At 69.3% G+C, this 180,724-nt stretch carries 165 protein-coding genes, 1 tRNA gene and 3 pseudogenes (1 of these 169 running past the window's edge); 86 read left to right on the top strand and 83 right to left on the bottom strand.

The annotated features are described in order from the left end of the window. Positions 1 to 119: 119 nt before the first annotated feature. Positions 120 to 716 (bottom strand): hypothetical protein, encoded by a 597-nt coding sequence (locus ACYVO7_RS15555; protein ID WP_460450712.1) that lies wholly within the window; start codon positions 714 to 716, stop codon positions 120 to 122. Between the two features lie 121 nt (positions 717 to 837). Continuing rightward, positions 838 to 1,932, bottom strand: a complete 1,095-nt coding sequence (locus tag ACYVO7_RS15550) for a DmpA family aminopeptidase (protein WP_460450711.1) — start codon at positions 1,930 to 1,932, stop codon at positions 838 to 840. 83 nt (positions 1,933 to 2,015) lie between these two features. Here ACYVO7_RS15550 and ACYVO7_RS15545 point away from each other — a divergent pair, with 83 nt between their 5' ends. Next, complete coding sequence (locus ACYVO7_RS15545; protein ID WP_460450710.1) at positions 2,016 to 3,785, top strand: sensor histidine kinase; 1,770 nt, start codon at positions 2,016 to 2,018, stop codon at positions 3,783 to 3,785. 15 nt (positions 3,786 to 3,800) lie between these two features. On the opposite strand, the gene ACYVO7_RS15540 is transcribed toward ACYVO7_RS15545, so the two are convergent. Continuing rightward, positions 3,801 to 5,270, bottom strand: a complete 1,470-nt coding sequence (locus ACYVO7_RS15540; protein WP_460450709.1) for a M48 family metalloprotease — start codon at positions 5,268 to 5,270, stop codon at positions 3,801 to 3,803. 10 nt (positions 5,271 to 5,280) lie between these two features. Then, on the bottom strand, positions 5,281 to 5,853 hold the full coding sequence (locus tag ACYVO7_RS15535; protein WP_460450708.1) for a LemA family protein: 573 nt from the start codon (positions 5,851 to 5,853) through the stop codon (positions 5,281 to 5,283). 143 nt (positions 5,854 to 5,996) lie between these two features. On the opposite strand from ACYVO7_RS15535, the gene ACYVO7_RS15530 reads away from it, so the two are divergent. Together ACYVO7_RS15530 and ACYVO7_RS15525 are read left to right on the top strand one after the other, a co-directional pair. Continuing rightward, complete coding sequence (locus ACYVO7_RS15530) at positions 5,997 to 6,665, top strand: PspA/IM30 family protein (protein ID WP_460450707.1); 669 nt, start codon at positions 5,997 to 5,999, stop codon at positions 6,663 to 6,665. Next, positions 6,665 to 6,937, top strand: a complete 273-nt coding sequence (locus tag ACYVO7_RS15525; protein WP_460450706.1) for a hypothetical protein — start codon at positions 6,665 to 6,667, stop codon at positions 6,935 to 6,937. Before ACYVO7_RS15530 ends, ACYVO7_RS15525 begins: the two co-directional genes overlap by 1 nt. A gap of 103 nt (positions 6,938 to 7,040) precedes the next feature. Here the strand turns inward: ACYVO7_RS15525 and ACYVO7_RS15520 are convergent, their stop codons facing one another. Then, on the bottom strand, positions 7,041 to 7,508 hold the full coding sequence (locus ACYVO7_RS15520; protein ID WP_460450705.1) for a Ros/MucR family transcriptional regulator: 468 nt from the start codon (positions 7,506 to 7,508) through the stop codon (positions 7,041 to 7,043). A 546-nt stretch (positions 7,509 to 8,054) separates the two neighbouring features. Here ACYVO7_RS15520 and ACYVO7_RS15515 point away from each other — a divergent pair. Further along, positions 8,055 to 10,349: an MHYT domain-containing protein gene (locus ACYVO7_RS15515; RefSeq protein ID WP_460450723.1), complete on the top strand. Its 2,295-nt coding sequence runs from the start codon at positions 8,055 to 8,057 to the stop codon at positions 10,347 to 10,349. 454 nt (positions 10,350 to 10,803) lie between these two features. Here the strand turns inward: ACYVO7_RS15515 and ACYVO7_RS15510 are convergent, their stop codons facing one another. After that, entirely contained in the window at positions 10,804 to 12,204 is a 1,401-nt protein-coding gene (locus ACYVO7_RS15510) for a DUF2254 domain-containing protein (protein WP_460450704.1), read from the bottom strand. Between the two features lie 564 nt (positions 12,205 to 12,768). Between ACYVO7_RS15510 and ACYVO7_RS15505 the strand changes: the two genes are divergently transcribed. Genes ACYVO7_RS15505 through ACYVO7_RS15495 form a run of 3 tightly spaced genes read left to right on the top strand, consistent with a single transcriptional unit; the run spans position 12,769 to position 13,657 of the window. After that, positions 12,769 to 13,134 (top strand): hypothetical protein, encoded by a 366-nt coding sequence (locus tag ACYVO7_RS15505; RefSeq protein WP_460450703.1) that lies wholly within the window; start codon positions 12,769 to 12,771, stop codon positions 13,132 to 13,134. Then, the gene (locus tag ACYVO7_RS15500) at positions 13,131 to 13,394 is read left to right on the top strand and encodes a DUF5985 family protein (protein ID WP_460450702.1); all 264 of its coding nucleotides are present in this window, start codon (positions 13,131 to 13,133) and stop codon (positions 13,392 to 13,394) included. The genes ACYVO7_RS15505 and ACYVO7_RS15500 overlap by 4 nt, the downstream gene beginning before the upstream one ends. Next, complete coding sequence (locus tag ACYVO7_RS15495; protein WP_460450701.1) at positions 13,391 to 13,657, top strand: DUF5985 family protein; 267 nt, start codon at positions 13,391 to 13,393, stop codon at positions 13,655 to 13,657. The genes ACYVO7_RS15500 and ACYVO7_RS15495 overlap by 4 nt, the downstream gene beginning before the upstream one ends. A gap of 715 nt (positions 13,658 to 14,372) precedes the next feature. Here ACYVO7_RS15495 and ACYVO7_RS15490 read toward each other — a convergent pair. The 7 genes from ACYVO7_RS15490 to ACYVO7_RS15460 form a co-directional block, all read right to left on the bottom strand. Next, positions 14,373 to 15,149, bottom strand: a complete 777-nt coding sequence (locus tag ACYVO7_RS15490) for an alpha/beta fold hydrolase (RefSeq protein WP_460450700.1) — start codon at positions 15,147 to 15,149, stop codon at positions 14,373 to 14,375. 12 nt (positions 15,150 to 15,161) lie between these two features. Continuing rightward, on the bottom strand, positions 15,162 to 15,374 hold the full coding sequence (locus tag ACYVO7_RS15485; protein ID WP_460450699.1) for a tautomerase family protein: 213 nt from the start codon (positions 15,372 to 15,374) through the stop codon (positions 15,162 to 15,164). A 20-nt stretch (positions 15,375 to 15,394) separates the two neighbouring features. After that, positions 15,395 to 16,372, bottom strand: a complete 978-nt coding sequence (locus ACYVO7_RS15480) for a LysR family transcriptional regulator (protein WP_460450698.1) — start codon at positions 16,370 to 16,372, stop codon at positions 15,395 to 15,397. A 59-nt stretch (positions 16,373 to 16,431) separates the two neighbouring features. Beyond that, entirely contained in the window at positions 16,432 to 16,788 is a 357-nt protein-coding gene (locus tag ACYVO7_RS15475) for a cupin domain-containing protein (RefSeq protein WP_460450697.1), read from the bottom strand. A gap of 65 nt (positions 16,789 to 16,853) precedes the next feature. Further along, entirely contained in the window at positions 16,854 to 17,897 is a 1,044-nt protein-coding gene (gene proX, locus ACYVO7_RS15470; RefSeq protein ID WP_460450696.1) for a glycine betaine/L-proline ABC transporter substrate-binding protein ProX, read from the bottom strand. Between the two features lie 52 nt (positions 17,898 to 17,949). Beyond that, entirely contained in the window at positions 17,950 to 18,849 is a 900-nt protein-coding gene (locus ACYVO7_RS15465) for an ABC transporter permease (RefSeq protein ID WP_460450695.1), read from the bottom strand. Between the two features lie 18 nt (positions 18,850 to 18,867). Further along, a complete protein-coding gene (locus ACYVO7_RS15460; RefSeq protein WP_460450694.1) occupies positions 18,868 to 20,283 on the bottom strand; it encodes a quaternary amine ABC transporter ATP-binding protein in 1,416 nt (471 codons plus the stop codon). A 263-nt stretch (positions 20,284 to 20,546) separates the two neighbouring features. Here ACYVO7_RS15460 and ACYVO7_RS15455 point away from each other — a divergent pair, with 263 nt between their 5' ends. The 4 genes from ACYVO7_RS15455 (at position 20,547) to ACYVO7_RS15440 (ending at position 24,140) form a co-directional block, all read left to right on the top strand. After that, a complete protein-coding gene (locus tag ACYVO7_RS15455) occupies positions 20,547 to 21,689 on the top strand; it encodes an FAD-dependent oxidoreductase (RefSeq protein ID WP_460450693.1) in 1,143 nt (380 codons plus the stop codon). An 11-nt stretch (positions 21,690 to 21,700) separates the two neighbouring features. After that, the gene (locus tag ACYVO7_RS15450) at positions 21,701 to 22,471 is read left to right on the top strand and encodes an alpha/beta fold hydrolase (RefSeq protein WP_460450692.1); all 771 of its coding nucleotides are present in this window, start codon (positions 21,701 to 21,703) and stop codon (positions 22,469 to 22,471) included. Between the two features lie 236 nt (positions 22,472 to 22,707). Continuing rightward, positions 22,708 to 22,929, top strand: coding sequence for a DUF3732 domain-containing protein (locus tag ACYVO7_RS15445; RefSeq protein WP_460450691.1), 222 nt, complete (start codon positions 22,708 to 22,710; stop codon positions 22,927 to 22,929). A 524-nt stretch (positions 22,930 to 23,453) separates the two neighbouring features. After that, entirely contained in the window at positions 23,454 to 24,140 is a 687-nt protein-coding gene (locus ACYVO7_RS15440) for a response regulator (RefSeq protein ID WP_460450690.1), read from the top strand. Positions 24,141 to 24,192: 52 nt separating this feature from the next. Here the strand turns inward: ACYVO7_RS15440 and ACYVO7_RS15435 are convergent, their stop codons facing one another. Next, positions 24,193 to 25,203, bottom strand: a complete 1,011-nt coding sequence (locus ACYVO7_RS15435) for a SphA family protein (RefSeq protein WP_460450689.1) — start codon at positions 25,201 to 25,203, stop codon at positions 24,193 to 24,195. A gap of 204 nt (positions 25,204 to 25,407) precedes the next feature. On the opposite strand from ACYVO7_RS15435, the gene ACYVO7_RS15430 reads away from it, so the two are divergent. The 11 genes from ACYVO7_RS15430 (at position 25,408) to ACYVO7_RS15380 (ending at position 39,241) form a co-directional block, all read left to right on the top strand. Next, entirely contained in the window at positions 25,408 to 27,795 is a 2,388-nt protein-coding gene (locus ACYVO7_RS15430; protein WP_460450688.1) for a PAS domain-containing sensor histidine kinase, read from the top strand. Between the two features lie 273 nt (positions 27,796 to 28,068). Next, positions 28,069 to 28,806, top strand: coding sequence for an aquaporin Z (gene aqpZ / locus ACYVO7_RS15425; RefSeq protein ID WP_460450687.1), 738 nt, complete (start codon positions 28,069 to 28,071; stop codon positions 28,804 to 28,806). Positions 28,807 to 28,839: 33 nt separating this feature from the next. Further along, complete coding sequence (locus ACYVO7_RS15420) at positions 28,840 to 29,079, top strand: DUF3302 domain-containing protein (protein ID WP_460450686.1); 240 nt, start codon at positions 28,840 to 28,842, stop codon at positions 29,077 to 29,079. Further along, the gene (locus ACYVO7_RS15415; protein WP_460450685.1) at positions 29,076 to 30,011 is read left to right on the top strand and encodes an HlyD family secretion protein; all 936 of its coding nucleotides are present in this window, start codon (positions 29,076 to 29,078) and stop codon (positions 30,009 to 30,011) included. The genes ACYVO7_RS15420 and ACYVO7_RS15415 overlap by 4 nt, the downstream gene beginning before the upstream one ends. 30 nt (positions 30,012 to 30,041) lie before the next feature. Further along, positions 30,042 to 31,451: a DUF1254 domain-containing protein gene (locus ACYVO7_RS15410; protein ID WP_460450684.1), complete on the top strand. Its 1,410-nt coding sequence runs from the start codon at positions 30,042 to 30,044 to the stop codon at positions 31,449 to 31,451. A gap of 332 nt (positions 31,452 to 31,783) precedes the next feature. After that, complete coding sequence (locus ACYVO7_RS15405; RefSeq protein ID WP_460450683.1) at positions 31,784 to 33,763, top strand: AMP-dependent synthetase/ligase; 1,980 nt, start codon at positions 31,784 to 31,786, stop codon at positions 33,761 to 33,763. Continuing rightward, complete coding sequence (locus ACYVO7_RS15400; protein WP_460450682.1) at positions 33,760 to 34,563, top strand: ABC transporter ATP-binding protein; 804 nt, start codon at positions 33,760 to 33,762, stop codon at positions 34,561 to 34,563. Before ACYVO7_RS15405 ends, ACYVO7_RS15400 begins: the two co-directional genes overlap by 4 nt. Before the next feature lie 187 nt (positions 34,564 to 34,750). Continuing rightward, on the top strand, positions 34,751 to 35,707 hold the full coding sequence (locus tag ACYVO7_RS15395; RefSeq protein ID WP_406854876.1) for a branched-chain amino acid ABC transporter permease: 957 nt from the start codon (positions 34,751 to 34,753) through the stop codon (positions 35,705 to 35,707). A 9-nt stretch (positions 35,708 to 35,716) separates the two neighbouring features. Continuing rightward, positions 35,717 to 36,793 carry a branched-chain amino acid ABC transporter permease gene (locus ACYVO7_RS15390; RefSeq protein ID WP_460450681.1) on the top strand — a complete coding sequence of 359 codons (1,077 nt, stop codon included), beginning with the start codon at positions 35,717 to 35,719 and terminating at the stop codon, positions 36,791 to 36,793. 81 nt (positions 36,794 to 36,874) lie between these two features. Next, on the top strand, positions 36,875 to 38,227 hold the full coding sequence (locus tag ACYVO7_RS15385) for an ABC transporter substrate-binding protein (RefSeq protein WP_460450680.1): 1,353 nt from the start codon (positions 36,875 to 36,877) through the stop codon (positions 38,225 to 38,227). A 165-nt stretch (positions 38,228 to 38,392) separates the two neighbouring features. Next, entirely contained in the window at positions 38,393 to 39,241 is an 849-nt protein-coding gene (locus ACYVO7_RS15380; protein WP_460450679.1) for an ABC transporter ATP-binding protein, read from the top strand. A gap of 3 nt (positions 39,242 to 39,244) precedes the next feature. On the opposite strand, the gene ACYVO7_RS15375 is transcribed toward ACYVO7_RS15380, so the two are convergent. After that, positions 39,245 to 39,817, bottom strand: a complete 573-nt coding sequence (locus ACYVO7_RS15375) for a Uma2 family endonuclease (protein ID WP_460450678.1) — start codon at positions 39,815 to 39,817, stop codon at positions 39,245 to 39,247. 57 nt (positions 39,818 to 39,874) lie between these two features. Between ACYVO7_RS15375 and ACYVO7_RS15370 the strand changes: the two genes are divergently transcribed. Together ACYVO7_RS15370 and ACYVO7_RS15365 are read left to right on the top strand one after the other, a co-directional pair. Beyond that, positions 39,875 to 41,107 carry a phenylacetate--CoA ligase family protein gene (locus ACYVO7_RS15370; RefSeq protein ID WP_460450722.1) on the top strand — a complete coding sequence of 411 codons (1,233 nt, stop codon included), beginning with the start codon at positions 39,875 to 39,877 and terminating at the stop codon, positions 41,105 to 41,107. A gap of 554 nt (positions 41,108 to 41,661) precedes the next feature. Continuing rightward, the gene (locus ACYVO7_RS15365; protein ID WP_460450721.1) at positions 41,662 to 43,050 is read left to right on the top strand and encodes a homospermidine synthase; all 1,389 of its coding nucleotides are present in this window, start codon (positions 41,662 to 41,664) and stop codon (positions 43,048 to 43,050) included. On the opposite strand, the gene ACYVO7_RS15360 is transcribed toward ACYVO7_RS15365, so the two are convergent. From ACYVO7_RS15360 to ACYVO7_RS15315, 10 genes are all read right to left on the bottom strand, one after another. Next, positions 43,051 to 43,560 (bottom strand): DUF2937 family protein, encoded by a 510-nt coding sequence (locus ACYVO7_RS15360; protein ID WP_460450677.1) that lies wholly within the window; start codon positions 43,558 to 43,560, stop codon positions 43,051 to 43,053. It lies immediately after the preceding gene. A 33-nt stretch (positions 43,561 to 43,593) separates the two neighbouring features. Beyond that, positions 43,594 to 43,950 carry a hypothetical protein gene (locus ACYVO7_RS15355; RefSeq protein WP_460450676.1) on the bottom strand — a complete coding sequence of 119 codons (357 nt, stop codon included), beginning with the start codon at positions 43,948 to 43,950 and terminating at the stop codon, positions 43,594 to 43,596. A 65-nt stretch (positions 43,951 to 44,015) separates the two neighbouring features. Beyond that, entirely contained in the window at positions 44,016 to 44,297 is a 282-nt protein-coding gene (locus ACYVO7_RS15350) for a hypothetical protein (protein WP_460450675.1), read from the bottom strand. A gap of 5 nt (positions 44,298 to 44,302) precedes the next feature. Next, positions 44,303 to 45,319 (bottom strand): WD40 repeat domain-containing protein, encoded by a 1,017-nt coding sequence (locus ACYVO7_RS15345; protein WP_460450674.1) that lies wholly within the window; start codon positions 45,317 to 45,319, stop codon positions 44,303 to 44,305. A 151-nt stretch (positions 45,320 to 45,470) separates the two neighbouring features. Further along, positions 45,471 to 46,508, bottom strand: a complete 1,038-nt coding sequence (locus tag ACYVO7_RS15340) for a CobW family GTP-binding protein (RefSeq protein WP_460450673.1) — start codon at positions 46,506 to 46,508, stop codon at positions 45,471 to 45,473. Between the two features lie 62 nt (positions 46,509 to 46,570). Then, positions 46,571 to 47,485: a metal ABC transporter substrate-binding protein gene (locus tag ACYVO7_RS15335; RefSeq protein WP_460450672.1), complete on the bottom strand. Its 915-nt coding sequence runs from the start codon at positions 47,483 to 47,485 to the stop codon at positions 46,571 to 46,573. A gap of 23 nt (positions 47,486 to 47,508) precedes the next feature. After that, entirely contained in the window at positions 47,509 to 48,378 is an 870-nt protein-coding gene (locus ACYVO7_RS15330) for a metal ABC transporter permease (RefSeq protein ID WP_460450671.1), read from the bottom strand. Positions 48,379 to 48,442: 64 nt separating this feature from the next. After that, positions 48,443 to 49,177 (bottom strand): zinc ABC transporter ATP-binding protein AztA, encoded by a 735-nt coding sequence (aztA, locus tag ACYVO7_RS15325; protein ID WP_460450670.1) that lies wholly within the window; start codon positions 49,175 to 49,177, stop codon positions 48,443 to 48,445. A 13-nt stretch (positions 49,178 to 49,190) separates the two neighbouring features. Then, positions 49,191 to 49,385: a hypothetical protein gene (locus tag ACYVO7_RS15320; RefSeq protein WP_460450669.1), complete on the bottom strand. Its 195-nt coding sequence runs from the start codon at positions 49,383 to 49,385 to the stop codon at positions 49,191 to 49,193. 86 nt (positions 49,386 to 49,471) lie between these two features. Next, on the bottom strand, positions 49,472 to 51,052 hold the full coding sequence (locus ACYVO7_RS15315; protein WP_460450668.1) for an OpgD/OpgG family glucan biosynthesis protein: 1,581 nt from the start codon (positions 51,050 to 51,052) through the stop codon (positions 49,472 to 49,474). A 282-nt stretch (positions 51,053 to 51,334) separates the two neighbouring features. Here ACYVO7_RS15315 and ACYVO7_RS15310 point away from each other — a divergent pair, with 282 nt between their 5' ends. The 3 genes from ACYVO7_RS15310 to ACYVO7_RS15300 all read left to right on the top strand — a co-directional run bounded on the left by ACYVO7_RS15310 (position 51,335) and on the right by ACYVO7_RS15300 (position 54,884). Beyond that, entirely contained in the window at positions 51,335 to 52,285 is a 951-nt protein-coding gene (locus ACYVO7_RS15310; protein ID WP_460450667.1) for a TAXI family TRAP transporter solute-binding subunit, read from the top strand. Positions 52,286 to 52,366: 81 nt separating this feature from the next. Then, the gene (locus ACYVO7_RS15305) at positions 52,367 to 54,475 is read left to right on the top strand and encodes a TRAP transporter permease (RefSeq protein ID WP_460450666.1); all 2,109 of its coding nucleotides are present in this window, start codon (positions 52,367 to 52,369) and stop codon (positions 54,473 to 54,475) included. Beyond that, entirely contained in the window at positions 54,447 to 54,884 is a 438-nt protein-coding gene (locus ACYVO7_RS15300) for a DUF1850 domain-containing protein (protein ID WP_460450665.1), read from the top strand. The genes ACYVO7_RS15305 and ACYVO7_RS15300 overlap by 29 nt, the downstream gene beginning before the upstream one ends. Here the strand turns inward: ACYVO7_RS15300 and ACYVO7_RS15295 are convergent. Continuing rightward, a complete protein-coding gene (locus tag ACYVO7_RS15295; protein ID WP_460450664.1) occupies positions 54,859 to 55,095 on the bottom strand; it encodes a hypothetical protein in 237 nt (78 codons plus the stop codon). The genes ACYVO7_RS15300 and ACYVO7_RS15295 overlap by 26 nt on opposite strands. Positions 55,096 to 55,215: 120 nt before the next feature. Between ACYVO7_RS15295 and ACYVO7_RS15290 the strand changes: the two genes are divergently transcribed. The 3 genes from ACYVO7_RS15290 (at position 55,216) to ACYVO7_RS15280 (ending at position 58,268) form a co-directional block, all read left to right on the top strand. Continuing rightward, complete coding sequence (locus ACYVO7_RS15290; RefSeq protein ID WP_460450663.1) at positions 55,216 to 56,814, top strand: gamma-glutamyltransferase family protein; 1,599 nt, start codon at positions 55,216 to 55,218, stop codon at positions 56,812 to 56,814. A 25-nt stretch (positions 56,815 to 56,839) separates the two neighbouring features. Beyond that, the gene (locus tag ACYVO7_RS15285) at positions 56,840 to 58,042 is read left to right on the top strand and encodes an amidase (RefSeq protein WP_460450662.1); all 1,203 of its coding nucleotides are present in this window, start codon (positions 56,840 to 56,842) and stop codon (positions 58,040 to 58,042) included. A gap of 97 nt (positions 58,043 to 58,139) precedes the next feature. Next, a complete protein-coding gene (locus tag ACYVO7_RS15280) occupies positions 58,140 to 58,268 on the top strand; it encodes a hypothetical protein (RefSeq protein WP_460450661.1) in 129 nt (42 codons plus the stop codon). A gap of 4 nt (positions 58,269 to 58,272) precedes the next feature. Here the strand turns inward: ACYVO7_RS15280 and ACYVO7_RS15275 are convergent, their stop codons facing one another. Next, positions 58,273 to 59,043 (bottom strand): SDR family NAD(P)-dependent oxidoreductase, encoded by a 771-nt coding sequence (locus tag ACYVO7_RS15275; protein WP_460450660.1) that lies wholly within the window; start codon positions 59,041 to 59,043, stop codon positions 58,273 to 58,275. An 80-nt stretch (positions 59,044 to 59,123) separates the two neighbouring features. Between ACYVO7_RS15275 and nthA the strand changes: the two genes are divergently transcribed. Genes nthA through ACYVO7_RS15260 form a run of 3 tightly spaced genes read left to right on the top strand, consistent with a single transcriptional unit; the run spans position 59,124 to position 60,855 of the window. Continuing rightward, positions 59,124 to 59,804, top strand: coding sequence for a nitrile hydratase subunit alpha (nthA, locus tag ACYVO7_RS15270; RefSeq protein ID WP_460450659.1), 681 nt, complete (start codon positions 59,124 to 59,126; stop codon positions 59,802 to 59,804). Further along, positions 59,801 to 60,466, top strand: a complete 666-nt coding sequence (gene nthB / locus ACYVO7_RS15265; protein WP_460450658.1) for a nitrile hydratase subunit beta — start codon at positions 59,801 to 59,803, stop codon at positions 60,464 to 60,466. Before nthA ends, nthB begins: the two co-directional genes overlap by 4 nt. Then, positions 60,463 to 60,855, top strand: coding sequence for a nitrile hydratase accessory protein (locus ACYVO7_RS15260; RefSeq protein ID WP_460450657.1), 393 nt, complete (start codon positions 60,463 to 60,465; stop codon positions 60,853 to 60,855). Before nthB ends, ACYVO7_RS15260 begins: the two co-directional genes overlap by 4 nt. On the opposite strand, the gene ACYVO7_RS15255 is transcribed toward ACYVO7_RS15260, so the two are convergent. The 3 genes from ACYVO7_RS15255 to ACYVO7_RS15245 all read right to left on the bottom strand — a co-directional run bounded on the left by ACYVO7_RS15255 (position 60,852) and on the right by ACYVO7_RS15245 (position 64,153). Continuing rightward, a complete protein-coding gene (locus ACYVO7_RS15255; RefSeq protein ID WP_460450656.1) occupies positions 60,852 to 61,892 on the bottom strand; it encodes a nickel/cobalt transporter in 1,041 nt (346 codons plus the stop codon). The two genes, ACYVO7_RS15260 and ACYVO7_RS15255, sit on opposite strands and share 4 nt — an antisense overlap. 13 nt (positions 61,893 to 61,905) lie before the next feature. After that, positions 61,906 to 62,544, bottom strand: coding sequence for a DUF1007 family protein (locus tag ACYVO7_RS15250; protein WP_460450655.1), 639 nt, complete (start codon positions 62,542 to 62,544; stop codon positions 61,906 to 61,908). Between the two features lie 76 nt (positions 62,545 to 62,620). Beyond that, positions 62,621 to 64,153, bottom strand: a complete 1,533-nt coding sequence (locus tag ACYVO7_RS15245) for a bifunctional metallophosphatase/5'-nucleotidase (protein ID WP_460450654.1) — start codon at positions 64,151 to 64,153, stop codon at positions 62,621 to 62,623. Between the two features lie 163 nt (positions 64,154 to 64,316). Here ACYVO7_RS15245 and hemH point away from each other — a divergent pair, with 163 nt between their 5' ends. Further along, positions 64,317 to 65,381 (top strand): ferrochelatase, encoded by a 1,065-nt coding sequence (hemH, locus tag ACYVO7_RS15240; RefSeq protein WP_460450653.1) that lies wholly within the window; start codon positions 64,317 to 64,319, stop codon positions 65,379 to 65,381. 75 nt (positions 65,382 to 65,456) lie between these two features. Here hemH and ACYVO7_RS15235 read toward each other — a convergent pair whose 3' ends face one another. The 4 genes from ACYVO7_RS15235 to cpdR all read right to left on the bottom strand — a co-directional run bounded on the left by ACYVO7_RS15235 (position 65,457) and on the right by cpdR (position 68,420). Continuing rightward, the gene (locus tag ACYVO7_RS15235; RefSeq protein WP_460450652.1) at positions 65,457 to 66,557 is read right to left on the bottom strand and encodes a ligand-gated ion channel; all 1,101 of its coding nucleotides are present in this window, start codon (positions 66,555 to 66,557) and stop codon (positions 65,457 to 65,459) included. Continuing rightward, complete coding sequence (locus tag ACYVO7_RS15230; RefSeq protein WP_460450651.1) at positions 66,554 to 67,654, bottom strand: cache domain-containing protein; 1,101 nt, start codon at positions 67,652 to 67,654, stop codon at positions 66,554 to 66,556. Before ACYVO7_RS15230 ends, ACYVO7_RS15235 begins: the two co-directional genes overlap by 4 nt. A 215-nt stretch (positions 67,655 to 67,869) precedes the next feature. Next, a tRNA-Val gene (locus ACYVO7_RS15225) sits at positions 67,870 to 67,944 on the bottom strand. 92 nt (positions 67,945 to 68,036) lie between these two features. Beyond that, positions 68,037 to 68,420 carry a cell cycle two-component system response regulator CpdR gene (gene cpdR / locus ACYVO7_RS15220; RefSeq protein ID WP_460450650.1) on the bottom strand — a complete coding sequence of 128 codons (384 nt, stop codon included), beginning with the start codon at positions 68,418 to 68,420 and terminating at the stop codon, positions 68,037 to 68,039. Between the two features lie 136 nt (positions 68,421 to 68,556). Between cpdR and ACYVO7_RS15215 the strand changes: the two genes are divergently transcribed. After that, on the top strand, positions 68,557 to 69,447 hold the full coding sequence (locus tag ACYVO7_RS15215) for an N-formylglutamate amidohydrolase (protein WP_460450649.1): 891 nt from the start codon (positions 68,557 to 68,559) through the stop codon (positions 69,445 to 69,447). Positions 69,448 to 69,835: 388 nt separating this feature from the next. Next, entirely contained in the window at positions 69,836 to 70,618 is a 783-nt protein-coding gene (hisN, locus tag ACYVO7_RS15210) for a histidinol-phosphatase (protein WP_460450648.1), read from the top strand. 16 nt (positions 70,619 to 70,634) lie between these two features. Here the strand turns inward: hisN and ACYVO7_RS15205 are convergent, their stop codons facing one another. Together ACYVO7_RS15205 and ACYVO7_RS15200 are read right to left on the bottom strand one after the other, a co-directional pair. Further along, the gene (locus ACYVO7_RS15205) at positions 70,635 to 71,633 is read right to left on the bottom strand and encodes an alpha/beta fold hydrolase (RefSeq protein ID WP_460450647.1); all 999 of its coding nucleotides are present in this window, start codon (positions 71,631 to 71,633) and stop codon (positions 70,635 to 70,637) included. Between the two features lie 81 nt (positions 71,634 to 71,714). Then, positions 71,715 to 72,062 carry a hypothetical protein gene (locus tag ACYVO7_RS15200; protein WP_460450646.1) on the bottom strand — a complete coding sequence of 116 codons (348 nt, stop codon included), beginning with the start codon at positions 72,060 to 72,062 and terminating at the stop codon, positions 71,715 to 71,717. A gap of 282 nt (positions 72,063 to 72,344) precedes the next feature. On the opposite strand from ACYVO7_RS15200, the gene ACYVO7_RS15195 reads away from it, so the two are divergent. Beyond that, entirely contained in the window at positions 72,345 to 72,824 is a 480-nt protein-coding gene (locus ACYVO7_RS15195; protein ID WP_406854836.1) for an Hsp20 family protein, read from the top strand. Between the two features lie 84 nt (positions 72,825 to 72,908). Here the strand turns inward: ACYVO7_RS15195 and ACYVO7_RS15190 are convergent, their stop codons facing one another. Together ACYVO7_RS15190 and ACYVO7_RS15185 are read right to left on the bottom strand one after the other, a co-directional pair. Next, positions 72,909 to 73,802, bottom strand: a complete 894-nt coding sequence (locus ACYVO7_RS15190) for a hypothetical protein (protein ID WP_460450645.1) — start codon at positions 73,800 to 73,802, stop codon at positions 72,909 to 72,911. A gap of 180 nt (positions 73,803 to 73,982) precedes the next feature. After that, positions 73,983 to 75,041, bottom strand: a complete 1,059-nt coding sequence (locus ACYVO7_RS15185; protein WP_460450644.1) for a threonine aldolase family protein — start codon at positions 75,039 to 75,041, stop codon at positions 73,983 to 73,985. Positions 75,042 to 75,712: 671 nt separating this feature from the next. On the opposite strand from ACYVO7_RS15185, the gene gltB reads away from it, so the two are divergent. The 5 genes from gltB (at position 75,713) to ACYVO7_RS15160 (ending at position 84,172) form a co-directional block, all read left to right on the top strand. Further along, positions 75,713 to 80,389, top strand: a complete 4,677-nt coding sequence (gene gltB, locus ACYVO7_RS15180) for a glutamate synthase large subunit (protein WP_460450720.1) — start codon at positions 75,713 to 75,715, stop codon at positions 80,387 to 80,389. A gap of 1 nt (position 80,390) precedes the next feature. Beyond that, positions 80,391 to 80,990, top strand: a complete 600-nt coding sequence (locus tag ACYVO7_RS15175) for a glutathione S-transferase family protein (protein WP_460450643.1) — start codon at positions 80,391 to 80,393, stop codon at positions 80,988 to 80,990. A gap of 10 nt (positions 80,991 to 81,000) precedes the next feature. Further along, positions 81,001 to 82,425 (top strand): glutamate synthase subunit beta, encoded by a 1,425-nt coding sequence (locus ACYVO7_RS15170; RefSeq protein WP_460450642.1) that lies wholly within the window; start codon positions 81,001 to 81,003, stop codon positions 82,423 to 82,425. A gap of 302 nt (positions 82,426 to 82,727) precedes the next feature. Further along, entirely contained in the window at positions 82,728 to 83,708 is a 981-nt protein-coding gene (locus ACYVO7_RS15165; RefSeq protein ID WP_460450719.1) for an SPFH domain-containing protein, read from the top strand. Positions 83,709 to 83,734: 26 nt separating this feature from the next. Next, the gene (locus tag ACYVO7_RS15160; RefSeq protein ID WP_460450641.1) at positions 83,735 to 84,172 is read left to right on the top strand and encodes an NfeD family protein; all 438 of its coding nucleotides are present in this window, start codon (positions 83,735 to 83,737) and stop codon (positions 84,170 to 84,172) included. A 9-nt stretch (positions 84,173 to 84,181) separates the two neighbouring features. Here ACYVO7_RS15160 and ACYVO7_RS15155 read toward each other — a convergent pair whose 3' ends face one another. Next, on the bottom strand, positions 84,182 to 85,186 hold the full coding sequence (locus ACYVO7_RS15155) for a KpsF/GutQ family sugar-phosphate isomerase (protein ID WP_460450640.1): 1,005 nt from the start codon (positions 85,184 to 85,186) through the stop codon (positions 84,182 to 84,184). A gap of 184 nt (positions 85,187 to 85,370) precedes the next feature. Between ACYVO7_RS15155 and ACYVO7_RS15150 the strand changes: the two genes are divergently transcribed. Then, on the top strand, positions 85,371 to 86,888 hold the full coding sequence (locus ACYVO7_RS15150; RefSeq protein WP_460450639.1) for an outer membrane beta-barrel protein: 1,518 nt from the start codon (positions 85,371 to 85,373) through the stop codon (positions 86,886 to 86,888). Positions 86,889 to 86,898: 10 nt separating this feature from the next. On the opposite strand, the gene ACYVO7_RS15145 is transcribed toward ACYVO7_RS15150, so the two are convergent. Then, the gene (locus ACYVO7_RS15145) at positions 86,899 to 87,771 is read right to left on the bottom strand and encodes a UTP--glucose-1-phosphate uridylyltransferase (RefSeq protein WP_460450638.1); all 873 of its coding nucleotides are present in this window, start codon (positions 87,769 to 87,771) and stop codon (positions 86,899 to 86,901) included. 164 nt (positions 87,772 to 87,935) lie between these two features. On the opposite strand from ACYVO7_RS15145, the gene galE reads away from it, so the two are divergent. The 4 genes from galE to ACYVO7_RS15125 all read left to right on the top strand — a co-directional run bounded on the left by galE (position 87,936) and on the right by ACYVO7_RS15125 (position 93,172). Then, entirely contained in the window at positions 87,936 to 88,934 is a 999-nt protein-coding gene (galE, locus tag ACYVO7_RS15140; RefSeq protein ID WP_460450637.1) for a UDP-glucose 4-epimerase GalE, read from the top strand. Positions 88,935 to 89,028: 94 nt separating this feature from the next. Then, a complete protein-coding gene (locus ACYVO7_RS15135; RefSeq protein ID WP_460450636.1) occupies positions 89,029 to 90,321 on the top strand; it encodes a lytic murein transglycosylase in 1,293 nt (430 codons plus the stop codon). 62 nt (positions 90,322 to 90,383) lie between these two features. Further along, positions 90,384 to 91,616, top strand: a complete 1,233-nt coding sequence (locus tag ACYVO7_RS15130; protein WP_460450718.1) for an SGNH/GDSL hydrolase family protein — start codon at positions 90,384 to 90,386, stop codon at positions 91,614 to 91,616. Positions 91,617 to 91,879: 263 nt separating this feature from the next. After that, the gene (locus ACYVO7_RS15125; RefSeq protein ID WP_460450635.1) at positions 91,880 to 93,172 is read left to right on the top strand and encodes a DUF1521 domain-containing protein; all 1,293 of its coding nucleotides are present in this window, start codon (positions 91,880 to 91,882) and stop codon (positions 93,170 to 93,172) included. 214 nt (positions 93,173 to 93,386) lie between these two features. On the opposite strand, the gene ACYVO7_RS15120 is transcribed toward ACYVO7_RS15125, so the two are convergent. After that, on the bottom strand, positions 93,387 to 93,707 hold the full coding sequence (locus tag ACYVO7_RS15120; protein WP_460450634.1) for a hypothetical protein: 321 nt from the start codon (positions 93,705 to 93,707) through the stop codon (positions 93,387 to 93,389). A gap of 186 nt (positions 93,708 to 93,893) precedes the next feature. On the opposite strand from ACYVO7_RS15120, the gene ACYVO7_RS15115 reads away from it, so the two are divergent. From ACYVO7_RS15115 to ACYVO7_RS15100, 4 genes and pseudogenes are all read left to right on the top strand, one after another. After that, the gene (locus ACYVO7_RS15115) at positions 93,894 to 94,292 is read left to right on the top strand and encodes a hypothetical protein (protein WP_460450633.1); all 399 of its coding nucleotides are present in this window, start codon (positions 93,894 to 93,896) and stop codon (positions 94,290 to 94,292) included. Positions 94,293 to 94,294: 2 nt separating this feature from the next. Then, entirely contained in the window at positions 94,295 to 94,759 is a 465-nt protein-coding gene (locus ACYVO7_RS15110) for a hypothetical protein (protein ID WP_460450632.1), read from the top strand. Then, positions 94,756 to 95,664, top strand: a pseudogene (locus ACYVO7_RS15105) (FHIPEP family type III secretion protein); the annotation flags it as partial. The gene ACYVO7_RS15110 and the pseudogene ACYVO7_RS15105, both read left to right, overlap by 4 nt. 134 nt (positions 95,665 to 95,798) lie before the next feature. Next, positions 95,799 to 98,840 carry a beta strand repeat-containing protein gene (locus ACYVO7_RS15100; protein WP_460450631.1) on the top strand — a complete coding sequence of 1,014 codons (3,042 nt, stop codon included), beginning with the start codon at positions 95,799 to 95,801 and terminating at the stop codon, positions 98,838 to 98,840. Positions 98,841 to 98,877: 37 nt separating this feature from the next. On the opposite strand, the gene ACYVO7_RS15095 is transcribed toward ACYVO7_RS15100, so the two are convergent. From ACYVO7_RS15095 to ACYVO7_RS15060, 8 genes are all read right to left on the bottom strand, one after another. Continuing rightward, positions 98,878 to 99,087, bottom strand: a complete 210-nt coding sequence (locus tag ACYVO7_RS15095; RefSeq protein ID WP_460450630.1) for a hypothetical protein — start codon at positions 99,085 to 99,087, stop codon at positions 98,878 to 98,880. Between the two features lie 90 nt (positions 99,088 to 99,177). Beyond that, positions 99,178 to 100,221, bottom strand: a complete 1,044-nt coding sequence (locus ACYVO7_RS15090) for a sulfate/molybdate ABC transporter ATP-binding protein (RefSeq protein ID WP_460450717.1) — start codon at positions 100,219 to 100,221, stop codon at positions 99,178 to 99,180. Between the two features lie 20 nt (positions 100,222 to 100,241). Beyond that, the gene (cysW, locus tag ACYVO7_RS15085) at positions 100,242 to 101,120 is read right to left on the bottom strand and encodes a sulfate ABC transporter permease subunit CysW (RefSeq protein ID WP_460450629.1); all 879 of its coding nucleotides are present in this window, start codon (positions 101,118 to 101,120) and stop codon (positions 100,242 to 100,244) included. After that, a complete protein-coding gene (gene cysT, locus ACYVO7_RS15080; RefSeq protein WP_460450628.1) occupies positions 101,113 to 101,967 on the bottom strand; it encodes a sulfate ABC transporter permease subunit CysT in 855 nt (284 codons plus the stop codon). Before cysT ends, cysW begins: the two co-directional genes overlap by 8 nt. After that, a complete protein-coding gene (locus tag ACYVO7_RS15075) occupies positions 101,964 to 103,001 on the bottom strand; it encodes a sulfate ABC transporter substrate-binding protein (protein ID WP_460450627.1) in 1,038 nt (345 codons plus the stop codon). The genes cysT and ACYVO7_RS15075 overlap by 4 nt, the downstream gene beginning before the upstream one ends. Before the next feature lie 26 nt (positions 103,002 to 103,027). Then, positions 103,028 to 104,650, bottom strand: a complete 1,623-nt coding sequence (cysN, locus tag ACYVO7_RS15070) for a sulfate adenylyltransferase subunit CysN (RefSeq protein WP_460450626.1) — start codon at positions 104,648 to 104,650, stop codon at positions 103,028 to 103,030. Further along, entirely contained in the window at positions 104,650 to 105,552 is a 903-nt protein-coding gene (gene cysD / locus ACYVO7_RS15065; RefSeq protein WP_460450625.1) for a sulfate adenylyltransferase subunit CysD, read from the bottom strand. The genes cysN and cysD overlap by 1 nt, the downstream gene beginning before the upstream one ends. Then, complete coding sequence (locus tag ACYVO7_RS15060; RefSeq protein WP_460450624.1) at positions 105,549 to 106,295, bottom strand: phosphoadenylyl-sulfate reductase; 747 nt, start codon at positions 106,293 to 106,295, stop codon at positions 105,549 to 105,551. Before ACYVO7_RS15060 ends, cysD begins: the two co-directional genes overlap by 4 nt. A 162-nt stretch (positions 106,296 to 106,457) precedes the next feature. On the opposite strand from ACYVO7_RS15060, the gene ACYVO7_RS15055 reads away from it, so the two are divergent. After that, positions 106,458 to 106,925, top strand: a complete 468-nt coding sequence (locus ACYVO7_RS15055; RefSeq protein ID WP_460450623.1) for an Lrp/AsnC family transcriptional regulator — start codon at positions 106,458 to 106,460, stop codon at positions 106,923 to 106,925. Positions 106,926 to 106,938: 13 nt separating this feature from the next. On the opposite strand, the gene ACYVO7_RS15050 is transcribed toward ACYVO7_RS15055, so the two are convergent. Beyond that, positions 106,939 to 108,273: an 8-oxoguanine deaminase gene (locus ACYVO7_RS15050; protein ID WP_460450622.1), complete on the bottom strand. Its 1,335-nt coding sequence runs from the start codon at positions 108,271 to 108,273 to the stop codon at positions 106,939 to 106,941. Positions 108,274 to 108,333: 60 nt separating this feature from the next. Then, positions 108,334 to 108,657, bottom strand: a pseudogene (locus tag ACYVO7_RS15045) (TetR/AcrR family transcriptional regulator); the annotation flags it as partial. Positions 108,658 to 109,130: 473 nt separating this feature from the next. Between ACYVO7_RS15045 and ACYVO7_RS15040 the strand changes: the two are divergent. The 7 genes from ACYVO7_RS15040 to ACYVO7_RS15010 all read left to right on the top strand — a co-directional run bounded on the left by ACYVO7_RS15040 (position 109,131) and on the right by ACYVO7_RS15010 (position 115,730). Next, on the top strand, positions 109,131 to 109,955 hold the full coding sequence (locus ACYVO7_RS15040) for an SDR family oxidoreductase (RefSeq protein ID WP_460450621.1): 825 nt from the start codon (positions 109,131 to 109,133) through the stop codon (positions 109,953 to 109,955). Continuing rightward, the gene (locus ACYVO7_RS15035; RefSeq protein ID WP_460450620.1) at positions 109,952 to 110,443 is read left to right on the top strand and encodes a MaoC family dehydratase; all 492 of its coding nucleotides are present in this window, start codon (positions 109,952 to 109,954) and stop codon (positions 110,441 to 110,443) included. The genes ACYVO7_RS15040 and ACYVO7_RS15035 overlap by 4 nt, the downstream gene beginning before the upstream one ends. 11 nt (positions 110,444 to 110,454) lie before the next feature. Continuing rightward, on the top strand, positions 110,455 to 111,384 hold the full coding sequence (locus ACYVO7_RS15030) for an SDR family NAD(P)-dependent oxidoreductase (protein WP_460450619.1): 930 nt from the start codon (positions 110,455 to 110,457) through the stop codon (positions 111,382 to 111,384). Between the two features lie 12 nt (positions 111,385 to 111,396). After that, positions 111,397 to 112,599 (top strand): acetyl-CoA C-acyltransferase, encoded by a 1,203-nt coding sequence (locus ACYVO7_RS15025; protein WP_460450618.1) that lies wholly within the window; start codon positions 111,397 to 111,399, stop codon positions 112,597 to 112,599. 77 nt (positions 112,600 to 112,676) lie between these two features. Further along, complete coding sequence (locus ACYVO7_RS15020; RefSeq protein ID WP_460450716.1) at positions 112,677 to 113,906, top strand: acyl-CoA dehydrogenase family protein; 1,230 nt, start codon at positions 112,677 to 112,679, stop codon at positions 113,904 to 113,906. Continuing rightward, on the top strand, positions 113,893 to 114,954 hold the full coding sequence (locus tag ACYVO7_RS15015) for a phosphotransferase family protein (RefSeq protein ID WP_460450617.1): 1,062 nt from the start codon (positions 113,893 to 113,895) through the stop codon (positions 114,952 to 114,954). Before ACYVO7_RS15020 ends, ACYVO7_RS15015 begins: the two co-directional genes overlap by 14 nt. Then, a complete protein-coding gene (locus ACYVO7_RS15010) occupies positions 114,951 to 115,730 on the top strand; it encodes an SDR family NAD(P)-dependent oxidoreductase (protein ID WP_460450616.1) in 780 nt (259 codons plus the stop codon). Before ACYVO7_RS15015 ends, ACYVO7_RS15010 begins: the two co-directional genes overlap by 4 nt. Before the next feature lie 2 nt (positions 115,731 to 115,732). Here ACYVO7_RS15010 and ACYVO7_RS15005 read toward each other — a convergent pair whose 3' ends face one another. The 7 genes from ACYVO7_RS15005 to ACYVO7_RS14975 all read right to left on the bottom strand — a co-directional run bounded on the left by ACYVO7_RS15005 (position 115,733) and on the right by ACYVO7_RS14975 (position 123,695). Further along, positions 115,733 to 116,674: a mechanosensitive ion channel family protein gene (locus ACYVO7_RS15005; RefSeq protein ID WP_460450615.1), complete on the bottom strand. Its 942-nt coding sequence runs from the start codon at positions 116,672 to 116,674 to the stop codon at positions 115,733 to 115,735. 66 nt (positions 116,675 to 116,740) lie between these two features. After that, positions 116,741 to 118,849: a 3-hydroxyacyl-CoA dehydrogenase NAD-binding domain-containing protein gene (locus ACYVO7_RS15000; RefSeq protein ID WP_460450614.1), complete on the bottom strand. Its 2,109-nt coding sequence runs from the start codon at positions 118,847 to 118,849 to the stop codon at positions 116,741 to 116,743. A gap of 76 nt (positions 118,850 to 118,925) precedes the next feature. Further along, entirely contained in the window at positions 118,926 to 119,999 is a 1,074-nt protein-coding gene (locus tag ACYVO7_RS14995; protein ID WP_460450613.1) for a branched-chain amino acid ABC transporter permease, read from the bottom strand. A gap of 4 nt (positions 120,000 to 120,003) precedes the next feature. Beyond that, positions 120,004 to 120,996, bottom strand: coding sequence for a branched-chain amino acid ABC transporter permease (locus ACYVO7_RS14990; protein ID WP_460450612.1), 993 nt, complete (start codon positions 120,994 to 120,996; stop codon positions 120,004 to 120,006). Continuing rightward, complete coding sequence (locus ACYVO7_RS14985; RefSeq protein ID WP_460450611.1) at positions 120,993 to 121,718, bottom strand: ABC transporter ATP-binding protein; 726 nt, start codon at positions 121,716 to 121,718, stop codon at positions 120,993 to 120,995. The genes ACYVO7_RS14990 and ACYVO7_RS14985 overlap by 4 nt, the downstream gene beginning before the upstream one ends. Beyond that, positions 121,711 to 122,502, bottom strand: a complete 792-nt coding sequence (locus ACYVO7_RS14980; protein WP_460450610.1) for an ABC transporter ATP-binding protein — start codon at positions 122,500 to 122,502, stop codon at positions 121,711 to 121,713. Before ACYVO7_RS14980 ends, ACYVO7_RS14985 begins: the two co-directional genes overlap by 8 nt. Continuing rightward, complete coding sequence (locus ACYVO7_RS14975) at positions 122,499 to 123,695, bottom strand: substrate-binding domain-containing protein (RefSeq protein ID WP_460450609.1); 1,197 nt, start codon at positions 123,693 to 123,695, stop codon at positions 122,499 to 122,501. Before ACYVO7_RS14975 ends, ACYVO7_RS14980 begins: the two co-directional genes overlap by 4 nt. Before the next feature lie 293 nt (positions 123,696 to 123,988). Between ACYVO7_RS14975 and ykgO the strand changes: the two genes are divergently transcribed. The 3 genes from ykgO (at position 123,989) to ACYVO7_RS14960 (ending at position 126,007) form a co-directional block, all read left to right on the top strand. Further along, on the top strand, positions 123,989 to 124,114 hold the full coding sequence (ykgO, locus tag ACYVO7_RS14970; RefSeq protein ID WP_106334813.1) for a type B 50S ribosomal protein L36: 126 nt from the start codon (positions 123,989 to 123,991) through the stop codon (positions 124,112 to 124,114). A gap of 106 nt (positions 124,115 to 124,220) precedes the next feature. Then, positions 124,221 to 124,925: a tetratricopeptide repeat protein gene (locus tag ACYVO7_RS14965; protein ID WP_460450608.1), complete on the top strand. Its 705-nt coding sequence runs from the start codon at positions 124,221 to 124,223 to the stop codon at positions 124,923 to 124,925. 104 nt (positions 124,926 to 125,029) lie between these two features. Further along, positions 125,030 to 126,007 (top strand): alpha/beta fold hydrolase, encoded by a 978-nt coding sequence (locus ACYVO7_RS14960; RefSeq protein ID WP_460450607.1) that lies wholly within the window; start codon positions 125,030 to 125,032, stop codon positions 126,005 to 126,007. 12 nt (positions 126,008 to 126,019) lie between these two features. Here ACYVO7_RS14960 and ACYVO7_RS14955 read toward each other — a convergent pair whose 3' ends face one another. From ACYVO7_RS14955 to ACYVO7_RS14945, 3 genes are all read right to left on the bottom strand, one after another. Next, the gene (locus ACYVO7_RS14955; RefSeq protein WP_460450715.1) at positions 126,020 to 126,466 is read right to left on the bottom strand and encodes a DUF1036 domain-containing protein; all 447 of its coding nucleotides are present in this window, start codon (positions 126,464 to 126,466) and stop codon (positions 126,020 to 126,022) included. A gap of 82 nt (positions 126,467 to 126,548) precedes the next feature. Further along, entirely contained in the window at positions 126,549 to 127,841 is a 1,293-nt protein-coding gene (locus ACYVO7_RS14950; RefSeq protein WP_460450606.1) for a glycerate kinase type-2 family protein, read from the bottom strand. Beyond that, entirely contained in the window at positions 127,838 to 128,824 is a 987-nt protein-coding gene (locus ACYVO7_RS14945) for a DMT family transporter (RefSeq protein ID WP_460450605.1), read from the bottom strand. Before ACYVO7_RS14945 ends, ACYVO7_RS14950 begins: the two co-directional genes overlap by 4 nt. A gap of 84 nt (positions 128,825 to 128,908) precedes the next feature. Here ACYVO7_RS14945 and ACYVO7_RS14940 point away from each other — a divergent pair, with 84 nt between their 5' ends. Both ACYVO7_RS14940 and ACYVO7_RS14935 read left to right on the top strand, forming a co-directional pair. Next, entirely contained in the window at positions 128,909 to 129,751 is an 843-nt protein-coding gene (locus ACYVO7_RS14940) for an N-formylglutamate amidohydrolase (RefSeq protein ID WP_460450604.1), read from the top strand. 218 nt (positions 129,752 to 129,969) lie between these two features. After that, positions 129,970 to 130,209 carry a DUF2312 domain-containing protein gene (locus ACYVO7_RS14935; protein WP_406854766.1) on the top strand — a complete coding sequence of 80 codons (240 nt, stop codon included), beginning with the start codon at positions 129,970 to 129,972 and terminating at the stop codon, positions 130,207 to 130,209. A gap of 15 nt (positions 130,210 to 130,224) precedes the next feature. Here the strand turns inward: ACYVO7_RS14935 and ACYVO7_RS14930 are convergent, their stop codons facing one another. The 3 genes from ACYVO7_RS14930 to ACYVO7_RS14920 form a co-directional block, all read right to left on the bottom strand. Further along, on the bottom strand, positions 130,225 to 132,021 hold the full coding sequence (locus ACYVO7_RS14930; RefSeq protein ID WP_460450603.1) for a DUF882 domain-containing protein: 1,797 nt from the start codon (positions 132,019 to 132,021) through the stop codon (positions 130,225 to 130,227). 382 nt (positions 132,022 to 132,403) lie between these two features. Continuing rightward, positions 132,404 to 134,320 carry a L,D-transpeptidase family protein gene (locus ACYVO7_RS14925; RefSeq protein ID WP_460450602.1) on the bottom strand — a complete coding sequence of 639 codons (1,917 nt, stop codon included), beginning with the start codon at positions 134,318 to 134,320 and terminating at the stop codon, positions 132,404 to 132,406. Positions 134,321 to 134,473: 153 nt separating this feature from the next. Then, positions 134,474 to 135,994, bottom strand: a complete 1,521-nt coding sequence (locus ACYVO7_RS14920; RefSeq protein WP_460450601.1) for a sigma-54-dependent transcriptional regulator — start codon at positions 135,992 to 135,994, stop codon at positions 134,474 to 134,476. A gap of 163 nt (positions 135,995 to 136,157) precedes the next feature. Here ACYVO7_RS14920 and ACYVO7_RS14915 point away from each other — a divergent pair, with 163 nt between their 5' ends. Together ACYVO7_RS14915 and ACYVO7_RS14910 are read left to right on the top strand one after the other, a co-directional pair. Continuing rightward, positions 136,158 to 137,993, top strand: coding sequence for a M3 family oligoendopeptidase (locus ACYVO7_RS14915; protein WP_460450600.1), 1,836 nt, complete (start codon positions 136,158 to 136,160; stop codon positions 137,991 to 137,993). A 97-nt stretch (positions 137,994 to 138,090) separates the two neighbouring features. Continuing rightward, positions 138,091 to 139,452 carry an ABC1 kinase family protein gene (locus tag ACYVO7_RS14910; RefSeq protein WP_460450599.1) on the top strand — a complete coding sequence of 454 codons (1,362 nt, stop codon included), beginning with the start codon at positions 138,091 to 138,093 and terminating at the stop codon, positions 139,450 to 139,452. A 24-nt stretch (positions 139,453 to 139,476) separates the two neighbouring features. Here ACYVO7_RS14910 and ACYVO7_RS14905 read toward each other — a convergent pair whose 3' ends face one another. Continuing rightward, complete coding sequence (locus ACYVO7_RS14905; protein WP_460450598.1) at positions 139,477 to 144,354, bottom strand: NAD-glutamate dehydrogenase; 4,878 nt, start codon at positions 144,352 to 144,354, stop codon at positions 139,477 to 139,479. A gap of 83 nt (positions 144,355 to 144,437) precedes the next feature. Here ACYVO7_RS14905 and ACYVO7_RS14900 point away from each other — a divergent pair, with 83 nt between their 5' ends. Beyond that, positions 144,438 to 145,049 carry a peroxidase-related enzyme gene (locus ACYVO7_RS14900; protein ID WP_460450597.1) on the top strand — a complete coding sequence of 204 codons (612 nt, stop codon included), beginning with the start codon at positions 144,438 to 144,440 and terminating at the stop codon, positions 145,047 to 145,049. A 41-nt stretch (positions 145,050 to 145,090) separates the two neighbouring features. On the opposite strand, the gene htpG is transcribed toward ACYVO7_RS14900, so the two are convergent. After that, on the bottom strand, positions 145,091 to 147,100 hold the full coding sequence (htpG, locus tag ACYVO7_RS14895) for a molecular chaperone HtpG (protein ID WP_460450596.1): 2,010 nt from the start codon (positions 147,098 to 147,100) through the stop codon (positions 145,091 to 145,093). A gap of 489 nt (positions 147,101 to 147,589) precedes the next feature. On the opposite strand from htpG, the gene ACYVO7_RS14890 reads away from it, so the two are divergent. Further along, a complete protein-coding gene (locus ACYVO7_RS14890) occupies positions 147,590 to 147,976 on the top strand; it encodes a DUF2794 domain-containing protein (protein WP_460450595.1) in 387 nt (128 codons plus the stop codon). 34 nt (positions 147,977 to 148,010) lie between these two features. On the opposite strand, the gene ACYVO7_RS14885 is transcribed toward ACYVO7_RS14890, so the two are convergent. The 4 genes from ACYVO7_RS14885 to ACYVO7_RS14870 form a co-directional block, all read right to left on the bottom strand. After that, complete coding sequence (locus tag ACYVO7_RS14885; RefSeq protein WP_460450594.1) at positions 148,011 to 148,559, bottom strand: GNAT family N-acetyltransferase; 549 nt, start codon at positions 148,557 to 148,559, stop codon at positions 148,011 to 148,013. A gap of 141 nt (positions 148,560 to 148,700) precedes the next feature. Beyond that, on the bottom strand, positions 148,701 to 149,486 hold the full coding sequence (locus ACYVO7_RS14880) for a Bax inhibitor-1/YccA family protein (RefSeq protein ID WP_460450593.1): 786 nt from the start codon (positions 149,484 to 149,486) through the stop codon (positions 148,701 to 148,703). Between the two features lie 204 nt (positions 149,487 to 149,690). Next, a complete protein-coding gene (locus tag ACYVO7_RS14875) occupies positions 149,691 to 152,297 on the bottom strand; it encodes an ABC transporter permease (protein WP_460450592.1) in 2,607 nt (868 codons plus the stop codon). 2 nt (positions 152,298 to 152,299) lie between these two features. Next, positions 152,300 to 153,001: an ABC transporter ATP-binding protein gene (locus ACYVO7_RS14870; protein WP_460450591.1), complete on the bottom strand. Its 702-nt coding sequence runs from the start codon at positions 152,999 to 153,001 to the stop codon at positions 152,300 to 152,302. A gap of 126 nt (positions 153,002 to 153,127) precedes the next feature. Between ACYVO7_RS14870 and ACYVO7_RS14865 the strand changes: the two genes are divergently transcribed. The 4 genes and pseudogenes from ACYVO7_RS14865 to ACYVO7_RS14850 all read left to right on the top strand — a co-directional run. Beyond that, complete coding sequence (locus tag ACYVO7_RS14865; protein ID WP_460450714.1) at positions 153,128 to 153,805, top strand: arylesterase; 678 nt, start codon at positions 153,128 to 153,130, stop codon at positions 153,803 to 153,805. A 123-nt stretch (positions 153,806 to 153,928) separates the two neighbouring features. Further along, positions 153,929 to 154,978 (top strand): aldo/keto reductase, encoded by a 1,050-nt coding sequence (locus ACYVO7_RS14860; protein ID WP_460450590.1) that lies wholly within the window; start codon positions 153,929 to 153,931, stop codon positions 154,976 to 154,978. 194 nt (positions 154,979 to 155,172) lie between these two features. After that, entirely contained in the window at positions 155,173 to 155,706 is a 534-nt protein-coding gene (thpR, locus tag ACYVO7_RS14855) for an RNA 2',3'-cyclic phosphodiesterase (protein ID WP_406854753.1), read from the top strand. Between the two features lie 51 nt (positions 155,707 to 155,757). Next, a pseudogene (locus tag ACYVO7_RS14850) lies at positions 155,758 to 156,060 on the top strand (4a-hydroxytetrahydrobiopterin dehydratase); the annotation flags it as partial. A gap of 6 nt (positions 156,061 to 156,066) precedes the next feature. On the opposite strand, the gene ACYVO7_RS14845 reads toward ACYVO7_RS14850, so the two are convergent. Then, a complete protein-coding gene (locus ACYVO7_RS14845) occupies positions 156,067 to 156,852 on the bottom strand; it encodes an SDR family NAD(P)-dependent oxidoreductase (protein ID WP_460450589.1) in 786 nt (261 codons plus the stop codon). A gap of 176 nt (positions 156,853 to 157,028) precedes the next feature. Here ACYVO7_RS14845 and ACYVO7_RS14840 point away from each other — a divergent pair, with 176 nt between their 5' ends. Further along, positions 157,029 to 157,424: a YkvA family protein gene (locus ACYVO7_RS14840; protein ID WP_460450588.1), complete on the top strand. Its 396-nt coding sequence runs from the start codon at positions 157,029 to 157,031 to the stop codon at positions 157,422 to 157,424. Between the two features lie 9 nt (positions 157,425 to 157,433). On the opposite strand, the gene ACYVO7_RS14835 is transcribed toward ACYVO7_RS14840, so the two are convergent. Further along, the gene (locus tag ACYVO7_RS14835) at positions 157,434 to 158,408 is read right to left on the bottom strand and encodes an NADPH:quinone oxidoreductase family protein (protein ID WP_460450587.1); all 975 of its coding nucleotides are present in this window, start codon (positions 158,406 to 158,408) and stop codon (positions 157,434 to 157,436) included. A gap of 48 nt (positions 158,409 to 158,456) precedes the next feature. After that, a complete protein-coding gene (locus ACYVO7_RS14830) occupies positions 158,457 to 159,023 on the bottom strand; it encodes a sigma-70 family RNA polymerase sigma factor (protein ID WP_460450586.1) in 567 nt (188 codons plus the stop codon). A gap of 201 nt (positions 159,024 to 159,224) precedes the next feature. On the opposite strand from ACYVO7_RS14830, the gene ACYVO7_RS14825 reads away from it, so the two are divergent. The 3 genes from ACYVO7_RS14825 to ACYVO7_RS14815 all read left to right on the top strand — a co-directional run bounded on the left by ACYVO7_RS14825 (position 159,225) and on the right by ACYVO7_RS14815 (position 161,878). Continuing rightward, positions 159,225 to 159,980 carry an invasion associated locus B family protein gene (locus ACYVO7_RS14825; RefSeq protein ID WP_460450585.1) on the top strand — a complete coding sequence of 252 codons (756 nt, stop codon included), beginning with the start codon at positions 159,225 to 159,227 and terminating at the stop codon, positions 159,978 to 159,980. A gap of 138 nt (positions 159,981 to 160,118) precedes the next feature. Beyond that, positions 160,119 to 161,390, top strand: a complete 1,272-nt coding sequence (rlmN, locus tag ACYVO7_RS14820) for a dual-specificity RNA methyltransferase RlmN (RefSeq protein ID WP_460450584.1) — start codon at positions 160,119 to 160,121, stop codon at positions 161,388 to 161,390. A gap of 5 nt (positions 161,391 to 161,395) precedes the next feature. Beyond that, positions 161,396 to 161,878: a hypothetical protein gene (locus tag ACYVO7_RS14815; protein ID WP_460450583.1), complete on the top strand. Its 483-nt coding sequence runs from the start codon at positions 161,396 to 161,398 to the stop codon at positions 161,876 to 161,878. Between the two features lie 9 nt (positions 161,879 to 161,887). Here ACYVO7_RS14815 and ACYVO7_RS14810 read toward each other — a convergent pair whose 3' ends face one another. Next, positions 161,888 to 163,792, bottom strand: a complete 1,905-nt coding sequence (locus ACYVO7_RS14810; protein WP_460450582.1) for a propionyl-CoA synthetase — start codon at positions 163,790 to 163,792, stop codon at positions 161,888 to 161,890. Positions 163,793 to 164,108: 316 nt separating this feature from the next. Here ACYVO7_RS14810 and ACYVO7_RS14805 point away from each other — a divergent pair, with 316 nt between their 5' ends. Further along, entirely contained in the window at positions 164,109 to 164,876 is a 768-nt protein-coding gene (locus ACYVO7_RS14805; protein WP_460450581.1) for a sulfite exporter TauE/SafE family protein, read from the top strand. Between the two features lie 117 nt (positions 164,877 to 164,993). Next, the gene (locus tag ACYVO7_RS14800) at positions 164,994 to 166,622 is read left to right on the top strand and encodes an acyl-CoA synthetase (RefSeq protein WP_460450580.1); all 1,629 of its coding nucleotides are present in this window, start codon (positions 164,994 to 164,996) and stop codon (positions 166,620 to 166,622) included. 102 nt (positions 166,623 to 166,724) lie between these two features. On the opposite strand, the gene ACYVO7_RS14795 is transcribed toward ACYVO7_RS14800, so the two are convergent. Beyond that, on the bottom strand, positions 166,725 to 166,910 hold the full coding sequence (locus tag ACYVO7_RS14795; RefSeq protein ID WP_406854742.1) for a YdcH family protein: 186 nt from the start codon (positions 166,908 to 166,910) through the stop codon (positions 166,725 to 166,727). A 266-nt stretch (positions 166,911 to 167,176) separates the two neighbouring features. Between ACYVO7_RS14795 and ACYVO7_RS14790 the strand changes: the two genes are divergently transcribed. Beyond that, positions 167,177 to 167,383 carry a YdcH family protein gene (locus tag ACYVO7_RS14790; protein ID WP_406854741.1) on the top strand — a complete coding sequence of 69 codons (207 nt, stop codon included), beginning with the start codon at positions 167,177 to 167,179 and terminating at the stop codon, positions 167,381 to 167,383. 14 nt (positions 167,384 to 167,397) lie between these two features. On the opposite strand, the gene ACYVO7_RS14785 is transcribed toward ACYVO7_RS14790, so the two are convergent. Next, positions 167,398 to 167,994, bottom strand: a complete 597-nt coding sequence (locus ACYVO7_RS14785; RefSeq protein ID WP_460450579.1) for a GGDEF domain-containing protein — start codon at positions 167,992 to 167,994, stop codon at positions 167,398 to 167,400. Between the two features lie 108 nt (positions 167,995 to 168,102). Here ACYVO7_RS14785 and purE point away from each other — a divergent pair, with 108 nt between their 5' ends. The 5 genes from purE (at position 168,103) to ACYVO7_RS14760 (ending at position 171,764) form a co-directional block, all read left to right on the top strand. Next, complete coding sequence (gene purE / locus ACYVO7_RS14780; protein ID WP_460450578.1) at positions 168,103 to 168,597, top strand: 5-(carboxyamino)imidazole ribonucleotide mutase; 495 nt, start codon at positions 168,103 to 168,105, stop codon at positions 168,595 to 168,597. Between the two features lie 4 nt (positions 168,598 to 168,601). Beyond that, positions 168,602 to 169,675, top strand: coding sequence for a 5-(carboxyamino)imidazole ribonucleotide synthase (locus ACYVO7_RS14775; RefSeq protein ID WP_460450577.1), 1,074 nt, complete (start codon positions 168,602 to 168,604; stop codon positions 169,673 to 169,675). A gap of 150 nt (positions 169,676 to 169,825) precedes the next feature. After that, on the top strand, positions 169,826 to 170,071 hold the full coding sequence (rpsU, locus tag ACYVO7_RS14770) for a 30S ribosomal protein S21 (protein ID WP_188519455.1): 246 nt from the start codon (positions 169,826 to 169,828) through the stop codon (positions 170,069 to 170,071). A 289-nt stretch (positions 170,072 to 170,360) separates the two neighbouring features. After that, positions 170,361 to 171,239 carry a tetratricopeptide repeat protein gene (locus ACYVO7_RS14765; protein ID WP_460450576.1) on the top strand — a complete coding sequence of 293 codons (879 nt, stop codon included), beginning with the start codon at positions 170,361 to 170,363 and terminating at the stop codon, positions 171,237 to 171,239. Between the two features lie 147 nt (positions 171,240 to 171,386). Beyond that, a complete protein-coding gene (locus ACYVO7_RS14760; RefSeq protein ID WP_460450575.1) occupies positions 171,387 to 171,764 on the top strand; it encodes a VOC family protein in 378 nt (125 codons plus the stop codon). A gap of 63 nt (positions 171,765 to 171,827) precedes the next feature. Here ACYVO7_RS14760 and ACYVO7_RS14755 read toward each other — a convergent pair whose 3' ends face one another. The 6 genes from ACYVO7_RS14755 to ccmA form a co-directional block, all read right to left on the bottom strand. Next, positions 171,828 to 173,231, bottom strand: a complete 1,404-nt coding sequence (locus ACYVO7_RS14755; protein WP_460450574.1) for an NAD(P)(+) transhydrogenase (Re/Si-specific) subunit beta — start codon at positions 173,229 to 173,231, stop codon at positions 171,828 to 171,830. 5 nt (positions 173,232 to 173,236) lie between these two features. Further along, the gene (locus ACYVO7_RS14750) at positions 173,237 to 173,686 is read right to left on the bottom strand and encodes a proton-translocating transhydrogenase family protein (RefSeq protein ID WP_460450573.1); all 450 of its coding nucleotides are present in this window, start codon (positions 173,684 to 173,686) and stop codon (positions 173,237 to 173,239) included. 13 nt (positions 173,687 to 173,699) lie between these two features. Continuing rightward, positions 173,700 to 174,923 (bottom strand): Re/Si-specific NAD(P)(+) transhydrogenase subunit alpha, encoded by a 1,224-nt coding sequence (locus ACYVO7_RS14745; protein ID WP_460450572.1) that lies wholly within the window; start codon positions 174,921 to 174,923, stop codon positions 173,700 to 173,702. A 105-nt stretch (positions 174,924 to 175,028) separates the two neighbouring features. After that, a complete protein-coding gene (locus ACYVO7_RS14740) occupies positions 175,029 to 175,178 on the bottom strand; it encodes an aa3-type cytochrome c oxidase subunit IV (protein ID WP_460450571.1) in 150 nt (49 codons plus the stop codon). Positions 175,179 to 175,316: 138 nt separating this feature from the next. Then, positions 175,317 to 175,988, bottom strand: coding sequence for a heme exporter protein CcmB (gene ccmB / locus ACYVO7_RS14735; protein ID WP_460450570.1), 672 nt, complete (start codon positions 175,986 to 175,988; stop codon positions 175,317 to 175,319). After that, a complete protein-coding gene (gene ccmA / locus ACYVO7_RS14730) occupies positions 175,985 to 176,605 on the bottom strand; it encodes a heme ABC exporter ATP-binding protein CcmA (RefSeq protein ID WP_460450569.1) in 621 nt (206 codons plus the stop codon). The genes ccmB and ccmA overlap by 4 nt, the downstream gene beginning before the upstream one ends. Positions 176,606 to 176,796: 191 nt before the next feature. On the opposite strand from ccmA, the gene acnA reads away from it, so the two are divergent. Both acnA and ACYVO7_RS14720 read left to right on the top strand, forming a co-directional pair. Beyond that, the gene (gene acnA / locus ACYVO7_RS14725) at positions 176,797 to 179,493 is read left to right on the top strand and encodes an aconitate hydratase AcnA (protein WP_460450568.1); all 2,697 of its coding nucleotides are present in this window, start codon (positions 176,797 to 176,799) and stop codon (positions 179,491 to 179,493) included. 148 nt (positions 179,494 to 179,641) lie between these two features. Continuing rightward, on the top strand, positions 179,642 to 180,385 hold the full coding sequence (locus tag ACYVO7_RS14720; RefSeq protein WP_460450567.1) for a DUF1223 domain-containing protein: 744 nt from the start codon (positions 179,642 to 179,644) through the stop codon (positions 180,383 to 180,385). A 15-nt stretch (positions 180,386 to 180,400) separates the two neighbouring features. Here ACYVO7_RS14720 and ACYVO7_RS14715 read toward each other — a convergent pair whose 3' ends face one another. Continuing rightward, positions 180,401 to 180,724 carry the 3' portion of a TPM domain-containing protein gene (locus tag ACYVO7_RS14715; RefSeq protein WP_460450566.1) on the bottom strand. 294 nt of this gene lie beyond the right edge of the window, so only the last 324 of its 618 coding nucleotides appear in the window; its start codon lies off the right edge, out of view; it ends in the stop codon at positions 180,401 to 180,403.

The following is a 180,724-nucleotide window of genomic DNA, read 5'->3' as shown; positions in this document are numbered from 1 at the left end:
AGCAGGAAGCGCGCCCGGTGCGTGGCGTTCAGGGCGGCGTCGCTCCCGGGTTGGCCGCCGCCGCGAGAGCGCACCTCGCCCTGACGCTCCTTCGCCTTGGCGTGTTTGTTCCGCTTATCTCATAGGCCGTGCTTACGCCCAGCCAAGGTGGCTAACCGTAGCCGCTGTCCTTGACGCCGCCAAAGCCGCGGGTTGACCTCGTAATCCTTCCGCTTCGTGCCGCCATGGGGCAGCACTCCGCGCGGGGGCTGCTCCAGCTTCAACAGTGTCTCTGCCGGGGCTTTGACAGCGTTCAGCAGCCGCACGAGCAGATCAGGCCCCATTTGGGCGGCAGCCGATTGTCGGGCCGAGAGCGTCTGCTGTTCCAGACCGCGCACGAGCGCGACGGTGTCCAGTCGCCCGGGGTGGCCGGCCTGGCGCAGGACGTCTTCAACGCCCTGAGGATGTGGACCGGAAATGGACCCGCCAAGCCGTTCGAAGCCGCTCGCGCTCAACATCGCGCCCAAGTTCGGAATGACGTCGGCCGGTGCTGTCCCGGTGAGAAAGGGGCTGCGCTTGACGATGGCGATGAACCGATCGCATTGGGCCGTGAACCGCTTCAGTTCTTCGCGCCTGAGCCTTGGATCCGGTTGCCGCTCCTTCCAGTCCAGGAACCGCTTCCATTCAGCCTTGATCGCGGAGATCTCCTCCGGAGTGGGATGGACGGCCTTAGGCATTCGAACACACCTCGGCGGCAGAGATCGTCCGCCTGAGCCAATGTTCTTCCGGACGTCCATGCCAATCATGCCAATGGCGCCGATCGCGGATTGGGCAAGGAGTGAGGCGGGCCAAATGCCCTCAAACTCCGTGGAGCCGGTCGAGGTAGCGCAGGACCAGCTCCGCCATGACCGGCCCATCAATGGCCTGGGCAGTTCGGCCGTCGCGGCCAGACATGGTGTCCGCCGCCACGAGCGCGTTCAAAATGGCCTCCTCGGTGGCTTCGGCTGCCGCGGCGAATAGCGGGTCCAGGTTGTCGTCTGGGATGTAATCGAGGACCGCCACCCCTCGTTGACCCGACTGGAGCGGATCGCCAGCCGTCGAAATCGCCAGGAAAATGTCGCCCGATCCATTGCCGCCATAGGTCCCGGTCCGAGCCATGCCAAGCACCATTCGGCGGGCGACCCGCTGAAGCTGGAGCGGATGCAGCGGTGCGTCCGTGGCGAGGATCCCAATGATCGAGCCCTGGTCCCGAGTGAAGATTGCGCCATCCCTCATCAGCCTGCCCACGGGAACACCAAGCACCGTAAGGTTGGGCCGAAGGCCGAAATTGGCCTGGACCAAAACGCCCAACCGAAGGGATCGCGCTTGTGGCGCAAGCGGCTCCAGTTCGCGGGAGGCGGTGCCCGTCCCGCCTTTGAACTCGTAAGCGATCATGCCCGTGCCGCCGCCCACATTGCCCTCCGGCACCGGCCCGCTGCTGGCGCCTTCCAGCGCCGCCAACACGTGTGGCTCGCTGATGGCGCGCCGGTCCATCGCATTCAGCCAGTTGTCACAGGTCTCCGCGACGATCGGCAGAACCCAGCCGAAGTCGCCGGGCCGAGCCGAGATCTTCCTAATCCAGCCCACGGCGGCATGATGCGCCATTCCGACTGAGTGCGTGTTGGTCAGCAAAATCGGCCCGCGTAGCCACCCTGCCTCCGCGACCCAATGCAGCCCTGTCATCTCGCCATTGCCGTTGAAGGAATGCGCGCCGGCCCACACCGCCCCGGCTGCGCTCGCACCGCCTCGCGGCAGGATAGCAGTGACTCCGGTGCGGACAGCCTTCGCCCCATCACCTTCCACGAGCGTGGTGAAGCCGACCTCCAACCCGGGCACGTCAGTGATGGCGTTCCACGGTCCCGTTCGGCCTGGGAAGGGCAAGCCAAGGTCCCGTGCACGGGCTTTGCGGCTCATGATCAGATCTCCTTGCGACCGCAGCTCCAACGAATGGGGCGCAGACCACCTTCCAAATCTCCGGCCGACCTTAGATGGTAGCGTTGGACAGCATTCGCGCTTTCACGTTGACTCTCGCGACCCGACTGATGGAGCCGCTTTGCGCAAGAAACACAATCCCGACCGTGACGCCCATCGACAAGCTTGCGGTCAGCAGTGTGAGTGAAGGCGTGCGTTCGATCCGTTGGCATCTCGTCATGTTGGCTCTATGCGTGCTTGCTCCCCAGATCTTACTGGGCGGCTATCTCGCTTATCGAAACGCCGACGAGATTCGGACGTCGATCGAGGGCTCAACGAACGAACTGGCGCGGCGACTCTCGGACACGGTGGATCGGGAGATCGTGGGCCTGATCGGCGTGTTGCAAGGGCTGGCGACTTCCAGTTCCTTGCAGCGGAAAGACTTTCAAGCCTTCTACCCCGAAGTCGCCAAGGCCTTTATCGGAACGAGAGCAACCGGGGTCGCAGTCAGGAACATCTCAGGCGACCTCCTCGTCAACACCAACTCGCCTCTTGGCGCGTCGCTTCCTCCCAGCAATCCTGTCCTCAGGCAATTTGACCGCGAGGTGATCGAAAGCCGCAGGGCCGTCGTTTCAGACATCCACATGGGCGCGGTCAGCCGCCGCTTCCTCGTCCTTGTCGGCGTCCCTGTCGGAATGCCGGACGGGGATTCCTACAGCATGGCGACAGGGGTCGACCCAAAAGACATTCTTGCGATAGTTGGGGGGATTGGACTTCCGGAAGGTTGGCTCGCGGTGGTGCTCGATCGGAGCCGCCATGTCGTCGCGCGCTCGCGCGAGCCGGACAAATATATTGGAGCGCCTGCAAGTCCTGAGTTCTTGGCCAGCGCGGTCGGGGATGCGGGGCGCGTGCTCAGCACCACGCTTGAAGGCGAGCCGGTGTTCACGGCGTACGCCGTGTCCAAGGTGAGCAGGTGGATGGTGCTCGTCAGCGCGCCGCGATCGCTCCTGGATAAGCCGGTGCGGGTCCTGTGGTGGTCTTTGGCTGGGCTCGTCGGAATGGCGGCCCTGACCTCCGCGATCGCGGCCGTGTATTTCTCACGTCTGATTGGCCGTGGGCTACAAGAGCTTGCGCGCGAAGCGCAGGCAGTTGGACGAGGAGCGGCGCCAGGCGCTCCGCGCAGCGCCGTAGCAGAGGTGCTGCAAGTGCACGAGGAACTGGCTGCCGCCGCGCGGAAGCTGGCTTGGCGAGAAGCACATCAGATTGAATTGATGGCCGAACTCGATCACCGGGTGAAAAACACGCTGACCGTTCTGCAATCCTTGATCGAGCGAACCATGCGAACGGCGTCGTCGCGCGATCAGGGCGCAAAGCTGCTCCAGGGGCGCGTGATGGCCCTGGCGCGTTCGCACGAGGCGCTCAGCGATGCGCGCTGGGAACGCGTTCGCCTTTCTGCGCTGGTCGACTCCATGGCAAGCTCCGACCAGCTCGAACTCCATGCCGCAGGGCCGGAGGTCTGGCTCGCCCCCCGCGCCGTCGTTTCTATCGCCCAAACGCTTCATGAACTCGGGGCATTGAGTCGTCCTCCAACTTCGATGGCGACCTCGGGGCAAGTGGACCTTGGCTGGCGATTGGAGGCGGATGATCTTGTCATGGCCTGGGTCGTGCAGGGCGGGCTCCTTTCCGCCCCCGACAGGTCGAGCTTCGGATATGAGATAATCCGCCTATGTGTGGAACGTCAGCTTGGCGGACGCGCGACTTGGGTGCAAAAGTCGGATGGCTTTGAGTTCCAGGCGCGCATTCCGCTCAAATCGGATGTGCTTGGGCCTAATGCGTTTGTCGAAGCCGCAGAGTAGCTGGCGGGTACAAACTCAGTCGAAAGCTCCCGGCTGAGCCGGTCGCTTGTTGTTCTTTTGTGCAAAGGTAGGGCTCTCTTCTGCCATTAAGTCCATCATGGGTCCGAATGCGCCGGCGTCTGCGCGATGCGCTTTGATGAATTCCCGCATGGCGTCGACGCCGCAGTTGTTTCGGAAGGCCTCATCCTGAATGCTTGCGCCACGGAGGCTACGCTCGAACACCCAGAGATTGCAGCCGACACCCTTGCCCGCCACAGCCATGACGGAGGCGAACGGGCTGGGATCGAGCTTGTCCAGCAGCGCAGCCGGGCGGTCCAGCAACTTCGCGTTCCACCAAAGGAAAGCAACGACGGCCAGCATCGCCCCGATGGTCAGTTCGCGCGGAAGTCCCAGCCAAGTCGGCTGCTCGTCGGCCATCACCGCCGGCGCGGCTCCGCGGCCGAGCGCGGACGACCATGCATCACCGAGGCGGAGCCGCTCCTTCGCGCGCTCGCGCTGGAGCGGGTTTCGGGTGTCTCGCCCGACCGGGGCGTTCAGCGCCATTGACCCGGTCACCGCCACAATAGCGTTGATGCGCTGCTCGATGGTCGGGTGGGTCGCGCGGCGCCCCTCGGCTTCGCCGTCGATCATCATGGCGTCCTGGCCGGCCGGCATGCCCGAGATGCGGCTGTGGCCGGCGATCTTGCCGAGGGCCGTAACCAGCGCCGCGGGATTATGGGTGGCTTCCACCGCAGCCGCGTCGGCAATGTATTCGCGCGCCGATGAGATTTGGAGGCGCACCAACTGCCCAGCGCCGATCGCCGCCTGAGCTATCCCCCACATCAGCAATACGAAAGTCAGGACAGGAGGGGCCATCACCGTCGCGAAGGGCAGGATCAGCACCTGCGCCACCCTCTGTGATGGTTTGAGCCGCGGCCGAACGAGGCCGCCAATCATGGCGAGGCAGACATTCGCAGCCGCCATGAGACGGATGTCTCCGTTCGCCACGTGGGCGAGTTCGTGGGCCACGACGGCGGCCAGTTCGTCGTCGTCTAGGGCGTCCAAAAGGCCGCGCGTCACCACCACGACGGCGTCCCTGCGGCGGATTCCGCACGCGAAGGCGTTGAGCGCGTGCGTTGGAACTACGCCCACATAGGGCGCCGGCAGCCCCATACCGATGGACAGGTTCTCGACGATTCGGCACAGGCGGGGTTCGTCAGCGTCGTCCACGAAGGTGAATGCCATCATTTTACGGACGCAGGCGGTGTGCCAGAGCATCCGCAGGGCGAACACCGCCACGCCCGCCACCGTCACAAGGGGGACGTAGCGCGCCAGGTAGCCGATCCAGCCGTGCACGGGTGCATGCGAGATGTCGAAAGCGGCCAGGGGTACGTACAGCGCCATCGCGGCGGCGACGTGGATGGAGAGGAGAAAGCCGACGAACATCATCAACGACCGGCGGTCGTTGGCTTCGATCCAGCCAAACAGGCCGTTAATCCGCAGCATGGCGCCAGCCTCAGAGCTTGAAGGCGATCGGTTCGTCGATCAGCACTCGCTCAACGCCGAGATCGAAGGGAAGACGCTTCGACATTCCGCAGCGCCGCGCGATGAGGCTGCCGGGAAATTGGCGGAGTGTGGCGCCGTATTCCCCGACGGCGATGTTATAAAAACGGCGCGACGCCGTGATCCGGTTCTCAGCCGCGATTAACTCGTCACGCAAGGCCGTGAAATGTTCCGAGGCGCGAAGCTCGGGATAGCGCTCGGCTATCCCAAGTAGAGTGTTGATGTTCTGTGTCAGATTTTTTTCGGCCTTGAGGCGCGCGTCCGGCGCAGCGGCCGCCAGCGCCTCGGCGCGGGCCTTGGTGACGCCAAGCAGGATGTCGCTCTCGTGGGCGGCGAAACCCCGAACTGTCTCAACGAGCCCCGGGATGAGGTTTTGCCGATGCTTGAGATGGACGTCGATATCTGCAAATGCCGTTCCGCAGCGCTCGTCGAGCGCTACGAGGCGGTTCCGGACCGCGATGGCGACGTAAACGGGAAAGAGCGCGACCACGGCGGCCGCGAGTAGAACGCCAGCAATCATCAGCATACGAGGCCTCCTAGCGGTATCCAACTTCATGCTGACGCGGTTGGATTTAGACTTTATTGATCCACAGCAATCGTTTTCTTCAGGTTTAACACAGCTTTAACACGGGGACGCTTCCATCGTGTCCAGTGACTTGGGAGGACTTGATGGCTGAATCGATCTTTGCGAGGGTCTCGCGCTTGCTCTCGGCGGCGGTTGAAGACTCGGTGGACCGACTTGAGAAGGCCGGCGGCGAGGCCGTGATGCGCGAGGCGATCCGCGAAGCGGACCGCGCCGTGGATCAGGTCAAGGCGGAACTCGAGGCGACGATGACTCGCCGGCTACAGGCGGCGCGGCAGCATCAACTCACGGTGAAGCGGATCGAGGAACTGACCAGCAAGGCGCAGTTCGCAATCCATGAAGGTCGCGAGGACCTGGCAGAGGCAGCCATCGCCCGGCAGATCGACTTCGAGGCTCAGGCCGGGGCGCTACTGCGGACGCAGGAGCAGGCTCGAGAAGAGGAAACGCGGCTTGAGGATGGACTGGGGGCGCTGCAGGCGCGAAAGGCGCAGATGGAGGAGGCCCTCGCCAACTTCGAAGTCTCGAAGCGCGAAGCATCCGTGAACGTAGATGGAACACATGCTCCGCTCTCCCCTGAAAAGAAGGTCCACATGGCCGAGCAGGCCTTTGAACGGGCCATGAAAGGCGCCGGCGGCGTTCCGCTCGGGACCACGGACGTGGCAGCCATCAAGAAGGTAGCCGAAATTGACGGCTTGCAGCGGAGCGCAGCTATTGCTGAACGGCTCTCCGCTCTCAAAGCCCAGAAGGTCGCCTGATGATCCAGAAACCGGCCGGCGATTGGGGGCGGGAGCACAGGGCCGTCGCTGCGCTTCGCTCGGCAGCGACGACCGGCTCCGCAGTTGTTACTAAGGGCGTCCTTTACACGCGGGCGCTCATCCTCTGGTTCTTCGCGCTGCTGTGGGGCTTTGCGGCGCTGATGGGTGGCCTGTTTATGGGCAACATCCCCATGTTCGTCATATTGGGCGGCGCAGCAGCCGCCCTTGCATGGTTTGGCCGCCGCCTGGTGCAAAAGGCGACGGCGGCGTAACGAGTACGCGCGCGCCGAGCGAGGCTGGCCTCTGAAAGTCACAGGTTTCGAGGAGGAGCCCTCGCGCATCATGGGCGTGAGGGCTATTCATGCGCAGCCCAACTCACGCCGCCTTCGGGGGGCGGCCCCTCTTCTTCGCCTTCGGGGCGGGCGCCTCGACAGGCGCGACGACGGCGCGCTTGCGGCCGAGACCCATGCCCTTTGCAAGAGTAGAGCGAGCGGCGGCGTAGTTCGGCGCCACCATGGGATAGTTGCTTGGCAGGCCCCACTTCGCGCGGTATTCGGCAGGCGTCATGCCGTACTTGGTGGCGAGATGGCGCTTCAGCGACTTGAAGCTCTTGCCGTCTTCAAGGCAGATGATCGCGTCCGGCGTCACCGATTTTTTGATCGATGTGGCGGGCTTTTGCTCGACCTGGGGCTCTTCCACTTTGCCGCTGGCCACGGAATTCAGTGCCCCATGCACGCTGGCGATGAGGGCGGGGAGCGCCCCAGTGGACACTGAGTTGTTAGACAGGTACGCGGCGACGATGTCCGCCACGAGATCAAGGGTGTTTTCGGGGGATGTTGTCAATGCAAGCTCCTATGGTTTGGCAGGAGCTAAAGGTAAGTAGATTATAACTCAATCGATTTTGGGCGTGAAGGTAAAGGTCAATTAGCTCGCCTCCTTGGGAGGAGCGCCGCCGTCCCGAACCCGGTCGACCTGACGTCGAACCGCTGGCGTGCGCCTGCAGAGGGGCTATTTGCGCTACCGGGCCGGGTGGCCCAGCCTCGATGGGGACCGCAGTGCGCCCACGTCAGGCCTGCCAAGCCAGCATTACCAGTTACGGCGTCTGCGCACTTATGGACGCTATCGGGTCCGAGCCTCCCAACGATGCCTCAGAGGCTTTAACCTCTCTAATGCCGCGCCGGCCGCCGTACAGCGAGGCTACTGATGGATGCAGAGCGCGCTCGGGAGCATGCGATCGAGCCTTGCATACGCAGTATGCCGTTGCGTAAGGGTTGAGTTGGCGAGCGATCCCGCCACGATGGAGACGGTTCGACTCATCGGAGCAAAGTGCGCTCCTGGCATCCGATTCACTTGTGACCGAAACCTCAGGGAAAAGTCGGCTCCATGCCTATGCACCATTCTGGGGTTCACGACAGCAGTCTCGTTCTTCTCTCCATCGCCATCGCGATCTTTGCATCCTACACGGCGCTGGACCTAGCCGCCCGGATGCGGTCGGCCTCAGGCGCGTCGCGTTGGGGCTGGCTACTCGCTGCCGCCGTCACCATGGGCGGCGGCATCTGGTCTATGCACTTCGTCGCCATGTTGGCGTTCAGCGTGTCGGGCTTGGAAGTCGCGTACAGCCTCCCGCTGACGCTTCTGTCGCTGCTTTTGCCCATCGGGGTCACCGCCGCCAGCTTCGCTGTCGTGAGCAGGCGCGATAGCGCGCCAGTGAGCGTCGCCCTTGGCGGCATCGTGATGGGGTTGGGCATCGCCTGGATGCACTACACCGGCATGGCCGCGATGAGAATGCCCGCCGCCCTCAGCCATGACCGGCTGTGGCTTACGTCATCGATCCTCATTGCCGTGGCCGCTTCCACGGCCGCTCTGTGGCTGGCATTTCGACAGGCAAGCTTCTCGATGCGTCTGGCCGGGTCCGTGGTGATGGGCCTCGCCGTCGCCGGAATGCACTATGCGGCCATGCAGGGAACCGTCTTCGCCTCCCATCCGGGGTTGGATGGTGGCGATGCGGCGGCAAGCGTCGGACAGACGGTGCTTGCGCTTTGGGTGACGACAACCACGTTCATGATCCTTCTCTTGGCCATGATCGCCGCCATGCTCGACCGACGTTACGCCCTGCGACTGGAACTTGAGGCGGCGGCGCTGCGCCAAAGCGAGGAGCGGTTTCGACTCTTGGTCCAGAGCGTCACCGATTACGCGATATTTATGCTCGACCCTGCGGGGCGAGTCGCCAATTGGAACGCGGGCGCTGAACGGCTTCATCAATATAGCGAGGAGGAGATCGTCGGGCAGCCGTTCTCAACGTTCTACACGAATGAGGATCAAGAGTCGGGAAAGCCATCCGTTGCGCTGCAAACAGCCCGTACGTCGGGGAAGTTCGAGGGGGAAGGCTGGCGGGTTCGCAAGACTGGCTCTCGGTTTTGGGCAGGCGTCGTGATCGATAAGGTTTGCGACGAAACAGGCGATCTGCTGGGTTTCGTCAAAGTCACACGAGACATCTCTGCCTGGAAGTCGGCCCAAGAAGAACTTGAACAGACCCGAGCGGCTCTATTCCAGGCCCAAAAGATGGAGGCCATCGGCCAGCTTACAGGCGGCGTGGCGCACGACTTCAACAACCTGTTGATGGCCATCCTCGGCAGTCTCGAACTCATCCGGAAGCGCCCGCCGGAAGACCCGCGAACTCTGCGTTTGCTCGACAACGCCATCCAGGGCGCGCAACGCGGCGCCGCGCTCACCCAACGCATGCTGGCGTTCGCTCGACGCCAGCACCTGCATCCCGAGCCCGTCAAGGTGCCGGACCTCGTCAACGGCATGTCGGACCTCTTGAACCGATCCATCACCTCGGCTCATCAGATTGAAACCCGTTTCCCCCTGGGGCTGCCGCCCGCAATGGTTGACCCGCATCAGCTCGAACTGGCCCTGCTGAACCTCGTCGTCAACGCGCGGGACGCGATGCCCCAGGGCGGGACCATACTGATTGCAGGACACGCGCGGCCAGCGCCCGAGGGTGGGCCAGCTATGGTTTGTTTGTCCGTGTCCGACGAAGGCGTCGGGATGGACCCGGAGACGCTCTCGCGAGCGACGGAGCCCTTCTATACGACAAAGGGCGTCGGCAAGGGGACGGGTCTTGGCCTTTCCATGGTGCAGGGCCTTGCGGAGCAGTCCCAGGGCCAATTTGTAATCACTAGCGCCCTTGGCGAAGGGACAACAGCCGAGATCAGGCTCCCCATCGCGGTGGGTCAGCTTCAGCCGGAGAAGGAGATGCCAGAACAGGGCGATCAAACGCCAACGCGAGGTCTGAAGATCCTGCTCGTCGATGACGACCCGCTGGTTCTGGAAAACGCCGCCGCCATGCTGGAAGACCTCGGCCATCAGGTCATTGAGGCATCGAGCGGTCGAGAAGCTTTGGCCATTCTGGACCACGTCGGTGCGCTGGACGCGGTGATTTCCGATCAGGTCATGCCGGGGCTCACGGGGTTGGAAGTCGCCCAGGCCGTCGCTGCGCTGCGCCCCGGTCTGCCGTTCATCATCGCGAGTGGCTATGCCGAGATCCCGACTCGTGAAGGCGAACCACATCTCCAAAAGCCGTTTACGCAGGCGGATCTCCAGCGGGCTCTGGCGTTGAGTCTGGATCGCGTCCGAAATCAGCGCCCAGCACTCGGAGACGAGCATCGGCCCAAGCGGTAAGTTTGCCCGCCGCCGAGGGCATGACCGCGTCCCCGAAAGTCCGTTCCAGGGCATTTATGGCGCGCCACCCGGTGACGCCTGACAGGTGCAGGCCGCCTAAGACGCCTTATAAGGGCAGGTCCGGGAAACGCTCGCGTGCGTCTTGGAGAACGTTGATGATCCCGGCATGGGAGCAGGCGCTGAACACGTAAAGACCCTTGCCATCCACGTTCACGGCGACAAACCGCTCGTCCATGATGAGGGGGTCATGCTCCCGGCCTGAACCGTCCTGCGTTCGTCGGTATTGGGTGGGGAAGCCCACTTCGAACGGAGTGACGCGGGGGATCTCGCCGCACTGGGCACACCAGGACGGCGCCTGAACGGAACTCAGAGCAGTGCGGGCGTGAGCTGGTCATGTGTGCCGGCGGACGAGCAAGCCCGTCAAAGCGGCCGCGCAGACGACAGCGTTCAGGCCTCACATCGACTCAGCGCTGGAAGCTGGCCGCGCGAGCGCTTCGGCCGCCCGGTCCAGGCGGCGCCGGACGTCCGAAAGGTCTGCCGGCACAAGTTGAGCGGCGTGCGCGGTTTCGCCGATCTTGCCAAGCTGTTGCCCCAAGCCCTCCCGCCAGCAACGCGCCGGCGCGGTGCGGGCGAGTTCTCCTATAATGTCCGCCATCCGGATCAGGATCGCCGGGTTGGTTTGACCGGCCTGGCGCAGGGAGTCGAAGGTGGCCCCGATCAAGCCCTCGGGGTCGGACCGGCTAAGAAGCACACGCGCACGACCCTCGCTGTCGCGCAACTTAGCGGCGGGCTCGCCTCTTCCGATGGCGGCCTCCAGCGCCTCGCCCAGCCGGTCGAGCGTCGCGATGGCCGTGAAAGGGTCGTTGATCCCAGGAGACAGGGCGCGAAGGCCGATTTCGACGAGCTGGCGGATCCCAAACTCGATGTCCTGGGCTGGGCTGCGATCTGGGCCGATGACGAAGGCTCGCCGCACCTTCTCCTGCGCGTCCTCGTCCAGGCTGCCGCCGCGAACGAGCACATGCGCGCCGTGGCGCATCACGAAATGGCCGGCTCGAACCCGCACTTCGAGCACGATGTCAGCGTCGGCGGCTTGGGACAGCAGGGCTTCGTGGTCGACGACCTGGATCACGCCGCTGCGGCCGATCGCGATCTCCTGCTCACCGTCCGGAAGACGGTCATCGACGGCTCTCCGCCCGTCATCCTCGCCACGCTCCGGCAGAATGGTCAGTACGGATTCCAGCAGGTTACGGCCGACCGTGTCGACGATGCGGTCGGCCACCAGCGATCGCGCGACCTTGTGAACGTAGAAGAGCAGCGCGAACAAACAGGACACCGTGAGAAGGGTGCCGCCTGTCACCGCTAAGTGGGGAACGCCGCTTGCTCCCAGTACGTCGCTGATGCTGCGCAGGACCACAAGGATGTAGAGGAGGGTGCCCAGGAACAGGCCGATCACGGCTTGGATTTGTCGGTCCGCCATGAAGGTCGGGATCAGGCGCGGACCGAGTTGGTTCGCCGCCAGGGACAGGATGACGAAAGTCACGGAGACGACCAGCGACATCATCGTCATCAGCCCCGAAAGGAGGCTCGACAGGAGATCGCGCGCCGTTCCCGCATCGCCGCTGAACAGCCACCTGGGGATGGCTCCGCTCGGAAGCGCCCACCGCGACGCCGCCTCGCCGTAGACAAGGACGGCATAGGCCAGCATGAGGCCAACAACGCTGATGGCCAGGGGCAAGGGCCAGAGCTGCCCGCGCAGCAGCACCAGCACATTGCGAAGGCGGGCGCCGGACGACGCGTTCTGCTGGCGACCTTCCCCCACCCAGCGCTTTCCCGAACCGATATCCGCCTCCCCCACCCGCCAGCTTCCCTGCCCATCGCGGCAACGGCCACGCACAAGGTTTGTTCCGCGGATGGACGAATCCGGCGTTCGGCTCGCATAGGCGAGCCCGCTTTGCTCGCCTTGATCACCGTCCTGCGCGTACGCACGCCGCAGGGCTGTCGGATCGCGGCGTTGTTCACGGCCACGACAAGACGCCGCCCTGACTGGTTGCGCGAGTGGTCGGTGTTGCGTCCTCGTCCGGCAGGGAGACAGCGCAAAAAAATTTCGTCGCGCAGCCTGCCCCCGTCGAAATCATCAAAGGCCAGCACACTAAGATGGATCGAATTCTCGAATCCTGCGTTTGCTGTGAAGGCCAAGCCAAGAGGACCTCCGATTGCAGTCGCCAAAGAATTTTGTGGGGGCCATCGACCCAGGTGAACTCGCGTTCCGAGCAGATCGTGTCCAGGTATGCGGCGATGATGCGGGGTGGCGGCCTCGCAAGATGGAGACGGGCCACCTGGAGCAGTCATCCGGTGCTTCGCTCCTGGCGTCCGCTGTTTCGGACGGGGTCAGGCAGGTCCCTCAGCCTGAGCACTCCCGTTGAGTGAAGACCAGGTCCTCGCCTTCGCCCGGACGATCAGTTCAGTCTGGACAATCGAGGTCCTGCTGTGCCTCGCGCGAACTCCTGAACGCAAATGGGGCGAGGAGGAGCTCGTCCGGGAGTTGCGCGCGAGTGCGTCCGTCGTCAACAAGGGGCTACGCACGCTAAGCGCCGCCGGCCTAGTCCGCGAGGAAGATACGCGGTTCCACTACTTTCCGGCCTCCGATGCTCTTCGCGAGCTAGTCGCAGCGCTCGCTCAACTCTACAAAGTACGGCCGCTGGCGGTAACGGCTGCGATTTTCGAAGCCGACAATCCCGTTCAGCGTTTCGCCAATGCATTCAAGATCGGAAAGGGCCCGGGATGATCCCCAAGGCGATCTATCTTCTGTGTCTGGCGGCGAGCCTCCTTTGCGCCTCGCTTCTGCTGCGCAGCTATCTGCGGGAAAAGACCCCGTTGCTGTTTTGGAGCGCGGCCTGTTTCCTCCTGCTGAGCTTGAACAACTTTCTCGTCGTCTCTGATCTGATCATCTTCCCGGGGGTCGATCTGCTGCCCTGGCGCCGGCTCTCGTCGCTGGCGGCCATCGGCGCGCTCCTGTTTGGGTTCATCTGGCGGAGCGAGGCATGAACATCGCGCAGCTCTCATTCCTCTCCGGCGCAGTCACCATGGGCTACCTGGCCGCCGCGCTCTTCTTCGCCAAGTTCTGGCGGAAGACGCGCGACAGCCTCTTCGTCATGTTCTCGATTGCGTTTGCGCTTCTTGCGCTCGAGCAGGTCATTCTGGCCGGGGTCGGATCAGAGCGGGAAGAATTCACTTATGTATATCTGATCCGCTTTGTGGCCTTCAGCATCATTGCGCTGGCCATCATCAACAAGAATAGGGGCCGCTGAGCCTTGCCTCGATGAGCGCTGAGATCTGACTTGCGAGTTCCAAGCGCACCTGCTCGCCCCATCGAGTTTCGCGGGAAAGAAAGCGCTCCATCGTTCACTTGACCACGTAACCGAACATTTTAGGCAGGAACAGCACGGGTTCCGGGACCAGCAGCATGATCGCCAGGGCCCGCGTTCACTATAGCACGGGCATCGCGCACCAGGCCCTCATTGCGGCCGGGCACGAACGCGTCATCGAGCGACTTTCAGAGGGAGCATCGATCGCACCGCAGACGCTCTCTCTGCGCACATTGTCGAAAGCCTAGCCCGCGACGGAGCCCGTTGACGGTGTCCGTGATGGGCAGTCGCCACGGGCGTTCCCGTTCGTTTTACTCAGATCGAAGGCATTCGCCATCACGAGTTCCAAGGTGATTCATGGCCTGGAACGGTCATTTCTCAGCGTCCGCTTGGCGCCAACAACGGACACTAGCCACCTACCCGGGTGCGGACATCCACAGCTGGACTTGCGTCCAAGCTGCCAGGCGCTGAGGCCGTTCCGACCCGAGACCTTGCACCAACCAGAAAGCCATTGACCCTGCTCATGCCGCCGCTGCGGTGCGTCGCGAACGGCCGTAGCGCGACGCACTGAACGCTAGTAGACCCGCTCGCCCAGCTGGGTACTAATCTGGATTGATCAAGTCGATGAAGAGCGCCGGAGTGAAGTTCGAACGCGAGCCTAACTGTAGTCCTTCAGAAACTCCGCGATCGGAGGCGCGACACGCTCCGTAGCCTCGATCAGAATCGCGTGCTTCAGCCCTTCTAGAATGACGAGCTTGGAATTCGCCAACGCTTCGGCGATTAGCTTGTTGAGGCGCGGGTTGCAGCCGCCGTCGAGCTCTCCGGTCAGGACGAGCGAGGGAGCGGTCACCTCGTGCAGCCACGGCGCCATTTCGGTCTCGGCGTAGATGTGGAAGACGTTCAGGAAAACCTCAGGGTCAGTGGCGACGACCTGGGCCTTGCGGGCCTCGATGCGGTCCGCGTGCTCGGCCTGGAACTGGTCGGTGAACCACCGGTCAGCCAGGGTTCCGAGCACCTGCGGAATGCCTTTCTCCTCCATGGCGGTCACGACCGCCCTGACTTTGGCGCTGTCGTCCGGCGTGCGGAACGCCGCCGTGGAGAGGAGCCCGAGCGCCGTGACCCTCTCCGGATAGGCGCGCGCGTAAGCAGGACCGATCATGCCGCCCAGGGAGTGGCCGATGAAGCAGGCCTTCTCGATCCCCAGCTTCGCCCGTAATGCCTCCAGGTCCGCAACGAGTTCGTCCAGACCAAAGGGCCCGTCGCCCTTAGGCGTGTCCCCATGTCCGCGCAGGTCATACGCAATGCAGGTGAAGTCGTTCTTGAGATGCTGCGTCAGGGCCGCCCAGCTGGTCTTGCGGGCGCCGATGCCATGGATCATGAAGAGCGGAGGGCCGCTCCCTTCCACGACGTAGGAGCTATCGACGGCTTTGCTCACGGTCTGGTCCCCTCAGGATGTTTGTTTCGGCGCGGAGGCGGCCTTGTCGGAGAGCAGCTGCCCGTTTGCGGCCCAGTCCTCCGCGGCTACATTCTGGAACACCACTTGCACGCTCTGCGGCGTGCCTCCGCAGGTCGACACGAACGTGTCCGTCACGGCCCTGGCGAAAGCCTGTTTCTGTTCTTTTGTCCGCCCTTCGAGCAACTCGACGCGAATGATCGGCATGGTAGGTCTCCGGTTGTGGATCAGGTGTCGGTCTTGCCGGGTCGGGTGTCCTTGCTGCCCCGGTAGGTGCGCTTCTCGAGCGGGATTTCGTCCACGATCTCGCGGAGGACGGAGACGAAGGCCAGCTCCGACTTGCTCGGGCGAACCCTTGGATTGGTCAGCAGGTAGACGTCGATCGGCATGACGTCTTCGTAGGGCGGCAGGCGCCACAAGAGTCCCTCGCGGACGTCGCGAGCGGCGATCTGCACTGGGATCGCGCCGATTCCGATGCCCGCGATGATCATGCGCCGGACCTCTTCGAGGTTGTTGGCGATTCCCTTGATCGGGTCGGCGAAGCGGACCGACTTGCGCATGTCGGTGATGGACTGGAGCGTGTCGGAATCGACCGCCGAACGATAGGTGACGCTCGCCTGGTTTTCGAGGTCGCTGATCCGCAGATCGCGGCGCCCAAACAAGGGATGCGGCGGGCCGCAATAGAAGCCGCAATGCTCCTTGAAGATGTGGAAGTATTCCAGCTCAGACAGCTTGCTGAATACGGGGCCAATGCCGAAATAGAGCAGCCGGTCGGCCATCGCCTCCATGATGTCGCGACTATTCATCACTTCCACCGTCAGGGTCGCGCGACTGTAGCGGCGTCCGAACTCGTAGAAGGCCTTGTCGATGATCGGGCTTGTCATGTGGCTCGCGATCACGATCCGCACATTGCCGATCAGCAAGTCGGTGGAGTCGGTCAGCAGGCCGGCAATCCGGTCCACGGAGCCGCAGATCTCGCGGGCTTCCCGGTAGAGCAGCTTGCCGGCTTCGGTCAGTCGGAACAGCCGGGGTCCCCGCTCGATCAGGATATGGCCGACCTGATCCTCGAGGTTCTTGAGCGCCGCGCTCACGGCGGGCTGGCCGCGCCTGAGCACTTCGGCCGCGCGCGAGATGTTCTGGCAATCGGCCAGCACGACGAACGTGTGCAGCAGGTTCCAGTTGATGCGGCTCGAGAGGTGCATCATGTCCGGCCGTCGCGAACCATCATCGCTGCGGGGCGGGTAGTTCGGCGGGTTGTCCGGCATCAAACGAGCACGTAAATCTTGCGGACGGTTTCGCTGATGGACCAGACGCCCTGGCTGTTCGCCGGGAAGTAGACGACGTCGCCCGCTGTCATGTCGATTTCGGCTCCGTTGTCCGGCGCGAAGCTGCAGCGGCCGCTCAGGATCAAGCAGAACTCGGCGGCCGTCTGCTGGCGCGGCCAGCGGCCCGGCGTGGACTCCCATACGCCGATGCGGGCCCCCGCGGCGGGGTCCTCGACAAGCGATTGCGAGCCGATCTGGGATACGCGATCGCCGATAGGATGGGGCGCTCCGCCCCTTGCGATCAGCGGGAGCGTCTTGCTCGTCTCTATGGTGGTCAATTTCGTGACGGTCGACATGGCGGCCCCGATCGGATGTAAGACCGCCGCGGCTCGCCGAGCCGGGGCGGCGCTGTCGCATCGTATTACTTAGACACCGCGAGGGCGGCCTTGATCCAGCCGTCGAACATAGCCTCGTTCGCCTTGATCCAGGCGCGGGCGTGACGGTCGATGTCCGCCTCGCGGTTCTCGCCGTTGAGCATCTTCTGGTTCTGCTCGGCGCGGTCCTCGAGCTTCATCTTCACCTGCTTGAAGAACTCGAGCGCAGCCGGGTTCTCGGCCGCCCACTTCTTGTTGACCGCGATGTAGTAGACCGTCGGGAGCCAGCCGACCGCACACGGGTTGTCGGCGCAGCCGTCTACATTCGCTAGCGGCTTGTAGGTCTTCATCTGCTCTTCCGGCAGAGCGGGGTTCTTGAGCTGTAGCCAGACGAGGTCCTTGCCGGGCAGGACCTTCATGGTCGTCGGGTTGGGGTACCAGGTGTAGAGGAAGATGGGCTTCCCGGCCGCGAAACGCGCGACGGCGTCGGCCGCCAGCGTCGTGTACTCGCCGGAAACCAGGCTTACGGTGTTCTCGAGTCCGAGCGTCTTGAGATGCTTCTGCGCCACCGCGTAGGAACCGGCCCAGCCGACCGAAGGCCCGACCATGTCGGCCTTGCCGTCGCCGTTCTGGTCGAACAGGGCGGCGATCTTCGGATTCGCGAGATCCTCGAGATACCGGATGTTGTGGGCTTCGGCGGTTTTCTTGTCGACCATGTAGCCTTGGATCGTACCCGGATCCATGATCGGCCCGACCGGCATCACGTCAGCGGCGGTCTTGGCGTAAAGGTCGGCGTGGTTCGGCAGGATCGTGTCCGCCGTGTAGGTGAGGTCGCCGCGGGCGATGGACGTGAAGATGGCGGCGGGAGCCAGCGTCTTGGGATCCTCGACCTTGTAGCCCAGGCGCTCCATGCCGATGTCGATGATCCTCTGGCCGAACCAGAAGGAATCCCAGTTCGGACGCGCCGGGCTCACCGTCTTGCCCGCGCCGGGCAGCTTGGCCTGCGCCACTGCCCGCCCGTGCGCGCCGAGCGCGGCGGACAGACCGAGGCCGATCGCCAGGGCGCCTCGTAAGATTGCACGTCTCGTCATCGCCGTGTTCCCCACTCTGATTTGTCGGAAGCGTAAAACTCGCAAAGAGCGCTCAGGCGCCGCTGCGGATCGATCTCATCTGCTTGACGTTGGCGGCCGACTTGCTCGACGGGCTCGAGAGAGCCACGGCGCCCTGGGTGATCCGGTCGAGGCTGATCGCGATGAGGACGATGGCGAGTCCGCCGATTCCGGCGAGCCCGACATCCAGGGCGCCAATCCCCCGCAGAACCGTCAGGCCCAGCCCTTCGGCGCCGATCATTGCTATGATGACGCTCATCACCAGCGCCATCAGGAGCGTCTGGTTCAGGCCGGCCATAATCGACGGCAGCGCCAGCGGCAGCCGGACATGCACCAGCGCCTGCCACTCTGTGGCCCCGAAGGCTTCACCCGCCTCGATGGCCTCGACCGGCACATGCCTCAGGCCCAGATTGGTGAGACGGATGATGGGCGGCATGGAGAAGATGATCGTCGCGATGACCCCAGGCACGGTGCCGATGCCGAACAGCATCACGACCGGAACGAGGTAGACAAAGGACGGGGTCGTCTGCATGACGTCCAGAACCGGCTGCATCACCGACCAGAACCGGTCGCTTCGGCCCGCCGCGATGCCGAGCGGAATGCCGATGACGACGCAAAACGCCACGGCGGTGAGCAGGATCGACATGGACGTCATCGCTTCCCGCCACAGGCCCATGGACGCGATCAGCAGAAAGGATGCGCCGCAGAATAGGCCGTGCCTCAGGCCCGCCATCCTCCACCCCAGCCCAAACAGAACCAGGGTGACCAGCCAGAACGGGACATAGAGCAGGCCGTCCTGGATCGCGTTCAGTAGCTGCGAGATTGGCCAGCGGAGCGCCTGGAAGGCTGGACGCCACTCGTAGACAAGCCAATCGATGAAGGCCTGTATCCACTTGTCGACGGGGATCTGCAATTGTTCGAGGGGGATGCTCATGGGGGATGTACTCTCGGCTCACCCGGCCTCGGAGGCCGGCGCAGAATGGCCGGAAGAGGCTTTTCGACCCTGCTGCGCGATGTCGTTCAGTTGGCGAAGGACATCGCTCGCATCCGCCGCGCCCAGCACCTTGCCGGCTTGATCCACGAGGGCGATCGGGGCCTGTCCGCCGAGCAGGGCATAGAGCTCGGAGAGCGGCGTGGAGGCGGCCGTGACGGTGACCTTGGCGAGCCGGCTCTGCCCGATGCTGGCGGCCGAGCGGGCGGTGGCTCCGGCTTCGAGGTCGACGAGGCGCACATAGCCCAAGGGCGCGCCATCCGGACCGGCGATCACGGCGTGCGGCTGCTTCTCTACGACGAGGCGCCGGCGGACTTCATCCGTCGAGAGGCTGCCGGCCAGGACGGGCACCCGGTCCGTAACGACGTCGCCGGCGCAGAGCAGCCGCGACCAGTCGAGTTCGCGGGCGAAGGTCGCCACGTAGCTGTCCGCAGGACGCAGGACGATGTCTTGGGCGGTCCCCACCTGCACGAAGGCGCCGTCGCGCATCACGGCGAGTTGGTCGCTCAGGCGGACGGCCTCGTGGAAATCGTGGGTGATAAAGACGATCGTCTTTCGGATTTCGCGCTGTAGGCGCAGCAACTCACCCTGCAGATCCGAGCGGATGAGTGGGTCCAGCGCGCTGAAGGGCTCGTCCATCAGCAGGATGTCGGGATCGCTGGCCAGCGCCCTGGCCAGTCCGACGCGTTGCTTCATGCCGCCGCTGAGGTTGTCCGGATAGCGCTGCGCCCAGTCGGTGAGGCCGACCTGCTCGAGCGCCTGGTTGGCCTTCTTGCGCCGTGCGGCGGCGGTCTCGCCACGCAGCATCAGTCCAAATTCTACGTTCTCGACGACGGACTTGTGGGGCAGCAGAGCGAAATTCTGGAAAACCATCGCGATCTTGCTACGCCGGATCGAACGCAGCTGCGGAGGCGACCGGGCCAGCATGTCTTCGCCATCCACCAGGATGGAGCCGGCTGAGGGCTCGATCAACCGGTTGAGGCACCGCACGAGCGTCGACTTGCCGGAGCCCGATAGCCCCATGATGGTGAAGATCTTGCCCTGCTCGACCGAAAAGGAGACGTTCGAGACCGCGACCACCTGCTGGGTTTCGGCAAGAATCTCTTTGGGGTTCTTGCCGAGCGCAAGCAGTCGCAGCGCCTCATCCGGATAGCCGCCGTAGATTTTGGTGACGCCCTGGACCTGCAACTTGGCGGCGCTTGGCCGTTGTGCGCTCGCAACTGAGTGCAATGGGGGGTGTCCTTCGGAAATCCCGCCCAACGCCCGCCGCTCGGTCGGTTGGGCCAATGCGGCTGCATTCATGAGGGCCTCGGTCAAGCTGATGCCGACACTCATGACAGGGTGCTTGTTCCTACAACGCAAATCGATATTTTTCATGCTTGTATCGATTTTGTTGATGGCTGTCTGGCTATTCGCGCGTGGCACGACAGGTTCGCCCAGAGTGCGGCGACTATCGATTAAATCGATAATGGAATTGAAATTAGCAATTTTTCTGGACTGCGACCGCGCCCTACCTTCGACATTGCTGCCGAACCGGTGCGCTCGCGTAGGCGCAAAGGCCAGGTCGGCCCTGGCAGGCCTGGGGACATACCCCAAGGCTCCTGCAGAACTAAGCTGAACGATCCGGAGAGCGTCAACTGATGAGCAAGAAACCGGTAGCGGAGATTGCTGGAGCAGGTCTGGCCGGCCTCGCCGCCGCCGCAGCGCTGGCCCAACGGGGCTGGAGCGTGCGCGTCCACGAGAAAAGCAGCAGTCTGCGAGAGATCGGCGCGGGACTGTACTGCTGGGAAAACGCCCTGGATGCGCTGCGGGAGCTCGGCGTCTACGAGCAAGTCGCCGCGGTGGGGGTGACTTCGAGGACGCCCCGCGCGCTGCTCGACCACCGCAGCCGCGAGATCAACCTGCGGCGCAGCGACGACCGCTCGCCAGAGCTCATCGTCATTCTGCGCACGGAACTGCACCGCATCCTGGCCGAATGCGCCGTCAGGAACGGCGCGGAGATCGTCACGAACTCACCCGTCCTCGGCGCGAGCGCCGATGGCCGCCTCGAACACAAGGACGGGTATGGCCCCCAGGCTGACCTCGTGGTCGGCGCCGACGGCGTCTTCTCCAAGGTGCGCGACTCGCTCAAGCTCGCCACCGAGATCATCGACCTGAAGGACGGATGCGGCCGCCACCTGATCCCGCGCCTGCCGGGCGATAGCCTCAACCAGCGCCGCATTGAAATGTGGAACGGCGGACGCCGTATCGGCATGGCGCCGGTGAGCGAGAATCAGCACTACGTTTTCCTGTGCTGCCCCGAGAGCGATGTCGCCGGACGGAACCAGCAGCCCTTCAACCTGGAAGCCTGGGTGGAGACCCACCCTCAGTTCCGGGAGTATCTTGAGCGCCTGCCGCGTCATCCTGCCGAGCATTGGCGGCCATTCTTCAACGTCACCTGCTCGTCATGGTCGAAGGGGCGAGTCTGCATCGTCGGCGACGCCGCCCACGGCATGGCGCCCAATCTCGGCCAGGGTGCCTGCGTGGCGATCGTCAACGCGGTCGTGCTTGCCCGCGCGGTCGCCGAGACCGCCGATGTTCCGGCGGCCCTGCGGCGCTGGGAGGCGAGCGAGCGGCCCTATATCGATAAGACCCAGCGCATGTCCTACCTCTATGGCGCGGTCGGCACCAAGTGGCCCGAAAAGCTCCTCGGACTGCGCAGCAAGATCCTGCCGCTGCTGTCGCGCACCGATCTCTTTCAGCACAGCCTGCGGGTCGCCATCGATCACAGGCCCGGGATCTGAGGGAGCCAGGAATGCACCTCGTAGTCGGCCACGGCCAGCCGGTCGTGTTCGTGCACGGCAACGGCTCGAACCACGAAACGTGGGACGACGTCATCGCCGCCATGGCCGGCCGGGCGACCTGCGTCGCCTATGACCTGCGCGGCCACAGCCCGACGGCGCCGCCCTTGCGCGAGCCCACGATGGCCGGGTTCGTCCAGGACCTGGAGGAGTTGCGCGCCAGCCTGGGCCTCGGGGCGTTTCATCTCGTCGGCCAGTCGCTCGGCGCCTTCATCGCAGCCGCTTACGCGATCGAGCACCCCGAGCGCGTGAGCAGGCTCGCCTTGCTGGCCGCTCCCGCCGGGCGGACCGACGCGGATCGCGCGTCGCTCGCCGCGCTGCTGGCGCGCGTCAAGCGCGAAGGCGTTATGCCGGTGATGCCCGACCTGGTGCGGAACTGGTACACGGCCAGCTTCAGGCAAGCTCACCCCGAGGCTGTGTCCCGTCGCCTCGCCCAGATCGCGACCATCGACGAACGGGTGTTCATCGAGGCTTACGAGCTCTACGCCAACATCGAGATCCAGCCCTGGCTGGCGGAGATTCGTTGTCCGACGCTGGTGCTCACCGGCCAATTCGCCCAGGGCTGCGACGAGGCCGTGGCCCGGGCCATGGCTGGGCGCATCCGGAAGGCGAGGCTAGTGACCCTGGACGGCCTGATGAATGGGCTCCTGACCGAAGCCCCGGAGCGCGTGGCGGACGAACTCGCATCCTTCTTTGGCCTCGGCGAGGTCACCCCAGCCGCCTGAGTCCTTGCCGAGCATGACCTGGCAGGGGGGAGCCGAACAGCGCTCTGGTGACCAAGTCGTGCCAGCTCAAGTCATCACCTTGATCGCGGGGCTGCTGAACCAGGGTGACGCTGGCTGAGCCGGGGAGACACGCCGTGGTCCAGGCTCAGGGCGAACGTCATTGTTCTCGATCGCCGCTCAACGTCTAAGGCTGTCGCAGCCGAGCTCCTGCCAGAGCGACTCGCGGAAGCGAAACGTTGATCGTCGACCAGTCAAGCCAAGCTCATTATCCGGCCGAGCGCGACCGGGATGGCGGTCTCGACCCGCTCGACGACAAGGACCGTCATGCTGTGCATGCCCTGTTCGAGCCGATGCACCGTGCCTGTCAGGAGCTCGAAGGTCCACAATCGATCGTACTCGACTGTGCCCATCCGCAACCGCTTCCTCGTGCGCCCGCAGGAGACCGGCGCCGCGGATGACGGACGCGCTTCTCCTGCGTGAATTCCTGCAGCGCAGCAGCTTAAGCAGGCAAAAAGCGGACGTTCTCAGGGTCTGCAATGGGGCGAGAGCTGACAGCAGTTCCTAGATGGCGCAGGTCAGACTCAACCTCTGTGGTTTCGCGTCCCCGCAACCAACCCTCCCAAAACTCCCCGGACGCTCCCCAGCGCCGGGGAGTTCTGCGTTCAAGGACAGGAAGCGCGATACGCCGCCAGGGTCTCCGCCTCGCGCCGGCATGGCTGCGGCAGGCGCAGGTGGAACAAGATCTTCAACCGCCCGCCGGGCGGTCGAAGTCCATGGTCGCGAACCGCGACCTGCATCCGATGCACGGCGTCGTCCAGTGAAGACGTTCTCTTGCGCCGCTTCGATCGAACCATCCTGCACGCTGTCCGAGACGTCAGGGTTTTCGGCAAGAGAGGCTGGGAATAACCATCATACCGGCGAGCCTTGCCTGTGGCATAATCGGGGCGTTGCGCCCGGAACGCCGGCCGGGAGGGAGTCCCAGATGACCAAGCCTCCGGAACAGCAAGCTTGCTCGCGCTCTCAATCCGGTGTGACCCGCATCCTGATCGCCGACGACCACGACATCGTGCGACGCGGCGTCAGGGCCGTCCTGGAAGGACGCAGCGGATGGGAAGTCGTCGGCGAGGCCAACAACGGCTCAGCGGCGCTGGAGCTCGTGGAGAAGCTCGAGCCCGATGTCACCATCGTGGATTACTCGATGCCGTCCATGAACGGCGCCCAGCTCACCCGACGGATCAAGGCGGCATGCCCGCGCACGGAGGTGCTCGTGTTCACCATGCACGACAGCGATCTCCTCGTGCGCGAAGCGCTTGACGCCGGCGCCCGAGGGTTTCTGCTGAAGTCCGACGCCGACCGGCAGCTCGTGCAGGCGGTCGAGTCGCTGGCGCGGCGGCAGCCCTACTTCACCGGTCGGATCACCGAAACCTTCATGAAGCTCTATCTCGCGCAGCCGACCGACGTGAGCCATGTCAGCGTGCTCACCCCGCGCGAGCGGGAGGTGGTCCAGCTGATCGCCGAGGGCCACTCCAGCAAGGACGCCAGCGAGATCCTGAGCGTGAGCCTCAAGACGGTCGAGGCCCATCGGGCGGCCGCCATGCACAAGCTGAACCTGACCACCACCGCGGCTCTGGTCCGCTATGCGGTGCGAAACAGGCTGGTCGAGCCCTGAGCGGCTGCTCACTGCGCTCCAACTCCTCCCGACCCACACGGCGCCGCCGGCGTTAGTAGCGGGCGCGGAGGGGCTTCGTCGTCGGCGCGACGTCCCCAGGTTTGCTCACGCCAAGCGGAAACGCGACCGTCACGAGGGTGATGACGCCTTGAGGGCGGTTCTCCACCTGGACCTCGCGCAGGACGGACAGAGACGTGGACACGGGCGTCTGGCCGACGACGAAATCGTATCCCGCCGTCGCGCCGACCGCGAGCGCGCGTCCCTTGTAGGGTCCGACCCTGTCCCCTCGCCCGCCGTCGCCGGTGACCTGATGGTAGTAGCCGGCAATCACGCCCAGCGAAAACTCCTTGGTGAGGTTCTTGGCGATCGCGAGATCGAGATGGACGGCGTTTCCGCTGCGGTAGTCGGTGGCGTCGTTCACGCCGTTGAACTCGACCCCGAGCGTGCCCGAGATGTCGAGGCCCCAGGCGGGCGCCAGATAGGTGGCCGAGGCGGAGACGTCGCCGATCCACCGATTGAACGCCAGGTTGGAGAGCTCGCCCTCCTGGTAGGCTCCGGCCGGAACGTTCATGCTGGCGGCGAGATTCCAGTGCAGATCGCCCGAACGCCAGCCGATGAGGGTCGTGACCAGGGGGTCGCCGACATTCAAGGTCGCGTCCCTTGCGCTGAACGCGAAGGTTCGACCCCATCGAGGCGGCTCGATCAGCGCGCCCGCGCTCACGCGGGGAACCCCAAAGGGGACGGAGAGGCCGAAGGCCAGGTTCCCGCCAAGGATCTCTAAAGGCGTCACCCACGTGCCCGTGACGAAGTCGGCGCGAGCCTCCGCCTTCACGGCGGCCAGAACGGCCCCGCCGATCTGGGTCCTGCGCGACGCTGAGATCTCGCCGGAATAGGCGTAGAACGCGTTGCTGAAATAGAAGCCCGGCGGCGGCGTGACGCCGGCGCCGACGCCGTGAAAGCCGGGCGCATACAGGCTCGCCCCGCCCTCCGTGGCGCTGGCCACGCCAGGGCTTAACGCCGCCGTCAGCGCAAAGGCCCCCATCGCCGCCGCTTTCATCCGCATCGCTCTGCCCCGCAACACTGTCGAACCGCCATGGAACAGAAGCGGCCAAGGGCAGGCAATCAGGGAAAACCCCTTGGCGCAGCGCGAAGAAAAGCTGATCCCAGCGGCTCGATGTGGCGGTCGCTTCCTCGCGGTCGAACCTTCTGGCATGATCGCGTGAAGGTGGCCGCACGCTCGGTCGCTTCAGCCAGGAGATCCCCCGCCATGGCTGATACCCTCGCGAGGGCGCCGGCAGCGCTTCCGTCGATGAACGTGGCGCTGCGCTGGCGCGTCCTTCTGACGATCCTGGGCGTGAGCTGCGCCCTCTTCGCGGTCGCATTTTGCTACCTACTCGATCGGGCCTTCGCGGAAAAAGGCGGCTTGGAAAGCCAAGCCGCGCAGGCCGCTTTGGCGCATTCTTTCGCGACCGACCAGGAGATCGCCAAGACAGCTACGCTGCTCAAAGGGCTGTCCAGCTCGCCAGCCTTGAAGTCCGGCGATCTCAGGCGGTTTTACGAGCAGCTGGTCAGCACCCCGCATGCGGAAGGGTCGTGGTTCATCGTGTGGGACCTCGGCGGCCAGGTTCTGAACACGTTGCTCCCGTTTGGGGAGAAACTTCCGCTGTTTTCGGAGATCGGCGTTCCGGAAGCGCGACTTCGGGAATTGCGCAACGCCGAGGTGAATGTTTCGAACTACGTCATCGGCCCGGTGAGCAGGACGCCTGCGATCAATGTCCACCTTCGCCTGACGGATGCGACCGGAGAGATGACGGGCTTCATGACGGCCCCGCTGCCGCAAGCGCAGCTGAACGCCGTTCTACGCCTCAACCAGGATCGCGGTTGGAAGGTGACCGCCGTCGACCGGCAGCTGAAGCCCTTTGCGACCAACTGGTCCGGCGATTCCGCTCCCGCCTCTCTCCCCGGATATCTGCTGAAAGCGCTGCAGGGCCACCGGGGTGAGGCGGCGCTTCTGGCCCGGACCGACGATGGCGGCCTGCTCGCGATGCGCCGGTCGAGCGCCACGGGCTTTGCGACCCTGGTCGAAGTGCCAAAGGGCGAAGTTTGGGGGCCGCTCAGCCATGCCTACCGGGCGGCTGCCGCGATCGCTGTCCTCTGCGTCGCAGTCGGGTTGGCCGCCGGATTGGCCGTTGCGCGCGAAGTCGCGCCGGTGGAGAAGCGGGCGCGTGCGAACGAGCGCCTCCTTCGCCTTGCGCAAGCCCGCTATGAGAGCCTCTGGGCGGATACGCCCGAGAGTCTCTTCGTCGTGACCGTCACCGAAGACGAGGATTTCGTGTTCGAGGGCCTGAACCCGGCCCATGAGAGGGCGACAGGCATCAGGACGGACCGCATCGCGGGGCGGCGTCCCTCCGACTGCCTGCCGGGCGACGTGGCCGAAGCGGTCGTCTCGCGGTACCGGTCGTGTCTGCGTTCGGGGCATCCCTCGATCTATGAGGAGGTCCTTGATCTTCCGGCCGGGCGGAGGCGTTGGCAGACCAGCCTCTCGCCGGTCCGCGACCCTCACACCGGGCGGATCATCGCCCTCGTGGGCACGGCGCGCGATGTCACGCAGGAACGCGACAGCCAGGCCAGGGCGGAGAAGGGCGAATTGCTGCTGCAAAGCACGCTCGACGCCCTTTCGGCCCACATCGCCATTCTCGATGAGGCGGGCTTCGTCGTCGCCGTGAATCGGGCATGGCGGCGTTTCGGCGAAGAACGAGGCATGAAGGATGCGGCGTTCGGCGTCGGCAGCAACTATGTCTCGTCGTGCCTGGCCTCGCGGAGCCTGGACCGCTCCGCCCGGCGGAACATCAACGGCGTGCGTGACGTCCTCAGCGGCGTCCTTCAAAGCTTCAGGTCAAGCTACCGGTGCGCCGAGCGCTATTTCCAGATGACCGTGGCGCGCTTCCGCGCAGGCGATGAAACTCATGTCGTGGTGGCGCACGAGGACATCACGGATCTGCGGAACGCGCAGACTGAACTCCAGACGACTTTCGACCGCCTGCTGTCGCTTCAGGAAGAGGAACAGGCGAAAATCGCTTCAGATCTTCACGATTCCACCGCGCAACATCTGGTCGCGGCCAGCCTCGGACTCACTTCGCTGCGCAACAGCTTCACCGAGAAGCACCATGGGATCGTGATCGATGACATTCAATCCGCCCTGCAAAGCGCGCAGAAGGAGATACGGACCTTTTCCTACCTGCTCTATCCCCCGGAGCTGCGGCGGTTCGGCCTCGCCGCGACCCTGCGCCAGTTCGTGTGCGGGTTCTCGCAAAGAGGCGGCGTCAGGGCGCGGGCGCTGATCGATGACCGCGTCGACGAACTGCCTGTCGACGTGCAGCGCACCGTTCTGCGGATCGTGCAGGAAGCTCTCACGAATGTTCATCGGCACGCGCAGGCGAGCCGCGTCGCGGTGTCCGTCGGGGCCGGAAGCCGCGGCCTTCGCATCGGCGTCCGCGACAATGGCGTGGGCATGCCCGCAGACCCAGCCACACGGAACCGCGGCCTGGGACTTGCCGGCATGGAAGCGCGCATCCGCCATATCGGCGGAGCGCTGACGATCGAGACCAGCGCAACTGGAACGACCATAAGGGCGAACGCCCTTCAGGCCGCCTGACGAGCACTGCAGCAGGCAGGCCTCCTGCGCTCCGAAGCTGCGTCCGGCGGCTGAATGCCCGTTCGGGCTATGAGCGGCCGCTCAGCCAAGAAGCCGACGGCCTTACCCGCTCACGTGGCGACCGCTTCCCGCAACGAGTGAAAGGTCTCCGAAATCCCGCTGGTCCTCAGGAAAGACCCCCGCGCGATCGAGGGTTTTCCCCGATGGCGAAGGTGGCGCGGACAAGCGGAAATTGGGGCCTGGATCGATCATCTCTGACAGGGGGAGGGTCGCATGGACTATCGCAAACTCGCCGCCGAATGCATCGGCACGTTCTGGCTCACCTTCGCGGGCTGCGGCAGCGCGGTGATCGCCGCCGCCTTCCCGCAGGTTGGGATCGGGCTTCTGGGCGTCTCGCTGGCTTTCGGCCTCAGCGTGGTGACGATGGCCTACGCCATCGGCCACGTCTCGGGATGCCACCTCAACCCCGCCGTGACGGTCGGGCTCGCAGCCGGCGGCCGGTTCCCGACCAGCGGAATCGCGTCCTACGTCGCCGCCCAGGTGATCGGTGCGGTGGTCGCCAGCGGCTTGCTCTACGTCATCGCCAGCGGGACATCCGGATTCAGCCTGGCCGGCGGCTTCGCCGCGAACGGCTATGGAGAACACTCTCCCGGAAAATACAGCCTGATCGCCGGTCTCGTGACCGAGGTCGTGCTGACCATGATGTTCCTTTTCATCATCATGGGGTCGACGCACGGCAAAGCGCCCGTGGGTTTCGCCCCCCTCGCCATCGGGCTCGGGCTCACCCTGATCCACCTCGTCGGCATCCCGGTCACCAACCTGTCGGTCAACCCCGCCCGCTCGACCGGTCCTGCCCTGTTCGTGGGCGGCTGGGCGCTGGCTCAGCTGTGGCTTTTCTGGGTCGCCCCCCTGATCGGCGGAGCGCTGGGCGGAATCCTCTACCGGTGGATCAGCGAAGAGCCGTCAGCCCTGGTCACGGGCGTCGCGCCACCCCGGGCGCCGGCGGAATAGCCCAAGGGGCGCGGTGACCACCGGAGAGCCGCGATGGCCTTCATCGACATCTTCTCCTGGATCGTCCTGCTCGTCGTCCTCGCGCTCTTGGTCGCGATCATTGTGGCGCTCGGCGCCATGCCCGGGCGGATCGCCAGACAGCGCGGCCACCCCTGGGCCGATGCGGTCGCGGTTGGAGGCTGGGCCACGCTTGTGTTCGGGCTCGTGTTCTGGCCGCTCGTGCTGGTCTGGGCCTATGTCGACGCGCCGGCGAGAAGGGATTCCGAGCCATGATGGTCTTCCTGCTCGGCAGCTATATCGGCGTGCTGGCCCTGTTCGTCTGGCTGAAGCTCATCCCGCTCAATCGTTTCTGGAAGCTGTCGCCTCTGATCGTCCTGCTCGCTCTCAACCTCGGCCTCTTCATCCCGATGGGCTGGGGCGCTCCGTCCGGCCCCGCGGCGGTGATCCGCAACTCCGTGCAGATCGTCCCCTCGGTCGCAGGCGAGGTCGTCGACGTGCCCGTGGTCGCGAATGCTCCGCTCAAGGCGGGCGACGTCCTTTTTCGGATCGATCCGACGACCTACAGAGCCCAGGTCGACGCCATCGAGGCGCAGCTGCGGCTCGCCGAGCAGCGCCTCGGCGAGATGTCGCAGCTTCAGCGCTCCGGGACGGGCCGCGCATTCGACATCGAGCAGAGAAACGCCGAAGTGGACCAGTTGCGCGCCCAGCTCGAGGGCGCGAAGTGGAGCCTCGACCGCACGACCGTGAGAGCGCCGGCCGACGGCTACGTCACCAACCTGGCGCTCCGAAAGGGCGCGCGGGTCTCCGGGCAGGCGCCCGTGATGGCGTTCATCGACACCGCGGACACGATCCTCGGGGCCGAGATCGCCCAGATCTACGCGCGCTACGTCGAAGCCGGCCAGCCAGCCGAGGTCACATTCAAGGTGCGTCCGGGCGAAGTGTTCCCCGGGAAGGTCGAGGCGGTCCTGCAGGCTGTCGCGACCGGGCAGACGCAGGTCGGCGGCCTCGCCGTCGCGCCCGGCGACGTCCATGCGGCGCCGTTCGTCGTCCGCATCCAGCTCGATGACGAGAGCGTCGCCCGGGGGCTGCCCGCCGGCAGCACGGGAACCGCGGCGATCTTCACCGAGCACGTCAAGGCCGCGCACGCGATCCGCAAGGTCATCCTGCGGCAGGGCGCGATCTTGAACTACGTCAATCCGTTCTGAGCCGCCGAGGCGCGGGGTAAGGATCACGCCATGTTTCGGACAATCGTTGCAGGCCTTGCGCTCTTCGGAGCGGCGGCGTCGGCCTCTGCGCAGAGCTTTTCCGCCGACCAGCTTCGGGAGCGCCAGGTCCATCGTCGCGCGGTCGAGGCCGTGATCTGGGGCATGCCGGCGGTCAACTACCAGCTCATGTTCCAGGCCATGCTCAAGGCCGGCGGCAAGGAAAACCAGGTCGTCTACTGGTCGCGGTTCCTGGACTGGAAAAACCAGACGCTCACGCCCAATCCCAGCACGATCTACCTGATGCCCTTCATCAACACCAAGGAAGCCGGACCCATGGTGCTCGAGATTCCGGCCGCGGAGGGCGGCTCGGTCACGGGCACCATTACGGACGCCTGGCAGAACGCGCTGGAGGACGTCGGCCCGGCTGGGGTCGACGCCGGCAAGGGCGGCAAGTACCTCATTGTTCCGCCCGGCTACGACGCGCCCCTTCCGGACGGCTACATCGTATTGCGGTCGCAAACCTACATGGCCGGCCCGCTGCTTCGCTCCAATGTTCGGGGCGGGAGCGATGCCGACATCGCGAATGCGGTCGCCTACGGCAAGCGGATCAAGCTGTATCCATTGGCGAGCGCCGCGAGCCCGCCGGCGACAATATTCGTCGACGCGACCGAAACGGTCTACGACAGCACCATTCCGTATGACCTCCAATATTTCGAGACGCTCGACCGGTTCCTGCAACGGGAGCCATGGCTGGAGCGAGACAAGGCGATGATCGACCCGTTGAAGTCGGTCGGCATCGAGCGAGGCAAGCCGTTCAACCCCAGCACGGGCGATCGGGCGGTGCTCGAACAGGCTGCTCGCGAAGCCAAGGCGCTGCTGGATCTTCGGTATGAGGGTCTTTTCAAGCCTTACTACGACCGCGCGCAGTGGGCCCTTCCTGTGGCTCCCGACGTCATCGAAGGCCTGGCCAACGCCTTCTCGAAGCCGGGCGTGTACCCGGTGGACGATCGTGGCGCTTTCTACTCCTTCGCGTTCTCCAGCGTGAAGCGCCTGGGCTCGGGCCAGTTCTACCTCGTCACGATCCACGACAAGGCCGGCAAGCCGTTCAGCGGCGCCGAAACATACCGGTTGAACGTGCCGGCCAATGCGCCGGTCGAGCTCTATTGGTCGATCACGGCCTATGACCGGGAAACGCACGCGCTGATCAGGAACATGCCGCACGCGAGCAAAGGCTCGAACGCCCCGGACATGCGCAAGAACGCCGACGGGTCGACCGACGTCTTCTTTGGCCCGAAGGCGCCGGCCGGACGCGAGTCCAACTGGGTGCCGACTGATCCCAACCGGCCCTTCGAAGTCATGATGCGCTTCTACGGGCCGCAGAAGCCGCTCTTCGACAAGAGCTGGGCCTTGCCGGACGCCGAGAAAATCACTGTCCAGTGAGGCGCCGTTCCGGCGCATGACGGGCGCGTGGTGGAGGCCGCAGGCCGGTCCGCTCTCCAGGCATGGGGCGCGCGGCGATCGCTTTTCCAATCAGCCGGCCTGTGTTTTTCACATCCGGTACTGCGTATTTTCGCACGATTGTGGACTTCGCCTCGAACCCGGATCCGAATTGCTGCACCAAAGTCGAGCTTGTTTCCGCATCGGGTCGGGATAACCTCAACTCGGGCGCTGCACGGCGTGCGCGCGCGCCCCGATCACAAGACGGCCCGCAGGAGGCCGCTCGCCAGAGGGATGGCCGGCGCGCCGCGCGCGGGCCAGGGAGGATGACCAGGATGGCCGCCGCGTCCATGCGCGACGACACGTTTCCCAAGCTGCTCGCCCGCAACGCGCAGACGCGCGGCGCACGCCCGGCGGTTCGCCACAAGGACCTCGGCATCTGGCAAAGCTGGACCTGGGCGCAGGTCAACGACATTTGCCGCGCCTATGCGGTCGCCCTGAAGGGCCTGGGGCTGGAGAAGGGCGACGCCATCGCCATCGTGGGCTCGAACCGCCCCCGGCTCTACTGGTCCATGATGGCCGCCCAGATGCTGGGCGCCGTTCCGGTGCCGGTCTACGCCGACAGCGTCGCCGACGAGATGGCCTATGTGCTGGCCCATGCCGACGTGAAGCTCGCCGCCGTGGAGGACCAGGAGCAGGTCGACAAGCTGCTCTCGATCTCCGACCGGCTGCCCCGCCTGCAACGCATCGTCTATGACGAGGATCGCGGCCTGCGGGACTACGACCACTCCCGCCTGCACGCCATCGCGCGCCTGCTGGAGGAGGGGGGCGAGACGCTGCGGACCGACGCGGGCGCCGCGGCCGCCCTGGACGCCTCCATCGCGGCGGGCGCGGGCGGCGACCTCGCCGTCATCCTCTACACCTCCGGCACCACCGGACGGCCCAAGGGCGTGATGCTCAGCTACGCCAACGTGCTGGTCTCGGCGCGCAACGGCTGCGACTTCGACGGGCTGGACGAGACCGAGGAGACCATCGCCTACCTGCCGCTGGCCTGGGTGGGCGACCACATCTTCAGCTATGCGCAGTCGCTGGTGGCGGGGTTCTGCGTCAACTGCCCGGAAAGCCCGGACACGGTCGTGGAGGATCGGCGCGAGATCGGCACCACCTACGCCTTCGCGCCGCCGCGGGTGTACGAGAACCTGCTGACGCTCACGATGGTGCGCATGGAGGACGCGGCCGCGTTCAAGCGGCGGCTGTTCCACTACTTCCTGGGCGTGGCCAAGCGGGTGGGCGAGCCCATCCTCAACGGCGAGAGCGTCGGCCTGAAGGACCGCCTGCTCTACGGCCTGGGCGAAGTCCTGGTCTATGGGCCGCTGAAGAACCGCTTCGGCTTCTCGCGCATCAAGGTGGCCTACACGGCCGGCGAGGCCATCGGGCCCGAGATCTTCCGCTTCTTCCGCTCGCTCGGCATCAACCTGAAGCAGCTCTACGGCCAGACGGAGGCCTCCGTCTATGTGACGCTGCAGCCCGACGCCGAGATCCGCGCCGACACGGTGGGGCGGCCCGCCCCCGACGTGGAGGTGCGCATCGCCGAGAACGGCGAGGTGATGTTCCGCTCGCCCGGCGTGTTCCAGGCCTACTACAAGGACGCGGAGGCCACCGCGAAGACCAAGACCCCCGACGGCTGGGTGCATTCGGGCGACGCCGGCTTCTTCGACGCCACCGGCCACCTCAAGATCATCGACCGCGCCAAGGACGTCGGCAAGATGCGCGACGGCTCGCTGTTCCCGCCCAAATATGTCGAGAACAAGCTGAAGTTCTATTCCAACATCAAGGAGGTCGTGGCCTTCGGCGACGGCCAGGACTACGTGTCCTGCTTCATCAACATCGACCTGACCGCCGTCGGCAACTGGGCCGAGCGCAACGGCGTCGTCTACGCCTCCTATCAGGAGCTGGCCGGCCACCCGCAGGTCTACGACATGATCGCCCGGCACGTCGACGAGGTGAACCGCTCGCTGGCCGCCGAACCCATGATGGGCGGGGCGCAGGTGCGCCGGTTCCTGATCCTGCACAAGGAGCTGGACGCCGACGACGGCGAGCTCACCCGCACCCAGAAGGTCCGCCGCGGCTTCATCGCCGAGCGCTACGCCCCGCTGGTGACGGCGCTCTATGACGGGTCGCACGAGGCCGACATCCGCACCGAGGTCACCTTCGAGGACGGCCGCAAGGGCGTCATCGCGGCGCGCGTGAAGATCCGCGACTGCGCCGCCTACCCGGCCGCGCCGTCCGCGCCCGCACTGGAGGACGCCGCATGAGAGCGCCGGGGGGCGGGAAGGGGGGCGCGGCCGGGGACGTCCTCCTGGCGGTGGAGAACGTGTCGCTGTCCTTCGGCGGCGTGAAGGCCATCACGGACGTGTCCTTCGACATCCGCAAGGGCGAGATCCGGGCCATCATCGGCCCGAACGGCGCCGGCAAGACGTCGATGCTCAACGTCATCAACGGCTTCTACCACCCGCAGCAGGGCCGCATCACCTATCGGGGCGAGACGCGCCAGAAGATGCGCCCCTATGTGGCGGCGGCCCAGGGCATCTCGCGCACCTTCCAGAACGTGGCCCTGTTCAAGGGCATGTCGACGCTCGACAACATCATGGCCGGCCGCACGCTGAAGATGAAGGGCTCCTTCTTCTGGCAGCTCTTCCGGCACGGGCCGGCGCTGCGCGAGGAGATCGAGCACCGCAAGGCGGTCGAGGAGATCATCGACTTCCTGGAGATCCAGGCCATCCGCAAGGTCCCGGTGGGCAAGCTGCCCTATGGGCTGCAGAAGCGCGTCGAGCTCGGCCGCGCGCTGGCGATGGAGCCGGACCTCCTCCTCCTGGACGAGCCGATGGCGGGCATGAACCTGGAGGAGAAGGAGGACATGTCCCGCTTCATCATCGACGTGAACAACCAGTTCGGCGCCACGATCGCGCTGATCGAACACGACATCGGCGTCGTGATGGATCTGTCGGACCGGGTGGTGGTGCTCGAATATGGCCGCAAGATCGCGGACGGAACGCCCGACGAGGTGAAGCGCGACCAGACCGTCATCGACGCCTATCTGGGCGTCCCGCATTGATGGCCATGTCCGACGCGTCCACGACCCCTCACCCCAGCCCTCTCCCCGTTCCGGGGCGAGGGGGCGCGTTGCGGCGCTTGGCGGGCGGCGCGTCCTTCGCCCCGGAACGGGGAGAAGGTGGCCGAGCGAAGCGAGATCGGATGAGGGGCTGCGCCGTCGTCGGCGCCCCCGGCAAGGAGCGCGCCCGATGAACATTCTCTACGCGCTCTTCGTCGATCCTTTCGTGCAGATGGGCGCCGCGCCGGACCTCCTGGCGCAGACGCTGTGGGAGGGGCTGGTTTCGGGCGTGCTCTACGCCCTCATCGCGCTCGGCTTCGTGCTGATCTTCAAGGCGTCGGGCGTGTTCAACTTCGCCCAGGGCATCATGGTGGTGTTCTCGGCGCTGACGCTGGTGGGCCTGCACGAGATGGGCGTGCCGGCCTTCGTGGCGCTGGGACTGGCGATCGGGGTGATGTTCCTGCTGGCCTACACGGTCGAGAGGGTGGTGCTGCGGCCCCTGGTGAACCAGCCCGACATCATCCTGTTCATGGCCACCTTCGGCATCACCTATGTGCTGATCGGGCTGGGCGAGCTGATCTTCGGCGGCAATCCGAAGCAGATGATCACCGAGCAGCTCTACCTGCCCAAGGGCGCGATCGACCTGAAGATCCTGGGCGGCTTCGTCAGCCTGCAGAAGATCGACATCGCGGCCGCCGTCATCGCCGCCGTGATGATCGCCGTGCTGGCCTTCTTCTTCCAGAAAACCCGCATCGGCCGGGCGCTCCGGGCCGTGGCGGACAGCCACAAGGCGGCGCTCTCGGTGGGCATCTCGCTCAACCAGATCTGGGTCATCGTCTGGTTCACGGCCGGCATCGTGGCGCTGGTCACCGGCATCATGTGGGGCGCGCGCTCGGACGTGTCCTTCGCCCTGCAGGTCATCGCCCTCAAGGCGCTGCCGGTGCTGATCCTGGGCGGCTTCACCTCCGTGCCGGGCGCGATCGTGGGCGGGCTCATCATCGGCATCGGCGAGAAGCTCGGCGAGTTCTACTGGGGGCCGCTGGTCGGCGGCGGCGTGGAGAGCTGGCTCGCCTATTTCATCGCCCTCGCTTTCCTGCTGTTCAGGCCGCAGGGCCTGTTCGGCGAACGCATCATCGAACGCATCTGAGGTCCGGCCGTGTTCTACCGGGAAGCAGGCCAGTACAAGACGAGCTACGCGGCCGACATGGCCGTGTTCCCGATCCGGCAGGACCGGATCGGCCTGGCCGTCATGCTGTTTGCGGCCTTTGTGCTGGTCCCGGTCTTCGGCGACCAGTTCTTCCTGTCCAGCGTCATGATCCCGACGCTCGTCTTCTCGCTGGCGGCGATCGGGCTCAACATCCTGACGGGCTATACAGGCCTGATCTCGCTCGGGACCGCCGCCTTCATGGGGGTGGGCGCCTATTCCTGCTACAAGCTCACGACGGCCTTTCCGGGCGTGAACGTCATCGTCTGGATCCTGGCCTCGGGCTTCGTGTCGGCCGGGGTCGGCGCGCTGTTCGGGCTGCCCAGCCTGCGCATCAAGGGCTTCTACCTGGTGGTCGCGACGCTCGCCGCGCAGTTCTTCCTGCAGTGGTGCTTCGTGCGCATCCCTTGGCTGGTGAACTACAACACCTCCGGCGCCATCGAGGTGCCCGAGCGCAAGCTCTTCGGCCTCGTCATCACGGGCGCCAACGCCACCCCGCAGGTGCGCTACCTGGTGCTGCTGAGCATCGTGGCGGCGCTCACCTGGTTCGCCTCCAACCTCGTGCATGGACGCGTCGGGCGGGCCTGGATGGCGGTGCGCGACATGGACATCGCCGCCGAGCTGATGGGCATCCGCCTGCTCACCACAAAGCTGCTCGCCTTCGCGGTGTCGTCCTTCTACTGCGGCGTCGCCGGCGCCCTCATGGTGTTCCTCTGGTACGGCAGCGCCGAGCCGGAGGTGTTCACCATCAACCAGTCCTTCCTGATCCTGTTCATGGTGATCATCGGCGGGCTGGGCAGCCTGATCGGCTGCTTCATGGGCGCGGCGCTCATCTACATGCTGCCCATCGTGCTGCGGCTGCTGCCGGCCGCGCTAGGCGTCCCGATCGCCTCCGCGACGGTGGAGCACCTCCAGTTCATCATCGTCGGCGTGCTCATCATCGTCTTCCTGATCGCGGAGCCGCACGGGCTCGCGCGGCTCTGGCAAACCGGCAAGCAAAAGCTCAGGATCTGGCCGTTCCCCTACTAGGGCGAAGGCGAACAGAGAGGCGGGCGCAGAACCCGCCTGACGAAACCGCCGGGCGAAGGCCTGGCACGAAGGGAGAAGCAGATGACCGAGACACACAGGCGCCTTGCGCGCCGGGCGCTCGCCGGAGCCGCGATGCTGGGAGCCGCCGCCTTCGGGATGGCGTCGACGACCTTCGAGGCGGCCGCCCAGGACGCGATCTACGTGCCGCTCTTCACCTATCGCACCGGCCCCTTCGCGGGCTCCGGCATCCCGATCGCGGACGGCATGCACGACTATCTCAGCATGCTGAACGAGCGGGACGGCGGCATCGGCGGAGTCAAGATCGTCGTCGACGAGTGCGAGACGGGCTACGACACCAAGAAGGGCCTCGAATGCTACGAGGCCGTGAAGGGCAAGAAGCCCGTCGTGGTCAATCCCTGGTCGACCGGCATCACCTTGCCGCTCATCCCCAAGGCCTCGGTCGACAAGATCCCGATCCTGTCGATGGCCTACGGCCTCTCGGCCTCGGCGCGCGGCGACATCTTCCCCTGGGTGTTCAACCCGCCGGACACCTATTGGGACGGGCTCGGCATCATCCTGCGCTATGTCGGCGCGCAGGAGGGCGGCGGCGTCGAGAAGCTCAAGGGCAAGAAGATCGGCTACATCTACTTCGACGGCGGCTTCGGCAAGGAGCCCATCCCGCTGTTCGAGCAGCTCGCCAAGGACTTCGGCTTCGACCTGAAGCTCTATCCGGTGGCCCCCGGCGACATGCAGAACCAGTCCTCCCAATGGCTGGCGGTGCGGCGCGACCGGCCCGACTACATGGTGATGTATGGCTGGGGCGCGATGAACCCGACGGCCATCAAGGAGGCCGCCAAGATCAACTACCCGATGGAGAAGTTCGTCTCGATCTGGTGGCCGGGCGAGGACGACATCCGCGGCACGGAGGGCGCCAAGGGCTTCAAGATGATAAACTGGCACGGGATCGGAACGGACTTCCCGGCGCTCAAGGACATCCAGAAGCACGTGGTCGACAAGGGCCTCAGCAAGGCGCCGAAGGACAAGGTGGGCGAGCTCCTCTACAACCGCGGCGTCTACAATTCGATGCTGATCGCCGAGGGCATCGCGCAGGCCCAGAAGCTGGCCGGCAAAAAGGCGGTGGACGGGGCCGACGTGCGCCGGGGCCTGGAGAACATCAATCTCGACGACGCGCGCCTGAAGGAGCTCGGGCTCGCGGGCTTCACCGGTCCGCTGAAGCTGACCTGCGACAACCATAACGGCCATCGCCCCGCCTTCATCCAGCAATGGGACGGCGCGAAATGGGTGAAGATCTCCGACCCGATCGAGCCCATGGCCGACAAGGTGAAGCCCGCCCTCGACGCCGCCGCCCAGGACTACGCCGAGAAGAACAGCGGCTGGCCCAAGCGCACCGAGCCCTGCGACAAGGCTTCGTGAGCCGCAGGACCTGGCGCTTGCTCCCTCCCCTTCGGGGGAGGGGGACCGCCGAAGGCGGTGGGTGGGGACGTCGGCGCAAGCTGGAGGCCCCACCCGTCTCGCGCGTTCCGCGCGATCCACCCTCCCCTGCAGGGGAGGGACGAACGCAGGCCCGAGGATGATCGAATGACGACCGCCGCTCTCTCCCCGTTGAACGACGCGACCGCGCCCGCGGAGACGATCCTGGCCGTCAACAACATCGAGGTCGTCTACGACCACGTGATCCTGGTGCTGAAGGGCGTCTCCCTCACCGTGCCCAAGGGCGGCGTCGTCGCCATCCTGGGCGCCAACGGGGCGGGCAAGACCACGACGCTGAAGGCCATCTCCAACCTGCTGCACGCCGAGCGCGGCGAGGTCACCAAGGGAACCGTGGAGTTCGAGGGAAAGCGCGTCGACAAGCTCACGCCCAACGACCTCGTGCGCCGCGGCTGCATCCAGGTGATGGAGGGGCGGCACTGCTTCGGCCACCTCACCATCGAGGAGAACCTGCTCACCGGCGCCTTCACGCGCCGCGACGGGAACGCGGCCATCAAGCGCGACATGGAGCTGATCTACGACTACTTCCCGCGCCTGCGGCAGCGGAAGGGCTCCATGGCGGGCTACACCTCGGGCGGCGAGCAGCAGATGTGCGCCATCGGACGCGCCATGATGTCCCGGCCCAAGATGGTCCTGCTCGACGAGCCCTCCATGGGCCTCGCCCCGCAGGTCGTGGAGGAGATCTTCGAGATCGTCCGCACATTGAACCAGAAGGAGGGCGTCTCCTTCCTGCTGGCCGAGCAGAACACCAACATCGCCCTGCGCTACGCCACCTACGGCTACATCCTGGAGACCGGCCGCGTCGTCATGGACGGCGCCGCCGACGCGCTGCGTGAGAACGAAGACGTCAAGGAGTTCTACCTCGGCGTCGCCGGCGCCGACCGCAAGAGCTTCCGCGACGTGAAGAGCTACAAGCGCCGCAAGCGCTGGCTGGCGTGAGCCTCAGCGGTCGTGCACGCCCTCGAACACGTCCGCGAGCGCCAGGCGCGCGTCGATGCAGGCGAGCTCGATGACAGCGTCGAGACCTTCGTACTCGCGAGAGTCGAAGCTGGCGCCCTCGCCACGGGAATGAACCGTGATGCGCGGCGTTTCGGTGTCGACGAGCAGCACGGCCCGCACGGACGGCAGGCGCTTGTACTCTTCGAGCTTTTTGACCCGGTCGTAGTTCATGGTCGAGGGCGACAGCACCTCGATCAGAACGCGCGGCTCGACGCTGGTCATGGCGCGCGGGTCGGCCTGCCCGCACTGAACCGTGATGTCCGGCCGACGGACGGAGCGGATGCCGGTGACCAGCGCGATGTCGTCGGTGGACGGCCGGCAAGGACCGCGGCGCAATTGGTTGCCCAGGCTGACGATGATGTTCACCGTGACCCGGTCATGGCGCTGGGTGGCCCCGGTCATGCTCTTCAGCGGCAGCACTGGGACGCCATCGTCGAGCTCCCAATTCTCAGACTGGCGCGTTTGCCAGTCGAGAAACTCGTCGACGCTCATCAGCTTCCGGGCCGGCTCCACCATGGCTTCTTCCCGCGAGCAGTTCGCTCTTCAAGATAGTTGATGTCCGAGGCCTTGACCATGTCCGACCATTACGACGCCCTCGAGACCCGCTCCCCGGCCGAGCGCGAGGCCGACCAGTTCGGCCGCCTGCCGCAGGTCGTCGCCAAGGCGCTGACGGCGCCCGGCTGGGCGGCGCATCTGGGCGCGATCGACCCCGCGGCCGTCGCCAGCCGCGACGCGCTCGCGAAGCTGCCCGTGCTGCGCAAGTCCGAGTTGCCGGGCCGGCAGAAGGCGGACCCGCCCTTCGCGGGTTTCCTGGCCGAGCCGCTGGGCGCCTTCGGGCGCATCTTCGCGTCGCCCGGGCCGATCTTCGAGCCTGAGGGCCAGGGTCCCGATCCGTGGCGGGCCGCCCGTGCGCTCCATGCGGCCGGCTTCCGGGCCGGCGACGTCGTGCTGAACACCTTCAGCTACCACCTCGTGCCGGGCGGCTTCATCCTGGATTCCGGCGCCCGCGCGCTGGGCTGCCCGGTGATCCCTGCGGGGCCCGGCGCGACCGAGCAGCAGCTCGACGTCATCGAGCACCTGCGGCCCGTCGCCTATACGGGCACGCCTGACTTCCTGAAGATCCTGCTCGACAAGGCCACGGAGGCCGGCCGCGACGCATCCTCCATCCGCAAGGCGCTGGTCTCCGGCGCGGCCTTTCCGCCGTCGCTGCGCGACCACCTCAAGGGCCGCGGCGTCGAGGCCTACCAGGCCTACGCCACCGCCGACGTGGGCGTGATCGCCTACGAGACGCCGGCCCGCGAGGGGCTGGTGGCCAGCGAGGAGTTCATCCTGGAGATCGTGCGGCCGGGCACGGGCGATCCCGTGCCGGAGGGCGAGGTGGGCGAGCTGCTCGTGACCTCGCTCGACCCGCATCACCCGGTCATCCGCCTCGCTTTGGGCGACCTCTCGGCCGTGCTGGCCGGCCCCTCGCCCTGCGGGCGCACGAACATGCGGATCAAGGGCTGGATGGGGCGCGCCGACCAGACCGCCAAGGTCAAGGGCCTGTTCCTGCGCCCCGAACAGATCGCCGAGATCGCCCGCCGGCACCCTGAGGCCGGACGCCTGCGCGCCGTCGTCACCCGCGCCAACGAGCAGGACGTGCTGACGCTGCGGGCCGAGAGCGCGTCGCCTTCCGAGGCGCTCGGCGCGGCCCTGGGCGAAAGCCTCCAGGCGTTCACCAAGCTGCGCGGCAGGGTGGAGTTCGCCGCGCCGGGCAGCCTGCCGAACGACGGGAAGGTCATCGCCGACGAGCGTCCGGTGGGGTGACGGCCTCCGCCGCCCGAAAAAAGGCGCTTGACAAAGATCTGAAAATATTCCTATATAGGTCTCGCTCCTGCCACGGAGGGACGTCTGCAGCGTGACGGACGTGGCCAGGGGGCGGCGGCTCTTCCGGACGGCCTCACGAGCCGGCTGGACGGGCGGTTCGGATCGCGTGGTCTTCACAGCGCTATGCGCGAAGGGGTGCGAACCCCCGAGACGCCGCGACCCGATCCTCACCGCCGCGCGCGGAACGGCGACGGCCTGGCGGCCCCGCCGGCACGACCCCCCACTTCCCCCCATTCGCCGGGGGGCGAACCAGCGTCGCCGTTCCGCGCCGCCCTCCACCCATTTCCTCCGGGCCGAAAGGCCGCGGAGGCGATGGCGCATGAGGCGGACCGCCCCGGTCCCGGCGACGATTTTCGCCTGCGCGGTTGACGCCGGGCGTCCGCCTTGGTTTGAACTCCCCCCAACGGCGCGTCCGCTCTCCGCCGACCCCGATCAGGAGGCTCCCCATCGTGACCACCCACCCCGTGCACGGCCGCATCTCCGGCCCCATCGTGATGATCGGCTTCGGGTCGATCGGCCGCGGCACGCTGCCGCTCATCGAGCGGCATTTCGACTATGACCGCTCGAAGCTGACCGTCATCGACCCGGTCGACTCCGATCGCGCCCTGCTCGAGAAGCACGGGGTCAAGTTCGTCCACCAGGCGGTCACGAAGGACAACTACAAGCATCTGCTCGGCCCGCTGCTGCAGGACGGTTCGGGCCAGGGCTTCTGCGTCAACCTCTCGGTGGACACGTCCTCGCTCGACATCATGGAATATTGCCGGGAGATCGGCGCCCTCTACATCGACACCGTGGTGGAGCCCTGGGCGGGGTTCTATTTCGACAAGAGCAAGGGTCCGGAGAGCCGCTCCAACTACGCCCTGCGCGAGACGCTGCTGGAGGCGCGCCGCCGGAATCCGGGCGGGACGACGGCCGTCTCCACCTGCGGGGCCAATCCCGGCATGGTGTCCTGGTTCGTCAAGCAGGCGCTTCTGAACCTCAAGTCCGACATCGGCGCGCCGGGCGAGGAGCCGACCACCCGCGAGGGCTGGGCGAAGCTGGCGCAGAGCCTGGGCGTGAAGGGCATCCACATCGCCGAGCGCGACACCCAGCGGGCCCGCGACCCCAAGCCCCGCAAGGTGTTCGTGAACACGTGGTCGGTGGAGGGCTTCGTGTCCGAGGGCCTTCAGCCGGCCGAACTGGGCTGGGGCACCCATGAGGCCTGGATGCCCAGCAACGGCCGCACCCATGCGACCGGCTGCGGCGCCGCCATCTACCTGCTGCAGGCCGGCGCCAACACCCGCGTCCGCTCCTGGACGCCGACGGCCCAGGCCCAGTACGGCTTCCTGGTCACCCACAACGAGTCGATCTCGATCGCCGACTATCTGACGGTGCGCGACGCCGGCGGCAAGGCCGTCTACCGGCCGACCTGCCACTACGCCTATCACCCCTGCGACGACGCCGTGCTGTCGCTGCACGAGATGTTCGGCCAGGAGGGCGAGCGCCAGCCCGACTGGAAGATCCTCGACGAGAACGAGATCGTGGACGGGATCGACGAGCTCGGCGTGCTGCTCTACGGCCACGCCAGGAACGCCTACTGGTACGGCTCGCAGCTCTCGATCGAGGAGACGCGCGAGATCGCCCCCTACCAGAATGCGACGGGTCTGCAGGTCTCGTCCGCGGTCCTGGCCGGGATGGTCTGGGCGCTGGAGAACCCGGAGGCCGGAATCGTCGAGGCTGACGACATGGATTTCCGGCGCTGCCTGGAGGTCCAGACGCCCTATCTGGGGCCGGTCGTGGGCGTCTACACCGACTGGACTCCCCTGAAGAGCCGCCCGGGGCTGTTCCCGGAGGACATCGACGCCTCCGATCCCTGGCAGTTCCGCAACGTCCTGGTGCGCTGATCAGGCCCGCCTGAGCGTCGCCTTGCCTCGCCGGCGCCTGAACGGCGCCGCGGCGAGGCGGACCAGGGCGTAGAAGGCCGCAAAGCCCAGGCCCGCCGCGACCGCGCCCTCGGCGGTCACCGGGACGGCCGGCTCGAAGATCTCCACGGCTCCCCTGAGGAGGGCCGGGTCGTGATCGCGCGCCAGCAGGGCCAGGCGGCCCACAGGGCCCGCGGCCGCCATCCGGTCGCGCTGCGTCTCGAGGCGCTGGAGCCTCGCCTGGGTGCGGTTCACCTCCGCGCCCCGGCCTTGCACCAGCGGGTCAGGGCTGCCCTGGAGGCGGGCGATCGCGTCGGACCGGCCAAGCTGCGCCGCTCCGGCGTCCAGATCGAAGCGGTCCATGGCGGCGCGCAGCTCGCCGACGGCGCCGCCGAGCCGTTGGCGGTATTGCTGGGCGAATTCCGGAAGCTGGGAGGCGATGACGGCGCCCATGAGGCCGGTCGCGAAGGCCAGCGTGCGCGACAACATCATGGTCCCTCTGCATCGAGGGAGGCAACGCCTGCGCTATCGGGGCGTTCCCGCCGTCGACCGCCGGTCCTGCGGGGCGGCCGCGATGCGCTTCACCCGCGTCACGGTCGCTTCGACGTCGCCGTCGGACAGGCAGGGCAAGGTGATCACGCGCCTGTCGCGCAGCACCAGCCGCACCGTCAACTTCTCGCGCCGGTGGGCGACGCCTTCGAACAGAAGCACCGCCAGAGCGGCCCCAAACAGATAGAGGCTCATGTCCCCGCTGCTGAACAGCGTGGCGAGCAGCATGGCGCAGACCACCAGCAGCGTCGCTCTTCCGGTCTGGTGTCCACTGCGGACAGCCACGATCGCATTCGGAGAAATCTTGTGGCGACCGATCCTGACCACGTTCATCGCAGGCCCTCCTTGGCCTGCTTGATACAGCTCAACTTTGAAAAAACCTTTACGCGGATCGCATCCTAACCGAGGCATGCTCGCGTGACCTGCGGCCGGGTGACGGTGACCAGGCCGCCCCTGATCTTGATCGCCCGCGTCTTCTCGCCGGACGCCATCACCAGCACGACCGTCTCGAGGCCCGGACAGGCCGGGTCGGCGCAGGCGATCTCGTTGACGGTGACCTGGTCGTCCGGGCCGAGCGCCAGGGCGTCGACGACCCAGGCCTTGACGCGGGCGACGTCCTCGGGATCCGGCCGCGGACCGCGCAGGCGCTGCAGCAGTCCGGTGAGGCGGCCTGCAGCCATCCGGGTCAGGCCGGCAGCGTGAGGACGCCGGCGGCGCCGCCGTCGGTCCCGAACAGGAGGCGCTTGCCCTGGCGATCCCAGGCGAAGGCCGTGATGGGGCCGTTCTGCGGGTCCGCCTTGCGGACCAGCAGCTCGGCCGCGTCGTTCAGGCGCACCAGCAGGATGAAGCCGTCCTCGTAGCCGACCGCCAGCACCAGCGCCCGCGGGTGGAAGGCCACGCGCGAGATCTTGGCGGGGCGAATGCCGCATTCGCGCGGCGGCTTGCCCATCGGGCCTTCCTTGGACGCGAAGGGCCACACGATGGCGGCGTCCGCCCCGGAGGTGGCCAGCCATGCGCCGTCATGCGACCAGGACATCGAGCGGGTCTTGGAGGGGTAGCCGGTCATGCGCATGTCGGCCTTCTCCGGCAGGCGCCAGCCATGCAGGGCGTTCTCCTGCATGGAGGTGACCACGAAGCGGCCGTCCGCCGACCAGGTCACGTCGAGATGGGACCCCTTCCAGTCCAGCCGGTCCGGCTCCGCCTCGGTATTGGGAAACCAGAGGCTGACGCCGTTGTAGTGGCTCACGGCGATCCGGTATCCCTTCGGGGCGAAGCAGAGGCCCTGCGGGGTCGAGGGCGCCTGGAGCGTCCTCAGGCGGCCCTTGTCGTCCCGCGCCGTCACGGTCTTGCCGGCGGACCACGCGACTGCGCCGGAGGAGCTCACCGCCAGCGTGTCGATCCAGCGGCCCTTCTCGTGGGCGAGCGTCTCCGCCTGGCCGTCCAGCGTCGTCCTGACGACCCGCCCGTCGTCGCCGCCCGTCAGGATCGAGTCGCCGTCGCTCGCCGCGGTCAGGATCCCTGCGCCCGGATGCGCGTCGACGCGCTGCGCCGCGCCCTCGCCTTGGACGAGCAGGATCGTCCCGTCGGCCAGCGCCAGCGCGGGGGTCTGCTTCAGAAAGGCCGCCGCGACCACGTGCTCGCCGGCCGAATGCTCGACGACGAACTGGGTGAGGCTGGTGATGGCAGGAGGTGCTGAGGACATGCGGCTGTCTTAGCGCCGGGATCGCCGGAGGAGAAGATGAAAGGAGCCGCGCGCGGCGCAGGCGCCAACTGCAAGGCCCCTCGTCCTGAGGAGCGCCCGAAGGGCGCGTCTCGAAGGATGAGGGGCTTGGTGGGGCGAAGCTGCCCCCGGGTCAGGCCGCGCAGGCGAGCGCGCCGGCGCGCAGCATCTCCTGGTCGAGGTCGCGGCCGATGAAGACGAGGCGGGACTGGCGCTCCTCGCCGGGCTTCCAGTCGCGCTGGAGGTCGCCGTCCAGGATCATGTGGACGCCCTGGAAGACGAAGCGCTTCGGCTCGTTCTTGAACGCCAGGATGCCCTTGGAGCGCAGGATCTTGGGGCCCTCGCGCTGGGTCAGGTCGTTGATCCAGGGCATGAACTTCTCGGGATCGACCTCGCCCAGCTTGATCGAGACCGACTGCATGTGCTCGTCGTGATAGTGCTTCAGGCCGCCATGATCGTGGTCGCAGCCGGGGCCGCAGTCGTGATCGTGGTGATGGTCATGGTCGTGATGGGCGTGGCCGTCGCCCTCCTCCAGGAAGGCGGGCTCGATCTCCAGGATGCGGTCGAGATCGAAGGCGTTGCGGCCCAGCACGGCGTCGAGCGGCACCGCGGCGCGCTGCGTCCTGTGCAGGGTCGCATAGGGGTTGATGGCGCGGATGCGCGCCTCGACCTCGGCCAGCTCGTCGCTCGTGACGAGGTCCGTCTTGTTAAGAATGATCACGTCCGCGAAGGCGATCTGGTTCTTGGCCTCCGGCGCGTCCTTCAGACGCTCGGTCAGCCACTTGGCGTCCGCCACCGTCACCACGGCGTCGAGGCGCGCCTTGTCGGACACGTCCTGGTCGACGAAAAAGGTCTGGGCCACAGGGGCCGGGTCGGCGAGGCCCGTCGTCTCCACGATGATGGCGTCGAACTTGCCGCGCCGCTTCATCAGCCCCTCGATGATGCGGATCAGGTCGCCGCGCACGGTGCAGCAGATGCAGCCGTTGTTCATCTCGAACACTTCCTCGTCGGCCCCGACCACGAGGTCGTTGTCGATGCCGATCTCGCCGAACTCGTTGACGATGACGGCGTATTTCTTGCCGTGCTGCTCGGTCAGGATGCGGTTCAGGAGGGTGGTCTTTCCGGCCCCGAGATAGCCGGTGAGCACGGTGACGGGGATCTTGTCGGACATGGGATGGGTCTCGCCTATGGAGCGGGGACGCGGCCGCGGCCTGGGGCGCAGGCCGCCGGACTTCAGCTCGACAGAGCCGCGCTCAGCTCCCTTATATTGTTTCTGATCATCTCGATGTAAGTCCCCGCGGGTCCGCCCTGCTCGGAAAGCGCATCCGAGTAGAGCCTGCCGCCGACCCTGGCGCCGGTCTCGCGGGTGATGCGCTGCATCAGCCTCGGATCGGAGACGTTCTCCAGGAACACGGCCGGGACCTTCTCGGCCCGGATCTGGCGGATGATGCGCGCCACGTCCCGGGCGGAGGCTTCCGCTTCGGTGGATACGCCCTGGGGGGCGATGAACGACACCCCGTAGGCGCGGCCGAAATAGCCGAAGGCGTCATGGGTGGTGACGATCCGCCGGCGGTCGGGCGGGATCCGGGCGATGGCGGCGCGGACCTCCGCGTCGAGCGCGTCCAGCTGCGCCAGATAGGCGCCGGCGCGCTCGTCATAGACCGCCTTGCCGGCCGGGTCGGCGGCCGAGAGGCCGTCCCGGATGGCCGCGACATAGGCCTTGGCGTTGGAGACGTCCTGCCAGGCGTGCGGATCGGCGTGAGAAGCTTCGCCGCCCTCGCGCGTTTCCAGCGGCTTCACCCCGGCGCTCGCGGTCACGACCGGCGCCCTGGAGCCGGACGCCCGGATGAGGCGGTCGATCCAGCCCTCGAGGCCAAGCCCGTTGACCACCACGAGCCTGGCGCCGGCCAGCGTCCTGGCGTCGGCCGGGCTGGGCTGGAACACGTGGGCGTCGCCGTTCGGTCCGACCAGCGAGACCGCCTGGACCCGGTCGCCCCCGACCTGCCGGACGAAATCGCCCAGGATGGAGAAGCTTGCCACCACGGCGATGCGCTCGGCCGGCGCCGTCTGGGCCGTGGCCGGGAACGGCCCGGACAGGGCCAGGGCGGCCGCGATGACGAGAGCAAAAAAGGATCGTCTGTCGGGCATGGGGCGGCTCCGCATCGGACCGGTCAGGCTTCGAGATGGCGGCGGGGGACCAGCCGCAGCAGCCAGCCGCGCTGCGTGCCGAAGAGCAGCGAGGCCACGTAGAAGCCGCCCGCCGTCAGGATCATGGTCGGGCCGCTCGGCAGGCCGACATGGTAGGAGACCAGCAGCCCGATGACGCTCGACGCGATCCCCAGCGCGGTCGCCAGCGCGATCAGGCCGGTGACGTCGCGGGTCCAGAAGCGGGCCGAGATCGCGGGCAGCATCATGATCCCCACGGCCAGCAGGGTCCCGAGCGCGTGGAAGCCGGCCACAAGGTTCAGCACCACCAGGGCCAGGAAGGCGAGGTGGGTGGGGCCGCCCATGCGGCTCACCGATCTGAGGAACCCGGGATCGACGCACTCCAGCACCAGCGGGCGGTAGAGCAGCGCCAGGGCCGCCAGGGTGACGGACGAGATCGAGGCGAGCAGCAGCAGGGTGGCGTCGTCCAGCGCCAGCACGCTGCCGAACAGCACGTGCAGAAGGTCGATGCTCGACCCCCGGACCGACACCAGGGTGACGCCGAGCGCCAGCGAGAGCAGGTAGAGGGCGGCCAGTGAGGCGTCCTCGGTCAGCGCCGTCGTGCGCGCCACCGCGCCGGCCAGGAGCGCGACGGCGAGGCCGGCGCCGAGCCCGCCCACCGTCATCCAGCCGAGCGACAGACCCGTGAGCAGATAGGCCACGGCGGCGCCGGGCAGGATGGCGTGCGCCATCGCGTCTCCGACCAGGCTCATGCGCCGCAGCATCAGGAAGACGCCCAGCGGCCCCGCGCCGAGCGACAGCGCCAGGGCCCCGACGAGGCCGCGCCGCATGAACTCGAACTCGACGAAGGGGGCCACGATGGCGTCGTACAGCAAGGGCTTCTCCTCCCTCGGGCTCGCCGCCTCGAGGCGTCGGATGGGGTCGGGCCTTGGGATCGCCTCAGGCGGCGCGGTTGCAGGCCGCCGCGAACGGGTCGGGGGCCTCCACCATCCGGCGCGCCTTCAGGAGGTTCTCGGGGGTCATCACCTCGTCGGTGCGGCCCCATGCGACGGCTTCCCGGGCGACCAGCAGGGTCTGCGGGAACACCGACCGGACCACATCGAAATCGTGCAGGACGGCGATGACCGTGCGCTCCTCGGCGTGCCAGCGGCGCACGAGGTCGAGGAGGTCGGCGCTGGTCTTGGCGTCGATGGCGGTGAGAGGCTCGTCCAGCAGGATCACGCCGGCGTCCTGCAGCAGCAGGCGGGCGAAAAGCGCCCGCTGCATCTGGCCGCCCGAGAGCGACCCGATGGACCGGTCCTCGAAGCCCGTCAGGCCGACCGCCGCGATGGCGGTCTCGATGGCGGCGCGGTCGCGCCGCCCGACGCCGCCCAGCACGCCGCTGCGCCGCCAGAGCCCCATGGCGACGAGGTCGTACACATGGATCGGAAAGGCGCGGTCGATGTCGGCGGCCTGCGGGAGATAGGCCACCCGGACCCCGGGCCGATCGAACGCGATGGAGCCGCCGAGGGGCTTCAGCGCGCCGGCGATTCCCTTCAGCAGGGTCGACTTGCCGGCCCCGTTCGGGCCCACCACGGCGAGCAGGCTGCCGGCCGGCGCCTCGCCTCGCAGGTGATGCACGACCCGATGACGCTCGTAGCCCAGCGTGACGTTTTGGAAGCGGATGGCGCTCATGCGGCGGGTCCCTTCAGGCCAGGGCCCAGGCGACCATCGCCCACAGCGCGATCAGGATCGCGCCGACTCCGGCCAGGCGCTGCGCCGCGGAGAGCCGCAGCAGCGAGAAGGGCGGGGACGCGGGATGGCGGTGGGCGTGCTGCACGAACAGGAAATCCAGCAGGACGCAGCGCAGGGCTGCGGCGACCCGGATGTTACAACATAACATTCCCGGCGCAAGCCGAATGTTATGTTGTAACTTCAGTGTCCGAACTCTTTCCCCAAGCGCAAGGGGGACGGGCCCTCCGCCTCGCCTCAGAACGGGTGGTACTGGTAGAGCCAGGTCTCGCTCAGCACCTCGTCGCCGTGCTTGAGATAGAGGCGCATTTCCACCGGGTCCTTGCCGTCGACCGTGAAGTCGAACTGGGCGCGCCAGTGGCCGGGGATCTCGTTCGGCACCGCCTCGGTGTAGATGTAGGAGAACGTCCCGCGGGAGGCCCACAGGACGGGCTCGGGCTTCACGCCGAAGGGCATCTTGGACAGCACGTCGCCCTTGAACTCGACCATGAATTTGCGCACGCCCTTGGGCCGCGGCTGGCCGGGCTGGCCGCCATTGCCCATCCGGGTCGCCATGCAGCGCGCCAGGGGAGACGGGTAGGGCTCGTCGGCCAGCCAGTGCAGCCGGTAGCGCAGGTCGTAGCTCTTGCCCGCGGCCGTGGGGTCGCGCGGCACCCACATGGCCACGATGTTGTCGTGGATCTCGTCGTCGGTCGGAATCTCGGTGAGCTGGATGGCACCGTCGCCCCAGTCGCCCAAGGGCTCCACCCAGGCGCTGGGGCGCAGCTGGTAGCGCACGCCGTCCTGATAGTTCTCGAAATTGCGGTCGCGCTGGCACAGCCCGAAGCCGCGGGGCGACTGGTCCACGAAGCTCGAGACCATGATGTGGGACGGGTTGTTGAGCGGCCGCCAGATGTGCTCGCCCTTGCCGTTCCACATCGCGAGGCCGTCGGAGTCGTGGATCTCCGGGCGCCAGTCCGCGGCGGTCGGCTTCACGGTCTCGGAGAACCAGTACATCGACGTGAGCGGGGCCACGCCCATGCGCTCGACCGGCTTGCGCAGGTTGATGTTGGCGTCGATGTCCATGACCACGCCCTTGCCTCGCGTCAACGCGAAGCGGTAGGCGCCGGTCAGGCTCGGGCTGTCCATCAGGGCGTTGACGATCAGCGGGTCCTTCTCGGTCAGGGCCGGCTCGAACCAGAAGGAGACGAAGTCGGGAAACTCCTCCGGGCTCGCCGTGCCTGGGCCGAGCGCCAGCCCGCGGGCCGAGAGGCCGACCTGGCCGAGCTCGCCGACGGCGCGGAAATAGGACGCGCCGAGGAAGGTCGCCCAGGGCTCGGCCTTCTTCCAGGCCGGGGAATTGCGGCTCTCGTGCACCCAGAAGCCGGCGAAGGCGGAGGGCTCGGGCGGCAGCTTGCGGGCGACGTGGTCCGGGCCGCCCATGAACAGGTTGGGGTTGTACTGGATCTCGCGCGACGCGCCCTTCTCGATGAGGTGCATCCGCACGGTCTTCTGGAAGTACAGCCCGACATGCTGGAAGCTGATCGGGAAGACGCTGCCGCCTTCGCCCCAGAGCGCGTTCTCCAGCTTGTAGCGAAGCTTGCCGTGGGCGTCGTAGTCGATCTGGCGGACGATCTCGGGGTTCGGCCGCGGCGGGCTCTCATAGGGCTTGCCGGCGAGCTCCTTGGCGTGGCGCTTCAGCCCCTCGAAGCTGAAGGGCTCGGCGGGGCCGAAGGTCAGACCATCGGCCTTCTGGGCCTGGGCCGGCCCGACGCCCAGGGCGGCGGCGGCTTGGACGGCGGCGGACAACTGGAGGAAGGTGCGGCGATCGAGGCTCATGACGGGGCCATATTGGGCGAGAGGATCGAAACCGCAACGGTCCAGCGCGGCCTTCACCAGCGAAATCGGCGGCGCGAGGGCGCGGACCCGCGCGGGAAAGCCCAGGCGGGACCGCAGCGAAGGGCGCGAGCGCTCCAAAACGGGCGGCTTCGGATGGCGTCCTTGCAAAAGCTTGTCTTTTGGCGACGCTTTGGGGCACTGTGCGGCCATCTTGGGCCGCAAGGCCGGCTTTGCAAAACCATTCGCGGGCGAACCGCGATCTCGAACCCCAGGGAGAGAAACGTGATCAGAAGCATCGCTCGCGTGGCGTGCGCCGCCGCCTTCGGCCTGGCCGCCCATGCGCCGGCCTCCGCCGCAGACTTCATAAACGTCCTGACCGGCGGCACCTCCGGCGTCTACTACCCGATGGGAGTGGCGCTGGCGAAGGTCTATGGCGAGGCCCTCCCGGGCTCGCGTCCCTCGGTCCAGGCCACCAAGGCGTCTGTCGAAAACCTCAATCTGCTCCAGCAGGGCAAGGGCGAGATCGCCTTCACGCTCGGCGACAGCCTCGCCTTCGCGTGGGAGGGCAACGAGGAGGCCGGCTTCAAGGCCAAGCTCACCAAGCTGCGCGGCGTCTCGGCCATCTACCCCAACTACATCCAGGTCGTGGCGTCGAAGGAGAGCGGCATCAAGACGCTCGCGGACCTGAAGGGCAAGCGCCTCTCGGTGGGCGCGCCGAAGTCCGGCACGGAGCTGAACGCCCGCGCCATCCTGAACGGCGCCGGAATCACCTACAAGGACCTGGGCAAGGTGGAGTACCTGCCCTTCGCCGAATCCGTCGACCTGATGAAGAACCGCCAGCTCGACGCGACGCTGCAGTCGGCCGGCCTCGGCGTCGCTGCCATCCGCGACCTCGCCTCGTCGGTCGACATCATCGTGGTCGAGATCCCGGCCGCGATCGTCGACAAGGTCGGCGCGCCCTACGTCAAGGCGACCATCCCGGCCAACACCTATACGGGCCAGGACAAGGACGTGCAGGCCGCCGCCGTCATCAACTACCTGGTGACGCGCTCCGACCTGAAGGACGACGAGGTCTACGCCATGACGAAGGCGATGTACGACCGCCTGCCCGAGCTGGCCTCGGCCCACAGCGCCGGCAAGGAGATCTCCCTCCAGAACGCCCTGCAGGGCATGCCCATTCCGCTGCATCCGGGCGCCGAGCGCTTCTTCAAGGAGAAGGGCGTGGCCAAGTAGGCCATCGCCCGCACCGCCCCTAATGACGAAGCCTGCCGCGGCGCGCCGCCGCGGCCCATGCCTGCCCGGGACGCCAGCCTGATGACCGACGCATCTTTGCGCGCCGACCCCATGCCCTCAACCTCCCTCACCGAGATGGAGATCGAGCACGGGCTGCCGCCCGGCTGGGGCGCGGGGTGGCCCGCCAAGGCGCTGTTCGCCATCGCGCTGGCCTTCTCGGTGTTCCAGATCGCCACCTCCATCTACGCCATCCTGCCGACGCAGGTGCTGCGGACCGTCCATGTCGGGTTCCTGGTGCTGGTCGCCTGCGCGCTCGTCGCCAACCACAAGGCGCCTCCGGGCCTGTGGCGGACGCTGGCCTGGCTGGTCGGGATCGTCGGCTTCGGGGTGGGGCTCTATCACTGGATCTTCTATCTCGACCTCGTGAACCGGGCGGGCGAGCTCACCCATCTCGACATGGCCGTCGGCCTGACCGGGCTGGTGATCCTGTTCGGCGCGGCCTGGTTCCTGATGGGCGCGGCGCTGCCGCTCATCTGCCTGGCCTTCGTGGCCTATGCGCTGTTCGGAGACTATCTGCCGGCCCCGCTCGACCACCGCGGCTTCAGCCTCGAGCAGGTGGTCGAACAGTTCGCGTTCGGCACGGAAGGGATCTACTCGACCCCGACCGGCGTGTCGGCGACCTATATCTATCTCTTCATCCTGTTCGGCGCGTTCCTGGAGCGCGCCGGCATGATCCAGTTCTTCAACGACGTGTCGCTGGGGCTCGTCGGCTCGACCCGGGGCGGCGCGGCCAAGGTGGCGGTCGTATCCTCCGCCTTCATGGGCACCATCTCGGGCTCGGGCGTGGCCAATGTGGTCACGGTCGGCCAGTTCACCATCCCGCTGATGAAGCGCTTCGGCTACAAGGCCTCCTTCGCGGGGGGCGTCGAGGCCACCGCCTCGATGGGCGGGCAGATCATGCCGCCCGTGATGGGCGCGGTGGCGTTCATCATGGCCGAGAACATCGGCGTGCCCTACGCCGAGATCGTCAAGGCGGCCATCATCCCGGCCGTCCTGTATTTCGCCTCGGCGTTCTGGATGGTGCATCTGGAAGCCGGCAAGGAAGGGTTGCACGGCGTGCCGCGGTCGGAGCTGCCGAGCCCGCTCGCCGCCCTCAGGCGCCAGTGGCACCTCGTGCTGCCGCTCGGCGTCCTGATCTACCTGCTGATGCACGGCTTCACGCCGCTGTTCGCCGGATCCGTCGGGCTGGCGCTGACGGTCGTGATGATCCTGGGCGGCGCGATCGCGCTCGGCCTGTCCGCCCAGGCCTTCAGGGTGGCGTTCTGGATCGTGGTCGGCCTCACGGCGGCCTCGTTCCTGTGGCTCGGCATCGGCATCGTGCTGACCCTGGTCGCGGTCCTGATCGCCGCCAACCTGTTCAGCCGGGGAGGGCGCGAGACGCTCGTCATGTGCCGCGACGCGCTGGCGGACGGCGCGCGCCAGGCCCTGCCGGTCGGCCTCGCCTGCGCCATCGTGGGCACCGTCATCGGCACGATGACGCTCACCGGCGCGGCCACCATCCTGGGCGGCTACATCGTGGGCTTCGGCGAGAACTCGGTGTTCCTGTGCCTGCTCCTGGTGATGGTGACGTCGATCGTGCTCGGGACGGGGCTGCCCACCATCCCGACCTACATCATCACGGCGTCGCTGGCCGCGCCGGCGCTGCTCAAGCTCGGCGTGCCGCTGATCGTCAGCCACATGTTCGTGTTCTACTACGGCATCATCGCCGACCTGACGCCGCCGGTGGCGCTGGCGGCGCTGGCCGCGGCGCCCATCGCCAAGGCGTCGCCCGACGCCATCGGCTGGCAGGCCACCCGCATCGCCCTGGCGGGCTTCCTCATCCCGTTCATGTCCGTCTACGAGCCGTCGCTGATGCTCCAGTCCGGGGGCGCGATCGCCGCCCAGTACGGCTACTGGGTGGAGGTCGCCCTGGTGTTCGCCAAGGCGCTCGTGGTGATCGGCATGTCCGGCGTGGCGGCCATCGGCTACCTGGCGGTCAGGACCACGCTCGCAGAGCGGGCGCTCGCGGGCGTCGCCGCCGCGCTGATCATCGGCGACTTCCCGTGGAGCGACACGTCCGGCCTCGTCCTCGCGGCGGCCGTGACGGCGCTCAACGTCCTGCGTGCGAGACGCGCGCCGGCGCGGGCCTGAGGTGCCGGGCCTGTGCGTCTACGCCGCCGGCGCGCTCGTGGCGAAGCTCGCCGGCGCGGCGGCGTTCACGCTGGCCTGGACGCACTCCATCGAGAAGATCCCGTGGGAGGAGGACTGGCGCGTCACGGCGGCCGGACTCGTGCTGGAGCAGGCCCGGGTGAAGGGCAGCGGCGCCGGGATGGAGCCGCCGCCCGAGGCCAGGCTGGAAGGCGGGGTCTGGCGCTGGACCCCGCGCCTGCCGGCGTTGCCGGAGCTCGTGCTCAGGCGCTCCGGCTTCACGGCCGACTGGCGCCTGTGCGCCGACGGCCGATGCCGCCGCATGGACGAGATGGTTCCGGCCGGGGCGGACCCGGTGACGCTGCGCGCCTGCCCGGCGGAGCCGGTCAGTTCCGGATCGGCTCGACCTTGACGGCGCGCTGCATGAAGCGGAACAGCGCATACAGGCCCATCGCGCCGAAGATCGCCATGAAGGCGTATTCATACGCCGTCCCGAGCTGGAAGATGCCGGCCAGAGCCCAGCCCGCCGCCAGCGCAAGCCCCACGAGTTCGGTCCCGACCAGGATGCCGACGCTCACGATCGTGAGCAGGTTCTTGCGGTTCAAGCTGCCGGTCGCGGCCACGCGTCTCTCCCTCGTCGTTCTGACGCCCATGGACTATATCGGCGCAGGGCCGCGTGCAAGGATGCGCGTCGTCGGCGCCGCGCGCCGGCGCTTCCCCTCCCGCAGAGCCTAGAACCGATCATGTCCGACACGCCTGTCTTCTCGAAAGCCGCGGCCGCGGCCCCTCACCGCCTCGCGGCGCAGGCGGGTCGGGAGACGCTGGCCGAAGGCGGGGACGCCATCGAGGCCATGATCGCCATGGCGGCCGTGATCGCGGTGGTCTACCCGCACATGAACGCCGTCGGCGGCGACGGCTTCTGGCTCATCCGCGAGTCGTCCGGCCGCATGCGGGCCATCGAGGCCTGCGGCCCGGCGGGCAGCCTCGCCACCATCAAGCGCTATCGCGACAAGGAGTGCGACGCGATCCCGTCGCGCGGGCCGGACGCCGCCGTCACGGTGGCGGGGGCGGTCGGCGGCTGGGCCCTGGCGAACGAGCTCTCCAAGGCGATCGGCGGGCGGCTGCCGCTGAAGACGCTGCTGGAGGCCGCGATCGGCCACGCCCGCGACGGCTGCGCGGTGACGGCGTCGGAGGCCCGCGGCGTCCCGAACCTGTTCGCCGAGCTGAAGCAGGCGCCGGGCTTCGCCGCGCTCTTCCTCGACCAGGAGGGCGACCTGCCGAAGGCGGGCGCGATCCGGAGGATGCCGGCGCTCGCCGCGACGCTGGACCAGCTCGGCAACGCCGGGCTGGACGATTTCTACCGCGGCGACGTCGGCCGCGAGATCGCGGCGGACCTGGAGCGGATCGGCGCGCCGGTGACGCGGGCCGACCTGGAGCGTTACCGGGCCAGGATGGTCGAGCCGCTCACGGTCGCGATCCCGGGCGCGCAGCTCTACAATTTCCCGCCGCCCACCCAGGGGCTGGCCTCGCTGATCATCCTGGCGCTGTTCTCGCGGCTGGGCGTCTCCCGCGGCGAGGGCTTCGAGCATCTGCACGGGATGGTGGAGGCGACCAAGCGCGCCTTCCGGGTGCGCGACGCGGTCGTGACCGACCCGGCCCGCCTCGTCTACGATCCCGCCGACTATCTGTCGGCGGCGTTCCTGGACGGCGAGGCGCAGGCGATCTCGATGACCCAGGCCGCCCAGTTCCCGCTCGCCTGGGGCGAGGGCGACACGGTCTGGATGGGCGCGATCGACGCCAAGGGCATGGCGGTGTCCTACATCCAGTCGACCTACTGGGAGTACGGCTCGGGCTGCGTGCTGCCGACCACCGGCATGCTGTGGCAGAACCGCGGGATCTCCTTCTCGCTCGACCCCAGGGCCGTGAACCCGCTGGAGCCGGGCCGCAAGCCCTTCCACACGCTCAACCCGGCCCTCGCCGTGCTGGAGGACGGCCGGGTGATGTCCTACGGGTCGATGGGCGGCGACGGGCAGCCGCAGTTCCAGGCGGCGATATTCTCCCGCTACGCGCAATTCGGCATGGATCCGGCCGCCGCCGTCGACGCGCCGCGCTGGCTGCTCGGCAAGACCTGGGGCTCCGCCTCCACGTCGCTGAAGCTGGAGAACCGGTTCGATCCCTCCCTCATCCGCGCCCTGGAGAAGGCCGGGCACGAGGTGGAGGTGCTGGCCGACGGCTATTCCGACACGCTCGGCCACGCCGGCATGCTGGTCCGCGACCCGCGCAACGGCGCCGTCAGCGCCGTCCACGATCCCCGGTCGGACGGCGGCTCGGCCGGCGTCTGATCACGCACACGTTCCGGAGGTTCCGATGCCCACGCAGGATGATCCCGTCCACGCCTTCATGCCCTTTCCGGAGCATCCGGTCGCCAACGCGCCTTCGGGGCCGCTGGCCGGCCTCACGCTGGCCGTGAAGGACATCTTCGACGTCGCCGGCTACCGCACCGGCTGCGGCCAGCCGACCAAGCTCGCGCTCTCCGACGTGAAGCCGCAAAACGCGCCGATCGTGCAGCGCTTCCTCGACGCCGGGGCGCGCTTCGTCGGCAAGACCCACACGGTCGAGCTCGCCTATTCGCTGAACGGCAAGAACAACCATTTCGGCACGCCCATCAATCCGGCTGCGCCGGACCGGGTGCCGGGCGGGTCGTCCTCGGGCTCCGCCGCCGCCACGGCGGCGCGCCTGTGCGACATCGGGCTCGGCTCCGACACCGGCGGCTCGGTGCGCGGGCCGGCGAGCTATTGCGGCCTCTACGGAATCCGGCCGACGCACGGGCGCCTGCCGCTCGACCTCACCATGCCGCTGGCGGCGAGCTTCGACACGCCCGGCTGGTTCACCCGCGACGAGCGCACCTTCGAGCGCGTCGGCGAGGCCATCCTGGGCGAAGACCCGCACCCGCTCGCCGGACCCGCGCGTCTCCTCAAGGCCGAGGACTGCTTCGGCCTGGCCGAGGACGCGCCCGTGCGCCAGCTCGAGACGCTGCTGGGCCGGATCGACCGGATGCTGCGCCCCATCAAGGGGACGACCGTCGCCGCGCCGGACTTCGACGCGCTCTACTGGGCCTTTCGCTGGCTGCAGGGCGTCGAATCCTGGCGGTCGCACGGAGAGTTCATCACCGCCTTCAGGCCTGCGCTCGGGCCGGGCATCGGCGAGCGCTTCGAGTATGGGCGCACGGTGAGCGAGAAGGACGCCGCGGAAGGGCGCTCCGTCCGGGAGAGCTTCCGGCGCCATCTCGGCCTGCTGCTGGGGCGGGACGGCGTCCTGATGCTGCCCACCGTCCCGGGACCCGCGCCGCTGCTGGCCTCCGACGAGGCGGCGCTGGAGACCTCGCGGGCGCAGTCGCTGCGGCTCCTGTGCCTTTCGGGACTGTCGGGATTCCCGCAGGTCTCGATCCCGGCCGGCGAGCACGAGGGCGGGCCGTTCGGCCTGTCGCTGATCGGCCCGGCGGGCTCGGACCTGTCGCTGGTGCGCCTCGCCGGCGAAGTCGCCCGCGCGATGGCGGTCCGTATCGCCTGAGCGACAATTCGAGGGGTCGGATTCAGGGTCGATTCAGGAGATGCGCGCATTCTCCGGTGAACGGGGCCAGGACGGCCCCCTGTCGCCGGAGGCGAGCATGAGAACCCTGACCCTGGCCCGGCTGAGCCAAGCGCCGGCCTATCGCCTCGTGGACGTGCTGATCATGGCCGGCCTCGCCGCGATGCTGGTGATGCGCCTGTCGCAGGTCGCCGCGGCCTACGCCTGAGCCTCTACAGGGGCGCGAGCTGGCCGCCGTCGGCGACCAGCGCCGCGCCCGTCATGAAGCTTCCGGCCCGCGACGCGAGCAGCAGCAGCGGGCCGTCGAGGTCGGAATCCTCTCCGAAACGCCGCATCGGGATCGCCGGCAGCATCGCCTGCCCGGCCGGGGAGGCCAGCCAGTCGCGGTTGATGTCGGTGGCGATATAGCCGGGACAGAGCGCGTTCACCCGGATCCGCTTGGGCGCGAGCTCCAGCGCCAACGCCTTGGTGAGCTGCAGCAGCGCCGCTTTGGAGGTGGCGTAGGCGCCGACGCCCTTCTGCACCCCGAACCCCAGGATGGACGCGATGTTGACGATCGCGCCCGGCCGTCCGGCGGCCGCCAGCCGGGCCGCGAGCTCCTGAGAAGCGAACAGCGCGGCGTCGAGGTTCAGCGCCATCACGCGTCCCCAGCTCTCCGGCGTCTCGTCCGTGAGGCGAGCGGCCGGGGCGATCCCGGCGTTGTTCACCAGGAGGGTGACGGTCCCGAAGGCCTGCTCGGCGGCGTCGAAGGCCCTGGCGAGGGCGGCCCGGTCGGTGACGTCCGCCTCCACGGCGACAGCCTCGCCGCCGCGCGCCCGGATGGCCTCGACCTGCGCGTCCAGCGCGTCGCGCCGGCGCGCCACGAGCGCCACCTTGGCGCCGTTGGCGGCCAGCACCGCGGCGAAGCGGGCGCCCAGCCCGCCCGAGGCTCCCGTCACCAGCGCGACGTCTCCGGCAAGGTCGAACAGCTGCGAGGCGATCATGGCGGCTCCGTTTCCTGACGGCGCGATGATGACAGGAGCACGCGCGAGGCGGTAGCCTGATCGCCCGGAAAGCAGGCGCCATGACCCAGCATCACGACCACCCTCATCCGCACGACCACGGCCACGACCACGGCCACGACCACGATCACGCGCACGCCACGTCGGAGCTGTCGGAGACGGCGCTGCGGGTGCGGGCGCTGGAGTCGATCCTGGTCGAGAAGGGTCTGATCGACCCCGCCGCGATCGACGTGCTGATCGAGACCTATGAGACGCGGATCGGACCCCGCAACGGCGCCCGCGTGGTCGCCAAGGCGTGGAGCGATCCGGCCTATCTGCAGCGGCTCAGGGCCGACGCCACAGCGGCCATCGCGGAGCTCGGCTTCGGCGGGCGCCAGGGCGAGCACATGGTGGTCGTCGAGAACACGCCGCAGGAGCACAACCTCGTCGTCTGCACCCTGTGCTCCTGCTATCCGTGGCCCGTGCTCGGGCTGCCGCCCGTCTGGTACAAGTCCGCGCCCTATCGCTCGCGCGCGGTGATCGATCCGCGCGGCGTGCTGGCCGAGTTCGGCGTCGTCCTGCCGGCCTCCACCCGGATCAGGGTCTGGGATTCGACGGCGGAGGTCCGCTACCTCGTCCTGCCGATGCGGCCGGAGGGGACGCAGGGCTGGAGCGAGGAGCGCCTCGCCGGGCTGGTGACGCGCAATTCCATGATCGGGACCGGCCTCGCGCTGGCCCCATCGGCGGCGGGAGACGCGGCATGAACGGCGCCCAGGACCTCGGCGGCATGATGGGATTCGGCCCGGTCTCGCCCGAGCCGGACGAGCCGGCGTTCCATGCCGAATGGGAGAAGCGCGCTCTGGCGGTGACGCTGGCCTGCGGCGGCCTCGGCGAGTGGAACATCGACATGAGCCGCCACGCCCGCGAGACGCTGCCGCCGCCCGAATACCTGACCTCGAGCTATTACGAGATCTGGACCAAGGGGCTCCTGAAGCTGCTCGCCGCCCGCGGCCTCGTCGGGGCGGACGAGATCGAGGCCGGCCATGCGCTTCGCCCGGCCCGACCGACCGCGCGGCCGGCCGTGACGGCGCAGAACGTCCCCGCCATGCTGGCGCGGGGCGGCCCCTGCGAGCGCCCGGCGGAGCGGCCGGCGCGGTTCGGCGTCGGGGACGCGGTGGTCACCCGCGTGATGCACCCGACCGGCCACACGCGGCTGCCGCGCTACGCCCGCGGCAAGGCGGGCGTGGTCGAGCGCGTCCACGGCGCGCATGTGTTCCCCGACAGCAACGCGCATGGGGAGGGCGAAAACCCGCAATGGTGCTACTCGGTGCGCTTTTCCGGGGCGGAGCTGTGGGGCGACGGGGCCGATCCGACGCTGAGCGTCAGCATCGACTGTTGGGAGCCCTATCTGGAGCCCGCGCCGTGAGCGGGAGCGAGCCGCACGCCGCCGCGCAGGCGGCCGTTCCGTCGCTGCCCTGCGACGCGGCCGGGCCGGTGTTCCGCGAACCCTGGGAGGCGCAGGCCTTCGCGATGGCGGTGGCGCTGAACCAGGCCGGCCTGTTCACCTGGCCGGAATGGGCCGAGCGCCTCAGCGCCGAGATCCGCCGCGCGCAGGCCGGAGGCGACCCGGATACGGGCGAGACCTACTACCGGCATTGGCTCGCGGCGCTGGAGGGGCTCGTCGTCGAGCGCGGAGCCGCCGCCGCGGAGGCGCTCGCGGCGAGGCGCGAGGCCTGGGACAGGGCCGCGCGGGCGACGCCGCATGGCGCTCCGATCCTGCTGGACAACGACCCGATGCGGGCCGCCCGGGGCTAGCCGGCGCCGCCTCCGGCGAGGCCGAGGACGAGCGCGAGCCCGAGCGCGAACACGAACGCGCTGGCCAGCACCTCCAGACCGCCGGCGATCCACTCTCCGGCCTGGCCGCGTCCGGCGGCCGCCCGCAGGGCCGCGCCCTTGGCGAAGACGGCCAGCGCTGCGAGCGCCGAGGTGGTGAGCGCGGTCCCTAGGCCCATCGCGACCACGGCCCCGACGCCCGCGGCGTACAGGCCCTGCGCCATGGCGAAGACCAGCACGATGATCGCGCCCGAGCACGGCCGCAGCCCCGCCGCCAGCACCGCGCCGGCGGCCTCCCTCCAGCCGCCCGAGGCCCGCTCCGGGCCGGGCAGGTGGGCGTGGCCGCAATCCGGCCCGCAGGCCTCGCCCGGCGCATGGGAGTGGACGGCGCCGTCGGGCGCGATCCGGGCCGCCAGGCGCTGGGACTTGCGCCAGGTCAGCGCCGCTCCGACCAGCGCCACGGCGGCGAAGCTGGCGATCTCGACCGCGCTCGTCACCCCGGTCATGCGCATGGCGGTGACGCGCAGGATCCCGGACAGCGCCGAGACGAGCGCGATCGCCACCAGGGCCTGCAGCGCTGCGGCCGCGAACGCCATGGCGAGGCCGCGCCTCAGCGCCCGTTCGTTGGCGAGAATCCAGGCCGAGATCACCGCCTTGCCGTGGCCCGGGCCGGCGGCGTGGAAGACCCCATAGGCGAAGCTCAGGCCGGCCAGCGTCCAGGCGGCGCCGCCCTGCTGCTTCATCTCGCGGATCGCGGCCGTGAGTTGCTGGTAGAAGCGGCCCTGGGTCGCCAGGATCCAGCCGACCAGGCCGGTCGCCGAGCCGCCGCCCTCGCGCACGCCGACCCCGAAGGGGCTGCGCGGAGGAGGGGCCGCCGCGAGGCCGCCCATGGCCCAGGACAGCGCCGCGCCCGCCAGGCCGACGAGCGCCAGCGCCGCCAGCGCGATGGCCGCGCCCAGGAGGACGCGCCTGCGCCGGGCGGACAGGCCGGCCCGCCCCTGCGCGACGACGCTGCTCACGGCCGGCTCCCCGTCACGGGCATGCGATGATCACCTTGGAGGCGAATTGCAGGCCCATATTGGCGTTGGCGAAATAGTCCTCCGTCAGGGCCGGCTGCTTGGCCTGGTCCGGCTTCTTCGGGCGCGAGAGCTGGATGGCGCAGCCTTTCGGGGCGGCGGCGAGCTTCACGGCGTCGTCGCCCTCGGCATAGGAGAAGTCGACGAAGAAGGTGGGGTCGTACACGTCCAGGATCAGCGTCCGCTTGGCGAAGGCGGGCTCCTTCAGGGGCAGGGTGAAGTGGAGGACGAGCTTGCCGTCGCCATGCTCCAGCCCATAGTCCGTCGGCGGCGCGAAGTCCTGCCGCTTGCCGTCGGCCTTCACCACGGTGAAGAACCCGAATTCGGAGAGGGATTCGGTGTTGACCTTGGCGAGGTCGGCCAGCTCCTCGCGCGAGTAGACGCCGTCATTGTTGGCGTCCAGTCCCTGCACGGCGTAGCTGGAATAGGCCTCGTCGAAGCTCCAGCGGTGCTTGATGGCCCCGATGCGGCCGTCCGGCGTCCACACCACCTCGCAATTCACCACCACCCAGACATGCGGATGCGCCAGGGCCGGCCGGGCCAGCGCCGACAGGGCCAGCAAGGCGGCGAGCAGCAGCCTCAGTCGTTTCGGCATGGTCCCGGCGCCCCCTGCGGTGTCCTGCCTGATGGCTTGCCGCCGAACCGCGGCGAAAGCGGGGCGCGGGCGCGCCTCACTTCAGGACGACGACGCGGCCCTCGACCCGGCTCTCGATGGTTCCGAGGCGCCGGGCGTAGACCATGACGTCGTTCGCCATCAGGCTGTCGCCGGTGTCGATCGTCGCCGCGACCTTGCCGGCCAGCGCCGTGTAGCCGTCGCCGCCGCGCAGCATGAAGTCGTTGGTGGCCACCCTGTAGATCTTCGCCTCGTCGAGCGGGACGCCGTTCACCTGGACGGAGAGCACGCGCTTGCCGACCGGCTGGCGCGCGTCGGCCTCGACCTTCAGGCCGGACACCTGCGGGAAGCGCCCGCCGCGGTTCTCGACCTGGCTGAGGCCGTTCTCCAGGGCGGCCCTGACGGCCGCGCCGGTGATCTCCGTCACCGCCGTCTTGTTGCCGAAGGGCAGCTCGCTGAGGACGTCGCGGCGCGTCAGCTTGGCGCCGGCGGCATATTGCCGGTTGGCCCGGATGCCGCCTCCGTTGGTGATGGCGACGTCCGCCTTCATGGCCGACCGCAGCGCGTCCGCGATGAGGTTGCCGATCGCGGCCTCGCCGCCGCGGACCGTCGCGTTACGGCTGTCGAGATCGACCGCCAGGGTGGCGATCTCGACGTCGAGCTCCCGGGAGAGCTCGGCCTCGTAGCGCTTCACGATGGCGAGCACCTCGGGGTCGGGCGTCACCGTGGCGGTGTCGACGATGCGGAACTGCGGATGCCAGGCCAGCGTGCGCCTGGAGCCGTCGACCTTGAGGTCGAGCGCCACGTCGATGACGATGACGTATTCGGCGTCCTCGCCGGACTCCGCCATGGCGGTCCTGCCGTCATAGGCGACGCGCAGGTCGTGGTCGTGGCCGGTCAGCAGGAGGTCGACGGCGCGGGCGTCGAACAGGCGCAGATCCGTGGCGCGGTCGGTGTGGGTGAGCGCCACGACGAAGTCGGCGCCCTTCTCGCGCAGCGCCTTGGCCTCGGCCCGGATCGACTCGAACGAGGGACTGAACGTCAGGTCGCCGGGGCTGGAGATCGCCGGCGTGGTCTCCAGCGCCGAGCCGAGGATGCCGATGCGCACGCCGCCGAAGTCCCGGATGACGCTGGGGGAGATCCCCGGCGCGGGGCCGCCGTCCGCGGCCCGGACATTGGCCGCGTAGACCGGGAACTTCGCTTCGGCCATGCGCTTCAGGAACACGTCCTTGCCGAAGTCGAACTCGTGGTTGCCCGGCGTGAAGGCGTCGAGCTTCATGGCGTTGAGGAACTCGATCATGTGCGCGCCCTGGTCGAAGCCCGACATCAGGCTGGGCGACAACGTGTCGCCCGCATGGACGAACAGCGTGTTGGGGTTCTTCTCGCGCTCGGCCTTGACCACGGCGGCGAGGCGGGCCATCCCACCGCGACCCTTCTCCTCGCTCATGACGTAGACGTCGTTGGTGAGCACGAAGGTGACCTTGACCGGACCTGCGGCGGTCTGGGCGAGGGCTGCGCCTTGGGCCAGGATCGCCAGCGCGCCGGCGCCGCCCGCGAGGCGGAAGGTGTCTCTGCGGGTGATCGGGCGCATTCTGGTCTCCATGGCGGGGGTCGTCCGGCATACTGGAAACGAGGATCGGCGTCTTGGCAAGCAGGCGGCCGCCACGGCTCCACAAACCTGCCCCGGGGGGCGGGCAGGGCTTTACGCGGGGCCGGCACGGCCTAGTTTACGCATTGAATGCGATGAGGAATCGATGACCGTCATGCCCCGTCCCGACGCGGACTTCCGCGCCGTCGGCCCGCTCCCCGAGGCGCACCCGCCCGTGCGCACCGGCAAGATCGGCGTGCTCCTGCTCAATCTCGGCACGCCGGACGCCACCGACTACTGGTCGATGCGCCGCTACCTGAAGGAGTTTCTCTCCGACCGGCGCGTCATCGAGACGCCGCGCTGGCTGTGGTGGCCGATCCTGAACCTGATCATCCTCAGCGTCCGTCCTGGCCCCAAGGGCAAGGACTACGACGTCATCTGGAACAAGGACGCCAATGAGGGGCCGCTGAAGACCATCACGCGCTCCCAGGCGGAAAAGCTCGCCGCGTCGCTGACCGCCAAGGACCCGCGGATCGTGGTCGACTGGGCGATGCGCTACGGCAATCCCTCGACGCCGTCGCGGATCCGGGCGCTGCAGGAGCAGGGCTGCGACCGCATCCTGCTGGCGCCGCTCTATCCGCAGTCCTGCGCGGCCACGACCGCGACGGCCTGCGACAAGGCCTTCGAGCAGCTGATGACGATGCGCTGGCAGCCGGCCGTTCGGGTGGCCGCGCCGTGGCACGACGACCCGGTTTATATCGACGCGCTGGCCAAGACCGTGCGGGCCAAGATGGCGACCATCGATTTCGAGCCGGACATGATCATCTCGTCCTTCCACGGCGTGCCGATGGAGTACCTGCTCAAGGGCGACCCCTATCACTGCCAGTGCCAGAAGACCGGCCGCCTGCTGCGCGAGGCGCTCGGGCTATCGAAGGACCGCTTCATGGTGTGCTTCCAGTCGCGGTTCGGGCCGGCCGAATGGCTGAAGCCTTACCTCATCGACACCATGGGCGAGCTGCCCAAGCGCGGCGTCAAGAAGGTGCTGGTGATCGCCCCCGGCTTCTCGGCCGACTGCCTGGAGACGCTCGAGGAGATCGAGGGCGAGAACAAGGAGCACTTCATGCATCACGGCGGCGAGCAGTTCGCCTATGTGCCGTGCCTGAACGACTCCGACGAGGGCATGGACGTCATCCGCGCCGTGGTCGAGCGGGAGCTGCAGGGCTGGATCTGAGCGGGGCGGCGGCTGGAGCATGCTGATCGCATGCTTTGGCGCGAAAAGCCGGTCTCCACCTTTTCGCAGCACGCTCTAATAGAGCCGCGCCGCGTCGTCGCCCGACACCAGCACGAGCAGGATGCACAGGCCGAAGAACAGCAGCGGCACCGTCACCCTGGCGTTGCGCTTGATCTCGGGCAGGAGCCCCGGATAGCGGCGGGCGAGGCGCGAGCCTGTCTGGCTCAGCATGAGGTCGATCAGCAGCACGAGCGGCAGGTAGAAATAGCCGAGCGAGATCATCGACGCGACCGGCGAATTGAGCGAGATCGAGCCCGGGAAGCTGGACTCGAAGGTGAAGGACAGGGCCGCCAGCGCCAGCAGCGACGAGAAGATCATCGGCGCCCGGTCCTTCTGCGAGATCACGCTGTCCGGCGCCCACAGGATGAAGAGCGACAGCGACATCAGGGCGAAGAACGGCACGAAGAGCCGCAGGATGTAGCGCGGCCAGTTGCGGTCGATGGTCGCCACGGCGACCAGCCGCGCATAGGGCTGGGCGTTCCAGCCGAAGAAGGTCTCGTTGCGGAAGGCGATCGAGCCCGCCAGCCAGTTCGTCACCGAGAGATTGCGCTCGATGGTGGAGAAGCCCCGGTCGAGCTCGGTGGTCACGAGGACGACGTCGCTGGCCGGATGACGCGCCGAGGAGAAGCGCAGGGCGATGGACTGCTGGTCGAAGGGGAAGGCCCCCATGCCGAGGTCCACGCGGAGATCGGCGTCGACGCGGCGGATCAGCGTGACCCGGCCGTCATGAAAGATCGACAGCGCCGTGGTCTGGGCGCGGGGGCGGCCGATCTGGTTCTCGATGGCGACGCCGGGATTCCAGATGTGGGCCAGCCGCGCCTCCGCCTCGTCGCCCACCCAGTCGACGCGCTCGGCGCCGGCCTCCACCCGGTCGAAGCGCTGGGTGGGATCGACCCAGCGCTGGGTGAACTCGACGAGCGCGCTCGCCTCGCTCTGCACCTCCTGGATGCGGGTGACGTTCAGGACCCGCACGCTGATGCGCACCTCCAGGGGCCGCTCCACGCCGGCGGGGAGAGGCGGCGGAGCGGCCGGGGGGCCCGGCGCCTGGGCGACGGCCGCCAGGCCGGACGCCAGGAGCAGCGACGCCGCCAGGGCGAGGACGGCCAGCCTCGTCACCGCTTCGCCGCAGGCGGCGTCCCGGCCGCGTCGGCCAGCGCGCCGAAGGCCCTGGCCGCCCGGGCGACCTCGCGCGCGCCGCCGATCGGGGGCGGATCGGCCGGCCGCTCGCCCCTGGCGAGACGCTCGGCGTGCAGGGCCATGGCTTCGATCGGGCGCAGCAGGAAGGCCCGCACCGAAACCGTCACGACCGAGAAGGCCAGGACGAGCCCGACCGCTCCGATGAAGCCGAGGATCAGCGCCTCGCGGTTGAAGGCCCGGGCCGCCACGTTGACGTTGCGCGCCGCCACCACGCCGCCGATCATCCGGCCGGAGAAATCAAGCAGCGGCTCGTTGACGACGGCGTAGCGGTCGGCGCCGATGACGGACTCGAACTGGATGCGCTCGCGCGCCAGCCTGAACTCCGGATTCGCGACGAGCGCGCCGAAGAGCCGGTCGTCCGTCGAGCCCTGGACGACGACGTCGCCCGCGGCGCCCCGGCCGGTCTGCGTCATCGCGGCCGACAGCACCACCGCGGCCTCCGCGTCGGTCGCGGCCTTAATGGCCTGGAGCAGGGGACGCATGTCGAGGCCGACCTCGGCGGAGCCGACGAGTTTGCCCTCCAGCAGGATGGGGGCGACGCCGCGCAGCGCCAGCACGCCAGTGGGCCCGATCTCGACGCCCCGCTGGCTGCGGCCGGACCGGTTGGCGGCGACCACCATCGGGCGACCCGAGGCGGCGTCGCCGAAGCGCTCGACGTCCTGCAGGCGCACCAGGATCCGCATGTCCGCGTCCTGGAACTGCATCAGCTCGACCCCGGCTTCGCCGCGCAGATAGGCGAAGGTCTCGCCGAAGCGCGCGGCGAGGCCGGGCCGGTCCCGCTGGGCCAGCGCGCGGCGCACCTCCGGCTGGCGCGCCAGCGATTCGGCCTGGGCCAGGGCGAAGGCGCTCGACCGGTCGAGGGCGTCGCGCATGAGCAGCCCGACGGCGGCGAGCTCGGCCTGCTGCCGCGCCCGGGCGTTCTCCAGCCCGCCGCGCAGCGCGGTCGCCACCACGGCGCAGATCGCCAGGCACAGGACCCCCGCCGTGACGAGGGAAAGACGCGTTGCGAAGCTCATTGCGAGTGCGGCCCGAGTCGCCCTGGGAAGCGGGCGCCGGCCGCCCCCTGGGGCAGCCGATTCACCGTCAGGCTACGTCAGGCGAAGCGTCGGCGGCAAGGATATTTGACAATTATCATTCGAAAAGCTCGACTTCCGCGGTCCGGCTTGGCCGGCCTGGAAACGCAAAAGCCCCGGACGCCGCTTTGTCCAAGCGATGTCCAGGGCTTTCGAAATGGTGGGCGCGACAGGGATCGAACCTGTGACCCCTACGATGTCAACGTAGTGCTCTCCCGCTGAGCTACGCGCCCGGCGACGACCGGAGGTCGATCGCGAGTGGCGGGGGTATAGCGGCTCGGTTCGGAGATGGCAAGCGACGAAAAGCGCGCCCGCCGGGCGGCGATCAGGCGGCCTGGAGCAGCTTCTGGACCTCGTTCACGAGGTCGCGCAGGTGGAAGGGCTTGGACAGCACCTTGGCGTCCTTCGGGGCCTGCGAATCGGGGTTCAGGGCCACGGCGGCGAAGCCGGTGATGAACATCACCTTGATGTCGGGGTCGAGCTCCGTCGCCCGGCGGGCCAGCTCGATGCCGTCCATCTCCGGCATGACGATGTCGGTGAGCAGGAGTTCGAACGGTTCCTCGCGCAAACGGTTATAGGCTGACAGGCCGTTGTCGAAGGAGGCCACGTCGTATCCGGCGTTCTCCAGAGCCTTGACCAGGAACCGACGCATGTCGTTGTCGTCTTCGGCCAGGAGGATGCGGGTGGTGAGGGCTGTGTCAGCGGACATGGGTGGCTCCGGTCGTCAATGTCATCAAGCGCGAAGAGGGTAAATAACCCGTGAAAGCCGATCACCGTCCCAATCGTGGACAGGCCGTCCGGTTGCAGGCAGACTTCATACCAGCGATCGCTGTCCCGGACATCCGATGACGAATGCATTGGCCGACCTGTTCGATACGCCTTTCGAGATCGTCGAGCCAGCCAGTCTGGCCACGCCTCTCATCTTCAACTCCCCGCATTCCGGCCGCGTCTATCCCGCCTCCTTCATCGCGTCCTCGCGGCTGGACCCGCTGACGCTGAGGCGCTCCGAGGATACCTTCGTGGACGAGCTCTTCGCCGGGGTGGTCCCGCGCGGCGCGCCGATGATGAAGGCGCAGTTCCCCAGGGCCTATCTGGACGTCAACCGCGAGCCCTACGAGCTCGATCCGCGCATGTTCGAGGGCAGGCTGCCGGCCTACGCCAATACGCGCTCGATGCGGGTGGCGGGCGGGCTGGGCACCATCGCCAGGATCGTGGGGGATTCGCAGGAGATCTATGCACGGCGCCTTCCGGTCGAAGAGGCGCTGATGCGCATCGAAGGGTTGTACAAGCCCTATCACGACGCCCTGGACCGGCTCCTCCAACGCAGCATGCGCCGGTTCGGGGCGGCCCTGCTGGTCGACTGCCATTCGATGCCGTCCGGCGTCTCGGCCAAGGACGACTACAGCAAGGCCGACGTCGTCATCGGCGACCGCTACGGGTCCAGCGCGGCCGGGCTCTTCGCCGACGTGATCGAGGAGACGCTGCATTCCAGGGGCTATGTGGTGGCGCGCAACAAGCCTTATGCGGGCGGCTACATCACCGAGCATTACGGCGACCCCGCCACCGGGCGCCACGCCATCCAGATCGAAATCAGCCGAGCGCTCTACATGGACGAGCGCCGCTTCGTGCGCACGCACGCCTTCGGCCGGGTGGCGGCCGACATGATGGCGGTGGCGGACGCGCTCATGCGCGAGATGGCGGAGTATCTGGGGGCCGGGCGCCTGGCGGCCGAATGAGCCCGCCGGAAAAACGGCCCTGAAAAGAAAGAGGCCGCCAACGCGATGCTGGCGGCCCAAGTCTAGGGAGGAAACGCCCAAGGAGGGCTACGTCGAACGCGCGAGGCGCGTCCCAACGCCCACCGAATATGTCATTGCACCGCACAAAACACAAGGGGCGTCTCGCATCATTCTCGGAAGCGCAAGGGAGGCGGAATCGGGGAAAACAAAGGAGTTTCTCTGACTCGGCGTCATGCGTGCAGTGCAGCACAGAACAGACGGACCCAAAATGGTTCTGGCATGAACCTTGGCTGCGCGCGTCCTGCGGCGCGTCGGCCGGCGCGCGTTGCCAAGCGCCGGGATGTTCTCTATCACCGCCTGAACGGCGCTCCCACGGCAGGATGGATCGATGACGGCGGTCGACTTCGCAGGCTTCGTGGACGACCTGGCCACCATCTCGGGCACCGCGATCCTGCCCTTCTTCCGCACCACGCTGGCGGCGGCCGACAAGTCGCGCGGCGGCGTCTTCGACCCGGTCACCGAGGCCGACCGCGCCGGCGAGGCCGCGATGCGCCAGATGATCAAGCGCACCTTCCCGTCGCACGGCATCATCGGCGAGGAATATGGCGACGAGCGCACCGAATCGGAGTTCGTCTGGGTGCTGGACCCGATCGACGGGACGAAGTCGTTCATCGCCGGCCTGCCCACCTGGGGCACCCTGATCGGGCTGACGCGCCATGGCCAGCCCTGCTACGGCATGATGCACCAGCCCTTCACGCGCGAGCGGTTCTTCGGCGACGGCGGCAGCGCGCATTGGCGAGGCCCTGCCGGCGAGCGGACGCTGCGGACCCGCCGCTGCGATGCTCTGGGGGACGCGATCCTGTCCACCACGTCGCCGCGGCTTTTCGAGGCGGCGGATCTCGGCTGCTTCGAACGGGTGGAGGCCGAGGCGCGGCTCACCCGCTTCGGCTATGACTGCTACGCCTATTGCATGCTGGCGGCGGGGCTGATCGACATCGTCATCGAGACCGGGCTGAAGCCCTACGACATCGTCGCGCTAGCCCCCATCGTGCAGGGCGCGGGGGGCGTGGTCACCACCTGGTCGGGCGGCTCGCCCGCCGAAGGCGGCTCGATCGTGGCGTCGGGCGATCCGCGCCTCCACGAGAAGACACTGGCGCTCCTGAACCGCTGAGCCGCGCGAGGGCCGCTCAGGCCGGCGCGGGCGCGTCGGCGTCCTGGCGCGCCATCGCCTCCCGGGCGGCCGTCAGGGCGGCGCCGGGGACGAAGGCGTCGAACGCCGCCCAGAATTGCGAGCGCACCGGGTCGCGCTCCACCAGGAGCTCATGCATGGCGCCGGGCAGCACGATGGCCCGCCCGGCCTTCAGGCGCGCCGCGAAGCGCTCCGCGGCGGCCGTGATCGTCACGGCGTCGGCCGAACCGGCCACGATGAGCAGGGGCGTCGGCAGCTGCAGGGGGAAGTTGGGGTCCTTGAACGGCTCCATGGCGCGGAACGCCGCGTGCACCCAGCCGATGGTGGGATCGCCCAGCGCCAGGCCGGGCGCCTCCTCGACGATCGCGGCGGTGCGACCATAGCGCGCCGGATCCGAGGTCAGCGGGTTCGTGGCGAAGGGCTTCGTGGCCACGGCCGTCTGGCCCCCGCCGGGAATGTAGGCGCCGCCGAGGCCGAGCACGTCGAGCGCCGCCGCGAGCCAGTGCATGCGGCGCGGGCGGCGCAGGCCCGAGATCTCGATCATCGGGGCGGACAGCACGGCCCGCTCCACCAGGTCCGGCTTGCGCTGGAGCGCGCGGATCAGGATCGCGCCCCCCATGGAGTGCGCGAGCGCGAAGAAGGGCTCAGGACAGGGCCGCCCGGCGGTGGCGTCCATGACGGCCGCGAGGTCCGCCACATAGTCGTCGAAGTCGTCCACATGGCCCTTGCGGGGGTCGGCCAGCAGCCGGTCGGAGCCGCCCTGGCCGCGCCAGTCGAAGGCGACCACATGGAAGCCGCGGCGGCGCAGCTCGCCGATCACCTCGAAATATTTCTCGATGAACTCGGCCCGGCCCTGAAGGACATAGACGGTGCCGCGGACCTTCTTGGCGGTCGGCCGCCAGCGGGCGACGCGCAGCTTCACGCCGCCGGCGCTCGTCACGCTGGCGACGACCGCGTTGGACGGCGTCGGGTTGGCGGGGATCGAAACGAGGTCCACGGGCGCTCCTGCGGGGTCTGTCCCGCGTTATACCCGATAATCGTAAGGGAGCGATGAGCGCAGCGCTGCGCCCCGGCGCGTTCACATCCGGGCGTCGGCGGACTTGCGGACGCGGGGCGCCAGGACGGATCCCTCCAGCGGCGCCAGCCCCGTGATCTCGCCCGTGAAGGCGTCGACGACCGTGCGCATGCGCTGGCCGCGCGGGCCGGAGGCGTCGGCCAGCCACAGGCCGCCGCGCCGGCGCAGGTTGCGGACGTCCGAGTAGCCCTGGCGGGCCAGCACGGACTCGATCGCCTGCGGCTCCATTCCGCCCTGCGCGACGTTATCGCCCGCGACGGCGCGGGACGGCGCGAGGCCGGCCACGCCGAGGCCGGCGCCTGCCGCCAGGATGGTCGCCGCCAGCAGGACGGCTCGACGATACGCACGCATGGGATCAGCCTCTGGAAGACGGCGTCGGTCTTCAACGATGGCGGTGTCTTGCCACGGCGAGCCTGAACGTCTCCGGAAGCGTCCGTTCACGCGCGGTTCATGTGCGGGAGCGGGACCGGAAGCGCCGCCGTGTCCGGCGCTCCCGCCAGCCTGCCGGGGGGTCTTGAACGGCTCGGAGAGCCTCACTACCTCAGGGCCAGCGCAGGCCATGACGGCTGCGCGGACCGGCCGGTTCGGCCTCTGAAGGCGAACCGCCGCATGTCGCTTCTAGGAGGATATGCCATGCGCCAGTACGATCTTTCCCCCCTCTACCGCTCCACGGTCGGCTTCGACCGGCTGTTCTCGATGCTGGACCAGATGGCCAGCCCGGACGCCGCGACCGCCTACCCGCCCTACAACATCGAGCGCACGGGCGAGAACGCCTACCGCATCTCGATCGCGGTCGCCGGCTTCACCGACAAGGACATCGCCATCGAGGTGAAGGAGAACGCCCTTTCGGTGCGCGGCGAGAAGCAGGGCCAGTCCGGCGAACGCGCCGGCGAGGTGCTGTACCAGGGCATCGCGGCCCGCAGCTTCGAGCGCCGCTTCCAGCTCGCCGACTACGTCCAGGTGACGGGCGCGAGCCTTGAGAACGGGCTCCTGCACGTCGACCTCGTCCGCGAGATCCCCGAGGCCAAGAAGCCGCGCCTCATCCCGATCTCCGCGTCCGGCCAAAAGACCGTCATCGACGGTTCGGTGCAGTCCGAGAAGGCCGCCGCGTAACGCGACGTCGAGGTCGAAAACCTCTGAATCAGAAGGGCGGCCCTGCGCGGGCCGCCCTTTTTCGTGCGCGCGGCGTCGCGCTCCTCAGTCGAGCGCGGCGGGCGGGACGGCCGGGGAGGCTGCCGCCGGGCCGCGGCTGCTGGAGTCGTCCAGCGGGGCGGCCGGAACGGCGCCGGTGTCCGACGACGCGGTCGGCTTGCCGGTCTTGGGATCCACCAGCGGCTCGGGGATGCGCTGGGGGGCCGGGCTGGCCTGCCGCACGGGCGGCTCCTGCGGGGCCGCGGCGGCCGGAGGCTCGGCGGGGGCCGGGGCCGCGGTGACCGGCGGCGGGGCCGGCGAGGGGATCGGGGCCGGGGCCACGGGCTGCGGCGCGGGCTCCGGCGCGACCGGCCGGGCCGCGGTGGTGTCGGACTTCGGCGGCGCCGACTGCTCGGCCGGCTTCGGCAAGGACGGGACGGCCTTGGGCTTGTGGGCCGGGGCGGGCGCGGTCGAGGCGTCCGGCGTGCGGGCCTCGCGGCTCCTGGGCGGCCTCGGCGCGGACCGCTCCAGCGGGTCGGGCCCGATGCGGGCGGCCGGCGGGCGCGATCCATAGCGCTCCTCCTCGTCGCGGAGCGGCGGCAGGGCGGCGGAGCCCTCCGGCGCGCCGCGATAGCCCGGCACGCCGCGCGGCGGAATCGGCGCGGGCGCGTCATAGGCGCGGCTCCCGACCGCGAAGCTCTCCAGCAGGCGCCCGTCATAGCCGTCGAGGGTGACGTGCACGCGGTAGCCGCGGCGGTCGATGGCGTCGGCCTCGTAGACGTCGCCCACCGAGCGGATGCGCATCACGCGCTGGTAGCCGTAGCGCGAGTAGAGGATGTCGGCGACTTCGCCCGGCCCCATCATGAAGCCGGAGAACTGCGCCGGCGCGGCCAGCGGCGCGGCGGAGAGGCGGTCGGCCCCGATCGGGGCCGCGAGGGCGGGGAGCGACGCTCCCGCCATGAAAAGAGCCGCGAGCGCGAGGGCGCCGCGGCGGACGAAACGTCGGGCGACCGCAGTCTGACGACCGGCGGCAGCGAAGTGCGGGTGCATGGAGGCAGGCTCCCAGGATGACAAGCCCGGAAGCGTTAATGATCGATTAAGGCGGACCTGCGACGCCGCCAAGGCGCCGCAGCGCCGGCCTCAGGCGCCGCGGGCCGCCCGCAGGATGGCGTCCACGTCCTCGTCACGGGACGCGAAGGACGTCACGAAGCGGGCGAAGCTCTCCTGCGGGCCGATGGCGAACCCCTCCGGCAGGCTGCCGCTGGACCAGGGCGCGTAGCGCACGCCGGCCGCCTTCAGGGCTGCGTCCACGGAGGGAGGCAGCACGGCGAAGACCTCGTTGGCCTGGGTCGGCCAGACGAGGCGCACGCCCTCGACCTCGGCGAGGCCGCGCGACAACGCCGTGGCGGCCGCGTTGGCGTGGCGGGCGTTGTCCATCCAGTGGCCGTTCTCCAGATAGCCGACCATCTGCGCGCCGAGCAGGCGGCCCTTGGAGAGCGTGTGGCCGCTGCGCTTGCGGCGGTACTGGAAATCGGCCGCCCGGTCCTTGTCGAAGATCACCACCGCCTCGCAGGCGAGGCCGCCATTCTTGGTGGCGCCGAACGACACCACGTCGACGCCGGCCTTCCAGGTCATCTCGGCCGCCGTGCAGCCGAGCGCCGCCAGAGCGTTGGCGAAGCGCGCGCCGTCGAGGTGCGTCGCCATGCCGTGGCGGCGCGCAGTCGCCGCGATGGCGGCGATCTCGTCGAGCGCATAGAGCGTGCCGGCCTCGGTCACCTGCGACACGGAGACGGCGGCGGGCTGGACCGCCTTGGCGACCCCCTTGGGAAAACGCTCCAGCGCGGCCTCGAGGCCCGCGGGCGTGAACTTGCCGGCCACCCCCGGGATCCCGACGATCTTGGCGCCGCCGGTGAACATCTCGGGCGCGCCGCACTCGTCGTCGAGCACATGCGCCTCGGCGTGGCTGAAGATGGCGCTCCAGGGCTGGCTGATCGCCGAGAGCGCCAGCGCGTTCGCGGCGGTTCCGGTCGCGACGAGGAAGACGGCGCAGTCGCGCTCGAACACGCCCGCGAGCAGCTCCTCGGCCCGCTTCGTATAGGCGTCGACCCCATAGGCGCTTTCCGCGCCGCCATTGGCGGCGATGACGGCGTCGAGCACCGGCCTGCTGGCGCCGGCCACATTGTCGCTTGCGAAATTCATCATCGGTCTCGGGTGACGGGAGGGACGGCCGCACGATGCATGCATCGGGGACGGGAGCAAGCCCGCGGCGCGCAGGTCCCGTCTGCGGGCCCACGGCGCGCTCGGCGCCCGGCGCGGGTCACACCCTTGCGCCCGGTTCGCCGCGACGTTCCGTTCCTTGCGCGCCAGCGAAGAGGCGGGCAACAATCTTGCGAAAACGACGAAAAATGGCCCTTGTGCGGCTTATGGTTATCTGGCATTGTCCCGCCTCGATAGGACAGTCTTGCTGTCCCAATTTCCGGGGTTGCGGCCCCGCGCGAGATGACGGCGGACAGCCAGGTGCGGACGAACGGCACGATCACGAAGACGACGACGCGCGGCGCGGCCGCGACGCGCGATCGTAAACGTGCCGCCCGCAAAAACGCGGGCTAAGCGGGCGCCCGCCGGTCCTACGCGGATCGGAGACGCCCGCCGGGAGCGGGCGCAAGACGGGGCGCGGCCGGACCTCCCACACTGAGAATGAGCCCCGAGCCGGATGGCGCGCGTCGTGCATGGCGGGTTCATGCTCCGTCGCCGCCATCCGCACGGATGCTGACTCCGGCTGTCTCGGGACGGCCGCCGCAACGGACGAGGGCGACATGAGCGAGCGGACAGGACAAGGCCCGATCGGCGCCGGCAGCGAGGCGAGCGCCATGCCGGCGGCGCTTCACCCGGCCGCCTCGACGACGCATGTCATGCGCGACCCCTCCTATCCGGACGCCCAGGGCCTCTACGATCCGGCGCGCGAGCATGACGCCTGCGGCGTCGGCTTCGTGGCCGACATGAAGAACCGCAAGTCGCACGCCATCGTGCAGATGGGCCTGCAGATCCTGCTCAATCTCGACCATCGCGGCGCCGTCGGGGCCGACCCCAAGGCCGGCGACGGCTGCGGCATGCTGGTGCAGACCCCGCACGGCTTCTTCGCCGAGGAGGCGGCCCGTCTGGGGCTGACCCTTCCGGCGCCGGGGGACTATGCGGTGGGCATGCTGTTCCTGCCGCGCGACCCCGAGGGGCGCAGCCTGTGCGAGCAGATCGTCGAGAAGGTGATCGCCGACGAGGGCCAGCACTTCCTGGGCTGGCGCGACGTGCCGGTCGACAGCTCCGGCCTCGGCGAGAGCGTGAAGCCGACGGAGCCCTGCATCCGCCAGGTCTTCATCGGCCGCGGCGCGAGTACGGCCGGCGACGACGCCTTCGAGCGGCGCCTGTTCATCCTGCGCAAGGTGATCTCGAACACCATCTACGACATGAAGGACGAGAGGACCCGGGGCTTCTACCCGGTGTCGCTGTCCTCGCGCACCATCACCTACAAGGGCATGCTGCTGGCCGGGCAGCTCGGCGAGTATTTCAAGGACCTCACCGACCCGCGCTTCGCGTCGGCCCTGGCGCTGGTCCACCAGCGCTTCTCCACAAACACCTTCCCGACCTGGTCTCTGGCGCATCCCTACCGGATGGTCGCCCACAACGGCGAGATCAACACGCTGCGCGGCAACGTCAACTGGATGGCGGCCCGGCAGGCCTCGGTGGATTCCGACCTCTTCGACGCCGAGATCTCCAAGCTCTGGCCCATCTCGTATGAGGGCCAGTCCGACACCGCCTGCTTCGACAACGCGCTCGAGTTCCTGGTGCGCGGCGGCTACTCGCTGGCCCATGCGGTGATGATGCTGATCCCGGAGGCCTGGGCCGGCAACCCGCTGATGGACGAGGACCGGCGCGCCTTCTACGAGTACCACGCCGCCCTGATGGAGCCGTGGGACGGTCCCGCCGCCGTGACCTTCACGGACGGACGCCAGATCGGCGCGACGCTGGACCGCAACGGCCTGCGCCCGGCCCGCTATCTCGTCACCGACGACGGCCTCGTCGTGCTGGCCTCCGAGTTCGGCGTGCTGCCGATCCCGGAAGAGAAGATCGTCACCAAGTGGCGGCTCCAGCCCGGCAAGATGCTGCTCATCGACCTGGAGCAGGGCCGCATCGTCTCCGACGACGAGATCAAGACCTCGCTGTCGACCGCCAACCCGTACCGGGAATGGCTGCAGCGCGGCCAGATCATCCTGGAGGACTTGAAGCCCGTCGAACCGCGCCAGTCGCGCACCGACGTCACCCTGCTCGATCGCCAGCAGGCCTTCGGCTACACCCAGGAAGACCTGAAGCTGCTGATGTCGCCCATGGCGGTCACCGGCCAGGAGGCCGTCGGCTCGATGGGCACCGACACGCCGATCTCGGCGCTGTCGTCCAAGTCGAAGCCGCTCTTCACCTATTTCAAGCAGAACTTCGCCCAGGTCACGAACCCGCCGATCGACCCGATCCGCGAGGAGCTCGTCATGAGCCTCGTGTCCTTCATCGGGCCGCGGCCGAACATCTTCGACCTCGAGGGCTCCTCGCGCCGCAAGCGGCTTGAGGTCCGCCAGCCGATCCTCACCAATGGCGACCTGGAGAAGATCCGCTGCATCGGCCATTTCGAGGACCGGTTCGACACCAAGACGCTCGACTTCACCTACCCGGTGGAGCAGGGCGCGGCCGGCCTGCCGGGCGCCCTCGACCGGCTCTGCGAGCGCGCCGAGGCGGCCGTGCATGGCGGCTACAACATCATCATCCTGTCGGACCGCCAGGTCGGGCCGGACCGCATCCCGATCCCGTCGCTCCTGGCGACGGCGGCGGTGCACCATCACCTGATCCGCAAGGGCCTGCGCACCTCGGTCGGCCTCGTGGTGGAGACCGGCGAGCCGCGCGAGGTGCACCACTTCTGCTGCCTGGCGGGCTACGGCGCCGAGGCGATCAACCCCTATCTGGCCTTCGAGACGCTCGCCGGAATGCGCAGCGAGATTCCCGAGGAGGTCGACGAGGACGAGATCGTCAAACGCTACATCAAGTCCGTCGACAAGGGCATCCTGAAGGTCATGTCCAAGATGGGCATCTCGACCTACCAGTCCTATTGCGGCGCCCAGATCTTCGACGCGGTCGGGCTGCGCAGCGAACTCGTCCAGAAGTACTTCTTCGGCACGGCGACCACCATCGAGGGCGTCGGCCTGGAGGAGATCGCGGAAGAGACGGTCCGGCGCCACCGCGACGCCTTCGGCGACGCCCCGGTCTATCGCAGCTCGCTGGATGTCGGCGGCGAATACGCCTACCGCATCCGCGGCGAGGACCATGTTTGGACGCCTGATTCCGTCGCCACTTTGCAGCACGCGGTGCGCCTCAACGCGCAGGACCGCTACCGCGAGTTCGCCCGCGAGATCAACGACCAGCAGAACCGCCTGACCACGATTCGCGGCCTGTTCAGGATCCGGACCGCGGCCGAGCGCGGCGCGAGCCCCGTCCCCCTCGAGGAGGTGCAGAGCGCGGTCGAGATCGTGAAGCGCTTCTCCACCGGCGCGATGTCGTTCGGCTCCATCTCCAAGGAGGCGCACGAGACGCTGGCGATCGCCCTGAACCGGATCGGCGGCAAGTCGAACACCGGCGAGGGCGGCGAGGAGAGCGAGCGCTACGTCCCGCTGCCGGACGGCCGCTCCAAGCGCTCGGCCATCAAGCAGGTCGCGTCCGGCCGCTTCGGCGTCACGGCGGAGTATCTGGTCAACGCCGACGTCATGCAGATCAAGGTGGCGCAGGGCGCCAAGCCCGGCGAGGGCGGGCAGCTGCCCGGCCACAAGGTCGACGCGGTGATCGCCAAGGTGCGCCACTCGACCCCGGGCGTGGGCCTCATCTCGCCGCCGCCGCACCACGACATCTACTCGATCGAGGACCTCGCGCAGCTGATCTTCGACCTGAAGAACGTCAACCCGACGGCGGACGTCTCGGTGAAGCTCGTCTCCGAGGTTGGCGTCGGCACGGTCGCGGCCGGCGTCGCCAAGGCGCGGGCGGACCACATCACCATCTCGGGCTTCGAGGGCGGCACGGGCGCGAGCCCGCTGACCTCGCTGAAGCATGCGGGCTCGCCCTGGGAGATGGGCCTCGCCGAGACCCAGCAGACGCTGGTGCTGAACCGGCTGCGCGGCCGCGTGGCCCTGCAGGTCGACGGCGGGCTGCGCACCGGCCGCGACGTCGTGATCGGCGCGCTGCTGGGAGCCGACGAGTTCGGCTTCTCGACCGCGCCGCTGATCGCGGCCGGCTGCATCATGATGCGCAAGTGCCACCTGAACACCTGCCCGGTGGGCGTGGCGACGCAGGACCCGGTGTTGCGCAAGCGCTTCAAGGGCACGCCCGAGCACGTCATCAACTACTTCTTCTTCGTCGCCGAGGAAGTGCGCGAGCTGATGGCCGAGATGGGCTTCCGCACCATGGACGAGATGGTCGGCCGGTCCGACCTGCTCGACCGGCGCGAGGCGATCGACCACTGGAAGGCCAAGGGGCTCGACTTCTCCCGCATCTTCCACAAGCCCGAGGTCGGAGCCGACGTCGCCATCCGGCATGTCGAGCGCCAGAAGCACCCGATCGACGCCGTGCTGGACCGCACGCTCATCCCGCAGGCCATGGCGGCCATCGAGGGCGGCGCGCCGGTCGAGATCCGGGCCGAGATCCACAACACGGACCGCACCACGGGGGCCATGCTGTCGGGCGAGATCGCCAAGCGGCACGGCTACGCCGGGCTGCCGGACGACACGATCCGGATCCGGCTCGACGGCACGGCCGGGCAGAGCTTCGGCTCCTTCCTGGCGGCCGGCGTGACGCTGGAGCTCGTCGGGCAGGCCAACGACTATGTCGGCAAGGGCCTGTCGGGCGGCAAGCTGATCATCCGCCCGGCGGACGGCTCCCGCACGGTCGCCGAGCAGTCCATCATCGTGGGCAACACGGTGCTGTACGGCGCGATCTCCGGCGAGTGCTACTTCCGGGGCGTGGCGGGCGAGCGTTTCGCCGTCCGCAACTCCGGGGCGGTGGCGGTCGTGGAAGGCACGGGCGACCATGGCTGCGAGTACATGACCGGCGGCGTGGTGGTGGTCATCGGGCAGACCGGGCGCAACTTCGCGGCCGGCATGTCGGGCGGCATCGCCTATGTGCTCGACGAGGACGGCGCGTTCCAGAAGCGCTGCAACCTGTCGATGGTCGACCTGGAGCCCGTCGAGGAGGAGGAGGACCTGATGGAGCGCCTCCACCACCATGGCGGCGACCTGGAGACCAAGGGCCGCATCGACGTCATGGCCAACATGTCCGGCCATGACGAGGAGCGCCTGCTGCAGCTGATCAGCGACCACCTGCGCTACACGGGGTCGACCCGCGCCAAGGACATCCTGGACAACTGGGCCGACTACCGGACCCGCTTCGTGAAGGTCATGCCGGTCGAGTACCGGCGCGCGCTTCGCGAGATGGAGAAGTTCAGGACGCTGCAGGCGGCGGAGTGAGATGCGCATCTATGGCGACATGCAGTCGGGCAACTGCCTGAAGGTGAAGGTCGTGGCGGACCGCCTCGGCCTCGACTATGAGTGGCTGCCCGTCGACATCATGCGCGGCGAGAGCCGCACGCCAGAGTTCCTGGCGCTGAGCCCGATGGGGCAGGTCCCGGTGGTGGTTTTCGACGATGGCCGGGCGCTGGCCCAGTCGAACGCCATCATCCGTTATCTGGCGCGCGGATCGGACCTGTTGCCGGACGATCCTTTCGAGCAGGCGCAGGTCGACGAGTGGCTGTTCTGGGAGCAGAACAGCCACGAGCTCTTCGTCGCCGGCTGCCGCTTCCAAATGGTCTATCTCGGCAAGAGCGCCGCCGATCGTGAGTCCTGGCGCGTCGCCCGCGCCGAGCAGGCGCTGGACTTCATGGATACGATCCTGGCCGGCCGTGACTGGTTTGCGGCAGGCCGTCTCACCGTCGCGGACGTCGCCCTGCTGGCCTATACGCGCCTGGCCGGCGAGGGCGGCCTCGATCTTTCACCGCGGACCAGCCTCAGGGCCTGGATCCGGCGCTGCGAGCAGGCCCTTGGCCTGCCGTCGGTCGAAACAGCACATTAGGCAGGGGCAGATGGGCAAGGTCACAGGGTTTCTGGAATTCGACCGGCAGGAGCAGAAGTATCAGCTCGCCGGCGACCGCATCCGCCATTTCCGCGAGTTCACGCTGCCGCTGGACGAGAAGGACGTCGGCCGCCAGGCCGCGCGCTGCATGGATTGCGGCGTGCCCTACTGCCATTCCGGCACGGGCTGCCCGGTCAACAACCAGATCCCGGACTGGAACGACCTGATCTACCAGCAGAACTGGGAGGAGGCCTCCCGCAACCTGCATTCGACCAACAATTTCCCGGAGTTCACCGGCCGCATCTGCCCCGCGCCCTGCGAGGAGGCGTGCACGCTGAACCTCGAGGACATGCCGGTCACCATCAAGACCATCGAGCAGTCCATCGCCGACAAGGCCTGGGCCGAGGGCTGGGTCCGCCCCGAGCCGCCCGCCTTCAGGACGGGCAAGCGCGTCGCCATCGTGGGCTCGGGCCCGGCTGGCATGGCCGCCGCCCAGCAGCTCGCCCGGGTGGGCCATGACGTGCACCTGTTCGAGCGCGAGCCGCGGGCGGGCGGTCTGCTGCGCTACGGCATCCCCGACTTCAAGATGGAGAAGCGCCACATCGACCGGCGCGTCGCCCAGATGGAGCAGGAGGGCGTCACCTTCCACTACGGCGTGAATGTCGGGGTCACGAAGCCCTTCGAGGAGCTCACCGCGGAGTTCGACGCCGTGCTGCTGGCGGGCGGCGCGGAGGATCCGCGCGATCCCAAGCTGCCCGGGCAGGACCTCGCGGGCGTCCACTTCGCGATGCCCTATCTGGTCCAGCAGAACCGCCGCGTCGGCCAGGAGGAGCCCACCCCCGAGGCGCCCATCCTGGCGGGCGGCAAGCATGTCGTGGTGATCGGCGGCGGCGACACGGCTTCCGACTGCGTCGGCACGTCGTTCCGCCAGGGCGCGCTCTCGGTGACGCAGCTCGACATCCGTCCCAAGCCGCCCGTCAAGGAGGATAAGCTGACGGTGTGGCCCTACTGGCCGACCAAGATGCGCACCTCGTCCAGCCAGGCCGAGGGCGCCGAGCGCGAGTTCCAGGCCGCGACGCTCGGCATCGAGGGCAAGAACGGCAAGGTGACGGGCGTGAAGTGCGCGCGCGTGGACGAAAAGCGCGTCCCCATCCCGGGCAGCGAGTTCATCCTGCGCGCCGACCTCGTCTTCCTGGCCATCGGCTTCGCCGGATCGCAGACGGCGGGCATGATCGAGGCGTCCGGGGTGGCGCTGGACCGGCGCAACAACGTCGTCGCCAACGAGCAGGACTACCGGACCTCGCAGGCCAAGGTGTTCGCCGCCGGCGACATGCGCCGCGGCCAGTCGCTGGTGGTCTGGGCGATCCGCGAGGGCCGGCAGGCGGCGCACGCCATCGACCTCGCGCTCATGGGAGAAACCATCCTGCCGCGATAGGCTCCCTCCTCGTCATCGCGCGGGAAAGACGCGCGTAACGTCCCACCGTCATCCCCGGCGACCTGCGCAGCAGGTCGGGAAGGGAATCCAGCCGCGCGGCGCCGAAAGAACCTCGCTCCCCTTCCCGGCGCTTCGCGCCGCCGGGAATGACGGGAAGAATGGAGCCATCGCGGACTCCGGCGGAGCGCGACTGAGTTGACGACGGGGAAAGTCAGCCCGTCCCAGACCCTCATTCGCTTGCCGCGCTCAAGCCTCCATACGATGCTGGCGGCCTGGGGCCGAATCAGGAGGCGGGCATGGTGATCTCGGGGTTCACGATCTTCACGATCGTGCTTGTGGTCTTCGTCATCGTCACCCTCCTGGCCGGGGTGAAGACCGTCCCGCAGGGCTACAAATACACCGTCGAGCGCTTCGGAAAGTACTCGCGCACGCTCAGCCCCGGCCTCGGGCTCATCGTCCCCTATGTGGAGAGCATCGGCCACAAGCTGAACATCATGGAGCAGGTGCTCGACGTCCCCAGCCAGGAGGTCATCACCCGCGACAACGCCACCGTCACGGTGGACGGCGTCGCCTTCTACACGGTGCTGGACGCCGCCCTGGCGTCCTATGAGGTCTCCAACCTGCAGCAGGCGATCCTGACCCTGACGATGACGAACATCCGCACCGTCATGGGCTCGATGGATCTCGACCAGCTGCTCTCCCACCGCGACGAGATCAACGAGCGGCTGCTGCGCGTCGTCGACGCCGCCACCTCGCCCTGGGGCATCAAGATCAACCGGGTCGAGATCAAGGACATCGTGCCGCCGCGCGACCTCGTCGACGCCATGGCGCGGCAGATGAAGGCGGAGCGCGAGAAGCGCGCCGTCGTGCTGGAGGCCGAGGGCCAGCGCCAGGCCGAGGTGCTGCGCGCCGAGGGCCATAAGACGGCGCAGATCCTGGAGGCCGAGGGCCGCCGGGAGGCCGCCTTCCGCGACGCGGAGGCGCGCGAGCGTTCGGCCGAGGCGGAGGCGAAGGCCACCCAGATGGTGAGCGACGCCATCTCCAAGGGCGACGTCAACGCGATCAACTATTTCGTGGCCCAGCAATATGTGAAGGCCCTGCAGGCCGTGGCTTCCGCCCCGAACCAGAAGGTGATCATGATGCCCTTGGAGGCGTCCTCGGTCATCGGCTCGATCGCCGGCATCGCCGAGATCTCGCGCTCGGCCTTCGCCCCCACGGACGCCGCTGCGGCCGCCCCGCGGCGGACCGCGGTCCCGACGACGCGCGAGTCCCATCCCACCTGAGCCGGGCGCCTGAGAGCGGGGGAGCGATGCTCGACATCTTCTTTGGACCATGGGGCTGGATCATCGCCGGGCTGGTGCTGGTCGGCGTCGAGGTCCTGGCGCCGGGCGCCTTCATGATCTGGCTTGGCCTGGCGGCCCTGCTGACGGGCCTCGTCTCCTTCGTGATCGCAATGTCGGGGGAGGCGGCCGCCCTGACCTTCGCGGCGCTGGCGATAGGCTGCGTGGCGGTCGGCCGCAACCTCACCCGGGACCGGGGGCCGAAGCGGCCCGAGCAGGTGATCAACGATCGGGGATCGGCCCTGGTGGGACGCCTGTTCGTGCTCGACGAGCCGCTCCAGGAAGGCCGCGGGCGCGTCCGCGTCGACGACACGGTCTGGCGCATCGAGGGTCCGGACCTGCCGGCCGGGACGGAGGTCCAGGTGATCGGCGTCGACGGCACGCTGCTGAAGGTGAAGCGGAGCTGAGCGCCGCCCCTAGGCGGCCCCGATCCGCAACAGGTCGAGGACGTGCACGAGGCCGACCGCCACCCCGTCCTCCGCCACGATGAGCGCGCCGATCTTACGGGTCTCGACGATCTCCAGCGCCTCCGCGACCAGGAGGCTGGGCGCCACGGTGGTCGGGTTGGGCGTCATGACCTCGTCGACGGAGAGCGTCATCAGCGCCGGCTGCATGTGGCGGCGCAGGTCGCCGTCGGTCACGATTCCGGCGATGCGGCCGTCGGGCTCGGTCACCACGACGCAGCCGAAGCCCTTCTGGCTGATGGCCATGATGGCGTCCGACATGCGGGCGCCGCGCGGCACCAGGGGCAGGCGGTCGCCGGTGTGCATGACGGCGCGGACCTGCTTGAGCTGGGCGCCGAGCTTGCCGCCCGGGTGGAAGACGCGGAAATCCTGCGAGCTGAAGCTGCGGCCTTCCAGCAGCGCCACCGCGAGCGCATCGCCCAGGGCGAGCTGCATCGTGGTGGAGGTGGTCGGCGCCAGCCCGTTGGGGCAGGCCTCGCGCGCCTTCGGCAGCGTGAGGCACACATCCGCCTCGCGGCCGAGCGCGCTGTCGGGGTTGGCGGTGACGCCGATGAGCCCGACGCGGAAGCGCCGCGCATAGGCGACGAGATCGGAAAGTTCCGAGGTTTCGCCCGACCAGGACAGCGCCAGGATGACGTCGCCGGCCTGGATGGCGCCGAGGTCCCCGTGGCTCGCCTCGGCCGGATGGACGAAATAGGCGGGCGTTCCGGTCGACGACAGGGTGGCGGCGATCTTGCGGCCGACATGGCCGGACTTGCCCATGCCGGTGACGATGACGCGCCCGGTGGCGCCGGCGATGAGGTCCACGGCGGCGCAGAAGCTCGCGCCGAGGCCGTCGCCCAGGGCCGCCGCCACGGCGTCGAGGCCCGCTCGCTCGGCCTCGATGGTGCGCAGGGCGGATGCGATCGCCGGGGCGGACGCGCCCTCGACACGAGGGGCTGGCGAGAGCTTGGACATCCGCGCCGCATAGCACGAGTCGGCCGGGAGAGAAACGACGACCGGCGATCGGTTACCTGCCGTTAACCGTCAATCTTCTATTCCTGTTAACCGTATCGGGCTCCAGGCGCCCGGACCCTTCCGTTGGCCGGAGCCTTCCTTGGCCCTTCGCAGCCGCCCCGCTCGCTATGCCAGACTGCTCGGGTTGGCGACCGCCCTCGCTTGCGCGGACGCCGTCGCGCTCGCGTCCGCCATGGCGCAGGCGCTTCCCCTGGATCCGGCGGCGGCGCCGGTCCCGCCACCCGCCGGCATGGACCCGGACCCCTATGCGCCCGCGCTCCGCGGCTCGGGGCCGACCTCGATGCGCCAGGCCTACAAGGGCGCCTACGCTCCCGTCGGCCAGCCGGTGCGCCCGCCCAAGAAGGCCAAGCCCCGGTCCCTGCGCCAGACCGCGCCAGCGCCGGTCGCGGCGCCGCTGTTCGGACCGGCCGCCGGAAACGCCCCGGAACTGGCCGGCACGCTGCCGACGCCGGGCCTGCCCGCGATCGAGCAGGCGCGCCGGGCGCGCCGCAAGGCCCTGCAGGACGACCCCTATGCGCCGCTCGGGATCGACACGGGCGGGCTGATCTGGCGCCCGTCGATCGACGTCTCCGGCGGCTACGACACCAATCCCAACCGGGTCGGCGGAAGGCCGCGCGGCTCCACGGCGTTCCGACAGGAGGGCGCGCTCAGCGTCGAGAGCGACTGGGAGAGGCACGCCTTCACGGCCAATCTGCGCGGCGCCTATCAGGAATACCCGTCGGTCCGGTCGGCCAACAGGCCCGACGGCGCGGGCGTCGCGGACCTGCGGATCGACGTCCTGCGCGACACGCAGGTCGACCTGGGCGCGGCCTATCTGCTCACGACGGAGCGCCCGGGGAGCCTGGAGCAGCCGGTGGTGGGATCGAAGCGCTCCACCATCCTGACGGCCGGGACCAGCGCCATGCTGACCCAGCGCTTCGGCGCGGTGGCGGTGTCCCTGCGAGGGGCCGTGGACCGCACCACCTATGGCGACCTGACGCAGGCGAACGGGCTCGAGGTCAGCCAGGGCGACCGCGACCTCAACGCCTATGGGCTGCGCCTGCGGACCGGGTATCAGGCGACGCCCGGGCTGCAGCCCTTCGTGGAGGCCACGGTCGACAAGCGCGTCTACGACACGACGCTGGATGCGTCCGGCTACGACCGGACGTCGTCGGGCGTGCAGGGCCGCGTCGGATCGACGTTCGAGATCACCCGGACGCTCACGGGCGAGGCGTCGGCCGGCTATGGCGTGCGCCAATATGAGGACCCGCGCCTGGCGGACCTGCGCGGCCCGGTGGCCGACGTCGCCCTGATCTGGTCGGCGACGCCACTCACCACCGTCACGCTGCGCGGAACGGCGTCGCTGGCCGAGACCACGGTCGTGGGAGCGACGGGCGCGCAGGTCCGCACGGTCGCCGCCGAGGTGTCCCACGCGCTGCTGCGCAACCTCATCCTGGTCGGCGCGGCGTCCTTCACCAGCACGGACTACCAGGGCGTCCCCCTGCGGGAGACGAGCTACGCCACGGGGCTGAAGCTGGAATACAGGCTGACCCGCTCCGTGGCGCTCAACGCCAGTTTCACGCATGAGCGCCTGAACGGCGCGACGGCAGGCTCCGACTACACCGCCAACACCTTCCTGGTCGGGATGAAGCTCCAGCCCTGAGGCCGGCGGCTCAGCGGTCGAGCAGCTTGTGCAGCTCGACCGTGAACGCGGCCGCGATGTCCTCGCGGCTGAGCGCATACGCCACGTTGGCCATCAGGAAGCCGATCTTCGAGCCGGTGTCGTAGATCTCGCCCGCGAAGGTGTGGGCGTAGAAGGGCTCCGACTTGGCGAGCGTGATCATGGCGTCGGTGAGCTGGATCTCGCCGCCGGCGCCGCGCTCCTGCGTCTCCAGAATGTCGAACACGGCCGGGCTGAGGATGTAGCGGCCCGAGATCGCCAGGTTGGACGGCGCCGTCCCCTTCGGCGGCTTCTCCACCATGGAGGTGATGCGCTGGAAGCCGCCCTCGTCCTGGACGCCGACGATGCCGTATTGGTGGGTCTCGCTGTCGGGGACTTCATAGGCGGCGATCATGTTGCCGCCATGGGCCTCGTAGCCGAGGATCATGTCCGCCAGGCAGGCGGTCTGGCCCAGATGCAGCATGTCGGGCAGCAGCAGCGCGAAGGGCTCGTCGCCGATGATGTCGCGCGCGCACCACACCGCGTGGCCGAGCCCGAGGGGCGCCTGCTGGCGCGTGAAGCTGGTCTGGCCGGCGCCCGGAAGGTCGCGCTTGAGGGCCTCCAGCTCCTTGGTCTTCCCGCGCTCGGCCAGCGTCCGGTCCAGCTCGAATGCGATGTCGAAATGGTCCTCGATGACGCCCTTCCCGCGCCCCGTGACGAACACGAAGTGCTCGATGCCGGCGGCCTTCGCCTCGTCCACGACGTGCTGGATGACCGGCCTGTCGACCACCGTCATCATCTCCTTCGGCACCGCCTTGGTGGCGGGGAGGAACCGCGTCCCGAGACCGGCGACGGGGAACACGGCTTTGCGGATCTTTTTCGTCATGGATCGCGTCTGCTTGCAGGAGGGACGGAGACGGCGGACTTCACGCCGGGCTTCGATTTCGCGTGGCGTGGGGGCAAACCGATATCACGGCCTCCCGTTCCATGCGAGTTCAGGAAACGTTATCGAGTGGATGGCCATGTTGGCCACAAGCAGGAGTATGCATTATGGCGGTTCTGGTGACGGGCGGCGCCGGCTATATCGGCTCGCACATGGTGTTGGCCCTGGCCGACCGTGGCGAGAAGGTCGTCGTCCTCGACAATCTGAGCACGGGCTTCGCGTCGGCGGTGCCGACGACCGTTCCGCTGGTGGTGGGCGACATGGGCGACCAGCCCCTGGTCGCGTCCGTGATGCGTGAGCATGGCGTCGACACCGTCGTGCATTTCGCAGCCAAGATCGTCGTGCCGGAATCGGTGGAGGACCCGCTCGGCTACTACCTGAACAACACCGTCAAGCCGCGGGCGCTGATCGAGACCGCGGTGGAGTGCGGGGTCAAGCACTTCATCTTCTCGTCGACGGCGGCCGTCTATGGCGACGTCAGCGGCGAGCCGGTCTCCGAGGACGACCCGACGTCGCCGGTGTCGCCCTATGGCCGGTCCAAGCTGATGACGGAATGGATCCTGCGCGATGCGGCGGCCGCGCATCCGCTGAAGTTCGTGGTGCTGCGCTACTTCAACGTCGCGGGCGCGGATCCGAAGGGCCGCACCGGCCAGTCTACGCCGCGCGCCACGCACCTGATCAAGGTCGCGTGCCAGACCGCGCTGGGCCAGCGGCCCTATCTGGAGGTGTTCGGGACCGATTTCCCCACCCGCGACGGCTCCTGCCTGCGCGACTACATCCATGTGACGGACCTCGCCAACGCCCATCTGGCGTCTCTCGACCATCTGCGGGCGGGCGGCGACAGCCTGACGCTGAATTGCGGCTACGGGCAGGGCTACTCGGTGCTGGAGGTCGTGGACGCGGTGAAGCGGGTCTCGGGCGTGGACTTCGAGGCCCGGCTCGCCCCGCGTCGGGCCGGCGATCCGGCCGCGATCGTCGCCACGGGCGAGCGGGTCCGGGAGGTGCTGGGCTGGGTCCCGCAATATGACGACCTGGAGACCATCATCACCCATGCGCTGGACTGGGAGCGCCACCTGACCACTCCCAACGCCAAGCTCCAGGGCTGAGCGCCGGCGCTCGGTTAAGCTCCCCTTCACCACCCCCCAGCACAGTGAGGCTGGAAGAACCGGCGGGCGTCCGCCCCCGGGCTGGGGACGTCGCATGCGCCGTATCGCTGTCGTGGCCATGGGCCTGGGCGTCGTCTGGGCGGGACTGGCGCAGGCCCAAACCATGCCGGGGCCGGCGCGGGTCGCGAGATCCGAGCCTGTCGCGTCCGAACCGGTCACGACGGGCTCGCTCGGGGCGCCCGGCGCCGCCCTCGCCGGCGAGCGGGACGCGGCGCCGGCGTCCTTCTCGTCCTTCGTCGAGGGGCTCTGGCCCGCGGCGCGCGCCCGCGGCGTGAGCCGGGCGACCTTCGACGCGGCCTTTTCCGGCGTGACCAGCGATCCGAAGATCGTCGAGCTCACCCGGCGCCAATCCGAGTTCGTGAAGCCGATCTGGTCCTATCTGGAGGGCGCGGTCTCCGAGGCGCGCGTGGCCCGCGGCAGGTCCGTCGCGGCCGAGCACGCGGCCACGCTGGCGGCCATCGAGCGGCGCTACGGGGTGGAGCGGTCGGTCATCCTCGGCGTCTGGGGGATGGAGACGAATTACGGCTCCTTCACGGGCGGCAAGGACGTGATCCGGTCGCTCGCGACGCTGGCGCATCTGCGCTACCGGGGCGGCTTCTTCCGCGACGAGCTCCTGACGGCCCTGACCATCCTGCAGCAGGGGCATGTGGCCCGCGCGGACATGAAGGGATCCTGGGCGGGCGCCATGGGCCAGACGCAGTTCATGCCGTCGAGCTTCCGCAAATGGGCGGTCGACCAGGACGGCGACGGCCACAAGGACATCTGGACGTCGATCCCGGACGCGCTGGCCTCGACGGCAAACTACCTGAAGACGCATGGCTGGCGGCGCGGGCTGCCCTGGGCGGTCGAGGTCCGGCTGCCGGCGCGCTTCGACTACAAGACCCGCAAGGCCGCCTTCTCCCGCTGGGCCGCGCTGGGCGCCAAGCGCGCCGACGGCAGGCCCATGCCCCACGCCGGGGAGGGATCGCTCTTCCTGCCGGCGGGCGCGCACGGCCCGGCCTTCCTGGTCACGGCGAATTTCACGGCCATCAAGGCCTATAACAGCTCGGACGCCTATGCGATGGGCGTCGGGCTGCTGGGCGACCGCATCGGCGGCGCCTCGGGCGTGCAGGCCGCATGGCCGGTGGGCGAGCCGCAGCTCGACCACGCGCAGCGGCGCGAGATCCAGCGCCGCCTGGCCTCCCTGGGGTTCGACATCGGCGAGGCCGACGGCCGGATCGGCACGCGAACCCGGGACGCGCTCCGGGCGTTCCAGGAGCGGAGGGGGCTCGTTCCGGACGGCCATCCGACGGTCGAGGCGCTGCAGGCGCTGCGCACGGCGCGATGAACTGGTAAACTCCCCTCCGGACGCGCCCGAAAGGGCGCTGCATGGAGGTCTCGTTGCAGAGCATGTCGGCGCTCATCGCGCGCCTGTTCGTCCTCGTCGTCCTGGCCGCCGCCGCCCTGCCGGGCGCGGCCCCGGAGGCTCGCGCCCAGGGGGACGACCGCTTCCCGCTTCTGTTCACCCCGCAGATGGCCCCCTCCCGCCAGCAGTTCCGGCGCGTGCGGCCGCCGCCGCCGCCGGCTCCGCGGGCGGAGCGACGCCGCGCGCCGCCTCCCGCCGCCGCCACGATGGTGATCCGCGACGCCCCCGAGAAGCCCGCCATGGAGCCGACCGCCTTCGTGATGGTGATGGGCGACGTCATGGCCGAGCTGGTCGCCAACGGGCTCGCCGACGCCTTCGACGACAACCCCGACGTCCAGGTGTCCAAGCGGACGGTGTCGTCGAGCGGACTCGTGCGCGACGACTTCTTCGACTGGCGCAAGACCGCGCGCGAGATGCTCGCCTCGGAGAAGATCACGCACGCCGTGGTGGTGCTGGGCTCCAACGACCGGCAGACCATCAAGGACGCGTCGGGGACGGCGCTGGAGCCGATGTCCGACGCCTGGAAGGAGGCCTATGCGAGCCGGGTGGAGGAGATCGGCCGGGCCTTCGCCGACAAGAACGTGCCGCTGTTCTGGGTCGGCATGCCCATCATGGAGAGTCCGCGGTTCACGGCCGACATGGTCGCCCTGAACGAGATCTTCCGGAGCGCCGCCCGCAAGACGGGCGCCATCTATATCGACCTGTTCGAGCCGTTCGCCGACGCCAAGAACCGGTATTCGTCCTTTGGGCCGGACCTCGCCGGCGACACCGTGAAGCTGCGCACGTCGGACGGCGTCCACTTCACTAAGGCGGGCGCCCGCAAGGCGGCCCACTTCATCGAGGTCGAGATCCGCCGTTCGCTCGACCAGCGCGCGCCGGCCATCGTCGCCGTGCCGGGCGCGGACCCGGACGACCCCGCCTCCCACGATCCCACCCTGCAGCCGGGCGGGGTGGAGCGCGCCATCGACCAGACGGTCCTCCGCGGCCTCGACGGGCTCCCCCCGGCGCCGCTCACCATCCCGCAGCGGCCCGTGGCCGGGCCGATCCTGCCGCTCACCGGACCGGAGTCCGCCCAGGGCGGGGCGCTGGTCGCGGGCGTGAGCCGCAAGCCGTCGACGGAGGCCGGACAGCTCGTCGAGCGCGCGCTGCTGCGCGGGCAAATTCCCGACCCCAAGCCGGGCCGCGCCGACGACTTCCGCTGGCCGAGCGCGCGCTAGTCCCCGGGCGTCCGGGGCGCCGCCCAGACCGAAACACCTGACAGGCCGCACCGGCCGCGCGAGCGCGGCCGGCCGGATACGCGATGCCGCTACGTGCACTACGTAGGGTCCGGTATTTCGACATAGTAGTTCCAGTCCCGAAAATGGTTAGAACTTTCATCACGAGGAAGCAGTCGATCCTCTGCATCATTTAAGGGAGCGAGAAGATGGTTTGCGGAATTCAGCCCACGAACTATTCCAACGGGTCTTACGGAACGAGCCGTGTGAATGGCAGCGAATTCGGCCGAGCTGTGGCGAACAACTGCAACTCGCAGTCCGGTGACCTGAAGTCCATCCTGGGCGACATCAAGAGCGAGCTGTCGAACATCGAGAAGCTTCTCGAAAAGCTGGTTTCGGCGCTGGGCAATGGCGGATCGAACGGCGGCTCGTCCTGCGGATCGACCAACTCCGGCTCCGGCGCGAATTGCGGCGACACCGGCACGATCATCAAGGGCCTGAAGGACGAGCTCGGCTCGATCCAGAACACCCTGACGCAGATCTGCGGCAGCCAGGGCGTGACGAGCGGCTCCAGGGCCGATTGCGGCGTCCAGGGCAGGCCGATCCCGGTCGACGGCGGCTATCACCCGGCCCCTGGCGTCGTCGACGACTGCGGCGACAAGCCGATCCCGGTCGACGGCGGCTATCACCCGACCCCTGGCGTGGTCGACGATTGCGGCGACAAGCTGATCCCGGTCGATGGCGGCTATCACCCGAAGCCCGTCGTGGTCGACGATTGCCGCGGCAAGCCCATTCCGGTCGACGGCGGCTACCATCCGACCCCGGGAGTTCTGAATGACGGCTGCGGCAAGCCGATCCCGCTGCCTAACCCCGCTCCGACCCCGGCGCCGATCGTCTGCACCCCGAAGCCGACGCCCCAGCCGGCCCCGAAGCCGATCGAGTGCAACCCCAAGCCGACCCCGGCTCCGATCCCGACGCCGACCCCGACCCCGATCGCTTGTCACCCGAAGCCCACTCCCAAGCCGGACTGCGGCGACAAGTGGGAGGTCGGCCAGGTGAAGGACGGCAAGGGCGAGATCCACCTCGGCAAGGGCTACACGCTGAACTTCGACGAGAAGCAAGAGTCCTTCATCCTGAAGAACAACTGCACCGGTGACAGCACCCGCGTCTGGGGCGACCCCCATGTCGACGCCGGCGGCAATGGCAAGGACTGGGACTTCAAGAAGAGCAACACCTTCCAGCTGGCCGACGGCACCAAGATCAGCGTCTCCACCGTGGATCGCGACGGAAAGGCCGCGACCGACAAGAGCGACGTGAGCTACTCGTCCAAGCTGACCATCACCAAGGGCGAAAAGGCCATCGTGGTCTCCGGCCTGGCCGGCAACCATGACGGCAAGGACAACGTGTCCGTGAAGGTCAGCGGCCATGGCAAGCAGATCGACAAGGCCACTCCCGACGGCGTGACCGTCAAGGAGGAGAAGGGCGGCTGGAGCCTGAACGGCAAGACCGTCAACCAGAAGGACTACGACAGGGCCGAGAAGGGCGTCGCGGTTCTCTGATCGACGTCGATCCCACCCATCAAAGCGGAAGGGCGGTCGCGATGCGGCCGCCCTTTTGGCGTTGCGCGGTCGGCGAGGCCGGGGCCCAGGCCGGGCGGTCGTGGGGAGGCGCGCAGGCGAGGCAGGGCGCCGCGACCCTCGCCGGAAACGACGAAAGCCCGCAGCCGGAGAGGCTGCGGGCTTGTTCGTTCGGTCGGAGGCGGAGGCGGAGGCGCTAGAGCTTGGCGGCGCGAAGCGTGATCGGCGTGGCGGCCGGTGGGCGTTCGTCCAGCCGGGTCAGCGGGCCGGGCAGGCGGGCGCTCGCATCTGGCGCTCCGCAGGAGATCGGCCTGGCGTCGGCGGAAGCCGCCGGGAGACGCACCAGGTTTTCGATCGCGTCGCGCGGGCGGCCGCCGTCCCGCAGGGCTTCCCGGACGGCGCCCGGCTCGGGCGCGGCCCGGGCGCGCAGCGCCTCGGCGAATTGAGACGAGCCGGTCGCCGACGAGGACGAACCGAGCTCGCCTCCCCGGGAAGGCCCATTGATTTTCAGAGTCATCGGCCTGTTCCCAAAGAGAGGTGGCCTTCCCTCATGACATCGCCGCGACGGACGTTCCATCCGAGGCGACTACCGAGGCCTCGGCAGGCCTGCTTACGGCGCGTTAAGCATGATGACCGACGGAATCGCGACCTTAAGCAATTGCAGACTTGAGGCATGCCTAGTGGTCTCTTCGAGGAGGCCGGCTTGTCACGTTGGGATATCTCCAAAAGCGTCGACCGCGGCGGGGCGCCGGATCTGACCCGCATCCGCGCGCTGGAGCCGCGGGTGAGGCTCAGCGCGGTCGACCAGCCGACGCAGCCCAGGCCCGCCGGGGCCGTGGCCGCGCGTCCGCGCGCGTCGGCGGCCGCGCCGGCGGCGCAGAGCGTGCGGCTCGCGTCCGGCGACCTCGGGCCGCTCGCCCGTTCGGCCGACGCGCTGATCGCCGACCTGTCGCGCATCGAGATCAGCCTGTCGCGTCTCGGCGCCAGGCAGCCGCAGGACGCGCATTCCATCGAGATCGGCTCGAGCGCCCTGCGCGAGGTCGTGCGCCGGATGAAGCTCGTGGTGACGGCGGCCGATGCGCTCGTCGCCGGGGACCTGTGAGCATGACCGAAAGGCAGGGCGCCTTCGCTCCTCCCCCGCGACCGAGGCCGTCGCATCTGATCCCGCCCGCCTTCGGGCCGGCGAACGCCGGATTCGGCCTCGCCGAGGCCTCCGCCGCGCCGGCCGCGGGCCTGGCCGAGGACGACATCAGGCTCCTGAACGCCGTGGCGGCGCACCAGATCCTCTACGGCAAGCCCTCCGAGGCGCTGGCGCTGCTCCAGCTCACCGTGCGGTTCGCGCCCGGGGATCCGCAGAGCCTGCGCCTGCTGTCGGAAGCGTTCCTGGCCACGGGCGACGCGGAGACCGCGGACGCCGCCGTTGCGGCGCACGAGGCGGCGGTCGGTCCCGGGCGGCTGGCGCCGTCGGACCTGCTCAGGCGATCGCGGGTCTCGGCCGCCTTGCGGCGCGGCGCGGAGGCGGCGGACGCGTTCGCCCGGTTCCTGCGGTCGCGGAGGCCCGCGCCATGATGGAACGGTTGACGACGGCCCTCCACCGCATGCGCGGCCGGCAGGATCTCGCCCTGATCGTGATCCTGCTCACCGCCGTGCTGGTGATGATCATCCCGATGCCGACGCTGATGCTCGACGTCCTGATCGGGCTCAACATCACCATGACGATGGTGATTCTCATGGTCGCCATCTATATCGACCGCCCGACGAGCTTCTCGACCTTCCCGGCCGTGATCCTGATCGCCACGACCTTCAGGCTGGCGATCTCCATCTCGACCACGCGCACGATCCTGACGGAGGCCGAGGGCGGCGACATCGTCCAGACCTTCGGGCTGTTCGTGACGGGCGGCAACCTGGTCGTCGGCCTCGTCATCTTCCTGATCATCACGATCGTGCAGTTCGTGGTGATCACCAAGGGCGCCGAGCGCGTGGCCGAGGTGGCGGCGCGCTTCGTGCTGGACGCCCTGCCGGGCCGGCAGATGAGCATCGACGCGGAGTTGCGGGCGGGCGACATCGACCCGTCCGAGGCGCGCCAGCGCCGCCGCAACCTCGACAAGGAGAACCAGTTCTTCGGCGCCATGGACGGCGCGATGAAGTTCGTGAAGGGCGACGCCATCGCGGGCCTGCTGATCGTGGTCGTGAACCTGATCGGCGGCATCTCGATCGGAGCGCTGCAGAAGGGGATGCCGCTGCCCCAGGCGGTCTCGACCTATTCGCTGCTCACCATCGGCGACGGCCTCGTGGCGCAGATCCCGGCCTTGCTGCTGGCCCTGTGCTCGGGCGCGATCGTGACCCGCGTCACCACCGACCAGGGCGCCGATCTGGGCGGAGACATCGCGGCGGAGCTCGCCGGCAACCAGCGCAGCATCGGCGCGGCGGGCGTCGTGGTGGCGGCCATCGGCCTCGTGCCGGGCTTCCCGACCGTGCTGTTTACTCGGCCGCGACGGCCGCCGTCACCGTCGACCTCAGGCTCGCCACCTCTCAGTCCGGCGGCGAGGCCACGGGCGACATCCTGTCGGGCGTCGAGAACCTCATCGGGTCCTCGACCGCCGCCAGCGTGCTCACGGGCTCGACGGGCGCGAACTCGATCATCGGCGGGGCGGGCGCGGACGTCCTGGACGGCGACGCCGGCGACGACACGCTCGTCGGCGGAGCGGGCGCGGACACCCTCTCGGGCGGCTCGGGGCTGGATACGGCCGACTACTCGCGGTCGACCGCGGCCGTCACCGTCGATCTCAAGCTCGCGACCGCGCAGTCCGGCGGGGACGCGGCGGGCGACGTTCTGTCCGGGGTCGAGAACGTCATCGGTTCGGCGACGGTCGCCAGCGTCCTGACAGGCTCCGCCGCGGCGAACGCGCTCACCGGCGGAGCAGGCGCGGACAGGCTCGACGGCGACGCCGGAGACGACACGCTCGTGGGCGGCGCCGGATCGGATACGCTGATCGGCGGCTCGGGGATCGATCTGGCCGACTATTCGGCGTCGACGTCCGGCGTCACCGTCAATCTGACGCTGGCGACCGCGCAGTCGGGCGGCAACGCGGCGGGCGACATCCTGTCGGGCGTCGAAAACGTCACGGGTTCGGCCACGGCCGCGAGCAAGCTGACGGGCGACGCCGGCGCGAACGCGCTCACGGGCGGCGGCGCGAACGACACCCTGGTCGGAGGCGCCGGCGCAGACACCCTGACGGGCGGAGCCGGCTCCGACACGGTCGACTACTCGGCCTCCTCGGCGGGCGTGACCGTCGATCTCGGCCTCGCGACGGCGCAGTCGGGCGGCGATGCGGCCGGGGACATCCTCTCGGGCGTGGAGACGATCCTGGGCTCCGCCTATGACGACGATCTGTCGACCGCGCTCGGGGTCAGCGGCCGCCTGGAAGGCGGCGCCGGCAACGACATCCTCCGGTCGCTCAACACCTCCGAGGTGTTGGTGGGCGGACTGGGCAACGACACCTATTACGTGACCTCGGCCACCACTTCGATCCTGGAGAACGCCGGCGAGGGCATCGATACGATCGTCACGGCCCGCAGGCCCAACTGGAATCTGGGGTCCAACATCGAGAACCTGATCTATACCGGCACCTCCGGTTTCGTGGGGACCGGAAACACGCTCGACAACGTGCTGGCCGGGTCCTCGCTCGGAACCGAGACGCTCCAGGGCCTCGCCGGCAACGACACGCTGGTCGGCTCCGCAGGGGCCGACACCCTCGACGGAGGCGCCGACACCGACACGGCCGACTATTCGGCGTCGACGGCGGGCGTCACGGTGGACCTCACCCTGGCGACCTCGCAGTCGGGCGGCGACGCCGCCGGGGACATCCTCAGCAACTTCGAGAACGTCACCGGCTCGGCGACCGCCGCCAACAAGCTGACCGGCACGTCCGGGGCGAACGTCCTGATCGGAGGAGCGGGCGCCGACACGCTCATTGGCGGCGCGGGGGCCGACACCCTGACCGGCGGCTCCGGGAACGACACCGCGAGCTATGCGACGTCGACGACGGGCGTCACGGTCGATCTCACGCTGGCCACCTCGCAGTCGGGGGGCGACGCGGCCGGGGACATCCTGTCCGGCTTCGAGAACGTGATCGGGTCCGCCACAGCCGGCAGCAAGCTGACCGGCGACGCCAACGCGAACGCCCTCACCGGCGGGAGCGGCGCCGACACGCTCGCCGGCGGCGCGGGGGCCGACACCCTGACGGGCGCGGCCGGCGTCGATACGGCGGACTATTCGGCCTCATCGGCGGGCGTCACCGTCAATCTCGCGCTGGCGACCTCGCAATCGGGCGGCGACGCGGCCGGAGACATCCTGTCCGGCGTCGAGAACGTGGTGGGCTCCAGGACCGGCGCCAACGTGCTGACGGGGGACGGTAACGCCAACACGATCGCGGGCGGAGCCGCGGCCGACACGCTGACCGGCGGGGCCGGGACCGACACGGTCGACTACTCGGCCTCCACGACGGGCGTCACCGTCAATCTCTCGCTCGCGACCGCGCAGGCGGGGGGCGACGCGGCCGGGGACGTGCTCTCGGGCTTCGAGAACGTGACCGGCTCGGCGACGGCGTCGAACACGCTCACCGGGACGTCCGCCGCCAACCTGATCACCGCGGGAGCCGCCGGCGATACGCTGGACGGAGGCGGCGGCTCCGACACCCTCCTGGGAGGGGCAGGAAACGACTGGATCTTCTACCGCGGGACGGAGGCCTCCATCTCGGCCGGCGCGGGGCAGGACACGCTGGTGCTGCTGGCCGGGGTGACGGTCGACCTGTCCAACGCGGCCGACCAGACGATCGGCGATTCCGTGGTGGTCACCGGTTTCGAATCGGTCGACGCCAGCGCGCTGTCGGTCGCGGTCAGCCTCACCGGCGACGCCGGGGCCAACAGGCTGGTGGGCGGGTCCGGCAACGACACGCTGATCGGCGGGGGAGGAGCCGACACGCTCACGGGCGGGGCCGGAAGCGATACGGCCAGCTACGCGGCGTCGCCGGTCGGGGTCACCGTCGACCTGACGGTCGCCGGCGCGCAGAACCCGGGGGGCTCGGGCCACGAGGCCGGCGACGTGCTCGCCGGCGTCGAGAACGTGGTCGGGTCGGCCACCGGGGCCAATTCGCTGACCGGCAACGCCTCGGCGAATGCGCTGACCGGCGGGGCCGGCGCCGACACCATCGTGGGCGGCGGGGGCGCCGACACCCTGGCGGGCGGCGGCGGCGTCGATGCGTTCACCATCGACGGCAGTTCGCTGACCCTGGCGGCGCGCGTCGATGGCGGAACCGGAACCGATACGGTGACGGTCGCGGCCCATTCGGGATCGTCCTTCACCAGCTCCGATCTCGCGGCGGCGCTCACCAATGTCGAAGTCATCGATTTCCGCGCCGCGGGCGTCGGCGCCACGCTATCGGTGAGCGGCTCCCAGGCCGCCGCGATGACGGACGCGGCCAAGACCCTGACGCTGCAAACCTCGGCCTCGGGCGACGACGCGGTGACGGTGGCGGATGCGGCCTCGCGCTACACGACGACGACGGATGCGAGCGGGACCCATTACGACATCAGCGCCGATGACGCCCATACGACATTGCTGGCCCATCTCACGGTGATCGCCGCGTAGATAGGCCGCGGGAGCGGCGCGATCCGGGCCCCGCCCGTCAGGGCTCGTACCGCTCCCGGTTCTCGGCCAGGATGGCCACGATCTCGTCGGCGAGGCGAAGGAAGGCCGCGCGCTCGCGGGCCGAGAAATCCGCGTCCAGATCGAAGCGCACACGCGCCAAACGTGAGGTCGCGGGCTGGGCGAAGGCGTCCGGAACGGAGTTCGCAATGACCTCGGCGACCACTTTGGTCAACAGATCTGTGCTCATCGGAGCCTCCGGTTCCATCGTCCCGCGATAGACGAGATCGTCGAACCAGGCTTTGACACTCATCAAAGAGTAAGTACAAAGAATTCGTATTTAGTCGGTCCGGGCGAAGGCGTAGCCCTTCACGATCTTGAGCTCGACCGTTTCCCCCACCGCCGGCGCGATCGCGCTCGGCAGGTCCACCTCCATCCGCCGGGCCAGGCCCGTCACGGCGACCTCGGCCCTGCGGATCGCGCCGTGGCGGCGCACGGCCGCCACCACGCCGGCGATGCCGTGGCCGTGCGGCGGCTCGATCCGGATGTCCTGCGGCCTGACGAAGAGCTTGCCGGCGCCGCGCCCGTTGTGATGCGCGGCGGCGAAAATCGGCCGGTCCTGCAGGAAGGCCTGTCCGCCGGCGATCTCGACGTCGAGCCGGTTGCTCTCGCCGAGGAAGCCGCAGACGAAGGCCGTGGCCGGCCTGTCATAGACGTCGTCGGGCGCGCCGACCTGCTCGATATGGCCGTCGTTCAGGACCGCGACCCTGTCGGCGAGCTCGAGGGCCTCGTCCTGGTCATGGGTGACGAAGAGGGTCGTATGCCCCGTGCGGCGGTGCACGTCGCGCAGCCATTGCCGCAGGTCCTTGCGGACGCGGGCGTCCAGGGCGCCGAAGGGCTCGTCCAGCAGCAGCACGCGCGGCTCGATCGCGAGCGCCCGCGCGAGGGCCACGCGCTGGCGCTGCCCGCCCGAGAGCTGCCCCGGGAAACGCGCCTCGAGCCCGACGAGCTGGACGAGGTCGAGAAGCTGGCCGACGCGGCGGCGGATCTCGTCGGAGGGCGGCCGCTCGCGCCGGGGCCGCGCCCTCAGGCCGTAGGCGATGTTGTCGGCCACGGTCATGTGCCGGAACAGGGCGTAATGCTGGAACACGAAGCCGATGCGCCGGTCGCGCAGGGACAGGTGCTGAGCCTCGACGTCGTCGAAGACGACCTTCCCGCCGTCGGGCTCCTCGAGCCCGGCGATGACGCGCAGCAACGTGGTCTTGCCCGAGCCGGACGGGCCCAGCAGGGCCACGAGCTCGGCCGGAGCGACGTCCAGCGACACCCCCCGCAGCGCCGCGAAGGGGCCAAAGAACTTGCTCACGCCCTCGATCCTGACGGCCACGGACATGGGACGATCTCCGATCAATGCGAGACGCCGCCGGACGGCCGGTCGGCGTAGCGCCATTCGAGAATGGTTTTCAGAACGAGGGTGACAAGGGCGAGCAGCGCCAGCAGGGACGCGACGGCGAAGGCCGCGGCCGTGTTGTATTCGTTGTAGAGGATCTCGACATGCAGCGGCATCGTGGTGGTGAGGCCGCGGATGCGGCCCGACACCACCGAGACGGCGCCGAATTCCCCCATCGCCCGGGCGTTGCAGAGCAGGACGCCGTAGAGCACGCCCCATTTCACATTGGGCAGGGTGATGGTCCAGAACGCGCGCCAGCCCGAGGCGCCCAGCGTCAGCGCCGCTTCCTCGTCGGCGTTCCCCTGCGACTGCATGAGCGGCAGCACCTCGCGGGCGACGAACGGAAAGGTGACGAACACCGTCGCCAGCACGATGCCGGGCGTGGCGAAGATGATCTCGACGCCATGGGCCTTCAGCCATGGCCCGAAGGCGCCCTGGGCGCCGAAGAGCAGCACATAGACGAGGCCCGAGATCACCGGCGAGACGGAGAAGGGCAGGTCGATGAGGCTGGTGAGCAGCGCCTTGCCGCGGAACTCGAACTTGGCGATGGCCCAGGCGGCGCAGAGCCCGAAGACGACGTTGAACGGCACCGCGATCGCGGCCACCAGCAGCGTCAGCCGCACGGCGGCGAGGGCGTCCGGCTCGGCCAAGGCCTCCAGGTAGACGGCCCAGCCCTTGCGGAACGCCTCGACGAAGACGGACAGGAGCGGCAGGCCCAGCACGAAGGCGAGGAAGAGCAGCGCGACGGCGATCAGCGCGCCGCGCACGAGCGCGCCCTCGTTGCGCAGGGCCGGGCGGCCGCGCCGAACCGGCCGCGGAGCGGCGACGTCAACCATGGCCGAGCCTCCGGCGCATGCCGCCATGCAGCAGGTTGAGGAGCAGGATGAGCATGAAGGAGGCCGCCAGCATCAGCACGCCGACGACGGCCGCGCCGGCGTAGTCGAACTGCTCGAGGCGGATCACGATCAGCAGCGGCGCGATTTCGGAGACGAGCGGCACGTTGCCGGCGATGAAGATGACCGAGCCGTACTCGCCCACGGCCCGCGCGAAAGCGAGCAGGAAGCCGGTGAGCAGAGCGGGCGTGACGGCGGGCAGGATCACGGTCGCCACGACCCTGACGCGGTCCGCCCCGAGCAGCGCGGCCGCCTCCTCCACCTCCGGCTCGATCTCCTCCAGCACCGGCTGGACGGTGCGCACCACGAAGGGCAGGCCGATGAAGACCAGCGCGACCGCGACGCCGATCGGCGTGTAGGCGACCTTGAGGCCGAGCGCGTCCAGCGGCGCGCCCACCCAGCCGTTCGGCGCGTAGACGGACGCCAATGCGATCCCGGCGACGGCCGTCGGCATCGCGAAAGGCAGGTCGACGGCGGCGTCCACGATGCGCCGGCCGGGGAAGCGGTAGCGCACCAGCACCCAGGCGATGAGCGCGCCGAAGATCCCGTTGACGAGCGCGGCCAGGAACGCCGCCCCGAAGGACAGGCGCAGGGCCGCGATGGTCCGCTCCGACCGGGCGATCGCCACGAACTCGGCGGGTCCGATGCTCGCCGCCTTAAGGACGAGGCCGGCGAGCGGGATCAGCACGATGAGGGACAGCGCGGCCACCGTGACGCCCAGCGCAAGCCCAAAGCCCGGAAGGATGCTGGGCTGGCGCCAGCGCGTCGCTGTCCGCGCCTGCGTGATCATCGCTTGGGCTTGTAGAGCTGGTCGAAGGTCCCGCCGTCGCCGAAGTGCTCCGGCTGGGCCTTGGCCCATCCGCCGAAGTCCTTGTCGATGGTGACGAGCTGGACCGGCTTGAACTGGGCGAGATCCTTGGGGTCGGCGGATTCCGGCCTCACGGGGCGGTAGTGGTTCTTGGCGATGATCGCCTGCGCCTGCGGGCTATAGAGGAATTCGAGATAGGCTTGCGCGGCCGCGAGCACGCCCTTGGGGCCGGCGTTGCCCTCCACCACGGCGACGGGCGGCTCAGCCAGGATCGACAGCGAGGGCGTGACGATCTCGAACTTGTCCATGCCGAATTCCTGGCCGGCGAGATAGGCCTCGTTCTCCCAGGCGAGCAGCACGTCGCCGATCCCGCGCTGCGCGAAGGTGGTCGTAGCCCCGCGGGCGCCGGTGTCCAGCACCGAGACGTTCGCGAACAGCGCGGCAATGTACTCGCGGATCTTCGTCTCGTCGCCCCCATAGGCGGCCTTCGCCCAGGCCCAGGCGGCCAGGTAGTTCCAGCGGGCGCCGCCGCTGGTCTTCGGGTTCGGGGTGACGACGCCCAGCCCCGGACGGGCGAGGTCGCCCCAGTCCTTGATCTCCTTCGGGTTGCCCTTGCGGACCAGGAACACGATGGTCGACGTGTAGGGCGAGGCGTTGTTGGGCAGGCGCTTCTGCCAGTCGGCCGGAATCTTCTTCGTGCGCTCGGCGATGGCGTCGATGTCGCCGCCCAGCGCGAGCGTGACCACGTCGGCGTTGAGGCCGTCGATCACGGTGCGGGCCTGGGCGCCCGAGCCGCCATGCGACTGGCGGATCGTGATCGCGCGCCCGGTCTTGCCCTTGTACTCCTGGGCGAAGGCGGCGTTGATGGCGCGGTAGAGTTCGCGGGTCGGGTCGTAAGAGACGTTCAGGAGTTCAATCGTCTGGGCGCGCGCGCCGGCCGCGACGACCAGACAGAACGCCAGCGCCAGCAGGGCGAGGCCGTGGTCGATGGCTCGTCGAAGTCGGTTGCGGGTCATGCCGGTCCTCCAATGTCGTTCGTGGCTCAAATGCCGCTGCCCTCGGCGTCGAGCTCGGCGCGGGCGAGGCGTCGCTGCTCGGAGGCCCTCCAGGCCGCCTGGTGAACCCCACGAAGGATGGGGCGCGCCACGCCTTCGGCGAGCGCGGCCGCCGCCGTGATGCGCCAGTCGCCCACCGTCGCCTGCGCCAGCGTCCCGACCGCGAGGGCGCCCAAGATGCGCCAGCTCGCCTCTTCGACGAGCCGCCAGCGCTGTTTGGCGACGCGGCTGGCCAGGCGGGCCGTCCAGGCCGGCCGGGCGGTCAGCTCCGACGCCGCGCCGTCGGCCGGAACCTGCGCCAGCGCGGATGCGCGGGAATCCACCAATCCGAGCGCGACGGTGTCGCCCGTCACCTTATCAACCAGGATGAAGGCGCCAAGCTCGCGGTCGTCCCGGTAGTCGGCGAGGACGACGGGGCGGTCCAGCGCGATGGTGGTCAGGCCGATGGCGTTCAGCGCCAGCGCGTCGGCCGGCTCGCTCCGGAAGGTGTGGATGTCGGTGACGCCCAGGACGGTGACGCGGGCCGTCGCCGTCGCGGCGGAGAGGCGCAATTGCAGCTCCTCTCCGCGCCGCAGAGGGCGCTCGGCCATCCAGAGAACCCGCGCCGCGAAGGCCTTGCGGGCCGACAGGCTCTCGTCGACGCTGACCAGCACGTCGCCGCGCGAGACGTCGATCTCGTCCGCGAGCGTCAGGGTGACGGCCTGGCCGGCGACGGCCTCCGGCAGATCGCCGTCCTGCGTGACGATGCGGGCCACGCGCGAGCGCCTGCCGCCGGGCAGCACCGCAACCTCGTCGCCGGGCGCGACAGAGCCGCCCGAGATCGTCCCGGCGAAGCCGCGGAAATCGAGGTTGGGGCGGTTCACCCACTGCACCGGGAAACGGAACCGCGCCTGGGGCGCCGCGGAGGCGGCCGCGTCGACGTTCTCCAGCGTCTCCAGGACGCTCGGCCCCGCATGCCACGGCATGGCGGAGGAGCGCGTCGCGACGTTGTCGCCCTCCAGCGCCGAGAGGGGCACGGCGGCGACGCCGTCGAAGCCGAGGCCGGCCGCGAGCGTCCGATAGTCGGCCGCAATGGCGTCGAAGACCGCCTGGTCGTAGCCGACGAGGTCCATCTTGTTCACGGCCAGGATCACCTGGCGGACGCCCAGCATGGACACGATGAACGAGTGCCGCCGGGTCTGGGGCAGCACGCCCTTGCGGGCGTCGACGAGCACGACGGCGCAGTCGGCCGTGGACGCGCCCGTCGCCATGTTGCGGGTGTACTGCTCGTGCCCGGGCGCATCGGCGACGATGAAAGTGCGGCGCGGCGTGGCGAAGTAGCGGTAAGCGACGTCGATGGTGATGCCCTGCTCGCGCTCGGCCGAGAGCCCGTCCACGAGCAGCGCCAGGTCGAGCTTCTCGCCCTGCGTGCCGAAGCGGCGGCTGTCGCGGCCCAGGGCCTCGAGCTGGTCCTCGTGGACCTGGCGTGAATCGTAGAGCAGCCGGCCGATGAGGGTCGACTTGCCGTCGTCGACGGAGCCGCAGGTGATGAAGCGAAGCAGGCCGCGGGCGTTCTGCGGCTCGGCGGCGGCGATCGGAAGGGGTGCGGTCCTGGCCGCGGCGGCGCGCATCAAAAATAGCCTTCCTGCTTCTTCTGCTCCATGGAGCCCGACCCGTCGTGGTCGATGACGCGGCCCTGCCGCTCGGAGGTCCGCGAGCCGCGCATTTCGGCGATGATGTCGGGCAGGGTGGCGGCGGAGCTCTCGACCGCGCCGGTCAGCGGGTAGCAGCCGAGCGTCCGGAAGCGCACCATGCGGGTCTCGACGACCTCGCCCGGCCGCAGCGCCATGCGGTCGTCGTCGCGCATGATCCAGCCGTCGTCGCGCCGCACGACCGGCCGCGGCGCGGCGAAATAGAGAGGCACGACCGGAATGGCCTCGCGCGCGACGTAGTCCCACACGTCGGCCTCGGTCCAGTTGGACAGCGGGAACACCCGGAAGCTCTCGCCCGGGCGCTTGCGCGTATTGTAGAGCCGCCAGGGCTCCGGCCGCTGGGCCTTCGGATCCCAACGATGCTCGGCGCTGCGGACGGAGAAGACCCGCTCCTTGGCGCGCGACTTCTCCTCGTCGCGGCGGGCCCCGCCGATGGCGGCGTCGAAGCCGTGCTTGTCGAGCGCCTGCCGCAGGCCTTGCGTCTTCATCACGTCGGTGTGGACGCGCGAGCCGGAGTCGAACGGGTTCACGCCCGCGCGCAGGCCTTCCTGGTTGACGTGGACGATGAGGTCCAGGCCGAGCTCCTTCGCGCGCCGGTCCCGGAAGGCGATCATCTCGCGGAACTTCCAGGTGGTGTCCACATGCAGCGCCGGGAAGGGCAGGCGGCCCGGATAGAAAGCCTTCAGGGCCAGGTGCAGCAGGACGGCGGAGTCCTTGCCGATGGAGTAGAGCAGCACGGGATTGTCGCAGCTGGCGACCGTCTCGCGCAGGATGTGGATCGACTCCGCCTCGAGCTTCTGCAGATGCGTGAGCTGGATCATCGCGCCGCCTCCGCGACGGGCGCGGCCGAGCGGACCAGCCGGCCGTCCGCGGCGACGTGAAGGCCGCACTCCTTGCGGGCCTCGTCCTCCCACCACCAGCGGCCCGCGCGCTCCGGCTCGCCCGGCGCGACCGCGCGGGTGCAGGGCGCGCAGCCGATGGACGGATAGCCGCGATCATGCAGCGCGTTGTAGGGCACGCCGTGCGCGGCGACGTAGTCCGCCACCTCGCCGCGGGTCCAGTCGGCCAGCGGGTTGATCTTCAGGAGCCCGAAAGCCGGATCGACTTCGGCGAGCGGCGTCGCGGCGCGATGGGCCGACTGTTCGGCCCTGAGCCCGGTGATCCACCCCGCGGCGCCGGCCAGCGCGCGGCGCAGCGGCTCGACCTTTCGGACGCCGCAGCAGGCCTTGCGGGCGTCGACGGAGGCGCGGAAACCCTGCGCCCCTTGAGCGGCAATCAACGCCTCGACGTCCTCCGTCCGGGGCGCGAAGCCGGCGATGGCGACGCCGTAGCGCGCCTGCGAGGCGGCCCAGACCTCGTAGGTCTCCTGGAAGAGACGCCCGGTGTCGAGCGTCGCCACCGTGACGCGGGCGTTGGATTCCGCGATGGCGTGGAGGATCGCCTGGTCCTCCAGGCCGAAGCTCGTCGTGAAGGTCAGCCGGCCAGGGACCAGCCGGGACAGGGCGGCCAGCCGTCCCCCGAGGTCGAGGCCGCGGAGCGTTTGCGAAAGGGTCTGAGCATCCATCGGGGTCACAGGCGCTGCGCCCCGAAAGGGGACGGGTGAGGCAATGAGCGCCAGAATGGAAAATTCTTCTGTCTGTGGCAACATGGTGGCGTAATTTAAGAAGAATGTACTAGGATAGTGTCGCTTAAGAGAGATTATTTCTTCATAGGCGAGGTTCAAGAGATGGACGCGGTGGACCGCAAGATCCTGGAGCTGCTGCAGCGCGACGCGACGATGTCGATCGCCGAGATCGCCAGCCAGGTGGGCCTATCGCAGACGCCCTGCTGGAAGCGCATCCAGCGCTACGAGGCGGAGGGGCTCATCGAGCGCCGGGTCGCGCTGCTGAACCCGGAGAAGCTGGGGCTGGGGCTCACCGTCTTCGTCTCGGTGGAGACCGGCGACCACTCGCAGGAGTGGCTCGCCCGGTTCGCCGCGCTCGTCTCCGCCATGCCGGAGGTGCTCGAGGTCTACCGGATGGCGGGCGACGTGGACTACATGCTGCGGGTGGTGGCTCCCGACATGGCCGCCTATGACGCCTTCTACAAGCGCCTGATCGGGGCCATCCCGTTGAAGAACGTCAGCTCCCGCTTCGCCATGGAGCGGGTGAAGTCCACCACGGCGCTGCCGATCGCTCCGGCGCCGGCCCGGTGACGGAGCCAGGCGGTCAGGCGAAGCGCAGGGCGGCGCGGCCGTGCTCGGCCCGGAGCCGGGCGAGGTCGACGCCCACGGGCGAGCCGTCGACCACCCGCCAGACGCCGCCCACCATCACCCGGTCGGCGCGGTGCGCGCCGCACAGCACCAGGGCCGCCAGCGGATCGTGCGCGCCGGAGAACCTCAGCTCGTCGAGGGTGAACAGAGCGAGGTCCGCCTGCAGCCCCGGTGCGATCGCGCCGATGTCGTCGCGCCCGAGGCAGCGCGCCGAGCCCTGCGTCGCCCAGCGCAGCGCGTCCAGATGCGTGACCCGGCTGGCCGAGCCGTAGTGAAGCCGCTGCACCATGAGGGCGTGGCGCACCGCCTCCATCATGTTGGAGGCGTCGTTGGAGGCGGACCCGTCCACGCCGAGGCCGACCGGTGCCCCGGCGGCCTCCAGGTCCAGCGTCCGGCAGAAGCCCGAGGCCAGGACGGCGTTGGACGCCGCGCAGTGGCAGACGCCGACGCCGTGGCGGCCCAGCCGCACGCATTCGGCGTCGTCGAAATGGATCCCGTGCGCCAGCCAGGTTCGCGGGCCGAGCCAGCCGACCTCCTCCAGCAGGTCGAGCGGACGGGCGCCGTAGGCCGCCAGGCAGAAGGCGTCCTCGTCGCGCGTTTCGCCCAGATGAGTGTGCAGCCGGCAGTCGAACCGCTCGGCGAGGGCTGCGGTCTGCGCCATCAGGCGCTTGGTGACCGAAAAGGGCGAGCAGGGCGCCAGCGCCACCTGCGTGACGCTGCCGGGGCTTGGATCGTGGAACAGGCGCAGGACCCGCTCGCTGTCCGCCAGGATCTCGTCCTCGTCCTGCACGACGGAATCGGGCGGCAGCCCGCCGTCCTTCTGCGACAGGTTCATCGACCCGCGCGTGACGGTGAGCCGCACGCCCAGCGCGCGGGCCTCCTCCACCTCGATGTCCACGGCCTGCTCGAGGCCGCGGGGGAACAGGTAGTGATGGTCGGCCGCGGTGGTGCAGCCCGACAGCAGCAGTTCCGTCAGGGCGAGCCGGACCGAGACGCGGAAGCTCTCCGGGTCCAGCCGCGACCAGATCGGGTAGAGCGCCTGGAGCCAGGGAAACAGCTCCTTGTTGATCGCCGCCGGATGGGCCCTGGTCAGCGTCTGGTAGAAATGGTGGTGGGTGTTGATCAGCCCCGGAATGACGACGTGGCGCGAGGCGTCGAAAACGGCGTCGATCCGTTCCGGATCGGGGCCGCCGGCCGCGACGCATGCGGCGATGGCGCCGCCCTCGACCACCACGCCGCGGCCCGCGCCCTCTGCCATGATCGCCAAGGGGTCCTTGATCCAAAGCCGCATCGCATCCCTCCCGCTCCGCGCCGCCAGCCTAGGCGAGGCCGCGACCGAACGCCAAGGCGGTCAGCGGCTCGCGACGCCCGCCAGCAGCGTCCGGGCGATCCGCCGGGCGACGCCGCGCCGGCGCTCGGGCGTGTCGGTCGGCCGCGGGCGGTACCAGATCGTCATCCAGTTGATCGCGCCCAGCAGCGTCTTCACGGCGAGCGATGCGTCCTCGACCGCGAGGCTCCCGTCCCGGACGCCGTCCGCCAACACGCCGCCGATCAGCGCCTCGAAGGCGTCGCGGCGGCCGGTGAGGCGGGCCAGCATGGCGCGCTGGCCCGGCGTGCTCGCGCCATGCAGGTGCATCTCCACGCCCTGCGTGTTCACCTTCTGAAACGCCACGCTCTCCATCATCGTCATGGCGTGCGCCTCCAGCACGGCCAGGAGGCGCGCGGCGCCGTCGCCGTCCTGGCGGGCGGCCGGCTCGGCGGCGGCGAAGCACAGGTCCATCCCGTAGTCGATCACCGCGAAGAACAGGTCCGCCTTGGCCGGGTAGTGGTGGTAGACGAGGCCCTTGGTGGCTCCCATCCGGCGCGCGATCATGTCGATCGAGGTGGCGTCGAAGCCGTTGACCATGAAGCACTCGGCCGCGGTCGCCAGGATCTCGTCGCGGCGCTGGGCCGGGTCGGCGGCGCGCAGCGCGCGGGATCGGGAGACGGCTGCCGGCGTGTTCATCTCGGCTTCGGGGCTCCTGGCGGACGGCCTTGCGCCGGGCTGGACATCCTGTCCGGCGCGGCTGCATACTACCCGGTATGTGGCCCGGCGGGCTAGGTGAATTCTCGTCCGCCGACCCCCGCAGCCCCCACGAGAGCGCCCGCATGGACTACCTGTCGTCACTGTTCTCCGTCGCCGGCAAGACCGCGCTCGTCACCGGAGGCTCCACCGGCATCGGGCGCATGTGCGCCGAGGCGCTGGTGCAGGCCGGCGCCCGCGTGCTCATCGCGTCGCGCAAGGGCCAGGCCTGCGAGGCGGTCGCGGCGGAGCTGAACGCGTTGGGCGCCCCAGGGCGGTGCGAGGGCTTCGCCGGCGACGTCGGGACCGAAGCCGGTGTGGCGGCGCTGGCCGCCGAGGTGAAGTCGCGGGTGGGCGGCTCGCTCGGCATCCTGGTCAACAATGCGGGCAAGACCTGGGGCGAGCCGCTCGAAACCTTCCCCTGGAAGGCCTGGGACGGCGTGTTCTCCGTCAACGTTGCCGGCCTGTTCACGCTGACGCGCGAGCTCCTGCCGGAGCTCACCGCCGCCGCGTCGCTCGACGACCCGGCCAGGGTGGTCAATCTGGGCTCGGTCATGGGCTCGGCCCCGCTCGGCCACGGCCCCTACTCCTATGCGGCCTCCAAAGCCGCCGTGCATCATCTCACCCGCATCCTGGCGCGCGAGCTGGCGGACCGGCCGATCACCGTGAACGCCTTCGCGCCCGGCCCCTTCCAGAGCCGCATGATGGCCTTCGCCACGCAAGACGAGGCGGTCCGGGCCAAGACGGCGTCCACGGTGCCGATGGGGCGGATCGGCCGGCCGAGCGACATCGCCGGGGCGCTCCTGTTCCTGTGCGGCCGCGGCGGCGCCTACACGACGGGAGCGATCCTGCCGCTCGATGGCGGCGTCTCGGTCGACAGCGGCCACCGGCTCTTCGGAGACGACGCATGAGCACCGAAACTCTCCCCGTCGCAGGCCCACGCCGGGCGTTGTCGCTGGACGCCTACCAGCGCCTGGTGGGCCAGGAGATCGGCGTGTCCGCCTGGATCGACGTGACGCAGGACATGATCGACCGCTTCGCGGCGCTGACCCACGACCAGCAGTTCATACACATCGATCCGGTCCGCGCCGCCGAGACCCCGTTCGGGAGCACCGTCGCTCACGGCTTCCTGACGCTCTCGCTGCTGAGCGTCATGGCCTACGACGCCGTGCCCTCGCTGGAGGGCTCGGCCATGGGGGTGAACTACGGCTTCGAGCGCCTTCGCTTCGTCAGCCCGGTCAAGCCCGGCTCGCGCGTGCGCGGCCGGTTCGCGCTGCGCGAGATCGTCGAGCGCTCGCCGGCCGAACTGATGCTGCGCGTCGGCGCGACGGTGGAGATCGAGGGGCAGGACAAGCCCGCCCTCGTGGCCGACTGGCTCACCTTGCGCGTGCTGGGCTGAGGAGCGCAACGATGGACATCCGATTCGACGGGCGTGTGGCGATCGTCACCGGAGCGGGAAACGGGCTCGGCCGCAGCCATGCGCTGGGCCTTGCGGCGCGCGGCGCGAAGGTCGTGGTGGTCGACATGGGAGGCGCGCTGGACGGCTCCGGCGGGTCCGCGACGGCGGCCGAGCGCGTGGTGGAGGAAATCCGGGCCGCCGGAGGCGAGGCGATGGCGAGCGGGGTGGACATCACCGATTTCGCCGCCGTGACCGGCATGGTCGACGCGACGCTGGCCGCATGGGGCCGGGTCGACATCCTGGTCAACAACGCCGGCATCCTGCGCGACCGCAGCTTCGCCAAGATGGAGATGGAGGACTTCCGCAAGGTGGTCGACGTGCACCTGATGGGCTCGGTCCATTGCACGAAGGCCGTCTGGGAGACCATGCGCCGTCAGAATTACGGGCGCATCGTGTTCACCTCGTCCTCGTCGGGCCTCTACGGCAATTTCGGCCAGTCCAACTACGGGGCCGCGAAGGCCGCCATGCTGGGGCTGATGAACGTGCTGCACCTGGAAGGCCGCAAGCACGACATCCGGGTCAACATGCTCGCCCCGACCGCGGCGACGCGGATGACCGAGCAGCTGATGTCGCCCGCGGCGCTGGAGCTGTTGCGCCCGGAGACGATCACGCCGGGCGTGCTCTTCCTGGTTTCGGAGGTCGCGCCCTCGCGCACCATCCTGTGCGCCGGCGCCGGCGTGTTCGCCCAGACGGTGGTGACCGAGACGGAGGGCGTCTATCTCGACGAGGCGCAGCGGACGCCGGAAGGCGTGGCGGCCCATTTCGCCGCCATCTCCGACACGACGCATGAACGCGAGCTCACGGAAGCCTTCCACCAGACGGACAAGTTCGTCACCATGGCGGCCAAGGCCAAAGGCGTCGACCTCAAGGCGAGCCGGTAAGGGAGAGAGATGATGCGGGAGGCGGTCATCGTTTCGACGGCGCGCACGCCGATCGGCAAGGCCTATCGCGGCGCGTTCAACGACACCCAGGCGCAGGCGCTGGGCGGGCACGCCATCGCGGCCGCGGTGTCCCGGGCGGGCGTGGACGCCGCCGAGGTCGATGACGTCGTCATGGGCGCCGCCCTGCAGCAGGGCTCGACCACGATGAATGTCGGGCGCCAGGCCGCCATGCGGGCGGGGCTTCCGGCTTCCACGCCCGGCATGAGCGTGGACCGGCAGTGCGCCTCCGGCCTCATGGCGATCGCGATCGCGGCCAAGCAGATCGTCGTCGACGGCATGACGGTGACGGTCGGCGGCGGGCTGGAGTCCATCTCGCTCTGCCAGAACGAGCACGCCAACCGCTACCGGGCGCAGGATCCATGGCTCGTGGAGCGGATGCCGGCCCTCTACATGAGCATGCTGGAGACGGCCGAAGTGGTGGCTGACCGCTACGGCGTCAGCCGCGAGGCCCAGGACGCCTATGCGGCGCAGTCGCAGGCGCGCACCGCCGCCGCGCAGGCGGCGGGCCGGTTGGAAGCCGAGATCGTCCCGATGCCGAGCGTCATGCTGGCGCAGGACAAGGCGACCGGCGCGGTCTCGCCGGTGGAGACGCGGCTCGCCAAGGACGAGGGCAACCGGCCCGGCACCACGGCCGAGCATCTCGCCGCGCTGAAGCCGGTCTTCAAGGACGGCCAGCGCATCCGCGAGGGCCGGTTCATCACCGCCGGCAACGCCTCGCAGCTGTCCGACGGCGCGTCGGCGAGCGTCCTCATGGAGGCCCGCGAGGCGGAGCGGCGCGGGCTGCAGCCGCTCGGGATCTATCGCGGCATGGCTGTGGCCGGCTGCGATCCGGACGAGATGGGCATCGGGCCCGTCTTCGCCGTGCCGAAGCTTCTCAAGCAGCATGGCCTGACGGTCGACGACATCGGGTTGTGGGAGCTCAACGAAGCCTTCGCCGTGCAGGTGATTTACTGCCGCGACCGGCTCGGCATTCCCGACGAGCGGCTCAACGTCGACGGCGGCGCGATCTCGATCGGGCATCCGTACGGCATGTCCGGCGCGCGCATGACCGGCCACGCGCTCATCGAAGGCAAGCGGCGCGGCGTGCGCTACGTCGTCGTCACCATGTGCGTCGGCGGCGGCATGGGCGCCGCAGGCCTGTTCGAAGTCGCCTGAACGGCGAAACCGCATTCCGCCGGGAGGCGGTCCAGGGGAGGACATCCATGTCGCTCGGTCAGCCGGTCGTCGGCTCCATGAATCTCGGCGTCACCGAGAAGCTCCGGCCCTTGCTGGATCAGGTCCGGACCATGGTCCAGGACGAGATCATCCCGCTGGAGCGGGAGTTCGAGGAGGAGGTGGGCAAGGCGGGCGACCGTTTCGTCCACACCGCGAGGCAACTGGAGATCCTGGACGGCCTCAAGGCCAAGGCGCGCGAGCGCGGGTTGTGGAATTTCTGGCTCACCGATTCCGACCGGGGCTATGGGCTCACCACGGTCGAATACGCCTATCTGGCGGAGGAGATGGGCAAGTCGCCGCTCGGCGCGGAAACGTTCAACTGCTCCGCGCCTGACACCGGCAACATGGAGGTGTTCGAGCGCTATGGCTCGCCCGCCCAGAAAGCCCAGTGGCTGGCGCCGCTGCTGGAGGGCAAGATCCGCTCCGCCTACCTGATGACGGAGCCGGGGGTGGCCTCGTCGGACGCGACCAACATCGCCCTGGACGCGAGGCTCGACGGGGACATGTGGGTCCTCAACGGCGAGAAATGGTGGGCGTCGGGCGCGGGCGATCCCCGCTGCAAGATCTACATCGTGATGTGCCAGACCGACCCGGAGGCGGACAAGCACAAGCGCCATTCGATGATCCTGGTCCCGGCGGGCACGCCGGGCGTGACGGTGCTGCGGCCCATGCAGGTCTATGGCGAGGACGACGCGCCGCACGGCCACATGCACATCCGCTTCGAGAACGTGCGCGTGCCGAAAGACAACCTCGTGCATGGGCGCGGGCGCGGCTTCGAAGTGGCGCAGGGCCGGCTCGGGCCGGGCCGCATCCATCACTGCATGCGCGCCATCGGGCAGGCCGAGCGCGCGCTCGAGGCGCTGTGCCGGCGCTCGCTGTCGCGCACGGCCTTCGGCAAGAAGCTCGCGGAGCTGGGCGCCAACTACGACATCATCGCGGAAAGCCGCATGGAGATCGAGATGGCGCGCCTGCTCTGCCTGAAGGCCGCCTACATGATGGACACCGTCGGAACCCGGGCGGCGGCGCCCTGGATCTCGCAGATCAAGGTGGTGGCGCCGCGCATCGCGCTGAAGATCACCGACGAGGCCGTGCAGATGCATGGCGCGGCGGGGATCAGCCAGGATTTCCCGCTGGCGCGCATGTGGACGCATCTCCGCACGTTGCGGCTGGCCGACGGCCCCGACGCGGTGCACCGGCGCGTCGTCGCCCGGGCCGAGCTGAAGCGCTACAGCAATGCCGGCGAATGACGCGGGCGCGGGCCCGCCGCCCTCCGTCGCGGCGCTCGACGCCGACGCCCTGGCGCGCTGGATGGAGGAGCATGCGCCCGGCTTCCGGGGGCCGCTGACCGCCGAGAAATTCCCGGGCGGGCAGTCCAACCCGACCTTCCGCATCCGGTCGCCGTCAGGCGACTACGTGCTGCGGCGCAAGCCGCCGGGCCAACTCCTCAAGTCCGCGCATGCGGTCGACCGGGAGTTCCGGGTCATCACCGCGCTGGCCCACACCGACGTGCCCGTCCCGAAGGCGCTGGCGCTCTGCGCCGACGAGAGCGTCATCGGGACCATGTTCTACGTCATGGAGCACGTGCAGGGCCGCGTGTTCTGGGATCCGGCCATGCCGGACTCCAGCCCGGCCGAGCGGGCGGCCGTCTACGACGCCATGAACGCGGCGCTCGCCGCCCTGCACAGCGTCGACGCCGCCGCGGTGGGGCTCGCCGATTTCGGCCGGCCCGGCGACTATTTCGCCCGCCAGGTGTCGCGGTGGTCGGATCAGTACCGGGCGTCCGAGACGCAGCCCATCCCGGCCATGGACCGCCTGATCGCCTGGCTGGGCGCCCATCGCCCGCCGGACGATGGACGCGTCGCGCTGGTGCATGGCGACTATCGCATCGACAACATGATCTTCGCCCCGGATTCGGCCAAACTGCTCGCCATCATCGACTGGGAGTTGTCGACGCTGGGCCACCCCTTCTCGGACCTGGCCTACCAGTGCATGCAATGGCGGCTGCCGCATGAGGGAGACTTCCGGGGCCTCGCCGGCGTGGACCGGGCCGCTTCGGGCATCCCCACAGAGGAGGCCTATGTGGAGGCCTATTGCCGGCGGATGGGACTGACCGGGATCCCCACCTGGACGTTCTGCCTGGCCTTCAGCTTCTTCCGGCTGGCCGCCATCCTGCAGGGCGTGCTGAAGCGGGCGCTGGACGGCAACGCGTCGAACCCGGAACGCGGGCTGAAGATGGGCAAGGCCGTGCCGCTGCTGGCGCGCATGGCCTGCGACCTGGTGGAGGCGAAGGGATGAGCCATCACGCGCGGTTCACCGGCAAGGTCGTCCTCGTCACCGGCGCCGCGGGCGGCTTCGGCCGGCGGGCGGCGGAACGCTTCGCCGACGAGGGCGCGAGGCTGGCGATCTCGGACGTCGCCGCCGACAGGCTGGACGAGGTCGCGCAGGACCTGCGGCGCGCCGGCGCGGAGGTGGTGGCGGAGGCCGGCGACGTGTCGCAGGAGAGCACGGCGGAGCGGCTCGTGGCGGCCGCCCTCGGCGCCTATGGACGCCTGGACGTGGCGCTGAACAACGCCGGCATGGCCCACCCCTATCTGAAGCTGCCAGAGATCCCGTCCGAGACGGCCGAAAGGGTGATCGCGGTCGACCTCATGGGCGTCTTCTACGCCATGAAGCACCAGTTGCCGGCCATGGAGCGGCAGGGGGGAGGCGTCATCCTCAACGTGGCCTCGGTCGCCGGGCTGGTGGGCGCGCCGCTGCTCTCCGTCTACGCCGCCGCCAAGCACGGGGTGGTCGGGCTCACCAAGACGGCGGCCGTCGAATATGCGCGGCGCAACATCCGGGTGAACGCGATCTGCCCCTCCTTCGCCGACACCGCCATGGTGAAGGACGAGCTCGCCCATATGCGCGGCGGCCCGGAGGCGGCGCTGGAGCGGGTGCTGGGCGCCATCCCGATGCGTCGCCTCGCCAGCGTCGACGAGATCGTGGCCGCCATGCTGCAGCTCTGCGGGCCGGAAAGCGCCTTCATCACGGGCGTGGCGCTGCCGGTGGACGGCGGATTGACGGCGGCCTGAGGTCATTCCGCCGCGGAGGGCCGAGGTGCAGGCGCGTCGCGGCTGGTCCTTGCGGGATGAGGCGGCCAGCCCTCGCGATGCCGGCGGCGATCGTGGTCGGCGGCTTCGGTCTGGTCGTGCACGAGCAGCGTGCGGGTCGGATAGGGGATATCCACGCCCGCCTCGGTCAGGGCGTCGCGGACCGCCTGGACGACGCGCGCCGAGGTGTGCACCACGTCGGTGCGCAAGGACTTCGTCCACCACCGGACCCGCAGATTGACGGTCGATTCGGCGAGCTCCCAGGCGAGGACTTCGGGTTTCGGTTCGGCCTGGACCCCCTCCACCTCCGTGATGGCGGCCAGGATGACGGCGCGGGCGCGCTCGACGTCGTCCGAGTAGCCGATCCCGACGTCGAGGTGGCTCTGGCGCTGGGGGAAGGCGGTGTTGACGATGACGGAGGTCGCGTAGACGTCGTTGTTGGGGATCACCACCCGACGGCCGTCATAGGTCTTGATCAGCGTGGCGCGGGCCTCGATGTGCTCCACCGTGCCCTCATATTTGCCGACCACGATCTGGTCGCCCCGCCGGAAAGGCTGGCGCCACAGGATGAGCAGTCCGGCCATCCAGTTCTGCAGGATGTCCTTGAACGCGAACCCGATCGCGATGGAGCCGACGCCGAGCGTCGAGAGCAGGTCCGCCGGCTTAATGGACGGGAACACGATCGCGGCGACGACGAGCAGCCCGAGAAACATCACGCCCCAGCGGGCGAACTCTCCCAGCAATTCGCCGAGGTTCTCGCGGCCGCGGCGCCCGAAGATCTTGCGGACGAGCGCCCGCATGCCCCAGGCGCCGACGAAGAACAGGGCCGCCACGCCCAGCGCCAGGGCGAAGTTCGGCAGCATCCAGTAGAACGTCTTGACGATCTCTTCGATCTTGGCGGTCGAAAGGTGGGATTCGGAAGGCACGAAACATCCTGGGAGGGTGGAGAGGATCGCTCTCCAATGCGCCCGCCGCGGATTTGTTCGCGGCCGTCAGCCGGGCGTTCGCGCGTAGCCCGAGAAGGTCCCGCCCGTCTCGGCGAGTTCGACCAGCAGGGGCGCGGGCTCCCAGCCCGGTCCCGACAGGGCGTGCAGCTCGCGCATGTCGGCCAGGATGGCCGCAGGGCCGATCGCGTCGGCCTCGAACATGGGGCCGCCGCGCCAGGCCGGGAAGCCGTAGCCGTGAAGGAGCACCATGTCGATGTCGAGGGCGCGCGGCACGACGCCCTCGGCCAGGATCTTCGCGCCCTCGTTGACCATGGCGGCGCGCACATGGCGGACCATGGCGTCCGGGTCGAAGGGACGGCGCTCGCGCCCGAGCTCGGCCGAGACCTCTTCGACCAGCCGGGTCACCTCGGGGTCCACCTGCCGCTTGCCGTCGACGTACCGGTAGTAGCCGGCCCCCGTCTTCTGGCCGAAGCGGCCCATGGCGCAGAGGCGGTCCGCCACCGTCCCGCCATAGCGGCGGCGGGGATCGCGGGTCGGGGCGAGGCGCTTGCGGCGCGCCCAGCCGATGTCGAGGCCGGCGAGGTCCGCCACCGCGAAGGGGCCCATGGCGAAGCCGTATCTCTCGAGGGCCGCGTCGACCTCCTGCGGCAACGCGCCGTCCTCCAAAGCGAAATCGGTCTGCTGGCGCCACGTCGCCAGGATCCGGTTGCCGACGAAGCCGTCGCAGACGCCGCATGTGACCGGCAGCTTGCCCATGCGCTTGGCCAGGGCCACGCCGGTCGCCACGGCGTCCTTCGCGCTGGCGGCGCCCTCCACCACCTCGACCAGGCGCATGATGTTGGCGGGAGAGAAGAAATGCAGGCCGATGACGTCCTCTGGCCGGCCCGAGGCCCGGCCGATGGCGTCGACGTCCAGATAGGAGGTGTTGGTGGCCAGCGTCGCGCCGGGCCGCGCGACGGAGCCAAGACGGCCGAAGATCTCCTGCTTCACGGCCATGTCCTCGAAGGCGGCCTCGATGACGAGGTCGCATGCGGCGAGTTCGGCGAAGTCGTCCGTCACGGAGAGGCGGGACAGGCGCTCGTCGCGCTTCGCCTGGTCGATCCGGCCGGACTTCATCGCCCGCCCATAGAGGCCCGAGATGCGGTCCCACCCCGCGCCGACCGCCTCGATGCTGGTTTCGGTGACGATGACCCTCAACCCGGCGTCGAGCAGCGCCACCGCGATGCCGGCCCCCATGGTGCCGGCGCCGATGACGCCGACGACGTCCACCGGGCGCGGCGCGACGCCCTGCAGGTGGGGCACGCGCTGCACCTCGCGCTCGGAGAAGAAGGCGTAGCGCAGCGCCTTGGCCTGGTCGGACCCGACCAGCTCGCGAAAGATCGCCCGCTCGGCGGCGAGTCCCTCGCGGATGCCGGCGCCGCCGGCGGCCAGGCGGACGGCTTCGATGGCCTTGACCGGCGAGACCTGGCCGCGGGCCTTGGCCGCCACGGCGGCCGCCGCCGCGTCGAAGGCCGCGGGGTCGAACGCCGGAACGGGCAACTCGCCCGTGCGGCGGGGAGGGCGGCCCACCAGGCTGCGGGCGAGCTCCACGGCCTCCACGCGCAGGTCGCGTTCAGCGACGGCGTCGATCAGGCCGAGCCTCCTGGCCTCCTCGGCTCTGACGTGGCGGCCGGACGCGATCATCTCGAGGGCGGCGACCGGGCCGGCCAGGCGCGGGACGCGCTGCGTGCCGCCTGCGCCCGGGATGATCCCGAGCTTCACCTCGGGAAGTCCGACGGCGGCCTTCGGATCGGCGATCCGCGCGTGGCAGGCGAGCGCCAGCTCGAAGCCGCCGCCCAGCGCCGTGCCGTGGATGGCGGCGACGACCGGCTTGGGGCAAGCCTCGATGGCGTCCAGCACCTCGCCGAGGCCGGGCGGGACCGGCGGCTTGCCGAATTCGCGGATCTCGGCGCCGGCGAAGAACGTGCGGCCCTCGCAGGCGATCGCCAGGGCGTCGACGGCCGGATCCGCCGCGGCCTCCTGGACGGCCCTGAGCAGGCCCTCGCGGACCGGCTGCGCCAGCGCGTTCACGGGCGGATTGTCCGCCAGGATCAGGGCGACGCGGCCCTGGCGGGACGTGACGACGGGTCCATGCGTCGCGGGGGCGGTGCTCATGAGCGTCCTCGTGCTTCGTCTTTCAAGGGCGATGCTATGCTCCCCTGAGGCGGGGCAAAACCCCTCGCGGGCCGGATCAGCCCGGGTCGGGGCCGGCGCGGCGGCGCAGCCGGCCGACGACGCCGGTGGGGAAGAAGTAGACGCTCAGGACGAAGAGCACGCCGAGCCACAGAAGCCAGCGGTCCGGGTCCAGCAGCCTCGGCAGGAGGGGAACGCCCTCGGTCGCGGCCGCCGCCAGGCCCATCAGCTTCTGCAGGTAGTTCTGGGCCACCACGAAGAGCGTCGCCCCGATCACCGCCCCATAGAGCGTGCCCATGCCGCCGATCACGACCATGAGCAGGATGTCGACCATGATGGTGAAGGACAAGGTCGTGTCCGGCCCGGTGTAGCGCAGCCACAGCGCGTTGAGCGCGCCGGCCATCACGGCCATGCCGGCGGCGAGGCAGTTCGCCGCCGTCCGGTAATACACGGTGCGATAGCCCAGCGCCTCGGCCCGGAATTCGTTCTCCCGGATGGCCTGGAGCACGCGCCCGAAGGGAGAGTTCACGATCCGCAGCATCGCCAGGAACAGCGCCAGGGCGCTGAGGAAGACGATGTAGTAGGCGACGATCCTGCCGTTCACCTCGACCCCGAGCACCGGCGCGTCGAGCAGCTTCGTCGCGGGCCGCAGCAGCTCCGGAACCCGGAAGGAGCGGCCGTCCTCGCCGCCGGTGAGGCCCGAGAGCTGGGAGGCCAGGACGGCGAAGGCCGACGCGACCGCGAGCGTGATCATGGCGTAGAAGATCGCCCGCACGCGCAGCGAGAACAGGCCGATGCCGAGCGCCAGCGCGACGCCCAGCAGCAAAGCGAGGCCAAGGCCGCCGAAAACGGACGTCCACGCGGCGCCCCAGGCGTAGAGGGCCAGCCCCACCCCGTAGCCGCCGATGCCGAAGAACATCGTGTGCGCGAAGGAGACCACGCCCGTGTAGCCGATCAGCAGGTCGTAGCTGGCGACCAGCAGGATGAAGACGCAGACCTTCGCGGCGGTGTTGATGGGCTGGGCGCCGCCGAACCAGAAGGGCGCGCCCGCAAGCCCGATCAGGATGGCGAGCAGGAGGGCGGCCAGCGCCCGGCTGCGCGGCAGGTCGCCCGAGAGAAGCGCCTTCAGCATCGGCTCACCGCTTGGCCACCGGGTAGAGCCCATTGGGCCGCCACATCAGCACCGCCGCCATCAGGGCGATGTTGGAGACGAGGGCGAATTTGGGGGCGAGATAGCCGGTGTAATTGGCCATGAGCGCCACCATGAGCGAGCCGATGAAGCAGCCGCCGACCGAGCCCAGGCCGCCCACGATGATGACGATGAAGACCAGGACCATGACCTCGCCGCCGATGTCGGCGGTCAGCGTCTCGCGGTAGAGCGCCCACAGCGCTCCGCCGAGGCCGGCCAGGGCCGAACCCGCCATGAAGACGCCGACGAAGAGCCGGCGGACCCGGTAGCCGAGCGCCTCCACCATCTCGCGGTTTTCGACGCCGGCCCGGATCAGCAGGCCGATGCGGGTCCGGTTCAGGACGAGCTGCATGGCGATGAACACGACCAGGCCGACGCCCACGGCGAGCAGCCTGAACTTCTCGATCGCGACGTCGCCCGCCATCACGGCCCCGCGCAGGCCCGCCGGGAGCGGCATCGCCTTCTGGTCGGCCCCCCACAGGACCCGGATCATCTGCTCGGCCACCACGAGCCCACCCATGGTGATCAGGATCTGCTTCAGGTGATGGCCATAGACCGGCCGGACGATGACGCGCTCGAAAGCGAGCCCGAGCGCGCCCGTCACCGCCATGGCGGCCAGCGCGGCGGCCAGAAGGGCGGCCAGGTTCAGGGCCAGCGTATCGGCGCCGAGCCAGGCCGAGACGGGGCCGAGCACCGAATAAGCCGCATAGGCCCCGACTGCGATGAAGGCGCCGTGGCCGAAATTCAGCACGTCCATGAGGCCGAAGATCAGCGTCAGCCCGCTGGCCACGACGAAGATCATCATCCCCATCGCGAGACCGGCCACCGTGAGGGTGATCCAGGCGCTTGGGCTGCCCACCAGCGGCAGGGCGATCAGCGCGAGCGCCGGGAGGAGCGCCAGGGGCCACAGGTCGGCGCGGGGGCGGGCGACGTCGGTCACGCGTGAGCTCCCAGCGATAGGCCCAGCAGCCGAGACTGCAGGTCCGCATCGGCCGCCAGGTCCCGCATGCTTCCCCGATGGGCGATGCGTCCGTCGTCCATGACGGCGACGGCGTCCGCCAGCGCCTGCGCGAAGCGCAGGTTCTGCTCGACGAGCAGGATGGTCACGCCGGATCGCTTCAGCTCGCGGAAGGCGCGGATCATGTTCTCCACGATCGCGGGAGCGATGCCCTTGGTGGGCTCGTCGATCAGGATGAGGCGGCGCGGCTCGACGACGGCGCGGGCGATCGAGAGCATCTGCTTCTGCCCGCCGGAGAGCACCCCCGCGGGATGGTTCCAGAACGTCTTCAAGGCCGGGAAGAAGCCGAAGATCCAGTCGAGCCGCGCCGCCGGGGGCGGGCCCTCGCGCGCCGCCAGGATCATGTTCTCGCGCACGGTGAGGTCGGCGAAGACGCCCATGCTTTCCGGCACATAGGCCACGCCCATGCGGGCGATCTCGGGGGTGGCGAGGCCCCCGACGGGCCGGCCGTCGAAGCGGATCTCGCCGCGGCTCGGGGCCCACAGCCCCATGATGGTGCGCAGCGTCGTGGTCTTGCCCGCGCCGTTGCGGCCGAGGAGCGCCGTCGTCTGGCCGGGCGCGACGGCGAAATCGACGCCCTGCAGGATGTGGTACTGGCCGATATGGGTGTGGACGCCGGCGAGAGTGAGGATCGGTTCAGCCATGGTCGGGCTCGCTCCCGGCGCTGACGCCCAGATAGGCCTCCTGCACGATCGGAGAGGCGATGACGGCGGCCGGTTCTCCATCCGCGACCAGCTGGCCATTGTGCAGGACGACGATGCGGTCCGCGAGGCTGCGGATCACGTCCATCTTGTGCTCGACCAGCAGGATGGTCCTGTCGCCCTGGTCCTTGAGGCGCTGGATGAGGTCGAGCACGACCGGGACCTCGTCGACCGACATGCCGGCGGTCGGTTCGTCGAACATCAGGACCCGGGGCTCCAGGGCCATCATGACGGCGACCTCCAGCTTGCGCTGGTCTCCATGCGGCAGCGCGGCGGCGGGGACGCGCCGCTCGTCCGACAGGGCGACCTGCTCGAGGATCCTGTCGGCCTGCTCGATCCAGTCCGTCCGGTCGCTCCACCGGCGCCAGATCGTGGAGCCGCCTCCGGCGCGGGCCTGGACGGCGAGGCGGACATTCTCGCGCACGGAAAGGTTGGGGAACAGGTTCGTGAGCTGGAAGGCCCGGCCCATCCCGCGCCTCGTTCGCGCCGCCGGCCCCAGGCCGGTGACGTCGACGCCCTCCAGCAGCACGCGTCCGCCGGTCGCCCGCAGCTGGCCGGAGATGAGGTTGAACCATGTCGTCTTGCCCGCCCCGTTAGGGCCCACGATGGCGGTCAGCGTGCCGCGCTCGAAGCGGCAGGAGACGCGGTCGACCGCCACATGCCCGCCGAAACGGATCGTGAGGTCGCGCGTCTCCAGGACGGGGCAGGGCGGTGCAGTCGCGGTCACCGCTTGTTGCGCATGGGCAGGGGCATGTCCTTGGCCGGGATGGTGGCGACCAGCTCCAGCAGATCGGTGTCCGTCGCGCCCTTCTTGATGCGCCAGTGATACATGTCCTGCAGGGCCTGGTGATCCTCCTTCCGGAAGGTCATGGTTCCCTTGGGCGTGTCGAAGCTCATGCCCTCCATGGCGGCGATCAGCTTTTCGGCGTCGGTCGAACCGGACTTCTGCAGGGCGGCCACCACGGCCGAGGCGGCCGAAAACCCGCCGGCGACGAAAAAGTCCGGCGGGGCGTTGAAGCGCTTCTGATATTCCGCCTTCAGCCAGTCGTTCTGCGGATTCTGCGGGAAGCCGTAATAGTAGTAGATGCCGCCTTCCGCGCCCGCGAAACTCTTCCAGCCGGCCATGACCGGAAGGAGGTTGCCGCCCGGCGCCAGGACGATGTCGAAGCGCTCGGGCTTCATGTCGACGAATTTGGCGATCGGATGCGCGCCGGCCCAGATGAAGGCGATCAGGCGCTTGCCGGGCTTGTCCTTCAGGCCGTTGAACAGCCGCTCGGCGAAGGGCGTGAAGTCGGCGGTGTTGCCGGCGGCGTATTCCTCGGCCACGACCTTGGCCTTGGGCCGCACGCCCGCGAGCGCCTCCTTGAAGGCCGCCACGCCGTCGCGCCCGAAGGCGGTGTCGAGCGCCATCATGCCGATGGAGACGTCGCCGTCCGGAACGGCCGCGGCGGCCGCGAGGGCGTCCTGATAGGAGCTGCGGCCGGTGCGGAAGACGTAGCGGTTCCACTTCTCCCCGGTGATCGAATCGGCCACGGCCGGCTCCACGATCAGGACCTTCTTCATTTCCTCGGCGACGGGCAGCATGGCCAGCGCCACGGGCGAGCCGCTCGTGCCCACGGCGATGTCGGCCTTGTCGTCGGCGTAGCACTCCTCGAGCAGCGCCTTGCCGCGGTCAGGCTTGAGCTGGTCGTCCTTGACGATCACCTGCAGCTTGTCGGCCCCCACCTGCATCGCGCCCTTGGTGAGATATTCGAGGCCCAGCATGAAGCCGTTCTCGGTCTGCTTGGCGTAGGCCTCGAGCGGGCCCGTCTTGCCGGCGAGAAGGCAGATCTTGACGTCCTTGGCGGAAGCGGGGGCGGCCAGCGAGGCGGCGCCCGCCAACGCGATTCCGGCGGCCCAGCCGATCGTCCATGCCCTCATCGCGGTGCTCCCTGGCGCATTTCTCGATATTGGCCTGTTTCGCGGCCTGTTCGGGCATCATGCCCGGAATTCAGCGGAGATCGAGGGGAAAATGCAGCGCTTGCGCCTGGGCGGAAGTGTAGCGATCCGTGCAGCTTTCGGCGCTCGCCGGCTTGAAACGGCAGAGCGGATGGACTATTGACCAGCACCGAAGGGCGCGTGGGCCGCAGAACCACGTTGCGCGTGGCGCGCCCGCGAAGATCCTAGACCCATTCAGGTCGTTCCGCGCGACCGATCGAAGCGAGACTGGACCGATGAAGATCCGCAACTCTCTCAAGTCGCTGCGCGAGCGTCACCGCGACAACCAGATCGTGCGCCGCAAGGGCCGCGTCTACATCATCAACAAGACCCAGAAGCGCTACAAGGCCCGCCAGGGCTGAGGCGTTCGGCCGTCCTCGCCCACGGGCGGGGAGACGGCCGCTCTGAGGTGAGGCGATGCCGGACAGGGCGCGGTCAGCGCCCTGTTTTCGTGCGTCGTGCGACAGCATGGGCTTTGACAGCGCCGCGACCCGCCCTATCATCCAGGGCATGCGCCAGATCCGGACCCTGTTTCTGACCGCCTTGGCCCTGGGCTCCGTGCAACTGGGCTCCGTGGCCCTGGGCTCTCTGGCCGTCGCTTCGCCGGCGGTCTCCCGGCCGCTCGAGCCGCTGATCCAGCCCGCCGCAGGCCCGGCCCCCGGCGCCCGCAAGCCGGACGCGGCGCCTCCGCCGCGCGCGGCGACGCTGGACGACCTCTACGCACGGCTCTCCAAGTCGACCGACGAGAGCGAGGCCAAGGGCATCGTGGCGTCGATCCAGCGCCGATGGATGCGCTCGGGCAGCGACACCGCCGACCTCCTGTTCGTGCGCGCCATGGAGGCCGCCGGTCAGGACCAGCCTCTGGCGATCGAGCTCCTGGACCGCGCCATCGCGCTGCAGCCCGACTGGGCGGAGGCCTGGAACAAGCGCGCCACGATCTTCTTCATGATGGGCGACGTGACCCGGTCCATGGCCGACCTGCGGGAGGTGCTGGCGCGCGAGCCCCGTCACTTCGGCGCGCTCTCGGGCCTGGGCATCATCCTGCAGCAGAACGGCGACCGGAAGGCCGCCTATGCGGTGTTCCAGAAGGCCCTCGCCATCAATCCCTTCCTGGCGGACGTGAAGAAGGCCGTCCAGAGCCTCGCGGCGGAGGTCGGCGGCTCCGATCTCTGAAAGCGCGCTCTGCGACATAGCGAGGCGCATGGGACCCATGACGTCGCGCCATGCGTCTTCAGGCGAGATCGCCGCCCTTTCCGCCCCACCGAGACATCCCCTGCATGAAACGCACCGCCATCGCGCTGGGCCTCGCGGCCGGCGCCGCCGCCGCCTCCGCCCTGGCGTCGTCCCTGCTCGCCGAAGCCCAGTCCCGGGCGCATCCGCCCAAAGGGCGCCTCGTGCCAGTCGAGGGCGGGACCGTGCATCTGGTCGACCGCGGCCCGGACGGCGGCGCGCCCGGCGCCGCGATCCTGCTGCTGCATGGCGCGTCCGCGAACTCCGGCGACATGATGATGGCGATCGGGGACCAGCTCGCCCGGCGGCGGCGCGTGATCGCGGTGGATCGGCCGGGCCATGGCTGGACCGACAGGATCGGGGAGCGCTCGGCCTCCTCGCCGGCCGCGCAGGCCAGGACGATCCGGGCGGCCCTGTCGGCCGTCGGCGTCGACAAGGCCGTGGTCGTGGGCCATTCGTGGTCCGGCTCGCTCGCGACGGCGCTGGCGCTCGACCACCCGGACATGGTCAGCGGCCTGGTGCTGCTGGCCGGAGCGACGCATCCCTGGATGGGCGGGGTCGCCTGGTACAACCGGGCGGCCTCCGACAGGCGCTTCGCGACCCTGTTCAACTATACGGTCGCGACGCCGGTGACCGCCCTGGCGCTGGACGCCGGCGTGCGCGCCGTGTTCGCCCCGAACGAGCCGCCGCCCGGCTACGCCGATCGCACCGCCGTTCGCCTGCTGCTGCGGCCGGCCGAGTTCCAGGCCAATGCGGAAGACCTGATCGACCTCAACGACCATCTGAAGGTCCAGTCCCGCCGTTACGCCGAGATCAGGGTTCCCACCAGCATCCTGCATGGCGAGGCCGACAAGATCGTCTCGCCGGTGATCCACTCGGTCGCGATCCACCGGCAGATCGCCGGGTCGCGTCTGACGCTGCTGCCGGGGATCGGCCACATGCCGCACCACGCGGCGAACGAGGTCGTGCTGGCGGAGATCGAGCGGGTCGCCGGCCAGGCCAGCCTCGCCGCGGCCGCCGAGTAGAAGGGTGGCCCCTCAGGGGGCCCGGGTGGTCGGGGCCCGGCTGGGGTCGGTGAGCTGCACGGTCCAGCTCTTCTGCTCGCCGGTGTCGATCTCGAAGAAGCCGACGCGGTCGAACCCGCGCGCCAGGCAATCCTCCGCCCCGCGCACCGTGAACTCCTTGTCGCGGGTGCACATGAAGGTCTTGCCGCCCCACTCCCCGCCGCGGTCGTAGTCCTGCGCGTAGATGTAGTAGAAGCGCGCCGCGAGGCCGCCCTTCAGCATGGTCTCGCACTCGTTGGGCTTCAGGTTCCACCACCCTTCGGAGAGCCAGCCCTGCGGATCGCGGTAGCCCAGCGCCACCCCGATGCGGCTTTGCGTGAGGTTGCACAGGCGCAGGTCCGCATGCGCCGGCGCCGCGCCGGCGAGGCTGGCGGCTGTCGCCAGGAGGGCGGGCAGGACGGAAAGGCGGAACAGCAGCATCGTGCGCGTGGCGTCCATGGAACGGAGGCGGCCATCCAGGCCCCGATTCGGCTTTCGATTTGGCGAGCCGGGCGGGTCCCTGTCAACCGACGAGGATGACCCGGATGTCGTTGACGTTGGTCCGGGTCGGGCCGGGGACCAGCAGGTCGCCCAGGCGCTCGAAGAAGGCGGTCGAATCGTTGTCGTCCAGGGACGCCCCAGGGTCCAGCCCGGCCGACCGGGCCCGGGCCAGGGTGGTTTCGTCGATCACCGCTCCGGCGGGATCGTCGGGCTTGCCGGCGCCGCCGTCGGTGCCGTCCGTGTCGCCGGCCAGCGCCGCCACGCCCGGCTCGCCCTTCAGCGCGACGGCGAGCGCGAGCGCGTATTCCTGGTTGGGGCCGCCGCGGCCCGTCCCGCGGATGGTCACGGTGAGTTCGCCGCCCGAGATCAGCGCAGCCTTGCGTCCCTCCCGCCGGAGGCGCAGCGCCTCGGCGGCGTGCGCGAAGGCGACCTCGCGCGCCTCTCCCTCCAGGTCCGCGCCGAGCGACAGCGGCTCGTAACCGGCCGCCCGCGCCGTCTCGGCGGCCGCCTCGACGGACTGGGCCGGCCTGGCGACGATGCGGAACTCGGCGTTGCGGAACACGGGATCGCCGGGCTTCGGGGTCTCGTTGGCGTCGTCGTCGAGGAGCGCCCGCGCGGCGGGCGGCAGGTCAAGCCGGTACTTGGCCGCGACCGCGCGCGCCTGCGCCATCGTGGTGGGGTCCGGCACGGTGGGGCCCGACGCGATGGTCGACGGGTCGTCGTGCGGCACGTCCGAGATCGCCAGCGTCAGCAGCCGGGCGGGGGCGGCGAGACGCGCGAGGCGTCCGCCCTTGATCAGGGAGAGCCGCTTGCGCAGCGTGTTGATCTCGCCGATCGACGCGCCCGAGCGCAGCAGCGCGCGCGTGACGGCCTGCTTCTCGGCCAGCGTGAGCCCTCCGGCGGGGGCGATCCAGTTGGCCGAGCCGCCGCCCGAGATGAGGACCAGGACAAGGTCGTCGGGGCCGGCGGCCTGCGCCAGCGCCAGGGTGCGGCGGGTCGCGTCGACGCCGCTCTGGTCGGGCACGGGATGGCCCGCCTCCACCACCTCCACCACCCGGGTGGGTTCGCCATAGCCGATGCGGGTCACGGCGAGGCCCGCCAGCCGGTCGGGCGAAATCCCGCAGCGGTCGAGATAGAAGGCCTCGGCGGCGGCCGTCATGCTGGCGGCGGCCTTGCCGGCGGCCAGCACGAGGATGCGCCCGCGCTCGGGGGCGGGGGGCAAATGCGGCGGCAGGCAGGCGCTGGGATGAGCGGCCTTCACGGCCGCGTCGAACGCGGCGCGCAACACGGCGCGCCTGGCCTTGCAATCGCTCATGGTCGCCCTCCATCGGTGCGAAGCGCCGGCGCCGCGGCGGCGGGTCGCGGCTCGCGCGGCCTCGCGACCCAGATGCCGACCAGGATGAGCGCTCCGCCGAACGCCTGAACCAGCGTGACGGCTTCTCCCAGCGCGGCCCAGGCCACGAGCGCGGCGGCGACCGCTTCCAGGAAGATCACCAGCGACGAGAAGACGGCCGGCAGGCGCCCCAGCGCCACCGAAAGCAGCCCCTGGCCGCCCGCATGGCTGAGCCACGACATGGCGAACAGCGCCGCGACGCCGGCCGCCGTCACGGGCCACAGATGGTCGCCCGCCACCAGCGCCGCCGCCAGCAGGATCACCGCCGTGACGCAGGAGAGGGCGAAGGTCACGCGGGCCGCGCCGGCCTCCTTGCGGGCGGCCTGCACGGCGATGAAGTAGAGCCCGAAGAACACGGCGGTTGCGAGCCCGTAGAGGTCGCCGCGCAGCTTGGCCGGGTCGACCTGCAGGGAGTGTCCGATCAGGGCGACGCCCCCCAGCAGGCACAACCCGATGCCGGCGAGGATCTCCCGCCGGACGCGCTGCTTCAGCACCAGCCATGAGAACAGGACGACCCAGATCGGCGCCGTGGTGGCGAAGAACGTGGCGTTGGCGATGGTCGTTTTCAGGATCGACACGTGCCAGAACAGCAGGTCGCCGCCGAACAGGACGCCCGAGATCACGGCGGCGCGGGTGAAGGTCGGCCTGGCTCCCGCACCGGCGGCGCGCTCCTCCAGCCTCGCCCAGGCGTAGAGGACCGGCAGGGCCAGCGCGACGCGCCAGAAGGCGGAGGCGAAGGGGCCGACGCCCGCGTCCTGCGCCAGCCGCACGAAAATGGGCGAGATCCCCATCGCGAGCGCTCCGCCCACGAGCGCGGCCAACGGGCCCGCGCGTCCGGCCGCCTGCGGCGCGGCGGCCGGCGCGAGCGGGTCAGGCGAGGGGCGGGCGAGGTCTGGCGTCGTCATCGGGCATGGGTGCGCGGCGGGGGGTACACTCCTATGGCAGTTCGCCCGGCGCGTCACTATGGTTGCGGCGACCGGGATTCCAGCATGCCGAACGCCTCGCACCAGCCCACGCCTCACCGCCCCGTCGTCATGCCGGGAGACCCGGCGAGCGGCGTCGTGCTGCTCTGCGACCACGCGTCGAACGCGATCCCGGCTGAATACGCCGGCCTCGGCCTGCCTGCCGGTCAATTGGAGCGCCATATCGCGTATGACATCGGCATCGCGGCCACGACCCGCCGCATGGCGGAGATCCTGGGTTGCCCGGCGGTGTTCAGCACCTTCTCGCGGCTGCTGATCGATCCGAACCGGGGCGAGGACGATCCGACGCTGGTGATGCGGCTCTCCGACGGCGCCGTCGTGCCCGGCAACGCCAGGGCGGACCGGGCCGAGGTGGAGCGGCGCCTGGCGCGCTTCTACCGGCCCTACGACCGGGCCGTGGAGGCGGCCATCGCGGCGTCGCTGGAGGCCGGGCCGCCGCCGATGATCGTCAGCATGCATTCCTTTACGCCGGCCTGGAAGGGCGCGCCGCGGCCCTGGCACGTCACCGTGCTGTGGGACGCCGACCCGCGGCTGCCCCTGCCGCTGATCGAGGCTCTGCAGGCCGAGGGCGATCTCGTGGTGGGCGACAACGAGCCCTATGACGGCGCGCTGGCGGGCGACACCGTGAACCGGCACGCCACCGCGCGCGGGCTCTCCAACGCGCTCATCGAGGTGAGGCAGGACCTGATCGGGACCGAGGCCGGCGCGCTGGCCTGGGGCGAGAGGCTCGCCCGCATCATCGGAGAGCTGGCGGCGGACCCGGCGCAGCACCGCATCGAACTCCATCCCACCCGCACGGCGAGCCGCCAGAGGGCGGCCTTCAGGGGCGATCCGGGCCCGAGCATCTGACGCCTCATCCCCGGCATCCACAGGCCCAAACGGCCTTTTTCGGGGCGGCCTTGACCACGGCGGCCAGTTGGCCGAAACCGACGCGCCTCGTCCTTCGGCCCGGCTCCATGAGTCGAGCCGGGGGCGAGCTTTGCTTTTCACGCATCTCGTGAGCCGGCGCGACGCCGTCCGGCCCTGCGATGCTCACACGGCGACGACCTGGACGGGGCCCGGACATCATGGACAATTCGATTGCGGCCGATCAGCTGAAGGCCATCATCGAGCGCATCGAGCGGCTCGAGGAGGAGAAGAAGGCCCTCAGCGAGGACATCAAGGACGTCTACGGCGAAGCCAAGGGCAACGGCTTCGACACCAAGATCATCCGCAAGATCGTCGCCATCCGCAAGCAGGACCACGCCGAGCGCAAGGAGCAGGAGGCCATCATGGAGCTCTATCTCGAAGCGCTCGGGATGGCGTGAGGCCGGTCGGCCCCGTCACCGGGCGGGCGTGAAGCGAGCGGACCCCAGCGGCTTCACGGCCGGCCCGGAGAAGTGATCGGTCGCCAGCTCGTTCGGTCCGTGGCTGAAATTCATCGCCACGGTCGCGACCGGGTTTGCCGCCGCGTGCGAGATCTCGCGCTGCGCGGGCCGCGACTTGGCGGTGCTCACGGACGGCGCCTTCTGGGCCGCGCCGGGCCGCGCCGCGCCGGCGACGCTCGCTCCGGCGAACAGCGACTTCAATCCATCGCGGTCCAGCGCCTCTTCGTCGGGTGGCTCCTGCGACGAATGGGCCGACGCGTCCCTGGCGGTCTCCTTCGCGCCGGCGGGCTCCTGGTGCGGGCGCCGCGCGGGCTCCGCCGACCGCGGCGCGGCCTCGGGAGCGGCCAGAGCCGGCGTCCCGGCGGGCAGCGAAGCCGGGATCATGGGAACCAGCGAGGCCAGCGCGACGGGCCGGCTCGGCGGGAGCGGAACATTGGCGGTCAGCAGCGCGGCCGGCGTCGCGGAGGCGAGGGCGCCGCCGAGGTCCGCGGGCCGCGCGAGCGGCAGCGGCACGGCGGCGTAGCGCGGCGCGGCTTCCGCTGCGCCGACAGGAGAGGGCTGGCCGGGCGCCCCGGCGGGACCCGCCTGCCAGACCATCTGGGGCTGAGGCTGTGACGGCGCGGCCTGGACCTGGCTCGCGGCCGGCAGCAGCGCGGCCGGGCGGATCAGCGGCTGCGGGACGTCGACCAGCTTCGGCGCGACAGGGGCCGGCGCGGGCGAAGGGGTCGGCTCGATAACGGCCGCGCCCGCCGGACCCAGCGAGCCCACGACGATCGGGCGCTCCTGGACGCCTTGCGCCTCGTCCTCGGCCTGCGGGGCCGGAGCCGGGGCCGGGCGCGGCGCGATCGGCGCGCGGACCGGTTGGGCCGGAGCGGCCGACGCGAACATGGCGCGCGTCGAATAGGCGCCCACGAAGCGGTCGTCCACGGTGGCGGAGGGCGCGTAGGCCTGCGCCTGGGGCGTGGGCCGCGACGCGACGCGGCCGCGGCCGCGCGGAGCCTGGGCGAGGTCCTCGTCCTCGTCCTCGCCTCCGCCGATCCCGAAGAGCGCCGCGAAGAAGCTCTTGCCGCGGCGGCTTGCGACGACCGGCGCGGGGCCTTCCTCGTTCTCGCCGCCCGCATAGGCGAACACCGTGCCGCCATTGGCGACGACCTCGGCGGCGGCCTCCTCGTAGCGCGGCATCGGCTTGCCGTCCGTCGGCATGTGCACGGTCTTGCCGTCCGGGAACAGGCGGGTGAGCTGGTCGCGGGTGAGGCGCGGCCAGTGGCGGACGCTGCCGGCGTCGAGATGGACGAAGGGATTGTAGGCGGTCGGATAATAGCCGACGCCGCCGCGCTGCAGCCGCAGCGCGATCTCGCGCACCTTCGCCATCGAGGCGTCCGGCAGGTAGAAATCCATCGCCTTGCCCAGCATGTGCTGGGAGTGCTTGGCGACCGCGCGCGAGCGGCGGCGCAGCATGGCGTTCGTCTCGGGCGCCCGATAGGCCGAGACGATGTTGATGGGCTCCTGCGAACCCGTCTCCCGATAGACCTCCCAGGCGATGTCGAACAGCCGCGGGTCCATGCTGGTGGGCTCGTCGCGGCGCCAGTCGCGCAGGATCCAGTTCAGCTTCTCCAGGCCGTCGCGGTCATAGACGCCGTTGCGCTTGAACGTGATCGTGGCGCTTTCCTTGGAGTGGGTGTGGTAGATGCTGATCGCCCGGGTGTCCCCGTTGGCGACCGCGTCGCCCAGGTTTCCGGTCTCTCCAAGCATGAGCGATAGCGCGGCCAGGCCAGGCGTCGCCGACTTGAGGCAACGCGCCAACACGGCCACGGTCCGGAACGCCAACGTGGACCGCAAGGCTCAACCCATCTGTTCAGCGGACCGGAGGTCGAACCCTCGCGCGCCCCGATTTATGATGAATCGAAACTTGCCCAAAAGGATTAACGGCACGTTAGCGCCCCCCGTCCGGAAGCCGCCGCGGCCGAGATCGGCCGCAGGGCTGCGCCGAGCGCCCGGCGTCCCCTCCGGGCAGCCGAGCTCAAGGCCGGGCGCGGCGCGATATCACCACGGCAGGCGTCAATGGTAAAGTCGGGAGGAATCGCGCCGCCCCAGGCGGCCGATCCTGCGCGGACAGCGGCGCGAAGGCCGCGGTTCAGGGCTCCGCCATGATGGAGATGGGCCGCAAGGCGGGCGGACTGGCCAGATGGGCGAAACGACGCCCGTCGGGGCCGACGCCGAGCGCGGTCTTGATGCGGCCGTCATAGCCGTAGAGGTCCTCGCGGCGCTGCAGCCGGCCGTTCTCGTCCACAGAAATCGTGAAATAGGTGAGGTGGATCGGCAGCGGCTGGCGGAACTTGATCGTCCGCTCTCCCTTGCCGATCAGGCCCCGGAGCCGCTTTTCGTCATAGCCCTGGTCGCCCAGCACGAAATCGGCGAGCCGGAACGGGTTCTCGACCCGGACGCAGCCATGGCTGAAGGCGCGCCTCTCGTTGCCGAACAGGCTCCTGGACGGCGTGTCGTGGAGATAGACGGCGTGCTGGTTGGGGAACATGAACTTGATGAAGCCGAGCGCGTTGCGCTCGCCCGGCGGCTGGCGGACGCTGACCGAATTGCCGCGCCGGATCACCTCGTAGCCGAGCCGCGCCGCGTAGTTCGGATCTTCGGCGAGCTTGGGCAGGAACTCGTTCTTCAGGATCGAGGGCGGCAGGTACCAGGACGGGTTGACGATGACGTGGTCCATCATGTGCGAGAAGACCGGCGTCGGCGACGTCGTCTTGCCCACGATGACGCGGGTGCGGTGCACGACGGCCCCGTTCTCGTAGAGCCGCAGCGCGAATTCGGGCAGGTTCACCTCGATCCGGCGGTCGCCGAGGTCGTGGGGCAGCCAGCGCCAGCGCTCCATGTTGGCGATGACGTCGCCGATGGCGAAGGATCCGACCGTGACGCGCGGACGGCCGGTCAGGATCTCGGAGGCGCGCTGGTCGAAGATGCCGGTCGCCCGCACGCGGTGGCTGCGCTGCAGGGCCTTGATGGCGGCGATCAGGTCGTCGTCATAGGCCTGGTCGGGCTTGGGATCGAGATTGAGCTTGGCCCGGATCAGGGGCACGCGCCGGTCCACGGAGCCATACCGCAGGGGCGGGCCCTCCAGGTCGTCCTCGCCCGGCCGCACCGCGCCCGTCGCCTCGCGCATCTCGTGCAGCTTGGCCTTGAGGGCCCAATAGCCGGCGTGAGGCGGCTGGTAGGCGGCGAGCGCCCGCCCGGCGTCGGCGGCTGAGAGCAGCGCGTTCAGCACGTCGGGCGCGGCGGGCAAGTCCAGATCGGGCGTCAGCAGGTTGGACAGGCGGCTTGGCTCGATCCGGGCGCCGCGGGCGTCCCGCGCATAGGCCACGGCGGCGGCCGATAGAGCGAGTTCGGCCTCCGCGACGTCGGCGGCGCCGGCTCCGGCCGCGAGGGTCGCCGCCGGATAGGCCGTCGGGTCCAGCGCGTCCTGCTCGGCGCTGGCGATCTGGGCCAGCGCGCCGCGAGCCGCCGGCGTGGCTTGCCCGCCCGGGTACCAGGCCGGCTCGTTCTGGCGCTCCGCATAGAAGGCAGTCAGGGCGTCGCGCTCCTTCCTGGCCAGGCGGGCGACCGGCCGGGAGCCCTTGCCCTCGGAGAAGGCCTTGAGGGCGTCGCGCAAGGCGTCCCGCACCGCGGCCGGATCGAGGGTGGGCGCGGCGGCCTGCTCGGCTCGCGCGGGGGCGGCGTTCGGGGGCGCGGACTTGGGGGTCTCCGCCGCCCGGACGGGAGGAGCGGGGGGCGCCGGGTCGGGCTCGATCACGACCGTCACGGCCGGCAGGTCCGGGGGCGGGATGTCGACCTTCGCTTCGGCGGACGGCGCGGCCTCGCTGGCGATCAGGGCTGTCGGAGCCTCCGGCAGCGGGACCACCACGTCGACCTGCGCCATCGGAGCGGCTGAGACGTCCGCGCCCTGGGGCGCAGGATCTTCGGCCCGGCCGGGGGAGGCCAGCGCAACGGCGAGCGTCAGCAGGGACGCCCCCATCATCGCCACACGCCAGGGCAGAGCCCGCATCACGCACTCCATCGATTCGCCGCCGGCCTATCCGACGTCAAGGTTTGTGTCGTCCTGGGCATCCGATAACAAGCGCCGGGCGGCCCCGAAAGGCCGTCCGGACGGTCCGCGCCGCGATTTGCCGGCGAGTGTGTCCGGCGCACCCTGCGGCGGTCAGGCCGCCGCCTCGTCCGCCTGCTCGCCGGACTCGTCCAGTCCGAGCTCCTTCAACTTCCGGTAGAGAGTCGAGCGCCCGATCCCCAGTTTCCTGGCCATCTCGGTCATGTGCGAACGGTAGTGGCCGAGCGCGAAGCGAATGGCCTCCTCCTCCAGCGCCGCCAGGGTCCGGACATCGCCGTTCTCGTCCAGAAGGGTCATGCGGCTCGGGTCGCGCAGCTCGATGGCGGGCGCCGGCGGCTCCTCGGCCGCCCGGGGCTGCGGCGGCGTCATCCCGTACACGGACGGCGCGAAGACGGGCGGCGCCGCCGGCGGGACGCGGATCTCGAATCCGTCCACCTGGGCGGCGATCTGCGGGAACTCGTCCACCGTCAGCTCGTCGCCGTCGCAGAGCACGACCGCCCGGAACACGGCGTTCTCCAGTTGCCTGACATTGCCCGGCCAAGGATAGCTCGAAAGCAGCGCGGAGGCTTCAGCCGTGATGCCGCGCAGGCGCTTGCCCTCCTCGGCGGCGAAGCGGGCCATGAAGCGTCGCGCCAGGTCCGGCACGTCCTCGCGGCGGCCGCGCAGGGGCGGGATCGTGATCGGGAAGACGTTGAGCCGGTAGAACAGGTCCTCGCGGAATCGGCCCTGCTTGACGGCCTCGATGAGGTTGGCGTTGGTGGCGGAGACCAGCCGGACGTCGACCTTCACGGTCTTGCGGCCGCCCACGGGGTCGACCTCCCCCTCCTGGATGGCGCGCAGCAGCTTCACCTGCGCGTCCAGCGGCAGGTCCCCGACCTCGTCGAGGAACAAGGTGCCGCCATTGGCCTCGACGAATTTGCCGACATGGCGCTCGGTCGCGCCCGTGAACGAGCCCTTCTCGTGGCCGAACAGGATCGACTCGACGAGATTGTCCGGTATGGCTCCGCAGTTCACCGTGACGAAGGGCTTGCCGCGGCGTTCGGACGAGCCCTGGATGGCGCGCGCCAGCAGCTCCTTGCCGACGCCCGACTCGCCCTCGAGCAGCACTGGAATGTTGGACTTGGCGGCGCGTTCGCCCAGCCGGATCACCCTGGCCATCTCGGGGCTGCGGGTGACGAGGTCCTTGAAGGTCAGGGCGCCCTGGGCGTGACGGTTGATCCGGCGGATCTCGTCCTCGAGCGCGCCGGTGCGCAGCGCGTTCTTGATCGACACCGCGAGCCGCTCGGCCCCGACGGGCTTGACCACGAAGTCGGAGGCGCCGGCCCGCATCGCCGAAATCACCGTCTCGATCGATCCGTGCGCGGTCTGGACGATGACCGGGACCGCCTTGCCGGCCTGCCTCAGCCGGGCCAGCACGCCCATGCCGTCCAGATCGGGCATCACGAGGTCGAGCACGACGATGTCGATCTGGTCGCCTTCGGGGCCGGTCAGGATCTCCAGCGCCTGCTCGCCGCGTTCGGCCACCCGGGTCGAGTAGCCGAGGCGGTTGATCATGCTGTCCAGCAGGCGACGCTGAATGGGATCGTCGTCAACGATCAGTGCCGTGGTCGTCATTCCGCGCCTTGCGTCTCTGTCCCGTTTCGACGCAAACGATGAGGCTTGCCGGTAAACGCCTCTTTAACGGCCCGCGAAGCGGCCGCCGGGCATTGATCGAAGCGCGGTAGCCTCGATATGTGATAGGCAGCCTGCGCCCCCGCCCAACGTCATCCGGTGAACCATGCCCGTCTTTCCGATCACGCCCCGTTCCGCGTCCGCCTCGAGGTCCTCCGGGGCCGCACTCGGCGGACTGCCCGAGTGGGACCTGTCGGATCTTTATCCCGGGATGGATTCGGCGGAGTTCGCCGGCGACCTCGGCAGGGCCGAGAGCGACTGCAAGGCCTTCGCCGACCAGTACCGGGGCAAGCTCGACGCGCTGATCTCGGGCGCCGAGCCGGAAACGGCGCTGCACAAGGCGATCCAGCGCTACGAGGGCATCGAGGACCGGCTCGGCCGCGTGATCTCCTATGCGGGGCTGGTCTATGCCGGCGACACCACCGACCCGAAGCGGGCGAAGTTCTACGGCGACGCTCAGGAGCGCCTGACCGCGGCCTCGTCGGACCTGCTGTTCTTCCAGCTCGAGCTGAACCGCCTGGACGATTCGCGTCTCGACGCGCTCGCCGCGAAGGCGCCGCTCAGCCATTACCGCCCCTGGCTCGAAGACATCCGCAAGGAGAAGCCCTACCAGCTCGACGACAAGCTGGAGCAGCTCTTCCATGAGAAGTCGGTCAGCGGTCGGGCCGCCTGGAACCGGCTGTTCGACGAGACCATCTCGGCGCTGAAATTCACCGTCGGGGGCGAGGAGCTGACCCTCGAGCCGACCTTGAACAAGCTGCAGGACGCCGACGGCGAGGTGCGCAAGGCCGCGGCCGACGCCCTCGCGGCGACGCTGACGTCGAACCTGCGCATCTTCACGCTCATCACCAACACTTTGGCCAAGGACAAGGAGATCGCTGACCGCTGGCGCGGCTTCGAGGACGTGGCCGACAGCCGCCATTTGTCGAACCGGGTGGAGCGCGAGGTCGTGGACGCGCTGGTGTCGGCCGTTCGGGCCGCCTATCCGAGGCTGTCTCACCGCTATTACCGGCTGAAGGCGAAGTGGTTCGGGGTCGAGGCGCTGAACTTCTGGGACCGCAACGCGCCCCTGCCCAAGGTCGAGCAGCGCACCATCGGGTGGCCCGAGGCGCGCGACACGGTGCTGGACGCCTACCGGGGGTTCTCGCCGGAGATGTCGGAGATCGCCCGGCGCTTCTTCGACGGCCGCTGGATCGACGCGCCGGTCCGGCCCGGCAAGGCGCCGGGCGCCTTCGCGCATCCGACCGTGCCGTCCGCCCACCCCTATGTGTTGCTCAACTACCAGGGCCGGCCGCGCGACGTGATGACGCTCGCGCATGAACTCGGGCATGGCGTGCACCAAGTCCTGGCGGGCCCGAACGGGGCGCTGATGGCCCCGACGCCGCTGACGCTGGCGGAGACCGCTTCGGTGTTCGGCGAGATGCTGACCTTCAGGGCGCTGCTCGCCAAGACCCAGGACCAGGCCGCCCGCAAGGCGATGCTGGCCTCCAAGGTCGAGGACATGATCAACACGGTCGTACGCCAGATCGCCTTCTACAGCTTCGAGCGCGACGTCCACACCACCCGCGCGGCGGGCGAACTGACGGCCGAGCAGCTGGGGGAGATGTGGCTGAAGGTGCAGGCGGAGAGCCTGGGGCCGGCGATCCGCCTGGGGCCGGGATACGAGACCTTCTGGGCCTATATACCGCACTTCATCCATTCGCCCTTCTACGTCTACGCCTATGCGTTCGGCGATTGCCTGGTGAACTCGCTCTACGGCGTCTACGAGAAGGCGGCGGACGGCTTCGCGGACCGCTATCTCGCCATGCTGGCGGCGGGCGGGACCAAGCACCACACGGAGCTCCTGGCCCCCTTCGGCCTGGACGCCCGAGACCCCGCTTTCTGGAGCATCGGGCTCAACCTCATCGAGCAGATGATCGTGGAGTTGGAGGGGATGGAGTAGGCCGGGGGGCGAGCCGCGACAACCTGACGGCCCCGCGCGGGCAAGCCGCAGCGCCGACGCTGTCGACATGGCGCGCGCAGCGCCCCATATCTCGCCCATGGCTGAACGAGATGACGAACGGAACCGGATGTCCGCCCGCGTGTCGCGCTATGCGCGGGTGGGGGCCAATGTGGGCGGAGCGGCGGCGCGCATCGCCGGGGCTCGCCTCTTCGGGCGCGAGACGGAGAGGTCCAACGCCGCCCTGCTGGGGCAGGCGCTGGGAGGGCTGAAGGGCCCGATCATGAAGGTCGCCCAGCTGATGGCGACCATCCCGGACGTGCTGCCGCCCGAATACGCCGAGGAGCTCTCCAAGCTGCAGAGCGAGGCGCCCCCGATGGGGCCGGCCTTCGTGAAGCGGCGCATGATGGCCGAGCTCAGCCCCGACTGGCAGAGCCGGTTCGGCTCCTTCGAGCTGCGCTCCTCTCATGCGGCCTCGCTCGGGCAGGTCCACAAGGCCACCGCCAAGGACGGCTCGCGGCTAGCGTGCAAGCTCCAGTATCCCGACATGCAGTCCGCCGTGGAGGCGGACCTGCAGCAGTTGGAGATCCTCTTCGCCGTGCATCGGCGCATGGATCCGGCCATCGACACGCGCGAGATCTCCAAGGAGATCGGCGCCCGCGTCAGGGAGGAGCTCGACTATCGCCGCGAGGCGAAGAACGCGGCGCTCTACGGGGTCATGCTGGCCGACGAGCCGCAGGTCCGGGTTCCCGCCTCGTGGCCGGAGCTTTCAACGGGCCGGCTCCTCACCCTCGACTGGCTCGATGGCGAGAAGATGCTGAGCTTCAAGCAGCACTCGCTCCCCGAGCGCAACCGCATCGCGACCGCGATGTTCAAGGCCTGGTGGACGCCCTTCAGCCGTTTCGGGGTGATTCACGGCGACCCCCATCTGGGGAACTACACGGTCTTCTCGGAGGGCGGCGAGCCGCAGGGCATCAACCTGCTCGACTACGGCTGCATCCGCATCTTCCCGCCCCGCTTCGTGGGCGGCGTGGTGGACCTTTACCGGGGACTGCAGGAGGGCGACGAGGCCCGCGTGGTGCACGCCTATGAGACCTGGGGCTTCAAGGGCCTGACGCGCGAGCTGGTCGAAATCCTGAACATCTGGGCGAGGTTCATCTACGGCCCGCTGCTGGACGACCGCGTGCGCACCATCGCCGACAAGGTGAGCCCCGCCGAATATGGCCGGCGCGAAGCCTTCACGGTGCATAAGGCCCTGAAGGAGAAGGGCCCCGTGCGGGTGCCGCAGGAGTTCGTCTTCATGGACCGCGCCGCCATCGGGCTCGGCGGCGTGTTCCTGCATCTGGGCGCGGAGCTGAACTTCCACGCGCTGTTCGACGAAGCCATCCGCGACTTCTCGCTTGCGGCCGTGGAGCGCCGGCAGGCGGAGGCGCTCGCCAAGGTCGGTCTGGAGCCGACCTGACGGGCGCGGGCGGCAGCGGGAGGCTCACTGCCTCGCCAGGTCGGCCAGCAGGCTCGCCGCGACGGTCAGCTTCGACAAGGTCAGCCCGGATCCGGCGATGGTTTCGACCGACTGGACGATCCTGTCGAGCGAGGGGCCGCGGCGGCGCGCCCATTCGTCGACCGCGGACGCGCCGTCCGGCGGCCCGATCGCGGCGACTTCGCTGGTGAGCGAGCGGTGCGCGCTCTCGATGGTGGCCAGGGCCCGGTCGAGCGCCAGCCGGTCGTAGTAGTCGCCGGCCGGGATGTCCTGCGCGGCCGCCATCAGGGCGCCGAGCCGGAACCGGCTCGCCACTGCGAAATGGATAGCGGCCACCTCGGCGACCGGCCGCCCGGACTTCTCCGCCACCACCACGATGTCGGGCGCGGCCTCGAGCGCAGGCAACGCGGCCAGCCGCTCGGCCAGGTCGGAGGGCGTTCCGCCGGCCGAGAGAGCCTCCGCGCGCCTGCGGATGGCCTCGTGGCCCGCCTGGTCCAGCGCCGAATCGCGCGCCGCGTCGATCGCGGCCACGCCCGAGCGGAAGCGGCCGATCACGGCGTCCAGGGTCTGGGACGTCCAGTCGACGTGACGGATGAACCAGACCATGCGCGACAGAAGGAGATCCTGCACGGAGCGGTAGAGCTGCAGCTGGAGCTCGCCCGAAATCCTTCCGTCGAGGGCGTCGATGGCGCCGTTCAGGGCGATGAGGTCGTAGCTGTCGCGCGTCGCCGCATAGGCGGCCGCGATCGTGGGGGCGTCGGCCCCGGTCTGATCGACGAGGCGCGTCACCACGGTCGGGCCGCCGCGGTTGACGATGGCGTTGGCGAGCTGGGTCGCGATGATCTCGCGGCGAAGCCGATGATGCTCCACCGCGTCCGGGAACCGGTCGACCAGCATGCGGGGGAAGTAGCGCACCAGCTCGGTGGCCAGATAGGGATCGTCCGGCACGCGGCTGTCCAGCAGCGCGTCATGCAGCGCGAGCTTGCTATAGGCGAGCAGCACGGCCAGCTCCGGCCGGGTGAGAGTCTCGCCGCGGCGGTCCCGCTCGGCCAGGATGGCCTCGTCGGGCAGAAGTTCGACCGCACGGTCGAGCCGGCCCGCCGCCTCCAGCATCTGCATGAGGCGCCGGGCGAAGCCGAAGTCCTCGCGGCCGCGGGCCTGCGAGAGCGAGATCGCCAGGGTCTGGAGATAGTTGTTGCGCAGCACGAGGCGGCCGACGTCGTCGGTCATCTCGGCCAGCAGCGCCGAGCGCGCTTCGGTGTCGAGCCGCCCGTCCTGCGCCGGGATGGCGAGCGCGATCTTGATGTTCACCTCCACGTCGGAGGTGTTGACGCCGGCCGAATTGTCGATCGCGTCGGTGTTGAGCCGGACGCCGCGCCTGGCCGCCTCGATGCGGCCGAGCTGGGTGACGCCCAAATTGGCGCCCTCGCCGATGACCTTGGCGGCGACCTCCGTCCCGGAGATCCGGATGGCGTCGTTGGCCCGGTCGCCGACCTGGTCGTCCGTCTCGTCCGTCGAGCGCACATAGGTTCCGATGCCGCCGAACCAGAGCAGGTCGACCTTCGCCTTCAGGATCGCCTTCATGACGTCCGCCGGAGTGGCCTCGGCCACGTCCAGGCCGATGGCGGCGCGGGCCTCGGGCGACAGCGGGATGGACTTCAGGGTGCGGGGAAAGACGCCGCCGCCCGGGGAGATCAGGGCCTTGTCATAATCCTGCCAGGACGAACGCGGCAGGTCGAAGAGGCGCTGCCGCTCGGCGAGCGAGGGCGCCGGATCCGGATCGGGATCGATGAAGATGTCGCGGTGGTCGAAGGCGGCCAGCAGCCGGATCTGCGGGGAGAGCAGCATGCCGTTGCCGAACACGTCTCCCGACATGTCGCCCACCCCGACGACCGTGAACGGCGTGGCCTGGATGTCGATGTCCATCTCGCGGAAGTGGCGTTTCACGGCCTCCCAGGCGCCGCGGGCCGTGATGCCCATCTTCTTGTGGTCGTAGCCGACCGAGCCGCCCGACGCGAAGGCGTCGCCGAGCCAGTGATGGTGCTCGATGGAGAGCGCATTGGCGATGTCGGAGAAGGTCGCCGTGCCCTTGTCGGCCGCCACCACCAGATAGGGGTCGTCCGGGTCGTGCCGGACGGTGTCGGCCGGCGGCGCGATGGCGTCGCCGACGATGTTGTCGGTGAGGTCCAGCAATGTCCCGACGAATTCGCGGTAGGCGGCGACGCCCTCCGCCATCCAGGCCTGCCGGTCGGAGGGCGGCGGCAGCCGCTTGGCGACGAAGCCGCCCTTGGCGCCCACCGGCACGATTACGGCGTTCTTGACCTGCTGCGCCTTGACGAGCCCCAGCACCTCGGTGCGGAAGTCCTGCCGGCGGTCCGACCAGCGCAGGCCGCCGCGCGCCACCTTGCCGAAGCGCAGATGCACGCCTTCGACGCGGGGCGAATGGACGTAGATCTCGTAGAGCGGGCGCGGCAACGGCAGTTCTTCGACCTTGCGGCTCTCGAACTTGAAGGCGATCGGGATGCGCGCCTTCCCGTCCGGGCCGAGCTGGAAGAAGCTGGTGCGGACCGAAGCCTCCACCAGATTGACGAAGTGGCGCAGGATCCTGTCCTCGTCGAGGCTGTCGATGGCCGACAGCCCCGCCTCGAGGCGGCCCCTGATCTCGGCCTCACGCCCGGCGCGGCCGGCGTCCGCCTCGGGGCGGGGGTCGAAGCGGGCGTAGATGAGCTCGACCAGCATCGCGGCGAGGCCGGCGTGCCGCGCCAGCGTGGTCCACATGTAGTCCTGGCTGAAGGGGACGCGCGCCTGCTGCAGGTAGCGCGACAGCGTGCGCAGGGCGGCCACGTCGCGCCAGCCGAGCCCGGCCTCCAGCACCAGGGCGTTGTAGCCGTCCGACTCGGCCAAACCCCGGAATAGCGCCATCAAGGCGGCTTCGAGCTTGGGCCGCAGGCCCTCCACGTCGATCTCGCCGCCCTGGAAGCGCTCCAGCGCCATGTCGTGCAGCCAGACCCGCGCGGTCTCGGGCGCGCCGTCGGGCAGCACCCGGTACGTCCTCTCGTTGAGGACCCGAAAGCCCATGTTCTCCAGCAGAGGCACGCGCTCCGATAAGGGCAGCGGCCGGCCATAGGCGAACACCTTGAGGTTCACCCGGGTGGCCTCGTCCGCGTCGCGGCGCTCGACCCGCACGGCGCGGGGCGACTCGTCCGACAGGCGCTCGATCACGGCGATGTCGGCCATCGCCTGCGCGGCGCCGAAGGCCTCGCGGTAGGCGGCCGAGAAGGCGTGGGCGAAGCGCCCCGCCAGCGCCCGGGCGCGGCTGCCCTCCAGGCTCTCTCCGAGGGCGTCGGTCAGCGCGTCGCCCCAGGTCCGCACGACGGCGTTGACGGCGTCCTCGAGGTCGGCGCGGTCCACGACGGGCGTCTTCCCTTCGTCGCGGCCGATGATGTAGTGCGTGCGCGCCAGCGGGCCTTCCGGATAGGCCGGGTAGGCGGCCGACAGGCGTCCCTTGTAGAGCTGCGCCAGCAGCTGCCCCACCCGCACGCGGACCTGCGTGTCGTAGCGGTCCTTCGGGATGAAGACGAGGATCGAGACGAAGCGGTCGAACCGGTCGAGGCGGGCCAGCACGCGCACGCGCGGGCGCTCATACAGGGTCAGGATGTCGGTGGCGAAGCGCAGCAGCTGGTCGACGCCGACCTGGAACAGCTCGTCGCGGGGATAGCTCTCCAGCACGTTCAAAAGGGCCCGGCCCGAATAGCTGGCGGGGTCGTAGCCGGCGCGGCGGATCACCTGGGCCACCTTGTGGCGCACATAGGGGATCGCGCCCGTGGTCTCCGTGTAGGCGGAGGAGGTGAACAGGCCGACGATGCGCAGCTCGCCCGACAGGAGCCCGTCCTGGGTGAAGAGTTTCACCCCCACATAGTCGAGATGCACGCGGCGGTGGACGCGCGACTTCACGCTCGCCTTGGTGACGATCAGCGGCACCGGCTCCTTCAGGAAGGCGCGGATCTCCGGCGTCATGGCCACGAGTTCGCGGCCGCGGCGCAGCACCTTCACGGCCGGGTCGGACAGGATGCCGAGCCCGCTGCCCTCGACCGGATCGGCCGCGACGTCGCCCTCCGGCATGCGGTACTCGCGGACGCCCAGCAGGGTGAAGTTGTCGGCCGCCAGCCAGTCCAGGAACGAGACCGCCTCGGCGATCTCGTCGCCCGGCAACGGCGGCGGATTGGTCTTGTAGGCGTGGATGACCTCGGCGATGCGGCCTCGCATGGGGGCCCAGTCGCGCACCGCGACGCGGACGTCCGAATAGACCTTGGCGAGCGCCTCGGCCAGGCGCTGCTTGGCCTCTTCGCCGTCCAGCCTGTCCAGATGGACCTGGATCAGGCTCTCGCGCCGCGTCCCGGTCTGGCCGCCCGCGAGGGCCTCGCCGGCGAAGCGGACGAGGCGGCCGTCCGAACCCCGCTCCACTGCCACGATCGGGTGGGCCACGAACCGGATCTCGAGTCCGCGCTCCGTCAGCTCCGCCAGCGTGGAGTCCAGCAGGAACGGCATGTTGTCGTTGACGACCTCCAGGATCGACAGGTCCCGCTCATGCCCGCCCACCACAGCCCGCCCATCGGTGATGCGGATGTCCTCGCGGCCCGACTGGCGCGGCGCGCTCAGATGTTCGAAGGCGCTCACCGCGAAACGAGCGAGATCCTCGGGCGAGTAGAGCGCCAGGTCCTCCGGCGACACCCGCGAATAGAGCGCTTCGACGAACGTCGCCGGCACGCCCCCGCTTCCGCTGGGTCCGGTCGGCGGAAGCGCGTCGACGATCGCGGATACGAGGCCTTGGCGAGCGTCGCGGTCGCGCTTCAGCATAGTGGCTTCCCCCTGGTTCCGGCGCATTGCGGCGGCGCCGCTGGTTGGGCCATGCTAGGCACGGTTGTGCCGCGACACCATGACGTATTTGGGTTTTTGAGGAGAAGAAAATGGCGAAAGACAAGCCGATGGCGGGGGAAACGCCGCGCCGTCAGGACCTCGCCGAGAGGGTCACGGCGCTGGACCTGCCGCGGGCCGACCTCTCGCCCGGCATGGAGGCCACGTTCGACAAATGCATGGAGAAAATCGGGTTCGTGCCCAACGTGCTGGCCGCCTATGCGCACGACATGGCCAAGCTGGAGGCGTTCTCCGCCTTCTACAATGAATTGATGCTGGCCCCCTCCGGCCTGTCGAAGCTGGAGCGCGAGATGATCGCGGTGGCGGTCTCGGCTGAGAACCGGTGCTTCTACTGCCTCACCGCCCATGGCGCCGCGGTGCGGCAGCTCTCGGGCGATCCTGCGCTCGGCGAACTGATGGCGATGAACTGGCGGGCCGCCGACCTCTCGCCGCGCCACCGGGCCATGCTGGCCTTCGCGGTGAAGATGACGCGCGCTTCGTCCGAGATCGTCGAGGACGACCGGCAGGCGCTGCGGGACGCCGGCTTCGGCGAACGCGACATCTGGGACATCGCGGCCGTCGCGTCCTTCTTCAACATGTCGAATCGCATGGCCTCGGCCGTCGACATGCGGCCCAACCCCGAATACCACGCCCACGCCCGCTGAGGCCGGCTCCGCCCTCCTCGGGGAGGGCGGAGCGGTCCGGTTCAGCCGATGGCGCTCTGCATCAGACGGGTGAGCCGCCGGGCGAAGGCGGCGGCGTCCGCCGGGGGCTGCCCTTCGGCCGCCCGCGCCTGGTCGAGCAGGAGATGCGCGGCGTCCTGCACGACCTCCTTGTCGCCGCCCTCGGACAGACGCTCGGCGAGGCGCGACACCAAGGCGTGCCGAGGGTTCAGCTCCAGCACGGGCTTGGTCGCTTCCGACAGCTTGCCATGCGCCGCGAGAAGCCGCTCGAGGCCGCGGTCGGGGCCGTGTTCGCCGGCCACCAGGCAGGCGGCGCTTTCGGCGAGGCGGCTGGACGCCCTCACGTCGGACACGTCCTCGGCGAGCTCCTGCTTGACGAAGGCCAGCAGGGTCGCGACCCCGGCGGACACGTCCTTCTGGTCGGCCTCCTTCTCGCCCTCGGCCAAAGGCACGGCGGAGATGTCGGCCGCGCCCTGAGTCACCGACTTGAAGGGCTTGCCGTCGAATCCGAGCGCGTTCTGGACCCAGAACGCGTCGACCGGATCGGACAGCAGCAGCACCTCGATGCCGCGGGCCTTGAAGCCTTCCAGGTGCGGGCTCGCCTGCAGCCGCTTGGCGTCGTCGCCGACGAGGTACCAGATGTCCGTCTGGTTCTCGCGCAGATCCGCCACATAGGCCTTCAGCGAGCGGCCGCCCTCGGGGTGCTTGGAGGTGGCGAAGCGGGCGATGCCGAACAGGGCGTCGCGGCGCTCGTAGTCCTCGTAAAGACCCTCCTTGAGGACCGGGCCGAACGCCTTCCACACCGCGGCGAAGGTCTCCGGCTCCTTCTCGGAGAGCTTGTCCAGCTCCGAGAGGATCCGGTTGGTGACGCCCTTGCGGATCGCCGTCAGGATCGGGCTCTCCTGGATGGTCTCGCGGGACAGGTTGAGAGGCAGGTCGGACGAATCCACGACGCCCGAGACGAAGCGCAGGTATCCGGGCAGGATCTCCAGCTCGTCGGAGATGAACATCCGGCGGACATAGAGCTTCATCCTGCCCTTGCGCAGCGGGTCGAACAGCGCCATCGGGGGCGTGGAGGGCACGAAAGCCAGCACCGCGTATTCGTGGCGGCCTTCCGCCCGGTAGTGGATGGTCAGCGCCGGGTCGTCGAACTGCGTCGCCACCGCCTGGTAGAAGGACTTGTAGTCCTCCGGGGTGATCTCGCTCTTCGGCTTGGTCCAGATCGCCGCGCCGTCCGCGAGGCGCCGGGTTTCGGTCGCCTCGCCGTCCTGGGCTTCGTCGCCGTCCTGGGCCGCCTTGGGCGCGACGAGGTCCACCGGGACCGGGACGGCGCTGCCGTGCTCGCGGATGATGCGCTCGACCGTGTAGGGTTCCGCGTAGTCCTCGCTGCCCTCGGCCAGGTGCAGCACGACCTTCGTGCCGCGGCGCGGGGCCGCGTCCGTGGGCTCGATGGAATAAGCGCCCTGGCCGTCGGAGGTCCAGAGCCAGCCCTCGTCGGAGCCGGCCTTGCGGGTGAGCACGTCGACGCGCTTGGCCACCATGAAGGCCGAGTAGAAGCCGACGCCGAACTGGCCGATGAGGCGCGAGCCGTCGGTCTTCTCGCCGAGCTGCTCCAGGAAGGCGCGCGTCCCGGAGCGCGCGATGGTGCCGAGCGCCTCGACGAGGTCGTCATGGCTCATGCCGACGCCGTTGTCGGAGACTGTGAGGGTCTTGGCCTTCGGATCGCAGGTCAGCGTCACGCCGAGGTCGGCGTCGTCGGACAGCAGCGAGCCGTCCTGCAGGGCCAGCGTGCGCAGCTTCTCGCAGGCGTCCGCGCCATTGGCGACGAGCTCGCGCAGGAAGATGTCCCGGTCCGAGTAGACCGAGTGGACCATGAGATGGAGCAGGCGGGAGACGTCCGCCTCGAAGGCGCGGTTCTCGGTCTTGCCGGCCTGGGCCGGGCCGGACCGCGTTTCGGACTGGTGTTCGGATTTGGCGTGAGATGCCGCTTCTGGGGTCGGCGCGCCTGCGTCCGGCGCTTTGGTCTTGGCCACGTTCTGCCTCGTCGCTGTTGAGCCGCTCGGGGGCGGGGCGGGATGGATCGGGCCAGGGGCGCTCGCCCGAACGGATGTCGGGAGCAGGACCTTGGCCGCCGGCCGGATATTGCGGGCGGCGCCCGGAATTTCAAGCGCCGGCGCCCTTCCGTTTGCGCCAAAAGAAAAGGGCCGCCTTGCGGCGACCCTGAGACAGGGAACTGAAATGGTGGGCCCGAACCCCGTACACCGGGGGGCTGGGGGGCTGATCGATCCGGACGAACCGAGTTCGGGCCCGAGGCAACGATGAGGATGCTCGACCCGCATCGGGGCGCCCGATTGTCCGCTTCAAGGATTCTTTGTGGCGGCGCTCCGGTGGCGAGGCCCTACGCGTGCGCTCGCAACCCTCGCATTGCATCGCGGCGAAAGCGGCCGTTCCAAGCCCGTCCGAACCATGCCAGACTGGCCCCGACTGCTCGGCGGACCCCCGCCGCTGACGATGGAGGCGTGATGAGCGAGGTGGACCTGTCGGAACCGCAAAGCGCATCGAGGACGCGCGAGGCTCCCGGGCCCGGCGTCCTCGGCTCCCCGGGTCCGATGCAGGTCGTGTTCGACCGGCACGAGCTGCGTGAGCTGTTCGACGTGTACGGGCGCAAGGTGGCCGAGGGCGAATGGCGCGACTATTCGCTCGATTTCCTCAAGGACAAGGCCGTCTTCTGCGTCTACCGCCGGGCGAACGAGTTTCCGCTCTACAGGATCGAGAAGACCCCCAAGCTGGCGCGGCGCCAGGGCGCGTACGCGGTGATCGCGGCCAGCGGGCTGATCATGAAGCGCGGGCACGAGCTCGCCCGCGTGCTCAACGTGCTGGAGAAGCCGCTGCGGCTGGTGGCCGGCTGACGGGCGTCGACCCCCGGCGACGGCCCGGTCGCGCTCAGGCGGGTTCTGTCGACCGCTCCACGCCCGGCACGCCGTCCGTGCCGGAGCCGAGCCGCCGCTGCATGATCACCTGGTCCAGCCAGCGGCCGTGCTTGTAGCCGACGTCGCGCACCACGCCGGCGTTGAGGAAGCCCAGCGACCGGTGCAGCGCGATAGACCCGGTCGACGAGCTGTCGCCGATGACGCCGATCATCTGCCGGAAGCCGAGCCGCTCGCATTCCTCGATCAGGGCCGACAGCAGGGCCCGGCCGACGCCGCGGCCCTGCAGGTCGGGGGCGACGTAGATCGAATCCTCGACCGTGTAGCGATAGGCGGGGCGCGGCCGGTAGGGGCCCGCATAGGCGTATCCGAAGATCCGGCCGTCCTCCTCGGCGACCAGATAGGGGAACCCGGCTCCGAGCAGCGCGTCGCGCCTGCGGGCCATCTCGGCCTCGTCCGGCGGATCGATCTCGAACGAGGCGGTCCCGTTCAGGACCGCATGCCGGTAGATGGCGGTCAGCTCCGGGAGGTCGCGCGGTTCGGACGGGCGGATGATGGCGGTCATTCAGGGCGGCCCAGAAGCTTGGACGAGGGAAGCGGCGCCGACGCGGCGCCACCGCTTGCATACGTCCGGAAAACGGCAGGGTTGCAACAAAAAAGGCCCCGGGAACATCCGGGGCCTTCTCCTCGCCGATCCAGAGACCGTTCAGTCGTTCCGCTGACCCACCAGGGAGAGCAGCATCTGGAACATATTGATGAAGTTCAGGTAGAGCGACAGCGCGCCCATCACCGAAGCCTTGCCGGCCAGTTCGTTGTCGCCCGCGACGACGTCGTACTCGCTCTTCAGGCGCTGCGTGTCCCAGGCGGTCAGGCCGGCGAAGATGCCGACGCCCACCACGTTGATGACGAACTGCAGCGCGCCGCTGGCGAAGAAGATGTTCACCAGGCTGGCGATGACCAGGCCGAAGAGGCCCATCACCAGGAACGAGCCCATCGCCGACAGGCTACGCTTGGTGGTGTAGCCGTACAGCGAGAGCGCGCCGAAGGCGGCGGCGGTGATGAACAGCGTCTGGACGATGCTGCCCATCTTGAACACGAGGAAGATCGTGCTCAGCGACAGGCCCATCACGGCCGCGAAGGCCCAGAAGGTCGTCGTCAGGGCGCTGTAGCTCATCCTCTCGAAGCGGAACGAGAGAAAGAACACGAAGCCCAGCGGCGCCAGCATCACCAGCCACTTCAGCGGGCTCAGATAGAGCGCCGCGCCGAAGCCGGTCAGGTAGATCGAACGGCCGATCGGATAGGCGGTCGGTACGGACGACGTGGCCGCCATGTAGGCGCCTAGCGCGACCAGCGCCGAAATCGCCAGGCCCAGCGTCATATGATTGTAGATGCCGAGCATATAGGCGCGCAGGCCCTGGTCGTACTCGGCCGCGCCAGCCCGGCCGGCGACCGGCCCGAACTGGGAATAGGCGTTGCGATCATAGTTCGACATTTGGTCCTCTCGACGAGCGGATTGCTTCCCCTCCCACCGGTTGCTCCGGCAGTTACGAGGAATATGAGGGGCGGCTTGCGGGAAAACAAGAGCCAGGCCGTGAGCGGCGATCCGAAAAAGCAGAGCTGGAATTTCTCAAGTCTTAACAGCGGGTCAAGGTCGCCGCTTCTACTCACGCGAGCACGGTCCGGACGCTTCTTCTATTCAGAGATCGCGGAGATACCCGGCCGGCTTCTGGCCGAGGATGCGCCAGGTCCCGGCGAGCCCCAGAACGATCGTGACCACGATCGCGGCCGCCGCGACGCCGAGGGCGCCGCCCATGGGCCACTCGAAGGTGAGCTTCATCAGGCGAGACACGCTCCACCACGCCGCGCCGGCTCCGGCCAGCGCGCCGAAGACCGCGGTGGCGAGGCCGAGCAGGCCGTATTCGAGCAGGAAGGCGGCCAGCAGCCGCCCGCGCGTCGCCCCGAGGGTCTTCAGCACGACTGCGTCATAGACGCGCGAGCGGTGTCCCGCCGCGAGCGCCCCGGCCAGGACGAGAACGCTCGCCACCACGGCGACCGCGCTGGCGCCCCGGATCGCCAGAGCGAGCTGCCCGACGACCTCGTTGATGGCGTCGAGCGCGTCCTTGACCCGTACGGTGGTGACGTTGGGAAAGTCGCGCGCCATGGCGGCCACGACCGCCTGCTCGCGTTCCTGCGGCGCGCCGCCCGGGAAGGTGACGGTCGACAGGTCCGAATGCGGCGCCCCGGCGAAGGCCGACGGCGAGAACACCATGACGAAATTGATGCCCAGCGACTGCCACTCCACCCGGCGCAGATTGGCGATCCGGGCCGTGATGTTGCGCCCGAGCACGTTGACGGCGATCGGGTCGCCGACCTGCAGGCCGAGCCCCTTGGCGAGTTCGTCGTCGAAGGAGACCAGCGGAGGGCCCTTGTAGTCCGGCGCCCACCATTCGCCCGCCGCCAGAACGGAGCCCTCCGGCAGCGTCGCCGCATAGGTGATGCCCCGGTCGCCCTCCAGAACCCAGGTCGCGTTCTCGGCCGCCTTGACCTGCGCGGCCGGAACGCCCTTCAGCGAGACCACGCGTCCGCGCATCATCGGCACGCGCTCGATCTTCGCGCCCCGGGCGACGTCCTGCAGGAGCGCGTCGAAGCGGTCCGCGTCGCCGGACGGAATGTCGAGGAAGAAGAAGCTCGGCGCCCGCTCGGGGAGGGAGCGCGTGAGCTGGCCGCGGATGGTGGCGTCGATGAGCGAAAGCGTCACCAGGAGGGTGACGCCGAGCCCCAGGGACAGCACGAGCGAGGGCGTCAGCGCGCCCGGCCGGTGAATGTTGGCGACCGCCATCCGCAGCTCCGTGCGCCGGAAGCGCGGCGCGCGCCGGGCCGCGGCCATGATGGCGGAAGCGACGAGGCGCAGCAGCACGAAGGCGGCCGCGGTCCCCACCACGGCCGCGATCGCGACCCGCCGGTCGTAGCTGAACAGGATGGCGCTGCCGGCCAGCGCCGCGACCGAGAGCGCCAGGGCCGCCATGTAGCGCTTGCGCGGCCAGCGGGAGTCCGGCGCGACCTGGTCGCGGAACAGGCCGGAGACGGAGATGTCGTGCACCCGGCTCAGCGGCCAGAGCGAGAAGGCGAGCGCGGTGAACAGGCCGTAGAGCGCGGCGGTGGCGAGTTCGCGTCCATAGACATGCGGCTCGAGCGGGATCGGCAGCAGCCCGCCGAGGCTGCCGGCCAGCGCATAGGGCAGCACCGCCCCGATCGCCAGGCCGATGATGACGCCGAGCCCCGCCAAAGCGAGGATCTCGATCAGCGCGATGGCGAAGACGCGGCCGCCTGTGGCGCCGAGGCTCTTCAGCGTCGCCAGCGAGGCGCGTCGCCGGTCGACATAGGCCGACACCGCATTGGCGACGCCGACGCCCCCGACCACCAGCGCGGCGAGGCCCGCCAGCGTGAGGAACTGGCTGAAACGCTCGATGTTCTTGGCGAATTGCGGCGCCGCGTTCACCCGGGACCGCACGTCGAAGCCCGACTCCGGCAGCGCCTTCTCGACCGCGGCGGAGAAGCGGGCCAGGGCCGCGTCGTCGGAGCTCGGCAGGATCAGCCGGTAGGACCAGCGCACCAGGCTGCCCGGCTGCAGCAGGCCGGAGGCCCGAAGCGCGTCCTGCGAGAGCAGCAGGCGCGGGCCGAAGGAGATGCCCGCGGCGAGTTTGTCAGGCTCGGATTCGACAACTGCGCGCAGGAGGATGCGGGCCTCCCCCAGCCGCACCACCGCGCCCGGCTTCAGGCCCAGCCGCGTGAACAGGGCGGCGTCGGCGGCGGCCCCGAACGCCTCGCCCTCCCGGGCGACGAGAGCGTCGGGGGCCATCGGGGGATCGAGGACGAGCGTCCCGACGGAGGGGTAGCCGCCATCCACGGCCTTGATCTCGACCAGCGCGGTCTGGGCCTCGCCCACCCGCACCATGGCCCGCATGGTGGCGACGCTGGTGACTCGGCCCTGCGAGGCCAGAAACGCCTTTTCGGCGTCGGTCGCCTCGCGCTGGAGAAGGCTCGCCGAGACGTCGCCGCCCAGAATGGTGCGGCCCTGCCCGGCGAGGCCGTCGCCGAGCGAACGGGCGACCGACCCCACTCCGGCGATGGCGGCGACGCCGAGCGCGATGCAGGCGAGGAAGACGCCGAAGCCGCGCAGGCCGCTGCGCAGGTTGCGGAAGGCCAGCCGGAAGGTCACGGCGAGCGCCGTCGCCGCCGTCTGGGGCGGGGCGGGGCCGCGCAGCGGTTCGCGGCGGGCGGAGGCGGGGACGGTCCCGTGCATGGTCAGGCCCGGCCGGCGGTGAGCGCGGCTGAACGCTCGGCGTCGATCGTGCCGGAGCGGAGCGCGATGGTGCGGTCGCACTGGCGGGCGAGGCCGGGATCATGGGTGACCAGCACCAGCGTGGCCCCGCGCTCCCGCTTCATGCGGAAAAGCAGGTCGACGATCTGGGCGCCGGTGGTCTCGTCGAGATTGCCGGTCGGCTCGTCGGCGACCAGGATGGCGGGGTTCGGGGCCAGCGCCCGGGCGAGCGCCACGCGCTGCTGCTCGCCGCCGGACAGCTCCGCCGGGTAATGGGCGAGCCGGTGGCCGAGGCCCACCTGCTGCAGTTCGGCCTCGGCGCGCTCGAACGCGTCCGGCGCGCCCGAGAGTTCGAGCGGGACCGCGACGTTCTCCAGCGCGGTCATGGTCGGGAGCAGGTGGAAGGACTGGAACACGATGCCGACGCGCCGGCCGCGGAACCGCGCCAGCGCGTCCTCGTCCAAGGGTCCGAGATCCTGCCCGTCGATGCGCACCACGCCGGAGTCCTGGCGCTCCAGGCCGGCCATCACCATCAGCAGCGTCGACTTGCCCGAGCCGGACGGGCCCACCAGCCCCACGGCCTCGCCCTGCGCCACCGCGAGCGAGACGCCGCGCAGGATGTGCACCCTCGCGGCGCCGCGCCCCAGGCTGAGATCCACATTTTCGAGTTCGATCGCCTTGACCATGTCGCCGCCCGTGCCGATGTCACGGCCATGAATGATGTTCGCATGGCCCGATCGCCGATGACCGCCGACGTCCCGTCGAAGCCGTCATCAAAGCCGACCGTACCCCAATATGGGCGTTCGGCCCGCATGCGCCAGCCGGGCGGGGCGTTTCGTCCCAGCGCGGCGCGGCGGATCGTGGTCGCGGCGCTGGGATTCGCCATGGCTTTTCTGTTCTCCGCCGCGGCCGTCCAGGCCCGCACCTTGCGGGTTGTCGCGCTCGGCGACAGCCTGACGGCCGGCTACATGCTGCCGGGCGACGCCGCCTTCCCGGCCCAGCTCGAAAAGGCGCTGCGCGCCAAGGGCCTCGACGTGGAGGTCGCCAACGCCGGGGTCTCGGGCGACACGGCCTCGCAGGGGCTGGCCCGGCTGGACTGGTCGGTCCCCGACGGCACCGACGCCGTGATCCTGGAGCTCGGCGCCAATGACGCGCTGCGGGGGATCGATCCGTCGGTCACCCTCAAGGCTCTCGACGAGATCCTCGCCCGCCTGAAGGCGCGGGGCGTGCCGGTGCTGATGGCCGGCATGTATGCGCCGCGCAACATGGGGACCGAGTACATCCAGGCGTTCGACGGCGTGTTTCCCCAGCTCGCCGCCAAGCACGGGGCGGCCCTTTACCCGTTCTTCCTTGAGGGCATCGCGGGCGACCCCAAGCTCAACCTGAAGGACGGCCTGCATCCCACCCCCGAGGGCGTCAAGGTGATCGTGTCGCGCATCCTGCCCAGCGTGACGGCCTTCCTGGCGGGCCTGAAGCCCAGCGCCTCCTGAGCCTGGCCCCGATACGGCATGGCGCGCCCGCGCTGAGCGGGTGGCGCGCGGGCGCGTTCCGTGCTTCAAGCCGGGCCTGTTCCGGCCGGCCCTCGCGGCGGGCCGCGCCTATCGGAGAGCGACATGGAAAAGCGTCCCCTCGGCCGCACCGGCCTGAAGGTCAGCCTCATCTGTCTCGGCACCATGACGTGGGGCCAGCAGAGCACCGAGGCCGAAGGGCACGAGCAGATGGACTACGCCCTGGACCAGGGCGTGAACTTCTTCGACACCGCCGAGCTCTACTCCATCCCGCCGCGGGCCGAGACGCAGGGCTCCACCGAGCGCATCGTCGGCAGCTGGTTCGCCTCTCGCAGGACGCGCGACAAGGTGATCCTGGCCACCAAGGTCATCGGCCGCAGCGAGATGGACTGGTTCCGCGACGGGCGGATTCCCGGCGAGCTCAACCGGGCGCAGATGACCGAGGCTCTCGACAAGAGCCTGAAGCGGCTCCAGACCGACTATATCGACCTCTACCAGCTGCACTGGCCGGACCGTCCTATGCCGTGGGGATCCAACCCCACCGTGTATCGCCAGGCTGATTTCACCGGTCCCGAGAACCCGATCGAGGAGATCCTCGCGGTCCTGGCCGACTTCGTGAAGGCCGGAAAGGTGCGTCACGTCGGCCTCTCGAACGAGAGCGCCTGGGGAACGATGAAGTTCCTGCAGGCCTCGGAGACGCGGGGGCTGCCGCGCGTGGCCTCGGTCCAGAACGCCTACAACCTCCTGAACCGCACCTATGAGGTGGCGCTGGCGGAGATCTCGATGCGCGAGCAGGTGGGCCTGCTGGCCTATTCGCCGCTGGCCCAGGGCTTCCTGACGGGCAAATACCTGAACGGCGCGCGCCCGGCCGGAACGCGGACCACGCTGTTCAACCGCGGGCAGCGCTACCAGAAGCCCGGCGCCGAGGAGGCCATCTCGCGCTACGTGGCCCTGGCGCGGGACTGGAGCATGGACCCGGCGCAGATGGCGCTCGCCTTCGTCAACGCGAGGCCGTTCCTGGCGTCCAACATCATCGGGGCGACGTCGATGGAGCAGCTGAAGACCGACATCGCGTCGGCGCAGGTGAAGCTCGCGCCGGAGCTGGAGGCCGCCATCGACGCCATTCACCAGATCCACCAGAATCCGTGTCCCTGACGGCGGGTTCTTGAAACCCGCGTGGAGCCGGCGCGATTGTCCGCTGCGGGCCGATTGAGAATCACGGCGGGCTCCACCATTCTGAAGGGGCGGAGCCGTCGGGCGCGCTCCGCGACGAGCACGGTCCAGTCCGCCCGTGATCGTTACGATAGACGGCCCGGGCGAGCGCTCCGGGCCTCAGAGGGGAGGGCAGGATGCCGCGTCTCTTCACTGGTCTCGAGGTTCCGCCCGATATCGCCACCTCCCTTTCGAGCCTTCGGGGCGGGCTGGTCGGCGCGCGATGGATCGACGTCGAGAACTACCACGTCACGCTGCGCTTCATGGGCGACATCGACGAGCACTACGCCCGCGACGTCTACCACATGCTGGCGGGCGTCCGGCGGCGGCCGCTGACGCTCACCATCGACGGGTTGACGACCTTCGGCGGCGACAAGCCGCGGGCGCTGGTGGCGCGGATCAAGCCCGACCAGGCGCTCATCGAACTGCAGGCCGAGCAGGAGCGCATCGTCCGGCGGGCCGGGCTCCCGCCCGAGAAGCGCAAATTCACGCCGCACGTCACTCTGGCGCGGCTGCGCGACACGACGCCCTGGCACGTCGCCGACTTCCTGGCCGGCCAGGGGCACGTCCCGTCGCGCAGCTTCAAGGCGGACCGCTTCGTGCTGTTCTCGTCCAGGGCCTCCACGGGAGGCGGTCCCTATATCGTCGAGGCCGCCTACCCGCTGGGCTGATCGGGGCATTTCTCCCCGGCGGCGTCTCGGCGTAAGAGATCCGAAGCACGGGAGGACGCCATGGCGACGCGCTTGAGCGAGACGGAACGGACGCAGACGCTGGAGCGCCTGACCGGCTGGGCGCTGGTCGACGGCCGCGAGGCGATCCGCAAGACCTTCGTCTTCCGGGACTTCAACGAGGCGTTCGGGTTCATGACCCGCTGCGCCCTCGTGGCGGAGCGCATGAACCACCATCCGGAGTGGTCCAACGTCTACAAGACGGTGGATGTGACGCTCGCCACGCACGACGCCGGGGGCCTGACCGAGCTGGACGTCCGGCTCGCCCAGGCGATGGACCGCCTCTCCGGTCGGTGATCGCGCCTATTTGGGCTGCATGCGCAGCGCGCCGTCGAGCCGGATCGCCGTGCCGTTCAGCATGTCGTTTTCGACGATGGAGCGCACCAGCGCGGCGTATTCCTCCGGCCGCCCGAGCCTGGACGGGAAGGGGATGCCGGCCTCGAGCGAGGCGCGGATGTCGTCCGGCACGCTCTCGAACATGGGCGTCTGGAACAACCCCGGCATGATGGTCATCACCCGGATGCCATAGCCGGCGAGGTCGCGCGCGATCGGGAGCGTCATGCCGACCACGCCGCCCTTGGAGGCCGAGTAGGCGGCTTGCCCGATCTGCCCGTCCTCGGCCGCCACGGAAGCGGTGCAGACGATGACGCCGCGGCCGCCGTCCGGGGTCACGGGGTCCAGCCCGGCCATGGCGGCGGAGCACTTGGCGATCATCTGGAAGGTGCCGGCCAGGTTGATGGCCAGCGTGCGGGCGAAGGTGGCCAGGTCGTGGGCGACGAACTCGCCCGTGTCGCGCTTCCTGGAGACCGTGCGCTTGCCCGGCGCCACGCCGGCGCAGTTCACCAGGACGCGCTCCACCCCGTGCGCCGCGCGGGCCTTCTGGAGCGCGGCGTCAACGGACGCCTCGTCGGAGACGTCCGCCGGGCAGAACACGCCGCCGATCTCGGCTGCGACGGCTTGTCCACGCGCCTCGTTCATGTCGAAGATCGCCACCCGGGCGCCCTGCGCGGCCAGCATGCGGGCCGTGGCCTCGCCCAGCCCGGAGGCTCCGCCCGTCACGATGGCGGCGATGGCGGCGTCGATCCTCATGGCGTGCTCCCTGGCGTTTTCTCCCCCTATCTAGCCGCAACCCGCGCGGGCGGGGAAGACCGCATCGGCGCGGCGGACCGCGTCCGCCAAGTCCCCGCTGCTTGCAAGAGGGGGCGCCCGGGACCATCTCTCGGGACGTTGCGCGCGACGATCCCGCCGCGCCGACGGAGGAGACCATGACGCAGTCGTCCGACGAACTCCTGGGCCGCAAGCTCAGCCAGGCCGAGATGGAAGCGATCCGGCGCGCGGCCCGGGACGAGAAGCGCGTGTTCGCAGACGCCTGGCGGCTGCTGAAGCGCGTCGGCAAGAACATCCCGTTCGCCGAGGACGTGCTGGCGGCCTATTACTGCGCGCTGGATCCTGCGACCGAGCGCCGGGTGAAGCTGATCCTGGTCGGCGCGCTGGCCTATTTCGTCATGCCGTTCGACGTGCTGCCGGACTTCATGCCCCTGATCGGCTTCACGGACGACGCCGCCGTCATCGCCACGGCGATCGCCAGCGTCTCGCGCGCGATCAAACCCGAGCATCGCGAGAAGGCGAAGGCCACGCTGCAGTCGGGCCTGGAGGCCTGAGCCTCCCGGTCACATCCTGACAAGCACCTTGCCGGTCGCCTTGCGATCGGCGATCAGGCGGATCGCCTGCGCGGTCTGGTCGAGGGGAAGAATGGTCGAGGCGTGCGCCTTGAGGCGGCCCTCGGCCGCCCAGGCGAAGATCTGGCGGATGTTGGCGGCGTTGCGGGCCGGCTCCTTGTCGGCGAACGCGCCCCAGAACACGCCCTGCACGTCGCAGCCTTTCAGCAGCATGAGGTTGAGCGGGATGCGGGGAATGTCCCCGGCCGCGAAGCCCACCACGAGGAAGCGGCCCTTCCAGGCGATCGCCCGCAAGGCGAGCTCGGACAGGTCGCCGCCCACCGGATCGTAGACGACGTCCACTCCCTTGCCGCCGGTGAGGCTCTTCAGGCCCTCCTTGAGGTCGCCGGCCGAATAGTCGAACGTCTCGTCCGCGCCATGCTGGCGGGCCAGGGCGAGCTTGTCCGCCGAGGACGCGCAGGCGATGACCTTCGCGCCCATGATGGCGCCGAGCTCCACGGCCGCGAGGCCGACCCCGCCCGCCGCGCCCAGCACCGCCAGGGTTTCGCCCGGCTGCAGCCTGGCGCGGTCCTGCAGGGCGTGCAGCGACGTCCCGTAGGTGACCAGCAGACCGGCCGCAGCCTCGTCCGGCAATCCGTCCGGGACGGGGATGAGCCGCCCCGCGGGGGCGACCACCTTGGTCCGGCAGGCGCCGTAGCCCACATAGCCGGCCACCCGCTGGCCGATCTGAAAGCCCTCGACGCCTTCGCCCAGCGCCGCCACGCGGCCGGCGAACTCAGCGCCCGGCGAGAAGGGCAGCTCGGGCCGAACCTGATAGCGGTTCTGGATGATCAGCGTGTCGAAGAAGTTCAGCGCCGTGCAGGCGACGTCGACCAGGACGGTCCCGGGCCCGGGCGTGGGATCCGGAAGATCCTCGACGGTCAGGCTCTCGGGCGGCCCGAAGGCCCGGCACAGGACGGCGCGCATGGCGGTGCTCCTTCGCGTTCTCAGGTCAGCGGGGGCGCGGGCCGGCGGTCATCCGGCCTCCACGACGCCGTCGGCCTCCAGCCGCTTTCGCAGCCGGCCAAAGGCGAGACGGATGCGCGACTTGACGGTGCCGAGCGGCAGCCGGACCTTCTCGGCGATCTCGCTGTGCGACAGGCCGTCATAGAAGGCCAGCCGGACGAGATCGAGCTGCTCCGGGGGCAGGCTCACGAGCGCGTGGCGCAGCCGCTCCTCGCGCTGCTGCAGGTCCAGCATGCGGTCGGTCTGCGGATCGTCGGGAATGTCGAGATCGGCCTCGAGCGGGTCCATGAAGTCGACCCGGTCGCGCCGGAGCATGTCGATGCGCCGGTTCCGGGCGATGCGGTAGAGCCAGGTCGGGACGGAGGACTTGGCCGGGTCGAACTGCTCCGCCTTGCGCCAGAGCGTGACCAGCACCTCCTGGGTGAGCTCCTCGGCCAGGCCGGATTCCGCGCCGAGGCGCAGCAGATACGCGTTCAGCCGGGGCGCGAAATGGTCGAACAGGCGCGCGAAGGCCTGACGGTCCTGCCGTTGCGCGACGGCGGACACGAGTGCGGCCAGTTCTTCGTGGGAGCTCAACGCGATGTCTCTGCAATTCCCTCGGCAGGCCTCGCCCCCGGCAGACCGGCCATGCCCGATCCCGTTCGGGACCGCATCGCATGTTGGCATGTCTTGGCGCCGCGCGAAACCGTGTCCGTCGCGACGCCCCCGAGCGCGAGAGCCAGGACCTCATGCAATCTACGGCTTAGCGCAAAGGCGCAGCCGCGTTAAACTAGCCCCATGATTCGACCCGCCCCTTCGCGCTCCGGCGCAGTCCTCACCATTCTGGCCCTGTCCGTGGCCCTGTCGACGGGTTTCGCCCGGGCCCAGGATGCGACCCCGGCGAAGCCGCCCGCCAAGGCGGCCCCGGCGAAGCCGGCGGGGGCCGCCGCCGCGCCCAAGCCCGGGACGACGGCCAAGCCGCCGACGAACGCCAAGCCCGCGGCGGCCGCGGCCAAGCCTGGCGCGCCCGCGTCCGCGGCGGCCAAGCCCGCAGCCGGCAAGACCACCGCGGCCGGCAAGCCCGGAGCGAAGGCGCCGGCCGCCCCGGGAGGCGGCCAGCCCGTGCAACTCGAAGTCTTCGGCGATTGGGGCGCGTACGCGTCCAGCACCGGCAAGGGCAAAGTCTGCTACGCCCTGGCGCAGCCCAAGGAGCGGCTGCCCAAGAGCCTCACCCGCGATCCGGGCTATCTCTTCATCGCCAACCGGCCAGCCGAAGGGGTGCGCAACGAGGTCAGCATGGTGCTGGGCTTCGCCACGCAGGACGGCGGCGACGGCAAGGCCGTGATCGGCGCCAACAGCTTCGCGCTGGTCACCAAGGGTAACGCCGCCTGGGTGAAGAACGCCGCCGAGGACAGCGCCTTCGTGGAGGCCATGCGCCGGGGCCAGACGCTGACCATCGAGGCGAAGTCCAAGCGGGGCAACAGCTCGACCGACCGCTACGTCCTCAGCGGGCTGACGCAGGCGCTCGACCGCGTCCGCAAGGAGTGCCCGTAAGGGGCGCCGCCGCATTGGGGCCATCTTGGTCCCGCATAGGATTTCGCGTTCTCCTGTGATAGTGGATCGGCCCCGGCGCGACGCGCCGGGTCGCCGATTTTCGTGTGTGCGCGCACAGGCGCGCCGGAATCCGGATCCATGACCGCCATCTCGCTCGACATCGCCAGGCCCGATCCCGCCCCGGCTCCGGGGCCATCCGCCCTGACGCAGCCGGCCGCCTCCGGCGTTCCACAGAAGCGCTCGCTTGCGGGGGCGACCCGGGCGGAGCTGGCCGAGGCTCTGGCCAGCATAGGCGTGCCCGAGCGCGAGATCCGCATGCGGGTCGGCCAGCTCTGGCACTGGATCTATTTCCGCGGGGCGCAGGATTTCGACGTCATGTCGAGCGTCGGCAAGGGCCTGCGCGCGTCCCTGGCCGAGCGCTTCACGCTGGCCCGGCCGGAGATCGTCTCCGAGCAGGTCTCGATCGACGGCACCCGCAAATGGCTGCTGCGCATGCCGTCCACCGGCCCGCATGACCGCGGGGCCGAGATCGAGGCCGTCTACATTCCGGAGTCCGACCGCGGCACGCTCTGCGTGTCCTCCCAGGTGGGCTGCACGCTGACCTGCACGTTCTGCCACACCGGCACGCAGAAGCTGGTCCGCAACCTGACATCGGCCGAGATCGTGGCGCAGCTCATGGTCGCGCGCGACCGCATCGGCGACTGGCCCGGCGGCGTGCGTCCGACCGACGGCCTCGTTCCCGACGCCGAGCGGGCGATCAGCAACGTCGTACTGATGGGCATGGGCGAGCCGCTCTACAATTTCGAGAATGTGCGCGACGCCATGGAGGTCGTGTCCGACGGCGACGGCATGTCGCTGTCCAAGCGGCGCATCACGCTCTCGACCTCGGGCGTCGTCCCGATGATCGGGCGCGCCGGGGACGAGATCGGCTCGATGCTGGCGATCTCGCTGCACGCCGTGCGCGACGACCTGCGCAACGAGCTCGTGCCGCTGAACAAGAAGTACCCAATCCGCGACCTGCTCGAGGCCTGCCGGACCTATCCGGGGCTCAGCAATGCGCGTCGGATCACCTTCGAATATGTGATGCTGAAGGGCGTCAACGACAGCCTGTCGGACGCGCGCGAGCTGGTTCGGCTGCTGAAGGGCATCCCGGCCAAGATCAACCTGATCCCGTTCAATCCCTGGCCGGGAACGCGCTACGAGTGCTCCGACTGGGAGCAGATCGAGGCGTTCTCGGAAGTCGTGTTCCGCGCCGGCTACGCCTCCCCGGTCCGCACGCCCCGCGGACGCGACATCCTGGCGGCCTGCGGGCAGCTGAAGAGCGAGACCGAGAAGCTGCGCGCCCGGGCCCGGCTGATGCTGGAGAGCGGCATCGGGGCCGAGGGGATGTTCGTCTCGCAGGAGGGATAGCGCGCGTGCGGCGGCTGTTCCTGGGCCTCATCGGCCTGGCGCTGGCGATCCCGGCGGGGGCCGTCTTCCTCGCCGTGGCCGGCCTGCTGGCGCCCGAAACCCGCGACCTGGCGGGCGACCTCACGATCGCGAGCGCGCTGGCTCTCCTCTCCGCCGCGATGAGCGGGGAGGGGCCCGACCTCGCCTTCGCGGCGGCGGCCGGCGGCTTCTGGGCGCTGGCGACGGCGATGCTGTGCCTGCCGCCGATCCTGACCGCCGCCATCGGGGCGGCCGCGGGCGTCGGCTCCTATGTGTGGTACGCCGGCGGCTCGGGCGTGCTGACGATCGCGATCGCGTGGCTGGGCCATCCGGCCGGGCAGTCGCTCGACACGGCGGACGGCAAGATCCTGGCGCTTTTGTTCCTCACGGGCGCCGTGTCGGGCCTGGTCTATTGGGCCATCGCCGGCCGGGAGATGGGGCCGGTCGGCCCCGCTCCCTCGGCGTCCTGACGCCCGACGTCAGAACTTCCCTTCCAGGGCCGCCGCGATCTCGTCCAGCACGGCGGGATCGTCGATGGTGGCGGGAGTGGTGTAGGGATCGCCGTCGGCGATCTTCTTCATGGCGCCGCGCAGGATCTTGCCGGATCGCGTCTTGGGCAGGCGGTTGACCGTGATGGCGACCTTGAAGGCCGCCACCGGCCCGATGCGGTCGCGCACGAGCTTCACGATCTCCTTCTCGATCTCCAGGGGCGACCTGGAGACGCCGCTCTTCAGCACCACGAAGCCGCAGGGCTGCTCGCCCTTGAGGGCGTCCTTGACGCCGATGACGGCGCATTCGGCGACGTCGGGATGCGACGACAGCACCTCCTCCATGCCGCCGGTCGAGAGCCGGTGGCCGGCGACGTTGATGATGTCGTCGGTGCGCCCCATGATGAACAGGTAGCCGTCCTCGTCGATGAAGCCTGCGTCGGAGCTGCTGTAGAAGCCCGGGAACGCGGCCAGGTAGCTCTCGCGGAAGCGGTCGTCCGCCTGCCAAAGGGTCGGCAGGCACCCGGGAGGCAGCGGCAGCTTGATCACCACCGATCCCATGACGTTCGGACCCACCGGGTGGCCGCCTTCGTCCACCACCTGCACGTCGTAGCCCGGCATCGCCACCGTGGGCGAACCGTGCTTCACGGGCAGCGCTCCGAGCCCCAGCGGATCGCCGACGATGGGCCAGCCGGTCTCCGTCTGCCACCAGTGGTCGATGACCGGGACGCCGAGGATGTCCTCGGCCCATTTCACCGTGTCGGGGTCGGCCCGCTCGCCGGCCAGGAAGAGGGCGCGGAACCCGCCGAGGTCGTAGCGTTTCAGATGCTCCGCGCCGGGATCCTCCTTCTTGATCGCCCGGAACGCGGTCGGGGCGGTGAAGAGGGTGCGGATCTTGTGCTCGGAGATCATGCGCCAGAACGCGCCGGCGTCCGGCGTGCCCACCGGCTTGCCCTCGTAGACCACCGTCGTGCAGCCCACGAGCAGCGGGGCGTAGACGATGTAGGAGTGCCCGACCACCCAGCCGACGTCCGAGGCGGCCCAGAAGACCTCCCCGGGCCGCGCGTCATAGAGGTTCGCCATGGACCAGGCGAGGGCGACCATGTGGCCGCCATTGTCCCGGACGACGCCCTTGGGCTTGCCGGTCGTGCCGGAGGTGTAGAGCACGTAGAGCGGATCCGTGGCGGCCACCGGGACGCAGGCGGCGAAGCGGCCGGCGGCCTTCGCCGCCGAGGTGGCGGCGGCCCAGTCGTGGTCGCGGCCGGCCTCCATGGCGGCGGCGCATTCGGGACGCTGCAGCAGGAGCACGGCCTCGGGCTTGTGGGAGGAGATCGTGATCGCCTCGTCCAGCAGAGGCTTGTAGGCGACGACCCGGCTGGGCTCGACGCCGCAGGAGGCGGCCAGCACGAGCCGCGGCGAGGCGTCGTCGATGCGGGTGGCGAGCTCCTTCGCGGCGAAGCCGCCGAACACCACGGAGTGGATGGCTCCGATGCGGGCGCAGGCCAGCATGGCCACGACGGCCTCGGGGATCATCGGCATGTAGACGATGACGCGGTCGCCCTTGCGGACGCCGAGATCCTGGATGACGCTGGCGAGCGCCGCCACCTCGTCGCGCAGCTCGGAGTAGGTCACGGTGCGCTTCGCCCCGGTGACGGGGCTGTCATAGATGATCGCGGCCTGCGCGCCGCGGGTCGGGACGTGCCGGTCCACGGCGTTCCAACAGGTGTTGCATTCGGCGCCGGCGAACCAGCGCCCATGAACGCCCTGGTCGGGATCGAAGATCTTCTCGGCCGGCCTGATCCAGTCGATGGCTTCGGCGGCCTTGGCCCAGAAGGCCTGGGGGTCGGCCTTCCACGCGGCGTAGGTCTCGGGATAGCGGCTCGCAGTCGCGATCATGGACGATCTCCCCTGTGTCCTGCGCCTGGAGGCCTGGGCGTCCCTGGTCCGGGTCTCGGCCCGGCCTCTCGCGGGCCAACCCCGACGACGGAGCGGCGCGACGGGCCGCCTGGCGCTGGATCACGACCTACACCCGCAAGGGCTTTGCGTCAGGAGAGACTTTCGCAGCAAGCCATCCGGCGAGGCGAGTCCTCGCGCTTCGGGCGCAGGGCGGGCGCCGCAGCCCTGCGCTGGCCCGGATTGCGCCGACCCGGGGTTGATGCTCAATGCGGGACCGTTCCCGCCTGTCTCTCCGAGCCTTCCGCGAGTCCCCGCCTTGCCCCCGATCATCGCCGATCCCGGTTTCTACGCCGCGGCCGTGCCCGCCGTGCTGCTGGTCGGCATGTCCAAGGGCGGCTTCTCCGGGCTGAGCCTGCTCTCCTTGCCGCTGCTCGCCCTGGTGACGTCGCCCGTCAAGGCGGCCGCCATCATGCTGCCGATCCTGCTCGTGCAGGACGTCGTCAGCGTCTGGGCCTACCGTAAGAGCTTCGACCGGCGGATCCTCGCCGTGATGCTGCCGGGCTCGTTCCTGGGCGTCGCCATCGGCTGGCTCATCGCATCCTGGGTGACGGAGGCGATGGTGCGGGTCGGCGTCGGCTTGATCTCGGTCGGCTTCGTGGCTCTGTACTGGCGTCGGCGCTACGCCGCGGGACCGGGCGGCGGAACTGCGCCCTCGATGGCGGCCGGCGTGTTCTGGGGAGCGCTCGCGGGCTATACCAGCTTCGTCGCCCATGCGGGCGGGCCGCCCTTCCAGGTCTATGTGCTGCCCCGGCGGCTCTCGCCGGAGAGCTATGCGGGCACGAACACGCTGTTCTTCGCAGTCACCAACGCCGTGAAGGTGATCCCCTATCTGGCGCTGGGGCAGTTCTCGCCGGAGAATCTCGGCACGTCGGCGGTGCTGGTCCCGGCCGCGATCGCGGCGACCTTCGTGGGCGTCTGGCTCGTCCGCCGCATCGACGCGAGCCGGTTCTACACCATCATCTACGGGCTCAGCTTCGGGGTCGGGCTGAAGCTGATGTGGGACGGGGTACGCGACCTGTCGTGACGGCGCGACGGCTGTCGACCATCGATCCATTGCCGCGGTCCCGGCCCGCCGCTACGGTCCGGCGACAGCGTTCGGGGACCGGAAGCCAGCGGCCGGGCCCCAGGAGGGGGAGCGGCCATGGCGTCCGACATCTACGACATCGATCTCGACCGCAATCCGGCGAACCATCAGCCGCTCACGCCGCTGTCCTTCCTGGAGCGCGCCGCGCAGGTCTATCCCGACCACACCGCCATCATCCATGGTTCGCTGCGGCGGAGCTACCGGGAGTTCCACGCGCGATCGCAGAGGCTCGCATCGGCGCTGGCCAAGCGCGGGATCGGCCGCGGCGACACCGTGGCGGTGATGCTCGCCAACACGCCCGCCATGCTCGAATGCCACTACGGCGTGCCGATGACGGGCGCCGTGCTCAATACGCTCAACACCCGGCTCGACGCGCCGATCATCGGCTTCTCGCTCGACCATGGCGAGGCCAAGGTGCTGATCGTCGACCGCGAGTTCTCCCGGATCGTCAAGCCGGCGCTGGAGCTCGCCGCCGTCAAGCCCATCGTGATCGACTATGACGACCCCGAATATACGGGCGCCGGCGAGCGCCTGGGCGAGATCGAGTACGAGGATTTCCTGGCGCAGGGCGAGCCCCGCTTCGAGCGGCGACACCCGGCCGACGAGTGGGACGCGATCTCGCTCAACTACACGTCCGGCACCACCGGCAACCCGAAGGGCGTGGTCTACCACCACCGCGGCGCGGCGCTGCTGGCGCAGGGCAACGTGCTGACATGCGCCATGGGCAAGCATCCGGTCTACCTCTGGACGCTGCCCATGTTCCACTGCAACGGGTGGTGCTTCCCGTGGTCGATCTCGGCCGCCGTCGGCACGCATGTGTGCCTGCGCTATGTGCGCGCCGCCGCCATGTACGACGCCATCGCGACCCACAAGGTGACGCATCTGTGCGGCGCGCCGATCGTGATGTCGACCTTGCTGAACGCTCCGGAGAGCGAGAAGAAGCCTCTGCCGCACCGGGTGGAGTTCTTCACCGCGGCCGCTCCGCCGCCGGAGGCGGTGCTGGCCGGCATGCGCGAGGCCGGGTTCAACGTCACCCACTTGTATGGGCTCACCGAGACCTACGGGCCGGCGGTGGTGAACGACTGGCACGCCTCCTGGGACGAGCTCGATCCGGCCGCCCAGGCCACCCGCAAGGCGCGCCAGGGCGTGCGCTATCTCGCGCTCGAGGCGCTCGACGTGAAGGACCCCCTCACGATGGAGAGCGCGCCGGCCGACGGCGAGACGATCGGGGAGGTCATGTTCCGCGGCAATGTGGTGATGAAGGGCTACCTGAAGAATCGCAAGGCGTCCGACGAGGCTTTCGCGGGCGGCTGGTTCCACTCCGGCGACCTCGGGGTCAAGCATCCGGACGGCTACATCCAGCTGAAGGACCGCTCCAAGGACATCATCATCTCGGGCGGGGAGAACATTTCGTCGATCGAAGTCGAGGACGCGCTGTTCAAGCATCCCGCCGTCCAGGCCGCGGCCGTGGTGGCGAAGGCGGACGAGAAATGGGGCGAGACGCCCTGCGCCTTCGTCGAGCTGAAGCCCGGACGCGAGGCGACCGCGGCGGAGTTGATGGCGTGGTGCAAGGAGCGGCTGGCCGGCTACAAATGCCCGCGCCACATCGTTTTCGCGGAGCTGCCCAAGACATCCACCGGAAAGGTGCAGAAATTCCGTCTGCGTGAGATGGCCCGCGAGGTCTGAGGCCGCTGCAAAATCAAACCGCCGCAGCGCGGGGAGCGCATGCGGCGGAGTACGCAATGTCCGCGCCTTGGATCAGCGGCGCGAAGCACTCACAATGGCCAATCAGTGCAGTGTGGGTTTGGCGGAAATACGCAAACGCTCGATCTGGTCCTTGAGCTGAAGCTTCTTTCGCTTCAGTTCCGCGAGCCTGAGATCGTCCCCCGCAGGGGCCCCGATTTCCCGTTCGATCTCCTTTTCGATCGCCTGGTGGCGGCGCTCGAGCTCGGCCAGATGGGACTGCAATGCCATGCGGTACCTCCCGTGTTTTCTGACGTCATCAGTCTGACACAGTCGCGGCCCGGCCGGGAAGGGTGATTCGTTCCAAAACGCTCCCCGCAGGCCGTTCATGTCAGCTAGGGGGCAGGCCCGTCGGTTGCAAGCGCAGCCGTCACAGGGGCGCGAAAAGACGGTCGCCGCCCGTGCGGCGCCTTGCCGGTTCGGCAGGCTCTGGCATAGTGGTCGGGCTCGCGTCGGCGGGTTGAGGCGAGGCGCATTTCACCACCATGCATAACGAGATGGATGAGTTCGCAGAGGGTCAGCTCGCGGCGGAGCTCGCCCGGCTTCAGACCGAACACCGGGACCTCGACGCGGCGATTTTCGCCCTGGAAGGCATCGCGGCCGCAGACCAGTTGCAGATCCAGCGGCTGAAGAAGCGCAAGCTGCTGCTCAAGGATCAGATCATCCGGATCTCGGACCAGATCACGCCCGACATCATCGCCTGAGCAGGCGCCTTGGTTCAGGCGCGGCGCGCCTTGGCGGCGTAGAGGCGCCGGTCCACCGCCTCGAGCACGGCTTCGATGGCGAGGCCCGGGTCCAGCGCGAACACCCCGAAGCTGACGCTCACGGCGATCTCCTCGGACCGCCACCGCAGCGGCGAGGTCGCCAGCTGCGCCTGCAGGGCGGCGGCCTTGCCGGCGATCACCTCCTCGTCGGCGTGCCAGAGCAGCATGGCGAATTCGTCGCCCCCGATCCGGGCGAACACGTCCGAGGCGCGCAGATTCGTGGCCAGGATCCCGGCCGCGTGGACCAGAACCGCGTCGCCTGCCGGGTGGCCGTGCCGGTCGTTGATCGGCTTGAAAGCGTCGAGGTCGAACAGCGCCAGCGACACCGGGACGCCGTAGCGCTGCGTGTAGGACGCTGCGCGCCGCAACTCGCGCAGGAAGCCGCGCCGATTGAGCACGCCGGTCAGCTCGTCCACATGGGCGAGCTCCTCCAGTTCGCCGATGCGCGCCTTGGCGGCGGCGAGCTCGCGCCGCAGCGCTTCGGCGGTGGGGTCCGGGACGCCGGGCGGCGGCTGGTCGACGGCTTCCGCGAGGGGTCGGGCGGCGGTCACGTCATCCTTCACGATCGGGCTCGGCTCGGCTTGCGCGCGGGGGTCGCGTCACTATACTCCGCCGCTTCATTTCTGAAGGGCCGCTTAACGCGGCGCGGAGCGTGCAGTATGTCGGGGGCAAAGCCGGTCGCCATCATCATGGGCAGCCAGTCCGATTGGGCGACGATGCGGCACGCCGCCGAGACGTTGGACGGGCTCGGCGTCGGGCATGACTGCCTCATCGTGTCGGCGCATCGGACGCCCGACCGGCTCTATGAATTCGCCAAGGGCGCCCGCGCGGCGGGGTACCGGGTCGTCATCGCGGGCGCGGGCGGGGCCGCGCATCTGCCGGGCATGACGGCGGCGCTGACCAGCCTGCCGGTCTTCGGCGTGCCGGTGGAAAGCAAGGCGCTCTCCGGGCAGGACAGCCTTCTGTCGATCGTGCAGATGCCGGCCGGCGTTCCGGTCGGCACGCTCGCCATCGGGCGCGCGGGCGCGGTCAACGCCGCGCTCCTGGCGGCGGCCGTGCTCGGCCTGCAGGACCCGGCCCTCACGGAGCGGCTGGAGGCGTTCCGCGCGCGGCAGACGCAGGCCGTGGCCGAACGTCCCGTGGACGAGCGCTGAGACGATGCTTCACCCCGGGCAGACGATCGGAATCCTCGGCGGCGGCCAGCTTGCGCGCATGATGGCGCTCGCGGCCGCGCCGCTCGGGCTGCGCTGCCACATCTTCGCGCCCCCGGGCGACAACCCGGCCTTCGACGTCTCGGCGGCGCGGACCGTCGCCGATTACGAGGACCAGGAGGCCCTCGCCGCCTTCGCGGCCGCTGTCTCGGCCGTCACCTACGAGTTCGAGAACGTCCCCGCCGCGACGGCGGCCTTCCTGGCCGAACGAGTCGCCGTGATGCCCGGCCCCCGGGCGCTCGCGGTGACGCAGGACCGGTTCACCGAAAAGAGCTTCCTGCGCGACATCGGCCTCGGCACGCCGGACTTCCGGGCCGTGGACGACCTGGCCTCCCTGGAGGCGGCCCTGGCGTCCCTGGGCCGCCCCGCCGTGCTGAAGACGCGGCGCTTCGGCTATGACGGCAAAGGCCAGGCCGTGATCCGGCCGGAGACCGACCTGTCCCAGGCCTGGGAATCGGTGGGGCGGCAGCCCTCCATCCTGGAGGCCTTCGTGCCGTTCCTGCGCGAGGTTTCGGTCGTGGCCGCGCGCGGGCGCGCCGGGGACGTGGCGGCCTATGACGTGTGCGAGAACGCCCACCGCCAGCACATCCTGTCCACCACGACGGTTCCGGCCGATCTGGACGGCGCGGCCATGCACGCGGCGCTGGAGCATGCGGCCCGGATCGCGACGGAGCTCGACTATGTGGGCGTTCTCGCGGTCGAAATGTTCGTGATCGAGGACGACGGGCGCGAGCGCGTGCTGATCAACGAAATCGCGCCTCGCGTCCATAATTCGGGGCACTGGACGATCGACGGCGCCGAAACCTCGCAATTCGAGCAGCATATCCGCGCCGTCGCCGGCTGGCCCCTCGGCTCTACGCGGCGGCGCGGCCGCGTCGTGATGGAGAACCTCATCGGCGACGAGGCCGACCGCTGGCGCGCCTACCTGGCCGAGCCCGGCGTGCATCTTCACCTCTACGGCAAGGCGGAATCGCGGCCGGGGCGCAAGATGGGGCACGTCACCCGCGTCGTTGCGGAGTGATCGGCCGCCGAACCGAGGCGAACGCCCGAAATTCCAGCAGATCGGGCGTGGACAAGCCTAAGTGATTCTGTTAATCCACCGCATCCCGGCGAAGACGCCAGAGCGTCTCGCGCCGAAGCCCTTTCAAATCAAGACACGGGAAAACGACGCGTGCAGGTTCTCGTTCGTGACAACAATGTCGACCAGGCTCTCAAGGCGCTGAAAAAGAAGATGCAGCGCGAGGGCATCTTCCGCGAGATGAAGCTCCGCGGACACTACGAGAAGCCCTCCGAGAAGCGCGCCCGCGAAAAGGCCGAGGCCGTGCGCCGCGCCCGCAAGCTCGCCCGCAAGCGCGCCCAGCGCGAAGGTCTGCTGCCGGCTCCCAAGCCGAAGGTCGTCGGCGGCGCTGCGCGCTGAGATTCTCCCGGCGCCTCGGCGCTGCGGAAACCGACCCGGAATTGACGGCGCCCCGACCTCCGGTCGAAGGGCGCCGCGCGTTTTTCAGGGCTGCCCCGCGGCCCGGTTCACGCCATGGCCTCGCCCCGGCTCCGGGTGTCGTGCGGCTGCAACGGCTCTTGAGAACATGTCCGCCGAATCGATTTTCACCAGCGCCGGCCACCCATTCGCTCGATTCTGCCCTGACCTGTGACGCTCGCGTGGCCCGCTGGCCCCTGATTCGCTTCGCAGGACGATGAAAGGTCCCGTCATGTCCGTTTCGACCGCTCGCTTCGCCTGGCTCTCGCAAGCCGCCCGCCTCTCCGTTCTGGGCCTCGCCCTGACGGTCGCCGGATGCGAGACCATGGGCCGGGGCATGAGCGGCGCCGGCGTGGCGGAGATGGACGAGGACAAGTCCGGCGCGCAGGCGACCAATATCGGGTCGCTGTCGGACGTCATCCAGCGCAACCCGAACGACCCCAGCGCCTACAACACGCGCGGAGCGGCATACGCCAAGATCGGGCGCTTCCAGGACGCCATCGCGGACTTCACCAAAGCCGTCCAGATCAATCCGGGGTTCGCGCCGGCCTACACCAACCGGGGCCTGGCCTACCGGCAGATCAGCAAGGGCGACGCGGCGCTGGCCGACTTTTCGCGCGCCATCCAGGCCGATCCGAACTACGGCCCCGCCTATCTGGGCCGCGCCAACCTGCTGCGGGCGCAGAACAACTACAACGAGGCCTTCGCCGACCTGTCGCAGGCGATCCGGCTCAGCCCCGAATCGGCGCAGCCCTATCACGCGCGCGGCCTCATCTATCAGCGGCAGGGCCAGCACAAGCAGGCGATCAACGACTTCGACGCCGCCATCGATCGCGATCCCTTCGCGGGAGCGCCCTACCAGGCTCGCGCCACCAGCCTGATGGCGATCGGCAAATATGAGCAGGCCGCGGAGGACTTCAACGCGGCGCTCAACGTCGACAACCGCAGCGCCGACGCCTGGGCCGGCCGCGGCATGGCCTATGAGAAGCTGGGCGACAAGGCCAAGGCGACGGAATCCTACCAGCGCGCGCTCGTGGTGGACGCGAGCAACGCCGCGGCCAAGGACGGCCTGAGCCGCCTCGGCGGACGCAGCGCGGGCGGCTTCTTCTGAGGAGTCGGGAGACGACCTGCGCGGGCCTGCCGACACACGACAGCGCGCTCGCCTGGCTGGCAGCCGAGCTCTTCGGGCTTGAGTGAGCCTCACTCGACGGGCCAATGCGCGAATGCGGCGCCCTGCTTTCGACAGCAGGGGGACGCCATGAATGGGCTCACACTGGATCTTCTCGTTCCTGATGTGACCGTTGCGTTAGCGTTCGCGGTCGATGTGCTCGGAGCCGAAGTCGTCTACGCCGATGAGGACTTCGCGGTGCTTCGCGCCTGTGGCTCCGAGTGGATGGTCCAAGCGGACCACGCCTATGGCGATCACCCCCTCGCCGGTAGTCTAGGGGTTGACGTCGCTCGCGGGGTTGGCGCGGAACTCCGCCTCCACGGCCGAGATCCGGATCTGGCGGAGGCAGCGGCGCGGAAGCGTCGCGACGTGGTGCTCGCGGGCGCCATGGACAAACCTCACGGCTTGCGCGAGCGCCATATCGTCGATCCATACGGATACGTATGGGCCGTCGACCGCCCGCTATAAGTCCGCCACAAACGAAAACGGCCGGCGTTTCCGCCGGCCGTCCGAGCAAGCCTGCACGGCGCCTCAGTGCGCCATGGCCTTGTTGATCTCTTCCACCATCTTCTTGGCGTCGGCGAAGAGCATCAGCGTGTTGTCCTTGAAGAACAGCTCGTTCTCGACTCCGGCGTAGCCGGAGCCCATGCCGCGCTTGATGAACAGGACCGTCTTGGCCTTCTCGACGTCCAGGATCGGCATGCCGAAGATCGGCGAGGTCGGGTCCGTCTTGGCGGCCGGATTGGTGACGTCGTTGGCGCCGATCACGAAGGCGACGTCGGCCTGGGCGAACTCGGAGTTGATGTCCTCCAACTCGAAGACCTCGTCATAGGGCACATTGGCCTCGGCCAGGAGCACGTTCATGTGTCCGGGCATGCGGCCCGCCACCGGGTGGATGGCGTATTTCACCTCCACGCCTTCCTTCTTGAGGTTGTCGGCCATCTCGCGCAGCGCGTGCTGCGCCTGGGCCACCGCCATGCCGTAGCCCGGCACGATGATGACCTTGCTGGCGTTCTTCATCATGAAGGCGGCGTCGTCGGCCGAGCCCTGCTTGACGGGACGCGTCTCCTTGGCGCCCGCGCCGGCCGCGGCCTGCTCGCCGCCGAAACCGCCCAGGATCACCGAGATGAAGGAGCGGTTCATGCCCTTGCACATGATGTAGGACAGAATCGCGCCCGAGGAGCCCACCAGCGCGCCGGTGATAATCAGGGCCAGGTTGCCCAGCGTGAAGCCGATGCCCGCCGCCGCCCAGCCCGAGTAGGAGTTCAGCATCGAGACGACGACCGGCATGTCCGCGCCGCCGATCGGGATGATGATCAGGCCGCCCAGCACGAAGCTCACGATGGCGATGAGCCAGAACACCGCCAGGGACTCGGTGCGCACGAAGATCACGATGAGCAGCAGCAGCAGCGCCGCGAGGCCGGCGTTGATGAGGTGGCGCTGCGGCAGCATGATCGGGCGTCCGCCCATGTTGCCGTTGAGCTTGAGGAAGGCGATCACCGAGCCGGTGAAGGTGATGGCGCCGATCGCCACGCCCAGCGACATCTCCACCAGCGAGGCGCCGTGGATTTGGCCGGGCAGGCCGATGCCGAAGGCCTGCGGGGCGTAGAGCGCGCCTGCGGCCACCAGCACGGCCGCAAGGCCGACCAGCGAGTGGAAGAAGGCGACGAGCTGCGGCATCGCCGTCATGGGGATGCGGCGCGCCACCACGGCGCCGCCGCCGCCGCCGATGGCGAGGCCCAAAAGCACGAGCAGCCAGCCCATGGCGCCGGCCGGCGGCGCGAGGGTCAGCGTGGTCACCATGGCGATGCCCATGCCGATCATGCCGAACAGGTTGCCCTGCCGGCTCGAGGCCGGGGACGACAGGCCGCGCAGCGCCAGGATGAACAGGATGCCGGAGATGAGATACAGAAGGGCCGCAAGATTGGCGCTCATCGTGCTCAGCCCTTCTTCTTGTACATGCCCAGCATGCGCTGGGTGACGAGGAACCCGCCGAAGATGTTCACGCTGGCGAGGATCAGGGCGATGAAGCCGAACACCCGGGCCCAGAGCGGTCCGTCCCCATTGACGCCCAACGAGTCGACGCCGACGGCCAGCAGGGCGCCCACCACGATGACGGACGAGATGGCGTTGGTGACGGACATCAGCGGCGTATGCAGCGCCGGCGTCACCGACCACACCACGTAGTAGCCGACGAAGACCGCCAGCACGAAGATCGCGAGGCGGAACACGAAGGGGTCGAGCGCCCCGCCGGTCGCCGCGTGGGCGGCCGCGCCGGCCGCCGTCGCGACCTGGTCGGCGTAGGACTGGGCGGCCTCGGCGGCGGCGCGCGCGACGCGGGCGGCCTCCTGGGCGCGCTGGACGAGGATGTCGGGGGATTCGGTCGCCATGGTTCAGTCCTCCTCAGGCCATCGGCCCGGCGGGGGCGGGTGGGACGGGCGCAGCGTCCGCCGCGGCGGGGGCCGGAGCGGCCTCCGGCGCCGGCTGCGTCGTCTTCGGCATGAAATTGGGGTGCACCACCGCGCCGTCGCGGGTGAGGTTGGTGGCCTTGACGAGTTCGTCGTCCCATTTGACGGCGAGCGACTTGGAGCCCTTGTCGATCATCGTCTCGAGGAAGTTGAAGAGGTTCTTGGCGTAGAGGCTCGACGACGTGGCGGCGAGGCGCCCCGGCACGTTCAGGTGGCCGACGATCTTCACGCCGTTCGGCGTCGTGACGATCTCGCCGGGCTTGGCCAGCGCCACGTTGCCGCCGCGCTCGACCGCGAGGTCGATCAGCACGGAGCCGGGCCGCATGGAGGCGATCATGTCCTCGGTCACGAGCTTCGGCGCAGGGCGGCCCGGGATCAGCGCCGTCGTGATCACGATGTCCTGCTTGGCGATGTGCGAGGCCACCAGCGCGGCCTGCTTGGCCTGGTACTCCTTCGACATCTCCTTGGCGTAGCCGCCGGCGGTCTGCGCCTGCAGGAACTCCTCGTCCTCGACGGCGAGGAACTTGGCGCCGAGCGACTCCACCTGCTCCTTGGTGGCGGGCCGAACGTCGGTGGCGGTCACCACCGCTCCGAGGCGGCGCGCCGTCGCGATGGCCTGAAGGCCGGCGACGCCGACGCCCATGATGAAGATGCGGGCGGCCGGAACGGTGCCGGCGGCGGTCATCATCATCGGCAGCGCGCGGCCATATTCGGCGGCTCCGTCGATCACGGCGCGGTAGCCGGCGAGGTTGGCCTGCGACGACAGCACGTCCATCACCTGGGCGCGGGTGATGCGCGGCATCAGCTCCATCGCGAAGGAGGCGAGCCCGGCGTCCGCCATGGCCTTCAGCGCCGCGTCGGCGCCGTAGGGATCCATGATGGCCAGCACGATCGCCCCGCGCTTCATGGCGCGGGCCTCGTCGGCGTTGGGGCGCCGCACCTTCAGGACGACGTCGGCGTCGGCGAGCGCGGCGGCGGCGGAAGGCTCCGTCACGGCCCCGGCGGCCTGGTACTCCGCGTCGGTGACGCCCGAGGCGAGCCCCGCGCCGGCCTCGATCGCCACCGTCGCGCCGAGAGCCACGAGTTTCTTCACCGTTTCCGGCGTGGCGGCGACGCGATCCTCATTCGGATCGGTCTCTTGAATCACGGCGATGCGCATCGCGGGAACTCCGCTGGCGGGCAGCGCCCGGGTCGAGCGCGCGGGGGAGGTGAAGTCACGCCGGAGAGTGTGGCTGGTCAGCCGCCCGGCGGGAAGGCAAGGACGTCAGAGAAGGAAGATGGCCATGCCGGCCACGATCGCGATCGCGACCATCGTGCCGTATTTGGCGAGGGACACGAACAGCGCGTAGGTCCGCTCGTGCTCGGCGTAGTCCATCGCGGGGTGGCCGCCCTGGGCCATGTGGTGTTCAGCCATTTCGTTTCCTCGGAAGGCGAGAGCCGGACGGGTAAGTCCCTGTCCGCGTTTAGCGCAAGCGGCGCACGCGCGCAATCGGACAGGACCGTTCGGAGCGTGGAAACAGCTTCAATCTAAATCGGTTTAGTCTAAGCCGGCTCAGGCCGCGCTGATCCGTATCGCGGCGGCGGACGCCAGCGCCCCGAGCACGACGGCGAAGAGCGAGAGCCCGCACAAGACCAAGAACGGCGTCAGGAACGGCACTGTCCCGCCGGTGGCTGCGTGGGCGGCCGAAACGCCGAAGATCAGCACCGGGATCATCAACGGCAGCACCAGGATGGACAGCACGAGGCCGCCCCGCCGCAGGCTGGCCGTCAGCGCGGCGCCAATGGCGCCGATGAAGGTCAGCGCGGGCGTGCCGACCAGCAGCGTGACGCACACGGCCGCCATCGCGTCGGGGGTCAAGGCCAGCAGCAGGCCGAACACGGGCGCGGCCAGCGCCAGCGGCAGCCCGGTGCCGGCCCAGTGGGCGAAGCCTTTCACCAGGACGATCAACTCCAGCGGCGTCCCGCTCATGCGCAGGAGATCGAGCGACCCGTCCTCCGCGTCGGCCTGGAACAGCCGGTCGAGGCCCAGCAGGGTGGCGAGCGCCGCCGCGATCCACAGGATGGCGGGCCCGATGCGGGCGAGCAGATTGAGGTCCGGACCGATCGCGAAGGGGACCAGCGTGACCAGGATGAGGAAGAACACGAGCCCCATCGCGCCCCCGCCGCCGATGCGGGCGGCGAGGCGGAACTCCCGCAGGGCGAGCGCGGCGAGCGGCGACGTCACGCGTCCGCTCCGGCCGGGGGCGCCCCGATGCGGAGCGTGGCGACGCCGTCGAGGCCGAGCGGCGCATGCGTGGCGGCGAGCACGACGCCTCCCCGGGCGAGGTGGCCCCGGACCAGATCGGCGAAGACGGCCTGCGACGCGGCGTCCAGCGCGGATGTCGGCTCGTCGAGAAGCCAGACCGGCCGGTCGGAGACGAGCAGGCGGGCCAGCGCAAGCCGGCGGCGCTGCCCGGCGGACAGATAGGCGCAGGGGAGGTCCGCGGCGTGGTCCAGGCCCAGGCGCTCCAGCGCCTCGTCCGGGCTCAAGGCGGGCTCGCCCAGCATGGCGCGCCAGAAGGCCAGCGTCTCGTGCGGCGTGAGCGACGGCTTCAGCGCGTCGCGATGACCGACATAGTGGGACTGTTCGCCGAGCGTGCGGTCGTCGTGTCCCTCTTCCACCAGGATGCGGCCGGAGGCGGGGTCCAGCAGGCCGGCGAGGATCTGCAGCAGGCTGGACTTGCCGGCGCCGTTGCGCCCGACCAGGGCCAGCGCCTCGCCGCCGTCCACCGCAAAGCTCACGCCCGAGAAGACGGGGCGGCCGGAGCGTTCACAGACAAGGTCCTCGACGACGAGACGCATGCGGTTCGGGGGCCCGAAATCAGTGTGTCCAGCGACTTTTGTTCGTGTAGCGGGTCGCGCGGAAATTATCTATAAGCGCGACGGCTGCGCCGAGCGCTTCATCCAGCGCGGGGACCTGGGCACTCCCGGGGCGGCGCGCGTGTCCACGCAACGAGGCCGCACGCCCACACGAACCCCGAGAGGATCAGGCCGTGACAAGTATCGATAGCTTCAAAGCCCGCAAGAAGCTCCAGGTCGGCGACAAGTCCTATGTGTATTATTCGCTGAAGGACGCCGAGGCCAACGGCCTGGCCGGCGTCAGCAGCCTGCCGTTCTCGCTCAAGGTGCTGCTGGAGAACCTGCTGCGCTTCGAGGACGGCCGCACCGTCACCAAGAGCGACATCGAGAGCGTCGCGGAATGGCTCGCCAGCAAGGGCGCGGCCGAGCGCGAAATCGCGTTCCGCCCCTCGCGCGTGCTCATGCAGGACTTCACCGGCGTGCCCGCCGTGGTCGACCTCGCGGCGCTGCGCGACGCCATGACCAAGCTCGGCGGCGACCCGCAGAAGATCAATCCGCTCGTGCCGGTCGACCTCGTGATCGACCATTCGGTGATCGTCGACGAGTTCGGCACCCCGAAGGCGCTGGAGCACAATGTCGAGCTCGAATACGAGCGCAACGGCGAGCGCTACAACTTCCTGCGCTGGGGCCAGCAGGCCTTCGAGAATTTCCGCGTCGTGCCCCCCGGCACCGGCATCTGCCACCAGGTGAACCTCGAATACCTGTCGCAGACGGTGTGGACCAAGACCGAGACGGAGAACGGCGCGACCGTCGAGACGGCCTATCCGGACACCCTGGTCGGCACGGACTCGCACACCACCATGGTCAACGGCCTGGCGGTGCTGGGCTGGGGCGTGGGCGGCATCGAGGCCGAGGCGGCCATGCTGGGCCAGCCGATCTCGATGCTGATCCCGGAGGTCATCGGCTTCAAGATGACCGGCCGGCCGCGCGAGGGCGTCACCGCCACCGACGTGGTGCTCACCGTCACCCAGATGCTGCGCAAGCGCGGCGTCGTCGGCAAGTTCGTCGAGTTCTACGGCTCGGGCCTCGCCTCGATGACGCTGGCCGACCGCGCCACGATCGCCAACATGGCGCCGGAATACGGCGCGACCTGCGGCTTCTTCCCGGTCGACGACGAGACGCTGGCCTTCCTGGAGACCTCCGCCCGCTCCGAAGACCGGATCGCGCTCGTGCGCGAGTACTCCAAGGCCCAGGGCCTGTTCCGGACGGACGCGACGCCGGACCCGGTCTTCACCGACACGCTCGAGCTCGACCTGGGCTCCGTGCAGCCGTCGCTGGCCGGCCCCAAGCGCCCGCAGGACCGCGTGCTCCTGTCCGACGCCAAGTCCGGTTTCGCCGCCGCCATGGACAGCGAGTTCAAGAAGGCCGCCGACCTGAAGACCCGCTACCGGGTCGAAGGCGCCAATTACGACCTCGGCAATGGCGACGTGGTGATCGCGGCGATCACCTCCTGCACCAACACGTCGAATCCGAGCGTCATGGTGGCGGCCGGCCTGCTGGCCCGCAACGCCGTGCAGAAGGGCATCACCGTAAAGCCCTGGGTCAAGACCTCGCTGGCGCCCGGCTCGCAGGTCGTGGCCGAGTATCTGGAGAAGTCCGGCCTGCAGGCTTCGCTGGACAAGCTCGGCTTCAACCTGGTCGGCTTCGGCTGCACCACCTGCATCGGCAATTCCGGCCCGCTGCCGGCCGAGATCTCGAAGTCGATCAACGACAACGACATCGTGGCCGCCGCGGTGCTGTCGGGGAACCGCAACTTCGAGGGCCGCGTGAACCCCGACGTGCGGGCGAACTATCTCGCCTCGCCGCCCCTGGTGGTCGCCTATGCGCTCGCCGGCTCGCTGCAGGTCGACCTCGCCAATGAGCCGCTCGGGACGGATCCGTCCGGCGCGCCGGTCTATCTGCGCGACATCTGGCCGACCTCCAAGGAGATCGACGAGACGATCCAGCAGACCATCACGCGCGCCCTGTTCCAGTCCAAATATGCGGACGTGTTCAAGGGCGACGAGCACTGGCGGAAGATCCAGGTCGAGGGCGGCCTGACCTATAAGTGGAACATGTCGTCCACCTATGTGCAGAACCCGCCCTATTTCGAAGGCATGACCAAGGAGCCCAAGCCCGTCGAGGACATCGTCAACGCGCGGGTGATCGGCCTCTTCCTCGATTCGATCACGACCGACCACATCTCGCCGGCCGGGTCGATCAAGGCGGCCTCGCCGGCCGGCAAGTATCTGATGGACCGGCAGGTCGCCCCGGCCGACTTCAACCAGTACGGCACGCGCCGCGGCAACCACGAGATCATGATGCGCGGCACCTTCGCCAATATCCGCATCAAGAACCAGATGCTGCCCGGCGTGGAAGGCGGCTTCACCGCCCACTATCCCGACGCTGAGCAGATGGCGATCTACGACGCCGCGATGAAGTACAAGGACGAGGGCGTGCCGCTGGTGGTGTTCGCCGGCAAGGAGTACGGCACCGGATCGTCCCGCGACTGGGCCGCGAAGGGCACCGTGCTGCTCGGCGTCCGCGCCGTGATCGCGCAGTCCTTCGAGCGCATCCACCGGTCGAACCTCGTCGGCATGGGCGTCGTCCCGCTGGTGTTCGAGGAGGGGACCTCCTGGCAGACTCTCGGCATGAAGGGCGACGAGACCGTCACCATCAGGGGCCTGGCCGGCGACCTCAAGCCGCGCCAGAAGATGGAGGCGGAGATCACCTTCGCGGACGGCCGGACGCAGGTCGTGCCGCTAATCTGCCGGATCGATACGCTCGACGAGCTCGAATACTACAAGAACGGCGGCATCCTGCAGTACGTGCTGCGCAGCCTTGCCGCCTGAGGCCAGGCACGCGGCCTGAAGCCTGCTCGAGAGGGGGCCGCCGGACATTCCGGCGGCCCCTTTCGTGACCGACCTCAACCCAACGTGAGTTTGTTCGGCGCGCGGAGAGGCGTAGGGTGCCCACGTCCGCCGCCCGGGAGATGCCGCGTTGCCGCGCCCCTACAGCCTGCCGCTGAGTGCAGCCGCCGCCGTTCTGTCGGCCACGGTTTCGCACGCCCAGGCGCCCGCGCCGCAGCCTCGCGCCGTGGTGGAGCTCTTCACCAGCCAGGGATGCTCGTCCTGCCCGCCGGCCGACAAGCTGATGGGGGATTTCGCGCGCGATCCGTCGCTCGTCGCGATGTCGCTGCCTATCGACTACTGGGATTATCTCGGCTGGAAGGACACGCTGGCCGACCACGCCTTCACGGCGCGGCAGAAAGGCTATGGCGAGCAGCGCGGCGACCGGCAGGTCTACACGCCGCAGGCGGTGATCGACGGCGTCAGCCACGCCATCGGGTCCAACCCGCAGGCCGTCGAGGCGGCCGAGCCGACGGCCAAGGCCAAGGGCGCGATGACGGTGGCGGTGTCGGCCGAGACGGTCGGCGGCAAGATCCGGGTCACGCTCGGGGCCGGCAAGCCCGGCGCGCAGGCTGGCGTTTATCTGGTGCCGATCCGCAAGCGCTGCGACGTCGAGATCACGCGCGGCGAGAACAAGGGCAAGTCGGTCACCTACGTCAACGTGGCGCGCGGCCTCGTGCCGGTGGGCGCCTGGAACGGCGAGGCGCGCGTCTTCGAGGTGGCCGCCTCGCTGGCGCAGCAGCGCGAGTCCGACAGCTACGTGGTGCTGCTCCAGACCGGAACGCCGGAGCGCCCGGGCGTTATCCTCGGCGCCGCCAAGGGGCCGGGGCTCTAGGGCGCATCAGCCTCTTCAATACTCGATGACCCGGTCCGGCAGCTCGTTGCGGTCGCCGGGGCGTGCGGGGCTGCGCTGCTCCAGCGCCTCCGCGCAGATGCGCACGGCGCCTTCGAGCCCGTCGGCCGGGCGGCCCGCCCGCAGGGCGTCGGTGAGGCGCTCGATCGCGCGGCGCCAGACCTCTTCGGGCACGACGGCCGCCACGGCCTGGTCGGGGATCACGCAGGCGTAGCGCTCGGCGACGGCGACGAAGATCAGGACGCCGGTGCGGCCCTCGGTGCGGCCGAGGCCGCGCACCAGAAACTGCTCGGCCGCCGCCTGGTGGGCCCGCCGCCGGGC

It is taken from the genome of Alsobacter sp. SYSU BS001988 (assembly GCF_054796215.1).
The sequence above is the reverse complement of the archived record's forward strand: the minus strand, read 5'-3'. Positions and strand labels throughout refer to the sequence as shown.

Bases quoted from the DNA above. Each gene is read 5' to 3' on its own strand.
- ACYVO7_RS15555 (WP_460450712.1), bottom strand. From the start codon at position 716: ATGCCTAAGGCCGTCCATCCCACTCCGGAGGAGATCTCCGCGATCAAG.
- ACYVO7_RS15550 (WP_460450711.1), bottom strand. From the start codon at position 1,932: ATGAGCCGCAAAGCCCGTGCACGGGACCTTGGCTTGCCCTTCCCAGGC.
- ACYVO7_RS15540 (WP_460450709.1), bottom strand. From the start codon at position 5,270: ATGCTGCGGATTAACGGCCTGTTTGGCTGGATCGAAGCCAACGACCGC.
- ACYVO7_RS15535 (WP_460450708.1), bottom strand. From the start codon at position 5,853: ATGCTGATGATTGCTGGCGTTCTACTCGCGGCCGCCGTGGTCGCGCTC.
- ACYVO7_RS15530 (WP_460450707.1), top strand. From the start codon at position 5,997: ATGGCTGAATCGATCTTTGCGAGGGTCTCGCGCTTGCTCTCGGCGGCG.
- ACYVO7_RS15525 (WP_460450706.1), top strand. From the start codon at position 6,665: ATGATCCAGAAACCGGCCGGCGATTGGGGGCGGGAGCACAGGGCCGTC.
- ACYVO7_RS15515 (WP_460450723.1), top strand. From the start codon at position 8,055: ATGCACCATTCTGGGGTTCACGACAGCAGTCTCGTTCTTCTCTCCATC.
- ACYVO7_RS15500 (WP_460450702.1), top strand. From the start codon at position 13,131: ATGATCCCCAAGGCGATCTATCTTCTGTGTCTGGCGGCGAGCCTCCTT.
- ACYVO7_RS15495 (WP_460450701.1), top strand. From the start codon at position 13,391: ATGAACATCGCGCAGCTCTCATTCCTCTCCGGCGCAGTCACCATGGGC.
- ACYVO7_RS15485 (WP_460450699.1), bottom strand. From the start codon at position 15,374: ATGCCGATCATTCGCGTCGAGTTGCTCGAAGGGCGGACAAAAGAACAG.
- ACYVO7_RS15480 (WP_460450698.1), bottom strand. From the start codon at position 16,372: ATGATGCACCTCTCGAGCCGCATCAACTGGAACCTGCTGCACACGTTC.
- ACYVO7_RS15475 (WP_460450697.1), bottom strand. From the start codon at position 16,788: ATGTCGACCGTCACGAAATTGACCACCATAGAGACGAGCAAGACGCTC.
- proX (WP_460450696.1), bottom strand. From the start codon at position 17,897: ATGACGAGACGTGCAATCTTACGAGGCGCCCTGGCGATCGGCCTCGGT.
- ACYVO7_RS15465 (WP_460450695.1), bottom strand. From the start codon at position 18,849: ATGAGCATCCCCCTCGAACAATTGCAGATCCCCGTCGACAAGTGGATA.
- ACYVO7_RS15460 (WP_460450694.1), bottom strand. From the start codon at position 20,283: ATGAAAAATATCGATTTGCGTTGTAGGAACAAGCACCCTGTCATGAGT.
- ACYVO7_RS15455 (WP_460450693.1), top strand. From the start codon at position 20,547: ATGAGCAAGAAACCGGTAGCGGAGATTGCTGGAGCAGGTCTGGCCGGC.
- ACYVO7_RS15450 (WP_460450692.1), top strand. From the start codon at position 21,701: ATGCACCTCGTAGTCGGCCACGGCCAGCCGGTCGTGTTCGTGCACGGC.
- ACYVO7_RS15440 (WP_460450690.1), top strand. From the start codon at position 23,454: ATGACCAAGCCTCCGGAACAGCAAGCTTGCTCGCGCTCTCAATCCGGT.
- ACYVO7_RS15435 (WP_460450689.1), bottom strand. From the start codon at position 25,203: ATGCGGATGAAAGCGGCGGCGATGGGGGCCTTTGCGCTGACGGCGGCG.
- ACYVO7_RS15430 (WP_460450688.1), top strand. From the start codon at position 25,408: ATGGCTGATACCCTCGCGAGGGCGCCGGCAGCGCTTCCGTCGATGAAC.
- aqpZ (WP_460450687.1), top strand. From the start codon at position 28,069: ATGGACTATCGCAAACTCGCCGCCGAATGCATCGGCACGTTCTGGCTC.
- ACYVO7_RS15420 (WP_460450686.1), top strand. From the start codon at position 28,840: ATGGCCTTCATCGACATCTTCTCCTGGATCGTCCTGCTCGTCGTCCTC.
- ACYVO7_RS15415 (WP_460450685.1), top strand. From the start codon at position 29,076: ATGATGGTCTTCCTGCTCGGCAGCTATATCGGCGTGCTGGCCCTGTTC.
- ACYVO7_RS15410 (WP_460450684.1), top strand. From the start codon at position 30,042: ATGTTTCGGACAATCGTTGCAGGCCTTGCGCTCTTCGGAGCGGCGGCG.
- ACYVO7_RS15405 (WP_460450683.1), top strand. From the start codon at position 31,784: ATGGCCGCCGCGTCCATGCGCGACGACACGTTTCCCAAGCTGCTCGCC.
- ACYVO7_RS15400 (WP_460450682.1), top strand. From the start codon at position 33,760: ATGAGAGCGCCGGGGGGCGGGAAGGGGGGCGCGGCCGGGGACGTCCTC.
- ACYVO7_RS15395 (WP_406854876.1), top strand. From the start codon at position 34,751: ATGAACATTCTCTACGCGCTCTTCGTCGATCCTTTCGTGCAGATGGGC.
- ACYVO7_RS15385 (WP_460450680.1), top strand. From the start codon at position 36,875: ATGACCGAGACACACAGGCGCCTTGCGCGCCGGGCGCTCGCCGGAGCC.
- ACYVO7_RS15380 (WP_460450679.1), top strand. From the start codon at position 38,393: ATGACGACCGCCGCTCTCTCCCCGTTGAACGACGCGACCGCGCCCGCG.
- ACYVO7_RS15375 (WP_460450678.1), bottom strand. From the start codon at position 39,817: ATGGTGGAGCCGGCCCGGAAGCTGATGAGCGTCGACGAGTTTCTCGAC.
- ACYVO7_RS15370 (WP_460450722.1), top strand. From the start codon at position 39,875: ATGTCCGACCATTACGACGCCCTCGAGACCCGCTCCCCGGCCGAGCGC.
- ACYVO7_RS15365 (WP_460450721.1), top strand. From the start codon at position 41,662: ATGATCGGCTTCGGGTCGATCGGCCGCGGCACGCTGCCGCTCATCGAG.
- ACYVO7_RS15360 (WP_460450677.1), bottom strand. From the start codon at position 43,560: ATGATGTTGTCGCGCACGCTGGCCTTCGCGACCGGCCTCATGGGCGCC.
- ACYVO7_RS15355 (WP_460450676.1), bottom strand. From the start codon at position 43,950: ATGAACGTGGTCAGGATCGGTCGCCACAAGATTTCTCCGAATGCGATC.
- ACYVO7_RS15350 (WP_460450675.1), bottom strand. From the start codon at position 44,297: ATGGCTGCAGGCCGCCTCACCGGACTGCTGCAGCGCCTGCGCGGTCCG.
- ACYVO7_RS15345 (WP_460450674.1), bottom strand. From the start codon at position 45,319: ATGTCCTCAGCACCTCCTGCCATCACCAGCCTCACCCAGTTCGTCGTC.
- ACYVO7_RS15340 (WP_460450673.1), bottom strand. From the start codon at position 46,508: ATGTCCGACAAGATCCCCGTCACCGTGCTCACCGGCTATCTCGGGGCC.
- ACYVO7_RS15335 (WP_460450672.1), bottom strand. From the start codon at position 47,485: ATGCCCGACAGACGATCCTTTTTTGCTCTCGTCATCGCGGCCGCCCTG.
- aztA (WP_460450670.1), bottom strand. From the start codon at position 49,177: ATGAGCGCCATCCGCTTCCAAAACGTCACGCTGGGCTACGAGCGTCAT.
- ACYVO7_RS15320 (WP_460450669.1), bottom strand. From the start codon at position 49,385: ATGTTATGTTGTAACATCCGGGTCGCCGCAGCCCTGCGCTGCGTCCTG.
- ACYVO7_RS15315 (WP_460450668.1), bottom strand. From the start codon at position 51,052: ATGAGCCTCGATCGCCGCACCTTCCTCCAGTTGTCCGCCGCCGTCCAA.
- ACYVO7_RS15305 (WP_460450666.1), top strand. From the start codon at position 52,367: ATGACCGACGCATCTTTGCGCGCCGACCCCATGCCCTCAACCTCCCTC.
- ACYVO7_RS15290 (WP_460450663.1), top strand. From the start codon at position 55,216: ATGTCCGACACGCCTGTCTTCTCGAAAGCCGCGGCCGCGGCCCCTCAC.
- ACYVO7_RS15285 (WP_460450662.1), top strand. From the start codon at position 56,840: ATGCCCACGCAGGATGATCCCGTCCACGCCTTCATGCCCTTTCCGGAG.
- ACYVO7_RS15280 (WP_460450661.1), top strand. From the start codon at position 58,140: ATGAGAACCCTGACCCTGGCCCGGCTGAGCCAAGCGCCGGCCTATCGC.
- ACYVO7_RS15275 (WP_460450660.1), bottom strand. From the start codon at position 59,043: ATGATCGCCTCGCAGCTGTTCGACCTTGCCGGAGACGTCGCGCTGGTG.
- nthA (WP_460450659.1), top strand. From the start codon at position 59,124: ATGACCCAGCATCACGACCACCCTCATCCGCACGACCACGGCCACGAC.
- nthB (WP_460450658.1), top strand. From the start codon at position 59,801: ATGAACGGCGCCCAGGACCTCGGCGGCATGATGGGATTCGGCCCGGTC.
- ACYVO7_RS15250 (WP_460450655.1), bottom strand. From the start codon at position 62,544: ATGCCGAAACGACTGAGGCTGCTGCTCGCCGCCTTGCTGGCCCTGTCG.
- ACYVO7_RS15245 (WP_460450654.1), bottom strand. From the start codon at position 64,153: ATGCGCCCGATCACCCGCAGAGACACCTTCCGCCTCGCGGGCGGCGCC.
- hemH (WP_460450653.1), top strand. From the start codon at position 64,317: ATGACCGTCATGCCCCGTCCCGACGCGGACTTCCGCGCCGTCGGCCCG.
- ACYVO7_RS15230 (WP_460450651.1), bottom strand. From the start codon at position 67,654: ATGAGCTTCGCAACGCGTCTTTCCCTCGTCACGGCGGGGGTCCTGTGC.
- cpdR (WP_460450650.1), bottom strand. From the start codon at position 68,420: ATGTCCGCTGACACAGCCCTCACCACCCGCATCCTCCTGGCCGAAGAC.
- ACYVO7_RS15215 (WP_460450649.1), top strand. From the start codon at position 68,557: ATGACGAATGCATTGGCCGACCTGTTCGATACGCCTTTCGAGATCGTC.
- hisN (WP_460450648.1), top strand. From the start codon at position 69,836: ATGACGGCGGTCGACTTCGCAGGCTTCGTGGACGACCTGGCCACCATC.
- ACYVO7_RS15200 (WP_460450646.1), bottom strand. From the start codon at position 72,062: ATGCGTGCGTATCGTCGAGCCGTCCTGCTGGCGGCGACCATCCTGGCG.
- ACYVO7_RS15195 (WP_406854836.1), top strand. From the start codon at position 72,345: ATGCGCCAGTACGATCTTTCCCCCCTCTACCGCTCCACGGTCGGCTTC.
- ACYVO7_RS15190 (WP_460450645.1), bottom strand. From the start codon at position 73,802: ATGGCGGGAGCGTCGCTCCCCGCCCTCGCGGCCCCGATCGGGGCCGAC.
- ACYVO7_RS15185 (WP_460450644.1), bottom strand. From the start codon at position 75,041: ATGAATTTCGCAAGCGACAATGTGGCCGGCGCCAGCAGGCCGGTGCTC.
- gltB (WP_460450720.1), top strand. From the start codon at position 75,713: ATGCCGGCGGCGCTTCACCCGGCCGCCTCGACGACGCATGTCATGCGC.
- ACYVO7_RS15175 (WP_460450643.1), top strand. From the start codon at position 80,391: ATGCGCATCTATGGCGACATGCAGTCGGGCAACTGCCTGAAGGTGAAG.
- ACYVO7_RS15170 (WP_460450642.1), top strand. From the start codon at position 81,001: ATGGGCAAGGTCACAGGGTTTCTGGAATTCGACCGGCAGGAGCAGAAG.
- ACYVO7_RS15160 (WP_460450641.1), top strand. From the start codon at position 83,735: ATGCTCGACATCTTCTTTGGACCATGGGGCTGGATCATCGCCGGGCTG.
- ACYVO7_RS15155 (WP_460450640.1), bottom strand. From the start codon at position 85,186: ATGTCCAAGCTCTCGCCAGCCCCTCGTGTCGAGGGCGCGTCCGCCCCG.
- ACYVO7_RS15145 (WP_460450638.1), bottom strand. From the start codon at position 87,771: ATGACGAAAAAGATCCGCAAAGCCGTGTTCCCCGTCGCCGGTCTCGGG.
- galE (WP_460450637.1), top strand. From the start codon at position 87,936: ATGGCGGTTCTGGTGACGGGCGGCGCCGGCTATATCGGCTCGCACATG.
- ACYVO7_RS15135 (WP_460450636.1), top strand. From the start codon at position 89,029: ATGCGCCGTATCGCTGTCGTGGCCATGGGCCTGGGCGTCGTCTGGGCG.
- ACYVO7_RS15130 (WP_460450718.1), top strand. From the start codon at position 90,384: ATGTCGGCGCTCATCGCGCGCCTGTTCGTCCTCGTCGTCCTGGCCGCC.
- ACYVO7_RS15120 (WP_460450634.1), bottom strand. From the start codon at position 93,707: ATGACTCTGAAAATCAATGGGCCTTCCCGGGGAGGCGAGCTCGGTTCG.
- ACYVO7_RS15110 (WP_460450632.1), top strand. From the start codon at position 94,295: ATGACCGAAAGGCAGGGCGCCTTCGCTCCTCCCCCGCGACCGAGGCCG.
- ACYVO7_RS15095 (WP_460450630.1), bottom strand. From the start codon at position 99,087: ATGAGCACAGATCTGTTGACCAAAGTGGTCGCCGAGGTCATTGCGAAC.
- cysW (WP_460450629.1), bottom strand. From the start codon at position 101,120: ATGGTTGACGTCGCCGCTCCGCGGCCGGTTCGGCGCGGCCGCCCGGCC.
- cysT (WP_460450628.1), bottom strand. From the start codon at position 101,967: ATGATCACGCAGGCGCGGACAGCGACGCGCTGGCGCCAGCCCAGCATC.
- ACYVO7_RS15075 (WP_460450627.1), bottom strand. From the start codon at position 103,001: ATGACCCGCAACCGACTTCGACGAGCCATCGACCACGGCCTCGCCCTG.
- cysN (WP_460450626.1), bottom strand. From the start codon at position 104,650: ATGCGCGCCGCCGCGGCCAGGACCGCACCCCTTCCGATCGCCGCCGCC.
- cysD (WP_460450625.1), bottom strand. From the start codon at position 105,552: ATGATCCAGCTCACGCATCTGCAGAAGCTCGAGGCGGAGTCGATCCAC.
- ACYVO7_RS15060 (WP_460450624.1), bottom strand. From the start codon at position 106,295: ATGGATGCTCAGACCCTTTCGCAAACGCTCCGCGGCCTCGACCTCGGG.
- ACYVO7_RS15055 (WP_460450623.1), top strand. From the start codon at position 106,458: ATGGACGCGGTGGACCGCAAGATCCTGGAGCTGCTGCAGCGCGACGCG.
- ACYVO7_RS15050 (WP_460450622.1), bottom strand. From the start codon at position 108,273: ATGCGGCTTTGGATCAAGGACCCCTTGGCGATCATGGCAGAGGGCGCG.
- ACYVO7_RS15040 (WP_460450621.1), top strand. From the start codon at position 109,131: ATGGACTACCTGTCGTCACTGTTCTCCGTCGCCGGCAAGACCGCGCTC.
- ACYVO7_RS15035 (WP_460450620.1), top strand. From the start codon at position 109,952: ATGAGCACCGAAACTCTCCCCGTCGCAGGCCCACGCCGGGCGTTGTCG.
- ACYVO7_RS15030 (WP_460450619.1), top strand. From the start codon at position 110,455: ATGGACATCCGATTCGACGGGCGTGTGGCGATCGTCACCGGAGCGGGA.
- ACYVO7_RS15025 (WP_460450618.1), top strand. From the start codon at position 111,397: ATGCGGGAGGCGGTCATCGTTTCGACGGCGCGCACGCCGATCGGCAAG.
- ACYVO7_RS15020 (WP_460450716.1), top strand. From the start codon at position 112,677: ATGAATCTCGGCGTCACCGAGAAGCTCCGGCCCTTGCTGGATCAGGTC.
- ACYVO7_RS15015 (WP_460450617.1), top strand. From the start codon at position 113,893: ATGCCGGCGAATGACGCGGGCGCGGGCCCGCCGCCCTCCGTCGCGGCG.
- ACYVO7_RS15010 (WP_460450616.1), top strand. From the start codon at position 114,951: ATGAGCCATCACGCGCGGTTCACCGGCAAGGTCGTCCTCGTCACCGGC.
- ACYVO7_RS15000 (WP_460450614.1), bottom strand. From the start codon at position 118,849: ATGAGCACCGCCCCCGCGACGCATGGACCCGTCGTCACGTCCCGCCAG.
- ACYVO7_RS14995 (WP_460450613.1), bottom strand. From the start codon at position 119,999: ATGCTGAAGGCGCTTCTCTCGGGCGACCTGCCGCGCAGCCGGGCGCTG.
- ACYVO7_RS14985 (WP_460450611.1), bottom strand. From the start codon at position 121,718: ATGGCTGAACCGATCCTCACTCTCGCCGGCGTCCACACCCATATCGGC.
- ACYVO7_RS14975 (WP_460450609.1), bottom strand. From the start codon at position 123,695: ATGAGGGCATGGACGATCGGCTGGGCCGCCGGAATCGCGTTGGCGGGC.
- ykgO (WP_106334813.1), top strand. From the start codon at position 123,989: ATGAAGATCCGCAACTCTCTCAAGTCGCTGCGCGAGCGTCACCGCGAC.
- ACYVO7_RS14965 (WP_460450608.1), top strand. From the start codon at position 124,221: ATGGGCTTTGACAGCGCCGCGACCCGCCCTATCATCCAGGGCATGCGC.
- ACYVO7_RS14960 (WP_460450607.1), top strand. From the start codon at position 125,030: ATGAAACGCACCGCCATCGCGCTGGGCCTCGCGGCCGGCGCCGCCGCC.
- ACYVO7_RS14955 (WP_460450715.1), bottom strand. From the start codon at position 126,466: ATGCTGCTGTTCCGCCTTTCCGTCCTGCCCGCCCTCCTGGCGACAGCC.
- ACYVO7_RS14950 (WP_460450606.1), bottom strand. From the start codon at position 127,841: ATGAGCGATTGCAAGGCCAGGCGCGCCGTGTTGCGCGCCGCGTTCGAC.
- ACYVO7_RS14945 (WP_460450605.1), bottom strand. From the start codon at position 128,824: ATGACGACGCCAGACCTCGCCCGCCCCTCGCCTGACCCGCTCGCGCCG.
- ACYVO7_RS14940 (WP_460450604.1), top strand. From the start codon at position 128,909: ATGCCGAACGCCTCGCACCAGCCCACGCCTCACCGCCCCGTCGTCATG.
- ACYVO7_RS14935 (WP_406854766.1), top strand. From the start codon at position 129,970: ATGGACAATTCGATTGCGGCCGATCAGCTGAAGGCCATCATCGAGCGC.
- ACYVO7_RS14930 (WP_460450603.1), bottom strand. From the start codon at position 132,021: ATGCTTGGAGAGACCGGAAACCTGGGCGACGCGGTCGCCAACGGGGAC.
- ACYVO7_RS14925 (WP_460450602.1), bottom strand. From the start codon at position 134,320: ATGCGGGCTCTGCCCTGGCGTGTGGCGATGATGGGGGCGTCCCTGCTG.
- ACYVO7_RS14920 (WP_460450601.1), bottom strand. From the start codon at position 135,994: ATGACGACCACGGCACTGATCGTTGACGACGATCCCATTCAGCGTCGC.
- ACYVO7_RS14915 (WP_460450600.1), top strand. From the start codon at position 136,158: ATGCCCGTCTTTCCGATCACGCCCCGTTCCGCGTCCGCCTCGAGGTCC.
- ACYVO7_RS14910 (WP_460450599.1), top strand. From the start codon at position 138,091: ATGGCTGAACGAGATGACGAACGGAACCGGATGTCCGCCCGCGTGTCG.
- ACYVO7_RS14905 (WP_460450598.1), bottom strand. From the start codon at position 144,354: ATGCGCCGGAACCAGGGGGAAGCCACTATGCTGAAGCGCGACCGCGAC.
- ACYVO7_RS14900 (WP_460450597.1), top strand. From the start codon at position 144,438: ATGGCGAAAGACAAGCCGATGGCGGGGGAAACGCCGCGCCGTCAGGAC.
- ACYVO7_RS14890 (WP_460450595.1), top strand. From the start codon at position 147,590: ATGAGCGAGGTGGACCTGTCGGAACCGCAAAGCGCATCGAGGACGCGC.
- ACYVO7_RS14885 (WP_460450594.1), bottom strand. From the start codon at position 148,559: ATGACCGCCATCATCCGCCCGTCCGAACCGCGCGACCTCCCGGAGCTG.
- ACYVO7_RS14880 (WP_460450593.1), bottom strand. From the start codon at position 149,486: ATGTCGAACTATGATCGCAACGCCTATTCCCAGTTCGGGCCGGTCGCC.
- ACYVO7_RS14875 (WP_460450592.1), bottom strand. From the start codon at position 152,297: ATGCACGGGACCGTCCCCGCCTCCGCCCGCCGCGAACCGCTGCGCGGC.
- ACYVO7_RS14870 (WP_460450591.1), bottom strand. From the start codon at position 153,001: ATGGTCAAGGCGATCGAACTCGAAAATGTGGATCTCAGCCTGGGGCGC.
- ACYVO7_RS14865 (WP_460450714.1), top strand. From the start codon at position 153,128: ATGCGCCAGCCGGGCGGGGCGTTTCGTCCCAGCGCGGCGCGGCGGATC.
- ACYVO7_RS14860 (WP_460450590.1), top strand. From the start codon at position 153,929: ATGGAAAAGCGTCCCCTCGGCCGCACCGGCCTGAAGGTCAGCCTCATC.
- thpR (WP_406854753.1), top strand. From the start codon at position 155,173: ATGCCGCGTCTCTTCACTGGTCTCGAGGTTCCGCCCGATATCGCCACC.
- ACYVO7_RS14845 (WP_460450589.1), bottom strand. From the start codon at position 156,852: ATGAGGATCGACGCCGCCATCGCCGCCATCGTGACGGGCGGAGCCTCC.
- ACYVO7_RS14840 (WP_460450588.1), top strand. From the start codon at position 157,029: ATGACGCAGTCGTCCGACGAACTCCTGGGCCGCAAGCTCAGCCAGGCC.
- ACYVO7_RS14835 (WP_460450587.1), bottom strand. From the start codon at position 158,408: ATGCGCGCCGTCCTGTGCCGGGCCTTCGGGCCGCCCGAGAGCCTGACC.
- ACYVO7_RS14825 (WP_460450585.1), top strand. From the start codon at position 159,225: ATGATTCGACCCGCCCCTTCGCGCTCCGGCGCAGTCCTCACCATTCTG.
- rlmN (WP_460450584.1), top strand. From the start codon at position 160,119: ATGACCGCCATCTCGCTCGACATCGCCAGGCCCGATCCCGCCCCGGCT.
- ACYVO7_RS14810 (WP_460450582.1), bottom strand. From the start codon at position 163,792: ATGATCGCGACTGCGAGCCGCTATCCCGAGACCTACGCCGCGTGGAAG.
- ACYVO7_RS14800 (WP_460450580.1), top strand. From the start codon at position 164,994: ATGGCGTCCGACATCTACGACATCGATCTCGACCGCAATCCGGCGAAC.
- ACYVO7_RS14795 (WP_406854742.1), bottom strand. From the start codon at position 166,910: ATGGCATTGCAGTCCCATCTGGCCGAGCTCGAGCGCCGCCACCAGGCG.
- ACYVO7_RS14790 (WP_406854741.1), top strand. From the start codon at position 167,177: ATGGATGAGTTCGCAGAGGGTCAGCTCGCGGCGGAGCTCGCCCGGCTT.
- purE (WP_460450578.1), top strand. From the start codon at position 168,103: ATGTCGGGGGCAAAGCCGGTCGCCATCATCATGGGCAGCCAGTCCGAT.
- ACYVO7_RS14775 (WP_460450577.1), top strand. From the start codon at position 168,602: ATGCTTCACCCCGGGCAGACGATCGGAATCCTCGGCGGCGGCCAGCTT.
- ACYVO7_RS14765 (WP_460450576.1), top strand. From the start codon at position 170,361: ATGTCCGTTTCGACCGCTCGCTTCGCCTGGCTCTCGCAAGCCGCCCGC.
- ACYVO7_RS14760 (WP_460450575.1), top strand. From the start codon at position 171,387: ATGAATGGGCTCACACTGGATCTTCTCGTTCCTGATGTGACCGTTGCG.
- ACYVO7_RS14755 (WP_460450574.1), bottom strand. From the start codon at position 173,231: ATGAGCGCCAATCTTGCGGCCCTTCTGTATCTCATCTCCGGCATCCTG.
- ACYVO7_RS14750 (WP_460450573.1), bottom strand. From the start codon at position 173,686: ATGGCGACCGAATCCCCCGACATCCTCGTCCAGCGCGCCCAGGAGGCC.
- ACYVO7_RS14745 (WP_460450572.1), bottom strand. From the start codon at position 174,923: ATGCGCATCGCCGTGATTCAAGAGACCGATCCGAATGAGGATCGCGTC.
- ACYVO7_RS14740 (WP_460450571.1), bottom strand. From the start codon at position 175,178: ATGGCTGAACACCACATGGCCCAGGGCGGCCACCCCGCGATGGACTAC.
- ccmA (WP_460450569.1), bottom strand. From the start codon at position 176,605: ATGCGTCTCGTCGTCGAGGACCTTGTCTGTGAACGCTCCGGCCGCCCC.